General features: G+C 73.0%; 161 protein-coding genes, 2 tRNA genes, 1 pseudogene and 2 riboswitches. Of the genes and pseudogenes, 67 read left to right on the forward strand and 97 right to left on the reverse strand.

From position 1 onward, the window contains the following. Nucleotides 1-223 precede the first annotated feature (223 nt). Nucleotides 224-1,879, reverse strand: a complete 1,656-nt coding sequence (locus ACFY1T_RS28095; RefSeq protein ID WP_390790632.1) for an endo-1,3-alpha-glucanase family glycosylhydrolase — start codon at nt 1,877-1,879, stop codon at nt 224-226. Nucleotides 1,880-2,083: 204 nt separating this feature from the next. After that, on the reverse strand, nt 2,084-3,019 hold the full coding sequence (locus ACFY1T_RS28100; RefSeq protein WP_390790633.1) for a cation diffusion facilitator family transporter: 936 nt from the start codon (nt 3,017-3,019) through the stop codon (nt 2,084-2,086). A gap of 199 nt (nt 3,020-3,218) precedes the next feature. On the opposite strand from ACFY1T_RS28100, the gene ACFY1T_RS28105 reads away from it, so the two are divergent. Beyond that, nucleotides 3,219-3,677, forward strand: coding sequence for a hypothetical protein (locus tag ACFY1T_RS28105; protein WP_390790634.1), 459 nt, complete (start codon nt 3,219-3,221; stop codon nt 3,675-3,677). Between the two features lie 44 nt (nt 3,678-3,721). Here ACFY1T_RS28105 and ACFY1T_RS28110 read toward each other — a convergent pair whose 3' ends face one another. The 7 genes from ACFY1T_RS28110 to ACFY1T_RS28140 form a co-directional block, all read right to left on the reverse strand. Next, the gene (locus ACFY1T_RS28110) at nt 3,722-4,270 is read right to left on the reverse strand and encodes a GNAT family N-acetyltransferase (RefSeq protein WP_390790635.1); all 549 of its coding nucleotides are present in this window, start codon (nt 4,268-4,270) and stop codon (nt 3,722-3,724) included. Between the two features lie 127 nt (nt 4,271-4,397). Next, nucleotides 4,398-6,617 (reverse strand): NADP-dependent isocitrate dehydrogenase, encoded by a 2,220-nt coding sequence (locus ACFY1T_RS28115; protein WP_030869584.1) that lies wholly within the window; start codon nt 6,615-6,617, stop codon nt 4,398-4,400. A gap of 206 nt (nt 6,618-6,823) precedes the next feature. Next, nucleotides 6,824-7,177, reverse strand: coding sequence for a DUF805 domain-containing protein (locus ACFY1T_RS28120; RefSeq protein ID WP_030869586.1), 354 nt, complete (start codon nt 7,175-7,177; stop codon nt 6,824-6,826). A gap of 421 nt (nt 7,178-7,598) precedes the next feature. Next, the gene (locus ACFY1T_RS28125; protein ID WP_390790636.1) at nt 7,599-8,450 is read right to left on the reverse strand and encodes a chitosanase; all 852 of its coding nucleotides are present in this window, start codon (nt 8,448-8,450) and stop codon (nt 7,599-7,601) included. Nucleotides 8,451-8,566: 116 nt separating this feature from the next. After that, nucleotides 8,567-9,649 carry a magnesium/cobalt transporter CorA gene (corA, locus tag ACFY1T_RS28130; protein WP_390790637.1) on the reverse strand — a complete coding sequence of 361 codons (1,083 nt, stop codon included), beginning with the start codon at nt 9,647-9,649 and terminating at the stop codon, nt 8,567-8,569. A gap of 104 nt (nt 9,650-9,753) precedes the next feature. After that, the gene (locus ACFY1T_RS28135) at nt 9,754-10,146 is read right to left on the reverse strand and encodes a molybdopterin-binding protein (RefSeq protein ID WP_390790638.1); all 393 of its coding nucleotides are present in this window, start codon (nt 10,144-10,146) and stop codon (nt 9,754-9,756) included. A gap of 29 nt (nt 10,147-10,175) precedes the next feature. Then, entirely contained in the window at nt 10,176-11,114 is a 939-nt protein-coding gene (locus ACFY1T_RS28140; RefSeq protein ID WP_390790639.1) for a LysR family transcriptional regulator ArgP, read from the reverse strand. Nucleotides 11,115-11,183: 69 nt separating this feature from the next. Between ACFY1T_RS28140 and ACFY1T_RS28145 the strand changes: the two genes are divergently transcribed. From ACFY1T_RS28145 to ACFY1T_RS28155, 3 genes are all read left to right on the forward strand, one after another. Continuing rightward, complete coding sequence (locus ACFY1T_RS28145; RefSeq protein WP_390790640.1) at nt 11,184-11,807, forward strand: LysE/ArgO family amino acid transporter; 624 nt, start codon at nt 11,184-11,186, stop codon at nt 11,805-11,807. Between the two features lie 86 nt (nt 11,808-11,893). Further along, nucleotides 11,894-13,039, forward strand: a complete 1,146-nt coding sequence (locus tag ACFY1T_RS28150) for an NUDIX domain-containing protein (protein ID WP_390790641.1) — start codon at nt 11,894-11,896, stop codon at nt 13,037-13,039. A gap of 165 nt (nt 13,040-13,204) precedes the next feature. Then, on the forward strand, nt 13,205-14,722 hold the full coding sequence (locus ACFY1T_RS28155) for an MFS transporter (RefSeq protein WP_390790642.1): 1,518 nt from the start codon (nt 13,205-13,207) through the stop codon (nt 14,720-14,722). On the opposite strand, the gene ACFY1T_RS28160 is transcribed toward ACFY1T_RS28155, so the two are convergent. From ACFY1T_RS28160 to ACFY1T_RS28175, 4 genes are read right to left on the reverse strand one after another with little or no spacing between them, the layout of a single operon-like run. Continuing rightward, nucleotides 14,711-15,649: a hypothetical protein gene (locus ACFY1T_RS28160; protein ID WP_390790643.1), complete on the reverse strand. Its 939-nt coding sequence runs from the start codon at nt 15,647-15,649 to the stop codon at nt 14,711-14,713. The two genes, ACFY1T_RS28155 and ACFY1T_RS28160, sit on opposite strands and share 12 nt — an antisense overlap. Before the next feature lie 51 nt (nt 15,650-15,700). Next, a complete protein-coding gene (locus ACFY1T_RS28165) occupies nt 15,701-16,237 on the reverse strand; it encodes a cupin domain-containing protein (protein WP_229335512.1) in 537 nt (178 codons plus the stop codon). Then, nucleotides 16,234-17,451, reverse strand: a complete 1,218-nt coding sequence (locus ACFY1T_RS28170; RefSeq protein WP_390790644.1) for a cytochrome P450 — start codon at nt 17,449-17,451, stop codon at nt 16,234-16,236. Before ACFY1T_RS28170 ends, ACFY1T_RS28165 begins: the two co-directional genes overlap by 4 nt. A 28-nt stretch (nt 17,452-17,479) precedes the next feature. Further along, nucleotides 17,480-18,529, reverse strand: coding sequence for a type III polyketide synthase (locus ACFY1T_RS28175; protein WP_030869608.1), 1,050 nt, complete (start codon nt 18,527-18,529; stop codon nt 17,480-17,482). A gap of 204 nt (nt 18,530-18,733) precedes the next feature. Here ACFY1T_RS28175 and ACFY1T_RS28180 point away from each other — a divergent pair, with 204 nt between their 5' ends. After that, nucleotides 18,734-20,008, forward strand: a complete 1,275-nt coding sequence (locus ACFY1T_RS28180; RefSeq protein ID WP_078860972.1) for a cytochrome P450 — start codon at nt 18,734-18,736, stop codon at nt 20,006-20,008. Then, nucleotides 20,005-20,226 (forward strand): acyl-CoA carboxylase epsilon subunit, encoded by a 222-nt coding sequence (locus tag ACFY1T_RS28185; RefSeq protein ID WP_390790645.1) that lies wholly within the window; start codon nt 20,005-20,007, stop codon nt 20,224-20,226. Before ACFY1T_RS28180 ends, ACFY1T_RS28185 begins: the two co-directional genes overlap by 4 nt. 40 nt (nt 20,227-20,266) lie before the next feature. Here ACFY1T_RS28185 and ACFY1T_RS28190 read toward each other — a convergent pair whose 3' ends face one another. After that, the gene (locus ACFY1T_RS28190; RefSeq protein ID WP_390790646.1) at nt 20,267-22,057 is read right to left on the reverse strand and encodes a VanW family protein; all 1,791 of its coding nucleotides are present in this window, start codon (nt 22,055-22,057) and stop codon (nt 20,267-20,269) included. A 192-nt stretch (nt 22,058-22,249) separates the two neighbouring features. On the opposite strand from ACFY1T_RS28190, the gene ACFY1T_RS28195 reads away from it, so the two are divergent. Then, nucleotides 22,250-23,041, forward strand: a complete 792-nt coding sequence (locus ACFY1T_RS28195; RefSeq protein WP_390790647.1) for a YitT family protein — start codon at nt 22,250-22,252, stop codon at nt 23,039-23,041. A 25-nt stretch (nt 23,042-23,066) separates the two neighbouring features. Here the strand turns inward: ACFY1T_RS28195 and ACFY1T_RS28200 are convergent, their stop codons facing one another. From ACFY1T_RS28200 to ACFY1T_RS28215, 4 genes are all read right to left on the reverse strand, one after another. After that, the gene (locus tag ACFY1T_RS28200) at nt 23,067-25,994 is read right to left on the reverse strand and encodes an NHLP bacteriocin export ABC transporter permease/ATPase subunit (protein WP_390790648.1); all 2,928 of its coding nucleotides are present in this window, start codon (nt 25,992-25,994) and stop codon (nt 23,067-23,069) included. 1 nt (nt 25,995) lies between these two features. Next, nucleotides 25,996-28,134 carry an NHLP family bacteriocin export ABC transporter peptidase/permease/ATPase subunit gene (locus tag ACFY1T_RS28205; RefSeq protein ID WP_390790649.1) on the reverse strand — a complete coding sequence of 713 codons (2,139 nt, stop codon included), beginning with the start codon at nt 28,132-28,134 and terminating at the stop codon, nt 25,996-25,998. 50 nt (nt 28,135-28,184) lie between these two features. Beyond that, nucleotides 28,185-28,991, reverse strand: a complete 807-nt coding sequence (locus tag ACFY1T_RS28210; RefSeq protein ID WP_390790650.1) for a hypothetical protein — start codon at nt 28,989-28,991, stop codon at nt 28,185-28,187. Nucleotides 28,992-29,064: 73 nt separating this feature from the next. After that, nucleotides 29,065-29,283, reverse strand: coding sequence for a hypothetical protein (locus ACFY1T_RS28215; protein WP_030869645.1), 219 nt, complete (start codon nt 29,281-29,283; stop codon nt 29,065-29,067). 382 nt (nt 29,284-29,665) lie between these two features. Here ACFY1T_RS28215 and ACFY1T_RS28220 point away from each other — a divergent pair, with 382 nt between their 5' ends. After that, nucleotides 29,666-29,941 carry an acylphosphatase gene (locus ACFY1T_RS28220; protein ID WP_390790651.1) on the forward strand — a complete coding sequence of 92 codons (276 nt, stop codon included), beginning with the start codon at nt 29,666-29,668 and terminating at the stop codon, nt 29,939-29,941. Here the strand turns inward: ACFY1T_RS28220 and ACFY1T_RS28225 are convergent. Continuing rightward, complete coding sequence (locus ACFY1T_RS28225; RefSeq protein WP_390790652.1) at nt 29,938-30,246, reverse strand: hypothetical protein; 309 nt, start codon at nt 30,244-30,246, stop codon at nt 29,938-29,940. The genes ACFY1T_RS28220 and ACFY1T_RS28225 overlap by 4 nt on opposite strands. Nucleotides 30,247-30,821: 575 nt before the next feature. Here ACFY1T_RS28225 and ACFY1T_RS28230 point away from each other — a divergent pair. Then, entirely contained in the window at nt 30,822-32,861 is a 2,040-nt protein-coding gene (locus ACFY1T_RS28230) for a M4 family metallopeptidase (RefSeq protein ID WP_390790653.1), read from the forward strand. A gap of 60 nt (nt 32,862-32,921) precedes the next feature. On the opposite strand, the gene ACFY1T_RS28235 is transcribed toward ACFY1T_RS28230, so the two are convergent. Continuing rightward, the gene (locus ACFY1T_RS28235; protein ID WP_390790654.1) at nt 32,922-33,557 is read right to left on the reverse strand and encodes a TetR/AcrR family transcriptional regulator; all 636 of its coding nucleotides are present in this window, start codon (nt 33,555-33,557) and stop codon (nt 32,922-32,924) included. Nucleotides 33,558-33,668: 111 nt separating this feature from the next. On the opposite strand from ACFY1T_RS28235, the gene ACFY1T_RS28240 reads away from it, so the two are divergent. Next, the gene (locus ACFY1T_RS28240; protein ID WP_390790655.1) at nt 33,669-34,862 is read left to right on the forward strand and encodes a cytochrome P450; all 1,194 of its coding nucleotides are present in this window, start codon (nt 33,669-33,671) and stop codon (nt 34,860-34,862) included. Further along, complete coding sequence (locus ACFY1T_RS28245; RefSeq protein WP_037847009.1) at nt 34,859-35,086, forward strand: ferredoxin; 228 nt, start codon at nt 34,859-34,861, stop codon at nt 35,084-35,086. Before ACFY1T_RS28240 ends, ACFY1T_RS28245 begins: the two co-directional genes overlap by 4 nt. 67 nt (nt 35,087-35,153) lie before the next feature. Here the strand turns inward: ACFY1T_RS28245 and ACFY1T_RS28250 are convergent. Next, a tRNA-Pro gene (locus ACFY1T_RS28250) sits at nt 35,154-35,227 on the reverse strand. A 137-nt stretch (nt 35,228-35,364) separates the two neighbouring features. On the opposite strand from ACFY1T_RS28250, the gene ACFY1T_RS28255 reads away from it, so the two are divergent. Beyond that, a complete protein-coding gene (locus tag ACFY1T_RS28255; RefSeq protein WP_390790656.1) occupies nt 35,365-36,066 on the forward strand; it encodes a transketolase in 702 nt (233 codons plus the stop codon). A 20-nt stretch (nt 36,067-36,086) separates the two neighbouring features. Continuing rightward, a complete protein-coding gene (locus ACFY1T_RS28260) occupies nt 36,087-36,992 on the forward strand; it encodes a transketolase family protein (RefSeq protein ID WP_390790756.1) in 906 nt (301 codons plus the stop codon). Here the strand turns inward: ACFY1T_RS28260 and ACFY1T_RS28265 are convergent. The 9 genes from ACFY1T_RS28265 to ACFY1T_RS28305 form a co-directional block, all read right to left on the reverse strand. Next, on the reverse strand, nt 36,989-37,348 hold the full coding sequence (locus ACFY1T_RS28265; RefSeq protein WP_390790657.1) for an MmcQ/YjbR family DNA-binding protein: 360 nt from the start codon (nt 37,346-37,348) through the stop codon (nt 36,989-36,991). The genes ACFY1T_RS28260 and ACFY1T_RS28265 overlap by 4 nt on opposite strands. 130 nt (nt 37,349-37,478) lie before the next feature. Next, the gene (locus tag ACFY1T_RS28270) at nt 37,479-38,030 is read right to left on the reverse strand and encodes a GAF domain-containing protein (RefSeq protein WP_030869670.1); all 552 of its coding nucleotides are present in this window, start codon (nt 38,028-38,030) and stop codon (nt 37,479-37,481) included. Beyond that, nucleotides 38,027-38,656 carry an ATP/GTP-binding protein gene (locus ACFY1T_RS28275; RefSeq protein ID WP_384704953.1) on the reverse strand — a complete coding sequence of 210 codons (630 nt, stop codon included), beginning with the start codon at nt 38,654-38,656 and terminating at the stop codon, nt 38,027-38,029. Before ACFY1T_RS28275 ends, ACFY1T_RS28270 begins: the two co-directional genes overlap by 4 nt. Then, nucleotides 38,634-39,023, reverse strand: a complete 390-nt coding sequence (locus tag ACFY1T_RS28280) for a DUF742 domain-containing protein (protein WP_390790757.1) — start codon at nt 39,021-39,023, stop codon at nt 38,634-38,636. The genes ACFY1T_RS28275 and ACFY1T_RS28280 overlap by 23 nt, the downstream gene beginning before the upstream one ends. Nucleotides 39,024-39,046: 23 nt before the next feature. Beyond that, nucleotides 39,047-39,475, reverse strand: coding sequence for a roadblock/LC7 domain-containing protein (locus ACFY1T_RS28285; RefSeq protein ID WP_229344872.1), 429 nt, complete (start codon nt 39,473-39,475; stop codon nt 39,047-39,049). A gap of 35 nt (nt 39,476-39,510) precedes the next feature. Beyond that, a complete protein-coding gene (locus ACFY1T_RS28290) occupies nt 39,511-41,139 on the reverse strand; it encodes a sensor histidine kinase (RefSeq protein ID WP_390790658.1) in 1,629 nt (542 codons plus the stop codon). 240 nt (nt 41,140-41,379) lie between these two features. Further along, on the reverse strand, nt 41,380-42,579 hold the full coding sequence (locus ACFY1T_RS28295) for an MBL fold metallo-hydrolase (protein WP_390790659.1): 1,200 nt from the start codon (nt 42,577-42,579) through the stop codon (nt 41,380-41,382). A 221-nt stretch (nt 42,580-42,800) separates the two neighbouring features. Continuing rightward, complete coding sequence (locus ACFY1T_RS28300; RefSeq protein WP_385989505.1) at nt 42,801-43,586, reverse strand: SGNH/GDSL hydrolase family protein; 786 nt, start codon at nt 43,584-43,586, stop codon at nt 42,801-42,803. A 166-nt stretch (nt 43,587-43,752) separates the two neighbouring features. Next, complete coding sequence (locus ACFY1T_RS28305) at nt 43,753-44,742, reverse strand: peptidoglycan DD-metalloendopeptidase family protein (protein ID WP_390790660.1); 990 nt, start codon at nt 44,740-44,742, stop codon at nt 43,753-43,755. Between the two features lie 4 nt (nt 44,743-44,746). After that, nucleotides 44,747-44,955, reverse strand: a riboswitch (cyclic di-AMP (ydaO/yuaA leader). Nucleotides 44,956-45,233: 278 nt separating this feature from the next. On the opposite strand from ACFY1T_RS28305, the gene ACFY1T_RS28310 reads away from it, so the two are divergent. After that, nucleotides 45,234-46,052, forward strand: a complete 819-nt coding sequence (locus ACFY1T_RS28310; RefSeq protein ID WP_390790661.1) for a tyrosine-protein phosphatase — start codon at nt 45,234-45,236, stop codon at nt 46,050-46,052. A gap of 26 nt (nt 46,053-46,078) precedes the next feature. Here the strand turns inward: ACFY1T_RS28310 and ACFY1T_RS28315 are convergent, their stop codons facing one another. The 15 genes from ACFY1T_RS28315 to ACFY1T_RS28385 all read right to left on the reverse strand — a co-directional run bounded on the left by ACFY1T_RS28315 (nt 46,079) and on the right by ACFY1T_RS28385 (nt 63,294). Next, nucleotides 46,079-47,461, reverse strand: a complete 1,383-nt coding sequence (locus ACFY1T_RS28315) for an aspartate aminotransferase family protein (protein WP_390790662.1) — start codon at nt 47,459-47,461, stop codon at nt 46,079-46,081. Beyond that, entirely contained in the window at nt 47,458-48,486 is a 1,029-nt protein-coding gene (hpnH, locus tag ACFY1T_RS28320; protein WP_390790663.1) for an adenosyl-hopene transferase HpnH, read from the reverse strand. Before hpnH ends, ACFY1T_RS28315 begins: the two co-directional genes overlap by 4 nt. A 5-nt stretch (nt 48,487-48,491) precedes the next feature. After that, nucleotides 48,492-49,217: a 1-hydroxy-2-methyl-2-butenyl 4-diphosphate reductase gene (locus ACFY1T_RS28325; RefSeq protein WP_390790664.1), complete on the reverse strand. Its 726-nt coding sequence runs from the start codon at nt 49,215-49,217 to the stop codon at nt 48,492-48,494. Further along, a complete protein-coding gene (gene shc / locus ACFY1T_RS28330) occupies nt 49,217-51,175 on the reverse strand; it encodes a squalene--hopene cyclase (RefSeq protein ID WP_390790665.1) in 1,959 nt (652 codons plus the stop codon). Before shc ends, ACFY1T_RS28325 begins: the two co-directional genes overlap by 1 nt. Before the next feature lie 117 nt (nt 51,176-51,292). After that, the gene (locus tag ACFY1T_RS28335) at nt 51,293-52,393 is read right to left on the reverse strand and encodes a polyprenyl synthetase family protein (RefSeq protein WP_372481390.1); all 1,101 of its coding nucleotides are present in this window, start codon (nt 52,391-52,393) and stop codon (nt 51,293-51,295) included. A gap of 50 nt (nt 52,394-52,443) precedes the next feature. Then, complete coding sequence (gene hpnE / locus ACFY1T_RS28340) at nt 52,444-53,823, reverse strand: hydroxysqualene dehydroxylase HpnE (RefSeq protein WP_390790666.1); 1,380 nt, start codon at nt 53,821-53,823, stop codon at nt 52,444-52,446. A 148-nt stretch (nt 53,824-53,971) separates the two neighbouring features. Beyond that, nucleotides 53,972-54,946, reverse strand: coding sequence for a presqualene diphosphate synthase HpnD (gene hpnD, locus ACFY1T_RS28345; protein ID WP_390790667.1), 975 nt, complete (start codon nt 54,944-54,946; stop codon nt 53,972-53,974). Further along, nucleotides 54,943-55,896, reverse strand: a complete 954-nt coding sequence (gene hpnC / locus ACFY1T_RS28350) for a squalene synthase HpnC (RefSeq protein ID WP_390790758.1) — start codon at nt 55,894-55,896, stop codon at nt 54,943-54,945. The genes hpnD and hpnC overlap by 4 nt, the downstream gene beginning before the upstream one ends. Before the next feature lie 331 nt (nt 55,897-56,227). Further along, nucleotides 56,228-57,010, reverse strand: a complete 783-nt coding sequence (locus tag ACFY1T_RS28355; RefSeq protein WP_053689220.1) for an ABC transporter ATP-binding protein — start codon at nt 57,008-57,010, stop codon at nt 56,228-56,230. Next, entirely contained in the window at nt 57,003-57,938 is a 936-nt protein-coding gene (locus ACFY1T_RS28360; RefSeq protein ID WP_030870813.1) for an ABC transporter permease, read from the reverse strand. Before ACFY1T_RS28360 ends, ACFY1T_RS28355 begins: the two co-directional genes overlap by 8 nt. A 129-nt stretch (nt 57,939-58,067) precedes the next feature. Beyond that, the gene (locus ACFY1T_RS28365) at nt 58,068-58,949 is read right to left on the reverse strand and encodes a glycosyltransferase family 2 protein (RefSeq protein WP_390790759.1); all 882 of its coding nucleotides are present in this window, start codon (nt 58,947-58,949) and stop codon (nt 58,068-58,070) included. An 8-nt stretch (nt 58,950-58,957) separates the two neighbouring features. Beyond that, nucleotides 58,958-59,737, reverse strand: coding sequence for a CDP-alcohol phosphatidyltransferase family protein (locus ACFY1T_RS28370; protein WP_078861087.1), 780 nt, complete (start codon nt 59,735-59,737; stop codon nt 58,958-58,960). Beyond that, nucleotides 59,715-60,776, reverse strand: a complete 1,062-nt coding sequence (locus ACFY1T_RS28375; protein WP_383338477.1) for an iron-containing alcohol dehydrogenase family protein — start codon at nt 60,774-60,776, stop codon at nt 59,715-59,717. The genes ACFY1T_RS28370 and ACFY1T_RS28375 overlap by 23 nt, the downstream gene beginning before the upstream one ends. After that, nucleotides 60,764-61,516: a sugar phosphate nucleotidyltransferase gene (locus ACFY1T_RS28380; RefSeq protein WP_390790668.1), complete on the reverse strand. Its 753-nt coding sequence runs from the start codon at nt 61,514-61,516 to the stop codon at nt 60,764-60,766. The genes ACFY1T_RS28375 and ACFY1T_RS28380 overlap by 13 nt, the downstream gene beginning before the upstream one ends. Beyond that, nucleotides 61,513-63,294, reverse strand: coding sequence for a DUF5941 domain-containing protein (locus tag ACFY1T_RS28385; protein ID WP_390790760.1), 1,782 nt, complete (start codon nt 63,292-63,294; stop codon nt 61,513-61,515). The genes ACFY1T_RS28380 and ACFY1T_RS28385 overlap by 4 nt, the downstream gene beginning before the upstream one ends. Before the next feature lie 318 nt (nt 63,295-63,612). On the opposite strand from ACFY1T_RS28385, the gene idi reads away from it, so the two are divergent. Further along, on the forward strand, nt 63,613-64,212 hold the full coding sequence (idi, locus tag ACFY1T_RS28390) for an isopentenyl-diphosphate Delta-isomerase (RefSeq protein ID WP_390790669.1): 600 nt from the start codon (nt 63,613-63,615) through the stop codon (nt 64,210-64,212). 16 nt (nt 64,213-64,228) lie between these two features. Here the strand turns inward: idi and ACFY1T_RS28395 are convergent, their stop codons facing one another. Together ACFY1T_RS28395 and ACFY1T_RS28400 are read right to left on the reverse strand one after the other, a co-directional pair. After that, nucleotides 64,229-64,735: an ATP-binding protein gene (locus ACFY1T_RS28395; RefSeq protein ID WP_390790761.1), complete on the reverse strand. Its 507-nt coding sequence runs from the start codon at nt 64,733-64,735 to the stop codon at nt 64,229-64,231. Nucleotides 64,736-64,865: 130 nt separating this feature from the next. Then, a complete protein-coding gene (locus tag ACFY1T_RS28400; RefSeq protein WP_390790670.1) occupies nt 64,866-65,057 on the reverse strand; it encodes a hypothetical protein in 192 nt (63 codons plus the stop codon). Nucleotides 65,058-65,218: 161 nt separating this feature from the next. On the opposite strand from ACFY1T_RS28400, the gene ACFY1T_RS28405 reads away from it, so the two are divergent. Beyond that, on the forward strand, nt 65,219-65,992 hold the full coding sequence (locus ACFY1T_RS28405; protein ID WP_390790671.1) for an enoyl-CoA hydratase/isomerase family protein: 774 nt from the start codon (nt 65,219-65,221) through the stop codon (nt 65,990-65,992). Between the two features lie 21 nt (nt 65,993-66,013). Here the strand turns inward: ACFY1T_RS28405 and ACFY1T_RS28410 are convergent, their stop codons facing one another. Together ACFY1T_RS28410 and ACFY1T_RS28415 are read right to left on the reverse strand one after the other, a co-directional pair. After that, on the reverse strand, nt 66,014-66,649 hold the full coding sequence (locus tag ACFY1T_RS28410) for a DJ-1/PfpI family protein (protein ID WP_390790672.1): 636 nt from the start codon (nt 66,647-66,649) through the stop codon (nt 66,014-66,016). A 49-nt stretch (nt 66,650-66,698) separates the two neighbouring features. Next, nucleotides 66,699-67,676, reverse strand: coding sequence for a GlxA family transcriptional regulator (locus ACFY1T_RS28415; RefSeq protein WP_390790673.1), 978 nt, complete (start codon nt 67,674-67,676; stop codon nt 66,699-66,701). Between the two features lie 92 nt (nt 67,677-67,768). Here ACFY1T_RS28415 and ACFY1T_RS28420 point away from each other — a divergent pair, with 92 nt between their 5' ends. Then, nucleotides 67,769-69,406: an ABC-F family ATP-binding cassette domain-containing protein gene (locus ACFY1T_RS28420; RefSeq protein ID WP_390790674.1), complete on the forward strand. Its 1,638-nt coding sequence runs from the start codon at nt 67,769-67,771 to the stop codon at nt 69,404-69,406. Here ACFY1T_RS28420 and ACFY1T_RS28425 read toward each other — a convergent pair. The 5 genes from ACFY1T_RS28425 to ACFY1T_RS28445 form a co-directional block, all read right to left on the reverse strand. Further along, a complete protein-coding gene (locus ACFY1T_RS28425; RefSeq protein WP_390790675.1) occupies nt 69,403-70,185 on the reverse strand; it encodes an SDR family NAD(P)-dependent oxidoreductase in 783 nt (260 codons plus the stop codon). The two genes, ACFY1T_RS28420 and ACFY1T_RS28425, sit on opposite strands and share 4 nt — an antisense overlap. A gap of 15 nt (nt 70,186-70,200) precedes the next feature. Then, nucleotides 70,201-71,415, reverse strand: a complete 1,215-nt coding sequence (locus tag ACFY1T_RS28430) for an MAB_1171c family putative transporter (RefSeq protein WP_390790676.1) — start codon at nt 71,413-71,415, stop codon at nt 70,201-70,203. Further along, nucleotides 71,402-71,905, reverse strand: a complete 504-nt coding sequence (locus ACFY1T_RS28435) for a hypothetical protein (RefSeq protein WP_390790677.1) — start codon at nt 71,903-71,905, stop codon at nt 71,402-71,404. Before ACFY1T_RS28435 ends, ACFY1T_RS28430 begins: the two co-directional genes overlap by 14 nt. Before the next feature lie 303 nt (nt 71,906-72,208). Beyond that, nucleotides 72,209-74,677, reverse strand: coding sequence for a Tex family protein (locus tag ACFY1T_RS28440; RefSeq protein WP_390790678.1), 2,469 nt, complete (start codon nt 74,675-74,677; stop codon nt 72,209-72,211). Between the two features lie 150 nt (nt 74,678-74,827). After that, complete coding sequence (locus tag ACFY1T_RS28445; RefSeq protein WP_390790679.1) at nt 74,828-75,691, reverse strand: hypothetical protein; 864 nt, start codon at nt 75,689-75,691, stop codon at nt 74,828-74,830. A 115-nt stretch (nt 75,692-75,806) separates the two neighbouring features. Between ACFY1T_RS28445 and ACFY1T_RS28450 the strand changes: the two genes are divergently transcribed. Together ACFY1T_RS28450 and ACFY1T_RS28455 are read left to right on the forward strand one after the other, a co-directional pair. Next, the gene (locus tag ACFY1T_RS28450) at nt 75,807-76,259 is read left to right on the forward strand and encodes a hypothetical protein (protein ID WP_390790680.1); all 453 of its coding nucleotides are present in this window, start codon (nt 75,807-75,809) and stop codon (nt 76,257-76,259) included. Nucleotides 76,260-76,516: 257 nt separating this feature from the next. Further along, complete coding sequence (locus ACFY1T_RS28455; RefSeq protein ID WP_390790681.1) at nt 76,517-78,022, forward strand: M1 family metallopeptidase; 1,506 nt, start codon at nt 76,517-76,519, stop codon at nt 78,020-78,022. Nucleotides 78,023-78,061: 39 nt separating this feature from the next. Here ACFY1T_RS28455 and ACFY1T_RS28460 read toward each other — a convergent pair whose 3' ends face one another. Beyond that, the gene (locus tag ACFY1T_RS28460; RefSeq protein WP_390790682.1) at nt 78,062-78,955 is read right to left on the reverse strand and encodes an oxygenase MpaB family protein; all 894 of its coding nucleotides are present in this window, start codon (nt 78,953-78,955) and stop codon (nt 78,062-78,064) included. Nucleotides 78,956-79,128: 173 nt separating this feature from the next. Here ACFY1T_RS28460 and sph point away from each other — a divergent pair, with 173 nt between their 5' ends. Continuing rightward, nucleotides 79,129-80,118, forward strand: coding sequence for a sphingomyelin phosphodiesterase (sph, locus tag ACFY1T_RS28465; protein WP_390790683.1), 990 nt, complete (start codon nt 79,129-79,131; stop codon nt 80,116-80,118). Between the two features lie 61 nt (nt 80,119-80,179). Here the strand turns inward: sph and ACFY1T_RS28470 are convergent, their stop codons facing one another. The 4 genes from ACFY1T_RS28470 to ACFY1T_RS28485 form a co-directional block, all read right to left on the reverse strand. Next, nucleotides 80,180-80,980: a hypothetical protein gene (locus ACFY1T_RS28470; protein WP_390790684.1), complete on the reverse strand. Its 801-nt coding sequence runs from the start codon at nt 80,978-80,980 to the stop codon at nt 80,180-80,182. Further along, nucleotides 80,977-81,420 carry a hypothetical protein gene (locus tag ACFY1T_RS28475; RefSeq protein WP_390790685.1) on the reverse strand — a complete coding sequence of 148 codons (444 nt, stop codon included), beginning with the start codon at nt 81,418-81,420 and terminating at the stop codon, nt 80,977-80,979. Before ACFY1T_RS28475 ends, ACFY1T_RS28470 begins: the two co-directional genes overlap by 4 nt. Before the next feature lie 46 nt (nt 81,421-81,466). Continuing rightward, entirely contained in the window at nt 81,467-82,114 is a 648-nt protein-coding gene (locus ACFY1T_RS28480; RefSeq protein ID WP_390790686.1) for a hypothetical protein, read from the reverse strand. A 178-nt stretch (nt 82,115-82,292) separates the two neighbouring features. Next, nucleotides 82,293-84,143: an AMP-dependent synthetase/ligase gene (locus tag ACFY1T_RS28485; RefSeq protein ID WP_390790687.1), complete on the reverse strand. Its 1,851-nt coding sequence runs from the start codon at nt 84,141-84,143 to the stop codon at nt 82,293-82,295. A gap of 85 nt (nt 84,144-84,228) precedes the next feature. On the opposite strand from ACFY1T_RS28485, the gene ACFY1T_RS28490 reads away from it, so the two are divergent. Continuing rightward, nucleotides 84,229-84,966: a MerR family transcriptional regulator gene (locus ACFY1T_RS28490; RefSeq protein ID WP_390790688.1), complete on the forward strand. Its 738-nt coding sequence runs from the start codon at nt 84,229-84,231 to the stop codon at nt 84,964-84,966. Between the two features lie 63 nt (nt 84,967-85,029). Here ACFY1T_RS28490 and ACFY1T_RS28495 read toward each other — a convergent pair whose 3' ends face one another. From ACFY1T_RS28495 to ACFY1T_RS28520, 6 genes are all read right to left on the reverse strand, one after another. Next, nucleotides 85,030-87,201, reverse strand: a complete 2,172-nt coding sequence (locus ACFY1T_RS28495) for a 3-hydroxyacyl-CoA dehydrogenase NAD-binding domain-containing protein (protein ID WP_390790689.1) — start codon at nt 87,199-87,201, stop codon at nt 85,030-85,032. A gap of 52 nt (nt 87,202-87,253) precedes the next feature. Beyond that, nucleotides 87,254-88,468 (reverse strand): acetyl-CoA C-acetyltransferase, encoded by a 1,215-nt coding sequence (locus tag ACFY1T_RS28500; protein ID WP_390790690.1) that lies wholly within the window; start codon nt 88,466-88,468, stop codon nt 87,254-87,256. Nucleotides 88,469-88,498: 30 nt separating this feature from the next. Next, complete coding sequence (locus ACFY1T_RS28505; RefSeq protein WP_390790691.1) at nt 88,499-89,641, reverse strand: acyl-CoA dehydrogenase family protein; 1,143 nt, start codon at nt 89,639-89,641, stop codon at nt 88,499-88,501. A gap of 9 nt (nt 89,642-89,650) precedes the next feature. Then, entirely contained in the window at nt 89,651-90,676 is a 1,026-nt protein-coding gene (locus tag ACFY1T_RS28510; protein ID WP_390790692.1) for an LLM class F420-dependent oxidoreductase, read from the reverse strand. Beyond that, nucleotides 90,676-91,878 (reverse strand): CaiB/BaiF CoA transferase family protein, encoded by a 1,203-nt coding sequence (locus tag ACFY1T_RS28515; RefSeq protein ID WP_390790693.1) that lies wholly within the window; start codon nt 91,876-91,878, stop codon nt 90,676-90,678. Before ACFY1T_RS28515 ends, ACFY1T_RS28510 begins: the two co-directional genes overlap by 1 nt. Before the next feature lie 105 nt (nt 91,879-91,983). Further along, entirely contained in the window at nt 91,984-92,412 is a 429-nt protein-coding gene (locus tag ACFY1T_RS28520; RefSeq protein ID WP_390790694.1) for an MmcQ/YjbR family DNA-binding protein, read from the reverse strand. Between the two features lie 461 nt (nt 92,413-92,873). Here ACFY1T_RS28520 and ACFY1T_RS28525 point away from each other — a divergent pair, with 461 nt between their 5' ends. Further along, nucleotides 92,874-94,481, forward strand: a complete 1,608-nt coding sequence (locus ACFY1T_RS28525; protein WP_390790695.1) for a PKD domain-containing protein — start codon at nt 92,874-92,876, stop codon at nt 94,479-94,481. Nucleotides 94,482-94,680: 199 nt separating this feature from the next. Beyond that, nucleotides 94,681-95,835: a saccharopine dehydrogenase family protein gene (locus tag ACFY1T_RS28530; protein ID WP_390790762.1), complete on the forward strand. Its 1,155-nt coding sequence runs from the start codon at nt 94,681-94,683 to the stop codon at nt 95,833-95,835. A 12-nt stretch (nt 95,836-95,847) separates the two neighbouring features. Here ACFY1T_RS28530 and ACFY1T_RS28535 read toward each other — a convergent pair whose 3' ends face one another. Next, nucleotides 95,848-96,525: an endonuclease V gene (locus tag ACFY1T_RS28535; RefSeq protein ID WP_390790696.1), complete on the reverse strand. Its 678-nt coding sequence runs from the start codon at nt 96,523-96,525 to the stop codon at nt 95,848-95,850. Nucleotides 96,526-96,551: 26 nt separating this feature from the next. Between ACFY1T_RS28535 and ACFY1T_RS28540 the strand changes: the two genes are divergently transcribed. Further along, nucleotides 96,552-96,851 carry a YciI family protein gene (locus ACFY1T_RS28540; protein WP_030870720.1) on the forward strand — a complete coding sequence of 100 codons (300 nt, stop codon included), beginning with the start codon at nt 96,552-96,554 and terminating at the stop codon, nt 96,849-96,851. A 448-nt stretch (nt 96,852-97,299) separates the two neighbouring features. Here ACFY1T_RS28540 and ACFY1T_RS28545 read toward each other — a convergent pair whose 3' ends face one another. Together ACFY1T_RS28545 and ACFY1T_RS28550 are read right to left on the reverse strand one after the other, a co-directional pair. Next, on the reverse strand, nt 97,300-97,836 hold the full coding sequence (locus ACFY1T_RS28545) for a DoxX family protein (RefSeq protein WP_390790697.1): 537 nt from the start codon (nt 97,834-97,836) through the stop codon (nt 97,300-97,302). Between the two features lie 530 nt (nt 97,837-98,366). Continuing rightward, nucleotides 98,367-99,434 (reverse strand): WD40/YVTN/BNR-like repeat-containing protein, encoded by a 1,068-nt coding sequence (locus tag ACFY1T_RS28550; RefSeq protein WP_390790698.1) that lies wholly within the window; start codon nt 99,432-99,434, stop codon nt 98,367-98,369. Nucleotides 99,435-99,529: 95 nt separating this feature from the next. On the opposite strand from ACFY1T_RS28550, the gene ACFY1T_RS28555 reads away from it, so the two are divergent. From ACFY1T_RS28555 to ACFY1T_RS28570, 4 genes are all read left to right on the forward strand, one after another. Continuing rightward, complete coding sequence (locus ACFY1T_RS28555; RefSeq protein WP_390790699.1) at nt 99,530-99,946, forward strand: (4Fe-4S)-binding protein; 417 nt, start codon at nt 99,530-99,532, stop codon at nt 99,944-99,946. A 178-nt stretch (nt 99,947-100,124) separates the two neighbouring features. Beyond that, nucleotides 100,125-100,541 (forward strand): SsgA family sporulation/cell division regulator, encoded by a 417-nt coding sequence (locus ACFY1T_RS28560; protein ID WP_390790700.1) that lies wholly within the window; start codon nt 100,125-100,127, stop codon nt 100,539-100,541. 230 nt (nt 100,542-100,771) lie between these two features. After that, nucleotides 100,772-102,412, forward strand: a complete 1,641-nt coding sequence (locus tag ACFY1T_RS28565; RefSeq protein WP_390790701.1) for an ABC-F family ATP-binding cassette domain-containing protein — start codon at nt 100,772-100,774, stop codon at nt 102,410-102,412. Between the two features lie 267 nt (nt 102,413-102,679). Continuing rightward, entirely contained in the window at nt 102,680-103,651 is a 972-nt protein-coding gene (locus tag ACFY1T_RS28570) for an acyl-ACP desaturase (protein WP_390790702.1), read from the forward strand. A 139-nt stretch (nt 103,652-103,790) separates the two neighbouring features. Here the strand turns inward: ACFY1T_RS28570 and ACFY1T_RS28575 are convergent, their stop codons facing one another. The 3 genes from ACFY1T_RS28575 to ligD form a co-directional block, all read right to left on the reverse strand. Continuing rightward, entirely contained in the window at nt 103,791-104,045 is a 255-nt protein-coding gene (locus ACFY1T_RS28575; protein WP_384705004.1) for a WhiB family transcriptional regulator, read from the reverse strand. A gap of 77 nt (nt 104,046-104,122) precedes the next feature. Beyond that, entirely contained in the window at nt 104,123-104,917 is a 795-nt protein-coding gene (locus tag ACFY1T_RS28580; protein WP_390790703.1) for a VOC family protein, read from the reverse strand. A gap of 54 nt (nt 104,918-104,971) precedes the next feature. After that, nucleotides 104,972-106,006: a non-homologous end-joining DNA ligase gene (ligD, locus tag ACFY1T_RS28585; protein WP_390790704.1), complete on the reverse strand. Its 1,035-nt coding sequence runs from the start codon at nt 106,004-106,006 to the stop codon at nt 104,972-104,974. Between the two features lie 75 nt (nt 106,007-106,081). Between ligD and ACFY1T_RS28590 the strand changes: the two genes are divergently transcribed. Then, a complete protein-coding gene (locus ACFY1T_RS28590; RefSeq protein ID WP_390790705.1) occupies nt 106,082-107,155 on the forward strand; it encodes an ATP-dependent DNA ligase in 1,074 nt (357 codons plus the stop codon). On the opposite strand, the gene ACFY1T_RS28595 is transcribed toward ACFY1T_RS28590, so the two are convergent. After that, nucleotides 107,113-108,540, reverse strand: a complete 1,428-nt coding sequence (locus tag ACFY1T_RS28595; protein WP_390790706.1) for an NAD(P)/FAD-dependent oxidoreductase — start codon at nt 108,538-108,540, stop codon at nt 107,113-107,115. The two genes, ACFY1T_RS28590 and ACFY1T_RS28595, sit on opposite strands and share 43 nt — an antisense overlap. Nucleotides 108,541-108,646: 106 nt before the next feature. After that, nucleotides 108,647-109,645, reverse strand: a complete 999-nt coding sequence (locus ACFY1T_RS28600) for an NAD(P)/FAD-dependent oxidoreductase (RefSeq protein ID WP_390790707.1) — start codon at nt 109,643-109,645, stop codon at nt 108,647-108,649. Nucleotides 109,646-109,752: 107 nt separating this feature from the next. Between ACFY1T_RS28600 and ACFY1T_RS28605 the strand changes: the two genes are divergently transcribed. From ACFY1T_RS28605 to ACFY1T_RS28615, 3 genes are all read left to right on the forward strand, one after another. Next, nucleotides 109,753-110,238: an NUDIX hydrolase gene (locus ACFY1T_RS28605; protein WP_390790708.1), complete on the forward strand. Its 486-nt coding sequence runs from the start codon at nt 109,753-109,755 to the stop codon at nt 110,236-110,238. 97 nt (nt 110,239-110,335) lie between these two features. Next, nucleotides 110,336-110,608 carry a DUF6400 family protein gene (locus ACFY1T_RS28610; RefSeq protein WP_390790709.1) on the forward strand — a complete coding sequence of 91 codons (273 nt, stop codon included), beginning with the start codon at nt 110,336-110,338 and terminating at the stop codon, nt 110,606-110,608. Next, on the forward strand, nt 110,595-110,855 hold the full coding sequence (locus ACFY1T_RS28615) for a hypothetical protein (protein WP_327134261.1): 261 nt from the start codon (nt 110,595-110,597) through the stop codon (nt 110,853-110,855). Before ACFY1T_RS28610 ends, ACFY1T_RS28615 begins: the two co-directional genes overlap by 14 nt. Before the next feature lie 102 nt (nt 110,856-110,957). Here the strand turns inward: ACFY1T_RS28615 and ACFY1T_RS28620 are convergent, their stop codons facing one another. The 3 genes from ACFY1T_RS28620 to ACFY1T_RS28630 form a co-directional block, all read right to left on the reverse strand. Beyond that, nucleotides 110,958-113,030, reverse strand: coding sequence for a DHA2 family efflux MFS transporter permease subunit (locus ACFY1T_RS28620; protein WP_390790710.1), 2,073 nt, complete (start codon nt 113,028-113,030; stop codon nt 110,958-110,960). Between the two features lie 84 nt (nt 113,031-113,114). Next, nucleotides 113,115-114,470 carry a 6-phospho-beta-glucosidase gene (locus tag ACFY1T_RS28625; RefSeq protein WP_390790711.1) on the reverse strand — a complete coding sequence of 452 codons (1,356 nt, stop codon included), beginning with the start codon at nt 114,468-114,470 and terminating at the stop codon, nt 113,115-113,117. 107 nt (nt 114,471-114,577) lie between these two features. Beyond that, complete coding sequence (locus ACFY1T_RS28630; protein WP_390790712.1) at nt 114,578-115,450, reverse strand: helix-turn-helix domain-containing protein; 873 nt, start codon at nt 115,448-115,450, stop codon at nt 114,578-114,580. A gap of 336 nt (nt 115,451-115,786) precedes the next feature. Here ACFY1T_RS28630 and ACFY1T_RS28635 point away from each other — a divergent pair, with 336 nt between their 5' ends. The 3 genes from ACFY1T_RS28635 to ACFY1T_RS28645 all read left to right on the forward strand — a co-directional run bounded on the left by ACFY1T_RS28635 (nt 115,787) and on the right by ACFY1T_RS28645 (nt 118,261). Next, a complete protein-coding gene (locus ACFY1T_RS28635) occupies nt 115,787-116,452 on the forward strand; it encodes a helix-turn-helix transcriptional regulator (RefSeq protein WP_030868203.1) in 666 nt (221 codons plus the stop codon). 67 nt (nt 116,453-116,519) lie between these two features. After that, nucleotides 116,520-117,077, forward strand: coding sequence for a hypothetical protein (locus tag ACFY1T_RS28640; RefSeq protein ID WP_030868200.1), 558 nt, complete (start codon nt 116,520-116,522; stop codon nt 117,075-117,077). Next, nucleotides 117,074-118,261, forward strand: a complete 1,188-nt coding sequence (locus ACFY1T_RS28645; protein WP_390790713.1) for an MAB_1171c family putative transporter — start codon at nt 117,074-117,076, stop codon at nt 118,259-118,261. Before ACFY1T_RS28640 ends, ACFY1T_RS28645 begins: the two co-directional genes overlap by 4 nt. A 37-nt stretch (nt 118,262-118,298) precedes the next feature. Here ACFY1T_RS28645 and ACFY1T_RS28650 read toward each other — a convergent pair whose 3' ends face one another. Together ACFY1T_RS28650 and ACFY1T_RS28655 are read right to left on the reverse strand one after the other, a co-directional pair. Beyond that, nucleotides 118,299-119,078, reverse strand: a complete 780-nt coding sequence (locus tag ACFY1T_RS28650) for a DUF4239 domain-containing protein (RefSeq protein ID WP_030868194.1) — start codon at nt 119,076-119,078, stop codon at nt 118,299-118,301. Nucleotides 119,079-119,149: 71 nt separating this feature from the next. Next, nucleotides 119,150-119,746: a hypothetical protein gene (locus ACFY1T_RS28655; RefSeq protein WP_390790714.1), complete on the reverse strand. Its 597-nt coding sequence runs from the start codon at nt 119,744-119,746 to the stop codon at nt 119,150-119,152. 382 nt (nt 119,747-120,128) lie between these two features. On the opposite strand from ACFY1T_RS28655, the gene ACFY1T_RS28660 reads away from it, so the two are divergent. The 3 genes from ACFY1T_RS28660 (at nt 120,129) to ACFY1T_RS28670 (ending at nt 123,766) form a co-directional block, all read left to right on the forward strand. After that, nucleotides 120,129-121,667 carry a YfcC family protein gene (locus tag ACFY1T_RS28660; RefSeq protein WP_390790715.1) on the forward strand — a complete coding sequence of 513 codons (1,539 nt, stop codon included), beginning with the start codon at nt 120,129-120,131 and terminating at the stop codon, nt 121,665-121,667. Nucleotides 121,668-121,730: 63 nt separating this feature from the next. Further along, nucleotides 121,731-123,110: a sensor histidine kinase gene (locus ACFY1T_RS28665; protein ID WP_390790716.1), complete on the forward strand. Its 1,380-nt coding sequence runs from the start codon at nt 121,731-121,733 to the stop codon at nt 123,108-123,110. Next, complete coding sequence (locus tag ACFY1T_RS28670) at nt 123,098-123,766, forward strand: response regulator (RefSeq protein WP_390790717.1); 669 nt, start codon at nt 123,098-123,100, stop codon at nt 123,764-123,766. The genes ACFY1T_RS28665 and ACFY1T_RS28670 overlap by 13 nt, the downstream gene beginning before the upstream one ends. Here ACFY1T_RS28670 and ACFY1T_RS28675 read toward each other — a convergent pair. Both ACFY1T_RS28675 and metG read right to left on the reverse strand, forming a co-directional pair. After that, entirely contained in the window at nt 123,742-124,911 is a 1,170-nt protein-coding gene (locus ACFY1T_RS28675) for a hypothetical protein (protein WP_390790718.1), read from the reverse strand. The two genes, ACFY1T_RS28670 and ACFY1T_RS28675, sit on opposite strands and share 25 nt — an antisense overlap. A gap of 164 nt (nt 124,912-125,075) precedes the next feature. Beyond that, entirely contained in the window at nt 125,076-126,791 is a 1,716-nt protein-coding gene (gene metG / locus ACFY1T_RS28680) for a methionine--tRNA ligase (protein WP_030868189.1), read from the reverse strand. A 490-nt stretch (nt 126,792-127,281) separates the two neighbouring features. Between metG and ACFY1T_RS28685 the strand changes: the two genes are divergently transcribed. Both ACFY1T_RS28685 and ACFY1T_RS28690 read left to right on the forward strand, forming a co-directional pair. Next, nucleotides 127,282-127,899 carry an RNA polymerase sigma factor gene (locus tag ACFY1T_RS28685; protein ID WP_390790719.1) on the forward strand — a complete coding sequence of 206 codons (618 nt, stop codon included), beginning with the start codon at nt 127,282-127,284 and terminating at the stop codon, nt 127,897-127,899. Next, nucleotides 127,896-129,728, forward strand: coding sequence for an IclR family transcriptional regulator C-terminal domain-containing protein (locus ACFY1T_RS28690; protein WP_390790720.1), 1,833 nt, complete (start codon nt 127,896-127,898; stop codon nt 129,726-129,728). The genes ACFY1T_RS28685 and ACFY1T_RS28690 overlap by 4 nt, the downstream gene beginning before the upstream one ends. 64 nt (nt 129,729-129,792) lie before the next feature. On the opposite strand, the gene ACFY1T_RS28695 is transcribed toward ACFY1T_RS28690, so the two are convergent. Further along, nucleotides 129,793-130,644 (reverse strand): LysR substrate-binding domain-containing protein, encoded by an 852-nt coding sequence (locus tag ACFY1T_RS28695; protein ID WP_390790763.1) that lies wholly within the window; start codon nt 130,642-130,644, stop codon nt 129,793-129,795. Nucleotides 130,645-130,780: 136 nt separating this feature from the next. Here ACFY1T_RS28695 and ACFY1T_RS28700 point away from each other — a divergent pair, with 136 nt between their 5' ends. Both ACFY1T_RS28700 and ACFY1T_RS28705 read left to right on the forward strand, forming a co-directional pair. After that, nucleotides 130,781-131,833, forward strand: coding sequence for a bile acid:sodium symporter family protein (locus ACFY1T_RS28700; protein WP_390790721.1), 1,053 nt, complete (start codon nt 130,781-130,783; stop codon nt 131,831-131,833). A gap of 9 nt (nt 131,834-131,842) precedes the next feature. After that, nucleotides 131,843-132,280: a (2Fe-2S) ferredoxin domain-containing protein gene (locus ACFY1T_RS28705; protein WP_390790722.1), complete on the forward strand. Its 438-nt coding sequence runs from the start codon at nt 131,843-131,845 to the stop codon at nt 132,278-132,280. Between the two features lie 102 nt (nt 132,281-132,382). On the opposite strand, the gene fdhD is transcribed toward ACFY1T_RS28705, so the two are convergent. Beyond that, nucleotides 132,383-133,219, reverse strand: coding sequence for a formate dehydrogenase accessory sulfurtransferase FdhD (gene fdhD, locus ACFY1T_RS28710; RefSeq protein WP_390790723.1), 837 nt, complete (start codon nt 133,217-133,219; stop codon nt 132,383-132,385). 221 nt (nt 133,220-133,440) lie between these two features. Here fdhD and ACFY1T_RS28715 point away from each other — a divergent pair, with 221 nt between their 5' ends. Then, complete coding sequence (locus tag ACFY1T_RS28715) at nt 133,441-134,382, forward strand: beta-ketoacyl-ACP synthase III (RefSeq protein WP_030868169.1); 942 nt, start codon at nt 133,441-133,443, stop codon at nt 134,380-134,382. Here the strand turns inward: ACFY1T_RS28715 and ACFY1T_RS28720 are convergent. After that, nucleotides 134,366-135,553 carry a low temperature requirement protein A gene (locus ACFY1T_RS28720; RefSeq protein ID WP_390790724.1) on the reverse strand — a complete coding sequence of 396 codons (1,188 nt, stop codon included), beginning with the start codon at nt 135,551-135,553 and terminating at the stop codon, nt 134,366-134,368. The two genes, ACFY1T_RS28715 and ACFY1T_RS28720, sit on opposite strands and share 17 nt — an antisense overlap. 207 nt (nt 135,554-135,760) lie before the next feature. Between ACFY1T_RS28720 and ACFY1T_RS28725 the strand changes: the two genes are divergently transcribed. The 9 genes from ACFY1T_RS28725 to ACFY1T_RS28765 all read left to right on the forward strand — a co-directional run bounded on the left by ACFY1T_RS28725 (nt 135,761) and on the right by ACFY1T_RS28765 (nt 146,924). Continuing rightward, entirely contained in the window at nt 135,761-136,222 is a 462-nt protein-coding gene (locus ACFY1T_RS28725) for a hypothetical protein (RefSeq protein WP_390790725.1), read from the forward strand. Between the two features lie 144 nt (nt 136,223-136,366). After that, a tRNA-Leu gene (locus tag ACFY1T_RS28730) sits at nt 136,367-136,454 on the forward strand. Between the two features lie 76 nt (nt 136,455-136,530). Further along, nucleotides 136,531-138,219, forward strand: coding sequence for a serine/threonine-protein kinase (locus ACFY1T_RS28735; protein ID WP_390790726.1), 1,689 nt, complete (start codon nt 136,531-136,533; stop codon nt 138,217-138,219). A gap of 380 nt (nt 138,220-138,599) precedes the next feature. Next, entirely contained in the window at nt 138,600-140,423 is a 1,824-nt protein-coding gene (locus ACFY1T_RS28740; protein WP_390790727.1) for an AMP-dependent synthetase/ligase, read from the forward strand. Nucleotides 140,424-140,535: 112 nt separating this feature from the next. Beyond that, on the forward strand, nt 140,536-141,798 hold the full coding sequence (locus tag ACFY1T_RS28745; protein ID WP_390790728.1) for an ABC transporter substrate-binding protein: 1,263 nt from the start codon (nt 140,536-140,538) through the stop codon (nt 141,796-141,798). A gap of 10 nt (nt 141,799-141,808) precedes the next feature. After that, on the forward strand, nt 141,809-144,706 hold the full coding sequence (locus ACFY1T_RS28750) for an ATP-binding cassette domain-containing protein (RefSeq protein WP_390790729.1): 2,898 nt from the start codon (nt 141,809-141,811) through the stop codon (nt 144,704-144,706). Further along, nucleotides 144,703-145,479, forward strand: a complete 777-nt coding sequence (locus tag ACFY1T_RS28755; protein WP_390790730.1) for an ABC transporter ATP-binding protein — start codon at nt 144,703-144,705, stop codon at nt 145,477-145,479. Before ACFY1T_RS28750 ends, ACFY1T_RS28755 begins: the two co-directional genes overlap by 4 nt. Nucleotides 145,480-145,642: 163 nt before the next feature. Next, nucleotides 145,643-146,491, forward strand: coding sequence for an aldo/keto reductase (locus ACFY1T_RS28760; protein ID WP_390790731.1), 849 nt, complete (start codon nt 145,643-145,645; stop codon nt 146,489-146,491). 7 nt (nt 146,492-146,498) lie between these two features. Further along, on the forward strand, nt 146,499-146,924 hold the full coding sequence (locus ACFY1T_RS28765; RefSeq protein WP_390790732.1) for an RICIN domain-containing protein: 426 nt from the start codon (nt 146,499-146,501) through the stop codon (nt 146,922-146,924). A 13-nt stretch (nt 146,925-146,937) separates the two neighbouring features. On the opposite strand, the gene ACFY1T_RS28770 is transcribed toward ACFY1T_RS28765, so the two are convergent. Beyond that, entirely contained in the window at nt 146,938-147,243 is a 306-nt protein-coding gene (locus tag ACFY1T_RS28770; RefSeq protein ID WP_030868143.1) for a 4a-hydroxytetrahydrobiopterin dehydratase, read from the reverse strand. Between the two features lie 144 nt (nt 147,244-147,387). Between ACFY1T_RS28770 and ACFY1T_RS28775 the strand changes: the two genes are divergently transcribed. Next, nucleotides 147,388-148,185: a helix-turn-helix domain-containing protein gene (locus tag ACFY1T_RS28775; protein ID WP_390790733.1), complete on the forward strand. Its 798-nt coding sequence runs from the start codon at nt 147,388-147,390 to the stop codon at nt 148,183-148,185. Here ACFY1T_RS28775 and ACFY1T_RS28780 read toward each other — a convergent pair. Continuing rightward, nucleotides 148,171-148,593, reverse strand: a complete 423-nt coding sequence (locus tag ACFY1T_RS28780) for a hypothetical protein (RefSeq protein WP_390790734.1) — start codon at nt 148,591-148,593, stop codon at nt 148,171-148,173. The two genes, ACFY1T_RS28775 and ACFY1T_RS28780, sit on opposite strands and share 15 nt — an antisense overlap. A 328-nt stretch (nt 148,594-148,921) precedes the next feature. Between ACFY1T_RS28780 and ACFY1T_RS28785 the strand changes: the two genes are divergently transcribed. The 4 genes from ACFY1T_RS28785 (at nt 148,922) to ACFY1T_RS28800 (ending at nt 153,252) form a co-directional block, all read left to right on the forward strand. Continuing rightward, on the forward strand, nt 148,922-149,941 hold the full coding sequence (locus tag ACFY1T_RS28785) for a hypothetical protein (RefSeq protein WP_390790735.1): 1,020 nt from the start codon (nt 148,922-148,924) through the stop codon (nt 149,939-149,941). Next, on the forward strand, nt 149,938-150,501 hold the full coding sequence (locus tag ACFY1T_RS28790; protein WP_390790736.1) for a toxin-antitoxin system, toxin component: 564 nt from the start codon (nt 149,938-149,940) through the stop codon (nt 150,499-150,501). The genes ACFY1T_RS28785 and ACFY1T_RS28790 overlap by 4 nt, the downstream gene beginning before the upstream one ends. Nucleotides 150,502-150,610: 109 nt before the next feature. Beyond that, nucleotides 150,611-152,053 carry an NAD(P)/FAD-dependent oxidoreductase gene (locus tag ACFY1T_RS28795; protein ID WP_390790737.1) on the forward strand — a complete coding sequence of 481 codons (1,443 nt, stop codon included), beginning with the start codon at nt 150,611-150,613 and terminating at the stop codon, nt 152,051-152,053. Further along, nucleotides 152,050-153,252, forward strand: a complete 1,203-nt coding sequence (locus ACFY1T_RS28800) for an MAB_1171c family putative transporter (RefSeq protein WP_390790738.1) — start codon at nt 152,050-152,052, stop codon at nt 153,250-153,252. Before ACFY1T_RS28795 ends, ACFY1T_RS28800 begins: the two co-directional genes overlap by 4 nt. A 19-nt stretch (nt 153,253-153,271) precedes the next feature. Here ACFY1T_RS28800 and ACFY1T_RS28805 read toward each other — a convergent pair whose 3' ends face one another. Together ACFY1T_RS28805 and ACFY1T_RS28810 are read right to left on the reverse strand one after the other, a co-directional pair. Continuing rightward, on the reverse strand, nt 153,272-154,525 hold the full coding sequence (locus tag ACFY1T_RS28805; RefSeq protein WP_390790739.1) for an NADH:flavin oxidoreductase/NADH oxidase family protein: 1,254 nt from the start codon (nt 154,523-154,525) through the stop codon (nt 153,272-153,274). A gap of 209 nt (nt 154,526-154,734) precedes the next feature. Beyond that, nucleotides 154,735-155,580 carry a bifunctional 5,10-methylenetetrahydrofolate dehydrogenase/5,10-methenyltetrahydrofolate cyclohydrolase gene (locus tag ACFY1T_RS28810; RefSeq protein ID WP_390790764.1) on the reverse strand — a complete coding sequence of 282 codons (846 nt, stop codon included), beginning with the start codon at nt 155,578-155,580 and terminating at the stop codon, nt 154,735-154,737. Between the two features lie 99 nt (nt 155,581-155,679). Next, nucleotides 155,680-155,779, reverse strand: a riboswitch (ZMP/ZTP riboswitch). 108 nt (nt 155,780-155,887) lie between these two features. On the opposite strand from ACFY1T_RS28810, the gene ACFY1T_RS28815 reads away from it, so the two are divergent. After that, entirely contained in the window at nt 155,888-156,649 is a 762-nt protein-coding gene (locus ACFY1T_RS28815) for a methyltransferase domain-containing protein (RefSeq protein ID WP_390790740.1), read from the forward strand. 225 nt (nt 156,650-156,874) lie between these two features. Further along, nucleotides 156,875-158,467 (forward strand): RNA polymerase sigma factor, encoded by a 1,593-nt coding sequence (locus ACFY1T_RS28820; protein ID WP_030868117.1) that lies wholly within the window; start codon nt 156,875-156,877, stop codon nt 158,465-158,467. Nucleotides 158,468-158,491: 24 nt separating this feature from the next. On the opposite strand, the pseudogene ACFY1T_RS28825 reads toward ACFY1T_RS28820, so the two are convergent. The 5 genes and pseudogenes from ACFY1T_RS28825 to ACFY1T_RS28845 form a co-directional block, all read right to left on the reverse strand. After that, nucleotides 158,492-158,716: pseudogene (locus ACFY1T_RS28825) on the reverse strand (hypothetical protein); the annotation flags it as partial. A gap of 120 nt (nt 158,717-158,836) precedes the next feature. Next, complete coding sequence (locus ACFY1T_RS28830; RefSeq protein WP_390790741.1) at nt 158,837-159,277, reverse strand: SRPBCC family protein; 441 nt, start codon at nt 159,275-159,277, stop codon at nt 158,837-158,839. Between the two features lie 73 nt (nt 159,278-159,350). Then, on the reverse strand, nt 159,351-160,736 hold the full coding sequence (locus ACFY1T_RS28835) for an amino acid permease (RefSeq protein WP_390790742.1): 1,386 nt from the start codon (nt 160,734-160,736) through the stop codon (nt 159,351-159,353). Between the two features lie 76 nt (nt 160,737-160,812). Continuing rightward, complete coding sequence (locus ACFY1T_RS28840; RefSeq protein ID WP_390790743.1) at nt 160,813-162,978, reverse strand: phage holin family protein; 2,166 nt, start codon at nt 162,976-162,978, stop codon at nt 160,813-160,815. Nucleotides 162,979-163,165: 187 nt separating this feature from the next. Beyond that, nucleotides 163,166-163,570: a hypothetical protein gene (locus tag ACFY1T_RS28845; protein ID WP_390790744.1), complete on the reverse strand. Its 405-nt coding sequence runs from the start codon at nt 163,568-163,570 to the stop codon at nt 163,166-163,168. Nucleotides 163,571-163,710: 140 nt separating this feature from the next. On the opposite strand from ACFY1T_RS28845, the gene ACFY1T_RS28850 reads away from it, so the two are divergent. Then, nucleotides 163,711-164,487: an MBL fold metallo-hydrolase gene (locus tag ACFY1T_RS28850; RefSeq protein ID WP_030868104.1), complete on the forward strand. Its 777-nt coding sequence runs from the start codon at nt 163,711-163,713 to the stop codon at nt 164,485-164,487. Next, nucleotides 164,484-165,134 (forward strand): DedA family protein, encoded by a 651-nt coding sequence (locus ACFY1T_RS28855; protein WP_390790745.1) that lies wholly within the window; start codon nt 164,484-164,486, stop codon nt 165,132-165,134. Before ACFY1T_RS28850 ends, ACFY1T_RS28855 begins: the two co-directional genes overlap by 4 nt. Before the next feature lie 65 nt (nt 165,135-165,199). Here the strand turns inward: ACFY1T_RS28855 and ACFY1T_RS28860 are convergent, their stop codons facing one another. Then, nucleotides 165,200-165,796, reverse strand: coding sequence for a TetR/AcrR family transcriptional regulator (locus tag ACFY1T_RS28860; RefSeq protein WP_390790746.1), 597 nt, complete (start codon nt 165,794-165,796; stop codon nt 165,200-165,202). A 180-nt stretch (nt 165,797-165,976) separates the two neighbouring features. Here ACFY1T_RS28860 and ACFY1T_RS28865 point away from each other — a divergent pair, with 180 nt between their 5' ends. Continuing rightward, complete coding sequence (locus tag ACFY1T_RS28865) at nt 165,977-166,921, forward strand: alpha/beta hydrolase family protein (protein ID WP_390790747.1); 945 nt, start codon at nt 165,977-165,979, stop codon at nt 166,919-166,921. A 35-nt stretch (nt 166,922-166,956) separates the two neighbouring features. Here the strand turns inward: ACFY1T_RS28865 and ACFY1T_RS28870 are convergent, their stop codons facing one another. The 3 genes from ACFY1T_RS28870 to ACFY1T_RS28880 all read right to left on the reverse strand — a co-directional run bounded on the left by ACFY1T_RS28870 (nt 166,957) and on the right by ACFY1T_RS28880 (nt 170,149). Then, nucleotides 166,957-168,186 carry an MBL fold metallo-hydrolase gene (locus tag ACFY1T_RS28870; RefSeq protein WP_390790748.1) on the reverse strand — a complete coding sequence of 410 codons (1,230 nt, stop codon included), beginning with the start codon at nt 168,184-168,186 and terminating at the stop codon, nt 166,957-166,959. Between the two features lie 44 nt (nt 168,187-168,230). Next, nucleotides 168,231-169,457 (reverse strand): aminotransferase class I/II-fold pyridoxal phosphate-dependent enzyme, encoded by a 1,227-nt coding sequence (locus tag ACFY1T_RS28875; protein WP_390790749.1) that lies wholly within the window; start codon nt 169,455-169,457, stop codon nt 168,231-168,233. A gap of 119 nt (nt 169,458-169,576) precedes the next feature. Beyond that, a complete protein-coding gene (locus tag ACFY1T_RS28880; protein WP_390790750.1) occupies nt 169,577-170,149 on the reverse strand; it encodes a TIGR03086 family metal-binding protein in 573 nt (190 codons plus the stop codon). 194 nt (nt 170,150-170,343) lie between these two features. On the opposite strand from ACFY1T_RS28880, the gene ACFY1T_RS28885 reads away from it, so the two are divergent. From ACFY1T_RS28885 to ACFY1T_RS28905, 5 genes are all read left to right on the forward strand, one after another. Then, entirely contained in the window at nt 170,344-171,171 is an 828-nt protein-coding gene (locus ACFY1T_RS28885; RefSeq protein WP_390790751.1) for a methyltransferase domain-containing protein, read from the forward strand. A 123-nt stretch (nt 171,172-171,294) separates the two neighbouring features. Further along, nucleotides 171,295-171,738, forward strand: coding sequence for an SRPBCC family protein (locus ACFY1T_RS28890; protein WP_030868080.1), 444 nt, complete (start codon nt 171,295-171,297; stop codon nt 171,736-171,738). Nucleotides 171,739-172,031: 293 nt separating this feature from the next. Beyond that, nucleotides 172,032-172,865, forward strand: a complete 834-nt coding sequence (locus tag ACFY1T_RS28895) for a M55 family metallopeptidase (RefSeq protein WP_390790752.1) — start codon at nt 172,032-172,034, stop codon at nt 172,863-172,865. Between the two features lies 1 nt (nt 172,866). Beyond that, nucleotides 172,867-174,225 (forward strand): M20/M25/M40 family metallo-hydrolase, encoded by a 1,359-nt coding sequence (locus tag ACFY1T_RS28900; RefSeq protein WP_390790753.1) that lies wholly within the window; start codon nt 172,867-172,869, stop codon nt 174,223-174,225. 40 nt (nt 174,226-174,265) lie between these two features. Then, on the forward strand, nt 174,266-176,278 hold the full coding sequence (locus ACFY1T_RS28905; RefSeq protein ID WP_390790754.1) for a prolyl oligopeptidase family serine peptidase: 2,013 nt from the start codon (nt 174,266-174,268) through the stop codon (nt 176,276-176,278). On the opposite strand, the gene ACFY1T_RS28910 is transcribed toward ACFY1T_RS28905, so the two are convergent. Next, the gene (locus tag ACFY1T_RS28910; protein WP_390790755.1) at nt 176,275-177,591 is read right to left on the reverse strand and encodes a serine hydrolase domain-containing protein; all 1,317 of its coding nucleotides are present in this window, start codon (nt 177,589-177,591) and stop codon (nt 176,275-176,277) included. The genes ACFY1T_RS28905 and ACFY1T_RS28910 overlap by 4 nt on opposite strands. Between the last annotated feature and the right edge of the window lie 223 nt (nt 177,592-177,814).

Consider the following 177,814-nt stretch of genomic DNA (forward strand, 5'->3'; position numbering starts at 1 on the left):
TCAGACACCGCTCCGGCCTGCCCGCGGCAGACCTTCTGCAACACCCTTTAGGGCGTGTCCGCAAAGTCCCGCCTGCCCCGCGACGCCCGGCACGCACTCTCGGCGCACCGGGCGAAATCCCGAGTACGTCCAGTACAAGCGCTTCCGCCCGGCACGCCGAGAGCACGCACCGGACGCCGCGGGACCGCCCTCCGGGCGGACGGCGCTACTTTGCGGACACCCCCTAGTCCCGCCCGCTGGTGACGGCGTAGTACTGCAGGTCCTGGACGGTCACCGTGCGGTCCGCCGCGTAGGGCAGTTTCACCTCGGCGCCGGGCTTCCCGTCGCGAACCACCTCCGCCGAACTGGTGCCCGGGCGCAGCGGGAGCAGTTCGGAGTGGATGCCGGCCGGGGCCTCGTGCGCGTCCTCGGCCCCGCCCACCACCGTACGGACGGTCGCCGGGGCCTTCAGGAAGCTGAGCACCTCCACCGTGTCGCGGGGCGCGGCGCTGCCCTTGCGCAGGGACATCACCAGCGACTGGGCGCCGGTGGGGTCCGCGGCGGCGAACTGGGTGCGGGCGGAGACGTACAGGGTGTCGCGGACGATCTTCGGCCAGCTGCCCGTCTTGAACTTGGTCAGGTAGTACGAGGAAAGGTCCAGATAGGCGTACCCGTTGTGCAGCGACGGCGCGAACTGGCTGCCCTCCGAGTAGTCGTTCCAGGTGGTGAGCTGTACCCAGTCGGCGTCGTCGTCGATGGCGTGCGTCCAGGTCGAGCGCAGGGTCGCGGTGTTGCCGGCCTCGTCGTAGACGCCCTGGTTGGGGCGGGCGTCCTGGACCGACACGGGCTGCATCCAGATCTTGCCCATGCCGTGGGCCCGCTGCACGTCGCGGGTGGCGCTGTCCTGGCCGACGTAGCTGCGGCTGCCCCACTCGGAGAAGCCGTGGCTGATCGGCGCGAACCGTGCGCTGTTGGCGTCGGAGTCGAGGAACGTCGGGACGAAGGCGGTGCGGATTCCGTGCCGGGTCCTGAGCAGGTCGAGGACCTGCGTCCACCAGGCGACGCTCTTCGCCTCGGCCTTGAAGGGGGAGACGACGAGCCGGCCGTCGCCGAGGCGGTGCGCGGCCGGGGCCTTGCCCAGGGCCGCCACCGCGTCGGCGAGCACTCCCGGGTCGTCCGTGTTCAGCGAGGTCATGTCCGGCATCAGCATGATCTTGAAGCCGGGGTCGACGGCGTGGGCGGCCTCCATCAGGAGCTGGGCGCGGTCCCGGTTCGGTCCGGACAGGGAGAGCATGTCGAGGGTGAACCCGTCGAGGCCCGCGGCGCGGGCGGTGCGCACCTCCTGCTCCAGGTTGGCCCGTTCCCAGTTGCCGCCCTTGGGCTGGACGGGCAGCGGCCGGTCGCGCAGCAGGCCGCCGTACCGCTCGTGCTTGCCGTTCTCCCCGGCCGGGTTCAGGTAGTTGCGCGTGTAGTAGTCGGCGTCGGCGCTCGCGTTGTCCAGCGACAGGGGGTACGGGGTGAAGTAGTGCGCGAACACCAGCTTCTTGGCGGCGCCGCCGGTGCGCAGGGCGGCCGGCCCGGGCAGGTCGAACGGCAGGGCGCCGGCGGGCCGTCCGGGTCCGGCGTCCGGGGCGGTGCCCGGGCCCGTCCCGTCCGGGCTCGGCGCCGCTCGGGTCGGGCCGGCGGCGCCGGGGTACGTGCTCCCCGCGCCCGGGCCGGGCCCGGCGGACCAGGGCGTGCCGATGACGGGGGCGGACACGGCGCCCTGGCGGGCGTCGGCCGTGAACGGGTCCCAGGCGATGCCGGCGGCGGCGCACGCCCCGGCGAGCAGGGTGGCGGCGGCCGACAGGGTCAGCAGCGGCCGTCCCCGCAAGCCCCGGCGGCGGCGGTGTGAACTCATCGTGGGTACCCTCCCCTGCACGGCGCCCCGGGTAGGGGGCTGCAGAGCAGTACAGCCGATCGGCGGCCCACGGACAACCGTCGGGAGGGGTGGACGCGGGGGCGGCGCGAACCTGTGGGGGCGGCCGTGCCGGGTGTGACCGGGCGCCGCGCCGGGCCGGGCCGGGTGGGCGTGAGGGCGTGAGGGCGCGAGGGCGCCCAGCGTTCAGGTGTGCACCGCCCGTTCGTCCTCGGTGTGCCCCTCCGGTTCCAGCTGGAGGGTGGAGTGGGCCACGTCGAAGTGCTCGCCCACGCAGGCCTGGAGCCGGGCGAGCAGCTCGCCGTGGTCCTCGCCGCGCAGGGTCTCGGCGGCGACCACGACGTGCGCGGTGAGCACGGGCATGCCGGAGGTGACGGTCCAGGCGTGCAGATCGTGCACGGCCAGTACGCCGGGCTCCTCCATGAGGTGGCGGCGTACGTCGGTGAGGTCCATGTCCTGCGGGGTGGCCTCCAGCAGGACGTGGGCGGCCTCGCGCAGGAGTCCGTACGCGCGCGGGACGATGAGCAGGCCGATGACGATGGAGGCGATGGGGTCGGCGGCCTGCCAGCCGGTGAGCAGGATGACCAGGCCGCCGATGATGACGGCGACGGAGCCGAGGGCGTCGCCGAGCACCTCCAGGTAGGCGCCGCGCAGGTTGAGACTGTGCTCCTTGGCGTCTCGCAGCAGCCACAGGCCGACGCCGTTGGCGGCCAGGCCCAGCACGGCGACGCCGAACATCAGCCCGCCCTTGACCTCGACGGGTTCGCTGAAGCGGCCGATGGCGGTGTAGAGGACCCAGACGAAGATGCCGAGGAGGAGCAGGGCGTTCAGGACGGCGGAGAAGATCTCGACCCGGTAGTAGCCGAAGGTGCGGCGCGGGGTCGGGGCGCGCTGGGCGAGGGTGACCGCGCCGAGCGCGAGGGAGACGCCGACGGCGTCGGTGAGGCTGTGCGCGGCGTCGGCGAGGAGGGCGAGGCTGCCGGAGAGCAGGGAGCCGACGACCTGGACGAGGGTGATCGTGGCGCTGATGCCGATGGTCCAGAGCAGGCGGGCGCGGAAGGTCCCGCTGACGGTCCCGGCCGCCGCCGAGGGAGCTCCGTGGTCATGGCCCATGATCAACATCCGACCACAGGACGGCTTCTCGCGCCCGCCGGGATCCCCCAACCGGCGGGCGGCCCCGGCCCGTGCCCCGGAATTCTCCGGAATCCGACCGGAATCCGACATTCCCCTGGTCTTCCGGCAGAACTGGCGCATAATCATCGCTACGCGGCTCGAAAGAACCCTTGGCCGCGCATGGGACACGCATGCAATGGGGGGCATCGTGCCGATGAGGGACTCGGGCCGGGCCGGGACGCTGCCGGCGACATCCGACGAGCTGTCACGTCTGCTGACCGCCGTCCGGCGAGGACGGGTGCTGACGGTCACGGGGCGGCTGCGGGAGCCCCGGAGCCTGCTGGTGCGGGAGATCGCCGAGCGGCTGTCGTCCAACTTCTACGACGGTGCGGCCGTCGTCACGCTGTGCCGGCCCTTCGGGCCGCGCGACCTGACGGCCGCGCTGGGCTGCGTACCGGGGATGCCCTTCCTGCCGTACGGGACGAGGGACGCCCTCTCGTGGCTCGCCGAGCGCGACATGCTCCTGGTCCTGGACGGCACCGAGCACCTCGAGCCGGATGCGCTGGCCTGGCTGCGGCGGCTGCTCACGGCGGCCCCGGGGCTGCGCATCCTGGCCTCGGGCCGCTCCCCGCTGGCCTTCGCGGGGGAACGCGTCCACCGCCTCTGAGCAGGGTCCGCAAGCGCGAAGGCGGCCGCCGGGGCCCACGGGGGTCACGGGCGCGGTACGGCCGCCCGCTTCCACTCCGCCACCGGCAGTCCCAGGATCACCTCGTCGACGAAGGCACCCGCCACCCAGGCCGAGCGCCGCAGGGTGCCCTCCAGGGTGAAGCCCGCGCGGGTGGCGGCGCCGATCATGGCGGCGTTGTCGGCGAGGGTCTCCACCTGGAGCCGATGCAGCCCGCGCACGGTGAAGCCGTAGTGGCACAGGAGCTGGACGACCTCCGCCCCCAGGCCGCGGCCGCGGGAGCCGGGCAGCAGGGAGATCCCGAGGTGGCCGCTGCGGTTGTGGGTGTCGATGCCCCACAGCGCCGCGTCGCCCGCGAGCGCCCCGGAAGCGGCCTCGACCACCGAGAAGAACGACGCGGTCTCCGACGGGGCGGAGGGCTCGTACGGGGAGTGGCCGGTGCTCGGGGTTATCGGGCGCCACGGCCCGGCTTCGGCGCGCGAGCGCGTCGCCACGTCCTCGTACAGCCCGGCGTGGAGCACCGCTACGTCATCGGCGTGCCGGGCGCGCAGCCCGGCCAGGGTTCCCTGGATCACGAGGACTTCCTAGCCGTCGCCCGCGCCGCCCCGCAACCGGGTTTCCCGCCCCCGCGGCCGCCGGCACACGGGTCCGCCCCGGTCGGCTGCTGCCGACCGGGGCGGAATCGATCAAGACGACCGGAGCTCAGGCGAGGGTGGAGATCGCCTGGTTGAAGGTCGCGGACGGCCGCATGACCGCCGCGGCCTTCTCGGCGTCCGGCTGGTAGTACCCGCCGATGTCGGCCGGGGAGCCCTGGACGGCGATGAGCTCGCCGACGATGGTCTGCTCCTGCTCGCCCAGCGTCTTGGCGAGCGCCTCGAACGCGGTGGCCAGCTCGGCGTCGTCGGTCTGCTTGGCCAGCTCCTGCGCCCAGTACAGGGCGAGGTAGAAGTGGCTGCCGCGGTTGTCGATGCCGCCCAGCTTGCGGCTCGGCGACTTGTCCTCGTTGAGGAAGGTGCCGGTCGCGCGGTCCAGGGTGTCGGCCAGCACCTGGGCGCGGGCGTTGCCGGTGGTGGTCGCGAGGTGCTCGAAGGAGACGGCCAGCGCGAGGAACTCACCGAGGGAGTCCCAGCGCAGGTAGTTCTCCTTGACCAGCTGCTGGACGTGCTTCGGGGCGGAGCCGCCGGCGCCGGTCTCGAAGAGGCCGCCGCCGTTCATGAGCGGGACGACCGACAGCATCTTGGCGCTGGTGCCCAGCTCCAGGATCGGGAAGAGGTCGGTCAGGTAGTCGCGCAGCACGTTGCCGGTCACCGAGATGGTGTCCTCGCCGCGGCGGATGCGCTCCAGCGAGTACGCGGTGGCCTCGACCGGGGAGAGGATCTCGATCGTCAGACCCTCGGTGTCGTGCTCGGCGAGGTACGTGCGCACCTTGGCGATCAGCTGCGCGTCGTGCGCGCGGTTCTCGTCGAGCCAGAACACGGCCGGGACGCCGGTGGCGCGGGCGCGGGTGACGGCGAGCTTGACCCAGTCCTGGATCGGCGCGTCCTTGGTCTGGCAGGCGCGGAAGATGTCGCCCTTGGCGACCTGCTGCTCCAGGACGACCTTGCCCTCGGCGTCGACGACGCGGACGGTGCCCGCGGCGGCGATCTCGAAGGTCTTGTCGTGGCTGCCGTACTCCTCGGCCTTCTGGGCCATGAGGCCGACGTTCGGCACCGAGCCCATCGTGGACGGGTCGAAGGCGCCGTGCGCGCGGCAGTCGTCGACGACGACCTGGTAGACGCCCGCGTAGCTGCTGTCCGGGAGGACGGCCAGGGTGTCGGCCTCGTTGCCGTCCGGGCCCCACATGTGGCCGGAGGTGCGGATCATGGCCGGCATGGAGGCGTCGACGATGACGTCGGACGGGACGTGCAGGTTGGTGATGCCCTTGTCCGAGTCGACCATCGCGAGGGCCGGGCCCTCGGCGATCTCGGCGTCGAAGGAGGCCTTGATCGCGTCGGCGTCGGGCAGCGCGCCCAGGCCGTTCAGGATGGTGCCGAGGCCGTCGTTCGGGGACAGGCCGGCGGCGGCCAGGGTCTCGCCGTAGCGGGCGAACGTCTTCGGGAAGAAGGCGCGGACCACGTGGCCGAAGATGATCGGGTCGGAGACCTTCATCATCGTGGCCTTGAGGTGCACGGAGAACAGGATGCCCTCGGCCTTGGCGCGCTCGATCTGGTCGTTCAGGAAGGTGCGCAGCGCGTCGACGTGCAGGACGGACGCGTCCACGACCTCGCCGGCCAGGACCGGTACGGACTCGCGCAGGACGGTGGCGGTGCCGTCGGCGGCGACGTGCTCGATGCGGAGCGTGCCGGCCTCGGTGACGACCGCGGACTTCTCGGTCGAGCGGAAGTCGTTTTCGCCCATGGTGGCGACGTTCGTCTTCGACTCGGAGGTCCAGGCGCCCATGCGGTGCGGGTGGGCCTTGGCGTAGTTCTTGACCGAGGCGGGGGCGCGGCGGTCGGAGTTGCCCTCGCGCAGGACCGGGTTGACGGCGCTGCCCTTGACCTTGTCGTAGCGGGCGCGGATCTCGCGCTCCTCGTCGGTCTTCGGGTCGTCCGGGTAGTCCGGGAGCGCGTAGCCCTGGCCCTGGAGCTCGGCGACCGCGGCCTTCAGCTGCGGGATCGAAGCCGAGATGTTGGGCAGCTTGATGATGTTCGCTTCCGGCGTCTTCGCCAGCTCGCCGAGCTCGGCGAGGGCATCGGCGATCCGCTGGCCCTCCTCGAGGTGCTCCGGGAAGCTGGCGATGATCCGACCGGCCAGGGAGATGTCACGGGTCTCGACATTCACACCGGCCGTCGACGCGTAGGCCTGGATCACAGGCAGGAAGGAATACGTCGCGAGGGCCGGGGCCTCGTCAGTGTGCGTGTAGATGATGGTCGAGTCAGTCACCGGATGCTCCGCTCCACAGTCTGCGTCTCTCGTCTGCAACATTGCTCGACATCAAGATATCTCGTGATCGGGCCGGTCCGGACAGCCCCCTGCCCGAGTCCCGGGGAGACGCGCGTCACCTCCGGGCCGGCGCGGCCCGCGAAACGGCGAAAGCGCCGCCACCGGCTGTTTCCAGCCAGGTGCGGCGCTCACGCGTGCGGGCTTGCTCAGGCGTGGACGGCCTTCGGGTTCGGGCCGTACTCGTTCGGCTGCGGCTGGCCCTCGCTGGCGAGGAGGACCAGGAGCCAGATGCCGCCGATCAGCGGGACGAAGCCGATGAAGTACCACCAGCCGGACTTGCCGAGGTCGTGCAGCCGGCGGACGGTGAGGGCGATGCACGGCACGATGATCGCCAGGAAGTACAGGCCGTAGATGACCATGTTCGCGCCGACCACGGAGTCGATGATCGCGACGACGATCGCGACGGCGATGTTGAACAGGAAGAACATCCAGAACTCCTGGCGGCGCGCGCGGCCGGAGAAGTCGGCGTACTTCTTCAGAACGTCGGTGTAGTAGTGCATGGGTCCCCCCTGAGGACGGTTCGTCGGCCCGTCCTGATGGAGCAAGCCGAGGCAGAACTTATGCCCCGCTTATGTGGCGGTCAAGCCAGTTCACAACACGCCGGAATCACCGCTTATCCCGGGTTCACGGGCCAAAATCAACGGTCTCGACCGCCACTTGGAACCCGCTGATCGCTCCACGTCACGCGGGGTGACGAAACGGGGGTGATAGGGGCCGATTCGTGATGCGGAAGTGCCACCTGAACCATCCGGCGGGGATCCGCGAACCGCCTTCTCCCCGGCGGAACACGGGCATCCGCGCCCACATCGTTACGGCTCCGCGACCCTGTCAGCCGCTGTCACGTACGCACGACCGCGTCCCGCACCGGACGCCGGGGCCGGTGCGGGACGCCGTTGACTCACCGTGAACTCACCGGCCCGTTCAGCCGATGTGGAACGAGTCCCCGTAGACCTTCCAGTCGAGCGGGGTGTTGAGGTTCAGGTTGCCCTTCTTGAGGAAGACCCGCTGCGCGGTGTCGACACGGCTCGTGTCGCTGTGCGCCTCCTCCTGCTTCATCGCCCAGACGCGCGCGTCGAGGAACGCGTTCAGCCAGGTGGTCTCGTTCCCGCCCTGCGCCGGGGGCTTGGCCTTGGACAGCGCCCGCTTGCGGATGTTGCGGAAGCTGGTGGAGTCGCCGCCGTCGCCGTGCATGACGATGGCGTCGTAGTACATGAACTGGCCGAGCGCGCCGACACCGTCGGACTTGCCCTGGTTGACGGCGGGATTGAAGTAGACCCGGTCGCGCTCGTGGTCCTGGGCCTTCTTGAACTCGGTGTCCTGCGCCGCCTTCGCCCAGTCCTTGGTGAAGTTCGGGTCGAGCCCGCTGTGCGAGTCCGTGCCGTCGACCTTCCGCAGGGCCGGGAGGTACTTGGCGAGCACGTTGCCCGGCTTGACGCCGGTGTAGTACTCGACGAGGTCGAGCATGTCGCCCGTACCGGAACAGAAGCCGATGATCCCGGCCGTGTAGCCGCGGCCGTCGTCTATGTCCTCTATGTACTTGTACTGCGCCTTCCAGTCCAGGGAGGAGTTCTCCGCGCTGGAGACGATCTGCATGGCGATGTCCTTCTTCGCCGGGTCGTCGAGGCCGACGGCCTTCGCAGGTGCCGCGGCGGTGGACGCGGATGCGGGCGCGGACGCCGGCGCCGCCGTCGCGTGGGCGGTCACCGGTACGGCGAGGAGCGCACTGCCGAGCAGGGCGCTGATGGCGATTCTCTTGCGGTGGGGGGCGAACACAAGTCCTCCATGGGGAAGTTGAGGCTTGAGCGACTTCGTTAGGAAACTTTACTACCAATGCTCGCGACAGCTCAATACCCGTTCACGCCACGCGTGTTGAAAGACCGCCGGAGGGGTCAGAGCCAGCCGTTGCGGCGGAAGCCCCGGTGGATGACGAAGCAGGCGAGGGCCATGACGCCGACCACGATCGGGTAGCCGTACGTCCAGTGCAGCTCGGGCATGTTGTCGAAGTTCATGCCGTACACCCCGCAGACCATGGTCGGCACGGCGACGATGGCCGCCCACGCCGTGATCTTGCGCATGTCCTCGTTCTGCGCGACGGTCACCTGCGCCAGGTGCGCCTGGAGGATGGAGTCGAGCAGCGCGTCGTAGGCGTTGATCTGGTCGGTGGCCCGGGTCAGGTGGTCGGAGACGTCGCGGAAGTACGCACGGACCTCCGCCGGGATCACCGGTATCGGCTGCGTGGCCAGGTGCTGGAGCGGGCGGCTCAGCGGGGCCACCGCCCGGCGCAGCTCCAGCAGTTCGCGCTTGAGCTGGTAGATGCGGCCCGCGTCGCCCCGGCCGCCGTACTCGCTGAACACCGCGGTCTCGACGGCATCGATGTCGTTCTGCACCGCGTCCGTGACGGCCACGTAGTCGTCGACCACGTGGTCGGCGATGGCGTGCAGCACCGACGCCGGCCCCTTCGTGAGCTGGTCCGGCGCCGCCTCCAGGCTCTCGCGGACCGGGCCCAGCGTGCCGTGGCCGCCGTGCCGGATGGTGATGACGAAGTCGTCGCCGGTGAACGCCATCAGCTCGCCGGTCTCCACGACCTCGCTCGTCGCGGTGAGTTCCTCGTGCTCCACGTAGCGCACGGTCTTGAAGACGGAGAACAGTATGTCGTCGAACCGCTCCACCTTCGGGCGCTGGTGCGCCGTCACCGCGTCCTCGACGGCGAGCGGGTGCAGGCCGAACAGCTCGGCGAGGCCGGCGAGTTCCTCCCTGGTCGGTTCGTGGAGGCCGATCCAGACGAACCCGTCGCCGGTCTTGCGGACCCGCCGCAGCGCCTCCTCGACCTCGGCGCAGCCGTCCTGCCGTGCGCCGTCCACGTAGACCACGCAGTTGACCACCGCGCTTCCGAGCGGGGAACGGGAAGGGTGGCTGAGGTCGACGGCCCGCCGGTAGCCGCGGCGCACGGCCCGGCGCAGGTTGCTGAACATGGACAACGGGGTACTTCCCTTCGGCGGATCAGCGGCCAGTCTGCCACCGCCGCCGGACCGGTCCACGCGCGCGGGCGCGGTCGGCGCCGTGCCGGGCGCGGCCGTCAGACCCGGTCGATGAAGACGCTCGTCGACTTCACCCGGGCCACGGCCCGCGCGCCGACCTCCAGGCCGAGCTCCTCCACGGCCTCGCGGGTCAGCAGCGACACGATGCGGTGCGGGCCCGCCTGGATCTCCACCTGGGCGTCGACCGTGCCGAGCTTCACCGCGGTGACGATGCCCGGGAAGGCGTTGCGCGTCGAGGTGTACGGGGCGTCCTCGCCCTCGCTCGCCTCCTGCGCTGCCTGTACGCAGAACGCGGCCAGATCCGGCCCGTCCACCATCCGCCGCGTGCCCTCCCGGCGGGTGGGGAAGCGCTCGGCGTCGGCCCAGCGGCGGGCCGTGTCGACGCTGACGCCGAGCAGCCGGGCGGCCTGGCCGATCGTGTAGGACTCCATACCCGCAGCTTAGGGGGTGTCCCGCGGGATCAGGAGCGGGCCCGGACCGCCGGGTGCCGGGTGGCTTCCTGAAGCAGGGCCTCGGCCGCCGCGGCCGCCACCACCTCCGCCACCGCGGACAGCGCCGGGGAGTCGAGTTTCCACTGCTGCCAGTAGAGCGGAACGTCCAGCGGCCGCCGCGGCACGAGCAGCTCAAGGCGCCCCGCGCGCATCAGCGGCTCCGACTGGGACTGCGGCACCAGCCCCCAGCCCAGCCCGGCCGCCACCGCGTCCCGGAACCCCTCGGAGGTAGGCACGTGGTGGCGCAGCGGCCCGGCCGCGGCCCCCTGATCGCCGGTCAGCGACCGCACGAACACGTCCTGGAGTTCGTCCCGCCGGTCGAAGACGATCACCGGGGCCTCCCGCAGGCCCCGTTCGAGGCCGCCGGCCAGGTGCCGGGCCACGAACCCCGGGCTCGCCACGGGCAGGTACCGCGCCAGCCCGAGCCTGCGTACGGTGCACCCGGCCACCGGGTCCGGCGAGGAGGTGACCGCCGCCATCACCTGGCCCTCCCGCAGCAGTGCCGTCGTGTGCCCCTCGTCCTCGCGGTGCAGTTCGAAGAAGACGGGCGGATCCTGCGGCACCCGTGTGAGCGCCGGCAGGAACCAGGTGGCGAGGGAGTCGGCGTTGACGGCGATCGGCAGCCGCACCGGGCCGCCCGACTCCTGCGCCATGCCGAGCTCCGCGCGCGCGTCCCGCTCCAGCCGGGCGAGCTGCCGGGCGAACCGGACCACCACCTGGCCGGACTCGGTCGCCCGTACGGGTTTCGTCCGCATCAGCAGCACCCGCCCGGTCCGCTGCTCCAGCGCCTTGACCCGCTGGCTCACCGCGGACGGGGTCACGTGCAGGGCGGCGGCGGCCGCGTCGAAGGTGCCCTCGTCGACCACGGCGAGCAGGGTCCGCACCTGGTCCAGGGGTAGCTCTTCCATCACGGGTGCTAAGGGTACGTAAAAATCTTTAGCTGTACTGAAACCACGCCGCTGCCTACGGTCTCAGACATGACACACGGCATCATCGCGGCGGCACTCGCCGGCTTCGGCACCGGACTCTCCCTCATCGTCGCCATCGGCGCGCAGAACGCCTTCGTCCTGCGGCAGGGGGTGCGCCGGCACGCCGTACTCGCCGTGGTCGCGATCTGCGCCGTCTCCGACGCGCTCCTCATCGCCCTCGGCGTCGCGGGGGTCGGCGCCTTCGTCACCGCCTGGCCGGCCGCCCTGACCGCGGTCGCCATCGCCGGCGGCACCTTCCTGATCGCCTACGGAGTCCTCGCCGCCCGCCGGGTGCTGCGGCCCACCCCCGGCGCCGCCCTGGGCACCGAGGGGGCCACCGCCGGATCCCGCCGCCGGGCCGTGCTGACCTGCCTGGCCATGACCTGGCTGAACCCGCACGTCTACCTCGACACCGTCCTGCTGGTCGGCTCCCTCGCCGCCGACCGCGGGGACCTGCGCTGGGCCTTCGGCATCGGGGCCGGACTGGCCAGCCTGATCTGGTTCGCCACCCTCGGCTACGGCGCCCGGCTGCTGAGCGGCCCGCTGGCGCGCCCTGCGGCCTGGCGGGTGCTGGACGGGCTCGTCGCGGCGACCATGGTCACGATGGGCGGGATGCTCCTGGCCCGGGCCTGACCGGCGAGCCGCGGCGAGCGCGACGGGCCCGGGCGGGGTGCGGATCCGCCCCGTACGGTGGCACGACCAGACACCAGGAGTCCGCAGTGCCCGAGCGCCCGTCCGACCGTCCGACCGACCGGCCGTACGACCGGCCCGGCGACGATCCTTCCGACGTGCCCCCCGGCCGCCCCTCCCCCGACGAGGTCCGCCAGTACTACGCCGCCCGGCCGTCCCCGCTCGTCGCCGCCACCGCGATCGTGCTGGACCCGGCCGGGCGGGTCCTCGTACGGGCGTCCTCGTACCGGTCGGCGGCGGAACTTCCGGGCGGCACCGTGGAGGACACCGAGACCCCGGAGGAGGCACTGGCCCGGGAGCTGGAGGCGGAGCTGAGCCTGTCCGTGCCGGTCGGCCGGCTGCTCGCCGTGGACTCCCGGCGGCCCGGCTCCCTCGGCCGCTCCCTCATCACCCACGTCCACCTGGTCGGTCCGCTCCCGCCGGAGCAGGCCGCAGCGCTCTCCGGCGCGGACGGCGGGGCCGCCGCCCGCTGGCTCGCGCCGGAGGAGGCGTACGAAGTGCTGCCGGCCCGGATCGCGCCCCGGCTGCGCGCCGCTCTGGCCGCCCTGTACGCCGGATCCCTCGCGCACCTCGTCGACGGCGTGCCCCAGCCCGGCTCCCCGGCCGGACTGGACCCGGAGCGCCGTACGGCCCTGGAGCACGCCGGGTCATTCGACGCCGCGAGCCACCGGGCCTCCCGCCCCAAGGCCGTCACGGCGGCCAGCGTGGTGTTCACCGACTCCGCGGGCCGGATCCTGCTGGTGGAGCCCTCGTACGGCAATGCGGGGCGCTGGAACCTGCCGGGCGGCGGGATCGACAGCGACCTCGGCGAGACCCCGCGCGCCGCCGCGCGCCGGGAGGTGCGGGAGGAGCTCGGCCTCGACCTGGCACCGGGCCGCCTGCTCGCCGTCAACTGGGCCCACAAGCGCGGCTACCCGGCCCGCATCCGCTTCCTCTACGACGGCGGGGTCCTGGACGCCGCCGCCCTGGACCGGATCCGGCTCGCCCCCTTCGAGCTGCTGCGCTGGCGGGCGGTGCCCGCCGCGGACCTGCGCGACCTGGTCAAACCCTCCCTGCGCCGCCAGATCGAGGCCTGTCTGCGCGCCCGCGCCCAGGGCGCCGGCCCGCTGGAACTCCACGCCGGGCGCCCGGCCGAGGCCCCGCGCAAGAAGGGGAAGAAGAAGGGGAAACGGTAGGAGAACGGCAGAAGAAACGGACGCCGCACTGGTCCATCCGGACGGCGTCATGGCGTGGCGCACGGGTGACGGGGCGCGCTCACGCATCGTCGGAGCAGACAGTCCACGCACACGCGTACGCCCTCTCGCCGGCGAGAACGCGCGGAACCCATGGGGAGCCACACCATGTCCGCTGAGCCGACCCGTCCCGGAACCAGCACCGCTTCCGCCGTACCCGACGCCGCGGCGCCGCCCGATCCGCGCCGCTGGTGGATCCTCGGCGTCATCGGCCTCGCGCAGCTCATGGTCGTCCTCGACGCCACCATCGTGAACATCGCCCTGCCGTCCGCTCAGGCCGGCCTGGGGTTCTCCGACGACCAGAGGCAATGGGTGGTGACCGCGTACGCGATCACCTTCGGCAGCCTCCTGCTGCTGGGGGGCCGGCTGGCCGACAAGTTCGGCCGTCGCCGGGCCTTCCTCATCGGGCAGATCGGCTTCGCGGCGGCCTCCGCCCTCGGCGGCGCCGCCGCCACCTTCGGGGTCCTCGTCACGGCCCGCGCCCTGCAGGGCGTGTTCGCGGCGCTGCTGGCCCCGGCCGCGCTCTCGCTGCTGACCACCACGTTCTCCGCGCCCGCCGAACGAGCCAAGGCCTTCGGCGTGTTCGGTTCGCTCGCCGCCTCCGGGGGCGCCGTGGGCCTGCTGCTGGGCGGGTTCCTCACCGAGCACCTGAGCTGGCGCTCCACGATGTACGTGAACCTGCTGTTCGCCGCCGTCGCCGTCACCGGCGGTGTGCTGCTCCTCAAGCGGCCGGTGCCCACCACCGCGCCCCGGCTGGACCTGCCGGGCACGGTGCTCGCCTCGTCCGGGCTGTTCTGCCTGGTCTACGGGCTCGCCACGGCCGGCCCCCGCGGCTGGGAGTCCGGGCACAGCCTGGTCTTCCTTGCCCTGTCCGCGCTGCTGCTCGCCGCCTTCGTGTGGTGGCAGCGCCGCAGCACGCACCCGCTGCTGCCGCTGCGGATCGTGCTCGACCGGGTGCGGGGCACGGCGCTGATCGCCGTGTTCATCACCGGCGTCGGCATGTTCGGGGTGTTCCTGTTCCTCACGTACTACCTGCAGCACACCCGCGGCTACAGCCCGGCCAAGACCGGCCTGGCCTTCATGCCGATGTCCGGCTGCACGATGATCGGCGCTATCGGCAGCAACATGGGGCTGCTCGGACGGATCGGCGGGCGCCCGCGCATCGTCACCGGCATGCTGCTCTCGGCGTGCGGCATGGTCTGGATGACGAACCTGACGGCGACCGGCCCGTACGTCGTCGACGTGCTGCCGGGCCAGGTGGCCACCGGGCTGGGCATGGGCCTGATCACGGCGGCCGCCATGAACCTCGGCACGGCCGGCATCGACCCGCGGGACGCGGGCGTCGGCTCCGCGACCGTCAACGCCATGCGACAGACGGGCGGCTCCGTCGGCACGGCGCTCATGAGCACCCTTGCCGCCGGAGCCGTGGCCCGCTCACTGGCGGGCCGGCAGCCCACGCCGGACCTGATGGCGCGGGCTGCCCTGGAGGGTTACCACACGGTCTTCACGGCATCTGCGGCGATCTTCGCCGTCGGTGCGGTGCTGACCCTGTTCATGCTGCCCGGCGGCCTGTCCGTGGAGCGCCGGCACGGCGCGCCCGGGGGCCGCCGCCCGTCAGCGCGGTGAGTGGCCGCCGGCGGCCGCGGGGGCCGCCGGCTGCTGGGCCGGCTTGGCGGGGGCGGCGGGGGCCGCCGGCTTGGCGGGGGCGGTGGAGTCGGCCGGCTTGGCGGGGGCGGCCGGGCCCGCCTCGCTGTTCGCGCAGTTCGACAGCGAGCTGCGGACCCGGTCGCCGGTGGAGAAGTGCCGCACCCGGCAGGCGTTGGTCCCGATCCCGCCGTCGACCTGGCCGTAGCCCGGTCCGATGGTCAGGACCGTGTCGTTCAGACCGCGGACCGTGTCGTTGCCGGGACCGCCCTGGACGATGCCCGCGGACTCCGCGCCCACCGACTTGGGCTCGATGATGTCGTTCTCGCTGCCGCCGAGGACCCGGCCGCCGAGGTCGACGTTGCCGGTGCGGATCAGGTCGCTGCCGTCGTTGCCGAAGACCTGGCCGCCGCCGCGCTCGTACTCGCCCGGCTGGCCCATGACGCTGCCCGTGGTGATCTTGTCGTCGCCGTGGTCGCCGTAGACGCTGGAGCCGTGGTCGGCCGTTCCCACGACGAGGGCGGTGATGATGGTGTCGTTGCCCGCGCCGCCGCGCACCGAGGAGTTGCCGTTCTTGGGGGCCAGGTTGTTGACCTGGAGGGTGTCGTCACCCTCGCCGCCGAGCACCTGGGCGTCGATCAGCATGCCCTTGACGCGGATGTTGTCGTTGCCGCCGCCGCCGTCGATGATGACGTTCTCGACGTCGTTCTCGCACGTGATCGTGTCGACGCCCTCCGTGCCTCTCACCACCGTCAGACCGGACCTCACCTCGACACCGTTGAGGTAGCACCAGTAGGACGGCAGGGAGCGGGCGGCCTGTGCCGGGGCCGCGGCGATCGAGGCACTGGCGGCGATCACGGTCGCCAGGACGTACGTGGCGGTGCGAAGTTTGCGGCGCGTGCGCAGCATGAAGTCTCCCGAGAATGGTGTGCGTTTGGGTGAGGGGTGTCGCGGTGGTGGTCAGGACAGCTCGTGGCGCAGCGGCGTGAGCTGTTCGATGTCGTAGCGCTTCCGGAGTGCCTGGATCGCGGCGGGATCCGGGGTGGCGCTCGTGTCGAGCAGTTCGAGGAGCTCCTCGAAGTACCGCTCGTGGTCGGGGGGCGGGGAGGCCTGGAAGAACATCCGGGCCGGTTCGCCGGTGGGGTTCGCGAAGGCGTGCGGACAACCGGGCGGAACCACGATGACGGTTCCGGGGGTGGCACGGACGACCTGGCGTCCGTCGAGCGCCTCCCAGTGTCGCCAGTCGTCCCCGGAACGGACGCGCGGCTCGAAGGCCATGACGTCGAGTTCACCCTCCAGGACGTAGAAGAGCTCCTCGCTCCGGGTGTGCAGGTGCGCCCCGACGTCGAACCCCGGAGGTACGACGACCTCGAAGCTCGAGGCCACCGTGGAGTGCTCCCCGGTGACCTTGAACGTGACCTGCTGGGCGTCGGTGTGCAGCTTGCGGCCGTGACCCGGTGGCACGAGCAGCCCGTCGCGGGCGACGTGCGCGGTCATGACCAGGTCACGGGCAGACCTTCGGGCCCGCGGATGAGGGCCCCCGGCCGCCAGCGCAGTTCGCCGACGGGGACGCTGAAGCGCAGGTCCGCGAACCGGTCGAGCAGGGCGTCCACCATCAGCTCGGATTCGAGGCGGGCCAGCATGTTCCCGGGACAGAAGTGGGGTCCGTACCCGAAGGAGACGTGCGGATTGGGGCTGCGCTCCAGCTGCAGCTCGTGGGGGTCGGGGAAGACCTCCGGGTCACGGTTGGCCGCGAGGTACGAGACGTAGATCGCCTCGCCCGCCCGGATGAGCTGGCCCGCCACGGTGACGTCCTCGAGGGCGATCCGGGAGAGCCCGACCGCGTTGCGGTGCGGGATGTAGCGCAGCAGCTCGTTGATGGCCGTGGGCCGCAGGCCGGGGTCGCTGCGCATCCGGTCCATCAGGTCCGGCCGGGTGAGCAGGATGTAGACCATGTTGCCCACGTTGTTGGTGACGGCCTCGCCCCCGATCTGCAGGAGCAGGGCGAGGCCGGTGGCCTCCTCGGCGGTGACCTCGCCCGCCTCGATGGCCTTCACCAGGAGCCCGATGACGCTGTCGCCGCCGGCCACGTCCCCGGCGCGGATGCGCCCGCCCAGGTAGGCGCACATGTCGTTCTTCGCCTGCTCGCTGCGCTGCGCTCCCTGGGCCGAGGAGAGGATCAGCGTGGTCCATTCGTGGACCCGGGGCCGGTCTTCCTCCGGGACTCCCATCAGCTCGCACACGACGGCGAGCGGGAAGGGCGCCAGGAGGCGTTCGGTCAGGTCCGCGGGCGGGCCGTCGCGCAGGATCCCGTCGACGTAGCCGTCGAGCATCTCCTTCGCCCGGGTGCGCAGGCGCTCCACACCCGGGGTGGTGAAGGCCGCACCGACGGTCCGCCGCAGCCGGGTGTGGTCGGGCGGGTCCTCGAACCCGACCGCACCCGGTGCGGGGATGAAGTGCGGGGCCAGCCGGGTGACGTCGTGTTCCACGACCAGCTTGCGGCTGAACCGGGGATCGTTGGCCACCATGCGCACGTCGTCGTACCGGCAGACGAGCCAGGCCCACCCGCTTCCGTTGGGCATGCGGATCCGGGTGATCGGACCCGCCTGCATCAGTTCGGCGAGGACGGGGTCGAAGTCGACCCCGTCCAGGGCCGGGGTGGGCCAGTGCGTGATGGGTGGCCTTGCTGTTGCGGGGCCGTCCTTCAGCATTCTTCGGATTCCTCCCTCACCCGGTCCCTCATTCCGAGGTCCAGCTGCCCAGTGAGATCTCTGCGGTGATGCCCGGGCCGAAACCGGCCAGCAGGCCCCGCGCGGCGTCAGCGGTACCGTTTTCGTCGAACATTCGACGCAGTGCGTCCAGGACGACGGCGCTGGCGATGTTGCCGTACTCGGTCAGTGTGGCCCGACTGAAGCGGAATGCCTCGGGTGCCACACCGAGGTACTTGCTGAGGTCGTCCAGGATGCGCGGCCCACCTGCGTGGATGATGTAGAAATCCAGCGCGGCGGCGTCCCACCCATGGGCCTTGGCCAGGTCCTTGAGGGACGGGGCGAGTGGTTCCATGGTCCCCGGGACCCGCCGGTCGAGCTTGAAGTGGAACCCGGTGGACCTGACGTCGTACATGATCCAGTCCTCCGTCTGGGGGATGATGTACGAGCTGTTGCGGTGCAGTTCCATGCCGGTTCCGCCCCGGCCGCGGACGACGGCCGCGCCCACTCCGTCGCCGAACAGGCCGTTGGAGAGCAGGTTGCCGACCTCCAGGTCGCTGGGCTGGTAGCACAGCGAGCAGAGTTCGCAGGACACGATCAGCACGTTCGCCTCGGGGTAGGCGAGGCAGAAGTCGTGGGCCCTGTTGACCGCGGCACCGCCCGCCGCGCAGCCCAGCTGGGCGATGGGCAGCTGCCGGGTGTCCGTACGGAAGCCCAGCGCGTTGATCATCCACGCGGTCAGCGAGGGCATCATGAAGCCCGTGCACGACACGTAGATGATCAGGTCGATGTCCTTGGCCCTGAGCTGGGCGTCCTCCAGCGCCTGCCGCACCACCGCCGGAACCCGCGCCTTGGCCTCGGCCTCGTACACGGCGTTGCGCGATTCGAAACCGGGGTGCTTGAGCGTTTCCTCGATGGGTTGCACGATGTGCCGCTTCGCGACGCCGGTGTTGCGGATCAGGCGCAGCGCCAGGTCGAGCTGCGGATGGTCCGCGTGCACGGACCGGCACAGATCAAGGGTCTGCTCCATCGTGATCACGTGCTCGGGCACGCACACCGTTGGCCTGCACAGAGTCGCCATGGGTGGCTCTCCTTTCGTGTCTGACACAGCCTCATCGACCTCCGCCGGATGCGCGCGCGGGACTACGGCGTTGGTGACATGAGCCAATCCGGTGACGCTGCGCCGAGGAGGCAGCGGAGCCGGTGACGACAGGGAAGGGATGGCTCTGCCGATTTCCCGCGGAATCGCGCCTTGGGGGGTGCCATCCACGCAGGGAGATGAACCATGACGTCAGACCCGCAAACCGCCCTCAGGCCGGAGCCGGAGATGGACCCGGAGATGGACGCCGGGGTGGACCCGGCCTCGGGCGAACCGGTCCACTGCTGGAACCTGGACGACTTCGAGGCGCTGGACTTCGACCCGTTCCTGCACGACCGCCTGCGGGACCAGAGGGCGACCCGGATCCGGCTGCCGTTCGGCCAGGGCACCGCCTGGCTGATGGCCCGCTACGCCGATGTGAAGGCGGCGACCACGGACCCGCGCTTCAGCCGCTCGGAACTGGTCGGGCGGACCATCACCGCCTCCTCCCCGCACGCGATCGCCTCGCAGCAGGCGTCGATGAACTACGCCGATCCGCCGCGCCTGAACGACATGCGCCGCGTGGTCGCCCGGGCGTTCACCGGCAAGAGCATGCAGAAGCTGCGGCCGACCGTGCAGCACACCGCCGACAGCCTCCTGGACGAGATGGAGCGGCACGGCTCGCCGGCGGACCTGGTCGAGCACCTGCACGGCCCGTTCCCGCTCGCGGCCGTCGCCGACCTGCTGGGGATGCCGCAGGACATGCGCAAGGACATGACCTCCTGGGCGAACGTGATCATGACCCCGGGCCCGGCACCGGACAAGAGCACCGACGCCCTCAAGACGGTCCGCGAGTGCGTGGTCTCCCTGCTCGCCATGCGGCGGGAGAAGCAGAGCGACGACCTGGCCGGAGTCCTCGCCGGGGCGGCCGACGCCGGTGAGATCACCGAGCCGGAGGCCGTATCGATCGCCACCGCGATCCTCGTGAGCGGTGCGCACGCGGTCCGCAACAACAGCGCGAACATGGTGTACGCCCTGCTCACCCATCCGGAGCACCACGAACGGCTGCGCCGGGAGCCGGAGATGATCCCCCAGGCCGTCGACGAGCTGCTGCGGTTCATCCCGCACCGCAGCGGGGTCGGCCTGCCGCGGATCGCCACGCGGGACGTGGACATCGCCGGGGTCACGATCAAGGCCGGGGAGACGGTGTACTCCTCGTACCTCGCGGCCAACCGCGATCCCGAGGTCTTCCCGAACCCGGACGCGCTTGACTTCGACCGCGGGCCGATCGCCCATATGGCCTTCGGCAACGGGCCGCACCACTGCGTCGGCTCGATGCTGGCCCGTATGGAGTCCGAGATCATCATCACCACGCTGATCGAACGCTATCCGCGCCTGGCTCTGGCCGTGCCGCCCGAGCAGCTCGAATGGCAGGCCGGGGCACTGATCCGTGGGCCCAAGACCCTGCCGGTGACCTGGTGATACGCCGGCACCGGATCAAGGTGGTCCGGGGCACCCCGGACCACATAGAACTGGCGGCCCTCACGGCCGCCCTGCTCATCCTGGCGCGCACGGCCCCCGTGCCGTGCGCGCCCCGCTCCACCCGGCGCCACCGGGCCCACTGGGACCGGAACGTGACGTCGGTGGTGCACTGTCCCGCCCACTCCTGGCGGTCGCGCCCGCCCGCGGGGTTCGTCTAGGCCGTGTCGGCAGGCCCCGGCCCCCGCCCGCGACCGGGTGTCAGGCGCGGCCCGGCTGCCCGGCGGCCGGGCCCGTCGGGGTGGCCGAGGGGCTCGGGGCCGCAGGGGTCTTCGCGTCGTCGCAGGTGACCTCGTCGCGCGGGGTGTAGTGCGTACGGTAGGTCTCCCGCTTGACCTCCTGCCCGCCCTGGACGAAGACCCGGTCGACGGCCACGTCGAAGCCCTCCAGCGGGGTCTGCACCTCGCAGGTCGGACCGGATCCGGTCCGCTTGGCCGGCGGGGTGGTGTTCGTCCGCGGGCCCTGGGTCGCGCGAATCTCGTCGTACTTCTTCGTGCCGAGCAGGCTGATGGTCAGCGAGGTGTCGGTGGACTGCGCCTGGACGTAGATCGCGTGGCCGGAGTCGTTCTTCCAGCGCAGGTCGAGGGTGCCCCAGGCGACGGTGGCCTCACGGCCCTCGGGGTAGCGCTCGATGTAGAACGAGTGGGCCCCGTGCTCGACCGGCTGGACGCCGGCGAAGAACATGGCGTTGTACATGGTCGTCGCGACCGCCGAGACGCCGCCGCCCGGGGACTTCACGTACTGGCCGTCATTGATCATGATGCCGTCGACGAAGCCGTTCTCCTTGGTCCGCTCGCCGACCGTCTTGTTGAAGCTCCACGTCTCGCCGGGCATCACGACGGAACCGTTGATCAGCTCCACGGCCCGCCCCACGTTGGTGGTGCGGTACGGCGCGGCCGGGAAGTTGACCGTGAAGGAGGACATCTTCTCCTTGATGCCCAGGCTCTGGGCGTTCGCGGCGGTCAGTCGCGGGTGGACCGTCGTCACGGCGACCTCGCCCGTACGGGCGGCGCCGGTGCGCGTCAGCAGCGGGACCACGGCGTCGGCGAAGGCCTTCTCGGTGACCTGCACGCCCGAGCGCCCGTCCTGGGCGACGACCGCGCGGCCGGCGGAGTCCACGCGGAACGTGGCCCCGCGGGAGGGGCTGGTGGCCGCCGCGACCTGGCGGGCGACCGCGGGCTCGGCGAGCAGCCCCTTGGCGTCGAGCTCGGGGACCAGGCGGCCCTTCGCGTCGGGCGCGACCGACAGGTGCCTGCCGAGCACGGCGGGGGTGAGCGTGACGGTCTTCCCGGCCACCTTCAGCGTGACCGGGCCGGACATCGCGGGCTCGGCGAACTCCTTCAGGGCCCGAGCGGTCTCCTGCTGCCCCACGGCCGGCGGCTTCCGGTCCACGGGGAGGGCGACCGGGCCGGCCTGCGGGCGCAGGTAGGCGGCGCGGACGGTGTCGGCCGTCCGGTCGGCGCGCACGGCGATGCCGGTGACGGGGGCGGTGGCCCGGGCCGTGCCGTCCTCGAAGGTGATGTCGCCGTCGCGGGCGTCGTGGCCGGCGGCGGTGATCCGGTCGACCTCGGCGGTGCTCGTGGGGCCGTCCGTACGGATCACGGGCTCGACCTCACGGTTCTCGGCCGGGGTGAGCAGACGGCCGATCACGGTGAAGGGGTCCGCTCCGGACTGCGCCGCGCGGTCGACGGTGGCGGCGGTGTCGAGGGACAGCCCGAAGGCGGCGGGTGCGGCCTTCTCGGCGCGGTCGCCGATCCGCAGCTCGATCGGGGCGGCCGCGGCGGGGCCGAGCGCGCGGTCGAGCGCGGTCTTGGCCTCGGTGCGGTCCATGCCGCCGATGTCGACGCCCCGTACGTGGGTGCCGTCGGCTATGGCGTCGCCCGCCACGGCCAGACCGGTGAGGTAGAGGCCGCCGAAGCCGAGGACGGCGGCTCCGCCGACGAGGGGCAGGGCCGTCCGCCGGTTGATCGTCAGGCGGTGTACGCGTCGCATGTCTCTCGTCTCTCCCGGTGCCGGTGGCTCTGGTGGATCGGTGTGGACCGGGATCCAGCATTCATCAATTCGGACTAAAAGGGTCGAAAATGTGCCTGTTCTCACGAGGAGAGGCAGACCCGGGGCCATCGGAGCCGCCGGCCGAAAATCAGGCCACTTGGTTCGGATTGGCCCTGTTGGGCCGTTCGGGGGATGCCACACGGTGAGACCTGTCGGTCTTTGGCTCCCCGAAAGGATCCACCGGTGTCCCTCGCCCCCGTCCGCCCCGCCCGGCGTCTGCCGCGCCGGCTCCTGCAGCTCTACGTCGGGCTCGCGCTGTACGGCGCGAGCTCCGCGTTCCTGGTCCGCGCCGGGCTGGGGCTCGACCCGTGGGACGTCTTCCACCAGGGGCTCGCCGAGCGCACGGGGTGGAGCATCGGCACGGTCTCGGTCGCCGTCGGCGCGCTGGTCCTGCTCCTGTGGGTGCCGCTGAGGCAGCGCCCCGGTCTCGGGACGGTCTCCAACGTGTTCGCCGTGGGCCTGACCATGGACGCCACGCTCGCGGTGCTGCCGGACGTGCGCGGCACGCTCGCGCAGGCCGCTCTGCTGACGGCGGGCATCGTCCTCAACGGGATCGCGACCGGCCTCTACATCGCCGCGCGCTTCGGGCCGGGCCCGCGCGACGGCCTCATGACCGGGCTGCACCGGCGGACCGGGCGCTCGCTGCGGCTGGTCCGTACCGGGATCGAGCTCACGGTCCTGGCGGCCGGAGTCCTCCTGGGCGGCACGGCGGGGGTGGGCACGGTGGCGTACGCCCTGGCCATCGGCCCGCTCTCACAGCTCTTCCTCCGCGTCTTCGCCGTCCCGGAGGAAGCCCTCCCGGAGGAAGCCCTCCCGGAGGAGGGGAAGGCCGCGGAACCGGCCCGGGCCGGGGAAGCGCCCGGGGCCCTCGAACCGGCCGGGGCCCCGGCACCGGCCCGGGCCGGGGATCCCGCTCGGGGTTGACCCGCCGGCGCTCCTCCCCGGCCGGTCATCCGACCTGGCGGCGGACCAGCTCGCGGAACGGGCCCGCCGGATCGGCGAGCAGATCGGCGGGCGGGCCCTGCTGGGCGATCCGGCCGTCCGCCATCACGATCACCCGGTCGGCGTCCATGACGGTGGACAGCCGGTGGGCGATCACGATGCGGGTGGCGCGCAGGGCGCGGGTGGATTCGATGACCACGCGCTGGGCCTCGTTGTCCAGGGCGCTGGTGGCTTCGTCCAGGAACAGCACGCGCGGCTTTCCGATGAGGGCCTGGGCGATCATCAGCCGCTGGCGCTGGCCGCCCGAGACGGTGCCGCCGCCGTCGGACAGCACGGTGTGCAGGCCCATCGGCATGGCGTCGATGTCCTCCGCGAGGCCGGCGAGCGCGGCGGCCTCCGCCGCCTCTTCGAGGGAGTACGCACCGGAACCGCGGATGCAGTCGAGGATCGACCCGGAGAACGGCTGCGCGTTCTGCAGGACGACACCGCACTGGCGGCGTACGGCCGCCTGGTCCAGGGCGGCCAGGTCCTGTCCGTCGTACAGCACGCTGCCGGAGACCGGCCGGTCGAAGCCGATGAGCATGCGCAGCAGGGTCGACTTGCCGCACCCGCTGGCTCCGACGACCGCGACGAACTCCCCCGGCCGCACCGCGAACGACACGTCGTCCAGGACGAGCGGGCCGTCGTCGGCGTACCGGTACGAGAGGCCCCGGACCTCGACGGCGCCACTGAGCTCGCCCGGCCGGATGCCCGCGGTCCGCACCTCCGGGTCCGCCTGGAGCAGTGGCTTGACCTGCTCGAACATCGGCTGCACGGCGGCGGCGGAGAGGAGCGCTCCGGTCAGCTGGGTGGCGGAGGCCAGCATCATCGTCACGGCGGTGCTGAAGGTGAGGAACTCGGCCGCCGACATGGTGCCGCGGGCCGGGCCGGCCAGCAGCATGAACATCGCGAGCGTGCAGAGCGGCAGATAGACCGCGTTGAGGACGGTGAGGACGTTCTTGATCCGGCCGATGCGCCGGTGCAGTTCGCGGGTGCGGGCGAACTCCCGCGCCCAGGCCGCGTACGCGAAGCTCTCGGCGGCGGCCACGCGCAGTTTGGGGAGTCCGCGCAGGGTCTGGAACGCCTGGTTGTCGAGCTTGTTGCCGAGCCGGATCAGCCGGCGCTGGTAGCGCAGCTGCCACAGCCCGAGCCCGAGGAAGACGGCGGCGACGCCGAGCAGCATGGCGAGTGCCGCCAGCGCCAGCGGCACGCTGTAGACGAGCAGCAGGACGAGGTTCATCGCGCCGACGGTGCCCGCCTGGAGGGACACCGGGACGACGCCGGACAGCAGGCTGCGGATGGAGCTGATGCCCATGGCCGCGGCGGCGAGTTCCCCGGTGGAGCGGCCCGCGAAGAAGGTCACCGGGAGGCGCAGCAGCCGGTCCCACACGGCCGGTTGCAAGGTGGCCTCGACGCGTCCCTCCATCCGCAGGACGGAGATGTTCTGGAGCAGCATGAAGGCGGCCGAGACCACGCTGGTCGCGATGAGCGCCAGTGCGGTCTGCACGATGAGGCTGTCCTCGGCGTGCGGCACGTACGTGCCGAGCACCCGGCCGGTGGCCACGGGGACGAGCGCGCCGAGGCCGACGGCTCCGAGCCCGCCCAGGACCAGACTGCGCAGGTCCTGGCCGCTGCCGCGGACGCTGAAGCGGACGAGGCGCAGCAGGCCCGGCTTCCCGTCGGGCAGGGGGCGGTAGAACATGACGCCGTGCGGCGCGAAGGCGGCCGCGTTCCCCCGGCGGACGCGCTCGCGGGCGCCGGTTGCCGGGTCGACGGCCTCGTACCGGCCGCGCCGCCAGAGCAGCGCGACGGGTGCCCCGTCGTCCGCGCGCCGGCCCACGAGGGGGCCGGCGTACTCCCGCCACCAGCGGCCGGTGAGCTTGACGGGGCGGGTGCGGACGCGGGAGGCGAGGGCGATGCGTTCGACCGGGTCCGTCCGCGCGGGGCCGGGGGCGCAATCCGTGCTCGTGGGCCCGGTCAGGGCGATGCCCGCTTCGGCGGCCACCAGGCGGCACGCGGCGAAGGTCACGTCGTCGCCCGCGGCGCGGCGCGAGCCCCGGCGGGAGCGGCCGATGGAGTCGAGCAGGTCGCGGTCCGCCTGTGTACGGGCCGCCTCGCCGGCCTCGATGCCGGCAGCGGTGCGGTCCGCGTGGTCGCGCTCGTCCTGCTCGATGCGGCGGTCCAGGGCGGACAGCAGCCGGTACTGCCGGTCCACCATGCCCTGCCACACGCCCTCGTCGACGAGGAGCGTGCCGGCCGCGGCCGCCGCGCCCTCGTACGGCTCGTACGGCTCGTACGGCTCGTACACGGCGCCGTACTGCACGCTGCCCGGCGGTACCTGCATCCAGAGGATGTCCTCGTCGGCGCCGCCCCGGGCGGCGGTGTCCGGGCCGCCCTCCAGCGGCGCCTGGTACAGCACGCGCAGGCCCCGGCCGATGCCGCGGGCGAAGGCGTCCTCGAGCGGGCTGGGCTCCGGCTGCCACGCCCCGGTGTACCCGCCGTGGTCGGCGTACCCGCCGTACCGGCCCGGGTCTGCGCCGTACGCGGGGGCCCCCGGGGCTCCGTACGCCGGCCGGTGCAGCTCGCGCAGTTCGATGCGGCGCAGCAGGCAGCCTTGCAGCGGGCGACCGGTCAGCGTGTGGGCGGGGCCGTCGACCGGGCCGAGCAGCAGCGCCCCCGGCTCCAGCCGGCCGAGGAAGTGCCAGTGGCCCGCCTGCGCGGCGTCGACGGCGAACAGGTCCAGCTCGCCCCGGACGACGAGCCACAGGACGAGCGGCCCTTCCAGGGACAGGCTGCGCAGGCCCGTGCAGTCGACGGCCGAGCCGAGCCCGCCGAGGGCCGCGACGACGGGATCCGGTACGGAGCGGGGCCGGTGGGCCTGTTGCGGGGTCGCCACGTCAGTGCTCCTTGACCAGCCCGGCGTACGCGCCCTGCGCGGCCAGGAGTTGCTCGTGCCGTCCGCGCTCCACGACCGTGCCCCGGTCGAGTACGACGATCTCGTCGCTGTCGCGCACGGTGCTCAGCCGGTGGGCGATCACCACGCAGGCGCAGCCGCGGCGCCGGAGGTTGTCGATGACGATCTGCTCGGTCGCCGCGTCCAGGGCGCTGGTCACCTCGTCCAGGATCATGACGCTGGGACGGCGCACCAGGGCGCGGGCGATCTCCAGGCGCTGGCGCTGGCCGCCGGAGAAATTGCGCCCGTCCTGCTCGACGCGGCTGTGGATGCCGCCGGCCCGGCGCGCGACCACCTCGTACACGGCGGCGTCCTGGAGCGCGGCGATCACGGACTCGTCCGTGACGGAGGGGTCCCAGAGGGCGACGTTGTCGCGGACGGTGCCCTCGAAGAGGAAGACGTCCTGGTCCACGAACGACACGGAGGCGGCCAGCGCGCCGCGCGGGATGTCCTCCAGCCGCATCCCGTCGATGCGGATGGCTCCCTCCCACGGCGTGTAGAGGCCGGAGATCAGGCGGGACACGGTGGACTTGCCGCTGCCGGAGCCGCCGACGAGCGCGATCTGCTGCCCGGGGCCGACCGCGAGCGAGACGCCCTTCAGCAGTGGCGCGTCGAGGGGGCTGTAGCCGAAGGTGATGCCGTCCAGCTCCACGTGGCCCTTGAGCCGGCGGGTGCCGGAGAGCGGCTCGCGCAGGTAGCGGGGGTCCACGGGAAAGTTCTCGACGTCCCGCAGCCGGGCGACGTCGGCGGCGAAGTCCTGGATCCGTCCGGCCACGCCGCCCAGGCGGGCGATCGGGGCGGTGAAGCTGGTCACGAGGGCCTGGAAGGCGACGAGCAGGCCGACCGAGAGGTGCCCCTCCACCGCCCGCAGGCCGCCGATCATCAGGATCAGCGCGCTGTTGAGGGCGGCGAGCGTGGGTGCGACCACGGCCAGCCAGGCGCTGGGGACACCGAGCCGCTGCTGTACGTCGAGGGTGACGGCGTGCTGGCCGGCCCAGCGGCGGAAGAAGGCGTTCTCCCCGCCGGTGGCCTTCATCGTCTCGATGAGCTGGAGGCCGCTGTACGAGGTGTTGGTGAGCCGGGCGCTCTCGGCGCGCAGCTTCTGCGTGCCGGTGGCCCTCACCCGCATCACGATCCGCAGGGCCGCGAGGTTGAGCAGCGCGATGAGCACGCCGACGAGGGTGAGTTGGGGATCGTACGTCCACAGCAGGACCGCGTAGAGCACGACCACGACGGCGTCCACGCCGGCGGCGGCCAGGTCGCGGGCGAGGGTCTCGGCGACCGCGTCGTTGGACTGGAGGCGCTGGACGAGGTCGGCGGGGTTGCGCTGGGTGAAGAAGGCGACGGGAAGCCGCAGCAGGTGGCGCAGGAAGCGGGCGCTGCCGAGCGTCGAGGAGATGATGCGTCCGCGCAGCAGGTTGGCCTGTTGGAGCCAGGTGAGCACGGCCGTGAGGACGAGGGCGGCCGCCATCGCCGTGAACAGCACGCCCAGCAGGGAGCTCTGCGCGCCGATGAGGAACATGTCGATGTACGTGCGGCTGAGCGCGGGCACCGTCGCGCCGACGGCCACCAGCAGGAGGCTGGAGAGCACGGCGGCGAGCATCGTCCCCGAGGTGCCGCGCAGGCGGGCCGGCACGGTGCTCATGACGCCCGGTCCGCGGCCGGTGCGGCGAAAGCGCGGGCCGGGTTCGAAGACGAGCGCGATGCCGGTGAAGGCGGTGTCGAACTCCTCCATGGGGACGAACCGGCGCCCCTTGGCGGGGTCGTTGACGTACGCGCCCCGGCGGCCGATACGCCGGCCGGTGCCCTCGTAGACGACGTAGTGGTTGAACTCCCAGAAGAGGATGGCGGGCGGGCTCAGGCGGGCGAGCGCGGCCAGGTCCATCTGCATGCCCTTGGCGGTCAGCCCGTAGCCGCGGGCGGCCTTCAGCAGGTTGCCGGCGCGGGAGCCGTCGCGCGACACCCCGCAGGCGATGCGCAGTTCTTCCAGGGGTACGAACCGGCCATGGTGGCCGAGCACCATGGCCAGCGCGGCGGCCCCGCACTCCACGGCCTCCATCTGGAGCACGGTGGGGGTGCGCACGGGAGGTGGCGTGCGGCGCGGGGGGCGCTGCCGGCCGAGGGAGGAGGGGGTCACGGGAGCAGCCAATCGACGGGGCGCTGTGCGGGGAGGTGGACGGCTCCGGTCACCGGCGTCGTGGAGTCGAGGGGGTGGGGAGGCCCGTCCGCGGTGGACCAGCGGTAGCCGGAGGCGGTCGCGGAGGACCGCTCGAGCTGCACGAGTACGGCCACGGGATTGCCCTGGCGGGCGAACTGCGCGGCGAGGCGGGCGTCTCCGAGGAAGCCGCCGATCTGCGCCTGCGTCTGGGGCGCCCGCCCGACTTCCTTGACGCGGCCGCGCAGCACGCCGAAGCGCTCCCGGGGGACGGACTGGACGTCCACGTCGACGGAGGCGCCGACGCGGATGTCCGCACCACTGCCCCCGGACACGTACAGCACCGCGACCAACGGCTCGTCCGCGTCGCCGACCCGTTCCAGGACGGCGAGGTCCGCGCCCACCGCCACGACGGCGCCCGTCTTGGCGACGAGGCCCGTCACCCGTCCGCCGGCCACGGCGCGCACGGTCCGTTCGCCTTGCTCGGTGGCGACGTGGAGCAGGGGCGCCCCGGGGGGAAGCAGTTCCCCCTCTTTGGCGAGCACGGTGGTGACCTGTCCGGAGAAAGGACTCTGGAGCAGGTAACTGCCTTGGGCGCGCGTGAGGATTCCGGGTGCGCTCTGCTTTGCGGAAACGGACCCGCCGAATGCCCACACGCCGGCGGCGGCCACGACGAGAACGCTCACGCAGAGCACGAATCTCCCCTGCGGCCGGGCGAACCGCACGGGCAGATCGAGCTCGTCACCGGATTGCAGTTTGGAGAGCGCCTTTCGACGAAACTGCACGGACTCCCCTTCTCACACGGCGGACCCCGGAACGAGAAATACGCTCCGGGGTCCACTCACACGGACATCCGACTCAGAGGCCGGCGACACCGGCGCGCACGCCGGCGATGCCCTCGACCTGGCCGGGCAGGGCCTGCACGCCCTGGACCGTGTGAAGCGAGGTGACCGTGTTCACCACGTGGAAGACGTCGCCGGTCACGGCGCCGAGCAGCCCACCGGAAATGCTGACACCGCCGGAAACCGCGTCCAGCTCGTTGTCGGCGATCTCACGGGTCTCGATGTCGTTACGCATGATGTGCGCACCCTTTCAGTCGTCTGATCATTCTCGGATAACGCGGCCAACCAGGACCCACGCCGGACAGATGAAAGCACGCGAACAACGCACGCAGCGAACCACGTTGAGACCCCTCATGGACGCGGACGAGGACGCACACCACGAACTCTGCGACCATTCCCGCAGATCCCCACACCCCCTCCACAAGATCGAGTAACACATCCGGCGCCCCCGTCGCCCCGCATGCCCAAACAACCCCAAACCACCCCACACATCCACCGAGGATGTAACAGGACCCACCCCCTCCACTTTCACCCGGTGAAGATTCCCGGGAGCGGCATCCGGTGACGGCGCGATCACAATGCGTACGGCCCGCCATCCGCGCGGCTATGGTCGGCCCATGGAACGGGTGCGCAGCAGGGTGATCGTCCACGGCGAGGTGCAGGGGGTGTTCTTCCGCGACTCCTGCCGCCGCACGGCCCTCGAGTACGGCGTGTCGGGCTGGGTCCGCAACCTCCCGGACGGCACGGTCGAGGCGGCCTTCGAGGGCCCCGCGGAGGCGGTGGCCCACCTGATCACCTGGACCCACCAGGGCCCGCCCACGGCCACGGTCACCCGAGTGGAAGTCCACCAGGAACCCCTCGAAGCCCTCGCGACCTTCGAGATCCTGGCCTAACCGGCCGGAAGGCGGCGCCACCGGGGGCGCAGCCCGGGTGCCGACCGCCGGCGTTCGGCATGGCGGACCAAGGCGTCCGGGCCGGCGGCGCGGACCCGCACCGGTGCGCCGACGATGATGCGCCGGGTGCCGGCGAGTGCGGTGCGGTCGAGATGCCGCCGCGCCGGATCGAGGGTGATGTCGGAATAGATCGCCGCGAACCACTCGGCATCGGCGGCACGGCCAAGCGCGAGCGGGCGTGTCCAGGGGGCCTCGTCGTGATCGGGGTTGTCCGCCCGCTCCCTGTCGTCGAGGGCGGTCGTCAACGCCTCGACGGCGAGCCCGTGATCGTCCCACTGCGAGGTGTCGCGCAGGCCCCGGCTCTGCAGGAGTTCGGCGACGGCGTACCAGGCGGATGACGAGCTCCTGATAGGTCACCGCCGTCTGCCGCCCCGCGGCGGCCGTCAACCGGTCGGCCACCCGACGGCGGCTGCGCTCCCGCGCCGCTGCCGACGCTCTCGGAGGGCGCCGCCGCCCGGGGCGGCTCCTCCGCGAGAAGACCCGCCAAGTCATGTTCAGACCAAGGCTGTTTGACGCTTGATGCCGAACGCTTTACCTGTTCGCGAAACGCGCCATTCAAGATCTTGACCCGGCCAACCGGCGCCCGAAATAAGGCGAGTTAGAGCCGAATACGGCCATCCATGCGGGCCGCGAGCGTCCGCACAGCGGACGCGGTGGGGCGAAATCCGGACGCGTTTCGGCCAATACCTGTCGTGTCCATGGCGATCATGAAGATCGCTGGCAACCTCTCCACATCCCCAGCACGACGAGATCGAACGCTCCTCCCGGCCGGCCTCATTCCGGCCGCCGGTTCCACCCCCCACGCACCGAAGGAGTCCGCGTGAAGTCCACGCACCGGCGGAACGCCACCGCCACAGGGGCCCTGCTCGCCGCAGCCGCTCTCCTCACCGTCGGCGTCCAGGCCGGCACCGCCAACGCGCAGCCCGAACCGTCCGCGAACGCGGCCGCCCCCAAGGGCCAGGTCCGCAACCCGGGCGCGCTCCCCGCGCAGCTCACCCCCTCCCAGCGGGCGGAGCTCATAGCCAAGGCGCAGAGCACCACGGCCGCCACGGCCAAGGAACTCGGCCTCGGCCAGCAGGAGAAGCTCCTCGTCCACGATGTGGTCAAGGACCAGGACGGTACCACCCACACCCGGTACGAGCGCACGTACGAGGGACTTCCCGTCCTCGGCGGCGACCTGGTCGTCAGCCGCACCGCGGCCGACCGCACCCAGAGCGTGAGCAAGGCGTCCGAGGCCAAGCTCCAGGGCGTCTCCACCTCCGCCCCCGCCGACGCTCCGGCGGCCGCCTCCGCTAAGGCCCTCGACGCCGCGAAGGCGGCCGGCTCCAAGGCCGACAAGGCCGACGCCGCCCCCCGCAAGATCGTGTGGATGGCGAACGGCGTGCCCACCCTGGCCTACGAGACCGTCATCGGCGGGCTCCAGGACGACGGCACCCCCAACCAGCTCCACGTCGTCACCGACGCCAAGACGGGCGCGAAGCTCCACCAGTGGCAGGGCATCGAGACCGGTGTCGGCAACACCCACTACAGCGGCCAGGTCACCCTCGGCACGTCGAAGTCCGGCGCGAACTTCACCCTGAACGACGCCGGCCGCGGCGGCCACAAGACGTACAACCTCAACCACGGCACCTCGGGCACGGGCTCGCTCTTCAGCCAGTCCACCGACACCTGGGGCAACGGAGCCAACTCCAACGCCGCCACCGCGGGCGCCGACGCCGCCTACGGCGCCGGGGTCACCTGGGACTTCTACAAGAACGTCCTCGGCCGCTCCGGGATCCGCGGCGACGGAGTCGCCGCCTACTCCCGCGTCCACTACGGCAACGCCTACGTCAACGCCTTCTGGGACGACAGCTGCTTCTGCATGACGTACGGCGACGGGACGAACAACAACGACCCGCTGACCTCGCTGGACGTCGCCGGCCACGAGATGTCGCACGGAGTCACCGCCGCCACCGCCGGCCTTGAGTACAGCGACGAGTCGGGCGGCCTGAACGAGGCCACCTCCGACATCATGGGCACGTCCGTCGAGTTCTACGCCAACAACCCGAGCGACCCGGGCGACTACCTCATCGGCGAGAAGATCGACATCAACGGCGACGGCACCCCGCTGCGCTACATGGACAAGCCGAGCAAGGACGGCGGCTCCGCGGACGCCTGGTACTCCGGTGTCGGCAACCTCGACGTCCACTACTCCTCGGGCCCGGCCAACCACTGGTTCTACCTGGCCTCCGAGGGCTCCGGCGCCAAGGTCATAGGCGGCGTGAGCTACAACTCGCCCACCTCCGACGGCCTGCCCGTCACCGGCATCGGCCGGGACAAGGCACAGCTCATCTGGTACAAGGCGCTCACCACCAAGTTCAACTCCACCACGGACTACGCCGGTGCCCGTGCCGGCACGATCGCGGCGGCGACCGAGCTGTACGGGGCCGGCAGCGCCGAGGTCAACGCCGTCACCGACGCATGGGCCGCCGTCAACGTCGGCGCCCGTTCGGGCGGCGGCAACCCGAACCCGGGCAAGGTCTTCGAGAGCACGACCCGGGTGGCCATTCCGGACTCGCCCGGAGCCGCGGTCACCTCGTCGGTCGCCGTCACCGGCGTCACCGGCAACGCGCCGAGCACCCTCAAGGTGGGCGTGAAGATCACCCACACCTACATCGGCGACCTCCAGATCGACCTGGTGGCCCCCAACGGGACCTCGTTCCGCCTGCAGAACTCCTCTTCGGACTCCACGGCGAACCTGGACAAGACCTACACCGTGAACGCCTCGGCCGTGGCGGCCAACGGCACCTGGAAGCTGAAGGTCCAGGACAAGGGCGCCGCGGACGTCGGCACGATCACCGACTTCAAGCTCACCTTCTGACCCGCCGACCGGCCATGGTCTGATGCAGGTGCCCGGAGGCCCCCACGGCTCCGGGCACCTTCACGTCGGGGGCGCCTGCTCATCGGCACGGCGCCCGGTGGCCGGCGGCGGGGGCTGCGCCGGCAGCGTCCAGAAGCGGTCCAGGGTGGTCAGCACGAGTCGGCACACCGCCTCCGGGTCCGCACTGGCCAGGGGTTCGCGGGCGGCGACCGTGCGCATCAGGCCGATCCCGAGCAGCCAGGCCATGGCCAGATCCGCCCGCAGGGCGCCGTCCTGCGAGGGGGCCAGGCCGGCCAGCGCCTTCTGGTACTCCCCGCCCAACTCCCGCAAGGTCGCCGTCGCCTCGTCCCCCCGGCCGACGGACCGCAGGTACACCTCCAGGGAGCGGTCGGCCCCGGGGGCGCTGCGCGTGAGCATCGAGCGCAGGGCGGTCTCGAAGAGGTCCTCCGGCGCGGTCGTGTGCAGCTGTTCCAGGCCTCCCTGGGCCACGACCTCGGTCAACAGCCCGTGTTTGGACCCGAAGTAGCGGAACAGGAGCGCCTGGTTGGCACCGGCGCGCTCGGCTATCGCCCTGACCGTCGTGCGCTCGTAGCCCCGCTCCGCGAACAGCTCGGCGGCGGCTTCGAGCAGCCGCGACCGGGTGGCGGCGGCGTTGCGGGGGCGTTCCACGGGCTGCGCTTCGGCGGATTCGTCCACGCTGTCGTCCTCTCGGAAGGCCCGTCAGGATAACGGCCACAAAGCGTCGTTGACCGCCCGAATGGCCCGTCCTAGGTTGTAAGCAGCTGCTTACACCCCAGGGAGACCGACGTGACGAGCACCGGCACCGCCCCCCTCGCCTACCCCTTCAACACGGCCGAGGGCCTCCTGCTCGCCGAGGAGTACGAGCGCCTCCGCGACCGGCCCGGCCTGTTACGCGTGCAGATGCCGTACGGCGAGCCGGCCTGGCTGGTCACCCGCTACGCGGACGCCCGCCTCGTCCTCGGCGACACGCGCTTCAGCCGTGCGGCGGCCGCCGCCCACGACGAGCCCCGGCAGGCCGAGGGCCGCACCGACAGCGGGATCCTGGGCATGGACCCGCCGGACCACACCAGGCTGCGGTCCCTGGTGGCCAAGGCGTTCACCGTCCGGCAGGTCGAGAAGCTCCGCCCGCAGGTCCGCGCGCTCACCGCGGAGCTGCTCGACGAACTGGAGGCGGCCGGTCCGCCGGTCGACCTCGTCGACCGCTTCGCCCTGCCCGTGCCGGTGGCCGTGATCTGCCGCCTGCTGGGCGTGCCGGTCGAGGACCGGCCGCGGTTCCGGGTGTGGAGCGACGCGGCGCTCTCGACCAGCTCGCTCACGGCCGAGGCGTTCGAAGCCAACCTCGAGGAGCTGCGCGCCTACATGGCGGGGCTGATCGAACTGCACCGCCGGGACCCGCAGGACGACCTGATGACGGCGCTCATCGAGGCCCGGGACGCCGACGGCGACCGCCTCTCCGAGCCGGAGCTCGTCGACCTGTGCGTGGCGGTCCTGGTGGCCGGGCACGAGACCACGGCCTCCCAGATCCCCAACTTCGTCCTCACCCTGCTCGACCACCCTGAGCAGCTCGCGCTGCTGCGACGGGACCCCGCGCTGATCTCCCGGGCGGTGGAGGAGCTGCTGCGGTTCGTACCGCTGGGCAGCGGGGCGGGCCAGGCCCGCTACGCCACCGAGGACATCGAGGTCGGCGGCACCCTCGTCCGGGCCGGGGACCCGCTGCTCGTCGCGATCGGCGCAGCCAACCGCGACGCGCTGCGCTTCGCGGCCCCCGGGGTCCTCGACATCCGGCGCCCCTCCCACCAGCACCTCGGATTCGGCCACGGCGTCCACCACTGCCTGGGCGCCCCGCTGGCCCGCATGGAGCTCCAGGAGGCCCTCGGGGCGCTGCTGGTGCGCTTCCCCGGGCTGAAGCTCGCCGGGGACGTCACCTGGAAGACCGAGATGCTGGTGCGCGGGCCGCGCGTCATGCCGATCGGGTGGTGAGCGACGTGACGTGGACCGTACGGATCGACGCCGGCCTGTGCCTGGGTTCGGGCATCTGCGCGGGAACGGCCCCCGAGGTGTTCGCGCTCGAGGACGACCACGCCCGGCCGCGCACCGACCGGGTCGCCGCGCAGGAGCGGATCCTGGAGGCCGCCGACATGTGCCCGGCGCAGGCCATCACGGTGCACGACGGCACCTCCGTGATCGGCCCCCGCCCCGACTGAACGGGCAAACGATCAAGGGCCGTTCCAGATCACTCTGAAACGGCCCTTGAAATGCGACTCTCTCGAGTCGGGACGACAGGATTTGAACCTGCGACCCCTTGACCCCCAGTCAAGTGCGCTACCAAGCTGCGCCACGTCCCGGCACACGCTGACCTGGGGTTTCCCCTGGGTGAACGCGCACGAGAACGATACCGCACTTCGCGGGGTGGTCGCGCGCACCTTTCGCGGGATCCGGGTGGGCTTGACCTCAAGCGGGCTTGAGGTTGCACGATCGGTGCATGACACAGGCAACCGCGGACACGGGGTTCCGCTACGACGATCTGGGCCGGCTCATCGCGCTCATGACCGGGGCCGAGAAGCACGCGCCCGCCGCGCATTCCACGCTCGATGTGCTGTGGGTGCTCTACGACCGGGTGCTGCGCGTGGAGCCCGGGGGCGCCCAGGAGCCCGGGCGGGACCGGTTCCTGCTCTCCAAGGGGCACGGGCCGATGGCGTACTACGCCGTGCTCGCCGCCAAGGGCTTCTTCCCCCGGGACTGGCTGCGCGGGTTCGGCTCGTACGACTCGCCCCTCGGGCACCACCCGGACCGCACGCTGATCCCGGGGGTGGAGATCGGCAGCGGCTCGCTCGGGCACGGGCTGCCGCTCGCGGTCGGCAGTGCGCTCGGGCTGCGGGCGCAGGGGCTGGAGGACCCGGCGGTGTGGGTGCTGATCGGCGACGCGGAGCTCGACGAGGGCAGCAACCACGAGGCCATCGCCTACGCCGGCGCCGCCGGGCTGGAGCGGCTGCACACCGTGGTGATCGACAACGACTCCGCGACCCACGGCTGGCGCGGCGGGATCGCCTCCCGCTTCGAAGCCGCCGGCTGGTCGGCGGTGACCGTCGACGGCCGGGACCACGAGGCGTTGCACGCCGCCTTCACCACACCGCATCCGGGCCGGCCGCACGCCGTCGTCGCCCGTGTCGAGAAGAAGCAGTAGAGGGGTTGACCGTGGACAACATGCGGGAGCGGTTCGTTTCCGTCACTTCGCGCGCGCTCGACGAGGACCCGCGCCTCGCGCTCGTGCTCGCCGAGATCACCATGGACGGGTTCCGGCCCGACCAGCAGCGCCACCCGGAGCGGGTGATCAACGTCGGGATCCGGGAGCAGCTGCTCATCGGGGTCGGCGGAGGGCTGGCGCTGACCGGCCTGCGGCCGATCGTGCACACCTTCGCCAGCTTCCTGGTGGAGCGGCCGTTCGAGCAGGTCAAGCTGGACTTCGGGCACCAGGGCACGGGCGGGGTCCTGGTCAGCGCGAACGCCAGCTACGACTGGCCGGCCGGCGGGTACACCCACATGGCGCCGGGCGACGTGGCCCTGCTGGACACGCTCGACGGCTGGACGGTCCACGTTCCGGGACATCCGGACGAGGCCGAGGCGCTGCTGCGCCACGCCTACGCGGCCGGGGACGACAAGGTCTACGTCCGCCTCTCGCAGCAGTCGAACGCCGCCCCGCGGCCGGTGGACGGCGCGGGCTTTCGGACCGTACGGGAGGGGGGTCCCGGCGCCGCCGTCGTCGTCGCCGTCGGACCTCTGCTGGACAACGTGCTCGCCGCGACGGAGGGGCTGGACGTGAGCGTGCTGTACGCCACCACCGTGCGGCCCTTCGACGACGCGGCCCTGCGCGAGGCGGTCGGCCGGGGCCGGGCCGAGGTCGTCCTGGTCGAGCCGTACCTGGCCGGCACCTCCACCGCGGCCGCCGCCGAGGCACTGTCGCAGGTCCCGCACCGGATCCTCGGCCTCGGCATCGGGCGCGCCGAGCTCCGCCGCTACGGCACGATGGACGAGCACACCGCCGCGCACGGTCTGGACCCGCACTCCCTCCGCCGGCGGATCGACGCCTTCCTCCAGGGCGTGTCCCGCTAGGGAGTGTCCGCAAGGTCCGGGTGGGCCGCGGCCAGGCGTGCGGGGGCCGCCTGGAGCCAGGAGTCGATCAGGATCGCGCGCAGCTCGGCGGCGCTCTCCAGCGCCGGGAGCCGGACCCGGAGCCACGCGTAGTTGTCGTCGTGGCCCGCCCGGACGAAGAACTTCTCCGGCTCGGCCGCGATCAGCTCCGCGCGGTCCTCCTTCGGGCACTTCACCCCGATCGAGGCGTCGTCCTCACCGAGCGCGGCGAAGATCTTCCCGGCCACCCGGAACGTGGGCATGCCCCACGCGAGCTTCTCGCTGCTGTCCGGGAGCGACAGCGCCGTCGTACGGACGTCCTCGGCGGTCACGGCCATCGCGGGACTCCTCTCCCCACCACCGGTCGGGCACCGGCCTGGTGTCGTCGACCGTAGCGCCGGCCACTGACAACCGCCCCCGGGCGCCGGCTCGGCCCGTGCCCCCGCCCCGCCCCGCCCCGCCCCGGCCTCAGCCCTCCCGCATCCCGTCCTCCCGCGCATGGATGATCTCCACCAGCTCCGCCGCCAGGGACTTGGCCGTCGCCAGCCCCTGCGTCCCCCAGCGGCGCGGCTCCACGTCCACCGCGCACACCGTGCCCAGGACCACCCCCCTCCGGTCGGTCAGCGGCGCGCCCACGTACGAGCGGACCCCGCTCTCGTCCACCACCGCGTTTCCCGCGAAACGCGCGAAGTCGCGCACGTCCTCCAGCACCAGCGCCCGGCGCCGCACCACCACGTGCGGGCAGTACCCGTGGTCCCGGGGCAGCACCCGCGCCGGGTACCCGCTCGCCGGGGCGTCCGGCGCGTGGTGCAGCCCGGCGAAGAACTGCCGTTCCTCGCCGATGAAGTTGACCCCCGCGTACGGGGCCGCCAGTACGTCGGCGACCTGCCGCGCGAAGGCGTCGAGCTCGCTGTCCGCCCGTTCCCCCAGGCCCAGTTCGCGCAGTCGGACGGTGCGCGCGGGCGCCTCCCGGTCCACCGGCGTGAGCAGCAGGTGCCCGGTCGACTCGTAGTAGGTCATCTCGGTTCTCCCCTGTCCGGATTCCATGGTTGCGCCGGGTCCGTCGCCGCCGTGAAGAGCAGGTGGTGCACCAGGGCGGCCAGCGCGCCCGTCCCCGAGCTGGTCAGCCGCGCGTCGCACCGTACGACCGGCACCTCGGGCCCGAGCCCCACCGCCTCCCGGACCTCCCCGGCCGTGTAGCGGTGGCCCCCGTCGAACTCGTTGACGGCGACGATGAACCCGATGCCGCGGCGTTCGAAGAAGTCCACGGCCGGGAAGCAGTCGTCGAGCCGGCGCGTGTCCGCGAGGACCACCGCGCCGAGCGCGCCCGCGCACAGCTCCTCCCACAGGAACCAGAACCGCTCCTGCCCCGGCGTCCCGAAGAGGTACAGGACGTGCCGCTCGTCCAGGGTGATCCGCCCGAAGTCGAGCGCGACCGTCGTCGAGGTCTTCGCCTCGACCCCGTCGAGCGGGTCGGGGCCCTCGCTCAGTCCGCTGAGCAGCTCCTCCGTGCACAGCGGCTCGATCTCGCTGACCGCGCCCACGAAGGTCGTCTTGCCCGCCCCGAACCCGCCCGCGACCAGGATCTTCAGCGTCGCGGGCAGGACGGGGGCGGGACGGGTGTCACAGTCGTCGGCGTAAGCCATCGAGCACCGCCCGGAGCAGGTTCTGGTCGTCGGCGGCGACGTATCCGCCGCCGGGGAACCGCGGGGCCTGCGCCGTGACGGCCCCGGATTCCATCAGGTCGGACAGGAGCACCTTCACCACCACCGCCGGCAGCCGCAGCTGTCCGGCCACCTCGGCGACGGTGACGGCCGCGGAGCCCGCGCACAGGCGCAGCGCGAGCGTGTGCTCGGCTCCGAGCGGTCCGCGCGGCCGCACGCCCGTCGCGGTCACCAGGGACAGCAGGTCGAGTGCGGCGGCCGCGCGGGTCCGCCCGCCGCTGGCCGTGTACGGGCGCATGACCCGGCCGGCCGAATCGTCGAGCCAGGGCGTGTCGCGCGGGGCCCCCATCCCGTACGCGGCGCGGGCGCGCATCACTCCGGGTCGCCGACGGGTCGCCGCGGGGGGGCCGCGAGGTACGGCCGGACGCTCTTGACCAGCATCGCCATCTCATAGCCGAGCACACCCGCGTCGGCCTCCCGGTCGGCCAGGACCGCGAGGCAGGTGCCCACCCCGGCGGCCGACACGAAGACGAGTGCGGTGTCGAGCTCGACCACCACCTGCCGGACCTCCGCCCCGCCCCCGAACCGGGATCCGGCGCTCCGCCCGAGCGAGTACAGCCCGGAGGCCAGGGCCGCCAGGTGGTCGGCGCTGTCGCTGTCGAGGCCGTGGACGCAGCTGACGAGGCCGTCGGCGGTGAGGAGGACCGCGCTGCGCGTGTAGGGGACCCGCTGGACCAGGCCGCTGAGCAGCCAGTCCAGGTCCGAGAGCCGACTGGTCTTCGTCGCCGCTTCGCCGCCCATGGTGGTGCGCTCCTTGCCGAGGTGAGAGGTCGGGGTCATGGCTGGTTCTCCGACTGGGCGAGGCCGAAGCCCCGTTGGAAGGCGGCCATCAGGCCCGGGTCGTGCACGGGTTGTTCGGGTGTGTCGGCCGGCCTCGGGGCGGGGGCGTCCCGCAGCTGCGGGGCGACGTGGTGCTGGGCCCGTCGCCGGGGCAGGATCGGCCGGTCGGGATCCGTCCTGGCGGACGGTACGGAGGCCACCACCGTGGCCGGCGGTACGGGCGGTACGGGCGCGGGCGGCGGGGCCGCCCAGGCCCGCGCGGCCGGCTCCGGCGCCCGCGGTGCCTGCGGTGCCCGCGGTGCCCGGGGCTGCGGCATCGGCTGCGGCACCGCCACCCGTACGGGCTCCAGCGGGGGCATCGCGCCCCCGTCGCCGGTCCCCCACGAGGTGGCCCGGGAGCCCCCGAGCGCATCGGCGGCGCTCGGCGCCTCCGCCCCCAGCAGCTCCTGCGGCAGCACCAGCACCGCGAGCACGCCGCCGTAGATGTTGGACTTGAGCTCGACGGCGATCCCGTGCCGCCGGGCCAGCGCCGACACCACGAACAGGCCGATCCGCCCGTCGGCGAGCAGGTGGCGGACGCTGACCTGGTCGGGGTCGACGAGCAGCGCGTTCATGCGGTGCTGCTCCGCGGCCGACATGCCCAGCCCGCGGTCCTCCACCTCGACGGCGATGCCCGCGGTGACCCGCTCGGCGCGCAGCACCACGTCGGTGTCGGGGGCGGAGAACACCGTGGCGTTCTCGACCAGTTCGGCCAGCAGGTGCACGACGTCGGCGACGGCGTGGCCCCGTACGGTGCCGCCCGCCGGGGGCACCACCTTGACCCGCGTGTACTGCTCGACCTCCGCGACGGAGGAGCGGAGCACCTCGCTCAGGTCGATGGGCCGGGTCCACTGGCGCCGGGAGGCGGCGCCGCCGAGCACGGCCAGGTTCTCGGCGTGGCGGCGGATCCGGGTGGCGAGGTGGTCGACGTGGAAGAGCTCCTTGAGGAGGTCGGGGTCCTCGACCGTGTCCTCCATCTCGTCGAGCAGCGAGATCTCCCGGTGCACGAGGGACTGGAGCCGGCGCGCGAGGTTGACGAAGACCTCCACCTTGCGGTCGCTGTCGGACGGCGCGGCCGGGCCGGCCAGCCGCACGAGGGTTGTGTGCGCGTGTTCGCGGGCGCCGCGCAGCTCCTGGGAGAGCAGCCAGAACTCGTCCACCCGGTCCGCGTCGGTGCCGGGCGGCGGCGCCGTCGGGCCGCCGCGGACGGGGCGTACCGGCGGCTCGCCCCGCTCCAGCCGTTCGGCGGCCGTCCGCAGCTCCTGGCGTCCGCGCACGCTGGAGCGGCGCAGGGCCTCGCAGCGGTCCCGGACGGCCTTGGCGGAGCGCTGCGCCCCGAGGAGGGCGGCGGTGAGCGCTCCGACGACGAGCAGCGCGCAACCCGCGAGGACCGGCCACAGCCGGGCGTCCCGCTCCCCCGCGCCGCCGCCCAGCTGGAGGGTGAAGATCACCGCGGCGGCCCCGCTGAGCCCGGCGGCGAGCGTGGGCAGCAGGGCCGCGCGGACCAGCTGGGGGCGTATCTGCCGGACGGGACCGGTGGCGGCGTGTCTCGACGGGGCGTGGCGGGCGGCGCGGAGTCCGGACATCGGCGTCCTCTACGTGGGGCCCGGGCCCCCGAGGTGCCGGGGCCCGGTGTGGATCACGGTGTTGATCACCGGATACCCACGCTAGACCGCACAATCCCGCCGCTGACAGCCAGTTGGGGAACTTCGGCGGGGTGCTTCCCGCTCCCGGTGGAGCGCTCGTACGACAGCCCGAATCCGCCGGGGCGCGCACGCGCGGCGGCCCTGCCGGGGGCGCACCACCCCCGGCTGCCGGAACACCGCCTACGAGCCGACGGCCTCCGGTTCTTCGTGCGCGGCGGCCGCGGGACGCGCGGCGGTGACCGGCCGGGAGGACGCCGGCGGTACGGGCGGGGCCGAGGCCACGAACGGGCGCCACCACGCCTCGCTCGGGGCGTCCGCGTCGCCCGGCTCGAACGGCTGGCCCGGGATCGGCAGCGCGATCGCCGCCCCGGTGGCCTCCGCGGCGGCCACGGTGCCCTCGCCCGGCTCGTCCCACGGGTGCAGCGCCAGGTTGAAGGTGCCCCAGTGGATCGGCAGCATCGTGCCGTGCGGGATCCCGCCCTGGAGGTCGAGGTGGGCCTGCATGCCCTCCTCGGGAGTCATGTGGATGTCGGGCCAGTACTCCGAGTACGCACCGATCTGGATCATGGTGGCGTCGAAGGGGCCGTGCGCCGCGCCGATCTCCGCGAACCCGGGGAAGTACCCGGTGTCGCCGCTGTGGAAGATCCGGTGCTCGTCACCCGCGACCACCCACGAGGCCCACAGGGTGTTCTGCTGGTTGCGCAGGCCCCGACCGCAGAAGTGCCGTGCGGGGGTCGCGGTGAGCGAGAGCCCGGCTACCTCCGTGGCCTCGTTCCAGTCGAGCTCGCGCAGCCGGTCCGGTGACACGCCCCAGCGCTCGAGGTGGGCGCCCACGCCGAGCGGCACGGCGAAGACCGTGTCCGTCCCGGCCAGCTCCTTGATCGTCGGCAGGTCGAGGTGGTCGTAGTGGTCGTGCGAGATCACCACGACGTCGACCGGCCCCAGCGAGGCCAGCGGTACCGGCGCGGGGTGCAGCCGCTTGGGACCGGCGAACGGGAACGGGGAGCACCGCTCACCCCACACCGGGTCGAACAGCACCCGCCGCCCGTCGATCTCCGCGAGCACGCCCGAGTGCCCCATCCAGGTCAGGCGCAACCCGCTCACCGGCGGCTTCGCCAGCTCGGCGAGGGTCGTCGGATACACGGGGATCGGCGCGCCGGGGTTGCGCCGGGTCCGCTGCTCCTTGTGGAAGTAGATCTTGGCGAACTCCATCATGGAGCCGGAAGGCCTGGTCCGGGCCCCGACCGGGTTCTGGAAGACGCCGTCGGCGAAGTTCGGCGAGCGCCGGATCCGCTCCAGGCGGGCGCCGGACGGATCCGCGCCGAAGGCTTCGGGCCGCAGGGCGCGCAGCCGGGGACGCAGGGGACGGGAGCCGGTCAAAGCGCCTCCTGGGAGGGTGGGGCGGATGGTCGTGAGGCCGTACGGAATACCGGTCTACCACCATGCCAACGCGCACCGGCCCCGAAGGATTCCGCCGCGCGCCCCCGTTCTCGCGCCGCCTGCACGACCGCCCCGCTCGCCGCCTCCGGGGCGCCCTCGCGGCCGGCCCCCACCACGGCCCCCACTCCCGCCGGACCGTTCCCCCGCCCCGCCCCCGCGCGCTACAGCGGCAGCAGGTCCGGACGCTTCGCCTCCACGTGGTCCCCCGAGGACTCCCCGCGCAGCCGCCGCCCGATCCACGGCACCAGGTACTCCCGCGCCCACTGGATGTTGTCCCGGGTCACGTCCACCGAGCCGCGCGGCTGTTGGGGCGGCCACGGCTGGTCGGGATCGGTCGGCACCTCCAGCCCCAGCACCTGGGCGGCGCGCAGCGCGACCCGGGTGTGCCCCTCCGGTGAGAGGTGCAGCCGGTCGTCGTCCCAGGCCCGCCGGTCCTGTACGGACTTCAGCGACCAGAGGTCGAGCACCGGGCAGTCGTACCGGTCGGCGATGGCGCGCACGTGCGCGTTGTACGTCGCGATCTTGCCCCGCAGGTGCTTGAGGACCGGGACGCCCCGGGTGTCGAAGCCCGTGGTGATCATGACCTGGCCGACGGCCCCGGAGAGGTCGGCGACCGCCGCCTCGAACCGCTCGGCCGCGTCGTCCGGGTCGCTGCCGGGCCGGATGATGTCGTTGCCGCCCGCGCAGAAGCTCACCAGGTCCGGTGCGAGCTCCTTGGCGCGGGGGACCTGCTCGGCCACGATCTGGTCGAGGAGGCGTCCCCGCACGGCCAGGTTCGCGTACCGGAACTCGTTTTCCTCGCGCTGATCGGCCAGGAGTACGGCCAGCCGGTCCGCCCAGCCGAGAAAGGTCCCCCCGGGTCCCGGGTCCCCCACGCCCTCGGTGAAGCTGTCCCCGATCGCCGCGTACGAGCCGATGGTCTTGAGTGTCGTCGTCGTCGCTGCCACGAGAACACATCCTTCACCCCGGTGCGTGACCTACGCCACCGTAGGCAGGGGTTGACGGCCCGTGATCTATACCACCTGGTCGGTACGGAATAACAGTGCGTGAGGCCGGGACCCCCCTCGGGTCCCGGCCTCACGGGTCCGGCCGCCTCTCCGACGGCGGGAGCCGTCAGATGCTCACGCCCTTCGAGCGGAGGTAGGCCAGCGGGTCGATGTCCGAGCCGTAGGACGGCCCGGTGCGGATCTCGAAGTGCAGGTGCGGGCCGGTCGAGTTGCCGGTGGAACCGGAGAGGCCGATGGTCTGGCCGCCGGTGACGCTCTGGCCGACCGAGACGGAGAGCTGGGACAGGTGGCCGTACTGGGAGTACTTGCCGTCCGCGTGCCGGATGACGACCTCGTTGCCGTACGCACCGCCCCAGCCCGCGGAGACCACCGTGCCCGCGCCGACGGCGCGGACGGTGGTGCCGGAGCTCGCGATGAAGTCGACACCGGTGTGGTAGCCGCTGGACCACATGGCGCCGGGGGTCTTGTACTGGGTGGAGATGCCGCCACCGCCGACGGGGGCGACGAAGCCCGCGGCGCTCACCGCGGCGGCGGACTTGGCGGCGGTGCTCTTCTTGGCGGGAGCGGCGGCGGGGGCGGGGGCCGCCGCGGCGTCCGCGGAGCCCTTCCCCTTCGAGGCCGATCCTGCGGCCGGGTCCGCGGCCGAGGACTTCTTCGCCGGGGCCGGGGCCGCCTTCTGCGCGGGAGCCGGGGCCGCCGCGCCCTTCGCGTCGAGGGTCAGCTTCAGCCCGGGGTGGATCAGGGAGGGGTCGGCGCCGACGGCCTCGCGGTTGTCGGCGTACAGCTGCTGCCAGCCGCCCGAGAGGTGGCGGTCCTGGGCGATCTTGGAGAGGTAGTCCCCCGGCACGACGGTGTAGACGGCCGAAGTGGCGGGCGAGCCCTGCGCGACGGCGGCCGGCGCGGCCTGCGGCGCCGCCGGAAGCTGCGGCGCCTGCACGGGTGCGGCCGCGGGTGCGCCGGCCGGGGCTCCGGCCGCCTGGGCGCCGGCGGCACCCAGCAGCGGCAGCGCGAGGGCCGCACCGCCGGTGCCCGCGACGGCGAAGCCGCGCGCCACGGAACGGGACTTGGGACGTCGGTGCTTACCCTTTGCAGGCATGGCGAATTCCTCTCCGTCGCCTGCGAGGTGAGCTGTCGGGTTCGGACTGGAGATGTCCGGCCGTCCGTGAACAGAACATGAACGGCTTCACCCCGAGCTGTTCCGATGCGAATGATCGGGAACAGCGGCCTACCTGGTTCCCCCGCTCCTGCCGCGCGCGTGAATAGTCGGGTGCGGTTTCCGGACGGCGGCAGGATTCGGCGGTCCATCCGGATCGATCGCGAAGGTAATCGAGTTGAGCCACACCGAACAAGCCACGAATTTCCTGACGGATTCACAGAACCGGGAATCCGCCGGAATTCCGGTCACCCTCCGTCCATTCCGCCGCGCCAACAACCCCTCCGGCCGGGCCATTCGGCTTTGACGATCAGGCACTCACGGTCACCGTATGATCTGGCTCACGGGGCCCCGCCCGATCTCGCCTCCGGTTATGGCAAGTTGGCCCCAAGTAGTGTAATTCGGGCACACCACGACGATGCGGAGGAGTTCCCGTGACCCAGCAGATACCCCGGCCCCCGCGGACGGAGCCCGTACCGGAGCCCGAGCTCTCGGGAGTGCGCAACTTCCGTGACGTGGGCGGCCTCCCGACCGCCGACGGGCGGAGGGTCAAGCCGGGAAAACTGTTCCGTAGCGGACATCTGGCACATGCCACCGAAACCGATGCAGAGTTCCTCGAGTCGCTCGGCCTGCACACCATCTTCGATTTCCGCAACAACGCCGACCACGCTTTGGAGGGGGCCGACGTCGAGCTCCCCGGCGTTCGGAACGTCAACATCCCGCTGTCGGATCCGGCCGACGGGAGGGAATTCTGGAAGATGGTCCGCGACGGCGACGTCGAGCAGCTCCGCGGGCTCCTCGGCGACGGAAAAGCCGCCGCCCGGATGGCCAACTCGTACCGCACGATGATCGAGGAGCGCACCGCCGAGCACGGCCGGGTCCTGCGCGCCCTCGCCGAGGACAGCGTTCCGGCGCTCATGCACTGCGCGGCCGGCAAGGACCGGGCCGGCCTGTCGATCGCCGTCACCCTGCTCGCGCTGGGCGTCGGGCGGGAGGCGATCGTGGCGGACTACCTGGAGTCCAACGCCCCGCACCGCCGCTACCGCGTGCGCCGCGGCAGCGATGCGCCCGAGGCCCGCTCCCCCGAGGTGATGGAGCTGCTCTCGCCGCTGTTCGACGCCCGCGCCGAGTACCTGGCGGCCGCCTTCGACGCCATCGACGGACACTGGGGCGGGGTCGACCGGTACCTCGCCGAGGGCCTCGGACTCACGCCCGAGACCCTCGGCCGGCTGCGGGACCGGCTGCTCGACTGAGCCGGCCCCCGACGGGAAGCGGGCCGTCAGCCTCCGCCGACGGCCTGCTTCACCAGGGTCCTGCCGAAGTCCCACATCAGGGCGCCCCCGCCGTGCGCCTCGTCCATGACCTCGCGGAAGGCCGCGACGAACCGGTCGACGTCCCCTTCGTCCACGATCAGCGGCGGGATGAGCTTGATGACCTCCAGGTGGTCGCCCGACACCTGCGTCAGGATCCGGTGCTTCTGCAGCAGCGGCACCACGACCATCTGCGCGAAGAGCCCCTTGCGGGCCGCCTGGAGCATGGTCCACCGGCTGCGCAGCCCGAGCGAGGACGGCCGCCCGAACTCGATGCCGATCATCAGGCCGCGCCCGCGCACCTCGTGGAGCAGCTCGTACTCGTCCACGAGCGCCGCGAGCCGCCCGCGCAGCAGGTCGCCCATGGCGCGCGCGTTCGCGACCACCGACTCGTCCTCCATGACGGAGAGCACCGCCAGCCCGGCCGCCATCGCCTGCGCGTTGGAGCCGAAGCTGGCGGAGTGCACGAGCACCCGGTCCATCGACGAGTAGACCTTCTTGAAGATCCAGTCCTTGCCCAGGGTCGCACCCACCGGTACGTAACCGCCCGAAAGGGCCTTGGCCACGCACACCAGGTCCGGCTCCACGCCCGTCTCGTGCTGGTACGCGTAGAAGTCACCGGTCCGGCCGAGGCCCGTCTGCACCTCGTCCGCGATCAGCAGGGCCTTGTGGCGGTGCAGCAGCTCCTGCGCCGCCCGCAGGAATCCCGGCGGGGCCGCGAGCACCCCCTTGCCCTGGATCGGCTCCACGACGAAGGCGGCGACGTCGCCCCGTTTCAGTTCCCGCTCCAGGGCCGCGAGGTCCCCGAGGGCGATCTTCGTGTCGGGCAGCAGCGGCGCGAACCCGTCCCGGAACCCGCCCTCCCCGTTGACCGACAGCGAGCCCGTCGTCAGGCCGTGGAAGGCGTGGTCGCAGTAGAGGACCCTCGGCCGCCCCGTGGCGTAGCGAGCGAACTTCAGGGCCGTCTCCACCGCCTCGGTGCCGCTGTTGCCGAAGAAGACCCGGTCCAGGTGCGGGCTGTACGAGAGCAGCTTCTCCGCCAGCAGCCCGGGCAGCGGCTGGCAGTCGAAGCGGGTCAGGTCGGCGAGCTGCGCGTCCAGTACGTCGTGCAGCGCCCGGCGGACGACCGGGTGGTGGCGGCCCAGCCCCATGACCCCGAACCCGGCCAGCATGTCCAGGTAGTCGTTGCCCTCGGCGTCCCAGAAGTGCGCGCCCTCGGCCCGTACGTAGACCTTGTCGAAGCCGATCGTGTGCAGCATCCGGGGCAGCTGGTGGTTGAGGTGGCGCGTGTGGAGCTCGTACCGTTCCCCGCCCCGCTCGTCCAGCAGGGCGCGGAGGTCGAAGCCGGTCACTGCTTCTCCCGGTTCCCCGTGACCGTCTCGCGGGCGGCGCGCAGGGATTCCTTGAGGGAGCCCATCGTGGCGAGGACGGCGGTGGGCTCGTAGCCGCAGTGCGCCATGCAATTCGCGCAGCGCGGGTCCTTCCCGCGGCCGTACTTGCTCCAGTCGGTCTCCTCGATCAGCTCCCGGTACGTCGGCACGTAGCCGTCGCTCATCAGATAGCAGGGGCGCTGCCAGCCGAAGAGGGAGTAATTCGGAATGGCCCAGGCGGTGCAGGCGAAATCCGCCTTGCCCTCCAGGAAGTCGAGGAACAGCGGGGAGTGGTTGAGCCGCCAGCGCCTGCGGTTTCCGCCCGCGAAGGCCTTCTTGAAGAGCTCCCGGGTCTGCTCGACCCCCAGGAAGTGTTCCTGGTCGGGGGCCTTTTCGTAGGCGTAGGCGGGCGAGATCATCATTTCGTCGACCTTGAGGTCGTCATTGAGGTAGTTGAGCACCTCGATGATCGTCTGCGGGGTGTCGGTGTTGAAGAAGGTGGAGTTGGTGGTGACCCGGAACCCGCGCTTCTTCGCCTCCTTGATGGCGGCGACCGCCTCGTCGAAGACGCCCTCCTTGGCCACCGACTCGTCGTGGCGTTCGCGCAGCCCGTCGATGTGCACCGCGAAGGCGAAGTACGGGGACGGGGTGAACTTCTCGATCTTCTTGCGCAGCAGCATCGCGTTGGTGCACAGGAACACGTACTTCCGCTTGGCCACCAACTGCCGGACGATCTCGTGGATCTGCGGGTGCATCAGGGGCTCGCCGCCCGCGATGGACACCATCGGCGCGCCGGACTCCAGGACGGCACCGACCGCCTGGGCCACCGGCATGCGCTGCTTGAGCACGCCCGCCGGGTGCTGGATCTTCCCGCACCCCTCGCACGCCAGATTGCAGGCGTAGAGCGGTTCCAGCTCGACGATCAGCGGGAACTTCTCACGCTTGCGGAGCTTCTGTTCGAGAAGATACGTCCCGACCCTGATGGACTGTCGCAGTGGCATGGCCATCTGGCTCACCTCCTGGGGAGCAGCAAAGAACGGTGCCAGTCATAAAACGCGGGCAGTACGGCACGCAATACGCGGAAGGCCGATATTCCACCGCGGAGCGTGCCGATGCGGACGAGCTCATGCTCCGGAGCGTCCACGATCACCCGTACGGCCGCAACCGGACGGTTCCAGCCATCGTCGGCGGCCCCGGTGGCCGTCCACAGGGTGGCCGCGGACTCCATGTCGACCGCGATGGCGCCGGTGGCGCGCAGCTCGGCGCGTTCCTGGCCGCGGACGACGTGGTCGGATCCGGTCAGTGCTCCGGTGTGCACGGTCCGGCCCGGAGCGGCCCGGGCCAGCGCCTCGGCGAGCAGGGCGGTGCCGGCGCACGTGACGGTACCCCGCGGGTCCCGGGTCTCCTCGGCGACGACGAGGTCGCCGGGGCTCATGCCGGGGACCAGCCCGGCGCAGAACCCGGTGGCGAGGACGGGGGCCCTGCGCAGCCCCGGCTCGGCGAGCGCCCGGCCGACCGCCCGCTCGGCGGCGCGCGGGCCCATGCCCGTACGCAGCACGGCGTAGCCCGGTTCGGGGCGGGCGGCGCCGCGGCCGCCTCCGCTGCGCAGGGCGGCCTGCTCGATGCGCAGCGCGCAGGCGACCAGCAGCGGTGCGGGCGGCCCGGCCTGCGCGGGTGGCTCGGCCCGCGCCGGCGGCTCGTACGGTCCGGGGCCCTCGGCCCGGTTCGCCGCGGCCATCAGGACCTCCCGGGCGCGAAGGGTTCCCCGTACAGATAGCGGCCGAGCGCGGTGAGCGGGAAGACCTGCCGGTACAGGTGGTAGTTGATGGAGAAGTCCCACGGGAAGCCGGTGCCGGTGAAGTACGGCTCGTCCCAGGAGCCGTCCCCGCGCTGGGTCTCCACCAGGTACGCGACGCCCCGCTCGACGGCCTTGCCGTCCCGCTCCCCCGCCGAGAGCAGGGCCATCAGGGCCCAGGCGGTCTGCGAGGGGGTCGAGGCCCCCTTCCCGGCCCACTCGGGGTCCGTGTAGGAGCGCTGGTCCTCGCCCCACCCGCCGTCCTCGTTCTGTACGGATTCCAGCCAGCGCACGGCCCGCCGGATGGCGGGATGCCCCGGGGCGAAGCCCGCGGCCGTCAGGGCCGGGACCACCGAGCCGGTCCCGTAGACGTAGTTGGTGCCCCAGCGGCCGAACCAGGCGCCGGAGGGCTCCTGTTCGGCGAGCAGCCAGGCGATGCCGCGCCGGGTCCGCGGGTCGGCCGCCTTGCCCTCCACGGCGAGCATCTCCACCACGTGGGCGGTGACGTCGGCCGACGGCGGGTCGATCACCTCGCCGAAGTCGCAGAACGGCAGCCGGTTCGGGAAGGGGCTGGTGTTGTCGGCGTCGAAGGCGCCCCAGGCGCCGTTCCTCGACTGCATCCCGAGGTTCCACGACACCCCGCGGGCGATGGCCGCCTCGACCCGGGCCTGCTCCGGATGGCTGATCCGGCGCAGTGCGAGCACCACCTCGGCGGTGTCGTCGATGTCGGGGTAGGTGTCGTTGTGGAACTCGAACGCCCAGCCGCCGGGGGCGAGTCCGGGACGGCGCACCGCCCAGTCCCCGCTGCGCACGATCTCCTCGCCGAGCATCCAGTCGGCGGCCTTGACCAGGGCCGGGTGGTCGGGCGCCAGGCCCGCGTCGGCCAGGGCGATGGCGGCGAGGCAGGTGTCCCACACCGGGGACTGGCAGGCCTCGATCATCCGGGCGCCGTCCTCGCGCCACACCGCGAACCGGTCCAGGGACTCCAGTCCGGCCCGCATCACGGGGTGTCCGAGGTCGTACCCGAGCAGGTGCAGGGCGATCACGGAGTACACGGCGGGTGGCTGGATCCCGCCCCAGCAACCGTCGTTCTCCTGGCGTTCGATGATCCAGCGGGCGGCGGTGTCCATCGCGGCCTTGCGCAGCCGGCGCGGGGCGAACCGGCGGTAGGCGTGCAGGGCCTTGTCCATCCGCTGGAACACTCCCTCCCAACTCGCCAGCGGGGCCGGGCGGACGGCGGGAGGGTAGGGGCGCCGCGCGTCGGTGTGCAGCTCGTCGAGGGCGAACGGGGCCGGGCGGACGGGCCGCTTCGCCGAGACCACGGTCAGCGGGACGATGGTCTGGCGGGCCCAGCAGCCGAAGTCGTAGATGTTCAGCGGCACCCACGGCGGCAGGAAGACCAGCTCGGGCGGGAGTTCGGGCAGGTGGTCCCAGCTCCACCAGCCGAACAGGGCCAGCCAGATCCGGGTGAAGACGCGGGCGGCGGCGATCCCGCCGTGGGCCCGGATCCAGGCCGAGGCGCGGGCCATGTGCGGGGCGTCGGGCGCGTCGCCCGCCAGCCGCAGGGCGACGTACGCCTCGATGGTGGCGGAGAGTTCGGGCGGTCCGCCGTGGAAGGTGGCCCAGGTGCCGTCCACGCCCTGCTCGCCCCGGATGAACAGGGCGGCGGCCTGCGTGGTCGCCTCGTCCCGGATCCCGAGGAACTGCCTCAGCAGCAGGTCCTCGGCGTCCATGGTGACGTTGGTCTCCAGATCGCCCTTCCACCAACCGGCCGCGTCCTGGCGGGCCAGCAGGTGCCGGGTCGCCCGGGCGGCGGCCTCCTGCGCGCCCCGCAGCGTGTCCGGCACGGTGAAATCCGGATCGGCGCCGGGGGTACCGGCGCCGTCGGTCGTCGCTGTCATGGCTTCCCCTTACGTGGCAGTGGTCCTCTGCTGTGCTGGGGTATGCCGTCGGCCGGGCGCTGCTGTCAGGCGGCGCCGGCCGGCGACTCGCGCGTCATATCCCTGCTCGGGTGGCGGTCACCTCTTGCGCACGACGACGAAGTCGGCCAGGGCGACGAGCTGTTCGCGGACCCGCTGCGGCATGTCCACGTCGTCCAGGGCGCGGATGGCGATCGCGTGCTGGCGGCGCGCCTCCTCGGCGGTCCACTCGCGCCCGCCCGCGGCCTCGATGAGCGCGGCGCGCGCCGCGAACTCCTCCTCCGAGAAGTTCTCGAAGTCGTTGCTCTTGGCGTCGGCGGCGAGCAGCTTCGCGAGCTCCTCGCAGGCGGGCCCGCCCGCCGCGAGGGCGGCGACGACCGGCAGGGACTTCTTGCGCTGGCGCAGGTCGCTCCAGGTCTGCTTGCCGGTGGCCTCCGGGTCGCCCCAGATGCCGAGGAGGTCGTCGACGGCCTGGAAGGCGAGGCCGAGGTGGTAGCCGTACTCCTCCAGCTTGTCGGCCGTACGGTCGTCCGCGCCGCCGAGGACGGCGCCGATGGAGACCGCGCAGGCGAGCAGGGCGCCGGTCTTGTTGCCCTCCATCTCCAGGCACTCCTCGACGCTGACGCGCTCGCGGTGCTCGTAGGAGATGTCCTGGGCCTGGCCGTCGATGAGCTTGCGGCTGGCCGTGGTCAGGCGGCGCGCGGCGCGGCCGGCCTCGACGGTGCCGAGCTCCAGCAGGACCTCGTTGGCGAGGGCGAACAGCGCGTCGCCGACCAGGATCGCCAGCGCCGGGCCGTGCACCTTCCACACCGTGTCGCGGTGGCGGCGCTGCTCGTCGCCGTCCATCAGGTCGTCATGGAGCAGCGAGAAGTTGTGGACGAGCTCGACGGCGACGGCGCCCGGGATGCCGACCTCGGCCGAGGCCCCGGCGGCCTCGGCGGAGAGCAGCGCGAGGGCGGGGCGCACGGCCTTGCCGCCGTCGCCGTCCGCCGCGTTGCCCTGGGCGTCGATCCAGCCGAAGTGGTACGCGGCGACGGTGTCCATGGGCGCCGCGAGCCGGTCGACCGCGGCGCGGAGCACGGGGGTGGACAGCGCGCGGCCGCGCTCCAGGAGTGCGAGCGTGTCCGCCTTCTCGACGCCCCCTCCGGCTGCGCCGTTGCCGGCGTCCGTGTTCTCGACAGCCGGATTCCCCGGGTTCACTGGCTCTCCTCTGTGTCCTGTACGTGCTGCTGCGGTCGTGCTGGTGGTCGTCATGCCGCCTCCTGCAGGGGGTGCTCCCGGTGGCGGCCGAGTGCGGCGAGCGCGGCGTGTGCCGCGCTCAGTCCGCTGCGGACAGCGCCCTCCATGGTCGCGGGCCAACCGGTGGCGGTCCACGCACCGGCGAGGTAGAGGCCCGGCGTGTCGGTCCGCGCCCCGGGGCGCAGCCGGCCGACGCCGGGGGTGGGGGCGAACGTGGCGGTCCGCTCCCGGGTCACGAAGAAGTCCCGCACCTTGGCGCCCCGGGCGGCCGGCAGCAGCCGTTCCAGCTCGGGCAGGTACTTGGCGCGCAGCACCGATACGGGCTCGTCGATGTCGTCCTGGGCGGCCGACTGGGACAGCGCCAGGTACTGGCCGCCGTCGGCCAGGCCGGAGGCGTCGCTGCGGTCGAACACCCACTGGACGGGGGAGCCGAGCGCGGCGAAGAAGGGCTGCTTGAGCACCTTGCGGTCGTAGACGACGTGGACGTTGAGGATCGGCGCGGTGCCGATGTCGAGGAGCTTGTCCGGGTCGGCGAGGGCGCCGGGCGGCAGCAGGGCGTGCGCCTCGCGCTGCGGGACGGCGAGGACGACCGTGCCGGCGTCGAGGGACTCGCCCTCGGTGTCGACCCGCCAGTTGCCGTCCTGCGTACGGGAGACGCACGTGACGCGGGTGCGCAGTTCGGTGCGTACGCCGGCCGCGTCGAGCTGCTTGCGGGCGAGGGTGTCGTGCAGGTCGCCGAGCGGGACGGTGGCCCAGCCGATGTCGGCGGCGCCGTTCTCGGAGAGCAGGCCGGTCTTGAAGACCATGGCGGCGAGGCCCAGCGAGGAGTGGCCGGCGGTGGCGTTGAGGGTGGCGATCCCGACGAGGTCCCACAGGGCCTCGATGGTGCGCGGGCTCTGGCCGTGGCGGCCGAGCCAGGTCGCGAAGTCCACGCCGTCCAGGGCCGGGTCGGCGGGGTCGAGCCGGCGCAGCGCGAGGGCGGCGCGCCCGACGCTCGCCCGTTCGGCGAGCGAGAGGTGCGGGTAGCGCGCGAGGGAGCCCGCCAGGTGCAGGGGTACGGGCAGGGCGCTGCGGCGCAGCCGGCCCAGGCGCGGGCCGGCGGGGTGGGCGACGTCGAGCACGGGTACGTCGAGCCGGTCCTGGACCGGGGCGAGGGCGGCGCCCTCGACGCGGTCGAGGAACCACCGGTAGGCGGTGCAGCAGCGCAGGTAGACGTGCTGGCCGTTGTCGACGGTGAGGTCGCCGCGCTTGAAGGAGAAGGCGAGCCCGCCGAGCCGCGGACGGCCTTCGAGCAGGGTCACCCGCAGTCCGGCGTCGGCGAGTTCGAGCGCGGCCGTCACGCCGGCGAGCCCGCCGCCGATGACGACGGCGCGCTGTTCGGTCGCGCTCATGCGGCCTCCCCCGTCGTACGCCGGCTGCCCGCCGGGGCGGCCGTCCGGACGGAGCCCGCACGGTGAGACGCGGCGTGCGCCGCCGGGGTTGCCCGGCGGGCGTGCGGCCGCGGGGTCCGCGCCGTGGTGCGCGGAGTCTGCGTGGGGCTCATGAGCTCCGCCTCCGCGTGCTCTGGCGGGAGATGGTGCGGGCGTCGAGGCCGGAGAGGCCCCGCACGGCGACGTACGCCTTCTCGTGCGGGGGCAGCGAGACGCGGCCGCGGAGCACGGCGTCGGGCTCGCGCTCGATGCGGTCGAGCAGGCGCCGGTAGATGCCGGCCATCGCGGCCACGCAGGCGCCGCTGCGCCGGTCGAGCATGGGGAGCAGCCGGTAGCCCTCGACGAACAGGGCGCGGGCGCGGCGGACTTCGTGGTGGACGAGCCCGGCGAAGTCGGCTCCGGCGGGCAGCCGCTCGCTGCCGAAGCCGTCCGAGCAGCCGAACTTGGCGAGGTCTTCGGCGGGCAGGTAGGTACGCCCGTTGGCGGCGTCCTCGCGGACGTCGCGCAGGATGTTGGTGAGCTGGAGGGCGAGGCCGAGGGTGTCGGCGTACTCGCCGGCGCGCGCGGCGTCGGAGGCGCCGAGGCCGCCGGTGTGCACGGTGCCGAACACGCCGAGGGAGAGCCGCCCGATGGCTCCGGCCACGCAGCGGCAGTAGACCTTGAGGTCGTCCCAGGTCTCGTAGGTCTCGCCGCGGACGTCCATGAGGACTCCGTCGATGAGCTCGTCGAGGCCGCCGAGCGGGATCGGGAAGCGGCGGGCGGCGTGGGCGAGGGCGACGGCCACCGGGTCGGTGTCGTCCTCGTCGACCTCCTCGGCCCGGATCCGGCCGAGCAGGGCGCGGGTCTCCTCGAGCCGGGAGAACTTGGCCTCGGGGGCGAGCATGCCGTCGCCGATGTCGTCGACGCGCCGGGAGAACGCGTACAGCGCGGACATCGCCTGCCGCTTGTCGGAGGGCAGCAGCCGGATGCCGTACGCGAAGTTGCGCGCCTGGGAACCGGTGACGGCCTCGCAGTAGCTGTACGCCGCCAGGACCGCTGCGGACGGTGCGGACGTGTGTGCGGAACCCTCCACGGTCGGGCTCACCCCTTTCTCGGCGCTGTGCGCAGGACGGCGGCCACCTCGCGGAGCAGGCCGCTCCTGGTGGGCTTGGGCGGGCCCGGAAGTACGTCGAAGCCGGCGGCGGTGACGGCTCGCAGGGCGGCACGCCCTCCTCCCACGAAGCCCGCGAGCAGCAGCCGGAGTCTGCCGTGCACGCTACCCACGAGCGGGGTGCCTTCATTCAGGAGGTCCCGGGCGCGTTCCGCCTCGAACGCGACCAGGGAGCGCACGGACGCGCCGGCGCGCTGTGCCTTGAGGTCGGTTTCGGCCACGTGGAAGCGGCGCATGTCCTCGGCCGGGAGGTAGATCCGGTCGCGGCCGAGGTCCTCCGCCACGTCCTGCACGTGTTCGACGATCTGCAGGGCCGTGCAGACGGCGTCGGAGCGGCGGATCCGCTCGGGGGTGCCGGTGCCGGTGAGGGACAGCACGAGGCGGCCGACCGGGTTCGCGGAGAGTTCGCAGTACGCGAGGAGGTCGCCGTACGTCGCGTAGCGCGTGACGCGCTGGTCCTGGCGGTTGGCCTCGATGAGCCGGAGGAAGGGCTCGGGGGTGAGGCCGTGGGCGCGGACCACCGGCTGGAGCGCCTGCAGGAGGGGGTGGCGCGGCGGGCCGCCGGAACCGCCGGAACCGCCGGAACCGCCGAAAACACGGTGCAGGTCGGCTTCGAGGGCGTCGAGCATCGCGAGCGGTTCGTCCGCCGCGGCCGGGTCGAGGCCGAGGAGCACAGCGTCGTGTCCGCCGGGGGCGAGGTCGCCGTCGCCGATGTCGTCGACGAGGCGGGCGTACCCGTACACCGCCATGAGCCCGTCGCGCCAGGCGCGCGGGAGGAAGGACGGGGCGACGGGGAAGTTCTCCGAGCGTGCCTTGCCGAGGGTGGCGTACGCGTGGGTTCGGGCGTCGGGGACTGTGGGGGCCGCGTCCCCGCCTGGCCGGATACCGTGCCCGGGGGTCACCGCCCGCCGCCCGCGCGGGGGACGGCCGTAATGCCTGGGGGCCGGAGAATTCCCGTAGCCATTGCCGTCACGTCTCCCGTTCTACACTGCCGACCCAATACATCCTATTTCGGACACGCCGCCGGACTTTCCCCGGGGTACCCCGGGCCGTTCACCTGCGGGGAATCGTCCCCTCTGGCGTGATTCAGGACTGCTCCAGCTTACGCTGTACAACGCCGCGGCAGCCTCTCGGGTATTCGCTCGGCTACCGAATGTCGGCCGACAAGCCGAAACCCCCGCCGCTCGGAGCGACGGGGGCCGGCGAGGACCGCGGTCAGGCGCTGGTCGCCTTCTCGTAGGCCGAGACGACTTCCTCGGTGGGGCCGTCCATCAGCAGTTCACCCTTCTCCAGCCACAGCACGCGGCTGCAGGTGTCGCGGATGGACTTGTTGTTGTGGCTCACCAGGAAAACGGTTCCGGCGTGCTTGCGCAGTTCGCGGATGCGCTCCTCGGAACGCACCTGGAACTTGCGGTCACCGGTGGCCAGGGCCTCGTCGATCATCAGAACGTCGTGGTCCTTGGCCGCGGCAATGGAAAAGCGCAGGCGCGCCGCCATACCGGAGGAGTACGTGCGCATCGGAAGGGAGATGAAATCGCCCTTGTCGTTGATGCCCGAGAAGTCGACGATGTCGTCGTAGCGCTCCCGGATCTGCTCGCGGCTCATTCCCATCGCGAGACCGCCGAGGACCACGTTGCGCTCGCCGGTGAGGTCGTTCATGAGCGCGGCGTTGACACCCAGCAGCGAGGGCTGGCCGTCGGTGTAGACCTTGCCGGACTCGCAGGGCAGCAGGCCCGCGATGGCCCGCAGCAGGGTGGACTTGCCGGAGCCGTTGGAGCCGATGACGCCGATGGCCTCGCCGCGGTACGCGGTGAAGGACACGCCGCGCACGGCGTGGACCCGGCGGACGCCCGGCGCGTCGCCCTTGCCCCGGCGCATTATCTTGCTCAGCGCGGCGGTGGCACTGCCCTTGCCGGAGCTGCCGGTGTTGACGCGGTAGACGATGTGCACGTCGTCGGCGATGACGGTGGGGACGTTGCCCCGGTTGATCTCAGCCACGGCCGTAACGCTCCTCAGCCTTCCAGAAGTACACGAAACCGCCGAGGCCGATCACGACGGCCCAGCCGACGGCGAAAGCCCAGACGTGCGGCGGCAGGTTCTCCCGGCCGTAGTCGTCGATCAGCGCGAACCGGACCAGGTCCATGTAGATCGCCGCCGGGTTCCACTGGAGCACGTCCGTGACCCACGCGGGCACGTGCCTGTCCTCGAGCGCCCCGCTGATCGAGAACATGACGCCCGAGGCGTACATCCACGTACGCGTGATGAACGGCATCAGCTGCGCGAGGTCGGGGGTCTTGGAACCCATCCGCCCGAAGACCAGCGCGAGGCCGGTGTTGAAGACGAACTGGAGCGCCAGGGTCGGGATGACCAGCAGCCACGACAGCCGCGGGTAGTTGCCGAAGCCGACCGTGACGACCACCACGACGATCATCGAGTACAGCAGCTGCTGGAGCTGCTGCATCGAGAAGGAGATCGGCAGGGAGGCGCGCGGGAAGTGCAGGGCGCGGACCAGGCCGAGGTTGCCGGGGATGGCCCGGACTCCCGCCATGAGCGAGCTCTGGGTGAAGGTGAAGACGAAGATGCCCGTCACCAGGAAGGGGATGTAGACCCCCTTCTCCATGCCGCGGCCCGCGTTCATGATCAGGCCGAAGATCAGGTAGTACACCAGCGCGTTGAGCAGCGGGGTCGCCACCTGCCAGATCTGGCCGAGCCTCGCCTCGCTGTACTGGGCCATCAGCTTGGCCCGGGAGAACGCCATGATGAAGTGGCGCCGGTCCCAGAGCTGCCGCACGTACTCGACCAGGGTCGGCCGGGCACCGCTGACGGACAGACCGTACTTCCTGGCGAGCTCCGCGGGGGTCAGCCCAGCGTCTTCGGACGGCGGCTTGCTCGTGGCGAGGGCGCCATCCTGGGTTGTGTCACTCACAAGTTGAAACTTTCCGTCTTCAAGATGCGGCAGAAGGTGGCATCGGGCCTGGGGCGCTCGGCCCGTGATCATGCATGTTCCGTGACCGCTTGCGTCCCGGGGTCACGAATTTTCTCAGACGCGAGCGTGTCAGATGACAGGCGGTCGGCCCAGCCGGGTCAGCCGCCAGACCGTACGCCACTTCATGGGGCGCCGGGGACCGCAGGGGGTGGTCCATCCCTCCTTGAACCCACCGAACCAGGCCTTGAGCGCCGGCACCGACGGCCTGCGCAACAGCGTCAGCAGGAGCCAGACGCCCAGGTAGACCGGGACCAGCGGGACAGGCAGGTTGCGGCGGGCGAGCCACACCCGGTTACGGGCAACCATACGGTGGTAGACCGCGTGCCGGGAGGGGGCGGTGGTCGGATGCAGGAGCACCATGTCCGCCCTGTAGTCGATCAGCCACCCTGCGTCGAGCGCCCGCCAGGCCAGATCGGTCTCCTCGTGCGCGTAGAAGAACTCCGCGGGCAACGCTCCGACCTGCTTGAACACCGACGTGCGGACGGCGTTGGCGCCGCCCAGGAAGGTGGTCACGCGGGAGGAGCGCATCGGGTCGGAGGCGCGCAGCCGGGGCACGTGCCGGCGCTGGGTCTCGCCGGACTCCGGGTCGGCGATCCGGAAGCTGACGATCCCGAGCTCCGGGTCCTCGGCGAAGGCCTGCCGGCACAGCTCGGCGGTGTCGGTGCGCTCCAGCAGCCCGTCGTCGTCGAGGAAGAGCAGGGCGTCCATCTCGCCGCCGCCGGGGCCGAAGGCCTCGATGCCGACGTTGCGGCCGCCGGGGATGCCCAGGTTCTCGGGCAGCTCGACGGTGCGCAGGCCCGGCAGCACACCCTCCAGCCCGGTGACCGGCACTCCCTGGCCCACGACGACGACCTCGACCGGGTCGCCCTCCTGGCGGGCGACCGAGTCGAGGAGCGCCTTGAGCTCGTCGGGGCGGTTGCCCATGGTGATGATCACGGCGCCCAGCCGCATCGGCTTCGTCACTTGAGCCTGCTGGAGGCCAGGATCGACACCAGGTGCAGCACCGTCTGGAGCATCGCGATGCCGGCCAGCACGGCCACGCCGAGCCGGGAGAAGTACAGGTCGCCCCGTACCTGGTCCAGGATCGCCAGCAGCAGGATGAGCAGCGAGGCCTCGATGCCGAGGACGAGCCGGTGGAACTTGAGCGCGGACGCGGCCCGGCGGGCCAGCGCCATGCCGGAGGAGCGCGGCTCGGCGGCGGCCTCGGCGACGGGCTCCTTGCCGGTCTGGTGGCGGGCGACGCCGACCAGGTCGGTCTCGGCCTTGATCAGGATGGCGCCGAGGGCCGCGAGGGTGCCCAGGAAGGCCCACAGCCAGTCGATCCGCCCGGTGCCCCACAGGTCGCTGGCGCGCAGCCCGAAGCCGACGAGGACGGCCGCGTCGCACAGGTAGGCGCCGACCCGGTCCAGGTACACGCCGGAGAGCGAGTACTGCTTCTTCCAGCGGGCGACCTCGCCGTCGACGCAGTCGAGCAGCAGGTACAGCTGGACCATGACCACGCCGAGGACGGCGCCCCAGATGCCCGGGATCAGCAGGGCCGGGGCGGCCAGGACACCGGCGAGGGTCATCACGTAGGTCAGCTGGTTGGGCGTGACCTTGGTGTTCACCAGGACGCGGGTGATGCGCAGGGAGATCTCGCGCATGTACAGGCGACCGCCCCAGTGCTCGCCACTGCGCCGGTCCTTGACGCCCGGCGGGTGAACGACGGGCCGGAGTTCAGCTACGGATGGTCTTGGCATAGTCGGCGTAAGCGTCCCTGATCTCGGCTGTGGACAGATTGAGGTGCTCCAGGATCGTGAAGCGTCCCGGACGGGTCTGGGGGGCGTACTCGACGGCCGCTACGAACTCGTCCGCGCTGAACCCGATCTCGGCGGGCAGCACGGGCAGGCCGTGACCGCGCAGCGACTCGACGAAGAGCCCGGCCTGCTCGTCGGCGCCGCGCAGGAACATCGCGAAGGCGGCGCCGAGGCCTACCTGCTCGCCGTGGAGCGCGGAGCGGCCCGGGTAGAGCAGGTCGAAGGCGTGGCTGATCTCGTGGCAGGCGCCGGAGGCCGGCCGGGTGTCCCCGCTGATCGACATGGCAATGCCGGTGAGCACCAGGGATTCCGCGAGCACGGTGAGGAACGTGTCGTCGCCGCAGCCGCCGGGGTGGCGCAGGACGGCCTCCCCGGCCGTACGGGCCATGGCGGCGGCCAGGCCGTCCACGGGCTCCCCGGTGATCTTGTGCGAGAGCTCCCAGTCGGCGATGGCCGAGATGTTCGAGAGCGCGTCGCCGATGCCGGAGCGGACGAACCGCACCGGGGCGTCGCGGATCACGTCGAGGTCGATGACCATCGCGATCGGCGTGGGCACCCCGTAGGAGCCGCGGCCGTTGTCGTTGTCCAGCGTGGCCACGGGCGAGCAGATGCCGTCGTGCGCCAGGTTGGTGGCGACCGCCACCATGGGCAGGCCGACCCGCGCCGCGGCGTACTTCGCCACGTCGATGATCTTGCCCCCGCCCAGGCCGACGACGGCGTCGTAGCGACGGCCCTTTATGTCGTCGGCCAGCTTGACGGCGGAGTCGATCGTGCCGTCGGCGACCGGGTACCAGTCGGCGTGCGGCAGTACGGGCTCCAGCTTGGAGCGCAGCAGCTGGCCGGAGCCGCCGCTGATCGCGATCGCCAGCTTGCCGGACGCCGAGATCCGCTGGTCGGCCAGGAGGCCGGCCAGGTCGTCCATGGCGCCGCGGCTGATGTCGACGACGACCGGGGAGGGGATGAGCCTCGTCAGTACTGGCATGCGATCGTCCGGCCCTTGGCGAGGTCGTCGTGGTTGTCGATCTCGACCCACTTGACGTCGCCGATGGGGGCCACGTCGATGACGAAGCCGTCGCCCACGAGCTGCTGGTAGCCGTCCTCGTAGTACAGGTCGGGGTCGCGCTCGAAGGTGGTCTTCAGCGCCTCGGCGAGCGCCTCGGCGGCCTCCGGCTCGATGAGCGTGACGCCGATGTACTCGCCGGTGGCCTCGGACGGCTCCATGAGCTTGGTGATCTTCCGTACGCCCTCGGCGCCGTCGACGACGACCTTCATCTCCTCGTCGGCCAGGCTCTTGACCGTGTCGAGGGCGAGGATGATCTTCCGGCCCTCGCCGCGGGCGCCGAGCAGGGTCCGCTCGACGGAGACCGGGTGGACGGTGTCGCCGTTGGCGAGGATCACGCCCTGCTTCAGGACGTCACGGGCGCACCACAGGGAGTAGGCGTTGTTCCACTCCTCGGCCTTGTCGTTGTCGATCAGCGTGATCTTGACGCCGTACTTGGCCTCCAGGGCCTCGCGGCGCTCGTACACGGCCTCCTTGCGGTAGCCGACGACGATCGCGACCTCGGTGAGGCCGACCTCGGCGAAGTTGCCGAGGGTGAGGTCCAGCACCGTCAGGCTGTCCTCGGCGCCTTCGGGGCCGACGGGCACGAGGGCCTTGGGCAGGGTGTCGGTGTAGGGACGCAGGCGGCGTCCGGCACCGGCAGCGAGTACAAGGCCGATCATGCTGGTTCTCCTTCGTCATGTACGGCGGGTGCCCCGGAGGAGACCCAGAAGCGGATGCTCTCCACGAGCACCACGAGTGCCACGAACACGGCCAGGGCCGTGAGCGCGACGGGGAAGTCCGCGGCGCGCGTCGCCAGGACGGCGGCCAGGACCGCGGTCAGCAGCACCCGGCCGTCGTGACCGCCGATCGTCCACACCAGCCACCGCGGGGGCGCGCCCGATCCGCCGCGGATGCGGTAGACCGTGTCGTAGTGATGGTAGGCGACCGCCGCGACCAGTCCGAATGCCGCCGGAAGGGCCCCGGGCACGTCCGCCTTGGCGGCGAGGATCAGCACGGTGGTGTACTCGGCCGCCCGGAAGACGGGCGGGACGAGCCAGTCGAGGGCGCCCTTGAGGGGGCGGGCGACGGCCGCTCCGGCCAGCACGGCGTAGAACGCGGCGGCGATGATCACCTGGCGGGCGCCGAACTCGTACGCCCAGGCCGTCCACAGCAGGGCCACCGAGCCGATCACGGCGGCGGCTGTCCCGGCCCCGGGGGCCATCCGGCCCACGACCCGGCCGGCGAGCTCGGCCACCGGACCGGAGTCGGCGAGGTCGGCCAGCGCCTGCGCGGCCCGGTCGGTCCGCTTCGCCCTGCGCGTGAGCGAGCGCAGCACGCGGCCGGCCGTGGTGTAGAGGGCGCCGAAGGCGCAGCCGATGAGCAGGGCGTAGAAGACGATCCGGGGGGTGGTGGCCGCGGTGAGCACCGCGATCATGGCCCAGCGCTCGCCGATCGGCAGGATGATCATCCGCCGGACCCAGACCGTCCAGCCGACGCTGTCGAGCTTGTCGGACAGGGCCGCCGTCGGGCTCGTGTTCGCGGTCGCGTCGTGGTTGGCCTCGTTGAAGGCGAAGTCCACGACGTGGCGGCAGGTCATGAGGATCATCGCGCCGAGCGCGAGGGCCCACACGTCGTCGCCGTTCCTGGCCGCGCCGAGCGCGAGACCGGCGTAGAAGGAGTACTCCTTCGCGCGGTCGAAGGTGGCGTCGAGCCAGGCGCCCATCGTCGAGTACTGGAGCGAGTAGCGGGCGAGCTGCCCGTCCGTGCAGTCCAGTACGAAGGAGACGAGGAGCAGCACGCCGGCCGCGATGTAGCCGCCCCGCTCGCCGGTGGCCGCGCAGCCGGCCGCGATCAGCGCGGTGATCAGGGAGGCGGTGGTGACCTGGTTCGGGGTCAGGCCGCGGCGCGCGCACCAGCGGGCGATGTAGCGCGAGTACGGGCTGATGAAGAAGGTGGTGAAGAACCCGTCGCGGGACTTCACGGCGGTGCGCAGGCGCACGGCCTCGTCGTCCACGGCGGCGACCGCGGCGTCCGCCGCGGCGCGCTCGGCGTCGGTGGTGGGGACGGCGGCGACCAGGGTGCCGAGCTCGGGGTGCTGGACGGTGGTCCCGGCGGCCTCGACGGCGGCCGCGAGGCGGTCCGCGTACGGGCCGTCGCCCTCCGCCGGGAGGGCCGCGGCCTTGTCCAGGGCCGCGCGGGCGGCCGGCTGGACGGCGAGGGCGCCCGTCACGGCGCAGGCGTCGAAGCGCGGGTCGGTCAGTGCGAGCCGCAGGGCGTGGACGTGTCCGACGAAGGCGCTGTCGACGACGGCGACGCGCTGGTCGGCCGGTACGCCGGCCAGCACCGCGGCGGTCTCTTCGGGGCCGGCGGCCGGGCGGACGTCGAAGCCGAGGGAGCGCAGCCCGTCGGTGAGCGGTGATCCGGGGACCGGCAGGCCGGTGAGGATGACGGTCGACAGACGGACTCACTCCTTGCAGCGAACACTGGACGGGCGCCCCGGCGGGGGGCGGCGGCACGTCGGCAGAGGCTATCGGATGAATGGAAGCGGGGGTTCACCGCCCGTTTACTCCCCGACAAGCCGAATATTCCGGGGCCTCCGGCCCCGGCGCGATCATCATTGACGATCACGGCGAGATACCACAAACCCGGGGTGCGGGGTTGCTCCGCACCCGCCGCTTACCACGCCTCAAGGGCGGACATGCGCGGATGGCCGAAGTGGGGACAAGCCTCTTTTGTACGGCAGACTGAAGGCCGAAGTCCGAAGCGAAGGATGGGTATGCCGACCACACCAGCCACCGCCGCGAACACCGCGTCCCCCGGCACCGGCACTCAGGAACCGATCATGCTCGAACTGGTCGATGAGTCCGGCAACACCATCGGCACGGCGGAGAAGCTCTCCGCCCATCAGGCGCCCGGTCTGCTGCACCGGGCCTTCTCCGTGTTCCTCTTCGACGAGCAGGGCCGCCTGCTGCTCCAGCAGCGCGCCCTCGGGAAGTACCACTCCCCCGGCGTCTGGTCGAACACCTGCTGCGGTCACCCCTATCCCGGGGAGTCGCCCTTCGCGGCGGCCGCCCGGCGGACCCACGAGGAGCTGGGCCTGTCGCCCTCGCTGCTCGCGGAGGCGGGAACCGTGCGCTACAACCACCCGGACCCCGCGTCGGGCCTCGTGGAGCAGGAGTACAACCACCTTTTCGTGGGACTCGCGCAGTCGCGTCCGCAGCCGGATCCGGAGGAGGTCGGGGACACCGCGTTCGTGACCGCCGAGGAGCTGGCCGAGCGGCACGCCAAGGTGCCGTTCTCCGCCTGGTTCATGACCGTGCTCGACGCGGCCCGGCCCGCGATCCGCGAACTGACCGGGGATGCCGCGGGCTGGTAGCCGTCCGTACGTCGTCTCAGACCGCGGGGGTCCGCGGGGCGGGTGCGGCGAGCGGCAGGGCCGCCCAGATGACCTTGCCGCCCGTCGAGGTGTGCTCGACGTCGCAGACCCCGCCGGACTCCCGCGTGACCTCGCGCACCAGGAGCAGGCCCCGGCCGCCGGTCTGACCGAAATCCGCCTCCAGTGCCTTGGGGCGGTACGGGTGGTTGTCCTCGACCGCCACCCGTACCCACTCCCGGCCGATGGCGACCTCGACCGCGACCTGCGGCGAGAGCAGGGCCGCGTGCCGGACCGAGTTCGTCACCAGTTCGGAGACGATCAGCAGCAGCGAGTACACGAGGTCCCGGTCGGCGGGCACGCCCTGGCGGCCCAGCAGGTCGCGGACGGCCCGGCGGGCCTGCGGAACGGATTCTTCTACGGCGGGCACGGTGAACCGCCACACGCCTTCGTACGCGAGGGGGTCGGCCGGTGCGGCCGCCGGCTCCCCCTCCCCGGCTGGCGGGACGCTCCCGCTGACATCCATCTTCCGGCCCCCGTCTTCACGCTCGATCGTCTCCACGCGTCAAGAGTGGGGAGCGCTCCGGTCCGGACCGGACCCCTGACCAGAAGTCAGCGTCAATCGGACGCTTTCTGATCGTTGGCGTATGACAGCGTCAGTTGTGCGACCGTTCCTGGTCCTCCGCGGGGCCCTTCCCGGCCGCGATCCCCGGCCCGGCCGCGGCCGCCCCGGCCGCCGGCACCCCGTCTTCCCTGACCAAGCCCGGAATGCGACGGGCGCTCAGGCCCGGGAGGACCGGGCTCACCCCGTCGAACAGCAGGGCGAGCAAGGAGAAGATTCCGATCACGTGGAGACTGCTGCTCCGGCGCAGGACCACGGAGCCGGCGGCGGTGTCGAGCGCGGCGACGACGGCCCCGAGCCGGAAGTCCCCGTGGTCGTGCCGCCTTCCCGCACCCCCGGACGGACTCCTTGATCGTAGGATCGGCCGACCGGGATAGCATCCGGCGCATGGACGCAGCACAGGAAGCAGCCCTCCTGCACACCGTCGCCGACGGGGTCGCCACGGTCGTCATCGCGCATCCCGCCAAGCGCAACGCCATGACGGCGGCGATGTGGCGGGCCCTTCCGGAGGTACTGGACGGGCTCGCGGCCGATCCGGCCGTACGGGTGCTCGTCCTGACCGGGGCGGGACCGACCTTCTGTGCGGGGGCCGACATCTCCTCGCTGGCCGGGGACGAGGACCCGCAGGCGCTGGCCGTGGCGGCGGAGGAGGCCCTGGCCGCCTTCCCGAAGCCGACGCTCGCGGCGATCCGCGGGTTCTGCGTGGGCGGCGGCAGCCAGCTGGCGGCCGCCTGTGACCTGCGCTTCGCCGAGGAGGGGGCCTCCTTCGGGGTGACCCCGGCGAAGCTGGGCATCGTCTACCCCGCGTCCTCGACCCGCAGGCTCGCCGCGCTGGTCGGCCCGGCCGTGGCCAAGTACCTGCTCTTCTCGGCGGAGCTGATCGACGCGGAGCACGCGCTGCGGGCCGGCTTCCTGAACGAGCTGCTGCCGGCCGGGCAACTGGACAAGCGCGTGGCGGACTTCGCCCGCGTCCTGACCACCCGCTCGCAGCTGACCCAGGCGGCGGCCAAGGAGTTCGCGAACGGGCGGACCGACCGGGACGCGTACTGGGCCGCGCAGGCCGCCGGGAGCGGCGACACCGCGGAGGGTGTCACCGCGTTCCTGGAACGCCGTACGCCGTCGTTCGGCTGGACCACCGCGCCGGCCCCGCCGCGCCCGTGACCGGGCGGGCTGCCGGGCGGACTACCGGGCGCCCGGCGGATTGAGCGCCCGCAGCCGCGCCACGATCTCGGCCGGGGCCTTGTCCGGCGAGCCGGCGTCGTAGGGCGGCTGGGGGTCGTACTCGGTCATGAGCTGGACGGTCTGGGCGTACGCGTCGCCCGCGATCCGGCCCAGGAGGCCGAGGCCCATGTCGATGCCGGAGGACACCCCGGCGGCGGTGACGTACTTCCCGTCGTACACGACGCGCTCACCGGTGGGCTCGGCGCCGAAGGCGGGCAGCCGGTCCAGGTAGAGCCAGTGGCTCGCGGCCCGGCGCCCCTTGAGCAGCCCGGCGGCGGCCAGCAGGAGCGAGCCGGTGCAGACCGAGGTGGTCCAGGTGGTGGTGGCGTCGACGGCGCGCAGCCAGTCGACGACGGTCGCGTTCTCCATCTCCAGCTCGGGGTGGGGCCCGCCCGGGACGACGACGATGTCGGGCCGGGTCACCTCCTCGAGCCCCTTGTCGGCGACGAGGGCGAGCGCCCCGTTGTCGGTCCGCACCGGCCCGGGCCGCTCCGAGACGAACACGACCTCCGCGTCGGGCAGCCGCCCGAGGGTGTCGAAGGGCCCGATGGCGTCGAGCGCGGTGAACCGGTCGTAGAGCAGGACGGCGATCTGCATGCTTCCTCCTGAGTGGTGCCTTGCCCGCCGGCGGTGGTCCGGGGGTGGTCTAGGTGGGGCCGGGGCCGGAACCGAAGCGGCGGCGGTACTCGGCCGGGGGCTGGCCCAGGGTCTTCACGAAGGCGCGGCGCAGGGCCTCCGGGGTGCCGTAGCCGCAGGCGCGCGAGATCTGCGCGACCCCGTCCCCGGTGTCCTCCAGGAGGCGCCGCGCGCACTCCACGCGGACCCGCTCCACGTAGCGGCCGGGTGTGACCCCCGTCTCCTGCTGGAAGGCACGGGCGAAGTGGCGCGGGGACAGCCTGGCCCGCGCCGCCAGCGCCTCCACGCTGAGGTCCGCGCCCGGATGCTCCGTGATCCACTGCTGCACCTCCCGCAGCGGATCCCGCTGCGCCGTCTGCGCCGCCAGCTGCGCGCTGAACTGGGCCTGGTTCCCGGGCCTGCGCAGGAACACCACCAGGTGCCGCGCGATGCGCAGCGCGAGCTCCCGCCCGTGGTCCTCCTCCACCAGCGCCAGCGCGAGGTCGATCCCCGCCGTGACCCCGGCCGAGGTGGCGACCGGGCCGTCCCGTACGTAGATCGGGTCCGGTTCGACGGTCACCCGCGGGTAGTCCCGGGCCATCTGCTCGCACGCGTACCAGTGCGTCGTCGCCCGCCGGCCGTCCAGCAGCCCGGCCTCGGCCAGCAGCAGCCCGCCGGTGCAGACGGACACCAGCCGCTGCGCGCCGCCCCCGTACGCGCGGAGCCAGTCGGTCAGCCGGGGCTCGAAGTCCCCCCGGTACCGTCCGCCCGGCACCAGCAGGGTGGTGCCCGCCCCCGGCCGTTCGCCCTCCAGTTCCCCGTCCGGCACGAGCGTGAGCCCGCTGCTCGTCCGTACGGGCGCCCCGCTCGGGGAGACCGTGCGGATCGCGTACCCGCCGTCCGCCCGGCCCGGGAAGCGGCCGACGGCGGCGAACACCTCCACGGGCCCGGTCACGTCCAGGCTCTGCAGGCCGTCGTAGAGGACGACAAGCACGTTTCGCAACGACATGACCCCATGGTGTGACGCGGCGCCGATGGCCGCAATGACGCTCATCCCACCTTTACGGCCATGCCCCGCGGCGCGGATAGGATCGACGGACCATGACTGCAACCCTCGTCGCCAAGAACCTCACCGCCGCGCACGGTGAGCGCACGCTCTTCGCCGATCTCGACCTCGTCGTCGCCCCCGGCGACGTCATCGGCCTCGTCGGCGTCAACGGCGCCGGGAAGTCCACCCTGCTGCGCCTGCTCGCCGGCCTGGACACGCCGGAGACCGGAGAGCTGCGGCTCTCCCCGCCCACCGCCGCCGTCGGCCACCTCCCCCAGGAGCCGGAGCGGCGCCCCGAGGAGTCCGTACGGGACTTCCTGGCCCGCCGGACGGGCGTCGCCGCCGCCCAGGCGGCGCTGGACGCGGCGACCCAGGGCCTGGTCGACGGGACCCCGGGGGCGGACGACGCGTACGCGACGACCCTGGACCAGTGGCTGAACCTAGGCGGCGCCGACCTCGACGAGCGGGCCCAGGAGGTCGCCGACGAGCTCGGGCTGGCCGTGAGCCTGGACCTGCCGATGACCGCGCTGTCCGGCGGCCAGGCGGCCCGCGCGGGCCTCGCCTCGCTGCTGCTCTCCCGCTACGACGTCTTCCTGCTCGACGAGCCGACCAACGACCTGGACCTGGAGGGTCTGGAGCGTCTGGAGCGGTTCGTGAAGGGCCTGCGCGCGGGCACCGTAGTGATCAGCCACGACCGCGAGTTCCTGACCCGCACGGTCACCAAGGTCCTCGAACTCGACCTGGCGCAGCAGCAGATCAACCTCTACGGCGGCGGCTACGACGCCTACCTGGAGGAGCGCGAGCGGGCCCGTTCCCACGCCCGCGAGGAGTTCGACGAGTACGCGGGCAAGAAGGCGGCCCTGGAGGGCCGCGCCCAGATGCAGCGCAACTGGATGGACAAGGGCGTCCGCAACGCCCGCCGCAAGGCGAGCGACAACGACAAGATCGGCAAGAACCTGCGGGGCGAGTCCAGCGAGAAGCAGGCCGCCAAGGCCCGCCAGACGCAGCGCGCCATCGAGCGGCTCGAGGTCGTCGACGAGCCCCGCAAGGAGTGGGAGCTGCGCATGGAGATCGCGGCGGCGCCGCGCTCCGGCTCGGTCGTCGCCACCCTGAACGAAGCCGCCGTGCGCCGCGGGGACTTCGCCTTCGGCCCGGCCAGCCTGCAGATCGACTGGGCGGACCGGGTCGCGATCACCGGCGCCAACGGCGCGGGCAAGTCCACGCTCCTCGCCGTGCTCCTCGGCCGGCTGGCGCCCGACTCCGGTGCGGCCACGCTCGGTTCGGGCGTACTGGTCGGCGAGGTGGACCAGGCGCGCGGGCTCTTCCTCGGGGACGAGCCGCTGCTGGAGGCCTTCTGCGCGGCGGTACCGGACACCGAGCCGGCCGAAGTGCGGACCCTGCTGGCCAAGTTCGGCCTGAAGGCGGCGCACGTCCTGCGCCCGGCGGCCACGCTCTCCCCCGGCGAGCGCACCCGGGCGGCCCTGGCGCTGCTCCAGGGCCGCGGGGTCAACCTGCTGGTGCTGGACGAGCCCACCAACCACCTGGACCTTCCGGCGATCGAACAGCTCGAGGCGGCCCTGGACGCCTACGAGGGCACCCTGCTGCTGGTCACCCACGACCGCCGGATGCTGGACGCGGTGCAGGTGACCCGCCGCCTGGAGGTCGCGGACGGCAAGGTCACCGAGCTTTAGGCCGATCCGTCCCGCTCCGGCGCGCGCCGCTTGCGGGCCATCCGTTCGGCCACGAAGCCGCGCGGCAGGTGCCGGACGGCGAGCGCGTACGCCTGGTAGCGCCGGCCGGTGATGCTCACCGGCCGGCGCAGGGCCAGGTCCCGCAGGGCCTTGCCCACCACGGCCTCGGGCTCCAGCCACACCGCCTCGCGCAGGGAGCTGACGTCCATCCCGGCCCGCGCCTGGAACTCGGTGCGGGTGAACCCGGGGACCACCGCGAGCACCCGGACCCCGTACGGCGCCATGTCCACCCGCAGGGACTCGCTGAACGCGGTGACCCAGGCCTTGGCGGCCCCGTACGTCCCGGTCGGCAGCAGTCCGGCCACCGAGGAGACGTTCACCACCGCGCCCCGGCGGCGCTCGCGCAGCCCGGGCAGCATGGCGTGGGTGAGCCGCAGCGGGACCTTCACCATCAGGTCGAGCAGCCGCTCCTCGTCCTCGACCGGGCTGTACGGGAACGGTGCGGGCAGCCCGAAGCCCGCGTTGTTGACCAGGATGTCCACGGGCCGCACCCGGTCGGCGAGCCGCTCGGCGACGGCCGTGCAGTCCGCGGGGTCCAGCAGATCGGCGGGCAGTACCTCGCTGGCCGTGCCGAACTCCCGGCCGAGTTCCCGGGCCACGTCTTCGAGGCGGTCCTTGTCGCGGGCGACCAGGACGAGCTCGCAGCCCTTGGCCGCGAAGCCGCGGGCGAAGGCCGCGCCGAGTCCGGCACTGGCCCCGGTGATCAGAACGGTGGTCAAGGGAGGATCACTTCCTTACGGGGTGCGCGGGCGCTGCGGGGTCGGGCCCTGAGGGGTGAAGTCCGTCGTCGACGGGGATCCGTAGGCCTGAGCCACGTCGACCAGGAACCGGGCCTCGTCGTCCAGGTCGCCGCCCTCGGCGGAGGTCTGCATCGCGGCGGGCAGTTCCCACGCGGCGTCCTCCCCCGGCTGCCCGGGCAGTCCGGCGAGCTTCGCCTGCCGCGCCTCCTTCAGTACGCAGGCCAGCGCGGCCGCGGTGCGCCGCTGTTCGGGAATCCCGTGCCCGGTGACGTGGCTGCGGGCCAGCTCCGGAACGCCCGGGGCGACGTACTCGCCGAGGATCAGGATCGCGTCGCGGGTCTCGATCACCTTGCGGTACACCAGCAGGTTGCGCGGGACGGGCGGCCACAGCAGCTCCACGACCCGGCCGGCCCGCGGCTTGGTGAGGGCGACGTGCGGGACGGCCTGGACCAGGTCGTGCCAGAGCGGCCACAGCCGCCAGGCGGTGGCGATGTCGGCGCTCGTGCGACGCAGCGTGAACAGCGTGGGCACGAGGATCGCGGCGGCCCGCAGCAGTCCGTGCAGGTTCATCATCAGCGGCAGGGCGGGCATCGCCCAGGTGCTGCCGAACAGGGCCTTGAGCAGGTACGCGAACCAGAACAGGCCCGCGAGCGCGGTGCCGAGGCCGAACAGCCGCAGCCCGGCGGCCAGTCCCCGGCTCTCGGTGCGCCGGCTGTAGCGCCAGCACAGTGAGACGCAGGTGGTGTTGGCGAGGAGGTGCGCGCAGATCAGGAGCAGCCAGTACGCGAGCGAGGGCACCGGGTCGCCCTGCGGCGGGATGGTGTGGGCGGTGTGCGCGGGGGCGGCCGTGTCGAGCACCACCAGGGTGGTCAGCCAGGCCACCGTGCCCACCCAGGCGGCGAGTTGGAGGGCCCGGCCACGGGTGGCGGCCGCGACGAAGTAGAGCACGGTGCCCGCGGACAGCACGCCGATCAGGTTGCGGACGAGGCCGACGGTGTGCGCGTAGTCCGGGTCGCGCATCGCGTACGTGACGACGTCGGGGAGGTTGAGGGTCATCGCGGCGGCGGCGGTGGCGACGGCGAGCCACAGGCCGCGCTGCTGCGGGGAGCGCAGGGCGGCGGGGGCGCGCAGCAGGACGGCCGTCCAGAGGCAGACGACGCTGGGCACGGCGAGCGAGTCGCCGAACGCGGTGAGGTCAGCGGCGTCCATGGCTCCCCCGCCCGTAGCCCATGGCGGATTCCAGCCAGGCGAGGGTGGAGCGGGGCCCGGGGGCCGACTGCGGACAGGATCCCGTGGTGCGGATGCGGATCATGCTGGCCAGCATTTCCGCCTCCTGCTCCTGGCTGGTGGTGTAGTTGGTGCGCCCGAGGACGGTGGGGACCTGCCCGTCGTTGTCCTCGGCCTCCAGGGAGTTGTGGCCGAACAGGATGTGCCCGAGCTCGTGGAGCACGATGTGCTCGCGGTGCAGCGCGGTGGTCTGTGCCTCGTAGAAGACGAAGTCGACGCTGTCGGTGCCCACCCACAGCCCGCAGACCCCGGATTCCGCCGCTTCCTTGGGGAGCGGGTGGAGGTGGATCGGTCGGCCCCGCTGCTCGGCGATCCGGTTGCACAGCCCCTCGATGGAGAAGGGATGTGTCAGCTCCAGATGGCCGAGAATCTTCTCGCACCGTTTACGGAGGCTGGGTTGCGAGTGGGGCATGTGATCCCTCTTCGGACCCTTTCGCGGGCAGCGTCGGTAGGCGTGCGTGGGCGTGGGCATGGCGTCCTGTGCCTTCAAGGCGGCCTCTGGGAGTGGGGTCCTGAGGAGAGAAACGGAAGCCCGTTCGCCATTCGGCGAACGGGCGTTCCACCATGCCTACAGATCATGTGCGGGAGTTCGCAAGATGTGTCCCCAGGTGGGGTGCCTATTCGGCCATCCTGGGAACCGGGTGGTCCCGCCCGCGCACCGCGCCCCGGCGGCTCCGCCGGACCGGTGCCGGCGGAGCCTCGGGACACGCCCGTCTCAGCGCTTGCGGCGCCCCTCGTCGCCCCCGGTGAGGCCGGCCCGGCGCAGGGCGTCGGCCATCGCGCTGTTGGCCGGGGCCGGGGAGCCGCCGGCGCCCTGGCCCCGGCCGCCCTGGCGCTGCCCGCCGCCCTGGCCCCTGCCCTGCCCGCCGCCCTGTCCTTGGCCCCGGCCCTGACCCTGGCTCTGGCCTCCGCCCTGACCCTGGCCGCCGCGCTGCTGCGGGGGACGGCCGCCACCGCGTCGCTCCTGGCGGTCCTCGCGCTGTCGCGGGGCGCCGCCCGCCGGGCGGTCGGCCTCGTCCTCCAGCCGCAGCGTCAGAGAGATCCGCTTGCGCGGGATGTCCACGTCCAGGACCTTCACCCGGACGATGTCGCCCGGCTTGACCACGTCCCGCGGGTCCTTGACGAAGTTCTTCGACAGCGCCGAGACGTGGGCCAGCCCGTCCTGGTGGACGCCGATGTCGATGAAGGCGCCGAACGCGGCCACGTTGGTGACCACGCCCTCCAGGATCATTCCCGGCTCCAGGTCGCCGATCTTCTCGACGCCCTCCTTGAACGTGGCGGTCTTGAAGGCCGGCCTCGGGTCGCGGCCCGGCTTCTCCAGCTCGCGCAGGATGTCCGTCACGGTCGGCAGGCCGAAGGCCTCCGTGACGAACTGCTCCGGCCGCAGCGAGCGCAGCACCGCGGTGTTGCCGATCAGCGCCGCCACGTCGCTGCCGGCCGTCTTGGCCATGCCCCGGACCAGCGGGTACGACTCGGGGTGCACGCTGGAGAGGTCCAGCGGGTCGTCCCCGCCGCGGATCCGCAGGAAGCCCGCGCACTGCTCGTACGCCTTCGGACCCAGGCGCGCGACGTCCTTGAGGGCCTTGCGGCTGCGGAAGGGTCCGTTGTCGTCGCGGTGGGCCACGATGTTCTCGGCGAGCCCGCCGCTGATGCCCGAGACCCGCGAGAGCAGCGGGGCGGAGGCGGTGTTGACGTCGACACCGACACCGTTCACGCAGTCCTCGACCACCGCGTCGAGCGAGCGCGAGAGCTTCACCTCGGAGAGGTCGTGCTGGTACTGGCCGACGCCGATCGACTTGGGGTCGATCTTGACGAGCTCGGCGAGCGGGTCCTGCAGGCGCCGGGCGATGGAGACGGCGCCGCGCAGCGACACGTCCATGTCCGGGAGTTCCTGCGAGGCGAACGCGGAGGCCGAGTACACGGAGGCGCCGGCCTCGGACACCATCACCTTGGTGAGCTTCAGCTCGGGGTGGCGGGTGATCAGGTCCCCGGCGAGCTTGTCGGTCTCGCGCGAGGCCGTGCCGTTGCCGATGGCGATCAGCTCGACCGCGTGCTCCCCGGCGAGCCGGGCCAGCTTGGCGAGGGACTCGTCCCACTTGTTGGCGGGCACGTGCGGGTAGATCACGTCGGTCGCCACGACCTTGCCGGTGGCGTCGACGACGGCGACCTTCACGCCGGTGCGGAAGCCCGGGTCGAGGCCGAGGGTGGCGCGGGTGCCGGCGGGCGCCGCGAGCAGCAGGTCGCGCAGGTTGGACGCGAAGACCCGTACGGCCTCGTCCTCGGCCGCCTGGCGCAGCCGCATCCGCAGGTCGATGCCGAGGTGCACCTGGATCTTCGTACGCCAGGCCCAGCGGACGGTGTCGCCCAGCCACTTGTCGCCGGGGCGGCCGCGGTCGTTCACCCCGAAGCGGCGGGCGATCATGCCCTCGTACGTGGACGGGCCGGGCTCCTCGCGGGGCTCCTCGGGCTCCAGGGTGAGGTCGAGGACGTCCTCCTTCTCACCGCGCAGCATGGCGAGGACGCGGTGCGAGGGCAGCGCGGTGAAGGGCTCGGCGAAGTCGAAGTAGTCGGCGAACTTGGCGCCCGCCTCCTCCTTGCCCTCGCGCACCTTCGCGGCGAGCCGGCCGCGGCCCCACATGCGCTCGCGCAGCTCGCCGATGAGGTCGGCGTCCTCGCCGAAGCGCTCGGTGAGGATCGCGCGGGCGCCCTCCAGGGCGGCGGCCGGGTCGGCGACTCCCTTGTCGGAGTCGACGAACGCGGCCGCGGCGGCGGCCGGTTCCACCGACGGGTCGGCCAGCAGGCCGTCGGCGAGCGGCTCCAGGCCGGCCTCGCGGGCGATCTGCGCCTTGGTGCGCCGCTTGGGCTTGAACGGGAGGTAGATGTCCTCCAGCCGGGCCTTGGTGTCGGCCGCGTTGATCCGGGCCTCCAGCTCGGCGTCGAGCTTGCCCTGCTCCCGCACGGAGTCCAGGATCGCCGCGCGCCGGTCCTCCAGCTCGCGCAGATACCGCAGCCGCTCCTCGAGGGTGCGCAGCTGGGCGTCGTCGAGCATCTCGGTCGCTTCCTTGCGGTAGCGCGCGATGAACGGCACGGTGGAGCCGCCGTCGAGCAGCTCGACGGCGGCCTTGACCTGCCGCTCCCGTACGCCGAGCTCCTCGGCGATCCTGCCTTCGATGGACATCGTCACGATCGGGTCCCGCCTGCCTTCGTTTGCACTGGAAGGCTGCCAATTGTGGCAGGTGGCGACGGCGGGGGCCGGGAGACCCGCGCCCGGGTCCCCGCCCGGGGCCGGGCCCGGGGCCGCGCCCGGCCCCGTCCCGGACCCGCGCCGGACCCGTCAGGCCTTGCCGAAGGCGTCCGCGGGGAAGGCGCCGGCCGCGACGGCCTTGACGACGAGTCCGCCGCCGAGCTCGGCCAGCCTGGCCAGGCCTTCGGCGCCGAGGTGCTCGTACGGGGCCGCGTCGAGGCGGTCGGTGTCGGCTTCGAGGCGCTCGCGCACGGCCGCGCCCTCCGCGGTGAGTTCGCCTTCGGCGTCGAGGATCCCGCGCTCGCGCAGCCGGTCGGCGGCGGCGTCGAGGTCGGACTGTTCCCAGCCGCGGATGGCCTTGATCCACTTGTGGGTCATGCCGCGCCCGGTGGCGGTGTGGCTGACCAGGGCCTCCAGCGGGTCCAGCCCCGCGAGCAGCAGGGCGGCGAGGTGGCCGTCGCCGCGGTGCTCGCGCAGCAGGGTGGTGGCGTGCCAGAGCCGCAGGTGCGGCTCCTCGGGTACGGGGAGGTCGGCGTGGGCGGCGTAGAGGGGCCGGGCGTGCCGGGTGCAGCCCTCGGTGGCGCGCAGGGCGAGGTCGGCGGCCTCGGCGAGCTCGGGGGAATCGATCGCCTCCGTGCCGAGCAGCCGGCGCAGGGTGGCGTCGGCGGCGCGCAGCCGGGCGTCCAGGGCCTGTTCGGGGGTGGTGGTGTCCCAGACGGCGGGCAGGTGGCGGGAGACGAAGTCGTGGCGGTAGTTGTAGAACGTGGCGGTGACCGTGCCGGGTCCGACGGCTCCCATGGCGGCGGAGCGGGAGGCGAGGTTCACGGCGGGCCGCTCGGTGACCCCGAGGGCGGCGAACTCCTTGCCCAGATCGGGAGAGAAGTAGATGGTCGCGTGCAGCGGATTGATCGCTGCATGCCAACAGTTGCGGGCGGCGCGCGCAGGAATCGTCATGGCGGCCAGATTACCGACCGCTCAGTATGTCGGGTAGACCGAGTCCCGGCCGTCGTGCATATGATCGAGCCGACACCAACGGGGAGGCGTGAACATGTCAGAGGATGGCGGCCAAGTGGCGGACCTTCAGGTCGGCATGCGGTTGAACCACGTACCGGTCGAGCCGAGCGGCCCGACGGCTCCGCCGACGGGGCCGACGGCTCCGGGCAACCCGAAGGGCCCGATGGGCCCCTTCGTTCCGGGCGGTTCCGGGGACTTCGCTTCGACGCCGGCCCAGAAGAAGGCCGCGGCGAACACGATCGAGACCGAGCTGGAGCCCAACACCAAGAAGGCCGCCGAGCACGCGGACACCGACACCGGCGCCGCCCAGAAGGGCTTCGACGGCTGGGAGACCGCCGCCGGCCTGAAGAAGGTGGCGGACACCTGGGACCAGCAGGTGAAGACCCTGATGGGCCGTCTGGCGTCCGAGAAGACCAGCCTGCGCGGCGCCTCGGGCCTCTTCTCGAGCAACGACACCGGCATCGGCAACCAGTTCCTCGCGTCGAACTCGAAGCTGAACGGCCTCTAGACGGGGGCCCTCCGGGTATCGCGGGCATCCGGTTTCCGGCCTTCTTCCGCGCGGCGCACCGCGCGGAAGAAGGCCGTTCGCGTACCCGGACACGGCCGTTCGGGGCGGTGGCCACCGGCCCGGCCGCTCCCCTGTGACGGCCGAATGGCGATCGTGTGACACGAGGGGCCATGGACATGACGTAGGGCGGCGGGCGTGAATACGGTCGGACGACAAGCCGTTGAACAGAACTGTCTCCCTACCCCTTGGAGCTCTTCGTGCACCGCAAAGTCATCGCCCCGAGCGTCCTCGCCGCCTCCCTCCTGCTGGTGATCCCGGCGTCGGCGGCGAGTTCCGTACAAGGGGCCCCGGGGATCGGCGACCCCTACTACCCGGCCAGCGGCAACAGCGGGTACGACGTGTCCCACTACGACCTGCGCCTGCAGTACCAGCCGAAGACGGACCTGCTGGAGGGCACGGCCACGCTCCTGACCACCGCCAGGCAGGACCTCTCCCGCTTCAACCTGGACTTCGGCCTGAAGGTCAGCGAGATCCGGGTCAACGGCGCCAAGGCGAAGTTCGCCACGTCCGGGGAGCACGAGCTGGAGGTGACCCCCGCCCAGGTGCTGAAGAAGGACACCCCGGCGTCGGTCGTCGTCAAGTACGCCGGAAAGCCCTCGGAGTTCAAGATCGACGGCTGGTCGGCCTGGCAGCGCACCCCGGACGGCGGCGTCGCCGCGCAGGAGCCCGACTCGGCCGTCTGGTGGTTCCCGAGCAACGACCACCCGCTCGACAAGGCCACCTTCGACATCTCGGTCAACGTCCCCGACGGCACCCAGGCCATCAGCAACGGCGTGCTCCAGTCGCAGAGTTCCCGGCTCGGCTGGACCCGGTACAACTGGCGCTCGAACAAGCCGCAGGCCACGTACCTCGCCACCCTCGCCATCGGCAAGTTCGACGTCACCACCGGTACGACGGCGAGCGGGCTGCCGATCGTCAACGCGTACAGCAAGGACCTCGGCGACAACGCGGGCGCGGCGCGCGCGAGCGTGGAGCGGACCGGCGAGGTCGCCGAGTGGCTGGAGGGGGTCTTCGGGCCGTACCCCTTCAACGCCCTGGGCGGGTACGTGCCGAACGTGCCCTCCAGCTTCGCGCTCGAGACGCAGACCCGGCCGTTCTACAGCCCGAAGCAGTTCGCGAACGGCGCCAACGTCTCGGTGGTCGTGCACGAGCTGGCCCACCAGTGGTACGGGGACAGCGTCTCCGTCGACGGCTGGAAGGACATCTGGATCAACGAGGGCTTCGCCCGCTACAGCCAGTGGCTGTGGTCGGAGAAGGAGGGTGAGGGCACCGCGCAGGAGCTCGCCGACTGGACGTACGGGCAGCGCGCCGCGGACGACCCGTTCTGGCAGGTCAAGCCGGGCGACCCGGGCCCGGACAACCAGTTCCACGGAGCCGTCTACGACCGCGGCGCGATCGCCCTCCAGGCGCTGCGCAACGAGATCGGCGACGAGAAGTTCTTCAAGATCCTCAAGGGCTGGCCGACCGAGCGGGCCTACGGGAACGCCAAGGTCGGGGACTTCGTCCGGTACGCGGAGAAGGTGTCGGCCAAGCCCCTCGCCCAGCTCTTCGAGACCTGGCTGTACACCCCGGGCAAGCCCGCCTTCGCCCCGCCGGCCGCCCCGGCCGGGAACGCCCGCTCCCTCAAGGCTCCCGCCGCGAAGCCGGTGGAGCCGAAGTCCTGGAAGAAGATCGCCGAGACGAACACGATCCACGACCACTGAGCCGCGCAGCGCGTACGGGTCCCCGCGCGCCGGCGCCCCTCAGGGGGTGCCGGCGCGTCGGCGGGCCCGGGCCGCGCGGGCGATGGGCAGGTAGCGCAGGCGCTCCGGCAGCAGCGGTACGAGCAGCCGTACGGCCGTGCTGAGCCGCCGGAGCCTGCACTCCTGGGCCGGGCTCCACTCCAGCCCGATGGCGGCACGGGCCTCGGGCGGCATGTACCCCACGGTGACGAACGCCCGGAAGTGCAGGAACGCGGCCCGCAGCACCGGCCAGGCGAGCCGCAGCAGCAGCCGTACCGGAAGGGAGCCGCCCTCGGGCCTCGGCAGCGGCACGTCGGTGGCGACCAGCTCGCGGGCGACCTTGGTCGGCTCGATCTCCTCGGCCAGCATCCGGTGGTAGTAGACCCAGTACTCCTCGATGGTCTGCGGCATGTCCCGGTCGTGTATCCCGAGGATCCGGCCGACCTGGAGCCACTCCCGGTACAACTGCCGCTCCTGCGCGGGGGTGAAGCGGCGCAGCAGGTACCGCCCGGCGTAGAGGTAGATCGGGAAGCCGGTGGCGTGCACCCAGGAGTAGCAGGCGGGGTCGAGGGAGTGGTAGCGCCGTCCCCGGGTGTCGATGCCCTGGATCTCCTTGTGCAGGCGGCGTACCCGGCGGCCCTCCTCGGCGGCCTCCGCCCCGCCGTAGACCCACAGCTGGACGGAGCGCAGCGAGCGCTCGCCGCGCCCCCAGGGGTCGGTCCGGAAGACCGAGTGCTCGTCGACCCCGGCGCCGATCGCGGGGTGGGCCACCTGCATGGTGAAGGCGGCGGGGAGCATCAGCAGGGCCCGGATGTCGCCGGAGATGGTCCAGAGCACCCCGCCGGGGGCCGGCGGCTCGGGATCGGGGCGGCGCGCGGCCTTCGGTCCGGGTGCGGGGAGCTCTGCATCTCTCATGGTTCCAGTATGCGATCGCCGAAGGACCGGGCCGCGGGCACCGGCGTCGCGGGGCGCGAGCACCAGACGTCCGCTCCCGGACAGAAAGTCTTGTCACGGGTGTTACCCAGAGGTAACCGCGGCTGCTTGGATGACGGAGTCGATCTCCCCCCTGCAGGAATGATGGAGACCTCATGCTGCACACCAAGCTCAGCCGCAACCGCGCCGCCGCCACGGCCGTTGCGGCGATAGCCGTCGGCGCACTGGCCGCCACCGGTGCGCCGGCCGCCTCGGCCGCGGAGAGCGCCGCGGTCCCGCGGCTCAGCGTCCTCACGTACAACACGTTCCTGATGAGCAAGAACCTCTACCCCAACTGGGGTCAAGACCACCGGGCTTCGGAGATCCCCAAGGCGTCCTTCTTCCAGGGACACGACGTGGTCGTGCTCCAAGAGGCCTTCGACAACGGCGCCTCGGACGCGCTCAAGTCGGGCGCCTCCGCGCAGTACCCGTACCAGACCCCGATCGTCGGCCGCAGCAAGAGCGGCTGGGACGCGACGGGCGGCGCCTACTCCTCGACCACCCCCGAGGACGGCGGCGTCACGATCCTCAGCAAGTGGCCGATCCTCCGCAAGGAGCAGGTCGTCTACAAGGACGCCTGCGGCGCCGACTGGTGGTCCAACAAGGGCTTCGCCTACGTCGTGCTGAACGTGGGCGGGACCAAGGTCCACGTGGTCGGCACCCACGCCCAGTCCACCGACCCGGGCTGCGGCTCCGGCGAGGCGGCCGACATGCGCGCCCGGCAGTTCAAGGCGATAGACGCCTTCCTGGACGCAAAGAACATCCCGGCGGGCGAACAGGTCATCGTGGCCGGCGACATGAACGTCGACTCGCGCTCCCCCGAGTTCGCGTCCATGCTCGCCACCGCCGACCTGGCGGACTCCGACTCGCGCACGGGCCACCCGTACTCGTTCGACACCGCGCAGAACTCGATCGCGAACTACCGATACCCGACGGACCCGCGCGAGGACCTGGACTACGTCCTCTACCGCAAGGGCAACGCGCGCCCGGCGGGCTGGGAGAACAACGTGGTCAAGGAGGAGTCGGCGCCCTGGACCGTCTCGAGCTGGGGCACCTCGTACACGTACACCAACCTCTCCGACCACTACCCGCTGATCGGCCGCTAGCCCGCCCCCGCCCGGTGCCCCTGCCCGGTGCCCGCCGCGCGGCGGGCACCGGCGCGTCCGGTCAGCCGAGGATCTCGGCGATGTCCGCCTGGAGCCGCCGGTAGTCCTCCGGGTTGTCCGGTGCCCACGCGCGCGCGTCCTCGGAGGCCTGCCGGGCCAGTTCCGCCGCCCGGCCCGGCCAGCCGGCCCAGACGTACATCCGGACCAGTTCCACGGTCGCGCTCGTCGTGGACGGGTGGCTCCGTCCGGGAGAGCGGCGCGCGGCGCGCACGGTCCGCTGCTGCGCCTCCAGCGCCTCGCCGACGCGTCCGTTGTCGCACAGCCGTACCGCGCGCAGCGTGCGGACCTCCTGCTCCTCGAAGACGTTGTGCTTCGCGAGGACGGCGGCCGCCAGCAGCAGGGGCACGGCCACCAGGACCACGTACGGTCCGGGGCCCGCGGCCAGGTCGGGCAGCCGTCCGGCGCGGTCGCGCACGGTACCGGTCTCGGCGAGGTCCAGCGCCGCCCAGGCGCCTCCCAGCACCGCGGCCGCGACCAGCACCGTGCGGTGCACGAAGCGGCCGCGCCCGAACGCCAGCAGGCCGGCCGCCCAGAGCGCGGCGGCGCCGGCGAGGACCACGACGAGGGCGTCCCCGCCCGCGAGCCCGGCACGCGATCCGAGGGCGGGGGCGCCGGTGGCGGCGTCCGCGCGGAATCCGTAGGACAGGGTGTCGGCGTCGGCCCCGACGACCCACGGCAGTACGGCGCCCAGCAGCATCAGCAGCGCTCCGGCGGCGCCCAGGGGTGCCGGCAGGCGCCCGGGGGTGACCAGCGAGGACAGTACGGCCGCGGCCCGGCCCGTACCGCCGGCGGGGGCCTTCACCCGCCCAGCCTGACGACGTCGGTGGTGTAGGTGGTGACGGCCACGTGGACCACCACGGGTACGAGCAGGACGGCGGCCGGCGACAGCAGCCAGGTGCACAGGGGCCGCAGCCTGGTGGTCCGCAGTCTGCGCGAGGTCCACAGCAGGGTGCCCGGGACGAACAGGACCAGGGTGATCAGGCTGAGCGCGAAGCGGGCCGGGCCGTCCCCGGGGACCGGGAAGAGGAAGGCGAGCGGGGAGTCGTACGTCAGCCTGTCCACCCCGGCGGCGAGCCCTTGGAGGACGAGGATCGCGATGCCGATCGGGGAGAGGATCAGCGGCACCAGGGCGGCCCCGTCGGTCGACACGGAGTGCGCCATGCCCCTCCCCGGCGGCCTTCCCAGGACCCGTTCCCTCTCGTTGGCCCGTTCCAGGTCGTACCACGGCTTTTCGTCGAACATGTCCGCTCCCCCGGTGGTATGTGGTCGTGGTGGTGCTCGGGGCCGGTCAGGCGAGGGCGGGCGCGTCCGGCCCGAGGACCCGTCGGTTGATGCCGCGCCGGCGCAGGGCGCTGAAGGCCCACAGGGCCGCCCCGGCGCCTGCCAGCGCCAGGAAGCGGGTCTGGTTCTCGGGGGGAACGGCGGGCACCTTCGCGATCGCCAGCCTGATGCCCGGCCCGCGCAGGGGCGTGTCCAGCGTGTACCCGCCCGGTTGCAGGGGGGCGGTGACGGCCGGCCAGGCCTGCCAGTGCCCGCGCTCGTCCGCGTACCAGTAGCGGTGGTCGACCGCCTCGCCCAGCCTGGGGGTGCGCCAGGTCCCCTGGTCGAGGGGGTGTCCGTCGACGGCGGCGAGGGACACCGTGCTCCCGGGCTTGTTGCGCGCGCCGCCCGACACCATGGCTTGCAGGGCCAGGGGCCGGGGCAGATCGGTGCGGCTCTCGATCCACACCAGATAGAGGCCGTCGTCGGCCAGCTGGACCGTCCCGGCCTGGCCCGGCTCGGTGCGCAGGGCCTTAGCCGCCCCGACGTTGCCGAGGTGCTGGTTCGTCTGCGCGGCCAGCGCGACCCCCAGGAACCCGACGACCCACAGCGCGAGAGCGGCGTCCAGCCAGCGCCGGGACCACCCCGTGGGTAAGAACACTGTGTCACGTGGCATGCAACCGCCCCCTGTTCGCCGCGGCCGCCTCGTCCGGCCGGGCGCCAACCCGTGGCCCACAGTGTGACCCGGACGGCGTTCCCCTGTCCGGCTGTTGGGCGAGATGGCCGCACCGGGCGGCTCGGCCGGAACCCGTCCGGCGGGCGGTCGTGCGCGCCCGCCGGACGGGCCGTGCGGGCTACGGGGCCGGCGCCGCCTGCGGTTCCCCGTGCGGGTCCTCGTACAGGGCCTCGATGAGGGGGCCGTACTTCTCCCGGACCACCCTGCGGCGCAGTTTCAGCGACGGGGTGAGCTCCCCGGAGGCGGGGCCCCACTCCTCGGTCAGCAGCCGGTACCGCTTGATCTGCTCGGTCCGGTTGAGCCGGGCGTTGGCCGCCGCGACGGCGGCGGCGATCTCCTCCCGGACGGCCGGGTGCTCCGCGAGCCCGGCCAGCGGGCCGGCCTCGATGCCGCGGGCCGCCGCCCACGCCGGGGCCACCTCCCCGTCCAGCACGAGGAGGGCGACGAGGTAGGAGCGGCCGTCCCCGTGCACCAGGGCCTGGCCGATCAGCGGGTGCTCCTTGACGGTGTTCTCCACCAGGGCCGGCGAGACGTTCTTGCCGTTCGAGGTGATGATCAGTTCCTTCTTGCGGTCGGTCAGCCAGAGGAACCCGTCCTCGTCGAGCCGGCCGACGTCCCCGGTCGGGAACCAGCCCTCGGCGTCGTGGGCGCTCTCGACCGACCCGTCGGGCCGCAGGTAGCCGGCGAAGACGGTCGCGCCCCGCGTGAGGATCTCCCCGTCCTCGGCGAGCCGCAGCTCCAGCCCCTCGATCGGGCGTCCCACCGAGCCCAGCCGGAAGCCGTCCGGACTGTTGATCGTGCACACCCCCGAGGTCTCCGTGAGCCCCCACGCGTCCATGATGGTGATCCCCCAGCCCGCCCAGAAGCGGACCACGTCGATCGGCATCGGGGCGGTGGCGCTGGCCGTCCACACCAGCCGGTCCAGCCCGGCCAGGCCCAGCAGCGGGTCCAGCACCTGCTCCTTCGCCCGGGTGTACGAGGTCTCGAGCGCGGCCGGGATCCGCTCGCCGCGCTCCCGGTGGCCGGCCCGGGCCCGGGCGAGGTCGTTGGCGGCCTCGATGGACTCCCGCTGCGCGGCGGGGAGCTGCGCGAGCACCGCCCGTACCCCGGCGGCCAGCTTCTCCCAGACCCGGGGCACCCCGAAGAACTGCACCGGGTGCAGTTCGCGTACGGCTGCCCCCACGGCCGCCGGGTCGGCGACGAGCCGGACGTGCGCGGCCCGCAGCAGCGGCAGGTAGATGCCGAGGATCCGCTCGGCGATGTGCGCGAAGGGCAGGTAGCAGATGTGCTCGGCGTGCTCGGGCAGGTCCGTGCGGCCGTCGATGCGGACGGCCTGGAGCATGATGTTGCGGTGGGTCAGCCGCACGCCCTTGGGGTCGCCGGTGGTCCCGGAGGTGTAGACGACGGTCAGCGGGTCCTCGGGGCGGGTCTCCCGCCAAGCCTTCTCGAAGGCCTCGGGGCGGTGCGTACGGGCGCCGCTCGCGTACAGGGATCCGTACGTGCGGTGCGGACCCGCCTCGGCGGCCTCGGCCACGACCAGCCGTTCCAGGGGCACCTGCGCGTCGGCGAGCAGCGGCTCCCAGCGGGCCAGCTCGCCGGCGCCTTCGAGGACCGCGACCCGGGCCCGGCTGTGCCGGGCGATGTGGGCGATCTGCTCGGGCGCGGAGGTCCCGTACACGGTGACCGGGACGGCGCCGAGGTGCACGAGGGCCAGGTCCGTCAGCCAGTGCTCGGGGCGGTTGCCCATCATGATCAGCACGTGTTCGCCGCGTTCCACGCCGAGGGCGGCGTATCCGGAGGCGAGGACGGCGACCTTGCTGCGGACCTCGGTCCAGTCGAGGGTCGTCCAGCCGTCGCCCTCTCGCCAGGAGAGGGCGGGGAGAGCCCCGTGCTCGGCGGCGTTGCGCGCCAGCAGGGCGGGGATGGTGAGCTCTTCGGGTCGTCCGGGCAGTCGCAGTTTCATGGTCATGGGCAGCTCCTGGCCGTTTCACATCGTTGGTGCGACAGCAATACTGTTGAACCCAAGCTGTGGAGCAGAGAGCGAGGCGCAGACGATGGCCGACCAGGCACCCGAGCCGATGCTCACCGTCGACGAGCTGGCGGCCAGGGCGGGCGTCACCGTGCGCACCGTTCGTTTCTACAGCACGCGCGGGCTTTTGCCCCCTCCCGTGATCGGCCCGCGTCGGGTGGGGCACTACGGGCCGGAGCACCTGTCCCGGCTGGCGCTCATCGAGGAACTCCAGCACCAGGGCATGACGTTGTCGGCCATCGAGCGCTATCTGGACGCCCTGCCCGACGACCTGAGCGCGCACGACCTGGCGATCCACCGCGCCATGGTGTCCAGTTGGGCTCCGGACGCGCCGCAGGAGGTGTCGCGGGAGGAGCTGGAGAAGCGGGCCGGGCGGAGCCTGTCGGACGCCGACGTGCGGCGGCTGACGGCGATGAACGTGCTGGCGCCGGCCGCCGACGGGTTCCGGGTGGACGTGGGGCTGCTGCGGCTGGGCGTCGCGCTGCTGGACGTGCCGATCGCGCACGAGACGATCCTGGCGGCGCGCAAGGTGCTGCTGGAGCACGCGCGGACCACGGCGCACGAGCTGACGGCGCTGTTCCGGGACGAGGTGTGGGGGCCGTTCACGCGGGGCGAGAGCGATCCGGAGCGGGTGGAGTCGATGAAGGCGCTGTCCGCGCACATGCAGCCGATGGTGGTGCAGGCGCTGGTGACCGCATTCCAGCGGTCGCTGAAGGAGGAACTGCGGGCGGCGTTCGTCTCGGAGTCCGAAGGCTCCGGGTGAACGCCGCCCGCGGCGGGTCCTGCCGGTACGGCGGGTCCTACGGGTACTGCGGGTACTGCGGGGTCAGTCGGAGTACGTCTCGCCGCGTTCGGCCTTCGCGACGAGCGAGGCCGGCGGGGTGAAGCGCTCGCCGTACTGGGCGGCCAGCTCGCGCGCGCGGGCGACGAAGCCCGCCAGGCCGCCCTCGTAGCCGTTGATGTACTGGATCACGCCACCGGTCCAGGCCGGGAAGCCGATGCCCATGATGGAGCCGATGTTGGCGTCGGCGATCGAGGTGAGCACGCCCTCGTCGAGGCAGCGGACGGTGTCCAGTGCCTCGGAGAAGAGCATCCGCTCCTTCATGTCGACGAACGGGATGTCCGCGTCCGGCTTGGCGAAGTGCTCGCGCAGGCCCGGCCAGATGCCGGCGCGCTTGCCGCTCTCGTCGTACGCGTAGAAGCCGGCCCCGCCGCTGCGCCCCGGGCGCCCGAACTCGTCGACCATCCGGTCGATGACCGCGTCCGCGGGGTGCGCGGTCCACGGGCGGCCCTCGGCCTCGAAGGCCTTGCGGGTCTCGTTGCGGATCTTGCGCGGGAGGGTGAGCGTGAGCTCGTCCATCAGGGAGAGCACCTTGGCCGGGTAGCCGGCCTGGGCCGCGGCCTGCTCGATGGAGGCGGGCTCCACGCCCTCGCCTACCATCGCCACGCCCTCGTTGATGAACTGGCCGATGACGCGCGAGGTGAAGAAGCCGCGCGAGTCGTTGACCACGATCGGGGTCTTGTTGATCTGCCGCACGAGGTCGAAGGCGCGGGCGATGGCCTCGTCGCCGGTGCGCTCGCCCTTGATGATCTCCACCAGCGGCATCTTGTCGACGGGCGAGAAGAAGTGCAGTCCGATGAAGTCGACGGGGCGCGAAACCCCTTCCGCGAGGCCCGTGATGGGCAGCGTGGAGGTGTTGGAGCAGAGCAGCGCGTCGGGGGCGATGACGTCCTGGATCTCCTGGAACACCTTGTGCTTGAGGGAGGTGTCCTCGAACACGGCCTCGATGACGGCGTCGCAGCCGGCCAGGTCGGCGGCCTCGGCGGTCGGGGTGATCCGGGCGAGCAGCTCGGCGCGCTGGGCCTCGGTGCTGCGGCCGCGGGAGACGGCCTTGTCGAGCAGCTTCTCGGAGTACGCCTTGCCCTTCGCGGCGGCCTCGGCGGTGACGTCCTTCAGCACCACCTCGATGCCCGCGCGGGCGCACGAGTACGCGATGCCCGCGCCCATCATGCCGGCGCCGAGGACGGCGACCTTGCTGACCTTGCGGGGCGCGACGCCCTGCGGGCGGCTGCGGCCGGCGTTGACGGCCTGGAGGTCGAAGAAGAACGCCTGGATCATGTTCTTGGCGGTCTGACCGGTGACCAGCTCGGTGAAGTAGCGGGCCTCGATGGTCAGCGCCGTCTCGAAGTCCACCTGGGCGCCCTCGACGGCACACGCCAGGATGTTGCGCGGGGCCGGGTACGGGGCGCCGTTCAGCTGCTTCCTCAGGTTGGCCGGGAAGGCCGGGAGGTTGGCGGCGAACTTCGGGTTCGACGGCGTGCCGCCCGGGATCCGGTAGCCGGGCACGTCCCAGGGCTGCTTCGACTCGGGGTTGGCGTCGATGAAGGCGCGGGCCTTGGCCAGCATCTCCTCGGGGGTGGCGGCCAGTTCGTGGACGAGCCCGTTGTCGAGGGCGCGCTGCGGGCTGTACTGGGTGCCCTGGAGCAGGACCTTGAGCAGCGCGTCGGCGATGCCCATGAGGCGGACCGTACGGGTGACACCGCCGCCGGCCGGGAGCAGGCCGAGGGTGACCTCGGGCAGGCCGATCTTGGAGCCGGGGGCGTCGAGGGCCACGCGGTGGTGGGAGGCGAGGCAGATCTCGTAACCGCCGCCGAGCGCGGCGCCGTTGATCGCGGCGACGACGGGCTTGCCGAGGGTCTCGATGCGGCGCAGCGAGCGCTTGATCTCGGTTCCGGTGTCGAAGGCGATCTGCGCGTCCTCGGGACGCAGCCGGATCATGTCCTTGAGGTCGCCGCCCGCGAAGAAGGTCTTCTTGGCGGAGGTGTAGATGATGCCGCGGATGGAGTCCTTCTCGGCCTCGGCGCGGTCGGCGACGGCCGCGATGGAGTCCTTGAAGGCCTGGTTCATCGTGTTGGCGGACTGGCCCGGGTCGTCGAGGGTCAGGGTGACGACGCCGGTCTCGTCCTGGTCCCAGCGGATCGTGGTGGACTCGCTCATGTTTCTCGCTGCTTCCGTGTCGGGGAGGAGGTCGGGGGGATCAGGACGGCGTTCAGAGGCGTTCGACGATGGTGGCGACGCCCATGCCGCCGCCGACGCAGAGGGTGACGAGCCCGTAGCGCTTGTCCTGGCGCTCCAGTTCGTCGATGACGGTCCCGAGGAGCATCGCGCCGGTGGCGCCGAGCGGGTGGCCGAGCGCGATGGACCCGCCGTTGACGTTGACCCGCTCGAGGGTGATGCCCATGTCCTTGACGAAGCGCAGCACGACGCCGGCGAAGGCCTCGTTCATCTCGATCAGGTCGATGTCGTCGATGGTCAGGCCGGCCTTGGCGAGGGCCTTGCGGGTGGCCGGGGCGGGGCCGGTGAGCATGATGGTGGGCTCGGAGCCGGAGACCGCGGCCGAGACGATCCGGGCGCGGGGAGCCAGTCCGTTGCGCTCCCCCGCCTCGCGGGTGCCGATCGCGACGAGCGAGGCGCCGTCGACGATGCCGGAGGAGTTGCCCGCGTGGTGGACGTGGTCGATCTTCTCGATCCAGTGGTACTTCTGCAGGGCGACGGCGTCGAAGCCGCCGAGGTCGCCGATGTCCGCGAAGGACGGCTTGAGCTTGGCGAGGCTGTCGGCCGTGGTGCCCGGGCGGACGAACTCCTCCTGGTCCAGGACGACCAGGCCGTTGCGGTCGGTGACCGGGACGACGGACTTCGCGAAGCGGCCTTCCTTGATGGAGGTGGCGGCCCGCTCCTGGGAGAGGGCGGCGTACTCGTCGACGTCGCGCCGGGAGAAGCCCTCGATGGTGGCGATGAGGTCGGCGCCGATGCCCTGCGGGACGAAGCCGGTGTCCCAGTTGGTCATCGGGTCGTTGAACCAGGCGCCGCCGTCGGAGGCCATCGGGACGCGGGACATGGACTCCACGCCGCCCGCGAGGACCAGGTCCTCCCAGCCGGAGCGGACCTTGGCGGCGGCCAGGTTGACGGCTTCCAGGCCGGAGGCGCAGAAGCGGTTCTCCTGTACACCGGCCACGGTGTCCGGGAGCCCCGCGGCGATGGCCGCGATCCGGGCGATGTCGGAGCCCTGGTCGCCGACCGGGCCGACGACGCCGAGCACGATGTCGTCGATGGTGGCGGGGTCCAGGCCGGGGTTGCGCTCGCGCAGGGCGTTGATCAGGCCGACGACCAGGTCGATCGGCTTGGTGCCGTGCAGGGCGCCGTTGGCCTTGCCGCGGCCGCGCGGCGTGCGGATCGCGTCGTATACGTACGCTTCGGTGCTCACTGGTCAAGCCTTTCGGGGAGAGGTCGTGCGTTAGCCGAGGAGGGAGCGGCCGATGATCTCTTTCATGATCTCGGTCGTGCCGCCGTAGATGGTCTGGATACGGCCGTCGGTGAAGGCCCGTGCGACCCGGTATTCGCTCATGTACCCGTAGCCGCCGTGCAGTTGCAGGCAGCGGTCGGCGACCCGCTTCTGGAGCTCGGTCGCCCACCACTTGGCCATCGACGCGTGCACGTGGTCCAGCTCGCCGTTGGAGTGGTCGACGATGCAGCGGTCGAGGAAGGTGCGGGTGACGGCGCACTCGGTGGCCATCTCCGCTATCTCGAAGCGGATGTGCTGGAGCTTGGAGAGCGGCCGCCCGAAGGCCTCGCGCTCCTTCACGTACGTGGTGGTGATCTCCAGCAGGTGCTCGGCGGCGGCGATGCCGGCCATCGCGATGCCCATCCGCTCCTGCGCGAGATTGGTCATCAGGTGGACGAAGGCCCCGTTCAGCTCGCCGAGCAGGTTCTCCTTGGGGACGCGCACGTCGTGGAAGAACAGCTCGGCGGTGTCCTGCGCCTTCTGGCCGATCTTGTCGAGGTTGCGGCCGCGTTCGAAGCCCTCCGTGCCGCGCTCGACCACCAGCAGCGACAGGCCGTGCGCGCCGCCCTCCGGGGTGGTCCTGGCGACGACGACCACCAGGTCGGCCAGGATGCCGTTGGAGATGAAGGTCTTGGAGCCGTTGAGCACCCAGTGGTCGCCGCGGTCCTCGGCGCTGGTCCGGATCCCCTGGAGGTCGGAGCCCGCGCCCGGCTCGGTCATCGCGATGGCGGTGATGGTCTCGCCGGAGCAGAAGCCGGGCAGCCAGCGCCGCTTCTGCTCCTCGGTGGCGAGCGAGGTGAGGTACGGGCCGATGATGTCGTTGTGCAGGCCGATCGCGAGTCCGGCCGCCCCGGCCCGGGTGAACTCCTCGGCGATCACGGCGGCGTAGCGGAAGTCGGTGTTCCCGCCGCCCCCGTACTCCTCCGGGACGGCCAGGCCCAGCAGGCCCTGCCGGCCGGCGGCCCGCCAGGCCTCGCGGCTGACGATCCCGTCCTTCTCCCACTGGTCGTAGTGCGGCAGCACCTCCTTGGTGAGGAAGGTGCGGACGGTCTCGCGGAACGCCTCGTGGTCGGCGTCGAAGATGCGGCGTTGCATCGGGGCCCCCTAGAGCCAGCTCTTGACGGTTTCGATCAGCCGGGCCGGCTCGGCTCCGACGGGTGTGACGTTGAGCATCGTGACGCCCGCCTCCCGGAAGGCCTCGACGCGCTCGCGCACGTAGCCCTCCGGCCCGCACAGGGTCATGAGCTCGCAGAACTCGTCCGGTACGGCGGCAGCCGCATCGCGCTTGCGGCCGGAGAGGTAGAGCTCCTGGATCTTCCGGGCCTCCTCCCCGTACCCGTAGGCGACGGCGAGGTCGTTGTAGAAGTTCTTGCCGACCGCGCCCATCCCGCCGACGTACAGGGCGATCTGCGGGCGCGCGAGGTCCCGTGCGGCGGCGGCGTCCTCGCCGATCGCGAGCAGCCCGCCCGCCACGGTCTGCAGCGGGCCGAGCTCCGGGGAGCGCAGGGCGGCGCCCTCGGCGAGGGCGCTCCCCCACACCGCGTGGGCCTTCTCCGGCAGGAACAGGGTGGGCAGCCAGCCGTCGGCGATCTCGGCGGTCATCCGTACGTTGGCGGGACCGAGCGAGGCGATGTAGACGGGGACCGCGTCGCGGACCGGCCGGGTCAGGATCTTCAGCGGCTTGCCGTGCCGGCCGCCCTTCTCTGGCGGCAGCGGCATGTCGGTGATGCCGTGGTGGTCGATCGTCTCGCGGCGCCAGATCCGGCGGCACAGCTCGACGGTCTCGCGGGTCCGGCCGATCGGCTTGTCGTAGGGCTTCCCGTGCCAGCCCTCGACGACCTGCGGGCCGGAGGCTCCGAGGCCCAGCAGCGCCCGGCCGCCGGAGACCGCGTCGAGTCCGGCGGCGGTCTGGGCGACGAGGGCCGGGGTGCGCGAGTAGACGTTGAGGATGGCCGAGCCGATCTTCATCCGCTCGGTGCGGGCGGCGAGGTAGCCCATGATCGTCGGGGAGTCGAAGCCCCAGGCCTCGGCGACCCAGACGGCGTCGAGCCCGGCCGCCTCCAGCGCCGCGGCCTCGTCGGCGGCCCGGCGCGGGTCCCCGGCGTAGTCGAGCATCATGGACAGTTCCATCAGACCTCTTTCGGGAGCAGGGCCGGTACGTCCCAGTCGCGGGCCACGGATTCGGTGTGCGCGCCGGGCAGGGCGGGGCCGGCGGCGACCGCGGCCGGGGTGGCCGAGAACCGGGGCGCGGGGGCGGGCTGGGTGATCCCGCCGAAGTCGGTGAAGGTGGCGCGGGCGGCGAGGTGCGGGTGGAGCGGCGCCTCGCGCAGGGACAGTACGGGCGCCACGCAGGCGTCGGATCCCTCGAACACCGCCGTCCACTCCTGTCTCGTACGGGATTTGAAGCGGGCGGCGACGGCCTCGCGGAGCTCGCCCCAGCGGGCCAGGTCCTTGCGGGCCGGGGCCCGGCCCTCGATGCCGAGCAGCTCGACGAAGGTGTCGTAGAACTGCTGCTCCAGCGCGCCGACCGCCATGTACCCGCCGTCGGAGGTCTCGTACGTGCCGTAGAACGGGCAGCCGCCGTCGAGGAGGTTGGCCCCGCGCCGGTCCTGCCAGCCGCCGGCCGCCATCATGCCGTGGATCATGGCCGTGAGGTGGGCGGTGCCGTCGACGATGGCCGCGTCGACGACCTGGCCGGTGCCACCGGGGGTGCGGGCGTGCCGGAGGGCGGCGAGCACGCCGATCACCAGGTAGAGCGAGCCGCCCGCGTAGTCCCCGACGAGGTTGGCGGGGACGGCGGGCGGCTCGCCCGGCTTCCCGATCATGCCGAGGGCGCCGGTGACGGCGATGTACGCGATGTCGTGCCCGGCGGTGTGGGCGAGCGGGCCGTCCTGGCCCCAGCCGGTCATCCGGCCGTAGACGAGCTTCGGGTTGCGGGCGTGGCATTCGGCGGGGCCGACGCCGAGCCGCTCGGCGACCTGGGGCCGGAAACCCTCGATGAGCACGTCGGCGCGCTCGACGAGGTCCAGTACGCGGGCCGGGCCCTCGGCGGACTTCAGGTCGACCAGGACGGAGCGCTTGCCGCGGTTGGTGACGTCGTACGCGGGGTCGACCGCGAGTCCGCCGCCGCCGGGCCGGTCCACCCGTACGACGTCCGCCCCCAGGTCGGCGAGGAGCATGGCGGCGAACGGGCCGGGGCCGATGCCCGCCAGTTCGACGACGCGCAGGCCCGCGAGCGGGCCGCGGCCGCCTCCGGGCACGCCCGGCTCGTGCGGCACGTCCGGCCCGCCGACCGCGTCCGGCCCGCCCGGCACGTTCCCTGTCACTGCCATCGAGCCCCCAGCGTCCGTAGCATCCGTGGCGCGCCATTGTGTGACACAACTGATGTAACACCAGTGATGCTAGGAACGCGCCCCACTCAGCACAAGAGCAACCGCTTAGCCGGTTGACTCGTTTCGCGCCCCGGGGTCCGCGTCGGGCCCCGGCGCGAGCCGTGCGTCGAGTTCCTTGAGGTGGCGCTTGAGGGCGACCGTCCGGTAGCTCTCCTCCACCCACTCGCACAGCACGTCGAGGGCCGGTGCCCCCTTCTCCCCCAGCGGCACGAAGACCCAGCCGGCCCTGCCCAGCCCGTACCCGGTCGGCTCCGCCCCTGGCGCCGTCATGGCGTGACCGTGGAGCGCCTCGTCCTTGAGCTTCACCGAGAGCCCGGGCGCCCGCGGACCGTCGACGCCGCCCAGGAACACGAAGATCTTCTTGTTGACCTTCACGACGCAGTCCTCGGGCCCCCAGGGAAAGTCCATCACGGCCTCCGGCAGCCCCTGGGCGAACTCCCGCACCGCCTCCCACTTGCGCACCGCAGCCTTCACCGACGCCTCCCGTCACCACCGCCGCCCGCTCGCACGGACACTCGGTCCTCACGCTAGCGCCGTCCCCCGACACGGACCGGGAAGCGGACCACGGCCCCCTCGCGGGCGCCGTTGGGATCCGGCCACCGCCACCCTCGGCACAATCGGATACCGGAATCGGAATGACGGCGACATCGGCCCCGCCGTCGGCCTTTTCGGGGCCTACCCGGACAACTGGCCAGAGAATACGAAACACCTGATCACAGCAGCCAGAGGTGATTTCCGCGCCCCTTTCGAGATCCTTTCCGCGGACGCGGGAAACGAGCGCGGGGGGCCGTTAAGCGGAAGCTCAGGAGCTATGTAATCTGAGCGAGCTTTCAGCCCTGGCCAAGGGCTCACGGAACATAGGGGGCTCGGTGTCCTACCGCCGACTCGCAGCATCCGCCGCCGTCTTCGCGGCCGGCATTTCTCTCATACCGGGCATGGCCCACGCGGCCGGCACCGATTCCGGTGATGCCCAGGGCATCAGCAAGCCCGACCTGGCACAGGCCGGCCTGAAGAACACCGCCAAGTTCTCCAGCCCGGCCGACCGGTCGATCCGGCAGAGCGCACCGGCCCCCAAGAGCAAGCTCGCGGCCGCCCCCATGACGGAGACCGCCGCCGCCAACCCGACCCTCGCGGTCGGCCTGGACGCCTTCGCCGTCAGCGCCCACGGGATCGCCGTGGAAAGCTCCATCACCAGCGCGGCCACCCCGCTCGACGTCAGCATCGCCTGGGGCGACGGGGCCGTCACCACCGCCTCCGCCTCCGGCACCCAGGTCGTGGAGTCGGAGCACGCCTACGCGGAGCTCGGCACCTACACCGTCAAGGTCACCGTGACGGACAAGGCCGCCAACACCACGGTCACCAACGAGGTGGCCGTCACGACCGAGGGTTCGGACTACACCCCGTACGGCCCGACCCGCCTCCTGGACACCCGCAACGGCACCGGCGCCGCGAAGGCCAAGGTGGCCCCGTACACCTCGGCGCACCTGAAGATCGGCGGGAACGGCTCCATCCCGGCCGGCGTGACCGCGGTCGTCCTCAACGTCACCGTCACCGGCACCACCAGCGGCGGCCACGTCACCGCCTTCGCCGACGGCGACGACAAGCCGAGCACCTCGAACGTCAACTTCGTTCCCGGCCAGACCGTCCCGAACCTGGTCATCGTGCCGGTCGGCGAGAACGGCTACGTCAACCTGTACAACGGCGGCTGGGAGTCGGTCGACCTCATCGCCGACGTCACCGGCTACTTCACGCAGACCGCCTCCAGCGGCTACACCCCGCTGGCGCCGCAGCGCTTCGTCGACACCCGCAGCGGCACCGGCACCGCCAAGGGCCAGCTCGCCGGCTACGGGTCCTTCAGCACCCAGATCACCGGCCTCGGCAAGGTGCCCGCCTCCGGCGTCACCGCCGTCGCGCTCAACGTGACCGTCACCGCCCCCAAGAGCGACGGCCACCTGACCGTCTACCCGAGCGGGCAGCCGACCCCGACCGCCTCGAACGTGAACTTCACGACGGGCCAGACCATCGCCAACTCGGTGATCGTCCCCGTCGGCCCCGACGGCAAGATCAGCCTCCGCAACGGCGGCTGGAACCCGGCCGACGTCATCGTCGACGTCGTCGGCTACTACAGCCCGCAGAGCAAGGGCTCCTACGTGCCGTTCATGCCGATGCGCATGCTCGACACGCGCGACACCGAGAGCCCCGTCCACGGCCCCCTGGCCGGACGCGACTTCATCCACGCGGAGATGTCCTCGCCCGGTGACGGCGTCACCGGCTTCGTGCTGAACACCACGGTGACCAACACCAAGGACAGCGGGTTCCTCGCCGTCGCCCCCGACCCGAACACGCAGAACGCCTACGACCAGGGCACGGCGAGCCTGCCGAACCCGCCCGGCTCCTCCACCCTGAACTGGACGACCGGCAAGACCGTCCCGAACCTGGTCCAGGCGAGCACCGGCTCCACCGGCGTCGTCGACTTCTGGAACCAGAGCGACGGCGACACCGACCTCATCGTCGACATCTTCGGCATGTACCAGGAGAACTGAGGCGCGGCGCCCCGCGCCGCCCGCGAGCGCCCCGGAACGGCCCCCAGGCCGCCCCCGGGGCGCTGTTCTGCACAGGGGGCGCGCGCGTTAGCCTCAGCCACCGACAGGAGTGGGAGGAGCCGTGGTGAACGAAGAGGTTCGACAGGCCGACGGGGCCGCGGGGCGCGATCCCTCAGGCGCACGCGAACGGTCCTATGACGTGGTGCTCTTCGGCGCGACCGGCTTCGTCGGCGCCCTCACCGCCGAGTACCTCGCCGCGCACGCCCCCGCCGGCTGCCGGTGGGCCCTCGCGGGGCGCGACCTCGGGAAGCTGGAGCGGCTGCGCGAGCGGCTGACCGCCCTCGACCCCGGCTGCGCCTCGCTGCCGCTGCTGCGCGCGGACGCCGGCGACGCGTCGGCCGTACGGGAACTGGCCGCCTCCACCCGGGTCCTGGCCACGACCGTCGGACCGTACGTGCTGTACGGGGCGGAGCTGGTCGCCGCCTGCGCGGCGGCGGGCACGGACTACGTGGACCTCACCGGGGAGCCGGAGTTCGTGGACCGGACGTACGTCGAGCACGACGCCCGGGCCCGGGAGAGCGGCGCGCGCCTGGTGCACGCCTGCGGCTTCGACTCGATCCCGGCCGACCTCGGCGCGTACTTCACCGTGGGGCAGCTGCCGGAGGGCGTCCCGCTGCGGGTGGACGGCTTCATGCGCTCCAACGCGGCCTTCTCCGGCGGCACCCTGGCCTCCGCGCTGACCGCCATGGGCCGCGGGCCGCAGACCCTCGCGGCGGCGCAGGAGCGGCGGCTGCACGAGCCCCGGCTCCTGGACCGCCGCGTACGGGGACCCCTGGGCGCGCCGCGGTTCAGCCGGGAGACCGGCGCCTGGGCGCTGCCGCTGCCGACCCTGGACCACCGGATCGTGACCCGCTCGGCCGCCGCGCTGGAGCGGTACGGGCCGGACTTCCGCTACCGGCAGTACGCCTCGGTGAAGCACCTCCCGGTCGCGGTGGGCGGTGCGGCGGCGGTCGGCGCAGCGGTGGGCCTGGCGCAGCTCCCGGCGGCGCGCCGATGGCTGATGAGCCGCTGGGAGCCGGGCCGGGGCCCGGACGCGGAGCGGCGGGCGCGCAGCTGGTTCACGGTCCGCTTCGTGGGCGAGGGCGGCGGCCGCCGCGTGTTCACCGAGGTCTCGGGCGGCGACCCGGGCTACGGGGAGACCGCCAAGATGCTGGCGGAGTCGGCGCTGTGCCTCGCGTACGACGCGCTGCCGGAGCGGGCCGGCCAGCTCACCACGGCCGTGGCGATGGGCGACGCCCTGCTCGACCGGCTCCAGAAGGCGGGGATCCGTTTCCGGGTGGCCGCCGCCCGCTGAACCGGCCGCCGGTCAGGAGGCTTCCCGCAGGGCCCGACGGCAGAGCGAGTCGGCGTGCCGGGTGGACTCGGGGATCCGGAAGCGCGGGCTCAGCTCGAGGGCGTGGGCGCAGGCGGTGTCGAGGGAGATCCGGTGGCCCACGGAGACGTACACCGGCTTGATCCCGTCCTGCGTGCGCAGCGCCCGCCCGACGACGGCGCCGTCGGCCGCGACCAGCGGGGCGGCGTCGCCGCGCCGGGCCCCGGGCTCCTCGTACGTGAACGTGAACGGGTTCTTCGCGACGCCCATGCTCGGCAGGCCGGTCACGACCCCGAGGTGGCAGGCGAGGCCGAAGCCGCGGGGGTGGGCGAGCCCGTAGCCGTCGCAGACGACCAGGTCGGGAACGGCGGTGAGCGAGTCGAGCGCGGCCAGCACGGTGGGCAGCTCGCGGAAGGCGAGGAGCCCGGGCACGTACGGGAAGCTCACGTGCCCGACGGCCGTCGCCTCCTCGACGACCTCCAGGGTGGCGGCGTCGAGGACGACGGCCGCGGCGGCGACGAGGTCGCGTTCGTCGTCGTAGGCGACGTCCACGCCCGCGACCAGCCCGCGTCCGGGCGGCGGACCGGCCTCGTCGAGCACCACGGTCTTGCGCAGTTCGTCCTGTATCGCCCGGGCTTCGGCCTCATCGGCGGGGGTCTTCACAGTCGTCATGATGGTGCGAGAGTAGCCTGGCGATCATGTTCGTCATGGAGCTCACGTACACCGCACCCATCGAAGCCGTAGAAGACGAGCTGGACGCCCACATCGCGTGGCTGGACGGCTATTACGCCTCGGGCGTCTTCCTCGCCTCGGGCCGCAAGGTCCCGCGCGAGGGCGGCATCATCCTGGCGGCAGGCGTCTCCCGTACGGAGATCGAGCGCATCGCGGCGGAGGACCCCTTCACCCTGGCCGGCGTATGCGAGTACCGCATCACGGAGTTCCTCGCGACGAAGACGTCGGGGGACTTGGAGAACGTACGGGAAAACCCGGTGGTTTAGGGGCGGGCTTGAGAGGGCTGGGCGGGGCTTCGGGGGGGCGGGACCCGCACAGTCGGGGTCGGTGGTGTGTCCGGGGGCGTCCCGTCAGTCCACTGTCCTTCCGTGTCGGGCCGGTCCGTCAAGGGCGCTCCCTGCGGTCGCGTCGCTCCGCGATGTCGCTGCGCTCCACCCTTGACCGACCGCCCCGCCCCGGAAAGACAACAGACTGCCGGGAAACCCCCGAAGGAACGGCCGGGAGGATACCGGGCAGGAACGGGCCCTCAGCGATCCTGATCGGCGCCCCCTGCGCACCGGCACACCCAAGGGCCTCGCGATCGGCCTGCCCGGACCTCGGCGGGCCCCAACCCGCACCGGATGACGATGAGATGACCGTCCCCCACCGGTACGCCTCAGATCGCTACGCGCTTCTCCCGATCGGCGTCCGACGACCGTCCGGGGCTGGTGACGGTCAGTCGCGGATGAGGAGGACGACGAACCCGACCACGGCTCCCAGGACCAGTCCGAGAACGGAGTAGCGGGGACGCGACTCGCGGAGGACGGGGAGGAGGTGGTCGACGGAGAAACGGCCCGGCCCGGTGAGCGTGAGGGCGATGACGGCCGCGAAGAGCACGGACTCCAGCTCCACGCCCTTGGGGGCGAAGAAGGTGTTCAAGCCCCGAACGGCCAGGATGTTGATGAAGGTTCCGGTCAGAGCCGCGCCCGCGAGCGGGGTGAGCAGGCCCAGGGCGAGCCCCAGGCCACCCAGGGTCTCCGAGAGACCGGCGATGACCGCCATGGCGTCCCCGGCGGGATACCCGCTCATCGAGAAGCCCTTGCCGGTGGCCGAGAGGCCCGGGCCTTTGAACCAGCCGAAGAGCTTCTGCGTACCGTGACCGGCCATGGTGAGGCCGACGACGAGCCGGAGTACGAGCAGGCCGACGTCGTGGGTCACCGTGGTGGCGGGCGTGACGCCGAAGATCGCACGGTCCCGCCGGTCGTACGCCATGAACGTCCGTTCCTTCCGTCGCCGGTGAGCGACGGCCACCCTATGACGCTCCGCTGCAACGACCGGGCCGCAACGTCGCCACCGCTCGTCGTCGACCCGTTCGGCGCAAAACAACCGCGTCCGGCCCCAGACGGCCGCCGGACGCCATGCCGACAGGAGGCGTGGCGATCTGACGCGCCCCCAGGACTGGCCGACGGCCGGTGGCCCCGGAAGGGGATTACGGCCGGCGAAGAGTGCCGGTCAGGATCGCTGAGGGCCCGCTCCTCCTCGGTATCCTCCCGGCCATTCCTTCGGGGGTTTCCCGGCAGTCTGTTGTCTTTCCGGGGCGGGGCGGTCGGTCAAGGGTGGCCGAAGGCCATCGCGGAGCGACGCGACCGCAGGGAGCGCCCTTGAGGGACCGACCCGACACGGAAGGACAGTGGACTGCCGGGAAACCCCCGAACACCGTCCCGACCCCGAGCACACGAGTCCCGCTCCCGAAGCCCCCGCCTGAGTCACCCGACCCCGCCCCGAAGCCCCCGCCCATCGCCTCACACCCCCTCCAACCTCCCCACCCGTCCCTTCTCCCCCGCCGCCCAGCAGCCGCCGTCGCTCGCGCAGTCGACCGTGTCGAACGAGCCCGGGGCCAGGGGCCGCCACGTCCTGCCGGCGTCCGTCGTGACGTCCGTGCCCGTCGGCCCGACCGCCAGGGCCACGGTGCGCAGGTGCGGGAGCCAGGCCGCGCCCGAGCGGTAGGCGGGCGGCGGGGTGGGAGACGGGCGCCAGGTGCGGCCCGCGTCCGCCGATACCGCGGCGGCCTGCGGGGAGGCCTCGCCGGTGCGGTAGTCGCCGCCGACCGCGAGGCCCGTCGTACGGTCGCGGAAGGCCAGGGCGAAGACCCCCTTGGCCGGGTCCCCCGCAGGGATGCCCGATTCGGCGACCCGCCAGGTGCGGCCGCGGTCCGCCGAGTGCAGGATCCGGGCGGTCGCGCCGCCGCCCGTGGCCAGCCAGACATCGCGCGCCCCGGCGTTCACCAGGCACTGGCCACTGGCCGCGAAGCCGGCCTCGCCCGGCAGGGCGTCCGGCATGCCCGTACTCGGCAGCACCGCCCAGCTCCGGCCGCCGTCGTCCGTCGACAGGATCCGGAACCTGCCGTCCACCGGGTCGCTCATGGCCAGCCCGTGCCGGGAGTCGAAGAAGGTGAGGCAGTCGTAGAAGGCCCGTGGATCGGGGTTGCGGAAGGCCTCGGTCCAGGTGGCGCCGCCGTCCTCGGTGCGCAGCACCCGCGAGGCGGCGCCCTCCCCGATGGACAGGGCCACCGCGCGGCGCGCGTCGAAGGCCTCGATGTCGCGCAGCTCCAGTCCCTCCGCGACCGCGCCCGGCGGCGAGACGTCACGCCAGCTGCGGCCGCCGTCCACCGTGCGCAGCACCGTGCCCTTGGTGCCGGCCACCCAGGCCGTGGAGCGGCTGACCGCCGCCAGTCCGCGGAACCGGGCGTCCTTCCCGGTGTCCTTCAGCGCCCAGCCCACGCTTTCGCCCCGTAATGCCTGCTCGTCGCCCGGGTCTTCCGCGTGCGCCGGGGCGGCCAGCAGACCCACCGCCAAAACTGCCGCGCACATGCCAACTCCCAGAAGTCTCATGGCGCCGGAAGCTAATGCACGGCGGATTCGGCGTCCAGGGTGCGTCCGCGCCCCCGCGTTCCTACGCTGAGGCCATGCCATCCAAGGAACCCAAGGCCTACGACGGCAAGCGCATCACCGTCACCTACGACACCGGGCGGTGCCTGCACGCCGCCGAATGCGTGCGCGGACTCCCCGAGGTGTTCGACTCGGGGAGGCGTCCGTGGGTACAGCCGGACGGCGCCGAGCCGGAGCGGGTCGCGGAGGTGATCCGCCGGTGCCCTTCGGGCGCGCTGCGGTACCGGCTCGCCGACGAGGGGCCGGCCGAGGAGCCGGACCGGCCGACCACGGTCGTACGGTCACCCGCCGGGCAGCTCGTCGTGCGCGGCGATCTGCGGGTGACGACCCCCGAGGGGGCCGTCCGGCGGGAGACCAGGGCCATGCTTTGCGCTTGTGGAGTGAGCGGGAACCAGCCGTTCTGCGACCACTCCGGGGCATGCGGCAACGACTGAGACCCCTTCACCCACACGCTTCCACCCGTCACTCTGTGCGATCAAACGGACGCGTTCCAGCCAATCGGTGACACAGCTCACGTCAGTTCGCATGCACGGATTTGCCGATTCCGGCGTCTATCCGGTTGCCGGGCTTCACCCCATGCCCGGCAGCAGATCCGCCGCAAGGGAGCGAGCCTTGATCACTGTTATCGAGCAGGCCGTGCAGGCCCGTCTGGTCGCCACCGCCCCGAAGGTCGAGACCGTACCCGTCACGCTCTGCTACGACCGTGCGGACCCCTTCGCCGTGCGCATGGCCTTCCCCGCTCCCGCCACCCTGGAAGGCGTCGAGGTTTCGTGGACCTTCGCCCGCGAGCTCCTCGAATCGGGGCTGGACCACCCCACGGGGTGGGGCGACGTGCGGGTGCGGCCGTACGACATCGACCGGACCACCATCGAGTTCCACGCCTCCGAGGGCGTGGCGATCGTGCTGATGCTGACGGCCGAGCTGCACCGGTTCCTGGAGCGGGCCGCGACGATCGTGCCGCCGGGTCTGGAGCACCTGTACCTCGACATGGACCACAGCCTCGCCGAGCTGATGCGCGACCCGCACTGAGTCCGGATCCCCCACCCTCCCGCGGTTAATTCGTTTGCGGGCGGCTCCCGGCCGCCCGTAGCTTCGTAGACGCCCCACTGCCGTCGAAACGGAGCAGGACGTTGCTCTTCTGAGGTCCGAGACACCGACCGATCCCACTGATCCCTCCGATCCGACCCGTTCCGCGTCGGATCCGACCGTCGGCTGTCTCCCCGCGTTGCACGCACCACTCACGCAACCTGGAGGCCTCCATGAGCCATACCCCTGCATTCATCACCTGCTCCGCCCTGTCCTTCGACTGGCCCGACGGAACTCCCGTCTTCGAGGACTTCCAGCTGGCCGTCGGCCCCGGCCGCACCGGCCTGATCGGGACCAACGGCTGCGGCAAGTCCACCCTGCTGAAACTCATCGCGGGTGAACTGACACCGTCAGAGGGCCAGTTGTCCGTGGCCGGCACCCTCGGACACCTCCCGCAGAACGTCACCCTCGACACCGCCCTGCGCGTCGACGAGGCGCTCGGCATCCGCACCACCCGCGCCGCCCTGCACGCCATCGAGGCGGGCGAGGCCACCGAGGCGAACTTCGCCGCGGTGGGCGACGACTGGGACGTCGAGGAGCGGGCCCTGGCCACCCTCGACCAGCTCGGCCTCGCCCGGATCGGCCTGGACCGCACGGTCGGCGAACTCTCCGGCGGCGAATGCGTGTTGCTGCGCCTCGCCGCGCTGCTGCTCGCCCGACCCGACGTCCTGCTGCTGGACGAGCCGACGAACAACCTGGACCTGCGGGCCCGGCGCCGGCTGTACGCGGCGGTCGAGTCCTGGTCCGGGGTGATGCTCCTGGTCAGCCACGACCGCGAGCTGCTGGAGCGGGTCGACCAGATCGCCGACCTGCGCGACGGCGAAGTCCGCTGGTACGGAGGGAACTTCTCGGCGTACGAGGAGCAGCTCGCCACCGAGCAGGACGCGGCCGAGCGGATGGTCCGGGTCGCGGAGGCCGACGTACAGCGGCAGAAGCGGGAACTGTCGGACGCCCACATGAAGTTGGCGCGGCGCAAACGGTACGGCCAGAAGATGTACGACACGAAGCGCGAGCCGAAGATCGTCATGGGTGCCCGCAAGCGCGCGGCGCAGGAGTCGGCCGGCAAGCACCGCATCATGCACACGGAGAAGCTGGCGCAGGCGAAGGAGCGGCTGGACCAGGCGGCGGAGGCCGTCCGGGACGACGACGAGATCCGGATCAAACTGCCGGCCACCCAGGTCCCGCCGGGCCGCCGGGTCCTGACCTTGAGCGACGTGCACCTGGCGCACGGAGCCCGGGTCGCGGGCGAGTGGGAGCTGCGCGGTCCGGAGCGGATCGCCCTGGTGGGCAGCAACGGCTCGGGCAAGACGACCCTGCTGCGCACGATCGCGGGGGCGCTCGCGCCGGTGTCCGGGGAGGCGCTCACGCACGTGCCGACGCGGTTCCTGCCGCAGCGGCTGGACGTGCTCGACGAGAGCCGGTCGGTGGTGGAGAACGTGGCCCGGTTCGCCCCGCAGGCCTCGAACAACCTGATCCGGGCGCGGCTCGCGCACTTCCTGCTCCGGGGCGCCCGGGCGGACCGGCCGGCCGGCACCCTGTCGGGCGGCGAGCGGTTCCGGGCGGCGCTGGCGGCGCTGCTGCTGGCCGAGCCGGCTCCGCAGCTGCTGATGCTGGACGAGCCGACGAACAACCTCGACCTGGCGAGCGTACGGCAGCTCACGGACGCGCTGGAGTCGTACGAGGGTGCGCTGCTGGTGGCCAGCCACGACGTGCCGTTCCTGGAGTCGATCGGGATCACCCGTTGGCTGCTGCTCGACGGCGAGCTGAAGCCGACCACGGCCGAGGAGGTGCGCGAGGCCCTCTGGCACGAGTGAGCCCGCGGCCCGGCCACCGCGCGGCCGGCTCCGCCGCCGCGATGCCCGTCCGGATGGCGACAGCCGTCAAGGCGGGCGTCGCGGGCCACCTGCCGGGGCGACTTTCGTCCCGGCGGGCCTCTCCTGCACGCCTTCAAACTGCGCAGATAACCGGACGTAACCGGTCATATGAACGCCTGGGGCTTGGCGGGCCCTCACGCTCCGCTTAACCTACGGATTCGTAGGCTACGGAACCGTAGGTATCTCGCTTTGTCCCCAGGAGCACCCGTGACAATCACCTCTCCCCACCTCGGCAGCTCGGAGGCGTGGACCGACGCCAAGCTGCTGTTCGCGCTGGAAGAGGTGGTCGAGAAGGAACTCAACCGCCATCTGAAGGTCACCAAGGACTGGATGCCCCACGAGTACGTCCCGTGGAGCGACGGCCGGAACTTCCCGGGCTTCTTCGAGGACGGCGAGGCCTGGGACCCGCAGCAGTCCAAGGTCACCGACATCGGCAAGATCGCGCTGGTCGTGAACCTGCTGACCGAGGACAACCTCCCCAGCTACCACCACGAGATCGCCACGCTCTTCGGCCGCAACGGCGCCTGGGGCACGTGGGTGCACCGCTGGACGGCCGAGGAGGGCCGCCACGGCATCGTGATGCGCGACTACCTGCTGGCCTCGCGCGCCGTGGACCCGGACAAGCTGGAAGCGTTCCGCATGCAGCACATGTCGGAGGGCTTCGAGTCCGACAACCGGCACTCGATGCTGCACTCGGTGGCGTACGTGGCCTTCCAGGAGCTCGCGACCCGCATCTCGCACCGCAACACCGGCCACCAGTCCGGTGACCCGGTCTGCGACCGGATGCTGGCCCGCATCGCGCAGGACGAGAACCTGCACATGGTCTTCTACCGCAACCTGCTGGGCGCGGCCTTCGAGCTCGCCCCGGACCTGACGATGCAGTCCGTGCGGGACGTCGTGGTCAACTTCCGGATGCCCGGACACGGCATGCCCGGCTTCGAGCGGATGGCCGCGCAGATGGCGATCGGCGGGGTCTACAACCTGCGGATCCACCACGACGACGTGCTGAGCCCGGTGATCCGCTTCCTGAAGATCATGGACATCGACGGCCTCGGCCCCGAGGGCCGGCAGGCCCAGGAGGAGCTCGGGCTCTTCATGAACGGCCTGGACTCCGAGGCCCGCAAGTTCGACGAGCGTCTGGCCGCCCGCGCCGCGCGTCTCGCGGCCCGCAAGGCCTGACCGACTCACGAGGCCCGCACGGCCCGGCCCGGCCCGCACGGCCTGACCCAGGCCGCAAGACCTCGAAACCCTGGCACGGCCCCCGCCGTGCCAGGGTTTCGTGTCGTCCGGGATTTCGGCCCGGCGACGGCGGGCCCGGTCAGCCGCGCGGGCGCAGGGCGAGGCGCTCCGACTCCGAGAGTCCGCCCCAGACGCCGAAGCGCTCGTCATTGGCCAGGGCGTACTCCAGGCATGCCGTGCGGCCCTCGCACGCCCCGCACAGCCGCTTCGCGTCGCGCAGGGACGAGCCCGGCTCCGGGAAGAAGAAGCCCGGCCCGGTCTGGGCGCAGAGGGCGAGGTCGTACCAGGCGGGCGCTGCGGTGGTGGCGGTGGTGGTGGCGGTGTTCATCGACATGCCGGAGATACTCATCGGCGCCGATGGACGTCCGATCAACGCCTGATCAACACCGCTCCGCTCCCGGCCACACGGGCTCAGGCGGCCGGGACGGGAGCACTGGCGATGACCGCGAACCGTGCGCCGTAGGGGTCCGCCAGCTTCGCGAAGCGGCCGACGCCCTCCATGGACACCGGCGACAGCCGGACCTTGCCGCCCGACTGCTCCGCCGCGGCCGCCGTCACATCGCAGTCGCCGACCTCGAAGTACGGGGTCCAGTAGGGCCGTTCGGCATCCTCCACCGGGTCGGTCCCGATCGGGACCAGGCCGCCGAAGGCCGCCTGGTCGGGCGTGCCCGCGGCCTTGACCACGGTGTACGAGCCGCCCTCGAAGGGCATCTCGCCGATCTCCCAGCCGAAGACGGAGCCGTAGAAGGCCGCGGCCGCCGGCACGTCGTCCGTGTACAGCTCGGTCCAGCACAGGCTTCCGACGTCGGTCACGACGCCGAGGCCTTCGATCCTGCCCGGCTGCCAGACGGAGAACGTGACCCCGGCCGGGTCGGCGAAGATCGCCATCCGGCCGAGGCCCATGACGTCCCTGGGTTCGACCGCCACCGTGCCGCCCGCCTTGACCACGGCGGCCGCGGTGGCCTCCGCGTCGGAGGTCTGGAAGTAGAGCGTCCAGGCCGTCCGGACCTCCTCCGGCGCGACGGCCATGCCGCCGGCCGCGATCTTGCCGTCGAGCTGGAACATCGCGTATCCGCCGGCTTCCTCACCGCCCGGCCGGTAGTCCCAGCCGAACAGGCCGGTGTAGAACCCGGCGGCGCCGTCGAGGTCGGGCGTGCCGAGGTCGACCCAGTTCGGCGAGCCGTCCTTGTAGTCCGTCGTGAGCATGACCCGTACTCCTTCCGTCCTCCCTACGAGCATGGCACCCGCCACCGACAGCGCTCAGTCCTCGTGCTCGGCTTCCTCGTGCTTCGCCCGGCTCGGCTGGACGCGCTTCGGTTCGCCCGGCATCTTCGGGTAGTCCGGCGGGTACGGCATGTCGCCCAGGCCGTGCTCGTGTTCGTGGCGGTCCGCCAGTTCCAGGGCCGCGTCCAGGACGAAGGCGTGCCCGTCCATGTCCGCGTGCAGGTCGCCGAGTTCGGCGTAGCGCGCCGGCATCGTGGTGATGTCGAAGTCGCGGGGCTCGGCGGAGTCGATCTCGTCCCAGCGCAGCGGGGCCGAGACGGGGGCGTGCGGGCGCGGGCGTACGGAGTAGGCGGAGGCGATCGTGCGGTCGCGGGCGGTCTGGTTGTAGTCGACGAAGATCCGCTCGCCGCGCTCCTCCTTCCACCACGCCGTGGTCACCTTGCCGGGCATCCGCTGTTCCAGCTCGCGGCCGATCGCGATCGCGCAGCGCCGGACCTCGGTGAAGGTCCAGCGCGGTTCGATCGGGACGAAGACGTGCAGACCGCGTCCGCCGGAGGTCTTGGGCCAGCCGCGCAGGCCCAGGTCCTCCAGTACGTCGCGCAGCTCGTGGGCGCAGATCACCGCGTGGTGGTAGTCGGTGCCCGGCTGCGGGTCCAGGTCGATGCGCAGTTCGTCGGGCCGGTCGGTGTCCTCGCGCCGCACCGGCCAGGGGTGGAAGGTGAGACAGCCCAGGTTGGCGGCCCACAGCACGGCGGCCGGCTCGGTCGGGCAGATCTCGTCGGCCGAGCGCCCGCTGGGGAACTCGATGTGCGCGGTCGGGATCCAGTCGGGCAGGTTCTTCGGGGCGCGCTTCTGGAAGAAGGACTCACCCCCGACCCCGTCGGGGTAGCGCTCCAGGGTGGTGGGCCGGTTGCGCAGGGCGCGCGTGATCCCGTCGGCCACGGACAGGTAGTACCGCGCCACGTCCAGCTTCGTCAGGCCCCGCTCGGGAAAGTAGACCTTGTCCGGGCTGGACAGCCGCACGGTCCGCCCGCCCGCGTCCAGCTCGATGGCATTACCGGATGCACCCATGTGCGCCACGGTAGGCGGCCCCCGCCCGGTGCGCATACCGGGCGCTTCGGGACGTACCACCGCAGAATCTAAGACATGGATCTGCCCGTGATGCCGCCCGTGAAGCCGATGCTCGCCAAGTCGGTGTCCAAGATCCCGCCGGGTATGCAGTACGAGGCCAAGTGGGACGGCTTCCGGGCCATCGTCCACCGCGACGGCGACGAGGTGGAGATCGGCAGCCGCACCGGAAAGACCCTGACCCGGTACTTTCCCGAGCTGGTGACCGCGCTGAGGGAGAACCTGCCGGCCCGCTGCGTGGTGGACGGCGAGATCGTCATCGTGCACGGCGGGCGGCTGGACTTCGACCGGCTGACCGAGCGGATCCATCCCGCGCAGTCCCGCGTCGACATGCTGGCGCAGAAGACCCCTGCCAGCTTCGTCGCCTTCGATCTGCTCGCACTCGGCGACGAGGGGCTCCTCGACACCCCGCTCGCCGACCGCCGCAGCGCCCTCACCGATGCCCTGTCCACCGCTCGGCCCCCCGTTCACCTCGCGCCCGCGACCACCGACCCCGCGCTCGCGCAGGAGTGGTTCGAGCGGTTCGAGGGCGCCGGGCTCGACGGGGTGGTCGCCAAACCGCTCGACCTCCCCTACCGGCCCGATGCCCGCCTCATGTTCAAGATCAAGCACGAGCGTACGGCCGACGTCGTCATCGCGGGTTTCCGTTTCCACAAGAGCGGTCCGATTGTCGGATCGCTGCTCCTGGGCCTGTACGACGCCGGCGGCGGGCTCCAGCACGTGGGCGTCTGCGCCGCCTTCCCGATGAAGCGCCGCGCCGAGCTGGTGGACGAGCTCGCGCCGCTGCGGATGGACGACACCACCGGCCACCCGTGGGCCGCCTGGGCCGAGGAGTCCGCGCACGAGGGCGCCCGGCTGCCCGGCGCGCAGAGCCGCTGGACCGGCAAGAAGGACCTCTCGTGGGTGCCGCTGCGCCCCGAGCGCGTCTGCGAGGTCGCCTACGACCACATGGAGGGCGACCGCTTCCGGCACACCGCCCAGTTCCGCCGCTGGCGGCCCGACCGCGAACCGGCCGGCTGCACCTACGGCCAGCTCGAGGAGGTCGTCGGCTACGACCTCGCCGAGGTCCTCGGCGAGGTCGCCGGATCGTAGACCAGCCGCTCCCACTGTGCCCGGTCCGGCCCCGCCTCGTGGGGCGCGTACCCCGGCCGGGCCGCCAGCCAGCGCTCCACCCGCGCCCGCACCCGCGGGTCCGCGTACGCCCGCTCCGGCGGCTCGACCAGGTGGCGCACCCGCGCCCGGGCCCGCATCACCTCGGGGTCCTCCAGCGCGCACTCGAACAGCGCGGCCACCGCGCGCGCCGAATCCGTCCGCCGCCCGGCCCGCGTCGCGAACCGCTCCCCGATGGCCGCGTCGGCCACCACCTGGAAGTCGAACCACGGCTTCAGCGTCCGCACGGCCCAGGCGTGGTAGGCGGCGGCGAACCGCACCGACCCCGCGTCCCGGTCCGCCGTACGGGCCACCCTGAGGGCGGCCCACAGCGCCAGCGAGGTGCCCTGCCCCAGCGTCGGATTGGTGTGCGTGATCGCGTCCCCGATCGGGACCAGGCCGGTCGCCACCGGCCCCCGCCCGTCGACCAGCGCGCTCCACCGGTTGTCCAGGCTCGCCGTGGCCAGTACCCCGGACAGCGGTTCGGCGCCCAGGTCCAGCCAGGTCGCGCCGGGCGGAAAGGTCCGCGCGGCGGCCTCGAACACGGCGGGATCGCGCAGCGCGGAGCGGGTGGCGTCCCGGGTGTGGACGAACAGGGTGACGGCGAAGGCCCGGTTGTCGGCCGGGAAGACGGCGCACCCTGCGAACGTGTTGCCGGTCACCGCCCAGGGCCGGCGCGGCCCCTCCTCCATCCCCTCCGGCAGCCGGTACCAGCGGCAGAAGTACGCCAGCCCCGTGCGGTGGCGTTCCACGACCGACGGCCGGCAGCCCACCGCGGGCAGCAGGCGCTCGACACCGCCGCGCCGCCCGCCCGCGTCCACGACGAGGTCCCCCGCGTACGCACCGGCCGGCGTGATCACCCCCCTCACCCGTACGGCGGAACCCGTCGGCTCGGCGAGCAGCCCCGTCACCGGCTCCCCGTGGTGCATGACGGCCCCGGGCTCGGCGCGCAGGGCGGTGGCCAGAGCGCTCTCCAGCACGATGCGCCGGGCCTGGAGCATCACCAGGTCCTCGTCGCCGGGCCGGGCCGGCGGGCGTACGTCGAACCAGTCCAGCTCGTGCCGCTCGCGCGCGCCCAGCCGCAGCATCTCCGCGTGGACGTCGGGCAGTTCCTGCCGCAGGACGGTACGCGCCGCGCCGAGCAGGGCGTGCGGCTGCGTGGCCTGCGGGACGCCCGGCCGGTGCCATCCGAAGAAGTCCCGGTCGAGCGCGGCGCCGGGGGCACGCGTATCGCGTTCGAACAGTTCGGCGGTGTGTCCGTGGCGCGCGGCGAGCAGTGCGGTCGCCAGCCCTCCGACACCGCCGCCGATGACGAGCACATGTGCCACTGCGAGCCCCCCGAGCCTCTGAGCCGACGAAAGGTACGAAGATCAGACCGCTCAGAGCCTGCACGAACCCGCCCCGGCCGAAACCCGCACAGGCGTCCGACACCCCCTACGCTCCGCCGGCGGCGCGGTGGGCTTCGAGAGCCCGCCGACCCTCCTCCTCGATGAGGTCGCCGTTGATCGCCACGGCCGCCCGCACCCCGGCCGCGGCGGCACCGGCCAGCTTCTCCATGGGGTCGGCCACGTTCCCGGCGGCCCAGACGCCGCGCAGCGCGGTGGCCCCGCTCGCCGGATCCGCCTCCAGACAGGTGCCGATCACCGCTCCATCGCGCTCCACGGTGGCGACGGGCAGCCCGAGGCTCGCCGCCACCCCGGCGCGGGCGGTGAACCGCGGGGCCACCACCAGGGCCGTGCACGCGACGGCCGCGCCGTCGGCCAGGGTCACCCCGGCCAGCCGGTCGCCGTCGGCGGCGAGACCGGTCACCTCACCCTCCACCACCGCGATGGCGAGCGCGGCCAGCAGCTCCCGGTCCTCGCCGGTGAGCCGCCAGGTGTGGGTCAGCAGCGTCACGCGGTCGGTCCAGCTCCGCCACGTCTGCGCCTGGTGCACGGCGAGCGGCCCGGTGGCCAGCACGGCGACCGGCTCGTCGCGGACCTCCCAGCCGTGGCAGTACGGGCAGTGCAGCACGTCCCGCCCCCAGTGCTCCCGGAGCCCGGGCAGCTCCGGCAGCTCGTCGACCAGCCCGGTGGCGACGAGCAGCCGGCCGGCCCGTACGGCGGACCCGTCGGCGCACCGGACGGCGAAGCCGCCGCCCGGCAGCCGGTCGGCGGCGAGCGCGGTGCCGGCGGCCCCCGCCCGGATCTCGCCCCCGTACCCGGTGACCTCGGCCCGCCCCACGGCCAGCAGCTCCGCCGGGCTCGCCCCGTCCCGGCCCAGGTACCCGTGCAGGTGGGCGGCGGGGGCGTTGCGGGGGCTGCCGGAGTCGAGCACCAACACCGTACGGCGGGCCCGGGCCAGCGTCAGCGCTCCGGCGAGGCCGGCGGTCCCGCCTCCCACGACCACCACGTCGAAGGAGCCGGTCAGCGTGTTGTCCCTCGTGTCGTCCATGCCTCCGAGGGTGTGGCCGCCCCGCCCGGCTGACAAACTCTGTTGCCGAACCGGCAACCCGAGCGGCCGAGCGGCCGAGCGCCGCAGCGACAGATCGGATCAGAACGATGACCACACCGGACGACCGACCCGAACGCCCGGCACGGGTCGTCCCCCGGCCCAACGCCGTCGTCGGCGTCGGCCTCGTCGTCACCGACGCGGACGGGCGGGTACTGCTCGGCCAGGCGCACGACGGGCGCTGGGAGCTGCCCGGCGGGAAGGTCGACCCCGGCGAGAGCTTCGAGCAGGCCGCCGCCCGTGAACTGGCCGAGGAGACGGACCTGCGGGTGGCTCCCGGGGAGGTCCGGATCCTGGCCGTCCAGCTCTCCCCGGAGGCCGGGACGACCCGCCTGACGGCGGGGGCCGTCACCGGCTCCGCCGAGGGCACCGCGAAGGTCACCGAGCCGCACAAGATCCTGCGCTGGCAGTGGTTCGCCCCGGACGGGATCCCGGAGGCCCTCTACGCGCCTTCGGCGGCGGTCCTGCGCGCCTGGCGCCCCGAGCTCGGACCGACCCTGCCGCCCGTCCCCTCGTACGACTACCCGACCCGCTAGGCGGTGCCCAGGGGCCTTCCACCCGCGCCGCCGACCTGCTGTGACATCTCCCACCCCCTCTTGCCAGCGGAAGGAAGGCATACCTAAGTTCTGAAGTATGGCCCCACACCACCCCACATCCCCCAGCGACCCGGGCGCCCCCGGGCTGGTCGACTTCGGCGTCGACCTCACCGCCCAGGAGGTCCTCCGGCGGGCCCAGGTCATGGCCGCACTCGGCCCCGACTGGGACCCGATCGAGGTACTGCGCGGCGAGGAAGCGGCGTACGACCTGCTGTACTCCGGCCTCGACGCCGAGCAGCAGCGCATCTACGACGGCCTGGTCGAGGCCGGTGTGCTCGCCCCGCGCGGGGACGGCCATGCTGCCGCTTGACCCGCAGGCGGACCCCGGCCGACGCGCCTGGGTGGCCTGCCCGAGCTGCGATGACGCCCGCGGCTGCGCGCCCTGCGAGGAGCGGCGCACCTGCTCCGCGCACTGGCGCTACCTGCTCACCAACACGGGCAGCCTGCTGCACCTGCAGTGCCCTTCCTGCACCCACGTCTGGGTGCACGAGAGCGGCTTCGGCGCCACGCGTTCGCTGTGGAGCCGCATCACCAGCGGCCGGTCCGCCGGACTCTGACGGCCTGGTGCGCCGGAGTCCGGTTCCGGCCGCGATCACGCCGCCCACGCCGACGGCCATGTCCCAGCGGCCTCCGGCCCCGGCCTCGGATCAGGCCGCGGATCAGGCCCCGACCGGGGTCTTCCGCGCGAAGTACCCCTCGCCCAGGTCCTCCGCCAGCAGCCGCTTCGCGATCGCGTCGGCCGCCGCCCGGAGTTCCTCGCTCCGCGGCCGGCCGCGGTCCTTCTCCAGCTGGTCGCCGAGCCAGTCCCCCCATGCCTTCGAGAGGGTCGCCGCCTCCCGCCGCCCGGCCTGCGTGAGCGTGAAGAAGGTGCCCTCGCGGGTCAGGAACCCCTCCTGCTCCATCCGGTCGAAGACCGGGACCAGGACCTCCGGCGGCAGGGCGCGGCGCGAGGCGATGAGCCCGAGGCTCGCGTGGCCGACCGTACGGGTCATGATCTCCACCTGCATCACCGCCCACACGCCCGCGATGTCCAGCCGCGTGTCCGAGGCGTCGACGATCGCCCGCGCCGTCTGCGGCCCCATGTTCCGAACGAGTTTGCCGACCGCCAGCTCCAGCAGTTTGGCCGAGTCCCCGGAGGCGCTGGCCGGTGAGGCGAAGCCGTCGCCCATGTCCGTCGACGCCGCGCGGGCCGAGTCCCGCAGGTGGACCTGTTTGAGGAAGAGCGCGACGACGAAGCCGACCCCGGCCACCGGCACGGTCCACAGGAACACCGTGTGCAGGGCCTGCGTGTACGCCTCGACGATGGGGCCGGCCGCCGCCGGGTCGAGCCCGTGCACCCCCTGCGGGCTCTGGGCCGCCTTCGCCAGCTGCGCGGGGTCGGCCCCGGTGGCCCGGGCCGCCTCGGCGACGGCCTTCTCCAGTGCGGGGCCGAGGGTGTTGGCGTAGATCGTCCCGAACACGGCGGTGCCGAACGAGCTGCCGAGCGTACGGAAGAACGTGACACCTGATGTGGCGGTGCCGAGGTCGGTGTAGTCCACGGTGTTCTGCACGGCGATCGTCAGCACCTGCATGCACAGGCCGATCCCGACGCCGAGCACGAACATGTACACCGATTCCAGCCAGACGCCCGTCTCCGGCCCCATCCGCGACAGCAGGTACAGTCCGACGCCCATCACGAGGCAGCCGACGATGGGGAAGATCCGGTACCGGCCGGTCTTGCTCGTGACGTTCCCGCTGAAGACGGACGCGATCAGCAGGCCGATCACCAGCGGCAGCGTCCGCACGCCCGAGACCGTGGCCGAATCCCCGTCCACGAACTGCAGGTACGTCGGCAGGAAGGTCATCGCGCCGAGCATCGCGAAGCCGACCACGAAGCTGAGCACCGAGCAGACCGTGAAGACCTGGTTGCGGAACAGCCGCATCGGCAGCATCGGTTCCGCCGCCCGCGTCTCGACCAGGCAGAACAGGGCCAGCGCCAGCACGCCGAGCACGAAGAGACCGATGATCGTCGCGGAATCCCAGGCGTACTCGTTGCCGCCCCAGCTGGTGGCCAGGATCAGGGCGCTGGAGCCCACGGCCACCAGGGCGATGCCCAGGTAGTCGATGCGGGTCCCCCCGGCCGCGCGGACCGAGGGGATCGTCCGGGCCGCCGCGATCACGACGAGGATCGCGATCGGGACGTTCACGTAGAACGCCCACCGCCAGGTCAGGTGGTCGGTGAACAGGCCGCCGAGCAGCGGCCCGATGACGGTCGCGACCCCGAAGACGGCTCCGATGGCGCCCTGGTACTTGCCGCGTTCGCGCAGGGGGACCACGTCGGCGATCAGGGCCATGGAGGTGACCATCAGGCCGCCGGCGCCGACGCCCTGGACGCCCCGCCACAGGATGAGCAGGGACATGTTGCTCGCCAGGCCGCACAGGAACGAGCCGGTGATGAACACGATCGCCGAGATCTGGAAGATCAGTTTCCGGCCGAAGAGGTCACCGAACTTGCCCACCAGCACCGTCGCGACGGTCTCCGCGAGCAGGTACGAGGTCACCACCCACGACATGTGGTCCCCGCCGCCCAGATCCGCCACGATCGTGGGCAGCGCGGTGCCGACGATCGTCTGGTCCAGTGCCGCGAGCAGCACCCCGAGCATGATCGTGCCGAAGACGACGTTGCGCCGCCGCCGGTCGAGCACGGGGGGCACCGAGGCTTCGGCCGCGACTTCGGCGGGGGCAGTGGTCACATCTCGCACTCTCACAGCGCCCCTGCCCCGCCGCATGCGCACTGGGCCGTACGGGGGACCCGCGGCGGGCCCGCACGCGCGGGATCAGCGCAGGTAGGCCAGGCCCGGGTGCTCGGCCGCGTACCGGTCCAGCAGCCGCCGGGCCACGCCGACCGAGTCCACCAGCGGGTGCAGCGCGAACGCCTTGACCGCGTCCGCACGGGAGCCGCTCGCGGCGGCCGCGAGGACCTCCCGCTCGACCGCCTTGACGGAGGTCACCAGGCCCACCGCGTGCAGCGGGAGCGGGTCCACGGCCACCGGGTGGGCGCCGTTCGCGTCGACCAGGCAGGGCACCTCGACGACCGCCTGCGCGTCGAGCACGGACAGCACGCCGCGGCCCCGGACGTTGAGGATCAGCGTGGCCCGCTCGTCCCGGGAGATGGCCCGCATCAGCGCGAGCGCCACCTTCTCGTAACCGCCGGACTCCAGATCGCTCTCGTCGCGCTCGCCCAGACCCGCCGCCTCGCGGTTCTCGGCCATGTACGTGGCCTCCCGCTCGGCCCGGGTCCGGTCCCATGCGGCCAGCGCCGCACCGGCGGCCCGGTCCGCCCGGCCCGCCTCGGCGTAGAACCCGCGCTGCTGGTCGCGCAGGAAGGCCCCGCGGGTCTGCTCGGCCTCCGTGTACGCGCGTACGGTGTCACGGTTGAAGTAGTAGTAATGCAGGTACTCGTTCGGGATCGCTCCGAGCGAGCGCAGCCACTGCGCCCCGAACAGCCGGCCCTCCTCGAAGGACTCCAGCGCCTCGGTGTCGGCCAGCAGCCGCGGCAGTTCGTCCCGGCCGGCGATGCGCAGACCGCGGACCCAGCCCAGGTGGTTGAGGCCGACGTAGTCGATCCAGGCCTCCTCGGGGCGGGCGCCGAGCAGCCGGGCGAGGCGCCGGCCGAGCCCCACCGGGGAGTCGCAGATCCCGATCACCCGGTCGCCGAGCGCCTCGGCCATGGCCTCGGTGACCAGTCCGGCCGGGTTGGTGAAGTTGATGACCCAGGCCTCGGGGGCGATGCGGGCCACCCTGCGGGCGATCTCCCGGGCGACCGGCACCGTCCGCAGGCCGTACGCGATCCCGCCCGCGCCGACCGTCTCCTGGCCCAGCACTCCCTCGGCCAGTGCGACCCGCTCGTCGGCGGCGCGCCCTTCGAGGCCGCCGACGCGGATGGCGGAGAAGACGAAGTCGGCCCCGCGCAGCGCCTCGTCGAGGTCGCGGGTGGCGGTGACGGCCGGGGCGTCGGACACCCCGGAGGCGGCCGCCTGGTCGGCGAGCACCCGGGCCATGGCGCCGAGCCGGGCGGGGTCCTCGTCGTACAGGGTCACGTGGGACACCCGGCCCTCGGCGTGGTCGCCGAGGAGTGCACCGTAGACCAGCGGTACCCGGAACCCGCCCCCGCCGAGGATGGTCAGCCGCACGCCCTACCGCCCTTCGCCCGCGCCACGACCGGTGCCACGATCCGTGACATCCGCTCCCGCGGCACGGGATCGACCCGTGATGGAGACTCCAGTGTCCCCCGCCGCGGCTAGTCCTCCAGCGACGGCACGGCGCGCAGCCGGGGGCCCTGCTGGAGCGGGGCGGTCGAGCCGCCGCCGGCCGGGCCCGTCGCCGCGCCCTGCGGGGTCGACAGGATCATGGTGATCCGGGTGAGTCCCATCCCGTCGAGCATCCGGCTGGATTCGGCCACCAGCCGGCAGCGCACGTGCCCCCAGCGCGGGTCCCAGTGGCGGACGGTCCGCACGGCCCCGTCCAGCTCGGCGGCGTCCGCCCCGTGGGTGCTCAGCCAGTGCGGCACCCCGTAGCGGTAGGCCGCCTCCATGAACGGATCGCGGGCCACCTCCTGGCGGATGCTGTTGAGGCCCTCGTCCTCCGGGGCGGCGGCGAGCGCGCCGGCGAACTGGGCCAGCAGCGGTACGCACCAGGCCGGTTCGTGGTCCTCCAGCACGGCCGCGGCGTCCGGGTGGAACAGCACGAAGCGCAGGAAGTTGTCGTCCGGCAGGGCGGTCGGATGCGGGCGCACCGACTGGAAGAGCTTGTCGAACGCCGAGTTGGTCAGCGCCACGTCCCAGCGGCGGTCCACCAGGAAGCTCGGGTAGGGCACCGCTTCCATGAGCGCCGCGTAGTCGCACAGGTAGTCCCGCTGGGCGGGGTCCTGGGGCAGCCGGCTCTCCTCGGCGGCCCGCCAGGTCGGCGGCGGGTCCCGGTCGACCATGACGCGGAAGAGCCAGAAGCACTGCCGCTCGCTCATCTCCAAGGCCTCGGCCAGGGCGAGCAGTTTGCGGTCGGTCCATTCCTTGACCAGGCCGCGTTCCCAGTTGCCGTAGGCGCGGACGCTGATGCGCAGCCGGGCGGCGAGGTCCTCCTGGCTCAGGCCCAGTTCCTCGCGCCGCTGGCGCAAAATCTCCTTGCGTCGCTCCGACCGCACTGCGCCGCGTGCGGATTCTTCGCCCGGAAGGCGTTCCTCACCGGCTCGGGCAAGCCCATCGGACGGGCGCACCGCTGCGAGATGTGGCACCGAGAGCTCCCCCTCTTCACGGTCTGGATCTTCAATTTCCTCTGGCGATCCTGCTACCGACTTCATTCGAGTGTCAACTATCGTGGCAATTCCAGCCTCTTGACAGCTCATTCCCGCCACAGCTGTGGCAAGTTCTGGCCCTGCGGCGGCTCCTCGGCTAGATTCCAAAAGCCGACCATGTGCCCGTACCGACCCCGCCGCGATCTAGGAGAACCACTGGTGACAGACGGCTTCCCGGCTCCCGTCGCGGTGGCCAACGCGCCCCTGGCAGCCACCGTCACGCGCGTCGCCGAACTCGCGGGCAAGATGGGCCGCGACCTGAACAAGGTCTTCGACCTGCGCCGCCTCTCCGAGGCCTCCGGCGTTCCCGCCGACGTTGTCAGGTCCCTGCTCGACGGTCGGCCCGCCGTCGAGCCCTGCCTGCAGACGCGCTTCCTCCAGCGCCTCGACCTGCTCCGGCGCACCCGGCTGAAACCGAACGGACGCCGCTACACGCAGCAGGAGATCGCGGACGGCGCCGGCATGTCCCGCCAGCAGGCGGGCGCCCTGATCAACGGCGACCGCCGGCCCACCATGGAGCACTGTGACGCCATCCAGCGCTTCTTCGGCGTCCACGCCGGCTTCCTCACCGCCCACGACGCCGAAGCCCTCACCGACGCCCTCCAGCGGACCGAGCAGCAGCTGCTCCAGGACTACGCGGGCCGCACACGCGAAACCGTACCCGCTCCGGCTGCTTCGACCGGCGATCCGCTGGCAAGACTCCTGCAGAACCACGGTGTCCGCGGCATCGCCTGGCGCGCGGCCCAACTGCCCAGCGACAAACACCGGGACAAGGTGACCGAGTGGCTGGACATGCTTCTCGAAAGCGTCAAACCGAATGAATGATGACCCGGTCGAGAGTCTGGGTCTGATCCTTGAGTCCTGATCCGGATCCGCGCCGACGGGGAGAACGGTGAGCATAGGCAGAGAGCAGCGCCGGTTGTGCGGCGAACTGGTGGCCGGGCTCCGGCTGACCGCGCCCGTGGAACCCGTGGACCTCTACGCCGCCCTCTGCGAGGGCATGAGCAGACACCGCGGCCGCCGGGTGGACTTCCGGATGGCCTCGTTCCCGCCGGGGACGGCCAGCGGCCTGTGGCTCGACATGGCGGACCGCGATCTGGTGGTCATCGAGGAACGCACCGCACCCGACCACCAGCTGGTCATCCTGGGCCACGAGCTGTGGCACATGAAGGCCGGCCACTGCAGCCACCACGTCGACGGAGCCGCCGTCGCCGCCCGGCTGCTGTCGGACGAGGCCGACATCGCCGAGACCGTCCGCAGCGTCGCCGCGCGCACGCGCGCCGACGTCTCGGAGGAGACCGAGGCGGAGACGTTCGGCTTACTGCTGGGCAGCCGCTGTCGAACCTGGCTCGCCGGGTCCGCGAGCCATCGGGCGCCCGCGCAGCGTGATCAGTTGGCGGGCCGCATCGAGGCCTCGCTCGGATACCGGGGGCACAGGAACGACCGTTGAACGGCCAGGATTACTACATACCGGCAGCCGCCCTGGCGGTCTCGCTCGCCTTCAAGCTGCCGGCGCTACGGCACAACTGGCGCGATCCGCTGCTGCGGTCGGTCTGCGCCCTGCTGATCCTGGCCGGATCGGTGTTCACCTTCGCCGCCCCGCCCACCATCGGGGCGGTCAACGGGTGGACCGGCATCACCAACTTCTCCGCCCCCCTCGTCTACTGCCTCATCACCCTCTTCAGCGCCGCCTGCCTGGTGCTGATCGTGAACTGGCGCGGCGGCCCGCCCGAGGTGACCCGGCGCATCTCGCGCCGCTGGATGATCGGCTACGGCGGCGTCGTCGTGGTGCTGGTGGTGCTCTTCTCGCTCGGCCACACACCGGTCGAGCGGCTGCGCGACTTCGACACGTACTACGCCAACACCCCGTACATCCAGCAGATGATCGCCCTCTACCTGACGGCTCACCTGGTGGCGGCCGTCGTGATGGTGGCGATGTGCTGGCGCTGGTCCCTGCAGGTGCACGGCTGGCTGCGGATCGGCTTGATGATCATCGTCTCGGGCTACGTCTTCAACCTCAGCTACGACGCCACCAAGATCTCCGCGGTGGTCGCCCGCTGGGCCGGCCACGACCTCGACGACCTGAGCACCTACATCGCCCCGCCGCTCGCCTCCGTCGGCGCGCTGATCAGCGCGATCGGCTTCGTCCTGCCCCTGCTGTGCCAGCGGCTGTCCGACAGCTGGCAGACCTGGACGACGTACCGGCGCCTCGGCGCGCTCTGGCACGAGGTGCAGATCGGCGCCCCGAGCGGCACTCCCTGCGTGCAGATGTCCTGGTGGGCCCCGGCGGAACTGCGGGTGATCCAGCGCGAGTCGGACATCCACGACGGATTCCTGCACCTCGGCCCGTACTTCGACCCCGGCCGCCGCGAGGACGCGTACGCGCGGGCCCGCGCGGCGGGGGCGGGGGAGGAGGCGGCGCGGGCGGTCGCCGACGCGGCGATGGTCGCGGCCGCCGTACAGGCCCGTTCGGCGGACCCGGAGGGCGCGGTCATCGGGGCGAGCGAGGAGAGCGTCCTCGACACCCTCGGGGGGCCGCGCGACCTCGTACGGATCTCCCACGCGCTGCGGCATTCGCCGGTGGTGGCGGCCGTACGGCGGCAGGTGGCCCTGTCGGGCAGCGGACCGGCCTGAGCCGGCCCGCCCGCGCCGTACCGGGGCCCTCGGCGGATCAGTGCTCGGCCGCGGCCAGCGCGACCTTCGGGAACAGGTCCTGGAACGGACCCGCGGAATCGATTCCGTCCCGGCCGTAGGGCGCGTCGAAGCTCCACACCATGAACAGCAGGAACACGATCAGCGCGCTGAACAGCCCCGCCAGCAGCAGCTCGCGCCCGGACCGGCGGATCTGCAGGGTGAAGATCAGCCCCACCGTGACCAGCCCGCCGACCAGCAACCCGAACCACACCACGCTCGGCAGGGTGGACTCGTCGGCCTGCATGCGCGAGTGCCGGGCGTCGTCGGCGGCCGCGATGTGGTCGAGCAGCGGCTGGTAGGCCTGCGCCTGGAGCTCGTTCGCCGGGCTCTGGTGGGTGACGTCGGTGCGCAGCTTGCCGAGCAGGTCGGCGCCCTGGGTCGAGGCGCCCTGGCCCGAGGTGAGCAGCGGCCAGTCCACGGCGACGGTGTGGGAGACGTACGCGTCGACCTCGCCGCGGATCCGGTCGCGGACCGGGGTCGGGTAGACGTCGGCGCGCTGGGTGACCTCGTACAGCGACTGGGCCTCGCGGCGGACGCTGTCCTCGGCGGCACCGCGCGCCTCCCAGACTCCGGCGATGGCGAGGCCCAGCACGATGGCGTAGACCACGCCCACCATCATCGTCATGTACTCGATGACGTCGGGGGTTTCGCTGGTGTCCTCGTCCTCCGCGACCCGGCGGTGCCGGAGCGCGGTGCAGGCGAGGACGAGGGCGCAGACGAGCGCCATGGCGACGGCCAGGACCAGCCATTCGGACACGAGGGTTCTCCCGTTGGTGGATCGGTGGATCGGCGGATCGGGTGGGGCGGTGGGCGGTGGGGCGGTCGGGCTCAGCGACGTCCCTTGGAACGCGGCCGCAGCGCGGCGGCCGCGAGGACCGCCGGGGTGGTGACGACGACCATGAGCATCACGGTGGACATGCCGCCCGGGCCGCGCCGCTCCAGGGCGATCGAGTGGTACGGACGCACGTGGAAGGCGACGGCGGGCGCGGCCACTGCCGCGGCCCGGGGCGGGGCGGGCGTCGCGGCCGGCGCCGGCCCGGCAGCGACCCGGGGATCCGGCGCGGGTGGCGCGGGCTGCGCCTCCCCGGCCCCGGCCTTCGCCGCCGGCGAGGGCGCCGCTCCCGGGGCCGCGACGGCCGGCGCGGGCCCCCGCCCCGGGTGGTGCACGGTGGGCCGCCCGGCGCCGGGCACGAGGACCCGTACCGGAGGCCGCACCGCGGGCGGCTCGACCGCCGGGGGCACGACGGCCGGGGGCACGGTGGCGGGCGGGCGCGGCTTCCCGCCCGGAACACAGACGTCGAGCCGGGCCCCGTGGCCGCGTACGGGCTCGGGGCCCGTGCCGTCGTCCGCGACCGCCACATGGCCGTACAGCGGGCAGAGTGCCGCCACCATGCCCGCTCCGGCGAGGTACTGCCAAGCCGTCACCGCGCGTCCTCCCGTTGTGAGGGTTTCGGCTGAAGAAACGATCACAACGGCGGTTCGATACGCCGCAGACGCGTCAAGATCTTCGGCGCAGGAACCACTTCAGGCCATCGACGTCGGAACCCGCACTGGTCGAGGAAGAGCGCCGGCCCCCTGACGACGACGGAGAGCGCGGGGAACGGCACCGCGCGCGACGCCGTGTTTCCGGCCATCGCCTCCGCGTCGGACCGGTGGTTCACCGCGCGGGAGCCGTTCACCCGCCCGGCCCATTCCGCCACTGCGCCCAGCACTCCCCCGCCCCATGATCGGAGCAGCGCATCCGCACCCCGGCGGCGCCGGAACGGGACCCGGCCGGGAATCGGCCCGGCCCGGAGGGAGGTTCCCGGTGACCACGACGCCCACCGCGCCCCCGGTCCCCGAGGAGGAGGAGCCGCCACCGCCCGGGAAGAAGTTCGCCTTCCCGAGCGCGCTGACGGTCCTGGCCCTGGTCACCGTCGCGGTCTGGGGCCTGGCGTTCCTCGTCCCGGCGGGCCAGTACGACCGCGACGACAACGGAGCGCCCGTCTCCGGCACCTACCACCGGGTCGAAGGCACGCAGAGCTTCACCGACCGCCTGAACGACCTGTTCCTCTCCCCCGTCAACGGCCTGTACGGCATCCAGGACCTCAAGACCCACGAGGTCGGTCCGAGCCTGACCGGGGCCCTCTACGGCAGCGCGGGGGTGTTCCTCTTCGTCCTCGCCATGGGCGCGTTCATCACGGTCGTCTTCGCCACCGGCGCGCTGGACCGCGGCATCGCCCTGCTCGCCCACCGGCTGCGCGAGCGCGGCGCGCTGCTGATCGCCGCCGTGATGCTTGCCTTCTCGGTCCTCGGCACGGTGGAGGGCTTCGCGGAGGAGACCCTCGGCTTCTACGGGCTGCTGGTGCCGATGATGCTGGCCCTCGGCTACGACCGGCTCGTCGCCGCCGGCACCGCCATCCTCGGCGCGGGCATCGGCGTGCTGTGCTCCACGGTGAACCCCTTCGCCACCGGTGTGGCCTCCTCGGCCGCCGGCATCTCGCTGGGCGACGGCATCGCGCTGCGCTTCGCGATGTGGCTGGTGCTCACCCCCGTCACCATCCTCTACGTCGTCCGGTACGCGCGACGCGTCCAGAGGGACCCGGCGAAGTCCGTGTGCGGTTTCCTGCCCGGCGACCGGGAGCGGAAGGCGACCGGGGCCGACGTGGTGGAGCCGGAGCTGACCCGCCTCCACAAGACGGTTCTCGTCCTGCTCGTCCTCGTCTTCGCCTTCATGATCTTCTCGGTGGTGCCCTGGTCCAGTGCGCTGACCGGCAAGGCGGACGCGGCCCCGTACCCTTGGGAACTGGACTGGTCCTTCCCGCAGCTGGCCGCCCTGTTCATGTGCGCGGCGGTGCTGGTGGGCCTGGTGGCGCGGTTGGGCGAGGCGAAGCTGAGTTCCACGATCATCCAGGGCGCCGCCGACTTCATCTCCCCGGCGCTGGTCATCATGCTGGCGCGCGGGGTGACCGTCATCATGAACAACTCGAAGATCACGGACACGGTCCTGCACTCCATCGAGGGGATGGTCGGGGGCACTTCGTCCGGGCTGTTCGCGGTGATCGTGTTCCTGGTGAACCTGCCGCTCGCCTTCCTGATCCCCTCCACCTCCGGCCATGCCACGCTGGCCATGCCCATCCTGGCTCCGCTCGCGGACTTCGCGGGGGTCTCGCGGGCCCTGGCGGTCACGGCCTGGCAGGCGGCGAGCGGCTGGATGAACCTCTGGGTCCCGACCACGGCCGTGACGATCGGCGGCGTGGCCCTGGCCAAGGTCGGCTACGACCAGTACCTGCGCTTCGTCTGGCCGCTGCTCGCCATCCTGCTGGTCCTGATCTGCGGCTTCCTGGTGGCCGGGGCCACGCTCTGACGCCGCGGGGGCCCCGCCCGGCCCCCGGCCCCGGCCCGGGCGCCCCTCGCCTACGCTGACCGCATGTCCGCCCGCTCGTTCCCCACGCCCGAACCCACCGCCCCCGGGGAGCCGCTCGAGCGATCGCGGCGCGCCGAACCACGGGGCGCCGAACCCCAGGGCGGCGCACCGCCCGTGGCCGTCTGGGCCGCCCTGAAGACACCGGCCCGCTTCCTCGCCTCGTGGTGGCCCTGGCGCTGCTGGGCGTACCTGGGCAGCGGAACGCTCCTCGGGTACGGGGTCCTGCTCGCGCTGGCGGTGCTCGTCGGGCTGGGGGTGCTCTTGTCGGTGGCCGGGATCGGACTGCTCCTGCTGCTCGGCGCCGTCGCGGGCGGGGTGCCGCTCGGCGCCCTGGAGCGGTGGCGGCTGCGGTGGCTGGAACCGGTCCCGGTGCCGGATCCGCACACCTCGCTCGCCGGGGCCGGCGCCGCCGCCTGGCTGCGGACCCGGCTGCGCGAGCGGGCCACGTGGCGGGAGTTCGGGTACGCGGCCCTGCTCGGGCCGGTGTTCGGCGCGGCGGGCCTCGGGATCGTCGGCCTGCTCGCCTTCTCGCTGACCCTCGTGGCGAGCCCGGTCGTCGTGTGGGCCCTCGCCCCCGAGACCGTGATGCTCATCCCCGGCAGGGCCGTCTCCGGGCCGCTGGAGGCCTTGGGCGGCACCGCCGTCGGACTGGCCGGGCTGGTGCTGGCCGCGTACGCGGCCGGGCTGCTCGCGGGCGCGCAGGTGAAGACGGCGCGGCTGCTGCTCGGGGCGCGCGAGGAGGACCCCCGGGTGCTGGAGCTGACCCGTTCGCGGGTGCGCCTCGTGGAGGCGTTCGAGGCCGAACGGCGGCGGATCGAGCGGGACCTGCACGACGGCGCGCAGCAGCAGCTGGTCGCCCTGGGCATGACCCTCGGTCTCGCCGAGCTGGAGCTGCGCCGGGTGCCGCAGGCCGCCGGCGCCGCCGCTCTGGTGACCCGGGGCCGCGGGGAGGCGCGCCGGGCGCTGGAGCAACTACGGGACCTCGTACGGGGGATCCATCCTCAGGTGCTCGCCGATCACGGGCTCGCGGCTGCCGTCGCGGAGGTCGCTCTGCGCCATCCCGTGCCCGTGACGGTCGACTTGGACGACGTGCCCCGGCTGCCCGAACCGGTGGAGCTGACCGCCTACTTCACGGTGACCGAGGCCCTGGCCAACGCTGCCAAGCACAGCGGTGCCTCCCGCATCGGCATCGCCGGTAGGGTCGACGGTGGCCGGCTGACTCTCTCCGTCACCGACGACGGCCGCGGCGGGGCGGATCCCGGCGCGGGAGCGGGCCTGGCGGGTCTCGCGGACAGGGTGGCGATGTTGCAGGGCAGGCTGGTGGTGTCCAGTCCGGTGGGCGGTCCGACGGAGCTCCGCGTGGAGGTGCCGTGCTCCGGCTGATCCTCGCCGAGGACTCGGTCCTGCTGCGTGCCGGGCTGACGGAACTCCTGACCCGCGGCGGCCACCGGGTCCTGGCCGCCGTGGCCGACGCCGACGCGCTGGTGCGGGCGGTGGAGGCAGAGCGGCCCGACGTGGTCGTCACGGACGTCCGGATGCCGCCCGGCTTCCGCGACGAGGGGCTGCGCGCCGCCCTCGAACTGCGCTCCCGGGACGGCTCGTTGCCGGTACTGGTCCTCTCGCAGTACGTCGCGACGGCGTACGCGACCCAGCTGCTCACCGCCGGCGCGGCGGCGGGCGGCGCGGGCGGACTGGGCTATCTCCTCAAGGACCGGGTCGGGGAGGTCGCGGAGTTCCTCGACGCCCTGGAACGGGTGGCGGCCGGCCGGACGGTGATCGACCCCGAGGTGGTCCGTGTCCTGCTGGGTCGGCAGGACACGGACCGGCCGCTCGCCCGGCTCACCCCGCGCGAGCGCGAGGTGCTGGCCCTGATGGCCGAGGGCCTCAACAACCAGGCTCTGGCCGCCCGGTTGTTCGTCACCGAGGCCGCCGTCGTCAAACACGCGAGCAGCATCTTCATGAAGCTGGATCTCGATCCCACCGAAGGCAACCGGCGCGTCCTGGCCGTACTGGCTCATCTGCGGGGCGCGCAGGGCTGACCCCGTCGCGCGTTGCCGGCCGGGGATCCCGCCACGACGAGCGAGGAACCGGGCCGGGCCACCGACCTGGCCCAGACCGCCAGGAGGACCGGGAGCGCGAGGTAGCCGAAACGGCCCGCCGGGGCCAGGGCGAAGGCCAGGGTGAGGCCGATCGCGAGGCGGTCGGCGGCGGCGACCACCGTGCGTGGCGGGCGCACCGACAGGGAGACCGCCACCGCGAGGCCCGCCACCGCCAGCAGGGCCACCGTCAGGTACCAGCCCCACGGGCCCAGTTCGGCCAGCAGGTGCCCGGGGAGCGGGCTGCTCGCCGGGGTCGGTACCTCGGCCCGCCCGGTCGGGAACGCGAACACCTGCCGCCACAGCTCCGCAGGCTGGAGCACCGCGCCGGGCAGGATCAGCACTGCCGTGCCCGACAAGGCCACCAGGGCGCACCGCACCGCGGCCCGCCGGCCGCCGAGGACGGCGAGCAGCGCGACCGTCACGGCCACCGCGGGCAGCGCCGTCCACTTCAGCGCGCAGGCCGCGGCGAGCACCGCTCCGGTCAGGACCGGCCGTCCGGCCGCCGCGGCCGCCAGCGCCAGGCAGAGCAGCCCGGCCAGCGGGAGGTCCACGCCGCTCACGGTCAGCGGCAGGGCCACCACCGGCGAGGCCACGAGCAGCGGAAGCCACGGGGCGTGCGCCGCGCCGAGGAGCCTGCGTCCGGCCCGCAGACCGCCGAACAGCGCGGCAGCGCACCAGAGCCGGGCGTCGCCCAGAGGCCCGCCCAGCACGGCGTGCGGGATGCCGAAGACCGCCATGCCGGGCAGGTACGGGGTGTACTCCTCGACCCCCGCCGGCCGGTCCACGTACATCCGTCCGGTCTCCAGGAGCAGCCGGCCGGAGCGTTCGATGACGGTCACCTCGGACTGGCCCCGTCCGCTCAGGACGAGCCACAGCAGGGGGACGGCGATCGCGCCCGTGAGGGCGGCGGCGAGGGCGGCGCGCGGCCGGCGGGCGTCGAGGGCCGCAGCGCAGAGGTAGCCCACCGCCGCGCAGCAGCCCCACAGCCGGTGCGGTTCCAGCGGGGACACGAGCGGGAAGGACAGCGCCCAGGCGGCCGCGGCGAGCCAGCCGAGTGTCCGCAACACGGGGAGGGAAGGGGTCATGGGCCCATTCCAGCCGCTCGGCCGCGCCGCGTCGGTCCCTCCAGGCGGACACTTCGCGGTCGGGTTTTCCCTACCCCGACCGTCCGCCCTTGCGCCCGCCCGGGCCGGGTACGGCGAAGGGGCGCGACCCCGGCAGGTCGCGCCCCTTCGCCCGGCGGGGAGGGTCAGGCGGTCTCGGTGCCGCCGAAGCGCTCGCGGTAGGACTCCAGGTCCTCCTCGGCGATCCGTGCGAAGAGCACCGGCGGCACGGTGAACGGCGTGCCCGCCGGGACCGCGTCCAGGGACTTGGCCTGCTCCGGGCTGATCCACGTCGTCGTGTCGTCGGCCAGCGCGAAGGAGGAGCGCATGGTGCGCGCCGAGGCCGGGATGAAGGGCTCCGAGACCACCGAGTAGAGGTGGATCAGGTTCATCGCGGTGCGCAGGGTGAGCGCCGCGCCGTCCAGGTCGGTCTTGACCTCCAGCCAGGGGGCCTTCTCGTCGAGGTAGGCGTTGCCGGCGGACCACAGGGCGCGCAGCGCGGCCGCGGCCTTGCGGTACTGGAGGGAGTCCATGTGGCCCTCGTACTCGGCGAGCAGCTCGGCGATCTGCTCGCCCAGCCTGGCCTCGGCCTCGCCGGCCGGGCTGCCCGCCGGTACCTCGTCGCCGAACTTCTTGCGGGAGAAGGTCAGGACGCGGTTGACGAAGTTGCCGAGGGTGCCGCCGAGGTCCTTGTTGACCGTGGTGGTGAAGTGCTCCCACGTGAAGGACGAGTCGTCGGACTCGGGCGCGTTGGCGATGAGGAAGTAGCGCCAGAAGTCGGCCGGGAGGATCTCCAGCGCGTGGTCGGTGAAGACGCCGCGCTTCTGCGAGGTGGAGAACTTGCCGCCGTAGTACGTCAGCCAGTTGAAGGCCTTGACGTAGTCGACCTTCTTCCACGGCTCGCGGGTGCCGATCTCGGTGGCCGGGAACATCACCGTGTGGAACGGGACGTTGTCCTTGGCCATGAACTGCGTGTAGCGCACGTCCTCGGCCTCGTACCACCACGCCTTGTAGTCGCGGTTGGCCGGGTCGGCGTCCGCCCACTCCTTGGTGGAGGCGATGTACTCGATCGGCGCGTCGAACCAGACGTAGAAGACCTTGCCGTCGGCGGCCAGTTCGGGCCAGGTGTCGGCCGGTACCGGCACGCCCCAGTCCAGGTCGCGGGTGATGGCGCGGTCGTGCAGGCCCTCGGTCAGCCACTTGCGGGCGATGGAGGACGCCAGCTGCGGCCACTCCTCCTCGTGCTCCGCGACCCAGGCCTCGACCTCGACCTGCAGCTTGGACTGGAGGAGGAAGAGGTGCTTGGTCTCGCGGACCTCCAGCTCGGTGGAGCCGGAGATCGCCGAGCGGGGCTCGATCAGGTCCGTGGGGTCCAGCACGCGGGTGCAGTTCTCGCACTGGTCGCCGCGTGCCTTGTCGTAACCGCAGTGCGGGCAGGTGCCCTCGACGTAGCGGTCCGGCAGGAAGCGGCCGTCGACCGGCGAGTAGACCTGCCGGATCGCGCGCTCCTCGATGAAGCCGTTCTCCTGGAGCTGCCGCGCGAAGTGCTGGGTGATCTCGGCGTTCTGCTGCGAGGAGCTGCGGCCGAAGTAGTCGAAGGACAGCTCGAAGCCGTCGTAGATCGCCTTCTGGGCGTCGTGCGCCTGCGCGCAGAAGGTGGCGACCGAGAGGCCGGCCTCCTTCGCGGCGAGTTCGGCGGGGGTGCCGTGCTCGTCGGTGGCGCAGATGTAGAGGACGTCGTGGCCGCGCTGGCGGAGGTACCGGGAGTACACATCCGCCGGAAGCATCGACCCGACCATGTTGCCCAGGTGCTTGATCCCGTTGATGTAGGGAAGCGCGCTGGTGATCAGGTGTCGAGCCATCCTCGGATGCTCCATTTCATCTATGCGGTGACAACGTGACGTGACGGATTGTGATGCGGTTCATCGTATCGAACCGCCGAAAGGCCACGTGCCGCATTTTCGTGGGGTGGACGTCGGTGGGCGTAACGCAAAAGCGAGGGTGGTGACCTCTGCGTCACGGCCCTCGCAATGGGCCCATGCTACAGCCGGTCCGGATCATCGCGGACACCGGTCCACGGGGCGTACGCCGGTGCACGGCGCCCCTGCTCGGCCCCGGCATATGCGTACGCACGGACTGGGCGGGCGCGTGGTCGAAGTCGGTCATCGGCCGGTCATGACCGAACGTAATCCCTCGAGGTCTTTCTTCTGCGCTCCCCCGGTGCGCCCGCACTGCCAGGCTGTCCGCGCACAGGGGACGAGGCGAGGTGGACCGGTGAGCGATGGCGGACCAGAGGAGTCCGGTGGGGCCGTGGGACTGCCGCTGCCCAGCCGGCGGCGGCAGCCGACGCCCATGAGCCAGTGGGACCCCACGGCACGCCTGTCGTACTGGGCCTTCCACGCCAACCGGCGGCCCTCGTACATGCGCTTCGCGTACCTGCAGCTGGGATCCGACGCGGCTGCCGAGGACGCGGTGGACGCCGCCTTCGACTCGATCATGAACGAGTGGTTACGCATGCTCCACATGGACCGGCTCGACGCCTACGCCTGGACCATCCTCAAGCAGCGCCTGGTCGACCGGCAGGAGCCGCGCGGCGCCGGACGCGGCGGCCCGCCGGCCGCACCCACCGCACCCGAACCGATGGACATCAGCGCCTTCGAGGCCGCCCTCAAGGAGGCCCGCTCCGATCAGCAGTGCGAGGTGCTGACCGACACCATCCGCTTCTACTCCGCCGTGTCCCGGCTCGCCGAGCGCCAGCGCGACGCCGTCCTGCTGCGCTACGGGCTCCAGTGCACCCCCGGGGAGGCCGCGTCCGTGATGGGCGTGGACGAGGCCACCGTCCGCTCGCAGCTCGGCCAGGCCCACCGGCGGCTCGCACGCATGCTCGACGCCTCCGCCGATCCGGCCGTCCGGGCGGAAAGCGTCGGCCCGGCGGAATCGCCCGGGCCCGCAGAATCACCCGAGTCATGAGCCGCCGCGAGGACACGGGGGAGCGCGACGGCGAGGCGGCCCGCCGCTCCCTGGCCGAGTTCCTGAGCCGGGCCGGCGTCCGGGACCGGTACCCCCACTACGACCTGGGCGCGGCGGAGGCCCGGCTGCTGCGCGCCTCCCGGGGACGGGCCGCCGCGGCGCCCCCGCGCCGCCGGGCCGCGTACGGGTGGAGCGACCCCGCGCGGGACTGCCCGCTCGACTCCGAACGGGCCCGGCGCGACCTGAAGGCCGTCTGCCTGGCCACCGTGTGCGGTGCCACGGCCGAGGCGCAGCTCGCGGCCTTCGTCGGGAGCGGGCACACCGATCTGGCCGGGGCCGTGGTCTTCGGCTGCCTGCTGCACCTGGCCGGACTGCGCGACGGCGCCCGCTTCTGGTGGCAGTTCGCCGCCGGTTCCGGCCGGGCGCGGACCGCCTCGGCCGCGTACTGCCTCTTCCTCGACCACTCCCGGCGCGGGGAGCACCACGACGCCCGGTTCTGGGCGCGCGAGCTGGGCCGGCGCGGCTACCGGCCGAACGGCCGGCGGGATCTGCGCGAGGTGCGGCTGTGCGCACAGGCGACCGTGCTGCGCTACGTCGACCAGCTCGACGATCCCGATCTGGGCCCGGTGCCGCTGCCCAGGCCCGGGCTGCCCTCGGTGCTGGCCGCGTTCCGGCCGATGCCCCCGGTGGCGGCGGAGCCGGAGCGGTCCGTGCCGCGGCAGCGCGTGGTGGCCCAGGTGTCCGGGCAGCCGGCCCGTTCCGCGGGCACGGGCGAGGCCATGGCGCAGGCTCGGCGCGCGCTCGCCGTCGTACGGGTCCTCGAACGGCATCCGCTGGGGGTGCGGGCCGCCCAGCTGCGGCGGGAGTCCGGCCTGGCCGAGGCGGAGCTGCGGCCGCTGCTGGCGATGCTCTGCGAGGAGGAGTACGCGTACCGGCCGGGCGCGGGGGTCTTCGCGCGCGGGCCCGCCCTCGACCGGCTCGCCGCACCCGGCGCCGGAGGACTCCCGGGCCAGCTCCAGCGCACGCTGGCCCTGGCCCGGGACAGCGCGGGCGCCGCGGTGTACCTGAGCCGGTATGCGGAGGGGGAGGTCCGGATCACGCAGATGGCGGACGGGCCGGGGGCCCCGCCGGTGCGCGAGTGGGTGGACTTCAAGGCCGCGGCGCACGCCAGCGCCGTGGGCAAGTGCCTGCTGACCCAGCTCGACGCCGACCGGCGCCGCGACCACGTCGCCCGGTACCGGCCGGCCCGGCTGACCCCGCAGACGATCACCGACAGCCGGGTCCTGTTCAGCGCCCTCGACGCCGTGGCTCCGGGGGCGCCGGTCTTCGACCTGCGCGAGTACTCCCCCGGCGTGATCTGCTCGGCCGTCCCGATCGCGGCCGGCGACGCCGCCGGGAGCCTCGCGCTGTCGCTGCCCTCCTCGCATGCCCACCGGCTGAACGAGGCGACGCGGGCCCTGCGGCTCAAGGCCGTCCCGGTGCTGCTGGCGCTGCTGCTGTCGGGGGCGATCCCGCCGGACGCGCAGGACGCCCCGGCCCTCCCGGACGCCCCGGCCTCCGCGGACGCGGCCCCCGCGGCGCGTCCGCTCCCCGGGGTCACCCCGGAGACCCTGCGCCACCTGCGCATGCTGTTCCGCACCCCGCTGACCCGCCCGACGGCTTCGCCGGCCGACCCCCACCTGGTCAGCGACACGGCATCGGAGGCGGCGTACTTCTTCGGCCCGCTGCCGGATTCCGATCAGCCGCGCCTGTCCCTCCCCGTCACCTTCGCCCCGCTCACCCCGGGGACCCTGCCCACGGCGAAGGGCCTGGTGGTCCTGAGCACCTGACCGCCCGAGCGGCCGAGCACCCGAGCGGCGGCACCCGAACCGCCCGCCCGACCGCCGGGGCAGGTCAGGCGGGGCGGGTCAGGCGGTCCGCGCCGGAGAGGATCGCGGAGGCCAGTGCCTCCGCTTCCGGCGAGCTCCGCCCGCCCCGCAGGAGCGCGAACTCCACCGACCCGAGGTCCGGCAGCCCCGCCACCCGTACCAGCCCCGGCGGGATCAGACCCCGGGTGTGGGCCATCACTCCCAGCCCGGCCCGGGCCGCCGCGACCAGTCCGCTCAGGCTGCCGCTCGTACAGGCGATCCGCCAGCCCCGCCCTTCCCGCTCCAGCACCTCCAGGGCCCGGGCCCGGGTGATCCCGGGCGGCGGGAAGACGATCAGCGGAACAGGTCGGTCCGGATCCACCCGCAACCCCTCCGCCCCGATCCACACCATCCGGTCCCGCCACACCAGCCGGCCCCGCTCGTCCCCCGGCCCGCGCCGCTTCGCCAGGACGAGGTCGAGCCGCCCCGCGTCGAGCCGTTCGTGCAGGGTCCCGGACAGTTCGACCGACAGTTCCAGGTCCACCTCGGGGTGCTCGTGCCGGAAGCCCTCCAGGATCTCCGGCAGCCGGGTCAGCACGAAGTCCTCCGAGGCCCCGAACCGCAGCCGCCCCCGCAGCCGCGTCCCGGTGAAATAGGCCGCCGCCCGCTCGTGCGCCTCCAGGATGGTCCGGGCGAAGCCGAGCAGCGCCTCGCCGGCCTCCGTCAGCTCCACGCTGTGCGTGTCCCGCAGGAAGAGCGGCCGGCCCGTCGCCTCCTCCAGCCGCCGCACGTGCTGGCTGACCGTGGACTGCCGCACGCCCAGCCGGCCCGCGGCCTGCGTGAAGCTGAGCGTCTGCGCCACCGTGAGGAAGGTGCGCAGCTGGACCGGGTCGTACATGGCCGCCATGGGACCCATGCTGCCATCGTCATCACGAAGCGAGATGACAGTCAGTGCGGTGTACGGGTTTCCCGATCACCGGGCCACGGCGACGATGAAGGGGTCCCGACGAGCCACCGACCGGAGAGCCCCGTACATGCGCCGCCCGCACCCGCCCTCCCGGCTGCCCCTGGACCCGTGGATCCTGACCCTCCTCGGCACCGTCGCCCTGGCCGCCCTGCTGCCGGCCCGCGGCTCGGCCGCCACCGTCGCCGACGGCGTCGCCACCGGGGCCGTGGCCCTGCTCTTCTTCCTCTACGGCTCCCGGCTCTCCACCCGCGAGGCCCTCGACGGCCTGCGCCACTGGCGGCTCCACCTCACCGTGCTGGCCTGTACGTTCGTCCTCTTCCCGGTACTCGGCCTGGCCGCCCGTGGCCTGGTCCCCACCGTGCTCACGCCCCAGCTGTACGGCGGTCTGCTCTTCCTGTGCCTGGTCCCCTCGACGATCCAGTCCTCGATCGCCTTCACCTCGATCGCCCGGGGCAACGTCCCCGCCGCGATCTGCGCGGGCTCCTTCTCCAGCCTCGCCGGCATCGTCCTCACCCCGCTCCTCGCGGCCGGCCTGCTCGGCGGGAGCGGGGGCGGGTTCTCCCTCGACTCCCTCCTCAAGATCGTCCTCCAGCTCCTGCTGCCCTTCCTGCTGGGCCAGGCCCTGCGTCCCTGGGTCGGCGGTTTCCTGGTCCGGCGCAAGAAGGTCCTCGGATACGTCGACCGCGGCTCGATCCTGCTCGTCGTGTACGCCGCCTTCAGCGCGGGCATGGCCGCCGGGGTCTGGCACCAGGTCAGCGCCGCCCGCCTGGGCGCGCTGATGGCGGTGGAGGGCGTGCTGCTCGCCGTCATGCTGCTGGTGAGCTGGTACGGGGCGAAGCGGCTCGGGTTCGGCCGGGCGGACCGGATCGCGATCCAGTTCGCGGGGTCGAAGAAGAGCCTCGCGGCCGGACTGCCCATGGCCAGCGTGCTGTTCGGGGCCCAGGCGAGCCTCGCGGTGCTGCCGCTGATGCTGTTCCACCAGATGCAGCTGATGGTGTGCGCGGTGCTGGCGCGCCGCCGCGCCCGGGACCCGGAGCCCGAGGCGGGCCCCGAACTGCCCGCCGGGCATGTGGTGGAGGTCTCGCCGGAGCTCCAACACCCCGCGCCGCGGGCCCGGTAACGTGCGGCGGTGACCTGGATACGCCCGCTCGCCGCCCACGCCGAACGCCCCTGCACCCTGGTGGTCTGCCGCGGCTGCTGCTGCGGGGACCCCCGCAAGAACCCCGGCTCGGACCACGCCGGCCAGCTGGCCCGGCTGCGCGAGGCCGCCGCGGCGTCGGAGGGCCGGCTGGCCGTCCGTACGAGCGACTGCCTCGGGCCGTGCGCACAGGCCAACGTGATCGTGGTCCAGCCCACCACCGAGGCGCGCCGCCGGGGTGCACGCGCGGCCTGGTTCGGCTGGGCGCTGGACGACACCGCCACGGACGAGGTCATCGCCTGGGCGGAAGCCGGCGGCCCGGGTGTCGCCCCGGTCCCGGCGACCTTGGACCTCCACCGGATCGACCCGCCGAAGCCGGAGCCGACGCCGGCGGCCAAGGCGGGACGACGCGCCCGCCGGGGGCGCTGAGGTGACCCGCGCGGAACACCTCACGCCGACGCCGGGCGGGCCGTGGCGCCGTCCGCCCGCCACCGCCCGGACGGGTGAGGGGGGCGTGACGGAGCCCGGCACTCACCAGGTGATCCGCTCCTCGCCCGCGTAGATGTTCATGTTCGGTCCGCGCAGGAAGCCGACCAGCGTCAGGCCCGACTCCAGGGCCAGGTCCACGGCCAGCGAGGACGGGGCCGATACGGCGGCCAGGACCGTTACCCCCGCCATCACCGCCTTCTGCGCGAGCTCGAAGGAGGCCCGGCCCGAGACCACCAGGACCGCGTCCGCCAGCGGGAGCAGGCCGGCCTGGAAGGCCCGGCCGACGATCTTGTCCACGGCGTTGTGCCGGCCGACGTCCTCCCGTACGTCCAGCAGCCGGCCCTCCGGCGAGAAGAGCCCGGCCGCGTGCAGCCCGCCGGTGCGGTCGAACACCTTCTGCGCGGCGCGGAGCCGGTCCGGCAGCTCGCCGAGGAGCCGGGCGGGGATCCGTACCCCGTCCGCGGCCCCGCTCGGCCGGAGCGGGAAGCGGGTCGCCGTGCGCACCGCGTCCAGGCTGGCCTTGCCGCACAGGCCGCAGGAGGAGGTGGTGTAGACGTTGCGTTCGAGCGTGATGTCCGGCAGCGCGACTCCGGGTGCGAGCTGCACGTTGACCACGTTGTAGGTGTTCGAGCCGTCTTCCGCGGCCCCCTCGCAGTAGGTCACGGCCCGTACGTCCGACGCGGAGCCGAGTACGCCCTCGCTCACCAGGAAGCCCACGGCCAGCGCGAAATCGTCGCCGGGGGTGCGCATCGTGATGGCCAGGGGCTTGCCGCCCAGCCGTATCTCCAGTGGCTCCTCGGCGACCAGCGTGTCCGGGCGCACCCCGGCCACTCCGTTGCGCACCCGGATGACACGACGGCGCTCGGTGACCCGTCCCATGGTGATCAGCCCGCCCGTTCTGTCCGTCCTCGTCGCGCACCCCGTCGTGCAGCTGACGAGCCCATTCTCGCGGATCGCCGCCGTACGGCGCTCCCGGCAGGAAGATCCTCCGGAATCTCCAAATTCAGGGGCGGTAATCCTGTTGGGTCACGTGCACCTGTACCCACCAGTAGCAGGTCAAGCTGGGTGATCCTGACTTCCCAATAAGGGGGACCCCGCCCATGACCGGTTCACGCGTGGTGGCGCTAGGGCACTACCAGCCCGCGAAAGTGATCACCAACGAGGACCTCGCGGCGATGGTCGACACCAACGACGAGTGGATCCGCTCTCGGGTCGGCATCAAGACCCGGCACATGGCGGGCCCCGACGAACCGGTGGACGAGCTGGCCTTCCACGCCGCGGGCAAAGCCCTGGCCGGCGCCGGGCTGACCCCCGACGACATCGACCTCGTCCTGGTGGCCACCTCCACCGCGATCGACCGCTCGCCCAACATGGCCGCCCGCGTCGCCGCCAAGCTGGGCATGGGCGGCAGCCCGGCCGTCATGGACCTCAACGTCGTCTGCTCGGGCTTCACCCACGCCCTGGCCACCGCCGACCACGCGATCCGGGCCGGCTCCGCCACGCGCGCCCTGGTCATCGGCGCCGACAAGATGACCGAGATCACCGACTGGACCGACCGCACCACCTGCGTACTGACCGGCGACGGCGCGGGCGCGGCCGTGGTCGAGGCCTGCGAGGAGCCCGGCATCGGCCCGGTCCTGTGGGGATCGGTCCCGGAGATGGGGCACGCGGTCCGGATCGAGGGATCCCCGCCGGTCTTCGCCCAGGAGGGCCAGGCCGTCTACCGCTGGACCACCAGCCGGCTCCCGGCGCTCGCCCGCAAGGTGTGCGAGAAGGCCGGGATCACCCCCGAGGACCTGGCCGCCGTCGTCCTGCACCAGGCGAACCTGCGGATCATCGAGCCGCTGGCCGCGAAGATCGGCGCCGTGAACGCGGTCGTCGCCCGGGACGTCGTGGACTCCGGCAACACCTCCGCCGCGAGCATTCCGATGGCGCTCTCGAAGCTGGTCCAGCGCGGCGAGATCCCGACCGGTGCCCCGGTCCTCCTGTTCGGCTTCGGCGGCAACCTCTCGTACGCGGGCCAGGTCATCCACTGCCCGTAGCGGCCTGCGCACGTTCCGCCGAGGCGGCCGGGGCCCAGCGGGCCTCGGCCCCCAGCGCGGCCAGGAGTACGACGACCAGCGCGAGCAGCTGCCAGAGCCCTGCGGTGGCCGCGCCGAGCGGGACCGTGGCCAGGGCGAGCAGCATCGCCGCCGCCCGGAAGCGGGCCGGGCCGATCCCGAGCACGGCCCGGAAGGCCAGGTCCCCGGCCAGGTAGACGGCGACCCCGCCGGCGAGGGCGAGCGCGGGGCCGGTGTGCAGGTGCTCGCCCAGGTGCCCGATGGTCTTCTTGACGCCGGCCGCGAAGGCGGCGATCCCGAGCAGCATGGGCAGGAAGGCGTAGTAGTAGGCGAGCATCGCCAGCTTGAAACGCTTCTCGGGGGCCGTCTCGGCGAAGACCTCCTCGGCCCGGCCCTCGTCACGGACGAAGTACATCCACCACAGCGCCGACGCGATGGCGAGCGCGAGGAAGGCACCCCCGGCGATCCCCACGGACAGGGGCAGCGAGCCGGTGCCGATCCCGATCGCGATCACGGATTCGCCGAAGACGATGATCAGCAGCAGTCCGTGGCGCTCCACGAGGTGCTCCGCGCTCATGCCGCCGAGCTGGTCGCTGACCGTCGTCACCGCGGCCGCGGACGCGGCTTCGGCCGGCGCCGCCCCGCTCGCCGCCACCCTCTGCACCAGCTGCGGCACGACGAACTGGATCAGCAGGGCGAGCATCCACAGCCCCCAGGCGGGCGGCCCGTCGAAGAACCCCGCCGCCAGCACCGACAGCGCGCACAGCAGGTTGGGCAGTGCGAACCAGAGCACACCGGTGCCGTGGGCCTGCGTGTACAGGGCGCTGTGCACGAGGACGACGAACACGTACCCCAGCCCGAAGGCGACGCCGCCGGCCCCGAAGGCGGTCGGCACCGCCAGCGCGCAGACCAGGAACGCCCCCATGGCCAGGATCAGCAGCACCCTGCGCACGGTGCGGTCGGGCGGCACCTGGTTGGTCAGGTGCGCGTAGCCCCCGTACATCCAGAACAGGACGGTGAAGATCACCAGCACCTGGCCCGCGCCCCGGAAGCTGATGTCGTCCGCCAGCAGCACCGTCAGCTGGGTGATGGTGAAGACGAAGACGAGGTCGAAGAAGAGCTCCAACGTGCTGACGCGGTGCGGTGTTTCCATGTGTACCCCCGTGGACGGCGACGTGCGGCGCTCATCCGACCGCCTCGGCACCCGTGGTGTCCAGCGCGTATCGGCATCCGGATGTGCCGAGGGGGTGTACGACCTGAGATGTACGCGGATCCCGCCCGGTGGAAGGACGCGCCGCCCCGGGCGCGGGCGGAGGATGAGGAACGCCGCACACCAGACGCCGAGGGAAGCGAAAGCCCCATGATCCGCAGGTCCGCCGTCCTGATCACCGCCGCAGTCCTCTCGGCCGTGGGGCTCGCGATCGTGGTCGCCCTCCCGGCCGCGGCCGACTGGTACGGCAACCGCCATCAGGAGACGCACGCGTACGCGACGGGGGCGGAGGCGAAGTCGGCGCGGGCCTCGGTGCCGCGCTGGCTGGCGGACGAGGCGGAGTCGGTGCGGTACTCGATACGGACGACCGGCGGCGACCGGCTGCTGAAGGCGACCCTGCCGGACGAGCGGCTCCCGGCCGAGTGCACGACCGAGCCGCGGCCGAAGGCGCAGGAGGTCGCGCTGAAGGAGGACTGGTTCCCGAAGGACGCCCGGGGGAAGGCCGCCGCCCGCTGCGGCCTCTACTACGCGTACATGGACGGCACCACCCTCTACGCCTGGCAGGACAACGACGACTGGCTGAGGGCCGAGCGCGCCGAACCGGCCCGCTGAGCCGCGAGACGCGAAGTCTCGCCGACCCTTCGGGTACATGCCCGCAGGTCAGCGAGCGGCCCGGCCCGAATACCTGGTCGGAAGCACGCCGATCCTTTGCTATTGTTGTCCTTGTCGCCGCGGGAAACCGGGGCCGACCACCTGGTCCGGGTGGCGGAATGGCAGACGCGCTAGCTTGAGGTGCTAGTGCCCTTTATCGGGCGTGGGGGTTCAAGTCCCCCCTCGGACACCAGCAGGAACCCCACTTCGGTGGGGTTCTTTTGCGTTTCCGGCTCCTGTCCGCGGGGCCGATCCGGCGGTGCGGCATCATGGGCGCACGGGGTCGGAGGGGAAACAACGTGTCGCACGACGAGCCGGGCAGCAGCAGCGTGATCGCCGGGCGGTACCGCCTGGAGAAGCGGTTGGGCCGAGGCGGCATGGGGACCGTCTGGCAGGCCTCCGACGAGCTCCTCGGGCGTCCCGTCGCCGTCAAGGAGATCCATGTCGACGGGGGCACGGAGACGAGGGGCGCCCTGCGGGAAGCCCGGACCGTCGCCCAGGTCAGGCATCCGCACGTGGTGGTGGTGCACGACGTCGTGGAGCACGACGGGCGCCCCCACATCGTCATGGAACTCGTCGAGGGCGGCTCGCTGGCCGACCGGCTCGCCGCCGGAGGACCGCTGGGCCCCGCCGAGACCGCGCGGACGGGGCTGGCCCTGCTCGGCGCCCTGCGCGCGGCGCACGCCCGGGGGGTGCTGCACCGGGACGTCAAGCCGGCCAACGTGCTCCTGGAGGCGGACACCGGGCGGGTGGTGCTCACCGACTTCGGCATCGCGAGCCTCGCCGGTTCCACCACCATCAGCGAGACCGGCGCCTTCGTCGGCTCGCCCGAGTACACCTCGCCCGAGCGGATGCAGGGCGCCGCCGCCGGACCCGCGTCCGACCTGTGGTCGCTCGGGGTCCTGCTGTGCACGGCGCTCACCGGGAAGTCGCCGTTCCACCGAGATTCGCTCGGGGGTGTCCTGCACGCCGTCGTGTTCGCCGAGATCCGCCCGCCGGCGCAGGCGGGGCCGCTGGCCCCGGTCATCCGCGGCCTGCTGGAGCGTCTCCCCGAGCGGCGGATGGAAGCGGCGGAGGCCGAGCGGCTTTTGTCGGCGTACGTGAGCACCGGCACGGTCCCCGCCGTGGTCGACCGGGCTCCCGGGCCGGATCCGGAGACCGCCCCCGCGACCGCCCCGGCGGCCGGAAGCGCGACCGGGGCCGCTCCCGGGAGCGCGGGCGGAGCCGGCGGCCCGGCCGGCTACTCGCCGACCGAGCACGTGGCACAGCCGTCCGCCCCGGCACGGCGGGCCCGGCCGGCTCTGCGGGCGGGGGCCGTCGCCGCGCTGTTCGCCGTCGCGGTCGCGGGGGCCGTGGCCGTCACCTCGCAGTTCGGGGAGCGGTCGACGGACGGCGCACGGCAGGCGCCGTCCGCCACCGCGTCCGCCTCGAGCCGGGCCACCGCCTCCCCCTCCACAGCCGACGCCAAGCCCGCCCGTACGGTGTCCCCTGCCGCTCCCGCGGCCGCCAGGCCCGCACCCGCCGGGTACCAGTCGGTCTCCGACCCCGAGGGCTTCAGCCTGGCCGTGCCCAGCGGGTTCCGGCGCAGCACCGACGACCAGCGCGTGTTCTACGTGTCCCCGGACGGGGCCTTCCGGATCGGCGTCAAGGCGAAGCCCGCGGCCTCCGAGGGGCCGGTCACCCTCATGCGGCTCTCGCACGCGAGCGGCCCGGCCACCAACCCCGGATACCGCGACGGCACCGTCGTACCGACCACGCACAACGGACTGCCCGCCGCCCTGTGGGAGTTCACCTGGGACGGCTTCACCGCCGCCGAAGGGGCCCGGCACACCTTCGACGTGTGCTGGGAGGAGAACGGGCACCTGTACGACGTCTGGGTGTCCGCGCCCGTAGGGCGGCTCCCGGAGGCGCGCAGCCACTTCGACGCGGCGCTGGACTCCTTCGTCCCGGGGAGCTAGGGCGTGTCCGCAAAGTCCCGCCTGTCCCGCGACGCCCGGCACGCGCTCTCGGCGCACCGGGCGAAATCCCGAGTACGTCCAGTACAAGGGCTTCCGCCCGGCACACCGAGAGCACGCACCGGACGCCGCGGGACCGCCCTCCGGGCGGCCGGCGCTACTTTGCGGACACCCCCTAGGACCACCGCGTGATCGCGCCGCCCCGTCCCGCTCTCCGCGGGATCGGGGCGGCGTTCGGCGTTTCCGGGGTGGTGGGACGGGGAGTGTCCCTATCCCCGGGCCTGCACACCTCCCTGGGGAGGTCTTGTGGAGGTCTTCGCTCGGTGATCAACCCTGGTGAGGTGTGGGGTAGCGTCGCCGCGCTGCGCGGAGAGGAGCGGGGCATGCGCGAGATCACCGTCCCACCAGTCGTTGTTGCGGCGCCCGTCGGCGGGCTCGCCGACGTCGTGTTCCAGCACGCCCAGGAGGATCCCGGCCGGGTGGTGCTCGGCCGCAAGGTCGACGGGGTCTGGGGGGACGTGACCTCCGGGGAGCTCGCCGCCGAGGTGCTCGCCCTGGCGAAGGGGCTGCTGGCCCAGGGGGTCCGGTTCGGGGAGCGGGTCGCGGTCATGTCCCGGACCCGGTACGAGTGGACCCTGTTCGACTTCGCCCTGTGGGCGATCGGCGCGCAGCCCGTGCCCGTCTACCCGACCTCCTCCGTCGAGCAGGTGCACTGGATCCTCCAGGACTCCGACTGCACCGCCTGCGTCGTCGAGGACGAGGACCAGGCCATGACCGTCGGGTCGGTCATCGAGCGGCTGCCGCACCTGCGGCGGCTGTGGCAGCTGGACGCCGGGGCCGTGGAGGCGCTCGTCGCGGACGGCCGCGGGGTCGCCGAGGACCTGGTGCACCGGCACCGGGCGGCGGTGACGCCCGATGCCGTCGCCACCGTCATCTACACCTCGGGGACCACCGGGCGGCCCAAGGGCTGCGTGCTCACGCACGGCAATTTCATGTACGAGACAGACACGATGGTGGCCCGCTGGGAGTCCGTCTTCCGGGCGGGGCCCGGGGAGCAGCCCTCCACCCTGCTGTTCCTGCCCCTCGCCCACGTCTTCGGGCGGATGGTGGAGGTGGCGGCCGTCCGGGCGCGGGTGAAGCTGGGGCACCAGCCGGTGCTGGCGGCCGCCGAGTTGCTGCCGGACCTCGCCGCGTTCCGGCCGACGTTCGTGCTGGGAGTCCCGTACGTCTTCGAGAAGGTCTTCGCGGCGGCCCGCCGCAAGGCGGAGGCGGAGGGGCGTACGGGTCCCTTCGACCGGGCGGTGGAGACGGCCGTGCGGTACGCGGAGGCGCGCGAGCAGAAGGCGTTCGGGACCGGGCCGGGCCCCTCGGCGGGGCTGCGCATGGAGCACCAGCTCTTCGAGAAGCTGGTGTACGGGAAGGTCCGCGAGGCGATGGGCGGCCGGGTGCGGCACGCCATGTCGGGCGGGTCGGCGATGTCGCGGCGCCTCGGGCTGTTCTTCGACGGGGCCGGGATCACGGTGTTCGAGGGCTACGGCCTGACCGAGTCCTGCGCGGCGGCCACCGCGAACCCGCCGGGGGCGACGAAGTACGGCACGGTCGGCCGGCCGATCCCGGGCACTACGGTGCACATCGCCGAGGACGGGGAGGTGTGGCTGCACGGGAACCACGTGTTCGCCGGGTACCTGAACGATCCGCGCTCCACGGAGGCGGTGCTGCGGGACGGCTGGCTGGCGACCGGGGACCTGGGGCGGCTGGACGAGGACGGGTACCTCACGATCACCGGGCGCAAGAAGGAGATCCTGGTGACCTCCAACGGCAAGAGCGTCTCCCCGACCGCCCTGGAGGAGCGGGTGCGTTCGCATCCGCTGGTCGCGCAGTGCGTGCTGGTGGGCAACGACCGGCCGTACGTGGCCGCGCTGCTCACACTGGACATGGAGGGCATCGCGCACTGGCTGTCGATGCGCGGGCGCCCGCAGCTGCAGGCGGCGCAGCTGGTCCACGACCCGGATCTGACGGCGGAGGTGCGGCGGGCGGTGGTGGCCGCGAACACGCTGGTCTCGCAGGCCGAGGCGATCCGCACCTTCCGGGTGCTGGCGGAGCAGTTCACGGAGGAACGGGGGCTGCTGACGCCCTCGTTGAAGCTGAAGCGGCGGGCGATCGAGAAGGCGTACGCGCAGGAGGTGGCGGCCCTCTACCAGGCCTGACGGGCCGCTCCGCCAGCATCTGACGCTCCGTCATTTCACCTCGCCAGTCGTATTGACGCTTCGTCAGGTCGCCCACAGAATGCGGGGATTCCGACCGGAGGGGATCCCACACATGCTGCGACCGATCCGCACCCTGGCCGCCGCGGCGGCCGCGCTCGCGCTCGTCTCCGCCTGCAATTCCGCCTCCGACGGCTCCTCTCCCGGCAAGCCCGGATCCGCCGGGGACTCCCGCGGCGTGAGCGCCGACTCGATCAAGGTCGGCGGGATCGTCTCCATGACCTCCGCCAGCGGGTACAGCAAGAAGGACACCGACCTCGGCGCGAAGGCCCGGTACCTGAGGGCCAACGCCGAGGGCGGGATCAACGGGCGCAAGATCGACTACCTGGGGGCGGAGGACGACGGACAGGACCCCGCCAAGAACATGGCCGCCGCCCGCAAGCTCGTCCAGCAGGACAAGGTCTTCGCCGTCGCCCCGATGAGCTCGGTCACCTTCTCCGGCGCCGACTTCCTGGAGCAGGAGAAGGTCCCCACCTTCGGCTGGGGCACGCTGCCCTCCTTCTGCGGGCCCGAGTACATCTACGGGTTCAACGGCTGCCTGGTCCCCTCCCCCGGCGGCACCCTCAACCAGACCTGGCCCGAGGGGATCGGCCGGCTCCTCGGCGGCGCGCAGGGCAAGTCGGTCGCGGTGATCGCCAACGACAGCGACGCCGGGAAGTTCGGCATCCGCACCTTCCAGCAGGGCTTCGCGGCCGCCGGGTTCAAGGTCGCCTACGCCAAGGCCTCCGTGCCCGCGACGGCGGTGCCGAGCGACTGGTCGGCGTACGTGAAGGACATCCTGGAGAGCAACGACGGCAAGGCGCCGGACGCCGTCGTCTCGGTCATGCAGACCCCGAACAACATCGGCCTGTTCACGGCGCTCAAGCGCAGCGGCTACCGGGGACTGCTCTCCGACCCGACCGACTACGACCCGGGGCTGCTCGCCAAGGACGCCACCAGGCAGGCGCTCGACGGAGTGCACGTGCTGCTGCAGTTCCAGCCGTTCGAGTCGGCGGACCCGAAGATGGACCGGTTCAAGGCCGACATCAAGGCGGCCGCGGGCGGGCGGGAAGTCCCGCTCAACATGCACATGTTGACCGGGTACATGTCCGCCGACCTGTTCGTCTCCATCGCGCGGAAAGCCGGCAAGGAGCTGACCGTCGAGTCCTTCCAGGCCGCCGCGCAGGGCTTCTCCGACACCGGCACGCTCGTCGGTGACCGCTCGGAGCCCAAGGGACAGAAGGACAGCTTCGGCTGCGGGGCGCTCGTCCAGCTGCGCGGCGGGGCGTACGAGGTCTCCGTCCCCTTCTCGTGCCGTCAGCCCATCCCCTTCAAGTAGGGCTCGCGGCATGGGAGATCTGCTCGTCCTCGTGCTGAGCGGTCTGGTCTCCGGCGCCCTGTACGCGCTGCTGGCCACCGGGCTGGTGCTGTCGTACTCGGCGTCCGGGCTGTTCAACTTCGCCCACGGGGCCACCGCCTACCTGTGCGCGCTGACCTTCTACGAGATGCACTCCGGGCTGGGCTGGCCGGCCGTCCCGGCAGCCCTGCTGGTGGTGTGCGTACTGGCCCCCGGGCTCGGGTGGGGGCTGGACCGGCTGATGTTCCGGCGGCTCGCGCGGGTCGGCGAGACGGCGCAGATCGTGGCCACGATCGGGCTGCTGGTGGCCCTGCCGGCGGCCGGGCTGTGGGCCGTGGAGCTGCTCGGGGACGCGGGCGCGCCGGTGAAGCCCGCGGAGAACCAGTTCGGGCTTCCGGGAGTGGGGCCGAGCCCGGCCCTGAGCCGGCAGCTGCTCGACGGGGTGGGCGTGGACTCCGACCAGCTGATCACCTGGGTGGTGACGGCGGTGGTGGCGGTGGGCCTGTGGGTGCTGATGCGGCACACGCGGCTGGGTCTGCGGCTGCGGGCGGCCGTCGACAACCGCACGCTGACCGAGCTGCGCGGGATCAGTGCCGACCGGCTGTCCTCGGTCGCCTGGATGATCTCGTCCGCCCTGGCGGGCCTGGCGGGGGTGCTGGCGACACCGCTGCTGGGGCTGTCGGCGCACGACTTCACCCTGTTCCTCTTCGTCTCGGCCACGGCGGCGGTGATCGGGCGGTTCGCGTCCGTGCCGCTCGCGTTCGCCGGCGGGCTGGGGCTGGGGGTGTTGCAGAACCTGGTCGCCGGGTACGCGTCGTTCGCCGAGGGGATCACCGGGTTCCGCACGGCCGTACCGTTCCTGATCCTGTTCGGCGGGCTTCTGGTGCTGGCCCGGCGGGGGCGGACCGCGGGGACCGCGGCGCAGGACGCGCAGGCGGATGCGGGTGCGGTTCCCGTGGACCCCGCGGCGGGGGCCTCGTGGGCCCGGCGGTGGGGGGTGTGGGCGGCGGCCGCCGGGGGGCTCGGTGTGGCCTTCTACACCGTGACCACGCCGTTCTGGAGCGGGCTGCTCGCACAAGGGCTGGCCCTCGGGCTGGTGTTCATGTCCTTCACGGTGGTCACCGGTCTCGGGGCGATGGTCTCGCTGGCGCAGGGCACGTTCGTGACCGGGGCCGCGCTGGTGGCGGGGCTGCTGATGAGCCGGGGCTGGCCGTTCGTGGCGGCGCTGGCGGTGGGTACGTGCGTGGCGGCGGTGCTGGGGGCGCTGGTCGCGCTGCCGGCGCTGCGGCTCGGCGGGCGGACGCTGGCGCTCGCGACGCTGGCTCTGGCGTTCCTGGCTGACCAGGTCCTGTTCCAGATGCGGTGGCTGCGCAACGGGGACTCGGGGTGGTCGGTCCCGCGGCCGGTGTTCGGGCCGGTGGACCTCGGCGACGACCGGGCGCTGGGGGTGGCGCTCCTGGTGCTCGTCTCGGCGTGCGCGGCGGGACTGGGCGCGCTGCGGAACTCTCCCTCGGGGCGCGCGATGCTGGCCGTGCGGTCGGCGCCCGCCGCGGCGATGGCCTCGGGGGTGTCCGTCCTGCGGACGAAGCTCCTCCTGTTCACGGTGTCGGCGGGGCTGGCGGGGTTCGGGGGCGTGCTCGTCGCCTCGTACAACACCCGGATCACGGCGACGGACTTCACGGCCATGACGGGGCTGGTGTGGCTGGCGGTGGTGGTGGCCGCGGGGGTCCGGCGGCCGCAGTACGCGGTGGTGGCGGGGGTGGTCTTCGCGGTGGCCCCGCGGGTCCTGGCCGACTACGTGACGCAGTCCGCGCACCTGCCGGTGATTCTGTTCGGCCTGGCGGGGCTGGCCTTGGCCAACGATCCGGACGGGTACTGCGCCGCCCTCGCGGTACGGCGGGCCAGGCGCCGGGCCGCGGCCTCCGTCGGGGGCGGCACAGCCGGCGCCGGTGCGGGCGGCGCAGCCTCCGGCGGGGGTACGGGTGCCACCGGTGCGGCGGCAGCGGCCTCCGGCGGGGGTACGGGTGCCACCGGTGCGGCGGCAGCGGCCTCCGGCGGGGGTACGGGCCCTGCGGGGCCCTCCCCCGGCCCGCCCCTTCCCGGAGCCGGGCTCGGCCCGGACCCGGTGCGGGGGCCCCGCCTCCGCACCCCCGGGCAGCGCACGCCGACGGAGCCCGGCGCGCCGGGTGCCGGGGGCGGGCCCGCCCTGGAACTGCGCGGGGTCACCGCCGGGTACGACGGGGGGCTCGTCCTGAACGGGCTCGACCTCACCGTCCGGCAGGGGGAGATCCTCGCCGTGCTCGGGCCGAACGGGGCCGGGAAGAGCACCGCCTGCCGGGTGGCCGCCGGCGCGCTGGCCGCCGTGAGCGGGCAGGTGCTCCTGCGGGGGCGGGACGTGACCCGGGACGGGCCCGTGCGGCGGGCCCGGAGCGGGGTGCTGCTCGCCCCCGAGGGGCGGGGCATCTTCCCGGCGCTGACCATCGAGGAGAACCTCTCGCTGTACCTGGGCGAAGCGCAGGCGCGGGAAGGGGTCTACGAGCGGTTCCCGCGGCTGCGGGAGCGTCGGGGTGTGGCCGCCGGGTCCCTGTCCGGCGGGGAACAGCAGATGCTGGCCCTCGCTCCGCTGCTGCAGCGCCCGCCCGAGGTGCTGATCGCCGACGAGCCCTCGATGGGGCTGGCCCCCCGGGTGGTGGAGGAGGTGTACGGGCTGCTCACCGAGCTCCGGGACGCCGGGACCGCGCTGCTGCTGGTGGAGGAGAAGGCCGCCGGGATCCTCGGGGTCGCCGACACCGTCGCGTACCTCTCCCGGGGCCGGGTCACCTGGTGCGGGCCGCGCGCCGAGGTGGAGGCCGACCGGCTGGCCGCGGCCTACCTGGGGAGGGCGAAGTGACGCAGCCGCCGTACGTGCTGCAGGGCCTCGGCATCAGCGTCCGCTTCGGCGGCGTGAAGGCGCTGACCGGGGTGGACCTCGGGGTCCGGGCCGGGGAGGTGTGCGGGCTGATCGGCCCGAACGGGGCCGGGAAGACCACCCTGTTCGACGTCCTGTCCGGGATCCGGCGGCCCGACCGGGGGCGGATGCTGCTCGACGGGGCGGACATCACCCGCCGTTCCCCGGTCTGGCGGGCCCGGCACGGGATGCGCCGTACCTTCCAGCGGCAGCAGTTGTTCGGTCAGCTCAGCGTGGCCGAGAACCTGCTGGTCGCGCAGGAGTGGCGCGGCGGCGGGGGCGGGCTGGCCGCCGACCTCCTCGGGGTGCCGGCGCGGCGCCGCCGGGAGCGGGAGCGGCGCGAGCACGGGGAGCGGGTGCTGGCCGCCTGCGGGATCGGCTCGCTGGGGGCCTCGTACGCGGGCGGGCTGCCGGTCGGCCGGGCGCGGATGGTCGAACTGGCCCGCGCCGTGGCCGATCCGCCTCGCGTGCTGCTGCTGGACGAGCCCGCTTCCGGGCTGTCGGCGCCCGAGCGCGCGCAGCTCGCGGCGGTCGTCCGGCGGCTGGCCGAGGAGGATGGGTGCGCGGTGCTGCTGGTGGAGCACGACGTGGCCTTCGTCATGGAGCTGTGCACGCGGGTGGTGGTCCTGGACCTCGGAACGGTCCTCGCCGAGGGCGCGCCGGCCGGGATCCGCGCCGATCCGCTCGTCCGGGAGGCCTATCTGGGCCCGTCCTGACGGTGTGTCCGGTCCGGGTGGGCCGCCTCGGCGGGAATACGCTCGCCGGGGCGGCCGGTCGCCGGCCCCTCGTGCGCCCGTGGACCCGTACGCCCGTACGCCGGTACGCCCGTGCACCCCAGCAGGTACGCCCCAGCCCGTCGAACCGAGGGAACAGCCAGACGTGAACGACGTCCCCGCCATCCGGCTCAACAACGGCACGCTCATGCCCCAGCTCGGGTACGGCGTCTTCCAGGTCCCGGACTCCGAGGCCGCGCGGGCGGTCGGGGACGCGCTGGAGGCGGGGTACCGGAGCATCGACACGGCGGCCGCCTACCGCAACGAGTCGGGCACCGGCCGGGCGATCGCCGCCTCCGGGGTGCCGCGCGAGGAGCTGTTCGTCACCACCAAGCTGTGGAACGACCGCTCCCGGACCTGGCGGCGCGAGGACGTGCTGCGCGCGCTCGACGACTCCCTGGGCAAGCTGGGCCTCGACCACCTCGACCTGTACCTGATCCACTGGCCGCGCCCGATGCGCGACGACTTCCTCACCATCTGGAAGACCTTCGAGGAGATCGCGGAGAGCGGCCGCGCCCGAGCCGTCGGCGTGTCCAACTTCCGCCCCGCCGACCTGGAGCGGATCGGCGCCGAGAGCCCGCTGGTCCCGGCCGTGAACCAGATCGAGCTGCACCCGCTCTTCCCCCAGGCCGAGCTGCGCGCCGTGCACTCGACGCTCGGCATCGCCACCGAGGCCTGGTCCCCGCTCGGCCAGGGCAAGGAGCTGCTGACGCTCCCCGCGGTCGTCGAGGCCGCCGACCGGCACGGGCGCACCCCCGCCCAGGTGGTGCTGCGCTGGCACCTGCAGCTCGGCAACATCGTGATCCCGAAGTCGGTGACCCCGTCGCGGATCCGGGAGAACCTGGACGTGTTCGGCTTCGAGCTGGACGAAGCCGACCTCGCCGCGCTGGACGCGCTGGGCCGGGGTTCCTCGGCCGGGCGCATCGGGCCCGACCCGGCCGACTTCGACATCTGAGCCGCGGATGAGCCCGCCCGACGGCGTCTACCGGATCCGCAACGCCGCCAGCGGCCTGCTGCTCGGGGTGGAGGGCAGTACCCGGGTGGGGGTGGGCCCGGACGGCCCGCCCGCACCGCCGGCCGCCCGCCAGTGGCGGATCTCGCCGGTCCACAGCGGCGGCGGGATCGTGCACATCGTCAGCCTCCACAACGACAGGCTGCTGGACGTCGCGAACGCCTCGACGGAGAGCGGCACCCGGGTCCAGGTCTGGCGGGCGAACGCGTTCGGGGCGCAGGAGTGGATCGTCGAGGAACACCTCGACGATCCCGGGGTGGTGTCCCTGATCGCCTGTATCAGCGGCCTGCCGCTGGAGGCGGACGAGGAGGGCCGGGCCCGCCAGTGCGAGGACACCGACTCCCCCGCCCAGTGGTGGCGGCTGGAGCCCGTCTGAGCAGCCGTCCGCGTCAGCTCGCGCCGTGGGCGGGGGCGAGCGCCTCGACGCGCTCGGCGAGCGCGAAGTCGGCGCCGGTGACGGAGTCGCCCGCGCTGTGGGTGTTCACGGACACCCGGACCGTGTTGTAGCCCAGGGTCAGGTCCGAGTGGTGGTTCAACTCCTCCTGGACCGAGGCGATGTGGGCGACGAGCGCGCTCGCCGCGAAGTGCGTGCCCAGCCGGTAGGTGCGGATGATCCTGTCGTCCTCGAAGGCCCAGCCGGGGAGCTCCCGCAACCGGTCCTCGATCTCCTTCTGCGAAAGCGGCTCGTCTGCCATCGGCATGCTCCTTCACCGTTCGGACCGGGATTCTGACGTGCGGTCAAGGTTCCCACAGCGCGGGCCGCCGGGAAGGGTCCGCGCCATGGTGCGTGCGGGTGCTTCCGCGCCGCCGCGTACCGGCCCTCGGCTAACGTCGTGGGCATGACCTCCACCCCGTCCGTCGGAGCCCTGCTGCGCACCTGGCGGGAGCGGCGCGGCATCAGCCAGCTGGAGCTGGCGGGCCGCGCCGACTCCTCCTCCCGGCACATCAGCTTCGTCGAGACCGGCCGGTCGCGGCCGAGCAAGGAGATGGTCCTGCGGCTCGCGGACCACCTCGACGTGCCGGTACGCGAGCGCAACACGCTGCTCCTCGCCGCGGGTTACGCCCCGCACTACACGCAGACCCCGCTGGACGACCCCTCCCTGGGGACGCTGCGCGAGGGCCTGGAGCGGCTGCTGACCGGCTACGAGCCGTACCCGGCCCTGATCGTGGACGCCGCGTACGACGTCGTCGCCGCCAACCGCGGCATCGCGATGCTGCTCGACGGGCTGCCCGAACACCTGCTGGTGCCGCCGCTGAACGCCATGCGGATCACCCTGCACCCGCAGGGCCTGGCCCCGCGGATCCGCAACCTCGGCCAGTGGCGCGGGCACCTGCTGGCCCAGATGGAGCGGCAGATCGCGCTGTCCCGCTCGGCGCCGCTGCGCGCGCTGTACGAGGAGGTGTCCGGGTATCCGGTCGCCGGGCGGTCCGGGGACGCGGGGGCCGGACCCGAGGAGGCCGTCCCGTACATCGCGCTGCCGCTGCTGATCGAGCACGACGGGCACCTGCTCTCCTTCGTCTCCTCGATCGCCACGTTCAACACCCCGATGGACGTGACCGTCGCCGAGCTGGCCATCGAGACGCTCCTCCCGGCCGACGCGGCGACGGCGAAGTACCTGCGCTCACTGGTCCCCTGAGGCGCAGCGCAGTGCCGACCGCTGCAGGACGGCGAACGCGGCGACGACGGCGGCCTGGGCAGGGATCCACACCAGCCCGGCGGTGGTGGGGGCGGACCACAGGAACAGGGAGACCGCGCTGAGGGCCGCCCAGGCGCAGTTCGCCCCGACGACGAACCTCACCGGGCCGGCCGGGGGCCTGCGGCGCGCGGCGAGCAGGCCGACGCCCGCCCCGTAGAGGGTCAGGAACAGGCCGAGTTCGAACAGCGTGCCCTGCGCGGCGCCGAGCAGCCGGCCGAGCGGGGCGCAGAACACGGCGTACGCGAGGCCGTTCCCGCCGGTGACCACGGCGTCGAGGGCGAGCAGACGGCGCAGCGCGGTCTGCGGGACGGCGGTACGGGCGATGCCGGTGAGCGGGGTCGCGGACATGACGGATCGGCCTCCAGGACGGGTCGGAGCGTTCGCGCGGGCACGGTCGCGGTCACGGTCACGGGCCTGTGGTCGAACGCGCTGGTGGGGACGGGTCCCGAGGCCGAGTGCGCGGTCTCGGGACCCGATGGCTCCACTGTGCCGCCGGCCCCGCGCCGGGGTCGATTACCCGCGGGGTCATGCCCGCGGGGCGGGGCGGGCGTGCCAACCTTCTTTGACTCACATCGCAAGAAACGTTGGGATTCTCCTGTTTCACGGACGGGCGGAGGGCTACGCTGCACCCAGCCGAAGCTCTCGAACGTCCTCTCGACATACGGAGTACCTCACGGTGGCAGCTGCCGACCGACCCGACCTGGCCTCCGCCTGGGAGCGCGTCGCGGCATCGGCCGAACGGAGCGGGCGGGACCCGGCGGACGTACTGTGCCCGGAGCGGCTGAGCCGCCTGTGCGGGGTCGAACCCGCGCTCATCCCGCAGGTCGTGGCCGGGACCGCGCCCGAACTGCCGCTGTGTCTGAGGGTGCACCGGCGCTTCCTGCGGCTGCGGGCCACCCGCCGTGACAAGCACGGCCGGGAGTGGTCGCTGGCCGCCATCGCGGAGGACTTCCAGGCGCCCGGCGCCTCCCTCGGACCCCTCAACGCGGGCACCGGACTGCCCCGGCTGGGCCACGCGGCGGGCGTGCAGCGGTTCTTCGGGGTCTACGCCGGCTTCCTCCTCGCCGACAGCCAGTGCGCGGTGGAGCACGCCCTCGCCACCGCCGGCGGCGGTGCTCCCGCCGATCTCGGGCACCTCTCGTACCTGACGGGCATGCCCCCGCGGGACATCCGGCTCACCCTCGACGGTGCGCCGCCCCGGCTGCCGCTGAAGGAGCAGGTCCGCCAGCGGTTCGAGCACCTGCGGCGCACCCGGCCGCGCCCGGACGGCCAGGCCCACTCCCTCGCGGCCATCGCCCAGTCCTTCTGCGCGTCGGGGCAGTCGCTGACCCGCCTCGCGCGCGGCGACGGCCTGCCCAACCTCGCGGCGGCCGCCGGGATCCAGCGCTTCTACGGGGTCGACGCCGGTTTCCTGCTGGCCGACGACACCGAGGCGCTCGCCACCGCCCTCGCCGGGATCGAGCAGGAGCTGGAAACCGCCGAACGGAGCACGGAGAACCCGATGCTGGCCGTCCTGCGGGCGCACGATGTACGGAGCATCGTCACGCGCGCCGGGCTGCTCTCCCCGGCGGGCTGGAAGTCGCTGGCCGACCACCTCGACGACCTGCTGGCCCGCGAGGGTCAGCTGACGCGCGAGAACCCGGGCGGCGTGGCGGTGCCGGAGGACCGGAAGGCTGCCGAGGGGGGAACGCCATGAGGACCACACGGAGCATGCGCAAGCTCGGCGGTGATCTGCTGGCGGAAGCGCGCCTGGCGCGGCCGGCCGATGCCGCCGAGATCATCGGAAGCCTGTGCGCCGCGTACGGCCGACGTCGCGGCGGCCGGCCCGTGGAGTTCCGGTTCGCCGGGTTCCCGCCCGACACGGCCAGCGGGCTGTGGTTGGAGATGGAGGAGCGCGACCTGCTCGTCATCGAGGAGCGGACCCGGCCCGAGCACCAACTCGTCATCGCCTGCCACGAGTTATGGCACCTGGAGGAAGGCACCTGCGACAGCCACGGCCCGGGCATGGCCGTGGCTGCCCGGCTCACCGGAGACCGGGGGGACCTCGCGCAGCTGCTGCACTCGGAGACAGGACTGGGCAGCGTGGTCCGGCAGGCGGCCGCTCGCGCCGACCGGGAGGATCCGGCGGAGATCCGGGCGGAGACCTTCGGCCTGTACCTCGGCCAAGTCCTCAAGGCGTACTTGCCGGGGCCCCGCGAGGAGCGGTTCCCCGAGGCGATCGAGCGCATCAAGTCCTCGCTCGGCTGGGGCCGTTGAGTGCACGCCCCCGCGGCGTACCGATGACGCCCCGGTGACCGGCGCCTCCCCTCCCGATGCACCTCACGCGCGCCGCTGCCCCCGCACGGCCCCGACAGAGAGCTCCACGATGACCCAGTCCTCCCCGCCCCGCCACGCCGTCGTCATCGGCGGCAGCATGGCCGGCCTGCTCGCGGCGGCCGTGCTCGCCGAGCACGCGACGGTCACGATCATCGACGCCGACACGCTGCCCGACAGCCCGGCGCCGCGGCGCGGACTCCCGCAGGCCCGTCACGTCCACGTCATGTGGTCGGGCGGGGCGCGCGCCATCGAGAAGATACTCCCGGGCATCACCGACGCGTGGACGGCGGCCGGCGCGATCCGCCGCAGCCTGCCCACCGACCTCGTCACCATGACCGCACAGGGCTGGATCCCGCGCTGCGGGGAGAAGCAGTTCAACATCTCGTGCAGCCGCGACCTCCTCGACGCGGTGGTCCGCGCCCGGGTCACGGGGCTGCGCGGAGTCACCACGCTCCAGCAGAGCCGCGTACGGGCCCTGGAGGGCACGGCGGCCCGCGTCACCGGCGTCCGCGTCGACACCCCCGGGGAGCAGGACCGGCTGGTGACCGCCGACCTCGTGGTCGACGCGAGCGGGCGCGGCTCGCGGGCCAGGGCCTGGCTGCAGGAACTGGGGGTCGGCGGGATCAGACAGGCCCAGGTCGACTCCGGCCTGGTCTACGCGACCCGGATCTTCGAAGCCCCCGCCGGGGCGCACGGGATGGGCTTCCCGATCGTCAACGTGCAGTCCGACCCGCGGGTGTACGTGCCAGGCCAGACCGCGACGATCGTCCCCATCGAGAACGGCCAGTGGCAGGCCACCCTGTCCGGCACCCGCGGCGGCCAGCCCACCGGCGACCCCGAGCAGTTCATCCCGTTCGCCAAGGGCCTGCGCGACCCGATCGTCGGCGAACTCCTGGCCGGCAGGAAGCCCTTGAGCGACATAGCCGTCACCCAGGGCACCGCCAACCGCCGGGTCTACTTCGAGAAGGCGGACCTGCCCGACGGGTTCTTCGCCGTCGGCGACTCCGTAGCGACCTTCAACCCGCTGTACGGGCAGGGCATGACCGTCGCCGCGCAGGGGCTGCTGGCCGTGCGGACCCTGCTGCGCACCCAGGGGCTCGCCCATCCCTCCTTCGGCCGCGAGGCGCAGCGCGCGCTCGTCCCGCAGGTGTCCACCGCCTGGGAGCTCGCCACCTCGCAGGACATCCTGTACCCGGGGGCCACCGGCATGAAGCCGCGGGCCGGTGTCGGTCTGCTCAACGCGTACGTCAACCGGCTGATGACCGGAGCCACCACGCGGGAGGCGCTGACCGCCGCGTTCCTCCAGGTCATCACGATGAGCAGCACTCCGGCGTACTGGCTGAGGCCCTCGGTGGTCTGGCGCGTGCTGCGCGCCTCGGACCGGGGTGCGCTGAAGGCGCCGCCGCTGACGGCGGCCGAGCGGGCCGTCGCGGGGCTCGACCAGGGGGCGGGGCCGGTCGATCCCGTGGGTCCCGTCGGTCAGGCGCGATGAACGACGGTCTCATCCTGTACGTCCCGGGGTCGGTGATGATCCTGGCGCTGCTGATCAAGGCGCCGACCCTGCGCCGGGGCTGGGACCAGCCGCTCATGCGGGCCGTGTGCACCCTGCTCGTCGTCGGCTGCCTCGTCATGTTCCTGGCGGCGCCGCCGACGATCTCCGCGGTCAACCGGTTCACCGGGATCGTCAACTTCTCGGCCCCGCTCGTGTACAGCGCGCTGACCGCGTTCTCCGGGTCGTGCATCGTTCTGGTCCTGCAGTGGGGCGGCGGCCCGCCCGCCGTCGTACGGCGGGCCACCCGGCTGACGGTGGCCGTGTTCAGCGCCGTCACCCTGCTCATCGTCGTCCTGTTCGCGATCGGCGACGCGCCCGCGGAACGGCTGCGCGACCTGGACACGTACTACGCCAACACGCCCTGGCTGCGCGAGATGATCGTCTGCTACCTCCTCGCGCACACGGTGGGCAGTTCGACGCTGACCCTGCTGTGCTGGAAGTGGCTGCTGCGCGTGCGCCCCTCGCTGCGCCCGCTGCGCACCGGACTGGCCCTGATCGTGCTCGGCGGGGCGCTGGACCTCGGCTACCTGGTCGCGAAGTGGGCGGCGGTGGGCGCCCGCTGGACGGGCCGCGACTGGGACGGCCTGTCCACGTACGTGGCCCCGCCGTTCGCCTCCGCCGCGGCCCTGATGGTGGGCTCGGGGTTCATCGTCCCGCTGGTCGGCGGTTCGGCGGCCTGGCGGGACTTCAGCCGCTACCGGCGGCTGCACCCGCTGTGGAAGGCGCTGCGCGGCTTCGCCGCGTCGAGCGTGACGACGGTGCCGCTGACCTGGTGGTCGCCGATCGGGATCCGGCTGATCCACCGGGAATCGGTGATCGACGACGGGATCCTGGCCCTGGCCAGCTGGTTCGACCCGGCCGTGCGGGGCGCCGCCCACGAGGCCGCCCTCGGCCAGGGCATGTGCGCGTCGCGGGCCTCGGTCGTGGCCGACGCGGCCATGCTCGCCGCGGCCTGCCGGCGCCGGGAGGCGGCCGCCGCCGAAGCCGCGGCGGCGGCCTCCCGGGCGGCCGGTGCCGAGGCCGACCAGGGGCTGCCCGAGCCGTACCGGCTGGACTCCCGGCCGCTGACCGCGCTGGCCCGGGAGTTCCGCACCTCCCCCATCGTGGCGGCCGTACGGCGGGACCCGGCCGCGCTCTGAAGGCGCCGGCCGCCGGTCCTCACCCGGCGAGGGCGTCCTCCGGCTCGGGGTTGCGCGCGAGCCAGGCCCCGTACGCCCGCACCCGGCGCCAGTGCTGGAGCTGGTCGAGGGCGAACGTGGCCCGCGGGGAGGCCGCCGGGCGCGGCTCCAGCCCGCGTGCCAGCCGGTGCAGCTGGAAGCGTACGAAGGCCAGCAGCGCGGCGCCGGCCAGGTCCCGGTCCTTCCAGCGCAGCCGCTCCACGGTCACCCGTACGTCCTCCCCGGCGCGCCAGCGGGCCGGCAGATCGGGGCGGAACGCCAGCGCGGAGGCGAGCCCGACGACGGACACCCCGCGGGCCAGTACCTTCCGAGCGGTCTCCTGGCGGCCTATCCCGCCGGTCAGCATCAGCGGCATCGTGGCCGCGTCCAGGAACTGCTCGGCGAAGGCGAGGAAGTACGCCTCCCGCTCGAGGGTCCGCAGGTCGGCGGTGCGGCCCAGGGTCGCGGGGCTCTCCACGCTGCCGCCGGACAGTTCGACCAGGTCGACGCCGAGGCCGCCGAGGGCCTCGAGGACCTGCACCGCGTCCTCGGTGTCGAAGCCGCCGCGCTGGAAGTCGGCGGTGTTGAGCTTGACGCCGACCGCGAAGCCGGGGGCCACCTGCGCGCGGACCGCCCGGACGACCTCGGTGAGCAGCCGGACCCGGTTCTCCGGGCTGCCGCCCCAGCGGTCGGTGCGCCGGTTGACCAGCGGGGAGAGGAACTGGCTGAGCAGGTAGCCGTGGGCGGCGTGGATCTGCACCCCGTCGAAGCCGGCCTCCTCGGCCCGCCGGGCCGTGACCGCGAACCGGGCGATGGTGGCCTCGATGTCGGCCTCGGTCATCGCGGTGGGGCGGGCGAAGCGCTTGGTGTGCTTGCCGAGGCTGACGCCGATGTCGGAGGGCGCCCAGGCCGTGCCGGGCATCTCGGAGCCGACCTGCCGGCCCGGGTGGTTGATCTGCATCCAGACCCGCCCGCCACCGCTGGACGCGGCCTCGGCCCAGCGGCGGAAGGGGTCGAGCGGGGAACGGGCGTCGAGGACGATGGTGCCCGGCGCGGTCAGCGCCCGGCGGTCGACCATCACGTTCCCGGTGATCAGGAGACCCGCGCCGCCCCGCGCCCAGCGCCGGTAGAGGCGCTCGATGCGCTCGTCCGGCAGCTGGCCGGACCCGGCGAGGCTCTCCTCCATGGCCGCCTTCGCCAAGCGGTTCGGCAGGGCCGAGCCGCCGGGCAGCTCCAGTGGCGTGAACAGGTCCATCAGCAGTCTCCCCAGGAAACGTGTTGCACGTGTCATCGCGCGCCCCGGCGCAAAACATACCGCTCGCTCCCCGGCCCCCGTCAGGATCCGCCCACAAGAATCAAGACACCCCGGAAAACGCGGAACGCCCCGGGCCGAGGGGCCCGGGGCGTCTGCCGTAAGCGGTGTGCGCAGGCGGTGTTCCCGTACGCGGCGCGCGAGCGCTGCGGTCAGAGGTCCGCGAGCTCCAGCCCGGCCTGGGCGGCGGCCGCCCGGACCGTCTGCTCCAGCAGCACGGCGATGGTCATCGGGCCGACACCGCCCGGGACCGGGGTGATCAGCGAGGCGCGGGCGGCGGCGGACTCGAAGTGGACGTCGCCGACGTTGCCCTCGTTGTAGCCGGCGTCCAGGACCACGGCGCCCGGCTTGATGTCCTCGCCCCGGATGAACTCGGCCTTGCCCACGGCGGCGACCAGCACGTCGGCCTGGCGCACGATCGACGGCAGGTCGACGGTGCGGGAGTGGCAGTAGGTGACGGTGGCGTTCTGCTCCAGCAGCAGCATGCCGGCCGGCTTGCCCAGGATCGCGCTGCGCCCGACGACCACGGCGTGCTTGCCGGTCAGGTCCACGTCGTATTCGGCGAGGAGCCGCATGATCCCGCCGGGGGTGCAGGACACGAAGCCCGGCAGCCCGAAGCCCATGGCGGCGAAGGAGTGCATGGTGACCCCGTCGACGTCCTTGCCCGGGGCGATGGCCTCGAAGGCGGCGCGCTCGTCGATGTGGTGCGGGACCGGGTGCTGGAGCAGGATGCCGCTGATCTCCGGGTCCTCGGAGAGGGCGGTGAGCGCGGCGACGAGCTCCTCGGTGGTGGTCTCGGCCGGCAGCTCCACGTGGCGGGAGGTGATCCCGGCCTTGGCGCAGCGGTTCTGCTTCATCTTCACGTACGTCACGGACGCCGGGTCCTCGCCGACGAGCACGGTCGCGAGGCAGGGGGCGGTGCCGGTGCGCTCGGTGATCTTCGCCGCGAGGGCGGCCGTCCGCTCCGAGACGCGGCGGGCGAGGGCGGTGCCGTCCATCAGCCGGGCGCGGCCGGCGTCGGTGACGGTGGCAGTGGCAGTCTGGGCAGTCGTCACGGGGTCTCCTGAGCGTCGCTGCGGATCGCGGTTCGCGGGTTCGCGGTTCGCCCAGGCGCGCGGCAGGAGACGTACGTGCGGGGACGTACGCCGGGCCGCTCCCCGGTGGTGATCCACCCGAACGCCAGTCACGGCCCGGCTCCACTCTAATGGACCCCGTCGGCGGGTGCGGTGGTCCGCGGCCGCCCCCGGTGCGCGGGATCCGGTCAAACCGGTGGATCACCGGCGCCGAGCCTGGGACGATCGAGACATGACGCGCACTTTCGACCACCTCGTCGCCGAAGCCGAGTCCGTTTCGGTCGACGGCTGGGACTTCTCCTGGCTCGACGGCCGGGCCACCGAGCAGCGACCCTCCTGGGGCTACCAGCGGCTGCTCGGCGAGCGCCTCGCCGGGGTCCGCTCCGCCCTCGACATCCAGACCGGCGGCGGGGAGGTGCTCGCCGGGGCCGGGCCGCTGCCCCCGCTCATGGCGGCCACCGAGTCCTGGCCGCCGAACATCGGCAGGGCGACCCGGCTCCTGCACCCCCTGGGCGCGGTCGTGGTCGCGGACGCCGACGAGCCGCCGCTGCCGTTCGGCGACGAGGCCTTCGAGCTGGTCTCCAGCCGTCACCCGGTGACCATCTGGTGGGAGGAGATCGCGCGGGTGCTGCGTCCGGGCGGTACGTACCTCTCGCAGCAGGTCGGGCCGGCGAGCGTCTTCGAGCTCGTCGAGTACTTCCTCGGACCCCAGCCGGAGGAGGTCCGGCGCGGCCGGCACCCCGACGACGCGGTGGCCGACGCGGGCAAGGCCGGCCTCGAAGTGGTGGATCTGCGCTCCGAAAGACTGCGTACGGAGTTCCACGACATCGGAGCCGTGATCTACTTTCTGCGGAAGGTGATCTGGATGGTGCCCGGCTTCACGGTCGGGCAGTACCGGGACCGGTTGCGCGAGCTCCACGAACAGATCGATCGTGACGGCCCGTTCGTGGCGCATACCGCCCGTTTCCTCATCGAAGCCCGCAAAACGGGCTGACGGGAAGGGTGCGCAGGCGCGGACGGATCCACGGCCGAATGGTTGCGCGCCCACAGCGTGGCGCAGGTCACTCAATTCAGCGCGTAACGAATCGACTCGGGCATGCGATGAACCGACAGGTGTCCTCGCGCGGCCCCGGAATACAGACCCCCCTCGGGTCTGTTTCCCGAGTCCGCGCGATGATGTCCCGCCCACTCCCTATCTGTTCGCAACGAGAGGCTCCTTGTGTCGCTCAGCCCGTCCCGTACGTTCCCTCCGGAGATCGCCGAATCGGAGGCCCTCGTCGCGCTCGTCGAGCGCGGCCGCGAGCAGGGTCACATCAACGGTGACGACGTGCGCCAGGCCTTCGAGGCCGGCCGCATCCCGGTGGACCAGTGGAAGCGGGTCCTGCGCAGCCTGAACCAGGTCCTGGACGAGGAGGGTGTCGCCCTGCACGTCAGCGCCGCCCCCGCCACGAAGGCTGCCGCGAAGAAGCCCCGCAAGGCGGCCGCCGCGCCTGCCCGCACCGTGACGAAGAAGGCGGCCGCCGCGCCGCGCCCCATCGGTGCGCGCAAGGCCTCGGCCACCAGCGCGGCCCCGGCCACCGCGGCGGCGATATCCGCTTCGCCGGCCGCGGCCACCGAGGACGAGGTGACGGCCGACGCCGCCGCCGAGCCGAAGAAGCGGACGGTCAAGAAGACCGCCGCGAAGAAGACCGCGGTGAAGAAGACCGCCGCCGCGGCCAAGAAGACCAGTGCCAAGGACTCGGACGAGGGCGAGAACCCGGCCGCCGAGGGTGAGGACTGGGCCGCCGAGGACCTCGTCGACGAGGTCGAGGAAGAGGCCCCCAAGGCCGGCGGCACCCAGGGCTTCGTCCTGTCCGACGACGACGAGGACGACGCCCCGGCGCAGACGGTCATGGTGGCCGGTGCCACCGCCGACCCCGTCAAGGACTACCTGAAGCTGATCGGCAAGGTGCCGCTGCTCAACGCCGAGCAGGAGGTCGAGCTCGCCAAGCGCATCGAGGCGGGTCTCTTCTCCGAGTACAAGCTCGAAGAGGAGGAGGACCACAAGCCCGCGTTCAAGCGCGAGCTGGAGATCCTCGTCGAGGACGGGCGCCGCGCCAAGAACCACCTGCTGGAGGCCAACCTCCGTCTCGTGGTCTCCCTGGCCAAGCGCTACACCGGCCGCGGCATGCTCTTCCTGGACCTGATCCAGGAGGGCAACGTCGGCCTGATCCGTGCCGTGGAGAAGTTCGACTACACCAAGGGCTTCAAGTTCTCCACGTACGCGACCTGGTGGATCCGGCAGGCGATCACGCGTGCCATGGCCGACCAGTCGCGCACGATCCGCATCCCCGTCCACATGGTCGAGATCATCAACAAGCTCGCCCGTGTGCAGCGCCAGATGCTCCAGGACCTGGGCCGCGAGCCCACCCCGGAGGAGCTGGGCAAGGAACTCGACATGACCCCCGAGAAGGTCATCGAGGTCCAGAAGTACGGCCGCGAGCCGATCTCCCTGCACACCCCGCTGGGTGAGGAGGGCGACAGCGAGTTCGGTGACCTCATCGAGGACTCCGAGGCGGTCGTGCCGGCCGACGCCGTGTCCTTCACGTTCCTCCAGGAGCAGCTGCAGTCGATCCTGGGCACGCTCTCGGAGCGCGAGGCGGGCGTCGTCTCGATGCGTTACGGCCTGAACGACGGCCAGCCGAAGACCCTGGACGAGATCGGCCGCGTGTACGGGGTCACCCGTGAGCGCATCCGCCAGATCGAGTCGAAGACCATGTCGAAGCTGCGCCACCCGTCGCGTTCGCAGGTCCTGCGCGACTACCTCGACTGAGCCGGCCCGCGCCCCGCGGGCCGGCCGGAAGACCGGCCCGCGGGGCGTGAACGGCAGGGTCGCACCCTGCGGAACCGGATGGGCGTGCTCGCGCCGGATCCGCAGGGTGTCGCACCACCCGTCCGTGATCACCAGCACCGGCGCCTGCGGAGGAAAGCCCTCCGCACGCTGGAGCAGGTCGATGCCGGGCTGGAGCTCGGTCCCGCCCCGCCCGCGCACCTTCACCCTCCCCGCGATCTCGGTCGGGGGGGGGAGCGGAGGCCTGGCGGCTTGCCGCTGGCGGTCCTCAGGGCGGGGAACGTGGCGCGCCCCGGTGTGGGCGCACCCCGTACCCCGGAGCACCCGGTTTTTCGCGCCCCGGTGCCGGCCTCAGTTCTCCAGGAGGTGCTTCAGCTTCTCCTCGTTGCGCGGCGTCTCCTTGCGGGCGTACGGCTTGACCACGAGCGGGGCGATGACCCTGCCGATGCCGTGGCCCTCGAAGTCGAGGTCCAGGGTCATGCGCGAGCGCTTGCCGCCGTCGAGGGACTCGATGGTGCCGCGCACATCCCCGCGCACAGGTCCGCCGACCCCTTGGATGTGCCAGCTGCGCGGCCGGTCGAGCTCCGTGACCTGCATGGTCATCGGGAACTGCCGCTTGCCCATGCGCCGGGTGACGACGACCTTCGAACCGACGTGGACGGGTGCGCCGTCGAGCGGGCGGGCGGAGACGGCACTGTCCTGCCACTCCGGCAGGTGCGTGGGGTCCGTCACGTAGTCGAAGACGTCTTCGGGACTGCGGGAAATGTCGATGCTCTCTCTGATCGCGGACATGGCGACCCCTTACTGCCCCCTGCGTGTCCTCTCGTTTCCTTTCGATCGCTCTCGTTCCACGCTACCGCGCAGGTCAGGCGGCGGCCCGGTGTCCGTCCCGGTGCTTTCGGGCGGACATCGCGGCGTAGACGAGGACGCCGGCGAAGAGGAACAGCACGCCCTGGTAGACGGCCGCGTAGCCGGAGCCGGCGACCAGCCACATCGAGAAGCCGAAGGCCAGGCCCGCGAGGATCCCGTCGCGGACCAGGCGGCCGCGGTGGACGCGCTCGGACTGCCCGGAGAGCAGGAAGTGGATCTGCGCGGCGGTGGAGAGCAGGTACGGGACGGTCGCCGTGAAGGTGGTGACCAGCACGAGGATCTCGAAGACCCCGTCCGAGCCGGCCGTGTAGTTGTAGACCGTCAGGCCGGAGGCCAGGGCGACGGTGACGAGCACTCCGACCACCGGGACGCCCCGCTTCTTCGTCTCGAAGACCTTCGGGAAGAGCCCGTCGCGGGCCGCGGCGTACGGGGTCTGCGCGCTGAGCAGGGTCCAGCCGTTGAGGGCGCCGAGCATCGAGATCACGGCCGCGCAGGCGACGAGCGTTCCGCCCCAGGTGCCGCCGAACATCGCGTTGACGGCGTCGGTGAAGGGGGCCTCGGAGGCGGCCAGCTCGTCGTGGGGGACCAGGCCGAAGACGGAGAGGGTGCCCAGCAGGTAGACGGCGGCCGCGCCGGCGGTGCCGAGGATGGTGGCCCGGCCGACGTTGCGGGCCGGGTCGCGGACCTCGCCCGCGCTGACGGCGGCCGACTCGACGCCGAGGTAGCTGAAGAGCAGGATCGCCGCGGCGGCGGAGACCGCCCCGACGGGGCTCTGGCCCGTGGCCTGGAAGGGGCCGAGGTTGGCCGGGTCGAAGAAGAACAGCCCGCCGACGGCGACCAGCAGCAGCGGGGCGAACTTCAGCACGGTGGCGACCAGTTGGACGGCGCCGACGTAACGGGTGCCGGCCAGGTTGGCGAGCGCCGGGAGCCACTGCACGGCGAGGGCCGCCAGGCACATCGCCGCCTTGTGACCGCCGATGGCAGGGAAGAGCACGGTGAGGTAGCCGACGGCCGCCACCGCGAGGGCCGCGTTCGAGACCCAGGCGGTGATCCAGTAGCTCCAGGCCGCGAGGAACCCGGCGAAGTCGCCGAACGCGGCGCGGGCGTAGACGTACGGACCGCCGGTCTGCGGGAGCCGCTGCGCGAGCCGGCCGAAGACCAGGGCGAGGGCTATCGCACCGGCGGTGAGCACGCCGAAGGCGACCAGGCTGATCGTGCCGAACGGCGCCACCGAGGCGGGCAGCAGGAAGATGCCGCCGCCGATGATGTTGCCCATGACCAGGCAGGTCGCGATCGGCAGGCCGAAGCGGCGCGCGTGGGGGTCGCGGCCCTGCTCGGGGGGTGCGGCGGCCTCGGCAGGCAGGGTTGCGGTGCTGGTCATCGGTGGTGCGCCTCTGGGTGTCTCACATGCCGGGCAGGGTCAGCACATGGTTGACCACCGCGAATGCGCCACAAAATCAGCGGATTTCGTCCCGTGCGGACACCCTTGCGGAAGGAAGGCTTCCGTCGTTTCCGCCTCCGGACGGGGGTTCCTCCACCGGCTGCTCCCCCGGGGGCTCCTCCACCGGCTCCTCCCCCGGGGCCGCCGCCTCGCCCGACGGCGGATCGACCGGCACCTGGGGGCCGTCCGCCTCCCGCAGCCAGCGGCGCAGCACCTCGTGCACCGCTTCCGCGCCCACCAGGTCCCGCTCCGGCTCCGACAGCTCCGTCGGCCACATCAGGAACGGGCGCCCCTGCTCACCGCCGAGGCCGCCGTGCGATCCGATCTGCTCCTCGAAGGCGTGCACCGACCCCGTGAGCGGGTCGTACGCCGAGTTCACCATGACGTCGGCCACGTGCGGGAAGCCGTCGGTGCGCCGGACCGCCTGCTCCGCGCCCGGCCCGAACCGGGCCAGCAGCTCCTGCGCCGCACCGGGCTGGTCGAGGCGGGCCACCGCCCCGCCCGGGCCCAGTACCTCCCCGTCCACCAGCAGGAACCCGATGCCCGGATGGTTGGCCAGGGTCGCGAGCAGGGCCGGGTGCGCCCGCTCGATCCGCTCCCGCGAGGCCCGTCCCCGTACGTCCGGGAAGGAGATCAGCCCGAGGTTGCCCGAGGCGAGCACCACCGGGTCCGGACCCCGCTCCGGGTGGGCCTGCGCGCCCTCCTCCACCGGCCTGTGCAGGGCCGCGCGCACCGCCGCGCGGGCCTCGGCACCGCTGCGGGTGCGGCCGGCCCGGCGCGAGACCGGCAGTCCGCAGCCCGCGCGGACCAGGTCCTTGAGGGTCAGCCCGTACCGGCCCAGGAAGGTCTCCCCCGGGCTCTGGCCGTGGTCCGAGAGCAGCACGATCCGGTACTCCCGGGGTGCGTGCTCGGCCACGCGGGCGATCAGCGCGAGGCTGCGGTCGAGCCGGGCCAGCACCCGGTCGGTGTCCCGGCCGCGCGGCCCCGAATGGTGGGCGACCTCGTCGTAGGCGACGAGGTCCGCGTAGATCGCGGCGCGCCCCGCGAGCATGTCGCCGATGACCGCCGCGACGACGACGTCCCGTTCGACCACCGTCGCGAAGGCGCGGACCAGCGGGTACAGCCCGCCGCGGGCCACCCTCGGCCGCTCTCCGCGCAGCCGGGCCCCCAGCGACTGGCCGATCTCCCGGGCGGCCTCGGCGACGAAGGACAGGGCGGTGCGGACGGCGTTGGCCGGGTCGCAGAAGTACGCGAAGTAGCCCGCGCGGGAACGGTTCGCCCGGCCCCGCCGCGCCGAGACCGACAGGACGAGGGCCAGCTGGTCGGCGCCGCCGCTGAAGAGGTTGCCCCGGCTCGCCCCGTCGAGGGTCAGCAGCCCGCCGTCGCCGGTGCGCGCGACGGCCCGGCGCTGGAGTTCGGCGGCGCTGGTCGGCCGGTTGCAGACCACCACCTCGCCGGTGTCCTTCTCGTACCAGCGGAAGGCGGGCACGTCGTGGTTGGAGCCGTGCAGGATGCCGAGCTGGCTGGCGCCGGTCTGGCTGGACCAGTCGGTGCGCCAGGGCGTGATGTGGTGGCTGCCGTCCAGCCAGCCGGCCACCGTGGGCATCAGAGCGCTGCCCGCCGCGTGGCGCAGCGTCTCGTACCCGACGCCGTCGAGCTGGAGGAAGACCAGGCCGGGGGCGCTCGGGCCGGCGCCGGGCTCGCCCTTGCGCCGGGTGCGCCGGCGACGCCGGTCGGCGAGCCGGTGGAGCCGGCGCCGGTACGCCCCGTCGTCGCGTACGGCGAGGGCGGTCGAGGTCGCGGAGGCGACGGCGGACATCACGGCGGCCACCACCACGGCGGTCTCCGGGGCGACCTCGCCGCGGCCGGAGGGGATCAGGCTGAGGGCGAGCAGCAGCAGCGAGCCGTTGAGGAAGAAGACGAGCAGGCCGAGCACCAGGGCGGGCACCAGCAGCAGCGCGCGGACCAGCACCGGCCACACCAGTGCGGTCAGCAGGCCGAAGGCGCCGGCGCCCCAGGCGGCGGTCAGCCCGATCTCGGTGACGCTGTCGCCGTCACCGGACCGGAGCCGGAAGTCGGGGAGGATGCCGGCGAGCGCGAGCATCGTCAGGGTGGACACCGCCCAGACGAGGATCACCCGCACCAGAGCGCTGCCCGCGGTCCTCCACCGTCCTCGCCACACGCCGTACCGCCTCGTGTCTCCCCCGCATCCGCGCCCCGCCCGCGGTCCCGGCCGCACCCTCCAGCGTCGCACAGCGCGGCCGGCGCGGCCGGGAGACAGGGTGGCGCACGGAGGTGCGAACGGCGCCGGCCGGGAGTGCGGAGGGGGCACGCTCCGTGCCGTGGGTGCCCCGGGTGCCCTAGGTGCCCTAGGTGCCGTCGTAGCCGGCGGTCGGCATGGACAGGCGGCGGTGCACCTCGGCCTTCATGGCGGAGGTGTACTGCGGCTCCGCCAGCCCGGCGGTCTCCAGCCGTACGCCGCGCCGCCCGCACTCGGCGGTGAACTCCTCGACGGAGCGCAGCGCGCGGGCCAGGACCCGGTGGTTGGGGGCGACGAACAGGTCGACCTGCCCGGCGTCCACGTCGCACCACAGACCGCAGTGGTTGGCGCGCAGCCCGTAGAAGAGCAGCCTCCTCGTCACGACGTAGCCCCGGTCGGCCGCCCAGCGGGCGCACATGGCGTACTGGCTGCGGGTGTCGACGACGAAGGGGTCGGCGTCCAGATCCTCGAGCGGGGCCAGGCTGGCGATAGCGGCCACGCGCAGCTCATCCATGCCGCCCGACCCTACTCCGATCCGCGGCCCCGGAGGAGGGTGCCGTCACCTTCGGTTCGACGCGCATCGAGAGGGCAGGATCCCGGACACCTTCTAGGCTTCAAAGGGCCGGGGGACGCACGAGTCGACGGGGAGGCCGGGTGGCGGTGGAGATCACCTGGTGGGGCCATGCCACGTGCACGGTCGAGGACTCCGGGGTGCGGCTGCTGACGGACCCGTTGTTCGCCCGGCGGCTCGCGCACCTGCGGCGGCGGCGCGGGGCGCCGCCCCCGCCGGAGGCGGCCGAGGCGGACGTGGTGCTCGTGTCGCACCTGCACGCCGACCACCTGCACCTGCCCTCGCTGGCCCGGCTCGCGCCCGGGACCCGGCTGCTGGTGCCGCGCGGGGCGCCCCGGGCCGTGCCGGGGCTCGCGCGGGTCGCGGCCGCGCGGGGGCTGCCCGTCACGGAGGTGGTCCCGGGCGACGAGGTGGACGTACGGGCGGGCGTGCGGGTCCGGGCGGTCAGCGCGCGGCACGACGGGCGGCGGCTGCCGTTCGGGCCCCGTCTCGCGCCGGCGCTCGGGTACGTGGTCCGGGGCTCGGCGCGAACGTACTTCGCGGGGGACACGGGGCTGTTCGAGGCGATGGCCGCGGAGGTCGGGCCGGTGGACGTGGCCCTGCTGCCGGTCGGCGGCTGGGGCCCGTACCTGGGGCCGGGGCACCTCGATCCGGGCGGGGCGGCGCGGGCGCTGGCCGCGCTGGCACCGGCGGCGGCGGTTCCGGTGCACTACGGGACGTACTGGCCGATCGGGCTGGACGCGGTGCGGCCGCACGAATTCCACTCGCCGGGCGAGGAGTTCGTACGGCGGGCCCGGCAGCTGGCGCCGAAGGTGACGGTACGGGTACCCGGCCACGGCGAACGGGTCCGGCTGCCGTGACGGGGCACGGACTCGGGCTCGGGGTAGGGGCCGCGGTGGCGGCGGCGGTCGGCCAGGTGCCGCCGGAGACGACCCGGCAGGCGGTGGGGTACCCGGCGCTGTTCCTGCTGGTGGCGTTGGGTGCGCTGGTGCCGGTGATCCCCACGGGGGCACTGGTGAGCTCGGCGGCGGTGGTGGCGTTCCATCAGCAGTCGCTGCCGTTCGGCGTGCTGATGGTGTTCGTGGTGGCGGCGGTGGCCGCGTTCGCCGGGGACATGGCGCTGTACTGGCTGGGGCAGCGCGGGGTGCGGTCGCGGGGCGGCTCGCGGTGGCTGGAGACGCTGCGGGGGCGGGCGACGCCCGAACGCCTCGCACAGGCCCGGCGGAGGCTGGACGAGAACGGGGTGCTGGTCCTGGTGGTCTCCCGGCTGGTCCCGGCGGGCCGGATCCCGGTGATGCTGGCCTGCCTGCTGGCCCGGCTCCCGCTGCGCCGCTTCGCCCGCGGCGACGCCCCGGCCTGCCTCGCCTGGGCGGCGACGTACGGCCTGATCGGCATCCTGGGCGGCTCCCTGTTCTCGGAGCCGTGGAAGGGCGTGGCGCTGGCGGTCGCCGTGACCCTGCTGATCAGCGCGGCCCCGTCGCTCTGGCGCCGGCTCGGGGGCCGTTAGGGGGTGTCGTCACAGTCCCGCCTGCCCCGCGCTCCGGGCGGACGGCGCCACTTTGCGGTCACCCCCTACGGCCGGCGCGGCGCACGGAGTCCCTCGACGAGGAGTTCGACCAGCGGGCGCGCGTCGTAGCGGGGGTCGGTCCCGGCGCCGATGCAGAGGTTCCCGACTCCGCGCATGAACTGGTACGCGCTGACGTCCGAGCGGATCTCGCCCGCCGCCGCGGCGGCGTCGAGGAGCTCGGTGCAGACCGGCAGGAGGCGGTCGAGGAAGTGGGCGTGCAGCGCCTCGAAGCCGGCGTTGTCGGCCTGCATCGCGGCCGCGAGCCCGTGTTTGGTCACCAGGAAGTCGACGAAGAGCCGGACCCACCGCCCCAGGGCGGCGTGCGGGGTCGGGCCGGCGGCGAGGAGGGCCGGTCCGGCCTCGGCGCAGGCCTCGATCTGGTGGCGGTAGACGGCGATGACGAGGTCCGCCCGGGTGGGGAAGTGCCGGTAGATCGTGCCCATCCCGACGCCGGCCTCGGCCGCGATGTCCCGTACGGGCGCTTCGACGCCCGAGGTGGCGAAGACCGCGGCGGCCGCGTCCAGCAGGGTCTGCTGATTGCGCCGGGCGTCCTTGCGCTTGGACGCGGCCGGGCCGTCCGCGTTCTGGCCGCTGTCGTCCATCGCGGCGTTCCTTTCCGATCTGCGTCTTGCGAAACGGAACAGCGCTCCGTATCGTTAACGGAACAAGGTTCCGGTTCAGTCATGATGGCAGACCGGGGGGCCGCCCACCAGGCCTCCCCCGTCGGCGACGGCCGGCCCCTTCGACCCAGAGCGCGCAGAACCCGAACGGAAGGCACTCCCATGTCCGCATCGAACTCCGCGAACGCCCGGCAGCGCGCGGACGCGCCCACCACGGTGGTGTCCGCCAAGCCGGTCCTCCTGCCGGCCCCGGCCGGCCGCGGCGAGGACCTCCAGGTCCGCGTCAGCGCCCCCGCCACCGGCGGCGACCTGCCCGTCATCGTCTTCTCACACGGCTTCGGCTGGTCGATGAACGGCTACGCCCCGCTCGCCGACCACTGGGCCGCCCAGGGCTTCGTGGTCGTCCAGCCCACCCACCTCGACTCCCGGACGCTCGCCATCCCGCACGAGGACCCCCGTACGCCCCGGATCTGGCGCATACGCGTCGAGGACCTCACGCTCGCGCTCGACGGGCTCGACGTCCTGGAAGCCGCCGTACCCGGTCTCGGCGGCCGCGTCGACCAGGGCCGCGTCGCCGTGGCCGGCCACTCCTGGGGAGCCCAGAGCGCGAGCACGCTGCTCGGCGCGCGGGTCCTGGACGCCGACGGCGTTCCCGGCGAGGACATGTCCGACCCCCGCGTCAAGGCGGGCGTACTGCTCGCCCTGCCCGGTCTGGGCGACAGCCTCACCCCGTTCGCCGCCGAGAACCTGCCCTTCATGAAGCCGTCCTTCGACACCATGACCACCCCGGCGCTCATCGTCGCCGGCGACGCGGACGACTCCGCGCTGTCCACCCGCGGGCCGGACTGGTTCACCGACCCCTACACCCACAGCCCGGCCGGCAAGAGCCTGCTCACCCTGTTCGGGGCCGAGCACTCGCTCGGCGGCATCCCGGGCACCGAGGTCGCCGAGACGACCGACGAGAGCCCCGCCCGGGTCGCCCTGCTCCAGCGGCTCACCACGGCCTACCTGCGCAGCGCCCTCGATCCCGGGGACAGCGGCTGGAAGACGGCCGTCACCGCGCTGGAGAACGACCCCGACCCGCTGGGGACCGTGCGGCACTCGTAGGAACCGGAGCCGGCCGGGGGCGGAGGGCGCCCCGGCTACCCCGCCCCGGCTCCGGCGGGGTGGAGCGTGCGCGAGCCGCCGATCGGAAGGTCCCAGAGGTCCTCCCGGGGCAGACCGGCCCGGGACCAGGCCGCCCGGACCCGCTCCAGCGGTTCCGTCACCGGCTCCGCCGACAGTACGAACGTCCCCCAGTGCATCGGCGCCATCCGCCTCGCCCCCACGTCCCGGCAGGCCTGGACGGCCTCCTCCGGATCGGCGTGGACGTCCCTCAGCCACCACCGCGGCGCGTACGCCCCGATCGGCAGCAGCGCCAGGTCGATCCCCGGATGACGCCGGCCGATCTCCCCGAACCAGTGCCCGTACCCGGTGTCCCCCGCGAAGTACACCTTCCCCGGCGTCCCGGCCGCCCGCACGTCGCTGAGCACCCAACCGCCCCACAGCGTCCGGCACGTGTCGAGCAGCGACCGCTTCGACCAGTGGTGCGCCGGAACGAACTCGAAGCGCACGCCGCCCAGTTCGGCGCATTCCCACCAGTCGAGCTCGGTGACCCGGCTGAAGCCGCGGCGCCGGCACCAGCGGGCCAGGCCGGCCGGGACGAAGAGCGGGGTGTGCCGGGGCAGCCGTTTGAGGGTGGGGGCGTCCAGGTGGTCGTAGTGGTTGTGGCTGATCACCACCGCGTCCACCGGCGGCAGTTCCTCCCAGCGCACGCCGACCGGGGTCATCCGCGCCGGTGTGCCGAGGATGCGCCGCGACCAGACCGGGTCGGTCAGCACGGTCAGCCCGCCGATCCTCAGCACCCAGCTGGCGTGCCCCGCCCAGGTGGCACAGAGCGTCCCGGGGCCGGCCGCGGGCAGCGGGGCGGGGGCGTACGGGAGGTCGGGGATGCCGCGCAGCCCGTCGGGGCCGGGCCGGAACGCGCCCTCGCGCGCGAGCCGGGCGAAGGCCCGCACCCCGGGCAGCGGGGTGGTCAGCCGGTCGGCGAAGGACCGCGGCCAGCTCCGCACCTCCCCCAACGGCCGCGGCCCGGCGGGGCCGGGGCCCGGGCCCGGACGGCCGGACACGGGCCGGGGCGTCGGGCGGGGCTCGGTGTCGCGGTGGGGCGCGGTGTCGCGATGGGGCACGGTGTCGCGATGGGGCACGCTCTCGCGGCGGGGCGCGGTACGGCGGCGGGCCGTTGCCGTGTGGTCCGCGGCCGTGGGGCCCGGGGTCGCCGGGCCCGCGGCCGTGGGGCCCGGGGGTGCGGGGGTGTCCGTCCGATCCCTCATCAAGAGCTCTCCGTTCACCGCACAGCGGGCTCGTATCGGTCAGGTCAGGAGCTCAGTGCGGCCAGGACCGATCCGAGCAGGTCAAGGGAGCGCCGTACGTACGGAAGGCCGAGGGGGTCGCGCGCGGTGAGCGCGGCGAGCCGCTCCTGCGGGGTGGCGCCGAGCAGCGGGCCCGTCGACAGGCGCACGCGCAGCGCGCCCAGCTCGTCCGCGAAGCGCTGCCCTCCCGGGGTGGGCGCGCCGAGCCGGCCGCCCAGGTAGTCCTCCAGCTCCATCGCGTCGCGGACCCCGTGCCGGGCGAGTCCGGCGCGCAGCGGGGACAGGTCGGCGTACAGGTGGCGCCCGGCCTGCGGCGGACGGGCGAGCGCGCCGGCGGCCAGCAGCTCCCGGTGGGCGGCGGCGGCCACCGCCCCGTGCAGCGCCGCGGCGGCGTAGGCGCGCCCGGCGACGGCGTCCGGTTCGTCGAGGGCGTACGCCGCGGCCCCGGCGACCGGGCCCGCGACCAGGGCCCCGGTCGCGGTGAGGACGTCCAGCGTGCGGGCCCGCAGCCAGGTGCCGCGCGGGGTGCCGGGGAAGCGGACCACGGCCGCGGGCCACCCGGCGGGCAGCAGCGCCCCGGCCAGGTCGAGGAGTACGGCGGCCTGGTCGGGCAGCATCTCGGCGGGGCTCAGCACGAGGGTGTCGTGCGGCCGGTGGACGGTGTCGCGCCAGCTCTCGTCGCTGACGACGAACAGCCCGGCGTCCCCGGCGGCCTCGCAGGCCTCGCGCAGCATTTCGGGCGGGGGCACGGTCGCCGTCGGATCGTCGGCGACGGACAGCAGCAGCACGCGCGGGTCGCCCCCTTCGGCGCGCACCCTCCGTACGGTCTCCAGCAGGGCGTACGGATCCGGGATGCCGCCGCACTCGGCCGGGGTCGGCACGTGGTAGGCCCGCCGTCCCAGCAGCCGGACCTGCGGGGTCCACCATGCGGGACACGGCCGGGGCAGCATCACGTCGCCGCCGTACGCGCCGAGCAGCGCCAGCAGCAGGGCGGCGGCGCCGGGCCCGGCGGCCACGTTCTCCGGCGCGGTGGGCAGCCCGCGCCGCCCCCAGTGCCGGCAGGCGGCCTCGCGTACGGACTCCCCGCCGCCCGGGGGTTCCGGGGCGGACCGCTCGGCGGCGGCGGCGATCACGGCGGTGAGCTCGGGGAGCACGGGCAGGCCGGGCTGGGGCGCGGGCGGCCCGTAGCGGACCGGACCGCGGCCCTCCGCCGTGCGCTGCGTCCCCGGCACCTCGCCCCGCCTTCCCCGTTCCGTACCCGTCCGTACCGCCGACCCGAGCGGCCATGCCCTTTATACGGCGATTCGCGTGGGCACGCCTGTTGTCGTCCGCCCCCGGCGGGCGGCGGGGCTCAGCCCTTCCTGCCCACCAGCGCCAGCAGCCGGGTCTGGGCGTTCGCGCCCGCCGGTATGTCCAGCGGCTCGGCGAACATGCCGCTGGCCGCGAGCCCGTCGGCGTACGGCATGACCTCCTTGAGGGCGAACTCGACCAGAGCGTCCGGCAGCCGGTCGTCGGCGCCGATGCCCCGCGAGAGGTCCCAGGCGTGCACGACGCAGTCGGCGGTCAGCTCCGCGCAGTACGCCCGGCCCAGCGCGGGTCCGTACGAGAGCCGGACCGTGCGGTCCAGCGCCCCGGGCGCGGTGAACGCGGCGTGCGCGGCGCCCGACGCCCGCTCCCAGGCGGCGGCCGGGTCCTCGCCGAGCACGTCGCCGGAGAACGCGTCGCCGATCTCCTCGACGGTCCGCCCCTCGCTGACCATCGGCGGGATCCAGAGCTGCTCTCCCGTGACGTGGTTGACCAGGTCGCGGACGGTCCATTCCGTACAGGGGGTCGGGGCGCCCCATTGAGCGTCCCCGACGGCGCGCACCCGCTCACCGAAGAGCCGCAGGGCCTCGGCGTGCTGGTCGAGCAGCGTGTCCGGCATGGCTCTCACCGTCCTCTGCCAGGGGACCGGATCTCTGGAGCCCACTGTCCTCGCCCCTCCCTCCCCCTGCCACCGACCCATGGACCGCCCTTGCCCCACAAGGATGGTGTCCACATGTCAAAACACATATCTCATTCTCCGAGCGGATCCCCTACGGTGATCACAACGCTTCGACGACGAGGAGGAGTCGGCTCATGGCTGCCGAGGAGACGAAGGAAACCGCCGTCTACACGCACGGGCACCACGAATCCGTACTGCGCTCGCACCGCTGGCGCACCGCGGCGAACTCGGCGGCGTACCTGATCGGCGAGCTGCGGCCGGGGATGTCGGTGCTGGACGTGGGCTGCGGCCCCGGCACCATCACGGCGGACCTGGCGGAACTGGTCGCGCCCGGCGGCCGGGTGACGGCGGTCGACGCGGCGCCGGACGTCCTGGTGCAGGCCGCGGAGTACGTGGCGGAGCGCGGCCTGACCGGCGCGGTCGCCTTCGCCACCGCGGACGTCCACGCGCTGGACTTCCCGGACGACTCCTTCGACGTGGTCCACGCCCACCAGGTGCTCCAGCACGTCGGCGACCCCGTACGGGCGCTGCGCGAGATGCGCCGGGTGTGCCGGCCGGGCGGGATCGTGGCCGCCCGGGACGCGGACTACGCGGCGATGACCTGGTATCCGGCCGAGCCGGGCCTGGACGAGTGGCTGGACCTGTACCGCCGCGTGGCCCGTGCCAACGGCGGCGAACCGGACGCCGGGCGCTGCCTGTCGTCCTGGGCGCGGGCGGCCGGTTTCACGCAGGTGGCCTCGTCGGCGACGGCCTGGTGTTACGCCACCCCGGAGGAGACCGCGTGGTGGTCCTCCCTGTGGGCGGACCGCACGACGGCCTCGTCCTACGCCTCCCTCGCGACGCGCGACGGCCACGCGACCCCGGCCGGCCTGACCGCCGTCGCCGAGTCCTGGCATCGCTGGGCCGCCTCCCCGGACGCCTGGTTCTCGGTCCTGAACGGAGAAATCCTGGCCCGGGCCTGAGCCCTCCCCGGCGCGGAGCCGCGGAGCGCGCCGGGGAGGGCGGGCAGCCCCCGGATTTGGGCGCTTGCCCCGGAGGTGGTTGGCTTGCCGCGAAGAGCGGACACAACTGCTGGAGGAACAGCTATGGCGCAGGTCGAGGCCACCACGGAGCGGATCATCGCGGCTGACGCGGAGACCGTGTTCGACGCGCTGGCGGACTACACCGGGACCCGGGGGAAGCTGCTGCCCGAGCACTTCAGCGAGTACGAGGTGCGCGAGGGCGGCGACGGCGAGGGCACCCTCGTCCACTGGAAGCTCCAGGCCACCAGCAAGCGCGTGCGCGACTGCCTGCTGGAGGTCACCGAGCCGACCGACGGCCAGCTCGTGGAGAAGGACCGCAACTCCACCATGGTCACCACCTGGGTCGTCACCCCGGCCGGTGAGGGCAAGTCCAAGACCGTGGTCACCACCGTCTGGAACGGCGCCGGCGGCATCGGCGGCTTCTTCGAGCGCACCTTCGCCCCCAAGGGCCTGGGCCGCATCTACGACACCCTGCTGGACAACCTGGCCACCGAAGTCGAGGGCTGAGCAAGGCGGTTGCCCCGGGCCGGCACTGCGGCCGGCACCACTGCGGGTACCGCCGGCACCACTGCCGGTACCGCCGGCGGCACTGCCGCCCGCGCCGGGCGGCTCACCGGATCGGGTGGAATTCCCGGCCGATGTGAGACCCCGGCCCGGGCGTGGCCCCGGGCCGGAGCGGGCCCCGGCGGCTAGGCTGGACGCCTGCGCGGAAGCGGCGTGCAGGCCTGCCCGGACGCCCTCGTCGGGGTCGGCCGCCCTGCGGTGACGCGCGGCCCGCAGCCGACCGCCCGGGGGGCCCGATGAAGATCCTCGTCTCCGCCGACATGGAAGGCGCCACGGGCGTCACCTGGCCCGGCGACGTCCTGCCCGGCACCCCCCAGTGGGAGCGCTGCCGCCCCCTGTTCACCTCCGACGTGAACGCGGCCGTTCTCGGGTTCCTCGACGGCGGCGCCGACGAGGTCCTCGTCAACGAGGCCCACTGGACCATGCGGAACCTGCTCCTCGAACAGCTCGACGAGCGGGCCGAGCTGCTCACCGGCCGCCACAAGAGCCTCTCCATGGTCGAGGGGGTCCAGCACGGCGACGTCGACGGCATCGCGTTCGTCGGCTACCACACGGGCGCCGGCTCCGAGGGGGTCCTCGCGCACACCTACCTCGCCAACTCCATCACCGGGGTCTGGCTGAACGGCACCCGCGCGAGCGAGGGGCTGCTCAACGCGCACGTCGTCGCCGAGTACGGAGTGCCCGTCATCCTCGTCACCGGGGACGACCTGACCTGCGTCGACGCCGAAGGCTACGCGCCGGACGCGGTGAAGGTCGCCGTCAAGGACCACGTCTCCCGCTACGCCGCCGTCTGCCGCACCCCGGCCCGTACCGCCGCCGACATCCGTACCGCCGCCAAGCAGGCCACGGCCCTCGCCGGGCGCCGGGATCCCGTGCGCGGCGGTCCGTACACCGTGGAGCTGGAGTTCGACGCCGTGCACCTGGCGATGTCCGCCACCGTCGTCCCGGGCGTCGAACGCTTCGGGGAGCGCAGGGTCGCGTACACCACCGAGACGATGTACGAGGGGATCCGCACCTTCAAGGCGGTCACGACGGTCGTCTCGGCGGCCGTGGAGGAGCAGTATGGCTGACATGCCCGCAGTCACCCAGGAGTCCGCGGCGGACCGGGAGTCCCCCGTCGACCAGGTCGCGCTCGACGAAGCCGTCGGGTTCACTTCCGATCTGATCCGCATCGACACCACGAACCGGGGCGGCGGCGACTGCCGCGAGCGCCCCGCCGCCGAGTACGTCGCCGAGCGGCTCGCCGCGGCCGGCCTGGAGCCGGTCCTGCTGGAGCGCACGCCCGGCCGCACCAACGTGGTGGCCCGGATCGGGGGGACCGACCCCGGCGCCGAGGCCCTCCTCGTCCACGGCCACCTCGACGTGGTACCCGCCGAGGCGGCCGACTGGAGCGTGGACCCCTTCTCCGGGGAGATCCGCGACGGGGTGGTCTGGGGCCGCGGCGCCGTCGACATGAAGAACATGGACGCGATGGTGCTGGCCGCCGTACGGGCCTGGGCACGGGCCGGCGTCCGGCCGCGCCGGGACATCGTGATCGCCTACACCGCCGACGAGGAGGACAGCGCCGTCGACGGCTCGGGCTTCCTCGCCCGCGAGCACCCGCACCTCTTCGAGGGCTGTACGGAGGGCCTGAGCGAATCCGGCGCCTTCACCGTGCACAACGGCCCCGGACAGGCCCTCTACCCCATCGCGGCCGGCGAACGCGGCACCGCATGGCTGAAGTTGACCGCCCACGGCACGACCGGCCACGGCTCCAAGCCCAACCGGGCCAATGCGGTCAGCCGGCTCGCCGCCGCAGTGGCCCGGCTCGGCGAGTACCGGTGGCCCGTCCGGCTCACCGGCACGGTCGCCGCCTGCATCACCGAACTCGCCGCCCTCCAGGGCCTGTCGGTCGACCCCCGGGCCCGCGACTTCGACCTCGACGCCGTCCTCCCCAAGCTCGGCCCGGCCGGCCTCCTCGTCGAGGCGACCGTGCGCAACAGCGCCAACCCGACCATGCTCAGCGCCGGGTACAAGCTCAACGTCATCCCGGGTACGGCCACCGCGTACGTGGACGGCCGGATGCTGCCCGGCACCGAGGCCGAGTTCACCGCCACCCTCGACGAGCTCACCGGCCCCGACGTCACCTGGGAGTTCCACCACCGCGAGGTGGCCCTCGAAGCCCCCGTGGACGGCCGGACGTTCGGGATCCTGCGCGAGTCCGTGGAACGCTTCGACCCCGAGGGGCACGTGGTGCCGTTCTGCATGGCGGGCGGCACCGACGCCAAGCAGTTCTCCCGGCTCGGGATCACCGGATACGGCTTTTCCCCGCTGAAGCTGCCGCCCGGCTTCGACTACTGGTCCCTCTTCCACGGCGTGGACGAGCGGGTCCCCGTCGACGCCCTGCACTTCGGAGTGCGCGTCCTCGACCACGCCCTGCGGACCCTGTGATGGTGACCCGTGATGGTGATTCTGTGATGGTGAACCGGTGATGGCGGTGCCGACCGGGCCCTACGGAAGCTGGCCCTCGCCCCTGGACGCGGCCGTCGCCGCCTCGCTCGACGGGCGGCCCGAGTACGTGGGCACCGTCGGCCCCGAAGTGTGGTGGACCGAGCCCCGTCCGGCGGAGGGCGGCCGCCGCGCCCTCGTGCGCCGGCCCGCGGACGGCGCCGAGGCCTCGGTGCTGCCGGCTCCGTGGAACGTCCGCAGCCGGGTCACCGAGTACGGCGGCCGGCCCTGGGCGGGCGCCGAACGCCCTTCGGGCGGCCCCCTGTTGGTCTTCGTCCACTTCACCGACCAGCGGATGTACGCCTACGAACCCGACGCGCCCGGAGAGGGGCGCGTCCCGCGGCCCCTGACCCCCCTCTCCGCGGTCGGCGGCGGACTGCGCTGGGCCGACCCCGTCCTGCGGGACGGCGAAGTCTGGTGCGTGCTGGAGGAGTTCACCGGACCGGCGCCGACCGACGTGCGACGGGTGCTGGCCGCCGTGCCGCTGGACGGCTCGGCCGCCGAGGACCGCTCCCTCGTACGCGAACTCGGCGACGACCGGCACCGGTTCACCACCGGTCCACGGCTCTCCCCCGACGGGCTGCGGGCGGCCTGGCTGGTGTGGGACCACCCGCGGATGCCGTGGGACGGCACCGAGGTACGGGTGGCCGAGGTCCGGCCCGACGGGACGCTGGCCGGGGTCCGGACCGTGCTCGGCGGCCCCGAGGAGGCCGTCGCCCAGGTGGAGTGGGCCTCCGGCGGGGCCCTCCTCGCCGTCAGCGACCGCAGCGGCTGGTGGAACCCGTACCGCGTGGACCCGGAGACCGGCGAGGCCGTCAACCTCTGCCCGCGCGAAGAGGAGTTCGGCGGCCCGCTGTGGAAGCCCGGACTGAGCTGGCTGGCCCCGCTCCCCGGAGGGCTCGTCGCCGTCCTGCACGGCCAGGGCTCCTCCGTGCTCGGCGTCCTCGACCCGGAGACCGGCGACCTGGTGGACGCCGCCGGGCCGTGGACGGCCTGGCAGCCGACGCTCGCCGCGCACGGCAACCGCGTGTACGGGGTCGCGGCCAGCCCGCGCAGCGCCTACGAGGTGGTCGAGCTCGACGTCGAGGACGGTCACGCGCGGGTGGTCGGCGCCGCCGGGGTGGACCCGGTGGACCCCTCGTACTACCCCGAGCCGCAGAGCCGGACCTTCCTCGGCCCGGGCGGCCGGGAGATCCACGCCCACATCTACCCGCCGCACCACCCCGCGCGCCGGGCCCCCGCCGACGAACTGCCCCCGTACGTGGTGTGGGCCCACGGCGGCCCCACCGACCACGTGCCGCCCGTACTCGACCTGCACATCGCGTACTTCACCTCGCGCGGCATCGGCGTGGCCGAGGTGAACTACGGGGGCTCCAGCGGCTACGGGCGCGCCTACCGGGAGCGGCTGCGCGAGCAGTGGGGCGTCGTGGACGTGGAGGACTGCGCGGCGGTGGCCCGGGCGCTGGCCGCCGAGGGCACGGCCGACCCGGCCCGGCTCGCCATCCGCGGCGGCAGCGCGGGCGGCTGGACGGCGGCGGCCTCGCTGGCGGCCACCGACCTGTACGCGTGCGGGACGGTCATCTACCCCGTGCTGGACCTGACGGGCTTCGCCGAGGAGACCCACGACCTGGAGTCCCACTACATCGACGGCCTGGCGGGGCCCCCGCAGACCCTGGCCGTACGGTGCCGCGAGCGTTCGCCGCTGGCCCGCGCCGGGAGGATCACCGCGCCGTTCGTGCTGCTCCAGGGGCTGGACGACCCGGTCTGCCCGCCGGCCCAGGCGGAGCGCTTCCTGGCCGCGCTGCGGGGACGGCCGGTGCCGCACGCGTACGTCGCCTTCGAGGGCGAGGGCCACGGATTCCGCCGGGCGGACACCATGATCCGTGCACTGGAAGCGGAACTCTCCCTGTACGCGCAGGTGTTCGGCATCGAACGGACGGACGTTCCGCGGCTGGTCCTGGAGCCGGGCACGGTGGCGGAGCCGGAACGGCCCTAACCCGTGGGGAGGTCGAGCCCGGCGTAGATCTCGTTGAGCACGGTGGGCAGCAGGGCCTGGGCGGTGGCCCGGCCGTCGGGGGCCACGGTGAGGTTCGTCCAGATCACGAGCGTGACGTCGTGGTCGGGGTCGTGGCCCATGAAGGAGTTGAAGCCCGGGAGTTCGCCGCCGTGGTAGTACATCGCGGCGTTCGGGCCGAAGCGCTGGTGGGCGATGCCGTAGCCGTACTCCCGGCCTTCGGGCGCGGCCGGGTCCTCGGCCTGCGGACCGTGGAGCCACTGCCGTTGGGACGCGGGGTCCAGGACCTTGCCCCTCACCAGGGACCGGATCCAGGTGGCCAGGTCGTCGGCGGTGGAGACGGCCCCACCGGCCGCGGTGGCGTAGGAGGGGTTCTGGCGGGTGTAGTCCACGGGCCGGAGCCTCCCGGTCTGCGCCGCCTCACGGATCGAGGCGGGGTACGGGTCGTCGGCCAGGGCGTAGGCCGAACCGCCGTACATGTAGCCGTGCGCCGAGGGCTCGGGCAGCGAGCGGTCGTCCGCGGCCGGCAGGAAGGTCCCCTTCAGTCCGAGCGGGGTGAACAGCCGGTCCCGGAACTGCCGGGCCAGGGGCCGGCCGCCGGCCTTCTCCGCCACCAGGCCCAGCAGGGCGTAGTTGGTGTTGGAGTACTCGTAGGAGGCGCCGGGCGCGAAGTTCGGCGGATGCCGGAAGGCGATGGCCAGGACCTGCTGCGGGGTCCAGGCCTTGCCCGGGTCCGCGTCCAGCGTCGCCGCGAGTTCGGGGGCGGCGGTGTAGTCGTGGAGCCCGCTGCGCATCTTCAGGAGCTCGGCGAGGGTGATCCGTTCGCCGTTCGGCACCCCCGGGACGTAGGCGGACACCGGGTCGGTCAGGCGGAGCCTGCCGTCCTGGGCGAGGAGCATGATCAGCGCCGCCGTCATGGTCTTGGTGTTGGATGCGATCCGGAAGTGGTCGCCCGTGTCCGGCGGCGCGGCCCTGCCCAGCTCCGAGGTGCCGACGATCGCCCGGTACGTGCCTTGCGGGGTGCGCAGCAGCACCACCGCGCCGGGAACCGTCAGCTTCTTCGCCGCCCGGTCGACGGTAGCCTGGAAGGCGGCCTGCTTGATCGGCTTCAGGGGCGACGGGATGCGGGTGGGGGCGGGGGCGGTCATCGTCGCCGCGGGGACGGGGGTGGGCGACGGACCGGCGCGCGCCACGGCGACGGCGGCCGAGCCGAGCGGAGAGCCGCCCCAGGCGATCAGCAGGGCGGCACAGGACGCCGGCACGAGCGCACGCCGACGCGATCGGGAGGTCCTCATCCACTCACCCCAACCCGATTTGGGCAGAATCACCCAATTTTAGCAGCGTGGTCGGAACCAGGCTCCAGGTCGTGTCCCGCGAAGTGGCGCCCCCGGACGCCGCGGGGCAGGCGGGACTACGGACGCGCCCTAGGGGGTGTCTTGTCGATCAGGCCGGATCAGGGAGCGGCGGTGGGCGCCGTGGATCGCAAGGCGGACGAGGGAGTCGACGCGGAGCGTCGGC

The organism is Streptomyces sp. NPDC001194 (genome assembly GCF_042896985.1).
In the GTDB taxonomy this organism is placed as follows: Bacteria; Actinomycetota; Actinomycetes; order Streptomycetales; family Streptomycetaceae; genus Streptomyces.

What these genes read in the sequence shown, in the direction of transcription:
- ACFY1T_RS28860 (WP_390790746.1), bottom strand. Translation starts at nt 165,796, where the DNA reads ATGGACGACAGCGGCCAGAACGCGGACGGCCCGGCCGCGTCCAAGCGC.
- ACFY1T_RS28765 (WP_390790732.1), top strand. Translation starts at nt 146,499, where the DNA reads ATGAGCCCGCCCGACGGCGTCTACCGGATCCGCAACGCCGCCAGCGGC.
- ACFY1T_RS28815 (WP_390790740.1), top strand. Translation starts at nt 155,888, where the DNA reads ATGACGCGCACTTTCGACCACCTCGTCGCCGAAGCCGAGTCCGTTTCG.
- ACFY1T_RS28170 (WP_390790644.1), bottom strand. Translation starts at nt 17,451, where the DNA reads ATGCTGAAGGACGGCCCCGCAACAGCAAGGCCACCCATCACGCACTGG.
- ACFY1T_RS28575 (WP_384705004.1), bottom strand. Translation starts at nt 104,045, where the DNA reads ATGTCGATGAACACCGCCACCACCACCGCCACCACCGCAGCGCCCGCC.
- ACFY1T_RS28745 (WP_390790728.1), top strand. Translation starts at nt 140,536, where the DNA reads ATGCTGCGACCGATCCGCACCCTGGCCGCCGCGGCGGCCGCGCTCGCG.
- ACFY1T_RS28605 (WP_390790708.1), top strand. Translation starts at nt 109,753, where the DNA reads ATGACCACACCGGACGACCGACCCGAACGCCCGGCACGGGTCGTCCCC.
- ACFY1T_RS28270 (WP_030869670.1), bottom strand. Translation starts at nt 38,030, where the DNA reads ATGACCTACTACGAGTCGACCGGGCACCTGCTGCTCACGCCGGTGGAC.
- ACFY1T_RS28505 (WP_390790691.1), bottom strand. Translation starts at nt 89,641, where the DNA reads ATGCAACGCCGCATCTTCGACGCCGACCACGAGGCGTTCCGCGAGACC.
- ACFY1T_RS28380 (WP_390790668.1), bottom strand. Translation starts at nt 61,516, where the DNA reads ATGATCGGCCTTGTACTCGCTGCCGGTGCCGGACGCCGCCTGCGTCCC.
- ACFY1T_RS28140 (WP_390790639.1), bottom strand. Translation starts at nt 11,114, where the DNA reads ATGGAAGAGCTACCCCTGGACCAGGTGCGGACCCTGCTCGCCGTGGTC.
- ACFY1T_RS28175 (WP_030869608.1), bottom strand. Translation starts at nt 18,529, where the DNA reads ATGGCGACTCTGTGCAGGCCAACGGTGTGCGTGCCCGAGCACGTGATC.
- ACFY1T_RS28285 (WP_229344872.1), bottom strand. Translation starts at nt 39,475, where the DNA reads ATGGGCGGCGAAGCGGCGACGAAGACCAGTCGGCTCTCGGACCTGGAC.
- ACFY1T_RS28885 (WP_390790751.1), top strand. Translation starts at nt 170,344, where the DNA reads ATGGCTGCCGAGGAGACGAAGGAAACCGCCGTCTACACGCACGGGCAC.
- ACFY1T_RS28265 (WP_390790657.1), bottom strand. Translation starts at nt 37,348, where the DNA reads ATGGCCGTGACCGCCGAGGACGTCCGTACGACGGCGCTGTCGCTCCCG.
- ACFY1T_RS28180 (WP_078860972.1), top strand. Translation starts at nt 18,734, where the DNA reads ATGACGTCAGACCCGCAAACCGCCCTCAGGCCGGAGCCGGAGATGGAC.
- ACFY1T_RS28880 (WP_390790750.1), bottom strand. Translation starts at nt 170,149, where the DNA reads ATGCCGGACACGCTGCTCGACCAGCACGCCGAGGCCCTGCGGCTCTTC.
- ACFY1T_RS28790 (WP_390790736.1), top strand. Translation starts at nt 149,938, where the DNA reads ATGAGGACCACACGGAGCATGCGCAAGCTCGGCGGTGATCTGCTGGCG.
- ACFY1T_RS28690 (WP_390790720.1), top strand. Translation starts at nt 127,896, where the DNA reads ATGAGCCGCCGCGAGGACACGGGGGAGCGCGACGGCGAGGCGGCCCGC.
- ACFY1T_RS28590 (WP_390790705.1), top strand. Translation starts at nt 106,082, where the DNA reads ATGGATCTGCCCGTGATGCCGCCCGTGAAGCCGATGCTCGCCAAGTCG.
- ACFY1T_RS28770 (WP_030868143.1), bottom strand. Translation starts at nt 147,243, where the DNA reads ATGGCAGACGAGCCGCTTTCGCAGAAGGAGATCGAGGACCGGTTGCGG.
- ACFY1T_RS28700 (WP_390790721.1), top strand. Translation starts at nt 130,781, where the DNA reads ATGCGCCGCCCGCACCCGCCCTCCCGGCTGCCCCTGGACCCGTGGATC.
- ACFY1T_RS28375 (WP_383338477.1), bottom strand. Translation starts at nt 60,776, where the DNA reads ATGCCAGTACTGACGAGGCTCATCCCCTCCCCGGTCGTCGTCGACATC.
- ACFY1T_RS28395 (WP_390790761.1), bottom strand. Translation starts at nt 64,735, where the DNA reads ATGGATGTCAGCGGGAGCGTCCCGCCAGCCGGGGAGGGGGAGCCGGCG.
- ACFY1T_RS28685 (WP_390790719.1), top strand. Translation starts at nt 127,282, where the DNA reads ATGAGCCAGTGGGACCCCACGGCACGCCTGTCGTACTGGGCCTTCCAC.
- ACFY1T_RS28430 (WP_390790676.1), bottom strand. Translation starts at nt 71,415, where the DNA reads ATGGACGCCGCTGACCTCACCGCGTTCGGCGACTCGCTCGCCGTGCCC.
- ACFY1T_RS28780 (WP_390790734.1), bottom strand. Translation starts at nt 148,593, where the DNA reads ATGTCCGCGACCCCGCTCACCGGCATCGCCCGTACCGCCGTCCCGCAG.
- hpnE (WP_390790666.1), bottom strand. Translation starts at nt 53,823, where the DNA reads ATGAGCGCGACCGAACAGCGCGCCGTCGTCATCGGCGGCGGGCTCGCC.
- ACFY1T_RS28480 (WP_390790686.1), bottom strand. Translation starts at nt 82,114, where the DNA reads ATGCCACGTGACACAGTGTTCTTACCCACGGGGTGGTCCCGGCGCTGG.
- ACFY1T_RS28485 (WP_390790687.1), bottom strand. Translation starts at nt 84,143, where the DNA reads ATGACCATGAAACTGCGACTGCCCGGACGACCCGAAGAGCTCACCATC.
- ACFY1T_RS28290 (WP_390790658.1), bottom strand. Translation starts at nt 41,139, where the DNA reads ATGTCCGGACTCCGCGCCGCCCGCCACGCCCCGTCGAGACACGCCGCC.
- ACFY1T_RS28900 (WP_390790753.1), top strand. Translation starts at nt 172,867, where the DNA reads ATGCCCGCAGTCACCCAGGAGTCCGCGGCGGACCGGGAGTCCCCCGTC.
- ACFY1T_RS28460 (WP_390790682.1), bottom strand. Translation starts at nt 78,955, where the DNA reads ATGAGAGATGCAGAGCTCCCCGCACCCGGACCGAAGGCCGCGCGCCGC.
- ACFY1T_RS28580 (WP_390790703.1), bottom strand. Translation starts at nt 104,917, where the DNA reads ATGCTCACGACGGACTACAAGGACGGCTCGCCGAACTGGGTCGACCTC.
- ACFY1T_RS28715 (WP_030868169.1), top strand. Translation starts at nt 133,441, where the DNA reads ATGACCGGTTCACGCGTGGTGGCGCTAGGGCACTACCAGCCCGCGAAA.
- ACFY1T_RS28195 (WP_390790647.1), top strand. Translation starts at nt 22,250, where the DNA reads ATGCCACACGGTGAGACCTGTCGGTCTTTGGCTCCCCGAAAGGATCCA.
- ACFY1T_RS28720 (WP_390790724.1), bottom strand. Translation starts at nt 135,553, where the DNA reads ATGGAAACACCGCACCGCGTCAGCACGTTGGAGCTCTTCTTCGACCTC.
- ACFY1T_RS28305 (WP_390790660.1), bottom strand. Translation starts at nt 44,742, where the DNA reads ATGCCTGCAAAGGGTAAGCACCGACGTCCCAAGTCCCGTTCCGTGGCG.
- ACFY1T_RS28870 (WP_390790748.1), bottom strand. Translation starts at nt 168,186, where the DNA reads ATGAGGGATCGGACGGACACCCCCGCACCCCCGGGCCCCACGGCCGCG.
- ACFY1T_RS28525 (WP_390790695.1), top strand. Translation starts at nt 92,874, where the DNA reads ATGGCCCACGCGGCCGGCACCGATTCCGGTGATGCCCAGGGCATCAGC.
- ACFY1T_RS28275 (WP_384704953.1), bottom strand. Translation starts at nt 38,656, where the DNA reads ATGGCTTACGCCGACGACTGTGACACCCGTCCCGCCCCCGTCCTGCCC.
- ACFY1T_RS28435 (WP_390790677.1), bottom strand. Translation starts at nt 71,905, where the DNA reads ATGCCCCACTCGCAACCCAGCCTCCGTAAACGGTGCGAGAAGATTCTC.
- ACFY1T_RS28535 (WP_390790696.1), bottom strand. Translation starts at nt 96,525, where the DNA reads ATGACGACTGTGAAGACCCCCGCCGATGAGGCCGAAGCCCGGGCGATA.
- ACFY1T_RS28190 (WP_390790646.1), bottom strand. Translation starts at nt 22,057, where the DNA reads ATGCGACGCGTACACCGCCTGACGATCAACCGGCGGACGGCCCTGCCC.
- ACFY1T_RS28405 (WP_390790671.1), top strand. Translation starts at nt 65,219, where the DNA reads ATGGACGCAGCACAGGAAGCAGCCCTCCTGCACACCGTCGCCGACGGG.
- ACFY1T_RS28830 (WP_390790741.1), bottom strand. Translation starts at nt 159,277, where the DNA reads ATGTCCGCGATCAGAGAGAGCATCGACATTTCCCGCAGTCCCGAAGAC.
- ACFY1T_RS28370 (WP_078861087.1), bottom strand. Translation starts at nt 59,737, where the DNA reads ATGCCAAGACCATCCGTAGCTGAACTCCGGCCCGTCGTTCACCCGCCG.
- ACFY1T_RS28800 (WP_390790738.1), top strand. Translation starts at nt 152,050, where the DNA reads ATGAACGACGGTCTCATCCTGTACGTCCCGGGGTCGGTGATGATCCTG.
- metG (WP_030868189.1), bottom strand. Translation starts at nt 126,791, where the DNA reads ATGGCTCGACACCTGATCACCAGCGCGCTTCCCTACATCAACGGGATC.
- sph (WP_390790683.1), top strand. Translation starts at nt 79,129, where the DNA reads ATGCTGCACACCAAGCTCAGCCGCAACCGCGCCGCCGCCACGGCCGTT.
- ACFY1T_RS28155 (WP_390790642.1), top strand. Translation starts at nt 13,205, where the DNA reads ATGTCCGCTGAGCCGACCCGTCCCGGAACCAGCACCGCTTCCGCCGTA.
- ACFY1T_RS28735 (WP_390790726.1), top strand. Translation starts at nt 136,531, where the DNA reads ATGGGCGCACGGGGTCGGAGGGGAAACAACGTGTCGCACGACGAGCCG.
- shc (WP_390790665.1), bottom strand. Translation starts at nt 51,175, where the DNA reads ATGACAGCGACGACCGACGGCGCCGGTACCCCCGGCGCCGATCCGGAT.
- ACFY1T_RS28215 (WP_030869645.1), bottom strand. Translation starts at nt 29,283, where the DNA reads ATGCGTAACGACATCGAGACCCGTGAGATCGCCGACAACGAGCTGGAC.
- ACFY1T_RS28895 (WP_390790752.1), top strand. Translation starts at nt 172,032, where the DNA reads ATGAAGATCCTCGTCTCCGCCGACATGGAAGGCGCCACGGGCGTCACC.
- ligD (WP_390790704.1), bottom strand. Translation starts at nt 106,006, where the DNA reads ATGGGTGCATCCGGTAATGCCATCGAGCTGGACGCGGGCGGGCGGACC.
- ACFY1T_RS28865 (WP_390790747.1), top strand. Translation starts at nt 165,977, where the DNA reads ATGTCCGCATCGAACTCCGCGAACGCCCGGCAGCGCGCGGACGCGCCC.
- hpnH (WP_390790663.1), bottom strand. Translation starts at nt 48,486, where the DNA reads ATGGCCATGCCACTGCGACAGTCCATCAGGGTCGGGACGTATCTTCTC.
- ACFY1T_RS28145 (WP_390790640.1), top strand. Translation starts at nt 11,184, where the DNA reads ATGACACACGGCATCATCGCGGCGGCACTCGCCGGCTTCGGCACCGGA.
- ACFY1T_RS28325 (WP_390790664.1), bottom strand. Translation starts at nt 49,217, where the DNA reads ATGGCCGCGGCGAACCGGGCCGAGGGCCCCGGACCGTACGAGCCGCCG.
- ACFY1T_RS28845 (WP_390790744.1), bottom strand. Translation starts at nt 163,570, where the DNA reads ATGGATGAGCTGCGCGTGGCCGCTATCGCCAGCCTGGCCCCGCTCGAG.
- ACFY1T_RS28510 (WP_390790692.1), bottom strand. Translation starts at nt 90,676, where the DNA reads ATGGAACTGTCCATGATGCTCGACTACGCCGGGGACCCGCGCCGGGCC.
- ACFY1T_RS28610 (WP_390790709.1), top strand. Translation starts at nt 110,336, where the DNA reads ATGGCCCCACACCACCCCACATCCCCCAGCGACCCGGGCGCCCCCGGG.
- ACFY1T_RS28160 (WP_390790643.1), bottom strand. Translation starts at nt 15,649, where the DNA reads ATGCTGCGCACGCGCCGCAAACTTCGCACCGCCACGTACGTCCTGGCG.
- ACFY1T_RS28545 (WP_390790697.1), bottom strand. Translation starts at nt 97,836, where the DNA reads ATGGCGTACGACCGGCGGGACCGTGCGATCTTCGGCGTCACGCCCGCC.
- ACFY1T_RS28280 (WP_390790757.1), bottom strand. Translation starts at nt 39,023, where the DNA reads ATGGGGGCCCCGCGCGACACGCCCTGGCTCGACGATTCGGCCGGCCGG.
- ACFY1T_RS28910 (WP_390790755.1), bottom strand. Translation starts at nt 177,591, where the DNA reads ATGAGGACCTCCCGATCGCGTCGGCGTGCGCTCGTGCCGGCGTCCTGT.
- ACFY1T_RS28495 (WP_390790689.1), bottom strand. Translation starts at nt 87,201, where the DNA reads ATGAGCGAGTCCACCACGATCCGCTGGGACCAGGACGAGACCGGCGTC.
- ACFY1T_RS28100 (WP_390790633.1), bottom strand. Translation starts at nt 3,019, where the DNA reads ATGTTGATCATGGGCCATGACCACGGAGCTCCCTCGGCGGCGGCCGGG.
- ACFY1T_RS28835 (WP_390790742.1), bottom strand. Translation starts at nt 160,736, where the DNA reads ATGACCAGCACCGCAACCCTGCCTGCCGAGGCCGCCGCACCCCCCGAG.
- ACFY1T_RS28260 (WP_390790756.1), top strand. Translation starts at nt 36,087, where the DNA reads ATGCGGGAGCGGTTCGTTTCCGTCACTTCGCGCGCGCTCGACGAGGAC.
- ACFY1T_RS28095 (WP_390790632.1), bottom strand. Translation starts at nt 1,879, where the DNA reads ATGAGTTCACACCGCCGCCGCCGGGGCTTGCGGGGACGGCCGCTGCTG.
- ACFY1T_RS28725 (WP_390790725.1), top strand. Translation starts at nt 135,761, where the DNA reads ATGATCCGCAGGTCCGCCGTCCTGATCACCGCCGCAGTCCTCTCGGCC.
- ACFY1T_RS28220 (WP_390790651.1), top strand. Translation starts at nt 29,666, where the DNA reads ATGGAACGGGTGCGCAGCAGGGTGATCGTCCACGGCGAGGTGCAGGGG.
- corA (WP_390790637.1), bottom strand. Translation starts at nt 9,649, where the DNA reads ATGTTCAGCAACCTGCGCCGGGCCGTGCGCCGCGGCTACCGGCGGGCC.
- fdhD (WP_390790723.1), bottom strand. Translation starts at nt 133,219, where the DNA reads ATGGGACGGGTCACCGAGCGCCGTCGTGTCATCCGGGTGCGCAACGGA.
- ACFY1T_RS28805 (WP_390790739.1), bottom strand. Translation starts at nt 154,525, where the DNA reads ATGGACCTGTTCACGCCACTGGAGCTGCCCGGCGGCTCGGCCCTGCCG.
- ACFY1T_RS28750 (WP_390790729.1), top strand. Translation starts at nt 141,809, where the DNA reads ATGGGAGATCTGCTCGTCCTCGTGCTGAGCGGTCTGGTCTCCGGCGCC.
- ACFY1T_RS28615 (WP_327134261.1), top strand. Translation starts at nt 110,595, where the DNA reads ATGCTGCCGCTTGACCCGCAGGCGGACCCCGGCCGACGCGCCTGGGTG.
- ACFY1T_RS28740 (WP_390790727.1), top strand. Translation starts at nt 138,600, where the DNA reads ATGCGCGAGATCACCGTCCCACCAGTCGTTGTTGCGGCGCCCGTCGGC.
- ACFY1T_RS28550 (WP_390790698.1), bottom strand. Translation starts at nt 99,434, where the DNA reads ATGTGCGCGGCAGTTTTGGCGGTGGGTCTGCTGGCCGCCCCGGCGCAC.
- ACFY1T_RS28555 (WP_390790699.1), top strand. Translation starts at nt 99,530, where the DNA reads ATGCCATCCAAGGAACCCAAGGCCTACGACGGCAAGCGCATCACCGTC.
- ACFY1T_RS28810 (WP_390790764.1), bottom strand. Translation starts at nt 155,580, where the DNA reads ATGGACGGCACCGCCCTCGCCCGCCGCGTCTCGGAGCGGACGGCCGCC.
- ACFY1T_RS28540 (WP_030870720.1), top strand. Translation starts at nt 96,552, where the DNA reads ATGTTCGTCATGGAGCTCACGTACACCGCACCCATCGAAGCCGTAGAA.
- ACFY1T_RS28675 (WP_390790718.1), bottom strand. Translation starts at nt 124,911, where the DNA reads ATGACCCCTTCCCTCCCCGTGTTGCGGACACTCGGCTGGCTCGCCGCG.
- ACFY1T_RS28420 (WP_390790674.1), top strand. Translation starts at nt 67,769, where the DNA reads ATGACTGCAACCCTCGTCGCCAAGAACCTCACCGCCGCGCACGGTGAG.
- ACFY1T_RS28165 (WP_229335512.1), bottom strand. Translation starts at nt 16,237, where the DNA reads ATGACCGCGCACGTCGCCCGCGACGGGCTGCTCGTGCCACCGGGTCAC.
- ACFY1T_RS28490 (WP_390790688.1), top strand. Translation starts at nt 84,229, where the DNA reads ATGGCCGACCAGGCACCCGAGCCGATGCTCACCGTCGACGAGCTGGCG.
- ACFY1T_RS28135 (WP_390790638.1), bottom strand. Translation starts at nt 10,146, where the DNA reads ATGGAGTCCTACACGATCGGCCAGGCCGCCCGGCTGCTCGGCGTCAGC.
- ACFY1T_RS28565 (WP_390790701.1), top strand. Translation starts at nt 100,772, where the DNA reads ATGAGCCATACCCCTGCATTCATCACCTGCTCCGCCCTGTCCTTCGAC.
- ACFY1T_RS28415 (WP_390790673.1), bottom strand. Translation starts at nt 67,676, where the DNA reads ATGTCGTTGCGAAACGTGCTTGTCGTCCTCTACGACGGCCTGCAGAGC.
- ACFY1T_RS28515 (WP_390790693.1), bottom strand. Translation starts at nt 91,878, where the DNA reads ATGGCAGTGACAGGGAACGTGCCGGGCGGGCCGGACGCGGTCGGCGGG.
- ACFY1T_RS28410 (WP_390790672.1), bottom strand. Translation starts at nt 66,649, where the DNA reads ATGCAGATCGCCGTCCTGCTCTACGACCGGTTCACCGCGCTCGACGCC.
- ACFY1T_RS28890 (WP_030868080.1), top strand. Translation starts at nt 171,295, where the DNA reads ATGGCGCAGGTCGAGGCCACCACGGAGCGGATCATCGCGGCTGACGCG.
- ACFY1T_RS28775 (WP_390790733.1), top strand. Translation starts at nt 147,388, where the DNA reads ATGACCTCCACCCCGTCCGTCGGAGCCCTGCTGCGCACCTGGCGGGAG.
- ACFY1T_RS28695 (WP_390790763.1), bottom strand. Translation starts at nt 130,644, where the DNA reads ATGTACGACCCGGTCCAGCTGCGCACCTTCCTCACGGTGGCGCAGACG.
- ACFY1T_RS28795 (WP_390790737.1), top strand. Translation starts at nt 150,611, where the DNA reads ATGACCCAGTCCTCCCCGCCCCGCCACGCCGTCGTCATCGGCGGCAGC.
- ACFY1T_RS28600 (WP_390790707.1), bottom strand. Translation starts at nt 109,645, where the DNA reads ATGGACGACACGAGGGACAACACGCTGACCGGCTCCTTCGACGTGGTG.
- ACFY1T_RS28475 (WP_390790685.1), bottom strand. Translation starts at nt 81,420, where the DNA reads ATGTTCGACGAAAAGCCGTGGTACGACCTGGAACGGGCCAACGAGAGG.
- ACFY1T_RS28905 (WP_390790754.1), top strand. Translation starts at nt 174,266, where the DNA reads ATGGCGGTGCCGACCGGGCCCTACGGAAGCTGGCCCTCGCCCCTGGAC.
- idi (WP_390790669.1), top strand. Translation starts at nt 63,613, where the DNA reads ATGCCGACCACACCAGCCACCGCCGCGAACACCGCGTCCCCCGGCACC.
- ACFY1T_RS28665 (WP_390790716.1), top strand. Translation starts at nt 121,731, where the DNA reads ATGTCCGCCCGCTCGTTCCCCACGCCCGAACCCACCGCCCCCGGGGAG.
- ACFY1T_RS28255 (WP_390790656.1), top strand. Translation starts at nt 35,365, where the DNA reads ATGACACAGGCAACCGCGGACACGGGGTTCCGCTACGACGATCTGGGC.
- ACFY1T_RS28445 (WP_390790679.1), bottom strand. Translation starts at nt 75,691, where the DNA reads ATGACGATTCCTGCGCGCGCCGCCCGCAACTGTTGGCATGCAGCGATC.
- ACFY1T_RS28120 (WP_030869586.1), bottom strand. Translation starts at nt 7,177, where the DNA reads ATGCACTACTACACCGACGTTCTGAAGAAGTACGCCGACTTCTCCGGC.
- ACFY1T_RS28365 (WP_390790759.1), bottom strand. Translation starts at nt 58,949, where the DNA reads ATGCGGCTGGGCGCCGTGATCATCACCATGGGCAACCGCCCCGACGAG.